Origin of the sequence: Exiguobacterium sp. UBA1053 (assembly GCF_002316465.1) — a bacterium.
Taxonomy (GTDB): Bacteria; Bacillota; Bacilli; order Exiguobacteriales; family Exiguobacteriaceae; genus Exiguobacterium_A; species Exiguobacterium_A abrahamii.
Window position 1 is genome coordinate 1 of record NZ_DCDO01000006.1, and the last position, 180,308, is coordinate 180,308.

The window sequence follows — 180,308 nt, forward strand, 5'->3', positions numbered from 1 at the left end:
CCCCAATCGCCGACGCTTGCGCTTCATTCGTTTTTGTATTCCGTAGAATACGATTTTTGACTCATCTTTCAGTTTTCAAAGTTCGTCTGCCGCCTTAGCGACTTTAATAGATTAACAGGTTGTTTTGATTATGTCAACCATGCTTTTTAAAAAACTTTTCAGCCCCAACGAACCGTTTATAAAAGGCGTCTCGCTGGAACATTTATTAATATAACAACAAAATTCGACAAACACAAGCATTATTTCAAAAAAACTTTGCAAAGTCTTTACCTTCTTAACATGGCACCTACTGTAAACGCGATATTCGCTGGGCGTTCTGCTAACCGTCTCATCAAATACGTATACCAATCCACACCATGCGGAACGTAGATGACAACATGATAACCTTGTCGAACTAACTCTTGTTGTCGTTTCGGTCGCATGCCTTGAAGCATTTGAAACTCGAACTGCGATCGATCAATGTTTCTTATTTGAGTAAAGTCAATGATTTGTCGAATGATCTGTTCATCGTGTGTCGCGATTTGCGTGTAGTTCCCATTTAGCAAATTCACTTTTACTAATTGAAGGTATGTCTCATCTACTGTCTTCTTTGGTTGAATATAAGTTTCATTGTCTCCGTCATATGCCCCTTTGACGATACGTACTGTTGCGTGAAGACGTTCTAGATCAAAACGACTTCGATAGACGTTTGCCTGTAGCGCAATCCCGACGTTCGGATAATGTTCATGTACACGCTCGAATACTTGGATAATCGACTCGACCATCATCGCTTCTTCCATATTGACTGTCACACGCATGTTTTGTTGATCTGCAACTTCCGCGATGCGACTCAACTGTTGATAAGCGATATCCGGATCAATTCTTAATCCGATTGATGTCAGCTTTAAAGATACTTGTGCGTCTAGATTGTATGCTTTGATCTGTCCGATGACTTTAATGCATTCATCCGCGATATCTACCGCGTCCTGTTCTGTCTCGACGAACTCGCCTAAACAATCCACTGTGGCGGCTCGTCCATCTTGATTAAATTGTTTAACAGTGTCGAGTGTCTCTTCAGCGCCCTGCCCTCCGACAAATAACGTCCCACCAAGTGGTAATCCGACTTTTCTAGCTAACTGAATCAGTAACCTATTTTCAGCTAAGTACTCAAATACAGGTTCAGTAATCTGCTGTAACATCTGAATCACCCTCTCTCCTCTCCCTTACCCTCTCCTAACAAAAAAACGTCTTTCTTCTATATAGAAGAAAGACGCAGTTTGAATTAGTGCAACCAGATGAAGTAACCGAGGAAGCCGAGTGACAACACGTACATGATCGGATGCACTTCTTTTGCTCGTCCTTTCGCGATCATCGTGACCGGGTAGAAGAGGAAACCGAATGCAATCCCTGTTGCGATTGAATACGTTAACGGCATCATGATAACGGTCAAGAAAGCCGGAACAGCGTACTCGAATTTTTTCCAATCAATCTGAAGCAGTGAAGCTGCCATCAACACACCGACGATGATCAATGCGGGTGCCGTGACTGGCGCTGTGATGATTGCGAGCAATGGTGAGAAGAATAAAGCAAGACCGAAGAATAACGCTGTGACGATTGCCGTCATTCCTGAACGACCACCTGCTGCAACTCCTGCACTTGATTCGATGTAAGAAACCGTTGTTGACGTTCCGAGAATCGAACCTGCTACCGTCGCTGTTGAGTCAGCGATTAACGCCCGACCAGCACGTGGTACTTTATTTTCTTTAATCAGACCAGCTTGGTTTGCTACTGCAACCAGTGTACCTGCTGTATCAAAGAAATCAACGAAGAAGAAAGTTAGGATGACGATCATCATTTGAACCGTGAAGATTTCGTCAAAGTGAAGGAATGCCTGTCCGAATGTCGGTGCGATACTCGGCGGTGCTGAAATGACTTCACCAAGACTTGTTGGAACTGGAATCAAACCGAAGATCATTCCAGCAACTGCCGTTAGGATCATTCCGAAGAAAATCGCTCCTTTGACACCACGCGTCATTAGGACCGCAGATACGACAAGACCAAATACCGCGAGAAGCGTTGTTCCTTTACTTAAATCGCCAAGTGAGACGAGTGTCGCTTCATTCGCAACGACGAGACCACCTGTTTTTAATCCGATGAACGCGATGAACAATCCGATACCTGCTGCAACTGCCATTTTCAATGGTTCTGGAATCGCATTGATGATCATCTCACGAATACCTGAAGCTGTTAATACCATGAAGACGAGACCTGAGACGAGAACGCCTGAAAGTGCGGTTTGCCATGGAATACCCATTCCGATGACGACGCTGTAGGCGAAGAAAGCATTTAGTCCCATTCCTGGTGCGAGCGCGATTGGATAGTTCGCTAGTAATCCCATCGTGACAGAACCGATGATCGCAACGAGTGCTGTGGCACCGAAGACTGCTCCTGCGTCCATTCCTGCTTCGGCTAATGTATTCGGGTTAACGAATAAGATATACGCCATCGCGAAGAATGTCGTCATGCCGGCGATGAACTCTGTACGCATGTTCGTACCAAGCCCATTGAAATCAAAGAAACGCGCAATCGCATTTTCTTTTGCTTTCGGTTGGTGTGGCTGTTTCAATTGTGTGCTCATGATTGCCTTCCTTCCAAATAAGCCGTCTCCTTGAAAACAAAAAACGGCCCTTACCTAAGCGGTAAAAGCCGTTTCAATAAGCGCACGATGCTGCGTGTGCGCCGTAGTAGGAACCTTTACGGTGTTCCTGTAGAGACTTCCGGGCCCTATCCCCAGAATTATACGGCATTATTTATGTTTTTTTAGTGGTATGAAAAATAAGAACAGACACATCGTAGCACGGTCAAATTCATGGGTCAACCATAAAAACGAAATTTAACCACTTAATTTATCCGAACGTTCGGTTTTAGGTTTTAAATCATTTAATTTGTCAAATTTAAAATTCTATATTTTATTTTAATTTTACATTTTTTAAAATCATTTCATATTTATGAGATAACTATAACTTATTTAATATATTGATACTTATTGTTCATCCATAAGCTGAGTTTTTTCATTTATTTTAGCTATTAATTTATCTTTAACTAATGTTAAAAATTCCTTCTGTTCTTTAACTCCCCACATCTCATTTTCTACATCTTTTTGATATTCTAAATAAAGTAACGGCATGATTTCCAAGTAGATAAGTAAATAAATTTCGGCCATTTTCTGCGGTTTTGAAGAGTATTCATCAAAGGGACCATCATATTTATTCACATTAGCAGAAATAGTTTGAGTATCTTTTAAATTTATTTCTAAGTTCTCATGTTTGTCAAATTCTAATCTTAATTTTATTTGTTTCAACATTTTACTTTCTAATAAAAACGACAAGGTACTTAAAATGTTTAGAATACTATCTCCATTTGCCGATACAAAACTGATTTGATCATCAGTTTGACCTTTAAAGCCAACCATTGAATTAAGTGTTAAAGTTTTTTCATCTTCTGGTGAGATAGTCATTACCAATTCATTTTCTTCTTTAAACAATCTGCTTATTATCCACGTCAATAATTTACTATGTATGTCAGAAGATTTCTTTTCAATCTCTAACTTATTTTTATAACCTAGTAGCAGTCGTAATATCATCAAAGCATCAGTATTCTTATCAATAATATAATTAACTTTATTAACTAAAGTGTAAACTATAATCACGCCTGTTGTTGGTGTCGTTCGGTCTTCAATAGGCAATACTCCAGGAAAAACTGAATCGAAACTAAAGTTTATAATATTATATTCAATTTGTTTATTTCCAAATTTAAAAAAATTATTTTCTTCAAATTCTTTACTTACACTAAAATTAATATAACTAATTTTTTCTTGTGACTCTTTAGGCTCTATGTCACTTAAAAATTTACTAAGTATTCCCTCAAGTGAAACATTTGTAGTATCAACCCATCTCGTAGTATTACTCAATTCGAAATTACCCCTTTATTTTTATTTTTAACTGATTCGATTTTTTCTTTACTAGAAACCATCGTCTAAATCTATTGTTTGTTTCTACATCAACACTTAATAATTTTTCAGTTCCTGAAAAATCATCTTTTTTTAAAACTGAAAATATAACTTTACAATTAGTTGTTGTCACATGTTTAGAATTTTCATTTACTAATTTTAATATATCAACTTCGCATTTTCTTTTAGCAGTTTCAACATTAACAAATCCCTGTTGATTTACCGCAGGTTGAAGTGTTATTGATTCTGGATAAAATAAAATTACTTTATTTTTTGCTAAGCTTTTTTCTGTTCCAGTAATCGATATATCTAAATATATTCTAGCAAATCCGATATCTTTGGTTTTTTCATCTAAAATAACTGTAGGATTTTCTTTTTCACTTCTTTTATCAGTATCTGCTGAAAAAAACATCTCAAACTTCAAACAGTATGCATTATATAATTCCTCGAAGATAGAAAATATGAAAATTAGAATTGCTATATATATTGTATTAGATGTGACAAAACTACGTTCTGGGGGAACAAAACTCAACTTTGATGCAATATCAAAAATACTTGTGAAGTATATACTTAAAATCGCCACTACAATAGCTTTGAAAAGTGTATAAAAAAGCTTATTTATCACACTCATTACTGTTTCCAACCAAAATGAGTTAATATCACATTACGAATGTTTTCTTTTTCTTCTTCATAACAACTTTCTTTTATATTAATTATTCCATTAATTTGAACATTAAGCCTAATTCTTTCATCAAACTTATTTTTACCTGATAGCTCCATTTTAAATATATCTAGGGCATTCTTCTCATAAAATAAAAAATCCATTTCTTCTAGTAACTTTAAAAATTGATCTCTATCCTCTTCTATTCTTTCAATATACGACTCAAATTTTGATACCAAAAAACCTTCTTCATCAACAGGTATAATTTCTTTAATAGTGAATTTTCTATCAATAAAATAATATTTCAATATAGCTAGCATAAAATCTGTAGTCAAAATAACTTGCTCATAACCTTTTTCAGAATTTTTTTTTATAAACGAATAATAGTCATCCTCTAAATTATAATTAAGTACTTCAATATTGTTATTTCTACTAAAAACCTTTCCTCTTGTAAAATTCATTTTACCCCCCTGTTTAACTTTTTTTAACTTTTATATAAATATACCTCATTTACATACTTTTTAGCCTACTATTAAAGAAAAAAGAAATGTTAAATCAAACACTTTTTCCTAATCAAAAAGCCTGAGGTAAGTTAATAATACCCCAAGCCTTTAATAATGTTCTTATTACTCCCACTCGATCGTTGACGGTGGTTTCGATGTCACATCGTACAGGACGCGGTTAACGTTCTGCACTTCGTTGACGATTCGAACCGAGATTTTCTCTAACACGTCCCATGGGATACGTGCCCAGTCTGATGTCATTCCGTCAATTGACGTGACAGCGCGGATTCCGACCGCATAGTCGTATGTCCGCTCATCGCCCATGACACCAACCGATCGGATTGGAGGAAGGACTGTGAAGTACTGCCAGATTTCGCGCTCGAGTCCTGCTTTTTTGATTTCATCGCGAAGAATGAAATCAGATTCACGGACGATTTCGAGTTTCTCATCTGTGATTTCACCGAGGACACGAATTCCGAGACCTGGTCCTGGGAACGGCTGACGCCACACGATTTCATCAGAAAGACCGAGTTCCTTCCCGAGTTCACGGACTTCATCCTTGAACAACGTGTTGATCGGTTCAATCAATTCAAACTGCATGTCTTCCGGCAATCCACCGACGTTGTGGTGTGATTTAATTGTTTGTGCCGTATCCGTACCACTCTCGATGATATCCGTATAGAGCGTACCTTGCGCAAGGAAGTCCATATCCGTCAGCTTCGAAGCTTCTTCGTCGAAGACGTAGACGAACTCGTTGCCGATGATTTTACGTTTCTGCTCTGGATCCGAGATACCACGGAGTTTGTCGAGGAAACGGTCCTGGGCATCAATCTTGATGACGTTCATGTGGAAGTGATCCGCGAATGTCTTCATGACGCTCTCCGCTTCACCCTTACGCAATAAACCGTGATCGACGAACATACATGTCAATTGATCACCGATTGCTTTGTGAATCAAGGCTGCGACGACAGACGAGTCGACACCACCAGAAAGTGCACAGAGGACTTTTTTGTCGCCGACTTGTTCTTGAATCTTCGCTACTTCGATTTCGATGAAGTTCTCCATCGACCAATCGCCTGCACATTGACAGACTTCAAAGAGGAAGTTCTTGAGCAATTCTTTTCCGAAGACCGTATGGTTCACTTCCGGATGATACTGCACACCGTACATTTTCAATTCTTCGTTCTTGATCGAAGCGATCGGACATGACACGTTCGTTCCATCGACGACGAATCCGTTTGGCACAGATGTGACGAGGTCGCTGTGGCTCATCCAGACCGTTTGTTCAAGCGGTAGATTCGCATACATCGGTGACGGGTCTTGTAACGTCAATGTGGCTTTTCCATATTCACGATGTCCCGCACGTTCTACTGTTCCGCCGAAATGTTGTGACATGAGCTGCATGCCGTAACAGATCCCGAAGATTGGAATACCGAGGTCGAAGATTTCTGGGTCACACCGGTACGCATCCTCTGCGTAGACACTACGTGGACCACCTGAGAAGATGATACCAGCAGGTGCGATTTCCTTTACTTCTGCTGCAGTGATTTTATGCGAATGCAACTCACTGTAGACACCAAGGTCCCGAATACGACGTGTGATCAATTGATTGTACTGTCCTCCAAAATCGAGGACGAGAATCATTTCCTGGTCCAAATGTGCTTCCAAATCTGTTCCCGCCTTTCTGATTTCATGCGTACCCTATGAAAAAAGCCCACTCTTCGCCCATGGATAAAATGGAAAAAGAGCAGGCCGCTTCACAAAAAAATGTATACGAAGGGTCTGCTCCTTCATAGTCAGGTCGTTTAAGGTGACCCGGTAGAGACTCTCGCGCCATATTCGCGAGTATATACAAAGGAGATTGCATGTGTGTGATTTACGTTGTTCCCATTGTAACTGTATCGTTTCGTAAATATCAACCCTCTACATGACGAATGATATTTTCGAAATATTCACGTTTTTTCTCAGCCGACAGTGATTCTCCACCATAGACCATCCGTTCGTAAGCATCCGTCAACGGTCGCATCGCGTACGTCTCGTAGTACCCATCGACTTCGTGAGCGAGTTCCGCAAGCGTCCGACCATCTTGATAATGGAATCCTTTTTTATCAAGACGTCGTAAGAGGTAGCGATACATCCGGCGGAATCCTTCCGGTCGCTCGATTTGTCTTCGGAAGAAGAGAATCGCGAGCGTTCGAATGATTGGTTTTCGGAACAGATAGAGGAACAAGAGAGCAAGTGCCGTCAGGAAGATTGGCCAAAATGGAATTGACTTCTGCTCCGTCTGTCCAGCGCTAGTCGTCTGTTCTTCATCAAGAAGATTTTCTTGCGGACGATTTGGCGTCGTTGTCTCCGTATTATCTTCTGTCTCACGTTGCGGATTTGCTTGTTCCGTCTCATTATCCGTTTCCCGATCGATCGTGTATTGTCCTGCTCCATCGAAACTGACTGTTGGCTCAAGCGGTACCCAGCCTGGTCCTTCGATATACACTTCGACCCACGAGTGCGCATTTTTATTTCGCACTGTATAACTCGTCACGGCAGCTCCGATGACGTCGGATTCGCCTCCCGTGAACCCTTTCACCCAGCGTGCGGGTAACCCGGCTGCCCGTAGCAAAACAGCAGCCGACGTCGAGAAGTTATCACAGTATCCGAGCTTCGTCTCGAATAGGAATTGATCGACGTAATCTTGATTTTCTCCTGGTACGGCAACTTCCTCCGTATTGTATTCAAAGTTCTCTTCTTCGAAATAATTTTCAATCGCCCGTGCTTTGTCCCACGGTGTCTCCTCACCCTCAACGATTTGTTCCGCTAAATCACGGACACGCTGTGGTAAACCATCCGGCAGTTGGAGATACCGCTCTGTTTCATTCTCCGATAAATTGACTGGTTCATCTGTCTGGAGTTGTTCTTCCGTAAAGAGCGGATACGAGTAGTCAATTTGATAATTGCGTTGACGATCCGCCTCGTCTAGATACGATATTTTTTGATTCTCTGGATCAACCAGTACATTTTGTCGTTGTTGATCGACCGAGACCCGGACGTTATCTCCGTTATATGGCACGAACGGTAATTCACGTGCCATCTCAAACGTCGCTGTTTCCTCACGTGTCTTGACTTCTCGCCCGAAGTGCGAGAAGAAACCCCGTCCATCGATTTCCGGGTTCGATTCCGATAGCACCCAGCCTTTGCCGGTATAAATGTCTTTCGTCTCGACTCGCCAGTATCGGTTCCCTTCACTTTCAACCTGGAAGACTTCCCGATCGTCCATCTGGAACGGTCCTCCGAGTTGCTCGTCATTGTTACCGTAGCCAACCTTTTGAATCGCATTCGTCGGCTCTCCTTCACCTTCAAGCCCGGACGTCAAATCGTACCAACTGTCTTGCCATGTCGCATTGATGACAGGACTTTGGACAGCAGCGACGATGACGGCACTCATGATGAATAAGGCACTCAGCGGACGAACGTAAGAAGCGCGTGGTCGTTCGTTGACTTCCGTCGCATAGAGCAATAACAAGGATAAGATGATCGGATAGAGAATGAATGTCTCTCCCGAGTAATCCGTCCATGTATCACAATACGCGATGAATCCAATGACTCCGAAGGCAAGTCCGAAGACGAACCCACGATTCGGGAACGTCCGACGCGCGAGATAGGCGATCAAGAAACTAATCAAACCGATCGAGAGCGCGAAAGCGGGTCGTCCTGGTAATTCACCATTGATGACGCTCTGAATATCTAAACTGATTTCCGTAAAGATGCCCCATGGTGCTGCTCCCGGCGTCAAAATCAGATAGAACGACAGCAGTAATCCACCGAGACTTCCGAGTAAAAAGTAACGCCGCGATAGATGCGACAACAGCAACGGCAGAAACAGCATCGGTAAGAAGGACCAGAGATGCTCGAACGTCGTCAGTTCGAGAAGTGGTGGCATGAAACAAGTCAGGACGGCTGCCGCGATGGCGTTCCAAATCAAGCGTCGCATCATCGCACTCCCCTCCGTTCTGGTGTATAGACATGAACGGTGGCTTCTTGATTAATCTTCGAAATCCATAGTTCATTGTTCGATTCAAGATCCGGTGTGATGAAAAGGACGTTGCCACTCAATCGAAGTGCTTTTGACGAATACTCCCATGACTCGATGAACGTCCGCGTCCGACTCGGCTGCGCCGTCATCAGGTAATGCGTCAGTTTCGCTCCTTCAAGAGGTAACGACAACGATTGAACAGCATGTCCGACGAGGTGAATGCGGTAGCTCAGCCGTCGTTTGTTCAACTGATCCGTCGCTTCTGCCAGCATCGAGATGACGCGTTCGAAGGCTTCACCCGCTTCCGTCCCCTCATCAAAGACGATCGTCGTCTCCCGTTCCTGCTCTCGTTCGAACGTTTTCGTCATTAAGCCTTGACGTTTCGCTGTCGCTTTCCAGTCGATCTGATTCATCCGGTCACCACTGACGTATTCCCGGACCCCGACGACAGTAAAGGACGACTGACGAAGATCAAGCGACACAGGGGAGATTCCTCCATCGCCGCGATCCTCCTCATGCGGAAGTTGAACGGCAAGGCGTGCCGGTTCGATCGCAAGATACGTCTCGACCGGAAACATCCGCTTCCGCTTGAACAGACCGAACGGATCTGTAATTTCAACGATACAGCCAGGAATCTGGTACACTCCTCGGCGGATCGATGGAATCGTGTAGTCGATGTGCTCTGTCTTTCGGTAGTGGGCACGGAGCGGACGGCTGATATCGAGTTTTTCTTCGCTGAGTTCGTTTGGAATCGCCTCCGTCACCTCGACGGCTCCGACAAGGAACGGGAAACGCCGGCGAACCCGTAAGGAAACCGGGATATCCGTTCCGGCAACGAGCATCTTATTCGATACTTCGCGCGTCGCCAGTGCCTGCGTGACAGGCCAAACGAGGAAGAGCGTCCAGTAGACGGTCAAACCAGCCATGACATAAAACAGCAAGGAAGCGACATTTCCGCCATCGACGCGCGCATATGTCCATAAGGCAACCGTCGTCAAAAGGAGTACAGCGTAACGCCAACCAATTTGCCACTTCGTCATAGGGACTCCACGTCTTGTTGGATTGGTACAGCAACCTCTTTTTTGATTTGTTCTAAAATCCGTTCAGACGATTGACCGTGATAACGCGCGTCCGCTGTCAAAATCAAGCGGTGTGACAGGACCGGAATCAAGAGATGTTTGACATCATCCGGTAAGACGAAACTGCGTCCTTCCATGTATGCCCACGCTTGCGCGACTTTCATCAAGGCGATCGAAGAACGGGGACTCGCGCCGAGATAAAGTGAACCGTTCGTCCGGGTCGCTTGGACGAGATGGACGATATATTTTTTGACGGGCTGTGAGACATGGACGTTCTTGACTTCTTCTTTCATCTGAAGCAATTGCTCGCGACCAATCACCGCTTCGAGTGTTTCAATTGGTTCATCCCGTTCGAAACGTGTCAGTAGCTTCATTTCCTGGTGGAAATCAGGATAACCCATTTTGACTTTGACGAGAAAACGATCGAGTTGTGCTTCTGGTAACGGATACGTGCCTTCATGTTCAATCGGGTTTTGTGTCGCCATGACGAAAAAGGGATTCGGAAGCGTATGAATCTCACCATCGACGGTGACGTTCGCTTCCGCCATTCCCTCGAGTAAGGCAGATTGAGTTTTTGGTGATGTTCGGTTGATCTCATCGGCTAAGACGATGTTTCCCATTAAAGGACCCGGTCTATATTCGAATTGGCTAGTTTTCTGATTATACATCGATACACCCGTCAAATCTGACGGAAGTAGGTCTGGCGTGAACTGAACACGTTTGAAGGTCAACCCGATCGATCGGCTGAACGCACGGACGAGCATCGTCTTCCCGACTCCCGGTACGTCTTCTAATAGGACGTGACCGCCCGCTAGCAATGCTGCCAATGATTGTGTGATGACATCTTCCTTACCGATGATGACTTTCTCTACGTTGTCGATAATCGCTTGAATCTCCTTAGTGTATGTTCGCATTGTCAGGCCCCTTGCTCTCGTAGTAGTTGAATTTTCTGACTTTTTATATCATCTCATATTCCGCTACGCTTTTAAAGAAATACGAGCAGTTTCTAGCACATGAAAAAGGGGGGAACGCCGTAGCGTTTCCCCCTTATTTGTTTCAGGAACGAACACATGCCGTGATCCGTTCTTGAACCGTGCAGTTGCACGTAAAACACGAATACATCCGTGTCAATGGACAACGTTCGTCAAGTCCGGTGATCCTCTTCTTTCAGAAGCGACATGCGATCGTTCCCTCTACATTGGTAATCATTCATGTGCATCACCATCCTTTCATATATTGAATATTACCGAATATGTTATAAACGAAACGTCGAATTTTAATTATTTTTTACGATACCGCGCATAAGTCGTCGCGAGCGCGACCGCAAGGACCAACCCTTTGATGATATTCAACGAATAGTATGGAACAGACAGCATGACGAGACCATTTTCAAGAATCCCGACGAGACAAGCCCCAACAAGTGTACCAAGCGCATTCGGCTTCCCTTGTCCTGCGAACGACGAGCCGATGAATGCCGCCGCGACCGCTGGCATCAGATAACCGGAACCGGCGTTGATTTGCGACGATCCGACTTGTGACGCAAGCAAAATCCCACCGACCGCAGCAAGTAACCCAGCAATCAGATACGCGAGTGCCCGGTAGCGGTTGACACGAATTCCTGTCAGTCGTGCGGCTTCCGGATTCCCACCGATGATATAGAGAAAACGACCATGTCGCGTATGGCTTAAAAAGACATGGGTCACAGCGACGACGACGAGCATGATGACGATGATCCAAGGCGCCTGGCTGATTTTCGCGAATGCCTCCGGAATCGTGCCGACTGTTGGTGTACCGTCCAGGCGCGGCATTCCGGCACTGATTGAACCACCACCGGTATACGTCATCGCGACACCTTCGACGATGAACATCGTCGCAAGCGTCGCAAACAAATCCGGAATCTTAAACCAGACGATGAGTAAGATGTTCACCAGAGCAACGCTAAGAGATAAGAGAAGTGCTAAACCAATCGAGACACCGAGCGGTAGACTGTACCAGACGAAGAACGAGACGACGAAAGAACTCGCAAGCGTCGCGGTCGACCCGACCGATAAATCAAATCCATTGACCGTCAAAGAAACGGTCAAGCCGATCGCGATAATCGTCACGATGGAGATACTTCGTAAAATATTAATCAAATTCGTTCCTTGGAGGAATGTCGGAGCCGTCGTCGCAAAAAACAGGACGAGGGCAAGAATCGCGAGGACGATCCCCCAGTCGTTCAAGAATCCGAGGACAGGACGTAAACCCTTCCCTCGGTTCGTTTGTTTTGATACTACCTCATTCATCGTTGCCCTCCTCCTGTCGCATACCACAACAAGGTTTCTTCTGATGTGTCCGCCGTCTTCGTTTCATGGACGATCCGTCCATCGAACATGACGTAGATTCGGTCCGTGACGGTCAAAAGTTCATCCCATTCACTCGTCGCGTAAAGGATCCCTTTTTGTTGTTGCGCGAGTCCGTCAATCAGACGATAGATATCTTGTTTGGCTCCGACGTCGACACCTTTTGTCGGTTCGTCCAAGACGAGTACAGAAACATCGGTCAGTAACCATTTTCCGATGGCGACTTTTTGTTGATTCCCACCGGATAGTTGACCTACTTCCTGTTTCACGTCTGCCACTTTAATGCCCAGCTCCTTGACCCATTGCGATGCCTGATCTGCTTCTTTGCGACGATCCATCAGCCCCCAGCGGTTGACGAAATCATGAGCTGCCGCTGCTGTTAGATTTTCTGCGACAGAATCGGCAACAAGAATTCCTTCTTTTCGTCGTTCTTCTGGAACGAGACCGATTCCCGCTTGAATCGCAGCTTGTGGATTGCGAAGGCGATGGGCTTTTCCACCTATGCGAACCTTCCCTTCCTGAAACGGGCGATCGCCGAACAATGCTTTGCATAATTCCGTTTTACCGGCACCGACAAGACCCGCGATACCAACGACTTCACCTGCTTGAACCGTCAAGGAGATATCGTGGACGTCCGCATTCGTAGCACTCTCGACCGTCAATACGTTCGTTGCATTTACCCGTGACGTTTTCGCAACAGACGTAAGCTGACGCCCGAGCATCTGCTCAACGACAGCTTCCTTCGTGATGTCTGTCAAAAGATGTCGTGAGATGAGTTGACCGTCGCGCATGACCGAGATGGAGTCGCAAATCTCATATAGTTCCTGGAGGCGATGCGAGATGAAGATGATCCCAAGCCCCCGTTCGGCTAAACGACGCACGACTGAAAAGAGATGGCTTGTTTCCGCCTGACTGAGAGGTGCCGTTGGTTCATCTAAAATCAAAAAACGGCGTTCTTGGACGAGAGCGCGAGCAATCAGTACGAGTTGCTTTTCAGCAAGCCGCAACTCCTCGACACGTGTCTTGACGGAAATCTCCGCCTGTAATGTCGCTAACGCTTCCTTGGCACGCTGTATGTAACGGCGCTGCGATACCAAACCGGTCATCGTTCCGTCCGTCAACAGATCGAGACAGATATTCTCAGCGACCGTCAAATAAGGTACAAGCGCCACATCGACCTCTTGCTGGACGAGGTCGATTCCAATCTGTTTCGTATCACGCGGTGACGTGATGGACAACGCCTTCCCATCGAGACGGATTGTTCCTTCGTCCGCCGTTTCCGCTCCGGATAAGACTTTCATCAATGTCGACTTACCGGCACCATTCGCACCGACAAGCGCGTGGATTTCACCGGATTTCACTTCAAACGAGACCTGTTTTAAGGCTTGCACTCCTGGAAACGCCAGTGAAATCCCGGTCATCTTCAAATGATGATTGGTAGACGTCATTGTTTTTTATGGACGTCACGCAACCGGTCCATCCACGGTTCATTGAATTTTTCCGATGTACTCCATCCTTTGATGATCGTATCGAGATTATACATCGTCGTATCCTGCTTCAACGCTTTCTGCTCCACAAGTTTCGCATCGAGATCAAAGCTATCCGGCGTCTTCTCGCCGGCGATTTTCTTAGCCAGTAATCGCATGTCTGTTTGTCCAATCAAGAATGGATCCACCGCACTCGTCGAGACCCAGTTGCTGCCTTTTTCACGCATCAGGTTGATGTCCTGATTCGAGACATCAATCGAGATCAGCGGGATTTCTTGACGTTTATTATCCTTGAGCGATTTATAAGCCCCTTTTGCGACTTCGTCCCACGCTCCCCAAACCGCATCAATGCTTCCTTTCGGATACTTCGCGAGAATCGCATTCATCTTCGTCGCGATATCCCCTTGGACATCTTGGAAGTTTGTCGGTCCAACCGTCTCAAGCGTTTTAATCTTACCGTCTGCTTCGTATGTCTTATAGATTTCTTGACGACGATCGAGCGGGGCAAAACCTGGTCCGAACCACAGTTTGATGACACGGACCGGTTTTTTGTCCGTCACCTTCGTCACTTCATCGAGCGATAGCTTCGCGAGTTGATGATCGTTTTGGAATGTTTCCGTCACACCTTTTAACGCCGTTCCTTTTTTCTTCGTGACCGTATCGAACGTCACGACCTTCAGTCCTTTATCGACCGCCGGTTTGATCATGTCATAGGCGTAGTCTTCCTTGCCGTGCGAGATGATGAGCCCGTCATAATCTTGTTGAATCGCTTGTGCGACCAGTTCCTTGAACTTGACGTCATTGCCTTCTGAGATGAACGTGCTGACTTTAAAGCCGAGCGCTTCGCCTTCACTTCGTGCGCCATCAAGGAATTGTTTCGTATGATCATCCGATGCCAGGTTGCGGATGACGGCGATCTTGACGTCCGATTGAACCCCTTTTGGTACATCCTTGACGACCTTCGTCGTCGTCGCTTCTCCATTCGCACAAGCCGCTAGTAACAGTGCCGGGGCTAGGACGGCGTAAGCTAATTTTTTCATGACATATCTCCTTATCCGAGGGGTTGAAGCCCTGTTAATTGTTCGATCGTTTCTTCATTCGGTTGCGTGATGACACCAAGTTCCGTGATGATGCCCGTGATCAACGTATGTGGTGTGACATCAAAGGCTGGGTTGAAGACAGCGACTCCCGCTGGTGCCGTCGCAACACCTTGGATTGCCGTCACTTCCTGCGGATCACGCTCTTCGATTTCGATCGCATCTCCGGAAACGAGCGAAAAGTCAAATGTTGAGAGTGGTGCCGCGACGTAAAACGGAATACCGAAGGCTTGCGCAAGTAATGCCAATTGGAACGTCCCGATCTTATTCGCCGTATCTCCGTTTCGTGTAATGCGATCGGCACCGACGATGATTGCGTCAATCTGTTTTTCTTTCAGCGTGTGAGCGACCATGTTGTCCGTAATTAACGTGACATCGATCCCGGCACGTTGCAGCTCCCATGTCGTCAGTCGTGCTCCCTGCAGTAACGGTCGCGTCTCACTCGCAAAAACGGATAATTCAATGCCACGCTCTTTTGCGATATAGAACGGCGCAAGTGCTGTTCCATAAGCAGCGGTCGCAATCGACCCAGCATTACAAATTGTTAGGATCCGGTCGCCTGATTGGAATAATTCCAGTGCATGAACCCCGATTTGACGTGACGTCTGCGCATCCTGGTCGTATAAGTCGAACGTTCGTTTTTCCAACCGTTTGCGGATCTCTTCTACCGACGTCCCGTCTTGAATGATTGGATTCAGCTGATTGAGTACATTTCGCAAATTAACGGCCGTCGGTCGTGTCGCGAGTAACGTCGCTGATGTCTCAAGCAAGGCTTGCTTGTAGACCGGAAGCGCCGCTTCAAACCGGTATGCTTCTTGAACGAGCACGAATCCCCCAAATAAACTGATCGCAGGTGCGCCCCGAACGCGCAGTTGTTTAATCGCCTCAACCGCTTGCGCGAGATCAGCAATGACTTCATAGTGCTCTTCCTGCGGTAGACGTGTCTGATCGAGAATCGTCAAGACACGGTCTTCGTAACGGATACTTTGAACGAATGTAGTCATCGGCTAAGTTCCTCCGTTACGTCAAAGTTTCGTAAATCATCGAATGTCCGGCATTCTGTACGGCGTTTGATTAACGCTGTTCCTAGACGGAGAGCGTGACGTTTCCGCTCTAAGCGTTCCGTCGTTGAATTGATTGATTCTAAATCAGCGACCGGTGCGAGACCGATCGTCCGCCGAATCAATTCGCAACCGGCGAAGCCAAGGGCATCCTGCAAGATCGTGCTCAATACGTCATCGACGAGTCCTGGTGCCTGGAACGGTTCGACGGCTTCCCGTTCCCATAAGGCACGGAACGTTGAAGCGAACGTCAGCCAGAACGTATCGATATCCTTGATTCGGGCATCACGGAGTGCCGGGTAATCCGGATATGCCGCGAAGAATAAGTGGGCGATGAACTGTCCGACATCGAATCCAAATGGACCATAAAAGGCGAATTCAGGGTCGATGACTTTCGTTTCCGTCGCTGAGGCGAAGATGCTGCCTGTATGTAGATCGCCGTGCAGCAATGCATCTCCTTTCGTGATGAAGAGCGCTTCGAGTTTTGCGACTTCGCGTTTCAACTCATCGTCTGCCCATAGACGTGCCACCTCTTCTTCGAGTCCGGCTTCAATCTCGTTCGTCTCCGCGTCATGAAACGGATCCGTGAAGATTAATTTTTCCGTGATGTCGCACAAGTCTGGATTGTAGTACGTTCGGGCGACACGTTTCTTTTCAACCGGACCAAGTGCAAAGTCCGATGTATGGAATAACGTCCGAGCGAGATAAGAACCGATATGTTCCGCAAGCAACGGATACTGTTCACCTGCGAGTAAACCGCTTCGAACGATCGTCAGATGTGAAAGATCTTCCATGACCGTATACGCCTCTTCATGACTAGCATGAAAAACACGCGGCACGAACGGTACGGCATGCCGTGCGAATTCACGGAGTGCGGATTGCTCGATCCACGCTCGTTCGAGCGATAACGGCCAGCTCTCCCCGACGACCTTCGCGTACGGGAGTGCTTGTTTTAAAATCAAGCGATGTTCGCCTTCTCGAATCCGAAAGACGAGGTTGAGGTTCCCGTCGCCAATCTCTTCTGCTTCGACAGTTCCGTCGCCGATCAGTCCTAATGTCCGAACACGATCAATCGCGTCCTGTTCTGTGAATGCTTTATATGTCATCTCAGTTTCCCCCTATGTGATACACGAAAAAGCGCCTCTTTTCGTCATCGAAAAGAGGCGCAGAAAAGTCACTGCGTCCTCTTATCTCTCAGACGAAACGTCTGTTGGATGTAGCACCGTGCCTAGTGGTCGGTTGCTGCGGCGTCATCGGGCCAATTCCCTCTGCCAACTCGCGATAAGAGTCGTATGTAGTTGTCGTGTGTGATATTGATTTGAATCTTACGCAATCGACTTCCTCGCTGTCAAATCGAAATCAAGCAGAAACGGATATCATTTTTATGCCATCTATAGAAAGAGTATTTTCAAAAAAATAAATTTTCTAAAAATAGTTTGACAAGTAGCGATTCTCATGTAAAAATTGCAATTAGATTTCACAATTTCATCCAATTCTTATCAAGAGCAGACGGAGGGACAAGCCCTACGATGTCGCAGCAACCGACCTTTTGGCACGGTGCTAATTCTTGCAGCTACTAAGCTGACAGATAAGAGTCCACGTTCGAATCATTCATGGTCTCTTGTCGCTGACGAGAGACCATTTTTTTGTTGAAGGAGGAAAGACATGGCTTATATCACTGCTACTTATCAATTGACTGCCCGTGATCGACTCGAGCAGCGCGCTGAACAACTCGCGCTTGGTCTGACAGTCGGTTCTTGGACGGAACTGAATCATCTCGAACAACAACAACTCGCCTCGTTCAAAGGGGAAGTCGTACATACCGAAGAGCGCGATGGCAAAGGATATATCACAATTCGTTATCCGGAACATAACGTGTCGCGCGACTTTTCTGCGATTCTGACGACCGTCTTCGGGAAACTCTCACTCGACGGTGAAATCAAATTAACGGAATTGCTACTACCCGATACATTTACGTCGGACTTTCCAGGTGCGAAATTCGGGATTGAAGGGGTCCGTTCCTTGATTGGTGTCGAAGATCGCCCATTGTTAATGAGCATCTTCAAAGGAGTCATCGGACGCGATTTATCGTTTCTTCGTGATCAACTCGAAGGACAACTCGCTGGTGGGATTGATCTCGTCAAAGACGATGAGATCCTATACGACAATCCGTTAACACCGACGATTGACCGGGCACGAATCGGACGTGAGGTCATCGATGCTCACTTCCACCGGACTGGTAAACGTGCGTTATATGCGATCACACTCAGCGGTCCCGTCTTTACGCTCAAGGATCAAGCCAAACGATTGATTGACGCTGGAGCGACTGCTTTCTTGCTGAATACCTTCACATACGGACTCGACGTCTTACGCGAACTGGCGAGTGATCCGGAAATCAACGTTCCGATCTTCAATCATCCAGCATATAGCGGTGCGTTGATTGCTAGCCCGAATCACGGAGTCGCGGCCCCTGTCTTACTCGGCACATTACCGCGTGCTGCTGGGGCAGACTTGACGCTATTCCCGTCTCCTTACGGCAATGTCGCTTTGCCAAAGGATGTCGCCCGTGGCATCGCAGTCGAAGCGACTCGTCTCGGTCAGACGAAATCGATCTTCCCGGTTCCTTCAGCCGGTATTCATCCTGGACTCGTCGCTCAACTCGTACGGGACTTCGGGATCGATTCCGTCATCAACGCCGGTGGCGGCGTACATGGTCATCCGCAAGGTGCTGCGGCTGGTGTCATTGCTTTCCGTCAGGCACTCGAGGCGGCACTCGCAAATGAATCCCTATCGACGGCAGCATCGCGTCATGAAGAATTACGAATCGCCCTCGACGCTTGGGGGATCAAGTCATGACCGTACGGATTCTCTGTGACTTCGACGGGACAGTGACGACGCAAGATAATATCATCGCACTCATGCAGGCATTTGCGCCAGCGAGTGACTTCGAACCGTTAAAACGCGGCGTACTCGACCGGACGTTATCGATTCAGAGTGGTGTCGGGCAAATGTTCGCACTTCTGCCGTCTGACGGGAAAACAGCCTATCTTGATTTTTTGTTGGAGCGTGCGGTTATTCGCGACGGATTTTCGGAGTTACTGCAGTACAGTCGTCGTCAAGGCATCGATTTTTCGATCGTCAGCGGTGGAATGGACTTTTTCGTCGAACCGATCTTAGCGCCATTCCTTGAACAAGAACAGATTTACTGTAACGTCGCCGATTTCAGTGGTCCATTCGTCCATATCGATTGGCCAAACGCCTGCGATGCCCATTGTACGAACGGGTGCGGCTGTTGTAAAACGTCCGTTGCCCGGACACTACGTAAAGACGGTGACGTCATCATCGTCATCGGTGACTCGGTGACGGACTTCGAACTCGCGAAACAAGCGGATCGTGTCTATGCCCGTGATTATCTGATCACGTTGTGTGAAGAGAACGATATCGCCTATACACCGTTTGAGACGTTCCACGATATCGTTCATGATTTAACACGAGCGGAGGTGACAACATGACATTCATGCGACGGTATGAAGAGCTACGCGCCATCAAACAAGAGCTTGCGGCGCGCGATTGGTTCCCTGGTACGAGTGGCAATCTCGCCATCCGGACGTCCGGTGTCCCGGTTGAATTCCTTGTGACGGCAAGCGGAAAAGATAAACGGCAGACGACTCCTGACGACTTCGTTCATGTCGATGCGACCGGTCAATTGATTGGTGAGCAATCCGGGCGTCCTTCCGCTGAGACATTGCTCCATGTCGAAGTGTTCAATCGAACGGACGCCGGTTGTTCCCTGCATGTCCATACGATTGCGAACAATGTGATTTCGGAACTCTATGGCGATCAAGGCAGTATCACCTTTTCCGGTCAAGAAATCATCAAGGCACTCGGACACTGGGAAGAGGATGCGACGGTCACGGTGCCAATCATTCCGAATCATGCGGACATCCCGACGCTTGCCGCTGCTTTTGCACCTCATGTCACAGCGGATAGTGGTGCCGTCCTGATCCGCAATCACGGGATCACGGTCTGGGCACCGACCGCCTTTGAAGCAAAGAAACACCTCGAAGCCTTCGAGTTTTTATTCAATTACACGTTGACGTTGCAATCATGCCGTCAATCCATTCATTAAAAGGAGGAATCATCTCATGGCAACAGTCTTATTCCAAGAAACAAACACACGGTATACGGATCAAACGGAAGTCGCTGACTTCCTTGCGTCACGCGGCGTTCTTTACGAACAGTGGGACGTTTCGAAACTTCCAGCGCCTCTCGTGGAAAACTTCACACTGACGGATGCGGACAAACAAACGATTCTCGATACGTTCGCTCCAGAAATCAAAGACGTTTCAGAACGTCGTGGGTATCAGACAGCTGATATCATCTCACTTTCGGATACGACACCGAACCTGGATGAGTTGCTCGTCAACTTCCAGAAAGAACATCACCATACGGATGATGAAGTTCGTTTCATCGTCAGCGGTCATGGCGTCTTCGCGATCAAAGACGAAGAGGTCGGCTACTACAATATCGAACTCAATCCTGGTGATTTGATTTCCGTTCCTGTTAACACACGCCACTACTTTACGCTTCAAGACGATCGTAAAGTCGTTGCTGTTCGGATCTTCGTCACGACAGACGGCTGGGTTCCGATTTATGAAAACGAGACGTCAACGGTCTCTTAAGATCGATATAAGCGCTGTTTTCCTTCATATGAAGGAAATCAGCGCTTTTCTTATCGCACAAACATATCACTACATTGACACGTAACCGATATAATGAAGGAAAAGCGATGAGGAAGTGAGCGTCATGCATATTCGTCCCGTAACGGAACACGACTTACCAGCGATTCTCGCCATCTATAACGAAGGCATCGAAGATCGGATCGCAACGCTTGAGACCGACCAAAAGGACTTATCCTTCATGACCCAGTGGTATGCGGAACGCACCGATCGATATGCCGGATATGTCGCTGAAGATGACACAGGTGTCCTCGGCTTCATTTCCCTCGATCCGTATAATCCGCGTCCTGTCTACGCATCCGTCGGTGAGATTTCGGTTTATATCACTCGGACACATCGTGGACAAGGGATTGGCACACGTTTGCTCGAAACGATTGAACAACATGCCCGTGATCATCAGATGCATAAGCTGATCCTCTTTACCTTCCCATTCAATAAAATTGGACAAAAACTCTATATCCGCTCCGGGTTCCGGATCGTCGGAACGTTTAAGGAACAAGGACAGTTGAACGGCGAATATGTCGACGTCATGGCGATGGAGAAACGCTTACGATAGGATTCATTGAATGCCAGACAGGGAATAGTCAATCCGAGTCATTGAGAGAGGATGAACCTAATGGATATTCAACAAATTCGTAATGCAACACTCGTTGTCACGTATGCCAATCAAGTCTTACTGATTGATCCGTTCCTTGGCGAAAAAGGCAGCTTACCTCCCTTCGGTCAAACACCAAATGCCGTCGCCAATCCACTCGTCGACTTACCGGTCGATGTCAAGACACTGCTTGATCCTGACGCAATCTTCGTCACGCACCTGCATGCCGATCATTTCGACGATGCTGCAAAACAACTTCTACCCAAGCATTTGCCACTCTATGCGCAGCAAGAAGAAGACGCGCAACAAATTCGAGAAGCCGGCTTCACGAACGTTTCTTCCTTCGATTCCGGTGTAACGATCGGTGATATCCAAATCCATCGAACAGGTGGACAGCATGGTGTCGGTGAAATCGGCGAACGGATGGGACGTGTGTCTGGGCTCGTCCTCACCCATCCGGACGAACCAACACTTTATATCGCAGGTGATACGATCTGGTGCGACGAGGTCGCGCATGCAATCGAACAACATACACCCGATATCATCGTCGTCAACAGTGGTGCCGCTCAGTTCTTGACCGGAGAGCCGATCACGATGTCACAGCGTGATCTCCTTGCCGTACACGAAGCGGCGGCGGAAGCGACGATCATCGTCTCGCACCTCGAGTCCGTCAACCACTGTCTCTTGCGACGTGATATGATTGCTGACTTTTTAACTGCTTTCCATCTCTCTGCCCATTTCCTGATTCCGGAGGATGGCGAAACGATGTCATTTTAAGAACAGTAACTTTCATTAAAAAGAAGTCCTTGTTTCGAATATCCATCGAAACAAGGACTTCTTTTTGTTATGGGATGACGAGACCTAACAAACGAGCAAAGGCAACTGCTTGCTCTTCCGTAATGACAGCACCTGGTAAAAATCGCGGATCGATCGTAATACCAGAGAGCTCCGTCTGCCGGAGGTCGAGACCTTTTAACGGCGTTTCAATCCATTGACTATCCGTAAGCCGGACCGCTTCGAGTTTCCACTGGGTCGGTTTCACTTCGAAGAACTGTGCTTCTTTCATCGTCGTTTCGCTCCAGTGTTGGTGACGGACCGTACTGCGAATGAACTGTGCGTAATCCGCAAGTCCTTCCTGAATCGTCACATGGTCCAGCGTACAATCTTCGAACTGAACACCCGTCATCCGGCATCCGACGAAGGACACGCGGTGAAAACGAGTTTCTTGGAAGTGACATCCCGTTAAGTCACATTGCTCAAAACGGATATCTTCGAACGAACCACGGTCAAAGGTGAGATTCGCGAACGAGACATTTTGAAAACACACTTGATAGGCATCGATGCGTTCTGTCAGTTCACTCGGCATCGACTCTTTCTCATAACGCGCCCCTTTTAGATACGGGTCATCGATTTCGACTTGATCGAACGTCTCTGGTTGAAGCGTTTTCGGTAATTCTGGTAAACGGATAATGGTCTCTTTCAATGAAGGTTCCCCCTTTTTCTCTCCCTTAGTATATCAAACTCCTTTTATATGAGGGAAAATCGTTCAAATTCCCCTTTTTTCAACAGTTTTTATTTTGAGACACTTTGAGACCATGCTATAGTCAAAGAAAATCAAAATAAGAACATACGTTCTTTTATGTAAAGGAGTGATTCAAATGTTTTCTTCCGTCGTTTTACCACAAGATAAACGTATTTTTTGTGTCGACAGTGTGTCCTTCTACGCCAGTTGTGAATGCCAGTATCGCAATCTCCCTCCCTTGACGACACGCTTAGCGGTCGTCTCCGATTTAAAACGAAGCGGATCCGTCATTCTCGCTGCCACCCCTGCCTTAAAAGCACTAGGAATCAAGACAGCCGGTCGACTATATGAAATCGAGCAATTGCCATACGCTGTTCGTCGCACGATTCAACTTGTCGAACCACGCATGCTCGCTTATATGAAGACGTCAATACGTGTCCTTGATGTCCTGCACCAATTCGCCCCACCTGAAGCGATCCGCGTCTATTCGATTGACGAAAGCTTCATTGACATGACCGGAACCGATCGCCTATTTGGTTCCGACCTGCAAGCTGCCCTCAAAATTAAAGAAGCGATCCTGAAACAGACCGGCATCCACGTCCGGATCGGGATTGGTCCAAATAACGTCATCGCGAAACTGACCCTTGATTTAATCGGGAAAAAAGAAGGCATCGCGCGATGTGGATATGCCGACGTCGCACGACGTCTTCATGATTTTCCGATTCGGAAGATGTGGGGGGTCGGACACCGTATGGAACAACATCTGCAGATGATGGGGATTGAAACAATCGGTGATCTTGCAATGCGCCCTGTCGAAGAGTTGCACGAACGATTCGGTGTCATCGGTGCCGAACTATGGCACCACGCTTGGGGTCTTGACGCGTCACCGACACTTCTTGCGCCTCGTCATCTGTTCGAGAAAGCCCCTCAACGGACGATCGGACACGGTGTGACCTTAATGCAGGACTATTATCAGTTCGAACGCATTCGGAATGTGCTCAATGAACTCGTGCAGGATGTTGCCGCACGTTGTCGCTTTTCGAATCAAGTCGGCTGGACCGTTCACATCGGCGTCCGCTATTCTCGAAACGTCGTCCGAAGTGGTTTCTCCCGTCAAGTGCGGTTGCCTTATCCGACATCCGATGAACGAATCATTCTGCGTCACGTCTTACAATTATTCGAACCGAATTGGCTCGACGGAGAACCTGTTCGTTTTTTATCCGTCGCAGTGGGGCATTTGACTGCCGATCAAGGCACCTTACAGTTGTCTTTGTTCGAGGATAATGCGCGGCTCTGGAAACGACGACGGTTATTAAAAGCAATGGATGTCGTCAACCTCCGCTACGGAAAAGGAACGATTCGCCTCGCTGTCTCGTTTCTTGATACGAGTGTCGCCAAACGTCGTCTTCGTTTCGTCGGCGGTCATCCGGGAGGTGATCTTCATGACAGCGTATCGTGATCGAGGAAATTTAAAATGGATTCCTTTTCTCATGCCGGAACATTTGCAACTGTTGCGGGAATATTATGTCCAGATGCATCAGCTCGACTTGCCTGAAATTGATGAACAGTTGCAAGAATCATGGCACTTTCTGCTTCAAGAAGCTTTAATAGAAGGAAACGAACTTGAAATCACGTATTATAAGGAAAGTAGCTACGTGACGGTCGTCGGTTTCGTGGAACGACTAGAACCCGAACGTTCCGTTCTCTTTCTGCGCGGACGTGAAGTCATTGAAATTCCCTTCACACGAATCGTCCGGATCGAAAACGGGTAAGCTCTCATACAGATGGATGCTTTAAATCGTCCCCGGAAAGAAGGAATAGTCATGTTGGATTGGTTTACTTCCCTCCCCGTCGTCGTGCAAGCATTGCTTGCCGGAATGATGACGTGGGGGTTAACCGCACTTGGTGCGGCACTCGTCTTCGTCTTTACGACGATTGAAAAACGCGTCATGAACATGATGCTCGGTTTTGCCGCCGGCGTCATGATTGCCGCGTCGTTTTGGTCGCTGCTTGCTCCTGCGATCGAGTTCACGGAGCAGGATGGAGGAATCGCCTGGATTCCTGCTGCCATCGGTTTTCTCGCTGGTGGATTTTTCGTCCGTTTGCTTGACTTCGTCACACCGCATTTGCACTTATCTGCACCACTCGAGACAGCGGAAGGTCCTTCGACAGGACTCAAGAAAACGACGTTACTATTTCTTGCGATCACGTTGCACAATATTCCCGAAGGTCTTGCGATTGGTGTCGCTTTTGGCGCCGCTGCCTTAAACATGGACGGGGCGACCGTCGCCGGTGCCTTGACGCTCGCACTCGGTATTGGGATACAAAACATGCCGGAGGGAGCTGCCCTATCGATTCCACTACGCGGTGAAGGAATGTCGCGCCGGCGCGCCTTCCATTACGGTCAATTGTCAGCAATCGTCGAACCGATTGCCGCGATGGTCGGAGCAGCCGCGGTCTTCTTCGTTCAACCGCTTCTACCGTATGCGTTATCGTTTGCTGCCGGAGCGATGATTTTCGTCGTCGTCGAAGAATTGATTCCGGAATCACAAGCAGAGAACGGATCCGATTTAGCAACGCTTGGTCTGATGGTCGGGTTTACGGTCATGATGATTCTCGATGTCGCACTCGGGTGATCTAAAAATATGCGATCATCTCCTCAAAAGAGGAAATGATCGCATATTTGTTCATGCACGTATCTTTAATAGACGCATCGCATTCAGGACCGCTAACATTGTCACACCGACATCAGCAAAGACGGCTTCCCACATCGTTGCGATTCCAAAGGCTCCAAGTAACAAAAAGATTGCTTTGATTCCAAGGGCAAAATAGATGTTTTGATAGACGATCTTTCGCGTCGTTCTGGCAACATCCATCGCATCGGCAAGCTGTTTCGGCTCATCGGTCATCAAAACGACATCCGCTGCTTCAATCGCCACATCACTCCCGATTCCGCCCATGGCGATTCCGACATCCGCCCGTGTCAGGACAGGGGCATCGTTGATTCCATCCCCTACGAACGCTGTTTTTCCTTTTGCTGTCTTCATCAGTTCTTCCAGCGCTTCGACTTTTTGATGCGGCAACAAGTTCGCAATGACGTGATCGAGATCCAACTGTTTTCCGATTGCTTCTGCCGTCTGTTTCCGATCGCCTGTCAACATGACGATTCGACGGATGCCTCGCTTTTTCAATTGGATGATCGCTTCCATCGTCGTCGTCTTCAGTTGATCTGCAATTCGAATCCATCCCAGATAGTCTTGGTCCTGAGTAATGTGAACATAGGTACCGATTTCGGTTTCTTTATCAGGTGTAAAGCCCAGTTCCTTTAACCACTCGGCATTTCCTGCACGCAGCAGTCGACCATCGTACTCCCCACTGACGCCTTTCCCTGCTATTTCTGATAAGTGAATGCCACCATCTTTAGATGGTAAGCCATCAACCGCCCGGACGATCGAAGTCGCGATCGGATGATTCGATTGCCGTTCCACCCGAGCTGCTACTTGTAGTAACTCTTGTTTCGTCATCGTATGTGCTTGAATAGCGACGACTTCAAAATTCCCTTTCGTCAACGTACCTGTTTTATCCAAGACGAGGGTATCGATTCGTTGCAACGATTCTAGATGATTTCCGCCTTTGACGAGTATGCCTCGCTTTGAAGCAGCACCGATTCCACTAAAAAAGCCGAGCGGGATGGAGAGCATGAGCGCACAAGGACAACTGATGACGAGAAAGACAAGCGCCCGGTACGTCCACTCGCTAAAGGAAGCATTCAGTAAGAGAGGCGGCAGAACCGCTAAAATTAGCGCAATCACGACAACAGCCGGCGTATAAACTCGCGCAAATCGTGTGATGAACTTTTCCGTCGGTGCTTTATGACGAGAGGCTTGTTCTACCAGTGAAATGATTTTCGCGACCGCCGAGTCCGTATACGATCGATCTACTTCAATCACTAACTGTCCGCCCGTGCTGATCGTACCGGCTAGCACATGATCCGTTTCATGTACACGCCGAGGAACCGATTCTCCTGTCAATGCTGCCGTATCCAGAAAGGCAGTACCTTGCTTGATCGTTCCATCAAGTGGAATCCGTTCCCCAGCACGGACGATGATTCGCTGTCCTGGAATGACATCTTCCGGACGCACACGTCGCCCATCCTCAAGCACGGCTTGCTCTGGTCTAATATCCATCAATGCTGAAATCGAGCGTCGTGATTGATTGACAGCCCTATGCTGAAAATATTCACCGATTTGATAAAACAACATGACTGCCACCGCTTCTGTATACTCCCCAATGACGAATGCCCCGATCGTCGCGAGCATCATCAAAAAATTCTCGTCAAACAACTGTCCGCGTCGTGTCGACCGAAGTGCATTACGTAATACTTCATTCCCGATGAATACATACGCCGTAAGATACAACCATATTTGTATGGACTCGGGAACAAGAAATGCTATTCCGAAAGAAGTCAGACCTATGAGTGTTTGAAGTTTCTTTGACCTTGTCCAAAATACCATTTCAGTCGTGTCTCGTGTATCCTGCTCGCGTTGCAGGAGAGCATCTGGTTCTAGTTCGTGAACACGCTGAACAACGTGACGATACGTCTGTTCTTGGATATCTGGGGATGCGTATGTGATATAGAGACGTTGCCCTGCGAAATCCAACGTCGCTTCCTTGACTCCTGTTACGTTTGCCACGCCACGCTCTACTTTCGCTGCACAGTTCGCACAATCAATTCCTGAAATCCGGATCGGTTCAGTCGCTTCACGCATTCTCTCACCTCATTCAAATATTTGTTTGATTATACAGTCATCGTACGCCTTTTTCCTTCCGTTATCAATCCATACTTTCCTCGGTCTTGCGCCCGATATTCTGATTGGTTCTATCTCACAAGAATAAAACATGATATGTTTTTACATAGCACATCATTATAGAAGGAGATTACCATGCACATCATTGAACTCTTGAAAGCTCTTTTACTCGGTTTCGTCGAAGGGATGACGGAATTCGCACCTGTCTCCTCGACTGGTCATATGATCATCGTGGATGACATGTGGTTACAAACAACAGAATTTCTTGGTAAGTATTCGGCGAACACCTTTAAGGTCGTCATTCAGCTCGGATCAATCCTCGCGGTCATCGTCGTCTTTTGGAAACGCCTCTTCAGCTTGATCGGTTTGTATAAGATTGAAGGCGAACATGACGCATCAGGGACACACAAGTTAAAACTACGTCACGTCTTGATCGGTCTTCTACCAGCAGCTGTTCTCGGGTTGTTATTCGAAGATTTCATCGATGAGAACCTCTTCTCGATTGAAACGGTCATCATCGGTCTTGCTGTCGGTGCCCTCTTGATGATCGCAGCCGATAAATTCGGACCAAAGGAACCAAAAACCACATCGCTTGATCAGATTACATATCGCCAAGCAGCACTCGTCGGTCTGTTCCAATGTATTTCCCTTTGGCCTGGCTTCTCCCGTTCTGGTTCAACGATTTCCGGAGGGGTCTTCCTCGGGATGAATCACCGGACGGCAGCTGACTTTACGTTCATCATGGCTGTACCGATCATGTTCGGTGCTAGTTTCCTTTCGCTCGTTAAGAACTGGGAGAACATTCAACCGAACCACTTCGCATTCTATGCTGTCGGTTTCGTTGCGTCGTTCGTGTTTGCCCTCTTATCGATTCGCTTCTTCTTGAAGCTGATCAACAAGATCAAACTCGTTCCATTCGCAATCTACCGTCTTGTCTTAGCAGCTGTCTTAGCTGTCATCGTCTACATGTAAGTTCAAACCGTTAGCTATTTTAGCTGACGGTTTTTCATTTTTTTGAAACTAATTCACTTCGTTAAGGGTATATAGGGATGAGACATAACTAAAGGAGTGAATGCCACATGGCACGCAGAAGTCGGAGTACATCAAAACTCCCATTAATCATCGGAGTCGTTGTTGTCGCCGTGATTGCCTTTTTAGCAATCGGACAATACAACAGCCTCGTCAATGTAGAAGAAGATGTATCGAATAAATGGTCGCAAGTCGACAACCAAATCAAGCGTCGTGCGGATTTGATTCCGAACCTCGTTGAAACTGTTAAAGGTGTCGCGGGTCAAGAAGAAAAAGTATATGGAAAAGTCGCAGAAGCCCAAGCGGGTCTTGCGCGTGCTGCGTCAACCGAGCAACGAATTGAAGCCGACCAACAAGTCACGTCTTCGCTTCGCGGATTGATTGCCTTGCAGACGACGTATCCGGAACTAAAATCAAGCGAACGATTCCAATCCTTGATGGACACGCTGGAAGGAACAGAAAATCGTCTTGGGATCGCCCGCAAGGATTACAATGATGCTGTAACCCTCTACAACAAAAAACGTCGGAGCTTCCCAACGACACTCTACGCATCCGCCTTCGGATTCGAGAAAAAGCCGTATTACGAGATTTCAGACAGCGACCGGGAAAATCCGACCGTCGACTTTAACAGTGATTCGAAATGATTCGGCGGTGGACGCGACTTCTGTTGAGCGCGTTCCTCGTCTTCTTCCTCTTCGTTCCAACAGCTAGTGCCGTTTCAGAACGGACGGGAGCAGCCTTCTTCATTCAGGATGATGCTCAGCTGCTCACCCCTTCGGAAGAAGCCGAACTCGCGCAACTCGGTCAGGAACTCGAACGATATACGACGGCACAGGCACAAGTCGTCCTCAAGACGGTTCCCGATCTAAAGGGACAGGATTTAAGCTCTTACGCCAATGAAACGTTCCGGCGCCAAGGCATCGGTCAAGAAGGAAAAGACAATGGTGTTCTTGTCGTCGTCGCTCCAAACGAAAAAAATCGACAATTCCGGATTGAAGTTGGTTATAAGCTTGAAGGGATCTTGACGGACATCACGGCTGGGCGCATCCTCGATCAATACGCGGTTCCTTATAAAGAGAACGGTGAGTATGGAAAAGCAGCGTCCGAAACATATAAAGCGGTCGTCAGTGTCATCTCAAAGGATCAATCGCTTGAGTCACAGGATCCTCCGAAAACACAACATGACGACGGACTTCCGCTTTGGACGAAGATTCTGATCGGTGCTGGATTATTGATCTTATTGTTCCTCGATATGAAGTTCACCGGTGGTATGTTCTTCTTTGCGATTTTGAACATCTTCTCCGCGATCATGCGTGGTGGCGGTGGAAATGGTGGCAGTCGTGGTGGTGGCGGAAGTTCCGGCGGTGGTGGTGCCGAACGGTAGAAAAGGAGTCGTTTTTTCATGAGGATCATCTTAGGGTATTATCTCCTCCTGACACTCATCGGATTTGTCTCGATGTGGCAGGATAAACGTCGAGCGCAACAACATGCTTACCGGACACCCGAAGCGACACTATTGACGATTGCTTTCCTCGGTGGTGCGCTCGGTTCTTGGATCGGTATGTACACAGTCCGGCACAAGACACGGAAAGCGAAGTTCCAATGGCTCGTTCCAATAGCCGCTATCTTGCATCTCGCTTTCTGGTTTGTTTACACTTCACAATGAAAGAATGTGACCGATAGAGAAGAGAACGTACGGAAATGTGTCCGTCGTTCCTTCTCTTTTTTGTATGAGGTCAATGATTATGAATAACAGGTTTATTTTCTTTTTTGTTCAGGGTAAAGAATTTAACCAATTTAATAAATACATCTTTTTTGATGTACTGAGAGGTGGACATCCCTTTATGTGGCATCCTTGCGCCGAATGTACGACATCCATCCGTTTCGTTGAAGCGGGAGCACTCCATATTCAATCACCGACGCCAGAAATCTATTCCTATCAATCGTTTGAACAGCTCGAACAGTTATTGACATCGCTCTTACGTGTAGCGGATTATCCGGTGTCGTGTCGCGCCACACAATCGCGTTATGTGACAGCACCCATCCTAGCTTCAGCACTTCTAGAACAACTGAAGCATCGGTCTGCGATTGATTTCATCCAGCATGGGATCATGACGAGCCACCTACAACCGATTTATGATATCCAGCGCAACGTGCTCGTCGCGAACGAAGCCTTATTGCGAGCAGCAGATGATAACACGCCTATCTCGCCTGGTGTCTTGTTTTCGACGGCCTCGAAGATGGGACTTCATTCCCGTCTTGATCAGCGGGCGCGTGAAGAAGCCATCCGTGCGACGCATCATATCGGTGGCACAACAAAAACGTTCATCAACTTTCTCCCTTCGACGATCTATAATCCGGAGTACTGCCTGCGCCATACGTTTGAAATCGTCGAACGTTATCAAGTCGATCCGAGTCGGCTCGTCTTCGAAGTCGTCGAAACGGAAAAAATTGAAGACGTCAACCATTTGAAACACGTCTTCGAACAGTATAAAAAGCAAGGCATTCAAGTAGCACTGGACGATGTCGGCGCTGGTTTCTCGACACTCGATATGTTGTCCTTGCTTCAACCGGATTATATTAAGATTGATCGTTCCTTCATCGATCACTGCGATACGAACTCAGAAAACGAAGCCTTTTTACGAAAAGCCCGTCATCTGACACGAGAAATGGGGATTCAAATCTTAGCGGAAGGCATCGAACGGCAAGAAGAACTCGATCTTTGCCGCGAACTCGGCTTCGATCTTGGTCAAGGATACCTACTCGGTCGCCCTGCTCCTTATGCTCGCTTTGCGAAAGCACAATAAAAATACGCACATGGACCGTCTGATTCGGCACATGTGCGTCTTTTTATGTTAAGTTGTCGAAACGGAAACCGTCTCGTTCCGTGTAATAGCATCCACTAGTTGTTCCATTGACACGATCGGACGCAACAGACGACACAATTCCTCTTTCGATGTCCGTAAAGCAAGTGTTTCGACGACATCGAGCGATAATGCGAAGTCTGCGAGTGCCGTCGGCTGTTCTTGTGCAAGAAGATAGTCACGCAACTCTATGTAATCATCATCATGTCTGAGTAACTTCTCCTGAACGAGTAGTCCGTAACCGACCTTACTCCCGTGTAAAAACGCGTGTGTTTCCGGATGAGGAGATAACGCGTTATGCACTGCGTGTCCGATTGCACCACGCGTCGCCGCGTCACCAAAACCGCCGATACTTCCAGCTAACGGAATGACGGTTTCGACGAGATGTTGCATTTCAACGGGATACTCACGAAAACGCGTTTCCGTTATATTCGTCGACAAGATAAGATCCTTACAACGTTCAGCTGTTCGAAGCGCCATCTCAATGACGGGATCTTCAGCCGATGATCCGCTTAAGGCACGTGCTTCATACCACTTCGCTAGCGTATCGACGAGTCCGGCTACGAAATAATCATACGGACTTGCTGCGATAATCCGATGATCGAGTAAAAGAGCTTCAATCACGACGGGAAACGTATCAAATCGGATGTACTGTCCCTCTTCGTTATACATGACACTGAGCGGAGTCCACGGAGCACAGTTCGAGACGATCGTCGGAATGACGATGATTGGGCGTTGTAATTGAAACGCGACTTGTTTTGCCGTATCGATGACACTTCCACCTCCGAGCGCGAGAATCACATCGTATGGAGCACATACCTGTTTGAAAGCTTCCACCTGTTGATCCGTACAATGTCCTTCAAATAAAAAACGTGGTAATTCTGGTAAAGCAAAAGCGGCTGCTTCATAGGCCTGACGTCCATGAATCAGGACTGCTGAACGATCACCTATCACTTCTTCGAGTTGATCGAGTGCGTGTTGCTCATGTATGTATTGTAAAACAGCTTGTCGAATCACAGGATCGCCTCCTAATATTTGTTATCGCTCAGTATACGCAAAAGAACTCACTTCGGCAATCATTCGATTTTTACAGGAGGAGCGCGTACACTAGAAAAGAGAAGAATTTACTACAAAGGAGTCGATGAATCGATGCAACAGATTACGTTAAATAACGGCATCAGCATGCCCCAACTCGGATATGGTGTCTTTAAAGTACCGGAAGAAGAAGTATATGAAGCGGTCAGCGAAGCACTCCGCGCCGGATATCGTTCAATCGATACGGCGATGATTTACGAGAACGAAGAAGGTGTCGGTCGCGCGCTGCGTGACTCGGGCATTCCCCGAGAAGAGATCTTTCTAACGACGAAAGTCTGGAATTCCGATCACGGCTATGAAGAGACACTTGCCGCTTTCGAGACGAGTCTGCAAAAGCTTGGTGTCGATTATGTTGACTTGTATCTGATTCATTGGCCGATGCCAAAAGAAGATCGTTATGTCGAGACATGGCGGGCGCTCGAACATCTCTATGCAGAAGGAAAGACGCGTGCCATCGGTGTTTCGAACTTCCATATTCCTCACTTGGAACGAATTTTAGCCGAAGGATCGATCGTTCCTGCCGTCAATCAGATTGAACTCCATCCGTTCCTTAGCCAAGAAGCGATCCGAGACTTTTGCCGCAAGCACGGTATCGTCGTTGAAGCTTGGAGTCCGTTGATGAAAGGACGCGACGCGTTGACGCATCCGGTCATCGTCGATATCGCCGATCGCCATCAGAAAACGCCGGCTCAAGTCGTCCTCCGTTGGCACTTGCAACACGATATCGTCGCGATTCCGAAATCTGTCACGCCAAGCCGCATTCGCGAAAATCTTGATGTCTTCGACTTCAGCTTGTCAGACGTTGATATGCAAGCGATTGATCAATTGAACGCCAACGTGCGTACAGGATCAAATCCGGATCATAAATAAGGCGAGACGATTCTCGTCTAATCTCCATACAAAAAGAAGGTACTTTTCGGATTTGATCCGGAAAGTACCTTCTTTGATGATGACCCTAACGCGTGATTCCAATCTATTATTTTAGCGGTCTAAATTATTTCCATGATCTTGCTTGGCGATGTCATCCGATTGATGTTTCGATTGACGACGTTCTTCGCTGTCTTGCGTTGCATCATGTTCTTTTTCCTCGCGTTCTGTTTCCGGACGTCGGAAATCGTCATCCCGACGCATTGCAATATCCGGTTCTCGGTTCCCGTCGAGTTTTTTTGAATGATCGATTGCCTGCTCGTCTTGCGGCATCTTATCAGTACCGGCACGGTGCAAATCAATCTCTGCATGCTCTTCCTTCGAATCTTTATCAACATCAAGCGGATTACCGGAGCCGAGCTGTGCATTGGAATTCGCATCTGATGACGTATGCGTCTCTTCGCCACTACCATAGCGAACTTTAACATCAGGATGCGTATTATCTGTATTTAAATGTGGATCGAACTGGATGTCTTGGACTTCAAGTAACAGAACGAAGCCCCCACCTTCGACTTCCGTTTTGCGTTGTTCGATCTCATTGTCTGATAGATCAAGTGACCCGAACAGATCATCGACTTCTTGATCGCGTCCTTTGTTTCCACGAATCCGGTCGATCCAAGACGGTTTCGTCGTAGCGATTTCTGCGTCCATCTGGCTACGGACGAGTGCGATGTTCGACTTCTCCTTGACGATGACGTAGAAGTCTTCCTCCCGATGTCCCTGAATGTGTAACTCATCCATTTTTGAGATCAATTCTTCTTCTGAATAGAATGTTCCGATATATTGTTTCGTTTTCATGAATATTCTCCCCTTATCGACACGATTTGTCATGCGTGACTTCTATAAGGAGTATTTCCTCTTTTGCGTTAAAATATGCCAAAAAATATGCGTTCCATTAAAACGTCATCTGTTTGACATGTAAACGATCATTCACCGACGAGTTTCAAGCCGATTGTAGCACTCAAGACAAGACCGATGCAGACCAGCCGCTTCCAGTCTTTTGATTCGTTATAGAGCACCATGCTGAGAATCGCACCACCCGCTGCTCCGATTCCCGTCCATACCGCATACGCTGTTCCCATCGGTAAACCATTCATCGCAAGTGTCAAAAATAGAAAACTGAGTCCGAATCCTGTTCCCATCAACAGTAGATTCTTCGCATTCTTATTTTGATTGAACGTATTGATCAAGACGACACCAAACATCTCAAAGATTCCGGCAATGATTAAATAAATCCAACTCATGCTGATTTCTCCTCTCCACTGACTAACTTCAGACCGATGACGCCGACCAGTAAGACAGCGATCAATGCTAATTTCATCACGGAAGCCGCTTGATCGAATAACACGATGTCCGTCACGACCGTCCCTGCCGTTCCGAGACCGACGAAGACAGCATAGACCGTTCCGACCGGTAAATGGTTACTCGCTTTGATCAGCACGGTAAAGCTAACGATGATACAGACAATCGTTGCAGTCCACTCAAGTGGTGTTGCCGCATGTTTTAATCCAATGACCCAGCCGACTTCAAAACATGCCGCGACGATGATCCCAATCCAATACTTTGCCATAGTAATTGCCTCCTGATAAGTAAATTCAAATGAAAAAGCCCGGGAGTAAGCGAGGTGATTCGCTTTACTCCCGGGCTTTTATCCCTCCGTTGCATGGACAAACGTCCATGTTCCTCCCTCGGTCCAGCCGTACGGAACCCTAGAGGATACTCCCTATTCCATTCGATACAACCACCCTAGCACGCCCTTTTTCCCGTGTCAAACAGGAATCCGTTCCCCATCTGTCAAATAGAATCAAAGTGACTTCATCTGAAAGAGGAGGATGCTGCATGCGTTATAAAATCAATGATCAACTTCGGATTCGTCGTTTTACGCCAGAAGATGTAGAAGCGGTTCACGCCTATGCCTCACAACCCATCGTCAGTCAATTCCAATCATGGGGACCGAATACCGAAACGGATACGAAACAATTCCTACACGATGCGCTTGAAAGTGAACTCGAGACACCAAGACGTCGTTATGTCTTTGCCGTGACGTTTCCAAGTGACGTCGTCATCGGCGCCGGTGAACTCGTCATCACAGACGTTGATAATAAAATCGCCGAAATCGGATACGTCCTCTCGCCTGATGAATGGGGGAACGGATATGCGACGTCGATCGCCTCTTTCCTTCTCCAATTCGGTTTCGAAAAACTAGAACTACACCGCATCACGGCAACGTGTGACCCACGGAACGTCGCTTCCGAACGCGTGTTGCAAAAGGTCGGCATGACGAAGGAAGGACAGCTTCGCGAGACGGTCTATCTCGAAGACCACTGGCGCGATTCCTTGATTTACGGCATGCTTGACTGGGAATGGCAAGTGGATCACGAAGAAGATAACTAACATATGACTTCAAACGGTGTGCCGAGGCATACCGTTTTTTTATGGACAATCTCCTATTTTTTTGATTTTCATCAATTTTTAAACAAGCGCATGCTACACTATTCGTAATGACAAATTTTAAGAATTGGAGTGAACCTCTTGATGAAAAAATGGACTGCTCATGTTGCTGGACTTGCCGCAACGTTAATGTTGAGCTCGGTTTTACCCGCACCCGCTTTCGCTGAATCGCCACCTGCTCAACCGACGGCAGAAACACAAACAGTCACCGAGACGACCGGGGCGGCTTATTTGAAAGAGGATGCTGCGTTGCTACAAACGGCTGATTCCGCAACGGTCATCCAACAACTACCAGCAGGAACGACATTCAAGACACTCGGCACGGACGGTGACTTTACCCGTGTCAGTTGGCAAGAAGGCGCTGCTTATGTCGCAACCAACGCGTTAACGCAAACAGCACCTGTCTTTCAAAAACAAGCAACACTGACATCGAAAAGTCCACTCTCATTAGTTGCTTCACCATTTGATTCCACCGTCGTGACGACACTTCCTGCCTATCAGCGAATCGATACATACGGCACTTTCGACACGTTCACACGTCTGAAATGGAACGAGCAATACGTCTACGTCTCTACGACACAACTCGAGCAACTTCCGAAATTAGTTGGAACGCGTTATGCCAAACGAGCGACTTCTCTTTTCGTTGAACCGAAGACGACGAGCGCGAAGTCAGCTGTCACTCAAAATCAATCATTCGAAACGTTCGGTACGACGGGTACTTTTACACGCGTGGCCACTAAAACGGGTTACGCCTTCGTATTGACGGCTGATTTAGCTGATGCGCAGGTCGAAAATTATCCGGAAACAGGACTGCGTTATGCCAAACGAACGACTTCTCTTTTCGTTGAACCGAAGACGACGAGCGCGAAGACAGCTGTCACTCAAAATCAAGCATTCGAAACGTTCGGTACGGTCGGTACTTTTACGCGTGTTGCGACTAAGACGGGTTACGCCTTCGTATTGACGGCTGATTTAGCTGATGCGCCGGTCGTGAACCATCCGGAAACCGGGCTACGTTACGTCCAACAGCAGACGACGGTCTATGCTACTGCGACTACGAAAGGAAAAGTCGTACAATCGATTCCTGTGAATACTTCTCTTCAGACGTACGGCATCGAGGGGTCATTTACACGAATCAAACGAAACGACGAGTATGCCTATGTGTTGACGGCACATCTCGGTACGTTGAAATACTATCCGAAGACTGCACGCCTCTATGTTCAGCGCGCTACGCCAATCTATTCGGACGCCAAATCTTCAAGTCCTGTCTTGAAGCAACACCAAACGAATACGCTGCTGACGGTGTATGGCACAAGCGGTACCTATAGTCGGATCATCTTCCGTGGAGTTCATGCTTACGTCAAGACAGCTGATCTCGGTACTGGAAAAGTCTATGCATCAACCGGGACACGATACGCGAAACGCAACTTGTCCGTCTACACGTCTGCTTCGACGAAGAGCAAAATTATGTATTCCGTCAAACGAGCTGACAAACTAACGGTTTACGGCACAAGCGGTAGTTACACACGCTTGAAAAAAGGATCGGTCTACGGCTACGTCAAGACGACGGATCTCGTGACGAAAAAGCCGGATCTGTATGACGTCACTGGTCAACGCTATGTGACGGAAGACGATGTCGTCATTCGTTCGCAGGCAAAACTTTCGAGCAAAAAAATCGGCACACTAAAAAAAGGTACCTCGATTTCGATCTACGGAAAAAGCGGTTATTATACACGCGTCAAATATAAAAATGCCTTTGGTTTCGTCGATTCGAGTCGTATCGGACTGAACAAGCCGACGGCAAAAGCAAAAAAAGGCACGACATTTTATGTCCACCTGGACCAGACGCCACTCTTCTCTGCCGACGTTGCTTACAGTCGCCCAGCTGCCTATTTGAAGAAAGGAACAAAACTGATTGGTCTGAAATCGATTGATGATGACTTTTGGCAAGTTCGCCTGGCAAATGGTCAAACCGGTTATGTCCTCAACCCTTATATCAGCACGAGCAAACCCGATATGGGACTGACACAAAAAGCGATCGACCGGGCGAAAATCTATACGGTCAAACAGACGACGTCGTTCTTTGCGAGTCCGACAAGTCCAAAAGGCAACGGACTCGTTGAACAAGGCAAACGGGTTTATCCGCGTCATCGAGTCGGAAACTTCTATGTCATCCAGTCAGGCTGGACACCTGTTTATCTTCCTGTATCCGCTGTGACGATCACGTCCGATAAACGGGTCGTCAAAAAGAACAATACGCGTGGTGAAAAGCTGATCCAAGCAGCAGTCCAACATATCGGCACACCATACACATGGGGTTCGCAAGATGCCGTGAATGGTGGTTTTGACTGTTCCGGTTTGATTCACTACGCGACGAACAAGGCTGGAAAATACGGTGGTCGGACGAACGTTCGTGGCTACTGGTACGGTGCTTTCTTTACGAATCGCCGGACGAGTATCTCGAGTGGTAAACGCTCGGATATCGTCTTCTTCCAGAACACCTACACGGATGGTCCATCGCATATCGGAATCATGCTCGATAGCGAACACTTCATCCATGCGGGCGGTTCACAGCTCCAAATCAATTCGATTTATGAACCGCGTTGGCAAGAGCATTTCCTCGGATTTAAATCGATGTAAGACAAAAAAAGACGAAGCCGTCGAATTCGACGGCTTCGTCTCTTCTTATCGCAACACGTCAGAATGTCATCTCGACGTATTTCGTTACTTGTCGATCCATCAAGTATAACTCGATCTGTTCACGGTATGCTTTATAATGATCGGATGCGATATGCGCTTCAAGCGCCTCTTCGTCCCGATACACTTCATACAGCATGAATTGATGCTCATCCTCGATCGATTGGTGCAAGGAATAACGTAAGCATCCTTCTTCTTTTTGTGAGGCATGATAGACCGTTTGTAGAATCGGGAAAACTTGATCCGCGAGTCCTGCTTTGATTGTAAGTACAGCGTTGACGACGATTTCTCCCATGTTTCATTATCCCCTTTCGTGATTACCTGTATCTGTACCCATTTTCACGAAAAGACACACGTCAAAGGAGCTTGAAGATGCAAACTCAACTTTTTGAAGCACTTGAACAATTTGAACCCACGATGATCGCGTTACGTCGTGATTTCCACCGGCATCCGGAACTGTCCTTCCAAGAAGTCCGCACACCAGAACGGATTGCTGCCTTTTACACAGAACGAGGCATTCCTCATCAAACAGCCGTTGGAGGTCGTGGGGTCGTCGCGACGATTGAAGGTAAACAACCTGGTCCGACGATTGCTGTCCGCGCAGATTTTGACGCATTACCACTTCAGGAAGAGACAACGCTTGCTTTCCGGTCGATCCATCCTGGTATCATGCATGCTTGCGGGCATGATGGTCACACGGCAATGGTGATGGCCCTGGCTGCTACGCTCTATCCGTTACGTGATCAATTGCAAGGAACGATTCGAATCATTCACCAGCATGGTGAAGAGGTCTTTCCCGGTGGAGCAATTCAAATGATTGAAGCCGGTGTCCTCGAAGGTGTCGATGCGATTTTTGCGACACATCTCGAAAATGATTTACCGGTTGGTACGATTGGGTTTCGGGAAGGACATACATTATGTGCGATCGACGAATTCGAAATCATCGTCCACGGTCAAGGCGGGCATGCCCAAGCACCACATAAAACAAAAGATGCACTCGTCGCTGGAGCGCAGCTCGTCTGCAACTTACAGCATCTCGTCAGTCGACGGGTCGATCCGTTTGAGCCTGCTGTTCTTGCAATTGGTTCTTTCCATGCGGGAACGGCTCCGAACATCGTCACGGGTGAAGCACGCATCGTCGGGGAAATCCGGACGTTCAATGAGACATTGCGGCATCAGCTCCGACAAGAAGTCGATCTTGTCGCCAAAACGACATGTGCCGGCATCGGTGCTACCTATTCAATCGACTTCACGACTGGTTATCCAGCACTCTGGAATCATCCGGACGAGACAAAACTTGTTCAGGAAGCCGCTTCTTTCTTACCGGAAGCATCCGTCCGGGCACTCAAACCAATGATGGCTGCGGATGACTTCGCGCATTATCTAACACATGTCCCGAGAAGTTATTTCTTTACTGGCTCCGGATATACGGACGGTCGCGTCAACTATCCACAGCATCATCCGCAGTACGAAATCAACGAACAGGCGTTGTTGATTGGTGCGAAGACACTCGGAGCGACGGTTTTACGTGCCTTGAAACCTAAGGATTGACTTTATTTCTTTTTGAATGGTATCATCACAACAATGATAACGAATGACATCAACTTCATATACCCTTATCAAGAGTGGACCGAGAGATCTGGATCGATGACGTCCCAGCAACCTGCGCATAGCAAGGTGCTACGACCAGCAAAGCGAAAGCTTTGGTTGATAAAAAGCGGCGACTCCTTTTGCAACCAAGCGAAGGAGTCGTTTTCGTTTTCTCGCTGTCAGACATACAATGGGGATTTCCCACGGAGAGGAAGAGACAGATGGAAAAAGCAACATTTGCAGGTGGATGTTTTTGGTGCATGGTGACACCATTTGAAGAATTACCAGGAATCGAGGGAATCGTATCGGGTTACATGGGCGGACACGTCGATAACCCGACATACGAGCAAGTTAAAACAGGAACGACGGGACATCTCGAAGTCGTCCAAATCACGTTTGACCCGAGTCTGTTCCCGTACGAGCGTCTGCTCGAACTCTACTGGCCACAAACGGATCCGACGGATGCAGAAGGTCAATTCCAAGATCGCGGCACGCAGTACGCACCAGCGATTTTCTATCATACGGACGCTCAACATGAAGCAGCGATCGCTTCTCGTGACGCTCTTGCTGCAAGCAATCGTTTCAAACAACCGATCGTAACGCGGATCGATGCCGCTTCTGAATTTTATCCGGCGGAAGAGTATCATCAAGACTTCCATAAGAAAAATCCAGAACACTATAAAAAAGATCGTGCTGCCTCTGGTCGCGATGCCTTCATCGAGCAGGAATGGAAAGATACGACGACGGTTTAATTCAAAAAAATGCATATAAAAACAGGTCAGTAAACGTTGGTTTGCTGACCTGTTTCATTGTTATGAAAAAAATAAGTCATGAAACACGTTCTACTTGATCCGCCGCCTTCTCTTCCGGCGCCACGACTTGATACCGCTTCAAAACGAAGATCCCACATACCATGACGGCGAGACCGATGAGCTGACCGAACGATAAATCAATTTGTGGTAAACCGAACCAGCCGAACGTATCGACAGCGAGAGCAAAGCTTAACTGCGAAATCAGAACGACAGAGATCGCGACGGACGGACCAAGTAATTGAATTCCACGCATGACACAAAAAACGACGCCAACACCGACAAGTCCACCAAACCAATAGAGTGGTGATACGTTTTGGATCTGCCCGATTGTTCCACCACGAAACAGAACATACGTGACACTTGCTCCGATGAAGCCGACGAAGAAGACGAGCGTCGTTGTCGCCCAAGCACCGAACGCGTCACTCATCCGAGCATTCAATACCGTCTGTAAACTGATTAACATCCCTGCCAACACGGCACACACGATGCCTATTACCATGTTCGTTCCTCCTTACTCATAGCTGTTACCGTTCGCCTTCTCGCGAACCCGCTCCAGATCGACGATGATGATTTTCCCGCGTCGTCGAACGAGAATCTCCTCTTCACATAATTTCGTGATGATCCGGTTGAGATGGCGATAACTCGTTCCAAGCCAGTCAGCGACGTCATGCAGGTTCGACGTCCGCATCTCCTGATAAAACAAACTGTCACTGGCTTCAGAAGCGATCGACAACAAATATCCTGCAAATCGCTCTTCAACTGTATACAATACATGGTGCGACGCTGATTTCGAGTCGGCATACCACTTCGCTGTGATCGTGCGTAATAAAAATTGCAGAAAGACGTTCGTCGTATTGTGCTCGCGTAAAATCGCATACGGTACGCTCAACACCTCGACGTCGGTCACCGCTTCGACCGTATTCAATACTTCCCGTTCGTTGATGAACTCAGCGTCACCGATCACTGTCAGTGGTGTCTTGAATCGTAGAATCCGTTGTTTCCCTTCTGACGAGGCAGCAGATATCTTAACTTTGCCTGCGACGATGAAGTACATCCGGTCGATCGCTGCCCCTGTCGTACAGAGGAGTTCCCCTTTTTGGAAGGTTTCTTGACGCAACCAAGCGCGCGTCTCTTCCGTCAAAATCGTATCCAGTCCATACTGTTGAATGACGCTTTCCATGTTCATTTCCCCCCTTTAGGCAAGTGAGAAAATCGCAACTCCTGCAAGTATGAGACCCACACCAACCCATTGACCACGATTTCCTTGTTTTTTTAAGACACCGAACCATCCCTTTAAATCAATCACAAACGCACATAAAATCTGTGCGACGAGTAATAAACACATCGCCCATGTCATCCCGAGTTTTTGGATTGCTGTCAGTTCCGTTACGACGACTAGCACGCCAATCAAACCGCCGCTCGCATAAATCCATGGTAACTGACGGAAGCCACCGATTTTCCGATCTCGTACGAAACTGTAAATGACTAAACAACCCATCAGACCCACAAAGTGGACGATCAATACGGACAACCACGGTCCGACGCCTGTCGCAAGGCGCGCATTGAATATGCCTTGCAGGGCGATGAACAGACCGCTCATCAAAGCAAACACGACTCCTTGCACGTCATCTCCTCCTTTAATCTCTACACTAGAGTAGACCTTACTCGTGCCCTACTTGAAAAGGACAAATGTCCCATTTTCAAAAAAACATGAAAAAACCCGCTGTCCACAAGTGGCATCACGGGTCCCTCACTATATGCTCATGTCGTAAAACGAGTCGTCGTTTGTTTCAGCTGTTCCTCTGCTTCCGTCATCATGCGCGTAAACAACTCCGCAACAGTCGGCACATCATGAATCAATCCCGCAACCAGTCCAGCGTTGACATATCCTTTCTCCTCATCGCCCTCAAGAGCGCCTGTAATATGATACGACTCATTCGTCTGATCGAGAAAAGCAGCAGGTGTCTCTACTGTGAGTCGTTCGACGTAAGGACCATCAAGGACACGTCGGACGAATCCGACGGAACGTCCGATGATGCGTGTATCGGTATCGGTCGCATCCATTAAGTGCGCCTTGTATGCCGAATGAACCTTCGCCTCTTCCGTCGCAATCAACCGTGTTCCGAGCTGTGCGCCAGCCGCACCAAGCAACAGGACAGCTGCTAGTCCACGTCCGTCGCCAATCCCACCCGCTGCAAGGACCGGTATGTTGACCCGATCGACGAGTTGCGGAATCAAGGTCAACGTCGTCAACTCGAGCGGTGAATTGATGCCTGCTGCTTCAACTCCCTCCGCTACGAGTACATCAGCGCCTGCCTGTTCTGCCTTTAACGCCTGTTTGACTGAAGCGACAACAGCAATCGTTTTGATACCGGCAGCTTGAAGTCGCTCTATGTACGGTGTCGGGTTTCCTGCCGACAAGGAGACGACCGGAATCTTTTCTGCAATCGCGAGATCAATCAGTGCTTCCGTATAAGGAGACACCCGAATCGCGATGTTCAAGGCAAATGGTTGATCCGTCAGCATTCGTGTCTCGTGAATCCGCGACGCCACTTCATCGACCGACAATGTCCCGCACCCGAGCGTTCCGAGTCCTCCGGCATTCGACACCGCTGCCGTCAGCGCCGCATGACTAATGTTACCCATTCCTCCTTGGATCAAAGGATATCGAATTTTAAAGAGCTCACAAATCGGAAACATGTCTTTCCTCCGTTCTCTACTTCACTCACATGCTATACTGACATGGAATGAATAGTAGTTCATATTATTATAGAAACGAGGTCATTCTGTTATGAAGATTCCGTATCAATCGATTCATCCGAACGTTGCCTCCGATGTATTCATCGCTCCTGGTGCTTATCTGATTGGAGACGTCACGATCGGTTCCGAGTCTACCGTCTGGTTCAACGCTGTCTTACGCGGTGACGAAGGACCGATTACAATTGGGAAACGCTGCAGTATCCAGGACAACGCGACGATTCATCTCTATGAAGGGGCACCCGTCGTCATTGAAGATGAAGTAACGGTCGGACATAACGCAATTTTACACGGTTGCAAAATCGGACGTCGTTCGATCGTCGGAATGGGTGCGACCGTTCTTGATCACGCAGAGATTGGTGAAGAATGCATCATCGGGGCGAATACGCTAATTCCATCGGGAAAAGTTTTCCCACCCCGTTCGCTGATCATCGGCTCACCCGGTAAAGTCGTGCGTGAACTAACAGAAGCGGATCTCGCGATGATTCAGGAGTCGATTGATTCTTATGTCGATAAAGGATATGCCTTCCGAAATATTCTCGCAGAATCTGCTGAACAGAACACATCTGAATGACACGAATGCGGGGCGGATCAACTGATCCGTCCCGCTCTTTTCATTCGAATATATGCTCACCGCTCTGCAAACAGCGGATGTTCCGCCGCGTCGTACGAGGCACTGCGTTGCGACACATCGTGCGTCTCTTCAAAGATCGATTCGAAGAACCGACTCGCTGGTTGTGCGAGCAATCGGTAATATTGTTCGAACAAGAGCGCCGCGTGATGTCCGCTCCAAGCATCTGGTAACAGTTCTTGCGGTAATCCGGGATCCGTGAATAGAAACTTCCGGTATTCATGTACGAGCATCGTCCGTTCGACGAAACACTGTTCATCCGTCATTTCTCCGAGTTGGAGCTGACTTTGATGGACGATGTATTGCCGGCTGTAATCCGTGATGAACGTTTCGTAACGCTCCTGCAATTCCTCCAGCGGAAACGCACGCTCGACGAGGGATTGATCCTGCTTCGGACCGTGGTATTCACCGACGAAGAAATCGACATACTCTTCAATCTGATACGACGCGATCAATCGTTCCGCCTCTTTTTCAAGCGGGTTCGGTGAAATCCAAACCCCGTTCGATAAGTTGCCAAACCCACTCCAAGTCAGTTCTTTGCGGAGCTCATCACGAATCTGGCGTTTATCCTCCGGAATTGTGTACATCAGCGTCCGCCACTTCCCGTCCCAGTCGTGCGGTATTGATCTGTAGATCCGGCGTGCGGCCTCCTCCATCCGTTCCACCCCACGTGGTGTCAATGAATAGAAGCTTTTATTTCCTTGTTTCTCGGAGACGAGCCAGCCTTGTTTAACCATTCGGGACACAGCAACCCGAACGGCTTGTTCGTTATGTCCGAACTCTTTGACGAGTCGAATTAAACTCCCGACCCAAATTTGATTGCCGTAATGGCGAATGTAATCGCCGTAAATCGTAAAGATCATCGATTGGGTGTTCGCACTCATGGTATTCACTCTCTCTTCAGTCGTTCATAGTGTGTATCGTTAGTATACGGGTTATTTCAAACGTCGACCATCCTCATCTTCCTTCAAAGCGTGGTGGTCGTTTTTCAGCGAAGGCTTGTAGCGCTTCCTGACGATCAGCCGTCGGAATGACGACTTCATAAGCCTCTGTTTCGAGCTGTATTCCTTCTTCGAGTGAGACATCCCGCCCTTGATCAATCGCTCGCTTCGCTTGGCGCAAGGCAATCGGACCATTCTGTAACATCTGATTAGCAAACTCAAGACACGTCGTCATCAACGCTTCCCGGGCAACAACGGCTGTCGCGAGTCCGTACCGTTCTGCTGTCATCGCATCGATTTTTTTCGCCGTGAAGATCAATTCCTTCGCCCGCGTCTCCCCAATCAGTCGTGGCAAGCGTTGTGTTCCACCGGCTCCTGGAATGATCCCGAAGCTAGTTTCAGTCAAGCCGACGAGTGCATCCTCGACGAGAAAACGGAAATCACAGGCAAGGATCCACTCGAACCCACCGCCGAGCGCGTGACCGTTGACGGCTGCGATTGTTGGTTGCGGCAATTGTGCGATCGAAGTGAAGACATTCCGGATCGCAAGGACATTGCGCCGGACTTCTTCTTCGTTTAGATGCACGCGTTCTTTTAAATCGGCACCCGCACTGAATGCTTTTCCCGTGCCTGTGAACAGGACGACCCGCGCTTCCGGGTCGACCGATAACGCATCGACCTGTTCCTGCAAGGCAACAAGCGTCGGATAATCGAGACAGTTCAAACGTTCCGGACGATCAATCCGGACGATCGCAATATAGCCTTCTCGTTCTAAGTGAATCATACGAGTCCCTCCCGATCGACGACAAGTGCGATCCCTTGTCCGACTCCGACACACATCGTCGCGAGACCATACGTCCGGTTCGTCCGGCGCATCTCATGCAATAATGTCGTCAAAATCCGCGCCCCACTTGCACCGAGTGGATGACCGAAGGCGATCGCACCGCCGTTGACATTGACTTTTTCGCTTGGTAAACCAAGTGCTTCGATACAGGCAAGACTTTGAGCCGCAAAAGCTTCGTTCAACTCAATCTGATCGAGCTGTTCGACCGTCAACCCTGCCCGTCGGAGGACTTTTTCCGTCGCGTCAATTGGTCCGATTCCCATAATGGCAGGTTCAACCCCAGCCGTCGCACTCGCCCGGTAATACCCGAGCGGCGTCAAACCGAGTTCGTTTGCTTTTTCTTCACTCATCAATAACAACGCCGACGCACCGTCGTTGACACCAGATGCATTCCCCGCCGTCACGGTACCACTTGGGAATAACGGACGAAGTGTCGCCAGTTTCTCACGTGTCGTCTCAGGACGAGGATGTTCATCGCGGTCGAAGACGCTGACGTTACCTTTCCGGTCCGTTTGTGTGACTGCAACTAGTTCGTCCGTGAAGCGCTCTGCCTCGATGGCTCGTTTCGCGCGTTGTTGGCTTTCGAACGCAAAGTCGTCCTGCGCTTCGCGCGAGATTCCGTACTGACGGGCGACGTTCTCGGCTGTCTCCGGCATCGAATCCGTTCCGTATTGATCTGCTAAACGATCATTGACGAACCGCCAACCAATCGTCGTATCGTACATTGTCTGATTGCCACGTGGATTGGCCTGATCCGGCTTCGCGAGAACGAACGGCGCACGCGTCATGCTTTCCGTCCCACCAGCGATATAGATTTCGCCTTCACCTAAGGCAATCCCTCGTGCTGCCGCGATGACAGCGTCGAGCCCTGACCCACATAAGCGATTGATCGTCGTACCAGCGACTTCGACCGGTAGACCAGCTAGTAGTCCCGACATCCGGGCGACGTTACGATTGTCTTCTCCCGCCTGATTCGCATTACCGAAAATGACTTCCTCGATCGTCTTCGGATCGACTTGTGGATTACGCTCAAGTAACGCTTCGATGACGCGTGCTCCTAAATCATCCGGACGAACCTGACGCAAGGCGCCGTTATAGCGTCCGATCGGTGTCCGAACGGCATCGATGATGGCGACCCGTTTCATGATGTCACCTCGCGATTCGTATAGTCATAGACGCCACGACCGGTTTTACGTCCGAGTCGTCCGGCTTTGACATACTGTTCGAGCAGTGGTGCCGGACGGTATTTTTCGCCGAGCTTCTCATGCAGATACTTTAAGTTATGGAGCCGAGTATCGAGTCCGACCAAGTCGCCGAGTTCGAATGGTCCCATCGGATAGTTTAAGCCGAGTTTGATCGCTTTATCGATCTCTTCTGGTGTCCCGAGTCCTTCTTGTAACATGTAGAACGCTTCGTTTCCGACGAGTGCACTGATCCGCGAAGTCACGAATCCCGGAAACTCGCGGATGACGACCGTTTCCTTCTGCATCTGACGCGCGACCTGCTCAAGAGCTGTGACCGTCTCATCCGACGTCTCAAGACCACGAACGAGCTCGATCAGTGGCATCAGATGGACCGGATTGAAGAAATGCATCGCCATGACCCGGTCCGCCCGGTTCGTAAAGGACGCAATTTCCGTTGGACTCATCGTCGACGTGTTCGTCGCGAAATAACAGTCCGGACGCGCATTCGCTTCTAGCGTTTCAAAGACTTGCTGTTTGATGCTCAGTTGTTCCGGTACTGCTTCAATGACGAGATCTGCTTGTTGTGCCGCCTCGGCTAGGTCGGTCGACAGACGCAGCCGATCGAACAGTCCCTCGACTTCACTTGTCGTCATCTTGCCACGGATGATGCCTTTTTCCGCGATTCGTTCTAATTCTTGCAGTGCTCCTTTGACGTATTCCTCTTTGATATCAACGAGTGTCACCTGAAATCCGCGGTGTGCGGCCACATAAGCGATGCCACGTCCCATGACGCCGGATCCGACGACGACGATTTGTTCTACCATCTGAATTCCCCCTTATCCCCTGTGCTGTTAAAAAAGGCTGGACTTCCCGACGGAACTCCAGCCTTCCCTCTTGCTTATAGTCCGAACGGATTGAGTGGACGACTGCCGTAATACGACAAGATACTTTTTGTTTCCGTGTACAGATCAAGTGTTTCGATACAGAGTTCTCGACCGAAGCCTGATTGTTTATAGCCACCAAACGGTGTACCCGGGAAAGCAGAGAACGGACAGTTGACCATGACGATGCCGGCTTTGATTTGATTCGCGACACGTGTCGCTTTCGCGCCATCTTTCGTCCAAACAGCTGAGCCGAGTCCAAATGATGTATCGTTTGCTAGACGAATCGCTTCTTTTTCATCTTTGAACGGCATGACGACGACGACCGGTCCAAAGATTTCTTCGTTGACCGCTTTCATCTCGTGCGTGACGTCAGTGATGATCGTCGGTGCGTACCAGAAGCCTTTTTCGTATCCTTCTGGTGCTGTCGCATGACCTCCTGTGACGATCGTTGCCCCGTCCGCTTTCGCTGACTGGACGTATCCATCGATGACGTCGACCTGTTGTTGATCGATGATCGCTCCAACGTGTGTCCCTTTATCGAATGGGTTACCGAGGACAAGTTGTTTTGTCTTCGCGACGAATTGTTCCATGAACGCTTCGTAAATCTCTTCGTGGACATACAGACGTGAGCGCGCTTCACACGATTGACCGCTGTTATAGAAGATCCCGAACAACGAACCATCAACGGCTGCTGTCACGTCCGCATCTTCAAAGACGATGTTCGGTGATTTCCCACCGAGTTCGAGTGTGACCCGTTTTAGCGTCTCAGACGCACGTCCCATGATGTCTTTACCGACTGGCGTCGAACCCGTGAAGGCGACTTTATCGACGTGAGGATGCTCGACAAGATGGTTGCCGATTTCGCGTCCGGATCCCGGGATGACGTTAACGACACCTGCTGGTACACCAGCTTCTAGACAAATCTCACCGAGAATGATCGCTGTCAATGGTGTCAATGTCGCTGGTTTGACGACGACCGAGCAACCGACGGCGATTGCTGGTGCGACTTTCCAAGCTGCCATCATTAACGGATAGTTCCACGGAATGATTTGTGCACAGACACCGACCGCTTCTTTTTCCGTATAGTTATGGAATTGTCCCGGTACGTTATTGACGACACCACGGTGACCGACGATCGCACCCGCATAGAACTCAAAGTCTTCAATCGCTTGCGTGACTTGTCCTTGCGCCGCTGCCAGTGATTTCCCTGTATCAAGAATCTCCAGTTCGACGATTTCGTTGAAGCGGGAACGCATGATGCTCGCAACCTTATTCAAGACTTGTGCCCGACGCCCGACCGGCCACATCTTCCACTTCCCGTGATCAAACGCATCACGTGCCGCTTGAACGGCGCGATCGGCGTCTTCCTTCGATGCTTTTGCGACTTCCGCGATCACTTCGCCCGTTGCCGGATTGTATGTTTTGAACGTCTCGCCTGTTGCACCCTCGACTTGTTCGCCGTTGATGAGCAAGTGATAGACGGACCGTTTCATTTCAAGTGTTTTTTCATGTACTGTCGACATTGTATTCACTCCTGTTCCTGTTGATTGAAAATCGGTGATCGTTTTTCGAGAAATGCTTGCATGCCTTCTGTTTGATCGGCTGTCGCGAACAAGAGATAGAAGTTACGGCGTTCGTGCTCCATCCCATCCTGTAACGATAAATCGACGGCTTTGTTTGCCGCGTCCTTAATCAACCGCAACGCCATGCTCGGTTGATTCGATAACCGCTCTGCCATCGCCAGCACCGTCGCTTCGACATCAGCCGTCACCCGGTTGATGATACCGAGTCGTTCCGCTTCCTCTGCCTTCATCCGGTCTCCGGTGAAGAGCCACTCGAGCGCTCGCGTCCGACCGATACATTTCGTTAAACGTTGCGTCCCGCCTGCTCCTGGCATGACGCCGAGTCCGACTTCCGGGAATCCGAACTGTGTCTCGGGATCGGCGTAGATTAAATCACAAGCGAGTGCCAGTTCAAAACCGCCGCCAAGGACGAAACCGTGAACACCTGCGATGATCGGCTTTTTGATTCGACTGATCCGGTCCCAGTCCGCGAACGGATCGAGGAGTTCCATCGAGATCGGTGTCGCCTCGAGCATCTCCTCGATATCGGCGCCCGCTGAGAACGATTTTCCGTTTCCGGTCAAGACGATGACCGTCACCCGTTCGTCTCGGTCGAACGTCTCCATCGCCTCGACGATTTCCCGGACCATCGTTCGGTTCAGCGCATTGTATCGTGCCGTTCGGTCGAGTCGAATCCGACCGATCCGATCGACCATTTCCGTCTTAACGTACTGTTGTGTCGGCATGGACATCTTCACCAATCATCAATGTGACGAGATCCCCCGCAAAGCTCATCAAGTCTTTCCCGGACGCTTTTCCTTCGAGCGAACGCATGCCTGCTTGCATCGCTTCCTGACTTTCATAGATCATCTCGCACATCAAGTAATACTTTCCGTCCCCGCCCATTGGTGAACCGACGATTTTCGTGACATTCATTTCTTGCAGTCCTGGAATTTTTGCTGTCAATGGACCATGGACCTCAAAATAGTGCTGATCGAATGCTTCCTTGTTTTCTGGGTGTTTGTACAGTGCGATTAATTTTGCCATCTTGATTACCTTCCTTCACATGAGAGTAGAGACGGGTTTCATCGCCTCGAATGGATTTTTACACGATTTACAGTAGAGAATACTTCGACATGCTGTCGGTCCGAATAAGTTTTCCATCGTCACATACGTCGATCCACAATACGGACAGTCAATCTCCCACTTCCCTTGCTCAAACCGAGGAGGAGCGATACCGAACTCCTTCAATCCTTGCATGCCTTGTTCCGTGATCCGGTCCGATGTCCACGGTGGATCAAACCGGAACTGGACGTCGACCTGTTCGACGTTCGGAATCACCTGCAAGGCAGATTCGGTGTTTTTTTTAATGATTTCAAGCGCCGGGCAACCGAGGAACGTGGGGAGAAGCGTGACGCGCACCAGGTAACCATGCTCCGTCGCTTCCGCGTCCATCGTCTCGACCATGCCAAGATCTAAAATACTGACGCTATCAATTTCCGGATCCTTCACCCCGTTCAGGGCTTCCCGGATTGCATCCTGGAGTGTCGTCGTCATGCTTCCCTCTCCTTTCACCACGTCGCCGTCTGATCAATCAAGTAGACTTCTCCGAGTGTCGCAAGCGCGTCATTCAAATCTTCCGTGTGATCGCCGTCCCGCCCGTTACGCGTCATCTGCATTTCCGGAAGCGTCACGTTCAATTCGACGAGTAACGGTGTGATCGTCTGATACCAACGATCGAGTAAAATGCCTTGTCCTTCGATCAACCGCATCTCTTCGATCAATTGACCGTGTTCGCCATAATCGAACATGTCACCGAAGTCGTAAAAGACTTTTTCTAGGGCTGCATCCATCTTCTGCCGCGCCGTCTCCGTCGATTGATAAAGCTGGGTGAACCATGTTTGCCAGTGCAGCAAATGATAGTACAACTCCATGTTGATCTTGACGGCAGCCGTAGCGAGTGGCTCATAACTGCTCGACTTCAAAGCATCAATCCGGATCTTTTTCGCGACCGTGTAGCAATAGTTCCGTACGACGGCGAATGCCCAGTCATATTCAGGCTTCTCCATGTAGTAGCCAGGTCCGTTGACACGTTCGACGAGAATCGAATTCTTTCGTTCATGCGCCAGTCGGACATGAGCTAATGCATCAGCATTTCCTTCGCCGAGTTCTTCGAGGAGTTGGTAATACATCGCCGCGTGTCCCATTGAATCTTGCGCAATCGAAGACGAAGCGACGTCCTCTTCGATATGCGGTGCGAGTCCGAGCCATTCCGAACCACGATACGCGTAAAGGAAATCATCATCCGCGAGTTGATAGAGTAAGGAGGCGAGTGCCGTCCGTTCTTGTTCCGTCATTTGGAATCGCCTCCTTGCCAAGACATGATCTCTTTTTCATCGAGCATCTGTTGCTCGTAATGACGCCATTTTTTCTTCAAGTAGCCGTACCCTTTCGTCGTCCGGTAGTCCTTATTATCAAGGCGTTGTAACATCTGCTTCTCATCGGGTGATAAACCACGGATATCTTCGCGTTTGACGACCCAGATGTCGACGACCGGTTCCCGGCGCATGAAGTTTTCTTGCGCCATCAACAGTGCCATCTCCTTGTTCGGAGCGAGCAAGCTGAATTGATGGGTGAACGCCGCGTTCGGCGTTCGTTTGCTAAAGACTTCGAATTCGTGATAAAACGTCTCGTTCATCGTGCTTTCCCCTCTCATGCCTTCGTTTCAGCGAGTGCATCCCGTACCCAGGCGTTATTTTCATAAGATGTCCGGCGCAAGTCCAGTCGCTCTTTCGAACGTGGTCCTCCCCCTTGGATGATCGTCTTGAATTTTGTCCAGTCTGGCTGTGCATATTCCCACTGCCCTGTCTCTTCATCAAAACGTAACGTCGGATCCGGAATGACGAGTCCGAGTGAACGAATCCGTGGTACGTACTTCGTAAAGAAGTTTTGCCGTAACTCTTCATTCGTTTTCGTCCGAATCTTATAGGCGATCGTCACGTCCTGTTTCGATGTCCCGGTCGTCTCTTTCGAGGCTGGTCCAAAGAACATCAACAAGGATTCCCACCACTCATCCAGTGATTCCTGAATCATCGCCCGCTGTTCCGGTGTCCCTTCCGCGAGTGCCATGATGATCGACTCTCCGTGTTGCGCATGGAAGACCTCTTCCGCACAGATCCGTTGTAAAGCCCGTGCGTAAGGTCCATATGAAGCACCGAGCATGTTCGTCTGCGTGATGATCGCCGCGCCATCGACGAGCCAACCGATCACCCCAGCATCAGCCCATGACCGCGTCGGCATGTGGAAGACGTTGTGGAACTTCAATCGTCCTGTGAACAAATCATCCATCAAATCCCCGCGTGTCTTGCCATACGGTTTCATCAAATCCTCGACGACACGAAGCAACAGTTGTCCATGCCCCATCTCATCCTGGACCTTCGCCATGATGCCGAGCTTCCGGCGAAGTGATGGTGCTTTTGGAACCCATTCTTTTTCCGGAAGTGCACCCATGATTTCACTGATACCGTGCATCGAAATCAATTTAATCAGCGTGTCCCGGTAAAAAGCAGGCATCCAGTCATCGGCTTCGATTTTTTCACCTCGCTCGATCCGCTCCTTAAAGCGAGCCAATTTTTCCTCTTCCGTCAGTTGGACGGGTTCGAACAGTTGTGTTGCATCATACATGCTAGTTCCTCCTTTGAATCAGACGAGTGATGTCGAGCGTCGATCAACGATTCGAACGGCTTTCCCTTCCGATCGTGGTAACCCTTGATGCGGGTGACAGACGAGATCAATAGAAATGAGACATTCCGACTTGATGACGTCACATATCGAACGCCTTTGTCGCTCCGAGATATTTTCGAATTCGATATGTAGCTCAACGGCATCGAGTCCCGCTTTACGCACGAGATGAATTTGATAATGCGGCGTCACGTCCGGCTGTTGGAGCAAGACTCGCTCGATTTCTGACGGGAAGACGTTGACCCCTCGGATAATCAGCATGTCGTCTGTCCGACCTTTGACACGTGACATCCGTGTCGTCGTCCGACCACAAGCACACGTCTCATGCGTGATCGATGCTAAGTCACCCGTCCGGTAGCGAATAATTGGAAGCGCTTTCTTTTTTAAGCTTGTAAAAACGAGTTCCCCGACCATGCCATCTGGTACCGGTTCCCCCGTAACGGGATCGATGACTTCCGTAATGAATAAGTCATCCATGATATGCAGACCTGCCTGCTCCTGACATTCCATCGCGACACCTGGTCCCATGATTTCACTGAGTCCATAAATATCGAATGCCTGTAGATCAAAGGTCTGTTCGAGTGTCTGACGCATCTCTTCCGACCAGGGTTCAGCTCCGAAGATGCCGTAACGCATGCTTGTCTTTCGTGGATCGATGCCCCGTTCGATCATGCGTTCTGCTAATCGCAAGATATAAGAAGGTGTCCCACAGATGCCATCCGGTCGGAAATCCTCGATTAACGTGATTTGGCGATCCGTGTTGCCGCCGGAAATCGGCAAGATCGTCATGCCTAGTTTTTCAGCACCTGCATGAAGACCGAGTCCACCTGTGAACAGTCCGTAGCCGTATGCATTGTGCAACAAGTCAGCTGGTGAACCACCGGCTAAGACTAAACTACGTGCCACGGCACCTGCCCAGTCGTCTAAATCTTCTTGCGTATACCCGACGACGGTCGGTTTACCACTCGTACCAGACGAGGCGTGAATTCGGGTGACCTGTTCTCGTTCGACGGCAAATAGCCCGAACGGATAATGATCGCGTAAATCTTGCTTGCGTGTGAATGGAAATTTTCGTAGATCTTCGATCGTTTGAAAATCATGTGCCGTCATCTGCAATGTCTGCAGACGTTCTTGATAGAACGGAACGCGCGTGACGTGTTCCATCGTTTGACGTAATTGCTCCATCTGCAGCTGCTCCCGCGTTTGCGCATTCATCGTTTCGTGATGTTGATCGTACATACCTGCACCTCCTCATCATGTATACAATAATTAAACGGTCGTTTATTTTTAGTTATATGTTTAACGTACGATACGTTCACAATGTTGTCAATCTTGTTTTGTTAAATGCTCCCAAACGATTCTCACTTTATCACTTCAACGCACTTTATCAGTAAATCAATTGGCTTATAAAGCTATTTTCCATGATTGAGAGTCTTTTTTTGGAAAATATTTCTGAAATGATTTGCTCATTTTGTAACGGGTTGATAAAATATCGTGTGACAAGTGTTATACTATTTTTGGTAAGACCACTTGATTGAATGAGGATTCGTTGTAGTGAAGGGGGATCACGATGAAACCAGGTTTAGCTGTCGGGGATACAGCAGAGATTCAAGCGGTCGTCTCGCAAGATATGTTTGCACGGTTCGAAGGTCAATTGGTTCATCCAGCATACTCGACCGTGTCGATGGTCTACCATATGGAATGGGCAGCACGTCAACTCATCCTGCCTTACCTAGAGGCAGGCGAAGAAGGTGTCGGGGGCGCGGTTTCGTTGAAGCATCTTGGCATGGCAGCAGAAGGCGCACGATTGATCGTGACCGCTACAGTAACACGCGTCACAGCACGTCGCGTTGACGCTGACATCGAAGTCCGAGATGGACAATCGATCATCGGTACAGGAGAAGTGACACAATTCATTTTAGAAAAAAGCCGGATTCAAGAAAAATTGCAAGTGAATGCTCCAACAAAATGAAAGCGCTTACTTATATTTGATAGAGGAGGACTCTACTATGAACATGTTAAACCCATCTACGAATCCAACGCTCTCGATCATGGAAAAAATCGCGGGTCACGAACAAGTCGTCTTTTGCAACGACCCTGTCTCAGGGTTACAAGCGATCATCGCCATCCATGATACGACGCTCGGTCCCGCTCTCGGTGGTTGCCGCATGGCGCCTTACACTTCTGTCGATGAAGCACTTGACGATGTCCTCCGCCTGTCACGTGGCATGACGTATAAATGCGCTGCCGCTGATGTTGATTTTGGTGGTGGTAAAGCCGTCATCATCGGTAATCCGGCGACAGATAAATCACCAGAGCTTTTCCGTGCCTTCGGTCGCTTCGTCGATTCGCTCGGCGGACGTTTTTACACCGGAACCGATATGGGCACGACGATGGATGATTTCGTTCATGCTAGCCGGGAAACGTCACGGATCGTCGGCATTCCGGAAGCCTTTGGCGGAAGCGGGGATTCATCGATCCCGACGGCTGAAGGTGTCGTCTATGGACTGCGGGCGACGATCGAGACGTTATTCGGTTCGGACGACTTAAGTCGCGCGACTTATTCGATTCAAGGACTTGGAAAGGTCGGCTTCAAAGTCGCCGAACAACTGTTACTCGCCGGTGCGACGATTTATGTTTCAGACGTCAATGAAGCCGCGCTCGCAGCAATCGTGACCCAAGCCGAAATGGCACCTGGCACAGTTCGCGTCGTCTCACCTCACGAAATCCATCTAACAGACGCTGATATTTTCGTTCCATGTGCATATGGCGGTGTTATTCACGCCCAAAATATCGCCCTCTTACCGTGCAAAGCCATCTGCGGTTCGGCGAACAATCAGCTTGCGGATGAACAGCTCGCGCACGTCTTGATGGATCGCGGCATCTTGTATGCACCAGACTATATCGTCAACGGTGGTGGATTGATTCAAGTCGCTGACGAACTGTACGGAGCAAATCACGAACGGGTTCTCCTGAAGACGCGTCACATCTATGACGCCGTGCTCGAAGTCTTCAAGGAGTCGCAAGCAGAGAACATCACGACGGTCGAAGCCGCGAACCGGATGTGTGAAAAACGGATGCAGATCCGGGCAAAACACAACAACATCTTCACGAATACGACAAAACCTAAATGGGATATCCGTAACCACTGAAGGAGGGACTGACATGGAGCAACATTTTCCGATTCAACGCATCATCGATGAAGAAGGTCGTATCATCGATGCCTCAAAAGAACACGATCTGACGAAAGAGCTTGCCCTCACCCTGTATGAACAGATGCACCGGATCCGGACGTTCGACCGGAAGGCGATCAACTTACAACGTCAAGGGCGCCTCGGCACTTATGCACCGTTCGAAGGACAAGAGGCGGCGCAAGTCGGTAGTGCACTGGCGTTGTCCGAGCAGGACTGGTTATTCCCGACATACCGGGATCACGGTGCGACGTTAACGTTCGGTGCTGACATGGTGCGGACCCTCCTCTACTGGAACGGTCGTGTCGAAGGTTGCGTGCCGTCTGAGAAGCACATCTTCCCTCCTGCCGTACCGATTGCGACACAAATCCCGCATGCCGTCGGTGCCGCATGGGCGGAAAAACGAAAAGGTACGACGAACGTTGCGGTCGCCTACTTTGGTGACGGAGCGACGTCTGAAGGCGACTTCCACGAAGGAATGAACTTCGCGAGTGTCTTCCAAGCACCAGTCATTCTGTTCAACCAAAACAATCAATTCGCGATCTCTGTTCCGATCGAAAAACAGATGCATTCTGAAACGATCGCACAAAAAGCGATTGCCTACGGGATGCCAAGCGTCCGAATCGATGGGAACGATGCATTTGCCGTCTATTTCACGATGCAAGCAGCCGTTGCGCGTGCCCGTTCTGGCGGTGGACCAACATTGATTGAAGCCGTCACATGGCGATTTGGTGCGCATACGACAGCAGACGATCCAACGAAATACCGTGATCAAGCCCGCTCGCGTGACCGGGTCGATCCGCTCGATCGACTTGAACAGTTCTTAAAACACCAAGGCTACTTTAACGAAACCTGGATGCAACAGCTACAGGAACGGCACCAGGCAGAAGTCGAAGCAGCAGTAACTGCGATGGAGCAATTCAAGGCACCGGACGTCAATGACTTGTTCGACCATACGTACGCGACCTTACCGGTTGATGTCCAGCAACAAAAAGAAGCGTATCTGCTAGCAAGGGGGAAATGAGATGGCAACACCAATCAATCGTCAAACAGAGATGACACTCGTTCAAGCTGTCACGGATGCCCTGCGGACAAAATTGTCGGAGGATGAGACGACACTCGTCCTTGGAGAAGACGTCGGAAAAAACGGTGGTGTCTTCCGAGCGACGGACGGCTTACAGGAAGAGTTCGGGGAAGACCGGATCGTCGATACACCGCTCAGTGAAGCCGGCATCGTCGGTACGTCGATCGGTCTTGCCATCAATGGCTTTAAACCGATCGTCGAGATTCAATTTCTCGGATTCATCTACCCTGCCTATGAACAAATCATGACGCACGTCTCCCGGGTCCGGATGCGGACGATGGGACGGTACAGTGTGCCGATGGTCATTCGTGCGCCTTATGGTGCCGGCATCCGGGCACCGGAAATCCATTCCGACAGCACGGAAGCACTCTTTACATCGATGCCTGGTCTCAAGGTCGTCTGTCCGGCGACGCCATACGATGCAAAAGGATTATTGATTGCTGCGATTGAAGATCCAGATCCCGTGTTATTCCTTGAGTCGATGCGCAGTTACCGCTCATTTAAGGAAGTCGTACCGAGCGAATCGTATACCGTTGAAATCGGAAAAGCGCGCTGCGTCAGCGAAGGGACGGACGTGACGTTGATCGCCTGGGGAGCAATGGTTCAAGTAGCCCAAAAGGCAGCAACGGCTGCACAAGAACGCGGGATTTCTTGCGAAGTCCTCGACTTACGGACGCTTTATCCGCTTGACCGGGAAGCGATTGCTGCTTCCGTTCAAAAGACGGGTCGTGCCGTCATCGTTCATGAAGCCGCAGCAATGGGTGGTCTCGGTAATGATCTCGTGACATTAATTAACGATACGGCGTTTCTTTATTTACGGGCACCGATTGCCCGCGTGACCGGTTTTGATGTTCCGGTTCCGCTGTTCGCCCTCGAAGACCATTACATTCCGACGCCAGAACGTGTCCTTGCGACGATTCAGCGTACGGTCGAGTTTTAAGGAGCTGAATGCCATGATCGAAGTTAAATTACATGATGTCGGTGAAGGAATGACAGAAGGTGAAATCGCCCATTACCTCGTTCAAGTCGGAGACCATGTCACGACGGATCAACCGGTCGTCGAAGTCGCGACCGATAAGATGGTCGCTGAACTACCGGCTCCCGTTTCCGGGATCGTCAAGGAAATCATCATTCCGGTCGGTCAGACGGTGCAAGTCGGTACGACGTTATTGCACATCGAAGCAAGTAACGCTTCCGACATGCCGGTCGCGGTAACACCTAAAGCGTCGCCCGCTCCTGAACCAGCATCGGTTGCTGTCACTGCCCCACCTGTTCAAGTTTCTCCAGCAAAACGGGTCCTCGCGACACCATATACACGAAAAATCGCTCGTGATCACGGGATTGATATCGAAGCTGTCACGGCTTCCGATCCATCGGGTCGCGTCTCAGAGGACGATGTGCTTCGCTTAGTCCAGGCTGCTACTGCTCCACAAGAATCAGTTGCGCCGATCATTGAAGAAGTCACGTACCAAGAGACATCACCGAAAACGATTCCGTTTCGCGGCATTCGCAAGCAAATCGCGAAAAAGATGACCCAGTCGCTGTACACGATTCCTCATGTCACTCATTTCGAGGAAGTCGACATGACGCGTTTGCTCGCACTACGTGCCGAATGGAAAGCAGCTGGACGAAACATCAACGTTAACGCCTTCTTCATCAAAGCGTTGATTGTTGCCTTAAAAGAGTATCCTGTCTTTCATGCCAAACTCGATGAAGCAAATGCCTGTATTCGATTAGAGCAGGATTTCCATTTTGGCATGGCAACGGAAACACCGGACGGGTTGATGGTTCCGGTCATCCGTCATGCCGATCAGCTTTCACTGACGGAACTGCATGAACAATTGGTCGCGCTGCAACAACGTGCTCAAAACGGTGCCTTGCGCGCAGCGGATTTAAAACCAAGCACTTTTACGATGAGTAATGTCGGTCCACTCGGTAGTACGGGAGCAACACCGATCATCAACTATCCGGAGACAGCACTGATTGCCTTCCATAAGACGAAAAAACGAGCCTGTGTCGATGAGAATGATCAAATCGTCGTTCGCTCGATGATGAATTTGTCGATGTCGTTCGATCATCGTGTCGCAGACGGAGCAACGGCTGTTGCCTTTACGAACCGATTCGTGTCACTGATTGAATATCCGACCACCCTACTTTTGGAGTTGATCTAACATGGTTGTTGGCGAACTTACACAAGAACGGGATCTCCTGATCATCGGTGGAGGTCCCGCAGGTTACACGGCAGCGATTCGCGCCGCACAAGGCGGTCGAAACGTTACATTGATTGAACAAGCTGAACTCGGTGGACTTTGTCTGAACCGAGGCTGTATCCCGTCCAAGGTCTATGCGCATGCGGCAGAAGAGATGTTACGCTTGCCGCATCTTGAAGACCTTGGATTCACCACTTCTGCTGTCCATGATTTCAGTAAACTGAATGCTTACCGGAATCGTGTCGTGCAGCAATTACGTCAAGGAGTGGTCGCCCTCTGTCAGGCGAACCAGATTGAACATATCTCTGGTGCAGCCTCCTTCCTGTCAGAGGACCGGATCGGCGTCGAGTCGGGACATCAGTTCGATACGTACCGATTCCAGGACGTCATCATTGCGACCGGTAGTCACAGCATCCAGCACGAGGAATCGTGTCGTTTGAACGCCGAACAGCTTTATCAACTCGAGCAACTGCCAGAGAGCTTATTGATCATTGGATCTGACACGTTAGCACTCGAAGCGGCCGCCTGTTTCCACGCACTTGGGACAGAGGTGACGTTGTTTGCGGATCAGTTGTCACTCGAACCAAGCCTTGAAAAGGAACTGAAGCGGACATTCAAAAAACAAAAAATCCATCTCGTGTCGGATGTCGTGACACGTATCGAGGCTTCATCGGACGCGACCGTCACCGTCATGAAAAACGGAGAAGAAGTCGCCTATCAGGGTGCCTATCTGTTCCAGTCTCTTTCCCGAATCCCGAACAGTTTGACACTCGGTCTCGAACGGATTGGTGTGACGCTTGCAGAAGACGGGACGATTCCAGTTGACGCAACTGGACGAACGAATCAACCGCATATTTACGCAATCGGTGATGTGACACCGGGTCCACAGCTCGCCATCCGTGCGATTCATGAAGCGAAGCGAACGGCAGCCCACTTGTCTGGTCAAGACGTCGATCCGACGACACCGTATTATCCGACGGTTCTACGGACCTTCCCACCGATTGCTTCGATCGGGATGACGGAACAAGAAGCGGCCGAAGCCGGACATGCTGTTCAAAGCGGACAGTTCCCGCTGAATGCAAACGGAGCGACGACGATCGAAGGTGGGAGTGGATTCGTCAAGGTCATCGCTGACGAGCAAACATCACTGATCCTTGGTATTCACATGATCGGGGACGATGCCCATCGTCTCGTCGGACAATTCACCCAAGCGCTGGAACTGACAGCAAAACGGGAGGATCTCCTCTTCCCTGTCATGGCACATCCGAGTCGAAGCGAAGCTTTGACGGAATCGATGGAAGCCTTATTTGGTCAATCGATCCATCTTCCACCACGTCAACAGGTCGGTTCGCGCGCGTAATCGAAAAGAGGTACCTCTGCGTCAGAAGCACCCTTTTGGATTCATCACTTCATTTCGTGTAGAAAGGAAAACATGTCATGGAACTGTACTTCACTCGTTTGCACTGGAATACGCATACGTTTCCGGTCGCCGCTACAGCAGATGGTCTCTGTTATGTCGGCGCTTGGGATGAACCGGAGGATTTATTCGACGACTGGTCGCGGAAACACTTCCCGCGAGCCGATCGGATTGCTTCTGATACCGCGCTTGCTCCGTATACGGAGCAGCTACTGGCTTATCTAAATCAGCAGTCGACGACACTGTCCTTTCCAATCGCACCAGTCGGTACCCCGTTTCAACTTGAAGTCTGGAATGCTTTACGCGCGGTACCATACGGTCAAACCGCCACCTACTCCGATATCGCGGAACGTCTCTTCCGGCCGAACGCGACTCGCGCGATTGGCACGGCAATTGGGAAAAATCGATTACTGCTTGCGATTCCGTGTCACCGGATCATTGGCAAAAAAGGCGATCTGCTCGGGTATCATGGCGGTCTGAATATGAAGCGGACACTACTCGCGCTCGAGCAACGCCTCTGATTCTCGTCCCTCTTCGCTGAAAGATAGAGCGAACAGAATCCCGAACGGATCGCGGACTTGCGCATACCAACCTCCAAAGTCTGCTACATCAAGGGGTGTGACGATTTGACCGTCTGTCGTTAATCGTAGATACACTTGCTCGAGCTCTTCAAGCGACGTAAAAGTCAACAATAGATGGAGCGAAGAAGAGGTATTCGGTGCGGCACTCTCGTCCCAGAGCATCAATTCAAACGCACCATTGGATAAATGTGCGTGAGAGACCGTATCTCCTGCTTCATCCATTATGATACGCCGACGTGTCATCGCAAATACGTTTTCGTAGTACACGGTCGCCTGCTTGGCTTGTCCCGCAAAAACGAGACAAGGAGTAGCGGCATACTGCATCGAAAGCCCTCCTTTCATTATGCTTTAGTATCACCTTTCGCACTTTTCTTCCCGATTTCCTTCTATACACAAAAAGCCCCACTTTCCTGTCCAACCGGATACGGAAAGTGGGGCTTCTTCTTCGAATCAATCAAGATATTACGCCAAAGCGATAAGCTGTTTTCCAGTGATAGGTTTCACCGGGTGACAACAAGATTGATGGAAAATCAGATTCATGGACTGCATTCGGATGGACTTGTGCTTCAAGGCATAGACCAAGTGATGGTCGAGCCGGAACACCATGAACCGTATAATCGGTCAGCAGTTGCGTTCCGGTATAGAGCACGACCGCCGGCTGATTCGTCGTGACGTCGACGATACGACCGGACACTGGATCTACCAGTCGTAGCGTATCCTCTCGTAAAATGAACGGATGATCGTAGCCGTTTCCGACAGCAATCGTCTCGGGATGCTCAAGCGTAATCCCGTCACGAATCGACTGACCGTTTCGGAAATCGAACGGGGTTCCGGAGACGTCCCGTTGTTCCCCTGTCGGTAAGCCGTCTGGCTGGACCGGTAAGTAGCAGTCGCTTGGTAACGTCAAGACATGATCTAACACATCCCGCTTCGCATTTCCCGATAAGTTGAAGTACGTATGATTCGTCAGATTGAGTGGTGTCGTCTGATCCGTCACGGCCGTCATCTCAAGCGTCAGTGTTGTTCCCTCTAATCGATAATATACGTCGAGTGTGACCGTTCCCGGATAACCTTCTTCTCCATCCGGACTGTTCAAGTGCAAATGGAACAACGTATCCGTCGCTTCAATGACATCAAACCATGCTTGATCGAATCCGTGAATCCCCCCATGCAAATGATTCGCACCGTCGTTTGCGACAAGCGGATAGACCTGTCCCGCTACTTCGAAGCGCGCCTGTCCGATTCGACCAGCGACGCGTCCGACGATTGCCCCGAAGTAAGGCGAGTGCTGTTGATAATCGTTCACTGTCTCGAGACCGAGGACGACACTTTCTAAATGACCATCCCGATCGGTCGTCCGGATATCTTGGATGATGCCGCCGTAGTTCCAGAGTGTCACTTCGATGCCTTCCTGGCGTAACGTATGTCGGATCAACTCTTTCTCAAGTAGTTGCGTCATCGTTGTTCCTCCACCGGTTGGCGCGTCACGAGTTGAACGAATCGCCCGAACGCCGCCTGACCTGCTTCCGTCTGTTTAAAGACGCCACAGTCCTCGAGACCACGTACGAATTTCGCAGCGACCGCTTGCTCGACGTACATCGTGACATCTTGTCCGACGTACGCTTGTTTTAGTTCCTGCGCCCAGTCAGCATGCGCGACAGCCACTTCGTCGACTTCACCTGTGATGAACTGTTCGACCTGTTGCAACTCTTGGAGCAGGCGTGCCGGTAAGACCGCTAGTCCCATCACTTCGATCAAACCGATATTTTCCCGCTTGATGTGGTGAATATCGGCATGCGTATGGAAAATACCGTCCGGATGTTCTGCTGACGTCCGGTTGTTCCGTAAGACGAGATCGAGCTCGAATTGTCCATCACGTTGACGGGCGATCGGCGTCACCGTATTGTGTCGCGTCTCACCGGTATGTGAACGGATCTCTTGGCTCTCATCCGTATACGTCAACCACGTCTCATAGACGGTCGTCGCAGCATCGAGTAGTGCCGACGCATCTTCACTCTTCAGACGCAACACACTCAGTGGCCAGTGTAAGGTTTCGCCAGCGACTGTCGGCTGATCCGGGAACGTAAAGGATGTTAAAGCGTTTGCCCGGTCCATCGCAAACGTATAGCGTCCGCCCTGATAATGATCATGCGTCAGAATCGATCCGCCGACGATCGGCAGGTCAGCGTTCGAACCAGCAAAGTAATGCGGGAACTGCTCGACGAAGGCGAGCAGGCGTGCAAACGCATCCCGATTGATGACCATGTCACGATGTTCCTGTGACAAGATGATGCTATGTTCGTTGTAATAAACGTACGGTGAGTATTGTAATGCCCACGGTTCTTCCAGCAGTGTCAGTGGAACGATTCGGTGATTTGCTCGGGCTGGATGATTCGCACGGCCCGCGTAACCGACGTTTTCGACGCACAACAGACAGGTTGGATAGTTCGATGTCGTCGGTGCCTCCGTCCGAGCTGCTGCGATTTCACGTGGATCTTTTTCCGGCTTCGATAGGTTGATCGTGACATCGATCGTCCCGTAAGCCGTATCCGCTTGATAACGTTTATTCTTAGCGATCCGTTTCGTTTGGATGTAATTACTCGCTTGACTGAGCTGATAAAAGTAATCCGTCGCCGCTACCGGTGATTCAGCGTACAGACGACGGAACGTCGCTGTCACGTCAGACGGACTGGCGACGAAGATATCCATCACATCTGCTGCGAACTGCTCTTTGTCTTCAAGACGCGCCGGTAACTGTCCACTTACGATCAACACTTCAATCATGTCATCCAAAATATCGGGAATCGGGCGAGATGGTACGTCTGCCTGTTCTTCAAAATCGGCTTGACCGACCCGCGCTAGAATCCGGTTCCGGGCGTAGATCGCATCTTCCGGTTCAATCAAGCGTTCCTGGATTGCTTGCGCTACTAACTGTTGGATGAGTTCATTCATCGCCGTCACTCTCCTCATTCTGTCTCTCTTTAACGAACGATCGTCCGGTACCCTTCTGGATTGTGCGCATGCCAATTCCAAGCATCACGGATGATCGTTTCGATGTCGGTGCGTTGTGGTGTCCAGCCGAGAACTTCCTTTGCTTTGGCGGATCCGGCGATTAAGATACTCGGATCCCCTGCACGACGTTCAATGATGCGTTCCGGAATCGGATGTCCCGTTACGCGACGAGCTGCTTCGATGATTTCTCGCACGGAAAACCCTTGGCTTGAACCGAGGTTAAAGACTGCGCTGTCGTTGCCGTCTGCTAAATAATCGAGTGCGCGTACATGGGCATCGATCAAGTCTTCAACATGGATGTAATCACGAATGCACGTGCCATCCGGTGTTGGATAATCATCCCCATAGATCGAAATTTCTGCCCGTTGTCGGTTGGCGACTTCAAGGACGAGCGGAATCAAATGTGTTTCTGGTGTATGGTCTTCTCCGATCTCACCTGTTGCTCGTGCACCGGCGACATTGAAGTAACGTAACGCGACGTAACGTAAACCATACGCTTGTTCAGACCATCGCATCATCTTCTCCATCATCAACTTCGTCTCGCCATATGCATTCGTCGGACGCGTTTCCGCTGTCTCGAGAATCGGCATCTGTTCCTGTTCACCGTATGTCGCTGCCGTCGAAGAGAAGACGATCTGTTTGATGTCGTGCGCGATCATCGCTTCAAGCAACACTTGTGTCCCGTAAACGTTGTTATCAAAGTAACGTAATGGTTCCGTCATCGACTCGCCGACGAGTGAAAAAGCAGCGAAATGAACGACTTGTTCAATCGTCTCTTCCGTAAAGACGCGATCGAGAAAAGCACGATCGCGAATATCTCCTTCATATAGACGTGCTTGCGGATGAACCGCTTCACGGTGACCGGATTGCAGATGGTCGATGACGACGACATCCTTTCCGGAATCAATCAATTGATAGACAGCATGGGAGCCGATATAACCAGCTCCACCTACGACTAACGTTGCCATTTAGATGACCTCCCGTTCGATTTCACGTGCTCCGTCACCGACCGTCGCCGTATAAAACGTCGCCGGGTATCCGATCCGTGCTTCATAGTGTTCGCCGACAGCTTGTTTGAACGCGTCGACTGCTTCGTCTTCGACGATTGCAATCGCACAGCCACCAAAACCAGCACCTGTCATCCGCGCGCCGAGCACGCCCGGTTGCTCCCAAGCGGCTTCGACGAGTGTATCGAGTTCAATCCCTGTCACTTCATAATCTTCGCGTAACGAGACGTGTGACGCATTCATCAACTGACCGAATGTCTTCAGTTCTCCCGCTTCAAGTGCCGCTAGTGCCTGAAGCGTTCGTTCATTTTCTGAAATCGCGTGTCGGGCGCGACGCATCAAACGTTCGCCTTCCCATGCGACTTTCGCAAATTCTGACGTCGTCCATTGTCCGAGCGCTTCTCGTGGCGTGAATTGATTGAGGTAAGCGAGTGCTGACTCACATTCCGCTCGGCGTTCATTGTATTTCGAATCCGCCAGTTCACGGCGTTTGTTCGTATTCATGATGATGATCGTATACCCCGTCAAATCGAGTGGGGCATACGTATAATCGAGCGTCTCACAATCGAGCAACAATCCCGCTCCCGCTTTTCCCATGCCGATCGCAAACTGATCCATGATACCACTGTTGACGCCAATATAACGGTTTTCGACTTGTTGACCGAACCGGACGAGATCAAGACGTGGAATCTCTAATCCGTATAATCGGTCGAGCAAGACACCGATGACGAGTTCAAGCGAAGCCGATGATGAAAGACCAGCTCCATTCGGGATGTCACCTTGAATCAGGATGTCACATCCTGAGTCGATTCGATACCCTGCTTCCTGTAAGACTGTAATCATACCCTTCGCATAGTTCGCCCAACCGTGCTTCGCATCATACGCAAGTTCGTCGAGCGCGACTTCGATGATGCCGTCTTGCTCAAAATTCAGTGAGTAAAAGCGGAAACGTTGATCGTCTCGTTTTCGTGCGATCGCATGCGTGCCGAACGTCAACGCACATGGAAAGACGTGACCGCCATTGTAATCCGTATGTTCGCCGATTAAGTTGATCCGTCCTGGTGCAAAGAAGCGATGCGTCGACGGTGAGCCAAACCGCTGTTCAAATTGTTCTTCTAACGTCTGGTCTGTCATACGATCGTCTCCTTTGATTCGAGTAGTGAGAGCGCACGGTGGACTGGCTGAATCCGCAAGCAGCGGGCTTCATAGTCCGTCGTGTATGAGAACGTCAAGCCTTGTTGCATCAAGTAAGCGCCGCTTAACGTCCGGTCCTCGACTTGATAACGCATTGCTGGGTCGAGTCCTTTTAGTTTGAAGTGATACTGATGTGTTCCGTACTGTCGAAGTGGCGCGATCGCAAGTAGGACCGTTTCTTCTTCTGATGTATACTGCATGACGCTTGGCGTCTGTTGTGTAAATGCAGATAAGCGATACTGGATACCGCGTTGAATCGTCGGACGAATCGCTTGATATGTCTCAATCCAACCTTTTGCTTCCGCAAGTTCATCCGTTGACCATTCGCTTAAGTTACCACCAATGCCGAGTGTGCCTTGCATCGAGGAGACGAAGCGTGTTGCAAGCGGTACATTGCGTCCATTTAACCAGTTCGGTCCGTCCGTCACCCAGCAACTCATCATCTTCGCATTGTAGGCATACGAGAAGTCATGCTGAATTTGTAAGCGATCGAGTGGATCGGTATTATCACTCGTCCAGACTTGTTCTGTCCGTGAGAGGATTCCAAGATCGATCCGTCCGCCACCACCGGCACAGGCTTCGAAGTCGACCGTCGGATGCAAGCGACGTAATTCGTCAAAGATTCGATACAATGCATCGACGTGACGTTTCCACAGTTCTTGTTGGCGATCCGTCTGGTCTTTTGGAACGCCTGGTTCCGAGAAGGCACGGTTCATATCCCATTTGATGTAGTCGATCGCGTGACGCGTCAGCAAATCATCCATCATCTCGAGAATGAATTGCTCGACTTCTGGTAATCCGAGGTTTAAGACGTATTGATTCCGTGACGTCGTCCGAACCGCATCGCGCGCATGGTATATCCAATCTGGATGCGCCCGGTATAGATCAGAATCCGGATTGACCATCTCCGGTTCGACCCACAGACCGAATTGTAAGCCTTGTTGTTTCACATACGAGATCAAAGGTTCTAGACCGTTCGGGAACTTTTCCCGATTGACGTGCCAGTCCCCGAGTCCCGCTTGATCGGAATGGCGTTCGCCAAACCACCCGTCATCGACGACGAACAGCTCACAGCCGATTCCTGCTGCCAGATCAACGAGTTCACGTTGACCAGATTCCGTCACATCGAAATAAGTCGCTTCCCATGAGTTATAGAGAACCGGACGCTCCGTCGCTCGCGGCATGATGACGTCACGCTGGAACGCATGCGCATGGGCGCTCATATCCGCGAAACCGTCCGCATAGCCGATGTAGAACGTTGGTGTCGTCAACTGTTGTTGATGTGATAGTTTCCAACTGAAGTCAAACGGATTCATGCCCCCTGATAGTTGGACAAAACCGAACGCATCTTGTTCGACGTGAATCGCCCAGTTGCCAGAATAAGCAAAATGTCCGTAGACGACTTCACCACTGTCTTCTGTCGCGTCCTGCTCAAGTGCGAACCAAGGATTCGCTTGGTGACTTGTCACTCCACGTCGACTTTCAATCGTCTGACGCCCTGGTGTCACTGGTGTGATCTGTTTCTTGAACTCACCTGTCCACATCCCAGCGAAGTGATGCAGTTTTAAATTCGGTTGATGCCATCGTCCCATCGCAAAGGACTGGGCTGCTGTCAAACGAACAGGTAATCGTCCCGTGTTTTCGACGACGATCGAACGACCGATGATGTCATAATCAGCGAACACTTCGTACTGCACTCCGACACGCATCTCCTGCAAGGGATCAAACAGCCAGAGCGTCAATTTCGTTTCGGTCTGCTCGGAGCGTTCAAACTGGAACTGGTGAATCCGCTGTCCGTCTTCTCGTTCCGATTTCAAAGTCGGCTCCGTGTACAACATCTCGCCGAATGGTACGAAATCGTACGTCGCGACGCCATCTGGTGATTCAAATGAACTGTGTGCGACGATCGGACTCGGTAATGCTTCATAATCATCTCGATATGGTAACTTGGCACCGAAATACGTGTGAATCAGCTTACCGTTCGCACCAATCGTGACGACGTGAGCGACCCGTTTCCCTTCGATGACGAAACGACGTCCTGCTACTTCAAAGATTGCCATGGTTCTCTTCCTCCTTACGTCGTCAGAATCAGTGTCTCAAGTGGTGCGAGCTGGACCGTTCCACGATATGTCTCATCTTTTGTCAATGCTTTGTATGTTCCGTCTAACGTGACGTCCCGCGTTTCTTTCGTATCATGGTTCATCAAGAAGAGGAAATCACGTTTTTCGCCGTGACGACGCACGATTTCGACTTGATCCGGCGCCTCGATCATCTCGATGCCGGCCTCAGTGAACGCTTGACGGTAAATCGTATCAATCATCGCGTCATCAATCGATGAGCCGATGTAGGTAATCATTCCTTTATAGGCATTGCGCGTCACAGCCGCTACACCCTCGTAGAACGTATCTTTATAGACAGCGAGCGTCTCTGCTGTCGTTGGTGTGATGAGATCACACCAGAGGCGGGCTGTTGAGGATTGTCCTGCCATCTCGCCGATGCCTGTCACCTGATGTTGCTGAACGGATTGGAGTGACTCGTATTCGTCGATCTCGATGCCCGCATACGGCGCGAACTTACCTGGTAACGTCGTCGGCACGACATGGTTCCGTGCATCCTTGACGCCTGTCCGGTACGTGAAGATGACGTGACCGCCTTGTTCCATGTACGCAATCAAGGCGTCATCGAACGTTGGATTCGTCAAGAAATAGAGTGGAACGATGATCAGTTTATAATGCGACAAGTCGTCACCTGGGAAGACGATGTCGGTTGCGACTTGTTGACGAACCGCTCCACCATAGAAGCGGACGAACTCCGTCCGGAAATCAAACGCATCACTGTGTGGCTGGTGTGTCCACGCCCAGACGTTTTCTTGATCGAAATAGACACCGACTTTCGCGTCATAACGGCTCGCGTTGATCTCATCGCCATACGTATTCAGTTCCGTCATGATTTGTTTGACCTCTTCGAATTTCCGCTTCGGTTTGCCGTCATGATCGATGATGCCGTGACAGAACTCCTCTGTTCCGAAATGAGCAGCCCGGAAGCGGAAGTAGACGATCGCTTCTGCTCCCCGCGCGACCGCTTGGTACGTCCAGAGGCGAATATGTCCTGGTCGTGGCAAGTAACCGATTTTACTCCAGCCTTGCGCGCCACTCAACTGTTCCATGACCCAGAACCCTTTTCCTTGCTTCGAAGAGCGGCAAAGATCGTGATCACTTGCCATCTTCTCGAACCGGTTCGGCTCCGGTAGTCCACCCCAGACCGGGTAGTTATCGAACGCCACGTAATCGAGGTCTTGCGCCATTTGTTGCTGATTGACCGCCATGTCACTGTAGACCAGATTGTGCGTGATGAAGACGTCCTTTGGAATGTAGCGACGTAAGACATCAACTTGTAATTTGTTGTAGTACGTATAGCCGTCGGCACAGAAGCGATCGAAGTCGACGAGCAAGGATGGGTTGTGTTCCTGATAGACTTTACGCGGTACCGGGATTTGCTCCCACGCCGTGTACGTCTGACTCCAGAAGACGGTTCCCCATGCTTCGTTCAAGGCATCGAGCGTTCCGTAACGGTTCGCTAGCCAACGCTGAAAAGCAGCGCGGTCGACATCACCGTAAGAACGATCCGATTTCTCATGCCCGTATTCATTATCCGTTTGCCACCCGATGACACGAGGATGTTGACCGTATCGTTTCGCCATTTCTTCCGTGATCTTGACGGATAGACGCTGGTACGTTTCGCTGTGGACCGTATAATGGCGACGAGCACCAAAGCTGATCGTCACACCGTTCTCATCGACCGGTAAGATTTCTGGATACTTCGTACATAACCAAGCCGGTGGTGTCGCAGTTGGTGTCCCGAGTACGATATCGAATCCTTCCGCACTCAAGCGTTCGATGACGTCATCCCAAAAGCTGAAGTCATAGACGCCTTCTTCCGGCTCCATCATCGACCAAGCGAATTCCGCCAGACGAACGACGTTGACGCCAAGTTCCTTCATCAGTCGGAAGTCTTCCTCCCATAGCGCTCGTGGTGTTTGTTCTGGATAATAATCGACTCCTAAATACATTGTGCTCCCCCTTACGCAAAAACAATTATTTTACTGCACCCGCCGTCATTCCTTTTTGGAAGAAACGTTGGAAGAAGATATAGAAGATCATCGTCGGTAAACTGATCAAAACAAGTGACGCATAGATTTTTCCTGGGTCCCCACCGAGCGCATCCTTGAAGAAACTTGGTGCCATCGTCACTGTCTGATAGGCAGGATCCGTCATGAACGTAAGAACCATCAAGTATTCGTTCCATGAGTTAAGGAACGCATAGATTAAAGCTGTTGCGAGCGCTGGTTTTGCGAGTGGTAGCATGACTTTGAAGAACACTTCAAGAATCGTCGCCCCATCGATATACGCCGCTTCCATCAGTTCGTTTGGTAGTTCATCGAAGTACCCTTTGATGAGCATCAGACCGAATGGTAAGAAGAACGCAACTTCCGCTCCGATCAGTCCCCAGTGGTTGTTCAGTCCGTCAAACGAACGGAGCGTGAAGAACAATGGAACGATCATCGAAGCGACGGGTAACATCAGACCCGCTAAGACCATGTTGAACAACAGGCGTTTTCCAGCAAACTCAAGTTTCGAGAAGGCAAACGCCGCGAATGCCAGAATCGTGATCGAGATGATGATCATGAAGAAGGCAACGAAGAAACTGTTGAAGACGAACGTTGGGAAGTTCGGGTTTTGCAGTGTCGCAATATAGTTGTCGAATCCATTGATTCGGAGACTCTCTTTGAACATGACGAAAATCGGGAATAACCAGACGATTGATGCCAGCACCAATACAAGGTTGATCATCCAGCGGTTTTTTTTAGATTCTACATCCATGGGTCGTTCCTCCTTAGTTATCCATTTTCTTTTGTACGTGCAATTGGAAGTACGTGATGAGTAAGGCAATCGTCAACAGGATGATGGCAACAGCACTCGAGTAACCGACTTCCTGTTGCAACATCGATTTCCGGAATAGATAAGTCGAAATGAACTCCGTCGACGATCCCGGTCCGCCGGCTGTCGTGATCCAGACTAAGTCAAACGTCTTCAGACCACCGATGACACCGAGGATCGAAAGTGTGAACGTCGTTCCTTTCAAGTTCGGGAAGACGATGCTCCACAGTGTCCGGAAGAATCCAGCTCCATCGATTTTTGCTGCTTCGAAGATTTCCTTCTCAATCGTCAACATCGCCATGTAGTACATGACCATTGAAGAACCCGTCCACTGGAAGATGTTGATTGCAATGACGGAATAAAGCGCGATATCCGGGTCACCGAGCCAGTTCTGTTCGAGGCTACCGAGACCAATTGCACGGAGGAACTCATTGATGTAACCAAACTGGAAATCATAGATTTGTGAGAATGCCGCACCGAGTACGACAGGGCTCAAGACGACCGGGAAGAAGAAGACCGACTTCATCGCCGTCCGCATTGGTCCCGGTGTATGCAGGAAGTACGCCAAGACAAGACCGATACCGGCTTGGATCGTGACTGTTAAAATCGTGAAGATGAACGTATTCTTCAGCGAGAGATAGAAGTCTGGATCTTGGAACATCTCAGCATAGTTGTCGAGTCCGACGAACGCTTTGTCAAACGAGATTCCGTCCCACGAGAAGAACGAGTTATAGGCGTTATAGAAGATCCCATAATAGATGAAGCTGACGACGAACAAGACGATCGGGGCAACGAAAGCCCATCCGACCATGTTCCGCTTCATGTTCTTTTTCTTCCTTGGCGCAGGCGTACGTGTCGCTATCGGCTGGAGCGGTTCTGCTTTTGGTTTAATCGGCAATTCCTGTCGCTCTGTCTGCATATGGATTCCCCACTTTCCTCAAGTCCAAAAATCAGGAAGTGGCACGCAGGCGTACCACTTCACTGTCGAGTCTTATTTCGCTGATTGATCCGCTGCGTCTTGAACGCGTTGTAATGCTTCTTTCGGATCTTGTCCTGTCGCGATGTTTTGAAGTTCCTTACCGAGGATATCGTTTAATTTCGTATCCCGGATACCACGGCTAGCAACCGCTTTTGCTAATGTGTCGTTCAACATCTTGTACGACTCTTTTTCACCTTCCGATGTGAAGGCAGCATCTGAATCGACTTTGACGTCCTTGATTCCAGGTGCCATCTCGAACTCACCCATGTAGACTTCTTGTCCTTTTCCTTGGCTCATGAAGGCGATGAACTCCGCTGCACCTTCTTGTTGTTTTGACTCTTTGTTGACACCAAGTGCCATGTCGATCGATGCGATGACGGGTTGCTCTGTTCCGCCTGCTAAGTTCGGGAGTGGAACGAATCCGAGCTCATCATCGATTTTCCATTTTTCTTTTTTCTCTTTCGTCGTCATCGAGTGTGCTTCCCATGAACCGATGACCCACATCGCTGCTTTTTTATCGAAGAATTGGTTCATCCCGTCATTGTACGTCGCTAGACCAAGTGCACCTTCTTGGAAGACTTTATCCTTGAAGAGGTCTTGCCAGATTTGCGCTGTTTTGACCATCTCGTCGTCTGTCCACTTCGCTTCACCCGAAAGAACTTTTTGGATGTAGCCTGGTGCCACTTGGTGACTGAGGACGTTGTAGACGTCGATATCGATCCACGCATCTTTTGCTCCGAGCATGAGTGGGATGACTTTATCGCCTGAGTCTTTGATCTTCTTGACTGCACTGACTGTTTCTTTGTAGTTCTTCGGTGGTGTCACGCCGTATTTGTCGAGCATCGTCTTGTTGTACATCAAGTAAGCTTGACCTGTGAACCCGATTGGCACTGCATATTGTTTACCGTCGAGTGTCGTTTGTTCGATTCCAAGCTCGACGAACTTGTCTTTCCAGCCTTTGCCTGCTGCTTTATCCATGTACGAATCAACGGGTACGACACGATCCTTGTACTGCTGGATCATCGGTTCTTTTAGACCGATGATGTCTGGACCCTTACCTGACAACATCGCGACTTGTAATTGTTTTTCATAGTCTTCACTGTAGCGTTTGAATTGAACGACGTATTTGTCTTGCGATTCGTTGAACGCATCAACGACTGCTTTCCCCGCTTCTGGTTGTGGCGCCCAGCCCCACCATGTGACGATCGTCTTGCCGTCTTTCGTTTTCGTTTGTTGCTCGTCTTCGCCACCACAAGCAGCAAGGAATGCGGATAATGTTAGGACTGATGCTGCAGCAACGAGTTTCGTTTTTTTGAATTTCATGTAAGAGCTCCCCTTTTATGTGTAAGTAGTCAAGCGTATCGTCTAGCGTGTTCCCCTTCAATTTGTGCTTGTTTGCACCATTCTTCGATCACCTTCGTCTGAATCGGCATTCCCTGGAGCTGAATCAATACGCGGGCAATCAATCGAAGACGGTACGCCAGCGTATCGACGTCCGGTCGGACGAAGAGATATAACTCCCCACCGAGGGTCAAACAACCGGCAGAGCGCATGTGTTGCATGAGTGCGCGTAATTCAATGTATCCGCTCTCATTTTTTCGAATGTGTAGCTCGGATGAACGAATCGTCAGGACCCCTTGTACCGATGACATCCGGAATTGAAACACACCGTCACGTCGTGGTCGGACGAGCACGATATCCTGCTCGTCTGTCGGGACATCGCCTGGACCCTGTTCTGTCATCTGTTGCGTCGACCGATGAAAATAAAAACCGCGGATTGCTCCGTAACGCCCGAAAGCTTCACGGTACGAAACCCATGGATCGTGTGGTTCCATTGCGCGATGCCTCCCTTTCCTGCTTCAGCTTGATTAGCCCCTGCTAACCTGCATCCACCTCCACTTAGTTGACCATGAACTTAGTAAATTAAATTTATTATCTAACTTTACATCGACTATAGCACATCACTTTTTCATTTGTAAACGGTTTCATCAAAATATTTTTGAATAACAAAACCGATTCCATCTCCTGCTGGTTCGCAAGACATGGAATCGGCTCATTAAATCGTTTGAAATAAACTGTTTGTTGCAAGGGCCGCAGCACTGAGCGCTCCCTGTTTTTCACCCCACGGGACCATCTTGACATCGGTTTCACGTGAAGCAGCGGTCAACGCCGTGTGCTCGACCCGTTCCTTGATTTGATCAACGATCGTAGGTGCGAGCTCGAACATCGGTCCCCCAAGTAAGATCCGGCGTGGATTCAAAAGATGAATCGTATTCAAGACCCCGATTCCGATATATTCCCCCGCCCGTTCATACGCACGAACCGCCTGCTCGTCTCCCTCGTTCAATCGCTTGCGCAAATCAGCAAGCGTCGAGACTTGTGGATCAACGATAGCATAATCCCGTAACAATGCTTTTTCGCCTGCCAACGCTTCAAGACATCCTCGGTTCCCACACGAGCAAATCGGACCATCGAGATCAAGGCGCATATGTCCGACCTCTCCCGTAATATGATGTTGTCCGTCGACAAGCTGTCCGTCGAGCACATAAGCACCCCCGATCCCTTCCCCAGCATAGAGATAGAAGAATTGTTCGACCCCGACGCCTTCACCGAACAATAACTCAAACGAAGCGAGTGCCCGGACATCATTTTCGATGAAGACAGGATAGTCAAAACGTGCTTCGAGTTGTACCTTCAACTCAACATCATGCAGATGGAATCGTGGAGCAAAAAGAATGACACCTGTCTCCGGATTGACCATCCCGTGGACGGAGATCCCGATTCCGTGAATCGTTCCTCGTCCTTGTGTCTGTGCAATCAAGGTCTCGCATAAGCGACCAATGGCTTCAATCAGTTCTTCATTCGTCTCAAAGCGTCCCACGGCTTCGGACTCATGAATCGTATTGCCACTTAAATCCGCAACGACCCCGATGAACTGATGGCTTGTTGCATCGATACCAATGACGTACTGTTCTGTTGCGACGAGTTCGAGCATGATCGGTTTTCGTCCCCCGTTTGATACCCCGAGCTCTCGTTCCGTCACGAGTTGTTCTGCAATCAATTCACTGACGATGTTCGATACCGTCGGCTTCGTCAAGTTCGTCCGTTGTGCTAACTCGACCCGCGAAATCGGTTGATGCATCCGGATCAGCCGCAAGACGAGTGCTCGATTATAAGAACGCATCCATTTAGAATTACGCGGTGTTTCTTTCGCCATGTCCCCCTCAACCCCTTTGGTCTGTCTCTTTACTATCTTCGCATATTTTGTAAGGGATTTCACGGTCTCACACAAAAACCGTTCATCTGCTGAACGGTTTTTGTGCACTTTCATGCTTCGTCATATGGTTGTTCCAAGATCAAGACACGTGAACCGTCCGGATTTTCGGTCAGTTCAATTTCGACGATGGCTTGACCGACCAGCAAAACGATTGGTAGAGAAGGATCATTCTCGCGAAAGAAACCGATTTTCCCGTGGTGTGCGTCCATATAGTCTGCATATAAAAATGTGCCGTTGACGTGTAACTCATCCTTCATGCGATTAAACGTCAGACGTGGCACACCGTACCAGGCTTCCCCATTCAAATAAAGCAATGGACGCTCGCCGACCGATTCATTCATCGCCCGTCGGACCTCGATTGCCCCCGTCGTATCGTAATACAATCGATCCTGACCACGTGTCGCGATGACGATCGGATGTTTTTGATACAAGACGACTTCTAAAATTTCATCCGCTTGTTCGACGAAATAACCAGTCTGATCCGACTGGGCAAAACTAATCGTATATAGCTGCATCCAGGAAACAATATCCGTCACTTGAACCGGTTTATGAAAAAGCGCAGAAACAAGCAGTGTTTCTTGCGGAGTCACAATCAGATTGACGGAGATATCCGCTAAGCGGATCGTCCGGATTTGTGTCGAAGGATACGTATGGTCATAACTCGGAACAAGCATCGCTTCATAGTGATCATCCTTTTCGACCAGTTCAATCGATGGCATGCGTCGATCAAAATCCGCAATTTGAATTCGTTTCATCCGACATCTCCTCTCACCTTCTCGAACAGCCTCACGCAAGTTATTACCCAATATCTGGTTTTCGTGCACTCCCCTGAATTCAAAAAACCGGAACGCATGCGTCCCGGTCATTGTAGGTACAAATCATATAGTAGATATAGAATGCCTCCGACGATGATTATAAATGAGAAGATGCCTGCCTTCCCAAAAAAGACGCGATCGACGGTTTCATCTCGTTCGAATCTTTGCTTCGTCATGTAGTACCGCTCCCTTTAACAAGCTAGTAGTACTTCTCTTTTTCGACGTCTCGTATCCAATCCCTTGTTATGATCTGTCATTTCGTTCCATTTGCGAAATAAATCAATGTTTCGGTCTCATCTTCTGTCAATGGTCGTCCTGTCTCTTCTGCATATAAGGTCCGCATGTCCTTCAGTCGTCCTCGGGTCGCTTCTGTTACGCGAATGGCTCGATGCAACATGTTGATCTCTTCTTCAAATTCCGACTTCGGCATCGCTTCTCCATGCGACCAGATATAATAGTCGGCATCTAAACGATCGAGTGTCGTTAGTAAACGCGTCGTCCGTTCGACCGTATAATTCCACTTCGGTGAAAAGATATCGGCATACATCGCGTCACCTAAGAACACGACGCGTTCTTCCGGAATGTAGACGAGTAGGCTGCCGGGAGAATGATCATTATCGACCTCGATCAGTTGGCAATGCACGCCGCCTAAATCAAGCTCCAGTTGTCCTTCAAAGCTGATTGTCGGTAAAACGACTTCGATATCACGTGTCGCTCCGAACTCGAGCTTGATCGCGTCCGCACAAAACGGAATCTCGATGCCTTGATCCATTCGTTCTTGTAACGCTTCATCCGTCCAAGCGTAGGGTTGCATCTCCTCCATATGCGTGATCGTTTGCTTAGTCGCAATCGACGGCAGACCAAGATGTTTCATGCCAAAAATATGATCCCAGTGCCAGTGGGTCAATGCCAATAAGTCAGGTGATCCAAGATTGTGTGTCTTCATTTCTTCTAAGAATAGTGCTGCATGGGCTGACGAGTTTCCCGCATCGATCATCAATTGATGCTTTTCCCCACGCACGACGGCGAGAATCGGGCGGTCCGTCTCGCTGACCGGTGTCTGATACCAAATCCGTGAAGTCAGTTGTTTGAAGTGTTGCATGCTCTACCTCCTTATCATCTGCTCTTAGTATACGTCATGACAAAACCGGGTTCATCTAGAAGACGAACCCGGTCTGGTTAGTTCTTATTTTTTAGCGTTTGGTCGAAACGGCCACCAGACCCCTTTACCAAACGATACTGTGATCGCTGGAATCAAGAGCGGTAAGACGATCAATCCATATAAGAGTAGACCTGTGATGACGATCGTCGCGATTTGAACGAGACTCAAGACACCAGACGGCATCATCGCTCCGAACGTTCCTGCGAGGATGATCGCTGCCGTGATGATGACAGATCCCATCTTTTTCATCGACAGGAACATCGCTTCCTTCGTATCGAGTCCCTTGATCGTCTCTTCCCGGAAACGGTCGAGGAGGAAAATCGAGTAGTCGATACCAAGGGCAATCAACATAACGAATCCGAAGAACGGAACGGCCCAACTGATACCGTCATATCCAAGTCCATTGACGAAGATCAGCTCTGCGATCGACATCGACGTATAATACGTCAGCAATAACGAACCGATCATAAACAACGGCATGATCAACGAACGGAACATGATTGCTAGAATCACGAAGAGACTGATCAGCATGACCGTCACTGTTCGTTTGAAATCGGCTTTCGACGTATCATTTAAATCACTGTTGACGCTTGAGATACCACCGTATGCAACGGTGCTGTCTTCAAACGGTGTCCCTTTGATTGTCTTCGCTGTCGTCTCTTTGATGGCAGCGACGGTTTGAATCGCTTGCGGCGAATACGGATCATCTTCAAGAATGACTTCGAACTTCAATCCCGTCTGTTGATCGATGGCGTAACGATCAATCGCTGGTTTAAAGGCTTTATCCGACAGCGTATCTTTTGGAACGAACACACCTGTCCCCCGAATCGATGTCGCTTGTCCCATCTCGGTTAGAAGGTCGGAAATGTCTTCAAGACCACTTTCGATTTTCGTTAATCCTGCGTTTGCCTGACCGACTCCATCCGCGAGTTGCGTCAACCCACTTCCAAGTTGACCCGCTTGCGCACCTTGAGACGCGATACCACTTGCGGCTTGACTAATGCCGGCTTGAACTTGGCTCAATTGACCAGACAAAGCATTCAACGTTCCGACGGTTTGCGGGATGTTTTGGGTCGATTGTAGACCTTGACCGACGAGCGTCAACTGTTGGTTAATTTGCCCAAGTCCGTCTGCTGCTTGTTGCAACTGACTCGCACCTGCTGAAGCCGCATCTCCTGCCGGTAGCTGTCCTGTGATACCGTTGAGATTATCTTCAACGGTCGTCAGACCAGACTGAACATCCGTAAGACCAGCGGTAGCTTTCTTCATGCCATCAGCAACTTGTTTTAATTGACGATCGACGTAGAAATCGTTGATGACTTCGCCTGTCGGACGAGAAATCGAACGAACAGATTTGACCCCATCAATCTTCACCAGTTCACGACTGAGTTGTTCTGCATAAGGAACTGTTTTTTCAGTAATCAAATCATCATCACTCTTCAGGATGACGTTGACCGGGAGCGACTCACCTGCCCCAAATCCATCCGAGATCGCATTGAGTCCTTTGACCGTCTCATACTTCGCACCAATCTCATCGACGGTATTGAACGAGAGGTCGTCATCATACGTAAAGAGTGTCGGAACCGTGACGATCGCAACGATGATCATCGCGAGCAACGGACGACGAATCGACAAGCCACCATAATGTGCCCAGAGCTTGCTATCCTGGTGACTCGCTGCCTTCTTCGATGGCCAAAATAGCTTTTCTTTTAATGTGGCCATGAAGAATGGGACAAGTGTGAACAAGACAAGTAAGAGTACGGCAATCCCAACCGCAACGGCGACCGATGACTTAAAGATCGGGAAGTCCGCAAAACCGATCGCTGAGAAACCGACAAGCACAGCGAGACCACTGATGAGTAATGTACGCCCTGCTGTCTTATACGTATTGACGATTGCTGTCTCAACGTCATGTCCTGCCGTCAACTCTTCCTTGTACCGGCTCAGGAGCAAAATACAATAGTCCGTCCCAATCCCGAACAGGATGGCGACGAGGAATATTTGCGTATAGTTCGATACCGGGAAGCCGAACCAATCGACGAAAAAGGCGACAAGTGATTGGCTGATCAGGTACGTAAACCCAACCGCAACGAGTGGAACGAACGGTGTGACGACTGAACGGAAGACGAGCAGAAGTAGTCCGAAAATCAATCCGACGGTAATCAGTTCCGTCCGCTTCAGTCCCTCTTGCGAGCTCGTATTAACGTCATCGTTGATTAACGCTTCACCCGTTAGATAAATCGTTTGATCCTTTGGTAAAAGATCCGTCCGGATTTGTTTTGCCAGTTTGACGATCTCTTCTTGCGAACCGTCGACCGTGATTGGCACGAGAACTGTCTTTTTGTCTTTTGAGACGAGCTGTCCTTCCGTCTCTTTGTTTTCAAACGGATCGAGCACATCCGTGACCGGACGATCAAGTGCTTCTAAATCCTTAACGATTTGCCCGATTGATGTTCGATCGGCATCGCTGACTTTGTCTTTGAGCGGAATGACAAGCGAGATCGTTTCTTCACTTGCCCCCGCTTTTTCTAAAATATCAGCTGCCCGTTGTGAATCGGCATCATTTGCAAGCTGAATCGCACCTGCTTCTTCTGCTTGTTTAGCCAAGTTTGGTGCCGTAAATAGTAAACCTACTGTGACGATGAGCAATAACGCAAGAATTGCCCAACGCCATTTGACGATTTGTCGCATATCCGATTCTCCTCTTCCTTCGATTCTGTCTTTAGTCGTTCAACTGCAAAATCTCTTTGATCTTCTTAAAGGTTTCGATGAACTGGATGATTTCTTCTTCCTCGACCTTTCCTTCAATCAAATTTTCAAGATACGTATAGATTTCTTGCTCCGCTTCAGTTGCCACTAACCGACCTGATTCCGTCAGTGAGATATACTTCGTCCGGTGGTCGTCTTCTCGTCGTTCGACGATGACGAGACCTTTTTCCGTCAACTTTTTCAGCCGATTCGAGATGGCACTTTTGTGAACACCCTGCACTGCCGCGAGACGCCCAGACGAAATCGGTCCATATTTTCCGACGAGCTTCAACACATGAAGTTGTTCCGGTGAATACATTTGCCAAACGGGTGCTTCGACCGACTTCAACACGCGTTCTGTTCCGTGGATCATGACTTCTTCAAACAGGAGGACTGCTTCACGTAAATTGTCTTTCATTTTTAGTTTACCCCCTAAACTTATGAAGTTAGTTTAGCCCCTCAACTAGAAGTCTGTCAACTCTAAACTGTCACAACTTACCGATGCAGAACATGACCAATTTCTGTATGATAAAGGAAGAGAGGAGCGTGCTTATGTTGACTTTGTTTTGGATTGCGTTAGTCATCTGTCTCGTAGGTCTTGTCTTTACGTTACGGATTGCCAAGCAACCAGCAGAAGAAAAGTATGACCACAAAACTTCGGCCAAAAACATGTCTTGGATGTATTTCATTTTTCTTCCGATCATTTTGATTTTATTAGGCATCTTCTATTATTTTTTAACATGACATAAAACAGCACACATCAACCGATGTGTGCTGTTTTATGTCACTTCAAGGTTTTCGGACGGACGATATAGATATCGCATTTTGCATAACGGGAAATGTTTTCAGAGACACTCCCGATCATGATGCGTTCCATCGCATTCATCCCGACCGCCCCGCAGACGATCAACCCAGCACCAACACGTGGTGCGATGACCTTCGGAATCAATGTTTTTGGAGAGCCATTTTCGATGACCAGTTCAACTGTCTCGACGCCTGCTTCTCGTGCCCGCTTCTCGTAACGATCGAGCAGTCCTTGTGCATATTCCGTGACGTTTTGATCAATGAAACGCTTATTGGCACGTACATTAGCAAATGTCTGAATATCGATGACATGGGCGATGACGAGTTTGGCATGATCGAGTTTGGCGAATTTCACTGCCTTTTCAAAGGCAAGATCTGCCGTCTTTGATCCATCGACTGCCACTAAAATCGTATGATACTGGCTCTCCATCAAGAATCATCCTTTCTGCACGACTCTCTTACAGCATCCGGTCATTTTCATTTTCGAGGGCGCGGTTTTCGTGATCGAGTTTTCGTTCTGCCTCGATCCCTTCTGGTTCTGTCTCCAAAATACTTTTTGGTTCCGGTGCAGGACGTGCTGCACCTGCTTCGTCTGCTAACAGGACATACTCACCTTGCTGGACACGTAAGACATGTTGACGAATATCCGACTCCGGTAATCCGAGTTCCGTGAAGGCGGTTTGAATTTCCTCAGCCGAAGCCGGTTTGCCTGTAAATCGCTCAAATAGCGTCCGTTTTCCAGAGACGAGTTGCGCTGCTGATTGCCCGCGTAACATCGCCATATCGGTTTTGTCTTGCAACACGACATACAAATCTTCTTCTAGATAACCAGCAAAGTGTAGATCCTCAATTTTTCGAATCAAATCCGTCTCATTTTGATAGACACCAATCCATTGTTTTTTTCCCATGACACACGTCTCCCCCTTTTATAGCAACTATATGAGATATACCCCAAATTCATCTAAAACATGACTAGGATGAAGAAGACTTCGGCGATTGCTGTCGAAAAAGACGTTGCCGTTTATAGAAGACGTAATAGCACAAGAGTAAAACACATACGATTCCGACCCCTGTTACGATTTGTTGCAGAAGAAAGAGGCGATCGTTAAAGTACAATCCAATCAAATACCAGACGAGCGCGAGACCGAATACCCAATCGGAATGAATGACGACAAACAATAGTCCTCCGATAATCGCTACGATGAGTGCAATCGTACTCCATTTCTGTTCGGAAAGACCAAATAGCGAAGTGAACTGAAAATCCGATAAGATCCGAAATGGTAAAATTAACAGCATCGTACTCATCCAGGCAAGTAATACTGAAAATGGGGAGCGCATCCAAGGCGAGCGCCGAGGATGATACTGAATTTTCATATAGACTAAACAAAGACTGATGAATGAAATCGTAGTCCAGACGAGTTCCCAAGGTGGTCCGGTCATACTACTGACGCCAAGTGTCAGGAGCGATAACGCGAGCCATCCCCCGATGTCTTCAATCAGTTCTCGATCCGCTGGAAAAGCCCGGACCGGTCGAATACACCAAATTAACAACGTTGTGAACACGACACCTGTAATCGCATCAAAAAAAGGTGCTGGAACAAGAGGTAACGCAGGAATGGTAACCGGATTTGACCAAACGACGCGCGCTAGCAATGCAAAGAGGAATGCTCCTATATTCATGAGGCGTAAAAATGTTAAATACTGCACGTCCCTCTTCACCTCCTCGTTCATTCTGTTATTCAATTCCCCTTGCAAGAGGCAAAAAAACAAAAATGTCGCTTTGTTCTGTTGCCAAATTCCGGTACGATGAAAAGAAAAGGAGGAACGCGAATGGACGCATTTTTATTGCCCTATCAATACAACTTCATTCGGAATCAAGTCGACCTGTTACAACATCAATTCGCTGCCGTTCATGATCCCGATGTTCGTGATGCTGTCCGGTATAGTGCTGCTGAAAAAATATTCGATCTATTGCCCGTACTTACACCAGAACAGGAAGCGCTGTTGACGAACATTCGTGACGCTGAATCCGAACAAGATCTCCTCGCGTATTTAGCACACGTCGAACCATTCGTCCAACCGTTTCCGAGCATTTCTGAATCACGCATCCGTCAGCTCTTCAAAAAAACGAAAAAGTTACATGTTCCGCCACTTCACTCCTTTGAATGGGTTCACACGACGTTTTTAAGCTGGAACGATACCGGGAATCGAAAAAAATACTTCGTCTATCCTTTGGACGGTCAATGGATCGGCGTCGAGGGAACCTATCTGCCATCGATCCAAAAAGGGATTTGTGCGATTTGCCATACGTATAGTGACATCACACTCGTAACTGCAACGACACGTCGTTCAGCTGAACAGCATCAGACGATTGGTCATCATATGTGTATCGACAGCGATGCATGTAATCAAGCTGTGACGAATCCAGAAGTCATTGAAACGTTCTTAGCACGCACGCAAAAGAAATGATCGGCATCAAAAAAACACGTTCGTATGACTGATCCACTTGGATCAGTATACGAACGTGTTTTAATGACATGACTTCATTTATATCTTTGTTACCGTCGAATCATGCATACAAAATTGATTCTTCCCGCGACGTTTTGCCTCATACATCGCTAGGTCTGCTTGCTCGATCAAGTCTGATCGAGAGGCTGCATGCGCAGGATAGATCGCTCCACCAATGCTTGCCGTTACGGGAAGTGGAATGATGCCATGGTGAAACGGCTGTTGGAACAAGGAAACGAGATGTTCTCCACACTGCACCACTTCTGCTTCTTGTTCAACGTCAAACAATAAGACGACGAACTCATCTCCGCCTTGTCTTGAAATGACTGTATTGGGCGGCAGTTTTTTTTGTAAGCGTGTCGTGACATCGACGATGAGTTGATCTCCGACACGATGTCCATACGTATCGTTAATCTCTTTGAAGTGATCGATATCGATAAAGAATAATCCGACTTGTCTTTCACTCGCTTCCGCCCGGTACAAGGCATCTTGGAACAGTCGCGCAAACAGATACCGATTCGGTAACCCTGTTAAGGCATCGTGGTATGCCATGTGCCGCATCTCCTCCATGGCAGTTGCTAATGCTTCCGTTCGCTCTTCCACCTTCGCTTCGAGATTTTCGCGCAACCGTTGATTGTCAACGACAATCCGGATTTGACGGGAAATCAACAACGGTATCGCAATCATCAGACCAATCGTCAAACCGTTCCAACTAATCGTTTGCCGTGCCATCGTCACGAATAGAATCAATAAGAATAAGTAAGGTGTAATTAAACGTAAGACATCGATCCATCTCCGTGTGACGTCAAGAGGAACGAGCGCTTCTTCAGCGTCAAAGCGATATGCGGCAAGCCCGACGATCATGACAGTCGCTAACCATAACGGATCGAGCCAACTCGAAGGAAATGGATAATCAAATCGTTCGAGTACCACGTATAATAGATCAGCGAGTAACTGAAAATGAAATGCGAGTAAAATCAATAATAACGAGCCGCCATTGCCACGCTTCATCAAACCAAAGAATAAGACAATCATTCCACCGAGCAACAATAAATCACCGATCGGATAACGAAGCCATAAAAGCGTTTCAATCGTCAACAAGGCATTCGCTTCTAAATAAGGCGTCACTAAGTAGTGCCACGAAAGAGATCCTGCAACGACTAAAATGATGAACTCATCGAACAAAAAGACCCGCAAATTGACTTCTTGTCGTCGATTACGCAGGAAATAACCGAAAGCAATGATATAGATCAAGATTTGAAGACTGAAGATCAAGTCGATCCAATCAAACGGTTCCGTTCGTGTACGTCCTTGCAGGAAGTATAGGAGCTGTCCACATTCGCCGATACCAAGCATCGCATTAGCGAATAATAATAGAAGAAATAAGCGGTAAGTAAAAGGGCGTCTTGCCTGGCGTCGCTGTGCCCGCCAAATCAAATAGAGGGAGATCGTTACACCACCGATCGTGAACAGGCTGTTAACGACTTGTCCAATTGCCGTATCCGTGCCCATATACGTCACCCAGCCGATATGAAACAGTAACCAGCCTATAACGATTCCCAGCCATTTCTCATACATGACGATTCCCCCTTTCCTTTTTTAACCATAGTTCGTTTGTCCTATAGGTATATCGGTTCAGGATTGCTGTTTATTCACTCTTTTTTTATTTTATTGAAATCTTTTTTGACAAGATTACTCGTTTCAAACATAAGAAAAAACCGTGCTCGCACCTAGCGGATTGAACACGGTTTAGTTGAAATGTATCCTAGTTCTTTAACTAGAACGTCGATTCTCTTCTGTCGGCTCGATCGATTCGGTCAGACTGAGGGGTAAGACGATGATGAAACGACTTCCTTTCCCGACTTCAGATTCGACATGAATGACACCTTCATGCTCTTTGACGATTTCCTTACAAATCGACAATCCAAGTCCAGTTCCACCGATTCGACGTGTATCGGAATTATCGACACGATAGAATTTATCAAATAAGTGGGCAAAGGCATGATGCGGAATCCCAATTCCTTCATCCTTCACTTCAATGATAGCTTGATCGTCTTTCGTATCAATCCAGACATCAACACGCCCACCATCCGGAGAGTACTTGATCGCATTGTTGATCAAGTTACTCATCAATTGTTTGATTCGGTCCTCATCTCCTAAAATGAATGGACGATCCGGGCTGAGCAATTGCAAATGAAGATCGTGCCGTTCACTTGAAGCGTCATACAAGGACATCACTTGTTCAGTCAGGCTAAATAAATCGAGATGTGCCATTTGGTATAACTGTCCACCTGACTGCATTCGCTGAACATCTAAGAAATCCGTGACAAGGTTTGATAAGCGTTCTGTCTCGTTATGGATCGTCGCTAGATACTTCTGCTGTTTCGAGTCATCGATTTTTCGATTTAGCATCAACTCTGTAAAACCGTAAATCGATGAGAGCGGTGTTCGTAATTCATGCGATACGGTTGAGACGAGTTCTGTTTTGAGACGATCGGCTTCTGTTTCCCGGGTAATATCCCGTAAAACGAGAATGATTCCCTTCCATCCTCCGACGACGTCAATGCGTTCTGCGTAGACTTCTAAATGAGCTGTGTTATTTCGAATATCAAATCGGACCTTGTCCGGTGAAATCTCACCGGAACGAATCAACTCTAGATACGTATTAAACGCCTCGACATCATCCACCAACTGGCGCATCACATCGATGACATACTCACTCGACGGTAACGTCCGATCTACCGTGAATTCCGATTGAAGTTCTGGAATCAATTCAAACAAAGGTCGGTTGACGTATAACTCTCCGTTTCCATCTTCAAGATAAATGATTGCTTCCCGAATGGAATCCAACACTTGCTCTGTCTTTTCTTTTTCTTGACGCATCTCTTCATACGAGCGCGTTCGCAGGAGCGATAACGTCATCTGTTGCGCAAACTCGCGAATATCCGTCAACTGTTGCCCTTTATAGGCAGATTTATAACGAACCAGATAGATGGCTGCAATCAATTCATGCGTTTCCGGATCTTCAATCGGAATCGTCACTTCATGCGTGCTGAATGAATACGGATGGTCTTTTTGACGTGTCACTCGTTTTTCTGATTGGACAAATTCCATCTCCCGAACCGATCGATTGATGACGGACATCTCATCTTTTAGAAGAACTTTTAAATAGTCCATCGTCATCCCATTCGTCGTCGCACCCATGAACTGTCCTTCTTCATAGAGCAATAGAGCACCGTACTCCGAAGAGGTGATATCGATCATCTTCTGGACGATTGCCGGATACGATTCGACGGTTTCGCGAACAGCAAGCGCCTCGGTCAATTCGCTACGCAATCGGAGCTTTTCCTCATTCTTTTTCGTTGTTTGATACGCTTCTTCGAGTTCTTCTTGTTGCGCTTGCAGTTCTTCTTGTTGCGCGAGCAACTCTTCACTTTGCGCCTGCAACTCTTCGTTTTTGCCTTGCATCGCATCCGTATGGGCATTTGTCGTGACGACCATCCGATTAAAGGCTGCGCGCAACAATCCGATTTCGTCTGGTCGCTGTTCGGCAGCTTTATCAATCTCAATCGGTTCTTTCCGAGCGAGCTTCTGATTATCATCGATTAAGCGTAGTAATTGTCGTGTCATCCGGCGAAGGAACGGGTGCACGAATAAGAGGATGAAGGCGATGAGCACAACAATACTGGAGATCCAAATCCATTGTGATTTTGCGACCTCACTCCGAAGTTCACCGACAGCCGTTTCTTGTTGTTGGCTGAGATTCGTCCGGTATTCCTCAAGTGCTGCAGATGCTTTTTCAATATCTGGCGTAATATCAATCGAACCATCGGCAGTTGGCTTTAATCGCCCTTGATCAACAAGACGCTCGGCAATCGGCAAAGAAAACAGACTATCCCCCTGTAAGAAGTCCTCATTGATCCGATTCGCCTTTTTTTCATTGACGTAAGACTGGGTCAACGGGAACAAGGCATCATAGTATAACTCATATAAATTCGTCATTTGCGCTGCGAATTCTTCTTCTTCATCTGTTTTTGCGTTTCGCATGAACCAATCCGTCTCACTTTTGATATCTGTTCGGAGCGCCTGAATCTCATCAAACCGTTCTTGGTTACCAAAAATGACGAATCCTCGCAATCCAAACTGGACGGTTTGCCAATTGTCCCACAAATCATTGGCCCGGCGATTTTGTTCACTGATCGTCTCGAGATTCTGTTTTGATGTTTCGATTCGTCCTTCCATATAGTCATAGACAAAGAACGAAGTAATCGATACTACGATCAGTACCGCATAAAAAACAGTCAGCAACTGCCGACCGATTCGTCGCCGAATCCAATTCACCATGAATGTATCCTCCTCATCATTCATCGAATGATGCTTTTTCATTTGTTTCTTTAAATATAATAGAAACGCTTTCGAAGCAACAGCTAGGATATACAAAAAAAGACCTTTTCTCGGAATGTACCCGAAAAAAGGTCTTTTTATCCGCTTATTTTTTTGCTTTCTTCACGGTCACAGAAGTCACAGGGCTCACTTGACCACGTGTATTCTTAACGTAGACGGAAAGCTTCGCTTTTGCTTTTTGCTTCGGAATTTTGACAGAATAGTTGCCTTTTGCAGAAACTGTTCCTTTTCCGATGACTTTTTTCTTCGCATCTTTTACATAAACACTCAATTTCTTTTCAGCTGTCCCGGTTACTTTCGTTTGTCCGGCATAGACTGATTTCACTTTGGGTGCTGTTGGTGCTGGTAGGACTTTTACGATCGTCGGTTTACTTGTGCGTTTGGCAATATCCGTCACTGTGACGATCAAGCTTGAACCACCGACTTGTTTTGGTAATTTCGCACTGAAATGACCTTTTGCATCAACTTTTGCTGTGGCGACTTTCTTTTGTTTCGCATCTTTGACAGTAATCGTACCGCCAGCGAGAGCTGTACCTGTCATTTTTGTCGCACCAGCAAGAACCGGTTTGACCTTCGGTGCTTTTGGTGCTTTTCCAGGAAGGACTTCTGTCCGTTCCGACGTGACGTCTAGTCCATTCGCATAGCGAACCGTCAAGACCGTCTTTTGGTTTTGCCGCGGAATCTTGACGCTGTATTTTCCTGCTTGAGCCGTTGTCGTAGCTAGCTTTTTATTCGTCGTCGTTTCTTTACCATTCTTATCTTTCGTTACGAGTGCTGCCCACACTTCAACTTTCGTTCCTGTCTTGACTGTTCCAGAGACAAACAATTGGTTATCGTAGACGTCATTGACATTCCCGCTCAAGTTCAACTGAGAAATCGCGCGTGGAATACTGACTTTTCCGTATCCAGAGACTGGGCTGACGTAAGCTGGGAATTCAGGTTCCATCTTTTCCCCGTCTTCATCTTCTTCAAAGTCGAACCAGTCGTTTGGATTTTCAAACGCAAGCGGCTCTGCACTCTTACGCAAGATCTGTTCGATTTGTGTTGGTGTCAGTTTCGGGTTCAGTGACTTCAAGATTCCCGCTACTGCTGCAACGTGTGGTGAAGCCATACTTGTTCCATCCATGTATACCGTGTTACCGTCTGGAATCAAACTAGCGACTTTCGATCCTGGTGCTACGACATCAAGTCCAACACCATAGTTCGAATAATCAGCGACCATTCCGAGTGGGTTCGTCGCTCCAACAGAAATCGCATATTCCGAGTTCGCTGGGTAACCGACCATCATGTCATAGTCGTTTCCTGAAGCCGCAACGACCGTAACACCATGATCTGCTGCATATTTCATCATATAAGCCATCGTCCGGCTCTCACCGCCACCAAGACTCATGTTGATGACTTTGGCGCCATGATCGACTGCATATTTAATCCCGAGTGCGATCGCGTCTGTTTCTCCTTCGCCGTTTGCATTCAAGACTTTAACCGGTAGGATTTGTGCTGATTGATGAATCCCTTGGATCCCGTAATCGTTGTTCATCGTTGCTGCGATGACGCCTGCCACGTGTGTTCCGTGACCGTTGTCATCAAGCGCATCTCCGTCACCGTTGACGGAAACATAGTTCTTTTCATTTGCGATATCAACTTTTCCTTGTAAGTCCTTCAAACGATAATCAACACCTGTATCGATGACTGCAATCTTCACAGGCGCTAACTTCTTCGAACCGAAACGTTGTTGGAACGCTTCAAAACCGATTCCAACGTTATCGAATTGTTCAAAAACGGTCTTTTTATTTACGGCCCATTGATAATCGAAGTTGATATCATTCGTCGCCCGGTACGTCTGAACTTTTTCAACGTACTCGACCGCTGAAGAACGGTTGAGTGATTGTTTTAATGCTGCCGCTGATTGTCCTTTGACCGTTGGATCTTCCGTTACGATGACGAAGTCTCCCGCATTACCAAGGGATAAACGTTCCACATCATTTGCTTGAACACCTGCAATCTTCATCGAACGGTTCATCTTACCTGGTTTTAATTTAACGATGTAACGTGTCGCTTCTTTTGATTGAATGTTCATACCCATTGACTTGAATGTCTCGCTTAACGAACTACCACTTAATGTAGAGACATTCATTTTGTTGGCGTATCCATCAATCTCTTCCGCAATCACAGCAGGAGATGCGTCACGTGATAATTTGTAGAGACGATCGACAGCTTGTTGATCGGCTTTCGTAAGCGTGTACGATGTTCCACGTACGAGTGCCTCCATTGCCGGCTTCAATGTTTTTAAATCTTCATATGCTTGTTGACGCTTTTCTTTATTGAATAAAAGCGTTTTGACGACGTAAGGAGACGCTTTGTAGTAAAGCGATGTCAAAGCACGTCCTGCATCCGATTGGCTCAACACTTGCTTTTGGATCGAGTGCATGAGTGCAAGCATCGGCTTTTCTTCTTTTGTTTGCTTGAGTGCTTCTTCTGCCATACAGCTGATGTCATTGATCGGCTCATACTCGACAGGTAGTTTGACATTGTTATACGTCAATTTGACATGAGCGGCTTTTGTCGTCTTACCTTCTTCGATGTTCGGGTAATATTCGACTTTGACATAATACGGTCCATCCCATGCATATGGAACAGCTAATTTCGTCAGATTTTTTTCATCTGGCTCCGCCTCTGTCCGGTAACGATCAAACGTATCGTCTTCCGCAGCCATCGCTTCACTCGGATACGCTGTTACTTGAACAGGTTGATCCGTATCGATCGATAGTTCGAAGTGAGACGCGTTCTTCTCTACACCCGCTTCATGGTTGACGCGGTACCAATATGTATTTTTTTCTTCCGTTCCTGTTTCAAGCGTCGTTTCTTGTCCTACTTTCAAGAGCGTTGCTTTAGCAAGGGCTGTTTCCGCCTTTGCTGTCGTAGGTCCTACTCCAAGCGTCAAAATCAGACAGCTCAGCATGACCCAAATCATCAGTTTCTTCACACATGTTCCTCCTTCAAGATGGATGTACTTTATCTTGATTATAAACAGGATATGGATAAAATGGATATTTATTTTATGGATGTATCTTACAATTTTGAAAGGAAAGGCATCCTATGCATATGAGCATCGGATGCCTTTTAATGATTATTTAAAATCTGCTACATATTCACCGTATCCTTCTTGTTTCAAGTCCTCTTTCGGAATAAAACGTAAAGCGGCTGAGTTCATACAATACCGAAGCCCCGTTGGCTCTGGACCATCCGAGAAGACATGTCCAAGATGGGCATTTCCATGTCGACTCCGGACTTCCATCCGTTTCATGCCGATTGAAAAATCACTTTTCTCAATGATATTACCCGGCTCAAGTGGTTTCGTGAAACTCGGCCATCCTGTCTTCGAATCATATTTATCGTTTGATGAAAACAATGGTTCGCCAGAAATCAGATCGACATAGATACCGTCTGCTTTCAAATCGTGATACGGATTATCAAACGCCGGCTCCGTCCCATCTTCTTGTGTCACCTTGTACTGGATGTCGGTTAATTTCTTTTTGATTTCTGCGTCTGATAATTTTGGATAGGTTGGAAGATCAAGCTTTGGTTGATCGTTCCAGTAACGGTTGATGAAGTCGTCGCGTCCAGAAGCTGCTCGGTAAAACTTATACTTTTTCTCACTCTTCAAATAGTAGTCTTGATGATACGCTTCCGCTTCATAAAAAGGACCTGCCGCAATCAACGGTGTGACGATGTTATCATCGAAGACTTGTTGTTTCTCTAAATCTTGTTTCGATTGCGCTGCGATTTCTTTTTGTTTCTCATTCGTATAGAAAATCGCCGTCGTATAAGACTCACCACGGTCGACGAATTGACCATCTGCATCCGTCGGATCAATCTGGCGCCAGTAGACATCCAACAATTGCTTGTACGAGATGACGTTCGGATCAAATGTGATCAATACAGCTTCCCGATGACCTGTCGTCTCCGCTGACACTTGATTATACGTCGGATTTTCAACATCGCCGCCCGTATAACCAGAAATGACGGATTTGACGCCTTTTAACCTTTCGAACGGTGGCTCCATACACCAGAAGCATCCGCCAGCTAAAATCGCCGTTTCTTCCGGTTGATAACTTAATTCCTTACTGCCGCTTGATTTTGCCTGCTGTTGCTGGAACACGAAGTATCCCCCGACCATGATGACGATGAGACCGATGACTGATACAATCGTCCACATTCGTTTCTTCATCTCCCTTCGCCTCCTTTATTTAGCTTACGTCGCATGACGTCTATTGGATGTTCTTTTATTTAACTGTACCGCGCTCATGCCGTCTTGTCGTAGCTTGTGCTCAAACGGAGCACATTGGATCTTCCGGATTAAACAAGTCCAATCAGGGAATAGACTATATATCAAATAACACCAGGAGGGGTATTTATGTTTGATTATACTGTAACGTCACATCACGATTTAGATCACGTCATGACTCAACTGAAGCAAGCTCTCTCCGAGGCATCGTTCGGTGTCTTATGGGAGTTTGATTTAGCAAACAAATTCGAAGAAAAAGAACTCTCTTTTAATGAAAGCTATCACATTTTAGAGGTATGCCAACCTAAAGAGGCGCACCGCGTCGTTTCCCATGACTTACGGGCCGGTTACTTTCTTCCATGTAAAATCGTCGTCTATACCGAAAAAGGACAAACGAAAGTCGGAATGCCAAAACCAACTGCCTTGATGGACTTAGCAGACGAGGCAGCACTTCAAACTGTCGCAAAAGAAGTCGAACATACGTTACGACACGTAATCGATCAAGCTACACAATAACAAAACGCTCTACCTGTACATTGTTTCGTAAAGGAAACATCATACAAGTAGAGCGTTCTTTCGTTCACAGGATGTCGATCCAAATCTTCACGGCTGTCGCTAAAATCAGGACAGCAAGAATGACTTGGAGAATCTTCGTGTTCATCTTCTTCCCGGCGATTGCGCCAAGTGGTGCTGCAATTAAACTAGCAACGACCATGATTGCCGCAGGACCCCAGTCGACTTGTCCGGTCGTGATTTTACCAACCGTTGCGCCGATCGACGAAATGAACGTGATCGCTAATGACGAAGCAATCGTCATCCGTGTCGGGATTTTCAAGAGGACGAGCATAATCGGGACGAGTAAAAAGGCACCTGCCGCACCGACGATTCCGGCTCCGACACCTACGATGAATGCCGATACCGCCGCAATAGTTTTGTTGAACTGGACCTGATCAAGTGGAATGTCGTCGATTCCCTTTTTCGGAACGAACATCATGATCGCTGCCGTTAACGCAAGAACACCATAGACGATGTTGATTGTGTCTTCAGCCAGGATATTTGAACCATACGCACCGATGAAGCTACCGATTAAAATCGATCCCCCCATGTAGACGATCAATGATTTATTCAAATAACCGCCTTTTCGGTAAGCCCAGACGCCACCAATCGTCGCAAAAAAGACTTGAATCGCACTGATTCCAGCAACCTCATGGGCAGAAAATGCTGCAAAGCCGAGTAGCGGCGGGATATACAATAACATCGGATATTTAATGATTGAACCGCCAATTCCTAACATTCCTGAAATGTAGGATCCGACAAATCCGATTAAGAAAATCGTCACGATAAAACCGAATTCCATCGTTTATCACTCCTTAAAAAAGAGAGCCGTAAATCAGCTCTCTTTTCGAAATTAACCTTTTTGAATCCAGAATTTGAGGACGCTTGCTTCTTCTTCATGTTTGACGAGTTCATGACCACCTGATGTCGCCCACGCCTGAAGATCGTTTTTTGCCCCTTTATCCGTTGCATGGACTTCAAGGATTTGACCTGATTCGAGTCCAGCGATGGCTTTTTTTGTTTTTACGATTGGCATCGGACAAGCAAGTCCTTTTGCGTCGAGTACGAGTTCTGATTTCATGTTGTATTCCTCCTGAATGATTTGATGTTCGTTATGCATCGGCTTAGCGTACCGCACAGCGGTTCGGTCCGACTTCCATTTCCCGTTGTGTTTCAAGATCGGGTGTCTGTTTCCCCATGTTTGTTTCACGGATATCTTGATACGCGTTCGGTTGTGGCGGCAGGTTCTCTGTGACCATTTTCCGGAATGTTGCTTCATCGTCGATGTTGAGACCATGATTGTTCGCAAGCAAGATGCTTAATTTTTCCGCTACACTACCATCCGTGTTCAATTCTTCAATGATCATGAAATGTGCCGGTAAGACGATGAGTTCTGGTGAAAGATCACGATACGTGTTGTAGAGCGAATCGCGTAAGTCGCCGACCCAGTCTTCCGCGAGACCGGCTAAATCCGGACGACCAATCGAGTCGATGAACAAGATATCACCCGTCAATAAATAACGCTGATCGACGATGAATGAAGTCGATCCAATCGTATGTCCTGGGGAATAAAGAGCGCGTACTTCAATCGCTGTATCCCCCACTTGAACCGTACTACCGTCTTCAAGTGGTGCATAATCGAATGTGACATCCGTCGCATCTTTTGGCGGCAACCAGTATGTCGCGCCTGTTTTTTCGGCGATGTCGCGTCCTCCAGAAATATGATCCGCATGAAGATGTGTATCAAACACATGCTTAATCGTGACGTTGCGTGATGCGGCATAATCCAAATACACATCTGTCATTCGTGTCGCGTCGATGAGTACGGCCTCTCCTTCTGAGATGACCATATACGAGAGACAACCTTTACCGATTCGAACGAACTGAACGACTTCGCCTTGATCAGTTCCTGTTTCGTTCAGCGTTCCGAGTGAAATCGGTTCTAGATGTTCACTCCATGCTTTCATACCGCCTGACAGATACGATACGTCTCGTCCTGCTTCTTCTAGCATATCGGCGACGAAAATCGATGAACCTTCTTTTGCGCAAACGACGAGAACATCCTGATCCGTCGGAAGCTGATCGAGAATCTCCTCGACACCATCCAACAATTCAAAATACGGAATGTTGAGGTACTTGAAGTTCTCTCCTTCGATTTTCCAATCTTGAAACGCATCCTCATTCCGGACATCTAAGATGAACAGAGACTCACGTCCAATGATTTTTTTTGTAACTTGTGCGGCTGTCATTGCTTGTGCCATATCTACTCGTTCCTCCTCTACTTTACGCTGTTGTATTATTTCGCTGAAACGAGTGTCGTCGTCTCAGACGCCCATTCCTGCATACCCGGTACGACATTGTGGACCGTATACCCCTTGTCACTGAGCTGTCGGCATGCCATGTCACTTCGGCTACCTGTCCGGCAGATGACATAAATCGTCTGATTTGAATCCAGTTCTGCATGGCGTGTCTCCAGTTCGCCTAACGGAATATTGATGGCTCCCGGTACATGGGCGAAGGCATATTCTGCTTGTTCACGAACATCAAGCACCGTGATCGAATCGTCTTGGCGTGCTGCTTCGACTGTTGCGTTGTCGACGATTTGAGCGAATGCTGCTGGTTCCGTGACATCACCTGTTGATTTCCGAACGTAATGACGGAGTACTTCGCCTTCTTCAATCGTGCCTAAATAATGATTGCCGGTGCTGTTTGCCCAGGCACGGAGATCTGCAGTTGATCCTTTATCCGTCGCCTGGACTTCGATGACTTGTCCCGGTTCTAACGTCTTGATCGTTTTTTTCGTCCGAACGATCGGCATCGGACAAGCGAGACCTTTGGCGTCCAATACGATATCTGATTTAATCATAGTCATACAATTCGCTCCTTTACGGTGTGGGGTATTATTTTGTTTCGCCTTCGTACGACATCATGCCACCATCCATGTTCGTCACGTCATATCCTTGTCCTTCGAGATATGTCGTTGCGCGACCACTGCGCGCACCAGAACGGCATACCATGACATACTCTTTTTTCTTGTCGAGTTCGTTCATCTTGAATTCAATCAATCCGAGTGGAATATGGATCGCTCCCGGAATCATTCCTTCTTTGACTTCATCAACTTCCCGGACATCAATGACGTTCAGTTGTTCACCACGTTCGATTTTTTCCTGTACTTCTGTTGCTGTAATGCGTTTCATGTTCAATTCCTCCTCTTGATTCGATTCAGCGCCAGGCATTCATTCCGCCACGGACTTCCGTGACATTTGAATAACCGGCTTTTTTTAGTACTTTAACGGCTTGTTTGCTTCGCATCCCGCTTTGACAGATGACGAGCACTTCTTTGTCTTTCGGGATTTGATTCAGTTGACTGTTTAGCGTTTGTAACGGAATGTTCTTAAATCCTTTGATGTGATTGCCTTTGAATTCTGCCGGTGTCCGAACATCGAGATAAAATCGTTTGCGGTCGTTTAGTAACGGCTTCAGTTCCGTGGTCGACACTTGCTTGACGCCTTTTGTTGGAGCGAACATCTTATAAGCAAGATAGCCGACGACGAGCAACAAGATAATCGATAGTACATCCATGCGTCATTCCTCCTTCAGATCATTAGATGAATAGATTGACGTTTCCGTTCTCCGCATCGGCGAGGTAGGCGGCAACACCTGCATACTCAATCCCGTCGTGTAATTCTTCCTGTTTCAAACCGAGTAAATCCATCGTCATCGTACAGGCGACGAGTTTGACATCCTGTTCTTTCGCTAATTCGATTAAGTCTGGAAGTGGCATCGCATTGTGCTTCTTCATGACGTTTTTAATCATTTTTTGACCTGCACCACCAAAGTTCATTTTCGAGAGTGGCATCTTATCAGCACCGCGTGGCATGAACTTACCGAACATCTTCTCAAGGAATGTTTTATCCGGCTGGATCGGTTCATCCTTACGCATCGCATTCAAACCCCAGAAGGTATGGAAAATCGTAACTTCGTGATCGTATGCGGCTGCACCGTTGGCAATGATATAAGCTGCCATGACTTTGTCGTACTCTCCACTAAATAAAACGATGGTTGTTTTTTTCGTATCTGACATGAATGTAATTCCTCCATTTTTTACACTAAGGGGTATATTAATTCGTAAAAAATTTTATCTGCTTTTCATTAAGAGTTGAACAGCCTCTGCAACGGCTTGTTCATGATTTTCCGTCGCATCATCCTGACGGACACAGTCAATCAAGTTTTCACTGACGACGAGACCGATGACGCGATCGATTGCACTACGTGTAGCGCTCAGTTGTGTAACGACATCCTTACAGGACGCCTCTTCTTTCATCATTCGAACGATTCCGTGGATTTGTCCTTCAATCCGATTCATCCGATGAATAATGCGATCTTCATAACCGTTTTCCATATGAAGTCCATCTCCTTTTTTAAATGTGACATACGTCATACCTCGTTGGTACATTTCATACAATAATACCTACAGGGGTATAAGTCAACGAAAAAGATTTCTGGATTCATCACTATGTTCAGTGAGTCCGAAAATCTTTTTGTAGTCAGCCTTTCCAATTCGCTTCTAAAAAATCGATCCAACGCTCGGCTAGTCGAGTTGGCATCTTCTCTGGTAACAGATAACGAAACGTCCGGTTGGAGATCCCTTTCGCATGAATTGTAAAAGATTCAGACGGGAAAGACGTGACAAGTCGTTCTGACAGCGCTGCAATACCACTCCCATTCAAAACAAGTTGTCGCGCTAAATAATTCGCATCTACTGTAATCGTTCGAGTGGGAACGATCGACGACGCATCAAGCCAACGATGAAGTGCATAGCGAGAAGCGGATCCTTCTTCCCGGACGATCCACGTCGCGTCTTCGAGTGCAAGATGTGTCGCTCCAATGATATGCAGTTGATCTTTCGCAAAGACGATTTGTTTGATTCCATCAAGTGTCAGTTCTCCTTCGATCATCCCGAGATCAATCTCACGATGTCTTAAGGCTGCTGCCACTTGATCGTGATTCATTAATTGGATATCTAGTGATACCTCGGGATGAGCGCTTGAAAACAGATGAATCATGTCATCGAGCAACATTTCGTGAATCGTATGCGTTGCTCCTATCCGTAGTGTACCTTTGAAGACACCTTCCGATTCATCCAGCTGGGACTGCATCTGTTCGAGTTGGAAAAGAATTTCTTTTGCATGGCGATAGACAATCCAGCCCATTTCCGATACCTCGACCCCTATTGCGAATGAATCACGTATTAATAATGAATGTCCGATCTCTTCTTCTAGTCGTTTGACGTGAACACTGACCGTCGGTTGCGACAGAAATAACTGTTCTGCCGTTTTCGTAAAGTGACGTGTTTCAACGAGTGTGACGAACGTTCTGAGTTCAGTTAATTTCAACAATACCCCTCCTTATTACATTTCATAATCATTTATATATAATTAATTCATTTTTATAATTTTGTATTCCTCTTTCATACTCAAGGTATCACGTATTAGAAAGAAGGACTGTTTCATGATGTATATCTCATTTATTTTGTTAGGAGCAACCATCGGCATACTCTCCGGCTTTTTCGGAATCGGTGGCGGCATCATCCTGACCCCACTTTTGTTGATTCTTGGCTATGAAGCCAGCACCGCGATTGTCCTCAGTCTGTTGCTGACACTCGGATCGACTGTGACCGGCACGCTCTCGCATCTTCGATTAAAAACATTCCGTTTTCGTGATGCCGGGATCATTGGTCTGTCTGGCATCATCGGTTCTGCGTTGATCACACCAGTCGTCTTTTGGCTCGAGCGTCATGCTGGTGCTGATGTCGTATTATCAAGTCTCTACATTGTCTTACTGATTGGTTTTTCGATTCAATTCCTTCGTCCCCGTTCAAAGGAACGTCCGTCTTTTCCGGTCCATCATGCTTCCGTCGTGAAGCTCGCTGTCATCGGACTTGCTGCCGGAATTCTCTCTTCATTGATGGGTGTCAGCGGTGGATTCTTGTTGACGCCGCTCTTGCTCGCCTGGGTTCGCTTTCCGCTCAAACAAGCAATCGGAACGAGCATCGCCTCTGCGACATTGATTGTTCTTGGAGGCGTGACGAGTTATGTTGCTTCCGGAACCAGTGCTCCGTTATCACTCGGGATTGCTTTAATCGTCGGTGCGTTCATCGGCTCACCACTCGGTGCTTCACTCTTGCATCGCTTCAATGAACCGTTCGTTCAAAAGACGTTAGGAATCTTTTATAGTGTCGTCGCCTTAAGCGTCATCGTCAAAGTATTCGGTCTTCCTTATCTGTCACTCGTCTTACTCGCTTTATTCACACTCAGCCTGTTGAGCGTCTTCGGTTACCGGATTCTTAAAACGGCCTAAATGAAAAAGCAGCTGACACATCGTCAGCTGCTTTTGTGCGTGCTCAATGATTAACGCACGCTTTCTTCTTTGATTTTTTGCGGTTTCATGATTTTTGCCTCTTTTTTCTGACGCATGCGTTCCGCATTCATCAATCCCCCTAACATCAGGACGACAGCAGACAAATAGAACCATGTCATCAAGACGATGATTCCGGCAAGCTGACCGTAAAGACGATCGTAACTACCGAACTCAGCGTAATAGGAGAAAAATTCCGAGACGACTTGCCAGGCAATCGTCGCAAAAATGGCTCCAGGAAGTACTTGACGAACCGTTAGTCGGACACTCGGTAAGATCCGATACAATAAGATGAAAAAGACAAGTAAGAACAACGTCCCGAGTCCCCAGCGGAATAAGAACCAGATCCACGAATAGTTCGTCACGAAATCAGCGACGATTGCAAAGTGGTTGATGAAACGCCGTGTTAACTTTTCTGAAATCGGAACAATCAATGAAATCGGTAAGATGATCATCATCCCGATCGTAAAGGCGAAGTCTTGCAACAGTCCGCGCCAAAATGGTGCTTTTCGTGTCACTTCGAGCGCATCGTTCAGCGAGCGGACAAGTGACTGGACTGACATCGAAGCGAGCCAAAAGGCGGCAAGGAAACTGATCGAGGCAAGTTTAAAGCCGCCTTGATCAAAGATTCCAACAACGTTCCGCTGAATCAAATCGTACGTTTCTGCCGGAGCAAACGGTCGAATTAAATCCAGCACGTTATCGGACGTAAACGGTAAGAACGAAACAATGCCAACTACAAATAATAAGAACGGGAATAAGGACAACATCAGATAATAGGCGAGCTGAGCCGATTTATCAAAAAAGGCTTCACCAAAAAAACGGGCAAATACAGGTTTGATTAAAGACATACAAATTTCCTCACTTTCAACTAATTCTCTACACTATCCCCCATTTCATACCTCCTTTAAACTTTTCGAAGTCTTTTGAACTTATAACAACCTTATACATCATTCAAGTTTGTCGCTTCGGTTCTGCGCGGGGTACACTAGGAACAGAGATTGTATCGTGCTTGTTTTTTAGAAAGGATTTCGATTCGTGTACTCACTCATTCAAACCGAAGCAGAACGCTTCTTTACTTCTTATATAGAGCAATACCCCGAAATGGCCGGACGTCAGCAAGAAGTCATCCGTTCGATTGAAACGACAGGAACGTACGAACAGACAGCTTCCGAGCTAGCGTTCGGCGCCAAGCTCGCTTGGCGGAACAGTAACCGATGTGTGGGACGTCTCTTTTGGGAACAACTCCATGTCTTTGACGCGCGGGATGCGTTGACCGTTGAAGCGGTCCGCGACGCGTTATTTGAGCATATCCGGTTCGCGACGAACGAGGGACGAATTCGCTCAACGATAACGATTTTCCATCCGACACGTGTCCGGCTGCATAATCACCAACTGATCCGCTACGCTGGTTATGAGACCGCAACAGGAATCATCGGCGATCCGGCTTCCATCCAACTGACGCGCCAATGTGAAGCACTTGGCTGGTCCGGAGCACGTACCCCCTTTGATATCCTGCCCCTCTTGATTGAACTCGATGGACAAGTCAGTCTGCATCCGATTCCAGATGAGCTCGTGCTCGAAGTCAGCATCACACATCCTGACTATGATCTGTTCGGTGGTCGCGAAGTCCGCTGGTATGCTGTGCCGATGATTGCCGACATGCAGCTCGAGATCGGTGGCATCGTCTATCCGTGTGCCCCGTTCAACGGATGGTACATGGGAACAGAAATCGGTGTCCGTAACCTCGCTGATACGGATCGTTACGATCTGTTACCGCTCGTCGCGACACAACTCGGTCTGAATACCTCACGTGAACGATCGCTTTGGAAAGACCGAGCGCTCGTCGAACTGAACGTTGCCGTACTCGAATCGTTCGAACGAGCCGGTGTTACGATCGTCGATCACCATACGGCTGCCAAACAGTTCGCTCGTTTTGAAAAAAATGAAGCCGCGTGTGGTCGTGATGTCACCGGGGAATGGTCCTGGCTCGTGCCACCGATGAGTGGGGCAACGACGCATATGTTCCATAAGGATTACGACCCAGAAATCAAACGACCGAACTTCTTTCCAAAATCAACACAGACGGCACCTGTGACCGGCTGTCCGTTTCACCAAGGAGCATTGAAATGAATTATGTCGAACAGTTACGTCAAAAAATCGGTCATGACCCAGTCATTCTCGTCGGTTCTGTCGTCCTCGTCGTACAAAATGAACACATTTTGCTCGAACAACGCAACGAAACACAAGCCCGCTTTGGTTTACCCGGAGGATTGATGGAATGGGCGGAATCACCGGAAGAGACCGCGCGTCGGGAACTCGCGGAAGAGACGGGATTAGAAGTGGAACGATTAACGTTACTTGATGTCTACTCTGGTCCGCAATACGTGACGACCTTAGCGAACGGAGACGTGTTTCAAAGCGTCACTCTCGCCTATATCGGTGAACATCCGATCGGAACGTTAAAGCAAAGTGATGAAAGCATCAAGCTCCAGTTCGTACCGCTTGATGACTTACCTGATCATTTGGTCGGCTCTCACGCTCGAATGATTGAAGACTACAAAAACCGCCGCTAAATGAATAGCAGCGGTTTTTGTTTATAGCGACTGACGCATGATGTATTGTTTCAAATCCCGCTGAGTCCACCCTTCAGAACGTAATGCCTCCCAAACCTGCACATCTGTTGATTGATAATGGTAGGTCGTTCCCGGTAAACGACGGACGACTTCTGTCGCATGTCGTGCTTTTTGTTCTGCTGGACCTACGACTGACAAGAGAGATGATCCGGCTACTGCCACTACACTTGCTTCTAATTGGTAATAATCCGTTTGTAATTGCTGCATGACATGAGGATCTTGCTGCCAGATGTATTCCCCTTGTCCATGGTATTGTTTTAAAAACTCCACTTCTTCGATCGTCGGCAGAGCGGCTTCTTGACGTTCATCCGTTAAATGAAAATATCCGATTTCTCCAACAATCTTATAGTGAAGCGATTCATACAAGCGAATTGCCGGATCGTTCCCTTGAATGACTTCAAGCATCAGACCATCCATTCCGATTTCTTTAGCATGGCTCAGTTGTGCTTGATACAAGGCTTTCGCGATCCCAAGACGACGATATTGTGGTGAAATCCCCAGTCCCCCACACCGCATGATGCGTTGACCCTCGATCTCCTTCCAACCGTTCAGCCAGAGACCGACCGGTATTTCTCCATGATAGGCAACGAATGAATGCTCCAATTGGTTCCCGTCTCGTTCGATGATGCGCTCTTGGAATTCTGCTTCCGATAAGTGCAGTGGAATCAAATAATCTTGGAATCCATCCTGCATCGCTTTGTACGCCGTTTTTACGCCAGGTGCGCGTTGAATATGAATCATCGAAAAACCTCCTTTTCCACTGAGCTGTTTCGCTTTCGTTCGCCTCATTTCCTGCATACAAAAACACCCTTGTCGCCAAGGGTGTTAGTCGATTCATTGATGGAGTTTCGAACGCTTGCGTCCATATCCGAAGTACAACAGTAATCCAATGGCTGTCCAGACAAAGAAGGCAATCCACGTGAATGGTTGTAAGTTGAACATGAGCATGATACAAGCAAGGACTGACAAAATCGGTAAGACTGGGACGAACGGAACCTTAAAGGCGCGCTTCAAATCGGGACGCGTCCGGCGTAGGACGATGACCGCGATCGAGATGAGCGAGAAGGCTGCCAGTGTTCCGATATTGATCAATTCAGCAAGTGTACCAAGCGGCACGAATCCAGCGATTAAACCAGCAGTCGTTCCGAGAATCCAAGTCGCTTTAACTGGTGTGTGTGACTTTTCATTGACGTCTGAGAAGACTTTCGGTAATAATCCGTCACGGCTCATCGCGAACAAGAGACGGACGAGACCAAATGTCATGACGAGGATGACCGTCGTCATACCAACGATGGCTCCTAAGTCAACGAATCCAGCGACCCAGTCTTGGCCAGCCACTTTTAAGGCAAGGGATACTGGGCTATCAACACCTTCAAACTGTTTGAATGGAACGATTCCGACCATGATAGCAGAGACCACGACGTACAAAACGGTAACGATCGCAAGCGATCCTAGAATCCCAATCGGTAAGTTACGTCCCGGGTTTTTGACTTCTTCTGCTGCCGATGTGACGGCATCAAATCCAAGATAAGCGAAGAAGGCAATCGCTGATGCTTGCAGGACACCGCTCATACCGAACGGCGCAAACGGCTTGTAGTTGCCTGGTTCGATATACCAGATCCCGACGACGATGAACAAGACGACGACGGCAACTTTGACGAGTACCATGATGTTGTTGACGCGTTTTGTCTCTTTAATCCCAAGCGAAAGCAAGAGCGTGATGACCATCAGAATCAAGAACGCTGGTAAGTTAAAGAACGTTTCGCTTCCTGGTACAGCACCTGGAGCAGCTGTTAAAGCTGTCGGTAAATGGAGACCAAAGCCTGCTAACAGTGACTGGAAGTACCCTGACCAGCCGGTGGCAACGGCACTCGAAGCGAGTCCGTATTCTAAAATGAGACACCAGCCGATGATCCAAGCCACGACTTCCCCGATCGTTGCATATGTATACGTATATACACTACCTGAGACGGGAATCATCGACGAAAATTCAGCATAACAAAGGGCTGCGAGCGCACAGACGACAGCGGAAATAATGAATGAGATCGGTAAAGCAGGTCCTGCATAAAGAGCGCCCGTTCCTGTCAGAACGAAAATTCCGGTCCCGATGATGGCACCGATTCCGAGTAAAATGAGGTCAAACCCTGATAAGTGACGTGCCAGTTTGGAATGTTGTTTCATGTCCATCATTACACTGACATCTTTCTTGCGAAGCAAACTCATGTTTCATCCTCCGAACTTTTCTCTTTTTTCTGAATATTCAAATCATTGAGGTAATTGACTTTCTAATCATAACAAACGATGTCAGGTTCGATAAGTCTTTTTTTCTGTATTTTTTCACAAAGTGGTCAAACCACTTTTGTGAAAATGCGACAACGCTTTGATGCGTCAACGCAAAAACACCCTTTCCTCAAAATGAGAGGAAAGGATGTACTCGTATTACGGACGATCGTTTGGATGATCGAGGTTAGGACCTTTATGATCATCTGGATCGATTGGATAATCATCTTGCTGTGCTAAATCGTTTTCTGGCAATGCACCTTTTGGTGTACCATGTGTCGTCTCATCTGTTGAAGAAGAGCGCGCTGAACGTGGTGCACGATCTGGTGTGACATCATCTGCTGCTTGTGAAGCTGCACCTTTTGCTGCATCTTTTAAGCTCGGTGATGAAGAAGTCGATGCTGACTTACTTGGAAGGTTCGATGTGTCGACTTCCGTGTTCTCTGCTTTCTTTTGCAGACGATCGAGGTAACGCGATGCATTGTCACGTCCACCAAGACCAAAGGCAAGACCGAAAGCAAGCGCAAGTGCTCCAAGGATCAAGATGAAGGCTGAGTTGACAATCGTATCAGCAACACCCAATTGATCAAGTGCCATGAAGACAGCAAGTGCAAGAATCGCATACTTCGCAACGCTTGAGAGGACTTTTAGTTCAGAGTTGCCGAACAAGCTGTCCATCGTACGTTTGACGAGGTTGCTGACGATGATCCCGATTGCGAGAATGATGATCGCTGTCAAGACGCTCGGTAAGAACGCAAGGACGGCACGACCGAGGTCGACCATGAAGTTAAGACCAATCAAGTTGAATGCTTCGACGACGAAGAGAACGACGATGACGATCTCAACGAGTGCACCTACGATTGAAGCTGGTGATGTAGAAGCTTGGTTCGCATCCCATGAACCGATCTTCAAGTGACGTGTCAGGTTGTTGAATCCAAGACGTGATAAGAGATCCGTAACGAATTTCTTGATGAAACGTCCGACATAAAGACCGACAAGAATTAGAACGACACCAACGATGATGTTCGGAATCATACCAAGGACATCGTTCAACATGTTGATCGCTGGTCCTGTGATTCCTTTAATGTTCAATTGATCAAGTGCTGAAATCGTGATTGGAATCAGAATCAAGATGAAGACGACTGTTCCGAGAATCGACGAAAGTGATTTCGCATCTTTTTGATCCGTTGATCCAAGGTTGAAGCGAGCTGCAAATTTATCCGTTCCAACAGCATGAAGGAAATTCGTCACGATATCGCGGACGATTTTCGCTACGAGGAAGCCGACGAAGAAGATGGCTGCCGCAGCAATCAAGCGTGGAATGAATCCAAGGAATGACGATAACAATTGGCTGAACGGTTGTGAGACACTCTCAATGTTCAACGCACCGAGTACACCCGGTAGGAACAGAAGCAAGACGAGGTAGAAGACGATCTCCCCTGCGATTTTTGGATAAGCTGAAAGATCTGTCTGACCTTGAAGCATCTTGTTCGAACGTACTTTGTCGTTCGCCATCAGCTTCGTACCTGCTTTGACGATGATCATGCGGAGAACGACCGCAATGACGTACGCCAAGAGGAGGATGAGGGCTGCTTTCAAGATATTCGGGATTGCCGCGAGTAATGTACTCATCGTATCCGCAAGTGGTCCAGCAATGATGTTCAGATCAAGGATGTTGAAGACCAAGATAAGAACGAAGACCATGAGCACCCAAAAGACGACGGTTCCGATGATTTTTTCAGGTGTCCACTTTTTCTTCTTTGGTGGCGTACCCTCTTTTTGAGGTGACAACTTGTTGACGACCCCAGACTTCTCTAACGCTTTTTGAACTCCGTTCGCGATCAGCTTGGCAATGAGCCATCCAATTAAAAAGACGATGATCGCTCCAAGCAAGTTGCCGAGTGATCCGAGAATGCCGTTCAAGTTCAACGACGTTCCGTTCCAAATGTTATTCATCCTGCCACACTCCTTCACCTAAATAAAATTATATATTTCTGACACTTCTTTAATTTCCCCAGCTAAAGGATTTATTAAACCCGTGTCCGTACCAGAATGTGGCGTTTTTTGTTTTCAATACAAAAAATGGGATGTTTGCTATATGTGAGGATACACTGCTACAACAATCATTTCGGAAAAAAGCAGTATCGTCTAAATGACGACACTGCCTTATATCAAACGACTTCTTTTTCAGAGAACTGACTGTTGTATAGATCTGCATAAAACCCGTCTGCCTCGAGTAATTCTTCATGTGTGCCCTGTTCGATGACACTTCCTTGATTCATGACGAGAATCAGATCGGCATCCTTGATCGTCGACAGACGATGGGCAATGACGAAGCTCGTCCGCCCTTCCATCAAGCGACGCATCGCTTGCTGGATGAAGACTTCCGTCCGTGTATCTACACTAGAGGTCGCTTCATCGAGAATCATGATCGGCGGATCGGCAAGAACGGCCCGCGCGATTGTCAACAACTGTTTCTGACCTTGCGAGATGTTCGAGGCTTCCTCGTTCAAGACCGTATCATACCCGTCCGGCAACGTCCGGATGAAGTGATCAGCGTGCGCTGTTTTGGCTGCGGCGATGATTTCCTCCTCGGTCGCTCCACTCTTACCGTAAGCAAGATTATCTCGGATCGTACCGTTGAAAAGCCACGTATCTTGTAAGACCATCCCGAACGTCGTCCGTAAGTCTTCGCGTGACATCTCGCGGGTATCGATGCCGTCAATCCGGATCGTCCCCCCGTTCAACTCATAAAAGCGCATCAATAGATTGATCATCGTCGTCTTACCAGCACCGGTTGGTCCAACGATCGCGACCGTTTGTCCCGGTGCGACATCGATGTTCATATCCTTGATCAAGAGATCGGTTCCGTAACCAAAATCAACGTGTTCGAACGCGACCGCTCCTTCAGCCTGCGCGAGACGATGTGTCGTCACTTCCTTGATTTCTTCTTCTTCGTCTAGTAATTCAAAGACACGTTCTGCTGCTGCGACCGTCGATTGAACGATGTTCGCGATGTTCGCCGTCTGTGTGATCGGTTGCGTGAACTGGCGTGTATAGGTGATGAACGCTTGGATATCCCCGATCGAGATCGCCCGTTGCGTAACGAGAATCCCGCCGACGATACTGATCAGGACGTAACTGATATTTCCGATGAACATCATCATCGGCATGATGATCCCGGAGATGAACTGTGCTTTACGTCCTGCTTCATACAACTCTTCGTTGACGGCATCGAACTGCTCGACCGCTTTACGTTCATGTCCGAATGCCTTGACGACTGAGTGTCCGGTATACATCTCTTCGACATGTCCGTTCAATTGACCAAGTATCCGTTGTTGGTCAGCAAAGTACTTTTGAGAACGTTTCAAAATCGGTCGGATCGCAAAGATCGAAACCGGCAACGAAACGAGCGAAATCAGTGTTAACAGCGGACTGATCGTCAACATCATGATCAGAATCCCGACGATTGTCACGATTGAGGTGATGAACGATGTCACACTTTGTTGTAACGTACTCCCAATCGTATCGATATCGTTCGTCACACGGCTGAGTGTCTCCCCGTTCGGACGACCATCGTAATATTTCAATGGCAGGCGTTCGAGTTTATGATTGACGTCTTCGCGTAAATCGTAGACTGTTTTTTGAGCGATACCTGACATCAAATACTGTTGCAAGTAATTGAACAGACTACTGATGATATACAGTCCAGCAAGCCAGAGCAGGATCTGTCCGATTTTCGTGAAATCGATCGCTGCTCCCGGCACACCTTGGAACTTCGCATACGCCCCTTCAAACAATTCCGTGATTGCCGTCCCCATGATTTTCGGACCGGCAATCATGAAGACCGTACTGAGGATGGCTGCAAGGAAAACACCAACGAGCGCCATCCGACGCGGACGCAGATACCGAAGCAGACGACGGAACGTTGCTTTGAAATCCTTTGGTTTTTCTCCGAGCATCATCATATTTCCGCCACCGGGACCACCAGGCGGAGGACCGCCGGCAGGTCGTTTTTTCTCACTCATGCGATTTCCTCCTCTGATAGTTGTGACTTAACGATTTCCTGATAAACGGCATTGTCAGCAAACAATTCATCATGCGTTCCGATTCCAGCGACTTTCCCTTCATCCAGGACGATGATTTGATCGGCATCGATGACGGTGCTGACACGCTGAGCGACGATCAAGACGGTTGCCTCGCGTGTTTCTTCCCGTAAGGCTTTCCGAAGTGCCGCATCAGTTTTAAAGTCGAGCGCTGAAAAACTGTCATCAAAGACATATAAATCTGGTCGACGAACGAGTGCTCGCGCAATCGACAACCGTTGTTTTTGCCCACCGGAGACGTTCGATCCACCTTGTTCGATCCGTGCTTCGTAACCGTCCGGCATCCGTTCGATGAAATCGGTCGCTTGTGCGATTTGCGCCGCATGCGCGACTTCTTCGTCTGTCGCGTCCTCTTTCCCGAAACGAATGTTTTCAGCGATCGTACCCGTGAACAATAACGCCTTTTGGGGAATGAAGCCGATTTTCGACCGCAGTTCCTCTTGCGGGACATCCTGGCTATCGACACCGTTGACGCGGATACTCCCTTCCGTCACGTCATAAAAACGAGGAATCAAATTGACGAGTGTTGATTTACCGGAACCCGTTCCGCCGATCACTGCCGTCACTTCACCTGGTCGTGCCGCAAAACTGATATCGGATAAGACAGGTGTCTCAGCACCTGGGTAACGGAACGTGACACGATCAAAGACGAGCGTTCCTTTTTCACGGTCAGCGGTTTGTGTCCCCTCATCTGTCATCGTTGGTGTCATCTCGAGAACTTCATTGATCCGTTTCGCCGAGACAGCTGCCCGCGGAATCATGACGAACATGACCGACGCCATGACGAGCGCAAACATGATTTGCATGACGTACTGGATGAATGCCATCAAATCCCCGATTTGCATGCCGCCATTATCGATCCGAATGCCCCCGAACCAAATGACACCGACGACCGTCAAGTTCATGACGAGCATCATCACTGGCATCAAGAACGCCATGATTTTATTGACCTTGATCGAGACTTCTGTCAAATCCGCATTCGCTTTTGTCAATCGTACTTGTTCATCACGTTCCCGGTTAAAGGCACGGATGACACGGATCCCGGTCAAGTTCTCCCGCAGGACGAGGTTCAGACGATCGAGTCGTTTTTGAACCTTCCCAAACAACGGAACCCCTTTCCACAGAATCAACAGGATCGAAATAACAAGGACCGGCATCGCCGCGACGATGACGAGCGATAGTTTGGCATCTTTTGAGACGGCCATGATCAATCCACCGATGAACATGATCGGCGCACTGACGACCATCCGCAACATCATGATGACGACTTGTTGGACTTGTGTGATGTCGTTCGTCGTCCGCGTAATCAGTGACGCCGTTCCGACCTGGTCGAACTCTTGCAGGGAGAAACGTTCGACATGGTTAAAGACTTGGCGACGGATATCCCGTCCGAGCCCCATCGACGCCTTCGATGAATAATAACTGGCGGCAACTGCAGCTAACGCTCCGATACCGGTAATCCCTAGCATGACGGCACCAATTTTCCAGATATACGCGGTATCGCCGGTAACGACGCCTTTATCGATGATATCCGCCATCAGTGTCGGTAAATACAAATCGGACATCGATTGTGCAAATACAAGGATAAGCACAGCAAAGACCGCCCATTTATAGACCGTCAACCGTTTGAGTAACTTAATCATCCGAACATCCTCCTTTCAGATCTGGACGTAAAATCTGACCGATTCCCTCAGCAATCACTGCGTGTGTTTCAAGCATCTGTTCGAATACGTCCGGGTCAATCGTCGCAAGCACTTGCTCCAGTTGACGTTGCATCCCCTTCTCTTGTTCCTTGATGTCAGTGACGAATTGCTGACCTTGATCACTAAGCTTTAAGACGACTTCCCGTCGATTGTCGGGATTCGTCTCCCGAATGACCCAGCCCGATTGGACGAGACCTTCAATCGACTGACTGAGCGTACTTTTCGGTAAGTGCGTATGTGCGGCGAGCTCTTTTTGCGAGATCGGTCCACGCGGTGCAATCGTCATCAAGCTATGAAATTGCGGTAAACTGAGTCCGTTTTCCTGTGCCGTCTGATGCGCTGCTCGGACCAGATGGCGCTGGACATTCCAAAACGACTGCATCATCGCTGTCGAACGGGTCGTTTCCGTTTGATCCATCTTGTTTCGCCTCCTTGTTCCATTTCAAATCGTTCCAAAAGGAACAATTACTTATATGAATTAAATTACGCCGATTATTTTTGATTGTCAACGAAAAGGCAATGTGAAAAATCACATAGTTTTTGCTATGCTCAAGGAACACAAGGAGTGAGCATAGATGAGACATGAAATGGGATTATTTGATGAACCGTTTCGTTCGATTGAACAAGGACGAAAGACCGTCGAGATTCGACTAAATGATTTAAAACGACAACAGGTAAAAGTCGGTGATCAGATTCGGTTCACGCATACTGAAACGAGCGAGACACTACTGGTCCGTGTAACAAAACGACAAGTCTTTCCTGATTTCCGAGCGCTTTATGAAAACATCCCAAATGAAGCTATCGACTGTGTTGGTTGGTCGCTCGACGAACTCGTGACGTCAACCTATGCAATCTATTCACCGGAAGCCGAGCAACAGTACGGGGCACTGGCTCTGACGATCGCATTAGAACCATAAAAAAAGAGGATGACTCAAAAAAAGAATGACGCGTCTTTTCACGCCCTTTCCTCAGGCGAGACACAAGCCAGTTTTCCTGCTTCAATCAAGCAGGAAAGCGGGTCTTGTTCGTCTCTGACAGCGCATCAATGCGCTTGTTCCTGTAGGAGTTGCGTGAAACGCGTCATTCTTTTTGTTACGAGATAAGAGTGGCAGATTTTCATTCTGCCACCCTTATTTTTGTAGAAACTGACTTTTGAGTCAGCCCTTTTTTCGATTCATTCCGGTTCGACGTGAACATGGATATCGTAGACACCATATTCTTCTGTCAGCGTATCCTCGACACGTGTCGCGATATCGTGTGCCTGATGGATATTCAATGTGGAGTTGACGAGGATGACGACATCGACGACTTCATTGTTGCCGTAGTTACGTCCTTTGATTGACTTGATGCCTTTGACACCTTCGAGATCGAAGATGACATCTTCGTACATCTTCAGCTTCTTCTCATCGAAGCCATCCGTCAGTTCGTGTGACGCTTCCGTAAAGATGTCCCACGCCGTCTTACAGATCAAGAAGCCGACGATGATCGCGGTCACGACATCGAGCCATGGCATGCCGAACTGTGATCCGACGATCCCGATCGTCGTTCCGACACTGACCCACGCATCGGATAGATTATCTTTCGCTGCTGCCATGACGGCTTTGCTTTCAATCTCCTCGGATAACTTCTTATTGTAGCGGTAGACGAAGTACATCACGAGGGCTGAACCGATTCCGACGTATGCTGCGAGAACATCAGGCGATTCCTGTTTGCCTTCGAACAACGTCGAAATCGTATCGATCAAGACTTGAAGACCGACTGCCATCATGATGAAGGAAGCTACGAGCGAGGCAATCGTCTCACTTTTCCAGTGTCCGTACTTGTGATCGTCATCTGCCGGACGTTGCGAGATCCGTAAACCGATCAAGACAGCGATCGACGCGATGATGTCAGTCACGTTGTTCAAACCGTCCGCCCGGAGTGCGGCAGAATCTGCTGTATACCCAATGATTAATTTTAAAGATGATAACAAGATATAGGCTGCGATACTGATCATCGCACCGCGTTCGCCGCGTTTTAGATTATCGTATTTTTGTTGTTCCATTCTCGTCGCCCCCACTTTCTCTGCGATTAGCAAACCTCATCGTACCAGTCGGAAATCGAGTGGGTCTAGAGAAATCATTTTGTTTCGAACTAGGTAATTAACAAAGGCGCAATAATGTTTTCCTACACCAAAACAGGTTCGATAGAGCCATGTGGCGTTTTTGAAGAAAATCAGCAACATCACCTTAAAGAGCAACCAACTTTTTTGACTTGTCAGACTCTTCGACGAACATAATTCGTGCAAGTTCTGAAGGGAATCGGTAGACTAAAGGTACAACACCAAGAGGAGGAGTTCTCACAATGGCAGAATTCATTAAGAGTGAAGAAACATTCAAGGAATTGATTTCAAGTGATGCACCGGTCATCATCAAGTTCGAAGCAGACTGGTGCCCGGACTGCAAACGCATGGATTACTTCATGCCGGACGTCGAGTCACAATTCGACCACTTACCAATCCACACGATCGACAAGGATGAGTTCCCTGAAATCGCATCGAACCACGATGTCATGGGGATCCCAAGCTTGCTCGTCTTCAAAAACAATGAAAAATTAGCGCACTTGCACAGTGCAAATGCCAAAACACCAGAAGAAGTTACAGCATTCTTAAAGCAAAACTTCAACTAAGCAAAAATAACCTGACGCCGCAGCGTCAGGTTATTTTTTTAACGTTCACACGCGATGCCGTCTTTATCCCGGTCGCTCTTCGTGTTTAAGTTATACGTCGCAAGACTCACGTATGCTTTGTACTTTGTTGCTTTGTAGATCGGTTTTCCGTTCTTGTCATACCCGGTCCGATTCTTTAGACCCGCTTTTTTCGCGACGCCGCCTTTGTACGTCTTCTGCATTTCCGTACAGTTCTTAAAGGCTTTTGCTTTCGTCGCCGCTTCACTGGCTGCTGGAATATGGATCAAGGCGAGACTGACGACACCTGCGAGTACGAGCCGACTCCATTTTTTCATAAGGCTTCCTCCTTTTTTCAAAAAACAACGATTCGTCTTTTGATTATAAGAGGTCATTTTTAGAAATTGTTTCCTTTTTTCATTTTTACATCAATGTTTTTTAAAATCTGACAATCAACGAATATAGGTCGAACTGACGAGATCGTCTTTTAAGATCGACGTCGGGATCTTAAACTCGACGATGCCCATATATCCTGGAGCGATGCTGTATTCATCAAACGACAGGACTAATTTGTGGTCTGCCGTAATATAAAAGTTTTGCTTCGCTGAAATGTGCTTGAACTGTTCGTTCTCTGGCACATCTGATATTCCTTCGACGAAGTAGACCTTTCCTTCATCGGCTTTCATTTGACGACGCATCTCTTCTTTTAGATAATCACTGATCGTCGTGATGTATCCGTCATCCTTGAACAAGGATGGTAACGTCAGGACCAGCTGTTGTTTTTTGTCGATTGTATCGTACTGGGCGCTTTCCGATGCACTTGCCCGTGTTTCGGTGACAGTCCGCCCGATCGACAACAAGTCGTCCGTATCCGTCTTAACGTCATAGCGGCTATCGACGGCAAATACCCCTTCCTGTCCGTTCGTCTCCTGTTTGAACTTTTCGTAGAGTGCTTGTCCTTCCGCAATATACTTTTCGTTTAGTTGTTGCTCGAGTGCTTTGTCCGGTAACGTCACTTGAGGGGCTTTGATATCAGCCGACTGTTGTGTCTTCGTCTCTTTCCAGTCGATCGTCACGATCTCAGTCAGTTGACCAAAGACCGGCACCTTCGCCATCGCGTCCGCAAACGACGCATTACTATTTAATCCGCCAACGAATAACGTGATGGCGGCAGCTGTAATCAACACGGATCGCTTCGTCCGCGAAGGACGCGTCCGGTGCTCGACTCGGGCAATCATTTCATCGAGTTCTTTTGGAACCGGTGGTTGTTGGTATGCCTGTTTCAGATCATCAAGTTTGTTCGACATCTAAATCATCTCCATTCAATTTCATTTTCAGTAAGGTCAACCCTTTATACAGCCGGGACTTGGTCGTACTTAAATTCAGCTCTAAAATCGTCGCGACGTCTTTTAAGATCAAGTCCTCGAAATAGTGTAAGATGACGACTTCCCGGTACATGACCGGTAGCTCCTCGAGCGCCTGTCGTAAATCGGAATCCGGGTATGTATCTTCTTTTGTCGCGACGAGTTCGATCAGTCGATCCGTGTCGTAACTGATACTATGCTGACGCTTCCGGATTGCATCAATCGCTGTTCGTGTCAAAATCTGATAGAACCAGGCTTTCATCCGTTCCTCATCCTCGAGTCGATCGAGCGACTGTAACGCTTTTTGGATGCTGTCCTGAATGACATCCAGGCTATCCTGTTCATTTTTCATATAACTGTAGGCTAACCAGTAGAGATTCGGTTTGTATTGCTTTAAAAAACGGACGAATGCTTTTTCCCGTTTTCTCATTTGACGAGAGGTCATAGGCCGCGGCTCCTTTTTTCGATATCGTTCTGTGTATACATCATTAAGACGGGCGAGTCGAGAAAAAAGTTGACGACACAACAAAAAAAGGTGACGCAAGGTCACCTTTTCATGGAGCAGACTTCATTAAGATAAGGATAATCAATAGACACGGAACGATGAACAGTAATGGAATGCCGACAATCGTGACGCATCCCACATCGATCTTTCGTTGTTTTCGGCGTTCACGTTTCCCCGTCCGTTCTTCGCGCTCATTCACGGGACTCAACATACCATTCACCTTTTCTACTTAATAATGCAAATGCCGTGATGTATCATTCCAAACCTTTACGTGGAGCGTAATCAAGGCGATACCGTACAAGACACTCATGTATAACGAAAACTCACCAAACAGTACATCGGTCCAGGCATTTAATCCAAACAATGGGACAACGAAGAGAAAATAGAACACGAACTGAACACTCGCCAATGCATCAAACCAAATCGTTTCAGAAAATGCGCCTTCGAGTAACGAAACACCATAAATGAATAACGCCGCAACGAGACCAATCCGGATATACCAGACTATAAGTCGAAGCGCTTTATCTTCCTTGACATAAAATAGCGACGCAACTAGAGCAACAAGCCAGACGACGGAGGCGATGCTTTGCCAGCCGTTAATCGTGCCGTCCGGATGGAGCATGGCGGACCATCCGTTGATGCCGATCATGCCAAGTAAACCTACGATGAAGATGAGCCGATACGGTATGTACCTCTGACGCATGACGTTTCCTCCTCTGAAAACGAATAGATGTCACTTCTACGTTGTATATTCCATATGATGGGTTTTATTCCTTTTCCATCATGAAAAATAGTTCAGCTTTTTTGTTTAAGCTGATGACACAACAACAAGAGCTAACTCATCAATCAGTCTATACAAAAGATAAGGGTGGCAGAACGAGCATCTGCCACCCTTATCTCGTAAAAAAGAATGACGCGTTGCACGCCACTCCTACAGGAAGAAGCGCATTTTTGCGCTGTCAGAGACAAACAAGACCCGCTTTCCTGCTTGGATGAAGCAGGAAAACTGGCTTGTGTCTCGCCTGAGGAAAGGGCGTGCAAAGATGAGTCATTCTTTTTTGAGTCAAACCCTTGTTTCGGTCATTCCTTCACTTTAAGATTCACATCATCAATCGTCACATCATGGGCGGCGAACGGCGAACCTTCCGCGCGTCCCATCAAGAACTTCAACGCCCCTGTATCAGCTTGTCCCATCGTAAAGGTATAGCTGTACGTTTTCGGTGTCGTCGTGATTGGCTCGACTTGGCTGAAGTAACGCGTGTACGAAGAATTTTCGATCGTTACTTCGATCGGACGCGGTACAGTCGACGATGCTGTGAAGCTCAACTCATATGTTTTACCTTTTGCGAGTGACAAGTTTCCTTGCTCGAGCAAGACACTCCATGGTTCTTGTCCTTCCGCTCCGATTTGGATGCGTGCTGCTTCATTGACAGCTTCGATAGCGGCTTGCGCATCATAGTGGACGTATGACGACCACGACGTTAATCCGTTTACGAACGAACCGTTCTTCAGTGGTGACGGATCAACCGGAACCGGTGTGACATCGATCAACTCCACATCATCGAGCGAGATTTTCCCAGCTTGTCCACTGAAGTCAAACACAAGCTGATTGTCGTCTGCCGTTTGTGTAGCTGTGAACGGAATGTCGACAGTCGTTGCTTGTTTCGTCAACGGTACAGTCGTCTGTTTCCATTGATCCTGTGCCCCAGTGATTTTCACCTGAAGTGACTTCGCTTTTTTCGCACCTGCCGTGAACCGCAGTTGATACGCATGCCCGGCTTCCAGTTGAAGTCCCTTTTGTGTTAAGCGCGCCGTCGTTTTTTGTCCATGTCCTTCATAACGGAAATGACGTGACTCGGGATCAACAGATCCCGTCGTCCGTTTGCTACCGTCGAAATGCCAATACGTCAAACGATCCATCGCCCCTTGATCGAACGTCCCGTTATAGACGAGGTTCCCGTCCGGGAGTGCCGGTTTTGTTGCATCTTCATCGATGACACCGCGTGGAATCTGCTCGACACGGACGTTCCCGATCTGAACGTTGGCTTTCTCAAGTCCGAGGTTGAACTCAAGACGTGCCGCGAGATCCGTCTCTGCTGCCATATCAAACGTGAACGTATGCCGTTTGACGCTTGGTGTCAGAGCAATCGACTGTTCATTGGAATATTTCGTGTAACCACGCTCTGCTCCACCGCCAACTTTGACCATCATCTTTCGGTCTGCTGTGCTGCTCGCGTCAAAGCTAACTTGGTAACGTCCACCTTGCGCAAGGGATACGTTTTGAATCAGTTGGTGAGAATACGTCTGTGAACCAGGCTGATCAATCGTGACGTCCGCCATCCGTTGCCCCTCTTTTTCAATGATCGCAAGACTTCCTTTGCCACCGAAGTCCGGGAGCGTGACGTAGTTCCAGTACAGTGGATCAAACGACTGATTCCCGGTGATCATCGTGACCGGTTTTTCAAATGCTGCATCATAGACGAGGTTCCCCTCAATCGGTTGCTTGGCTCCGTCCGGTAACGTCACGTTTTCGTAGGTCGGTTCGACCGGTTCACGGTACGCTCGGTTTTTTAAATCATAGACCCGGACGTAGTCGACTTCCATCTCGGCTGGGAACTTCGTCGTCGCATCGACCTCTCCATCGAACCAACCGCCGACCGCGAGGTTCATGACGAGATAGAAGTTTTGGTCGAATGGTGCCGGATAACTATAGTTCGTTGCTGCGTTCAAGCCTTTGCTGTACCAATCGTTTTGTGTTTGATAGAGGTTGCCGTCAACGTACCAACGGAGCTCACCCGGCTCCCATTCGACTGCGTACGTATGCCATTGGTCGATGCGTTGTCCGTCTGGGAAGTGGTAGTCTTTCCCCGTATACTTATTGTTCGGCCAGTTTTCTCCGTAGTGAATCGTTCCAGCGACCTTGTCCGGTTGACTGCCCCAAGCTTCCATGACGTCAATCTCACCGGACGCTGCCCACGCCCCGTACTTATCTTGCTCCGGTAACATCCAGAACGCAGGCCAGAGCCCTTTTCCGGTCGGGAGCTTCGCTTTGATCTCATAACGCCCGTACGTCTTACTGAATAATCCTTTCGTCTTCAGCTTCGCTGACGTGTAATCGTATGTACCGAGATCATCCGTCGTCTTTTCCTGCTTCGCCTTGATGACGAGTTTCCCGTTGCGAATAAACGAGTTGTCCTGCTTCGTCGTGTAGTATTGTTTTTCATTGTTGCCCCAACCCGGTGAGACCGGTTGTCCGTTCGCATCCTTGATCCAGTTCCCCGTATCATACGTCCATTTCGTCCGGTCGAGTTGTTTTGCCTGAAACTCATCCGACCAGACGAGCTTCCACTTCGTCTCTTTTTTGTCTGCCTTTGCGTCGACCGCTTGACCGCTCAGCAATAAACCGGTCCCGACCGCCAGTGCTACCCATGTCTTCATGTCTGTTTCCTCCTCTTAGTCAAAAAGAGGCAAGGACGAATGTTCGACCTTGCCTCCTTTGTCACGCTTCTTGCGGAATCGTTGCCTTATGTTGCTCGATGACGCCCGCATACCAGTGGGCACTGTCTTTCCAAATCCGTTCTTGTGTCTCGAAATCGACATAGAGAATCCCGAAGCGCTTATCGTAGCCGAAGCTCCACTCGAAGTTGTCGAGCAGTGACCAAAGATAATAGCCTTGGATGTTCATCCCTTCTTCGTTTAAATCAGACACGGCTTGGAGGTGTTGTGCGACGTAATCAATCCGGTTCTGATCAGCGACGCGACCATCGACTAATTCATCGTCGAATGCCGCACCGTTTTCCGTGATGTAGATTGGTAAATCCGTATACTCGGCACGCAAACGACGAATCAAGTCCTTGAATTCGCTCGGGGCGATATCCCAGCCCATACCTGTCTTGTCATAATCCGAGTACGCATCCTTCTGCAGGAAGTCGTTCGCAGCACTGAACTCGACGAGGTTGCGGCTGTAGAAGTTGATCCCGAAGAAATCACATGGAACGGAGATTGTCTCCATGTCGCCTTCCTCGATGAACGCGTACGAATGGACGTATTTCGAGAACAGGTTCATCATGTCAACCGGATACTGACCTTTGAAGACTGGATCGAGGAACCACCGATTCGCATATCCGTCTGCATTGTTCATGGCTAGCTGATCGTTGACGGAATCCGTCTTCGCATACTTCGGTGCCAAGTTCAACGTGATACCGATCGGTGTGACCGATTTGAACTCACCCTTCAACATTCCGACTGCTTTTCCGTGTGATAACAACAAGTGGTGCACGGCACGAACGGCTTCGTTCATATCCGTATGACCCGGTGCATGTTGTCCGAGATGGTAGCTAAGGAACCCGGCACACCATGGTTCATTATGTGTGATCCACGAGTCGACGATCCCGTCGAGCTCCGCAAAACAAGCACGAGCGAAGTCAAGGAACCAGTCGACCGATGCTCGGTTGACCCAGCCGCCTTCTTCATGTGCCCAAAGTGGTAAGTCCCAGTGGTACAGCGTCACGGCTGGCTTGATGCCTTCAGCCCGCAGACGTGTCGCGAGTTTCTTATAGAACGCCATGCCTTCCGGATTGTAGACCCCTTTTTGCGGGAAGATGCGTGGCCAGGCAATCGAGAAGCGGTACGTGTCGACGCCGAGACGTTTAATGTGCTGAATGTCTTCTTCATAACGGTGATAATGGTCACAAGCGACATCACCGTTATGTTTTTCGAAAACTTTTCCGTCCTCTTCACAGAAGGCATCCCAGATCGAAGGCGTACGTCCGCCTTCGTTGTGGGCGCCTTCGATTTGATACGACGACGTCGCCGTTCCGAATACGAAGTTCGGTGCAAATTTCATATGTGTAATCTCCTTTAAGCTACTTATTCTTTAACGGCACCTGCCGAGATACTGCTGACGATATATTTCGAGAGGAACAAGAAGGCGATCATGATCGGTACGACGGAAATCGCGATCCCGAGATAGAGCGAGCCTAAGTTCTCTGCGACTTGTGATCCTTTCAAGAAGCCCATCAAGACCGGGAGCGTATACTTCTCTGGAGAGAAGAGTAAGACGAGCGGCATGATGTAGTTGTTCCATGAACCGATGAACGTAAAGATCGACATCGTCGCGATCGCCGGCAACATCATCGGCAAAGCGATCGTATGGAAAATCCGGAACTCACTCGCCCCGTCCATCCGTGCTGCCTCAATCAAACTTGGATGCAGGACGGTCTGGACGTACTGCCGGACGAAGAAGACCGTGAATGGACTTGCGATCGCTGGAACGATCAATGGGATATAGCTATCGAGAATTCCTAAGTTCTTACTTAATTCGTAGAACCCGATCAAACCGAGTTGACCCGGAACCATCATCATGACGAGCATGAAGACGAACATCGCGTTCTTCCCTTTGAACTGATAGAAGGCAAATCCGAATGCTGTCAACGCCGAGAAATACCCTGATAAGACGGTGACGAGGACAGCGATGATCAAGCTGTTCTTGAAACCGGACCAGATGTTGACGTAAGCGCTGAGTGCCGCGTAGTTCTCGACGAGCGAATTCCCTGGAATCAACGAGAATCCGGACAAGACTTCTTCGTTCGAGCGCGTCGCGTTGATGATCATCATCAAAAACGGGATGATACAGGCGATCGTTAAGACGACGAGACCAATATAGATGACACTTTTGCCGAACCAGGCTTTCTTTTGTTTCGGCGGTGGCGTCAACTTGAGCGGGCGTTCGGAACGCTCCGGTTGTTCCTCCGTTTGTGGCACGATCCGACGTGCTTCTGCATTTCGTTCCATCGGTCAGGCTCCTTTCGGTGAACGTTCTTTTCGGAACATCCCTTTGAAGACGATGATTGAAAAGACGAGCGTGATGGCAAACAGTCCGTATGCGACAGCAGCGGCGTAGCCATAGTTGTTGTATTTGAAAGCTTGGTTATAGAGATAAAGCACCATCGTGTTCAAGGCACCATCTGGCGCACCGACCCCATCCGTGATCAACATCGGCAGGTCGAACAATTGCAGACCACCGATCAAGGACGTGATCATGATGTAGAGCAAAATCGGTTTTAAGAGTGGCAACGTGATGCGGGAGAAGATTTGCCAACGTGTCGCTCCATCAATCAAGGCTGCTTCGAAGTAGTCCTTCGAGATCCCGGATACGCCCGCCATGACAACGATGAACGAGTGCCCGAGCCACATCCATGTCAGGATGAGCGAGACGGAGATTTGTGCCGTCACCGGTTGCGTCAACCAGTTGATTGGCTCCGAGATGATTCCGATTTTCATCAACATCATGTTCAGTGAACCATGCTGCCAGTCGAGCAAGATACCGAACAATAAGGCGACCGAGCTGATCGTGATCAAGTTCGGTAAGTAGAACGTCGCCCGGAAGAAGGCAAGCCCTTTTAATTTCAATTGGAGATCCGAGAACAACAAGGCGAGCAATAAGGCACCACCGATCTGAAGGATGAAGTTCAGACCCCAAATCTTCAGAGTGTTAAAGAACGCTTCGATGAAGTACGTATCCCCGAGTAACCGCGTATAGTTCGCGAGTCCGACGAGTTGTTCGCCTTCAGCGCCCGTGTAGTTCGTGAAGCTGTAATAGAAAGTCAAGGCAACCGGATAGATGCTGAAGATCAAGAAGACGATCCAAAACGGTGCGATGAACAGATACCCATGGCGATCGAGTTTTTTCACAGGTCAAACCCCTTTCTTAAACAAGAAGAGGTGAGGCGAGGATCGCCCCACCTACTCTCCTTATTCCGGTACTTTTACGTCCGGATACGCGTTTTTGACTTTTTTGTAGAATTCAGCAAGTGCTTCGTCTTTTGATTTTTTACCTTGGACGTATTCCATGACCGATGCACCATACAATGTATCGAGCTGTTGGTCATACTTCGTGACGATCCCTGGTGTGATCTTGTCTGCTTGGTCAAGGAAGAACTCATAGTTGTTCTGTCCGCCGAGGAACTCATCTTTGAAGTCGGTCTTGATTTTGTCTGTGACTGGTTTGTACGCTAACACGTCACCTGTTTCTTTTGCCCAATCCGTTAGGAACGCTTCGTCTTGTGTCATCATCTTGACGAAATCATAGGCAAGCTTTTGTTTCTTCGAATCTTTGTAGACACCTAACCACGTACCGCCCCAGAAGTATGGGCTCGGTCCGCTTGTGACCGCCCAGTCACCCGCTGATTTTTTCGCGTTTTCTTTGAGGACACTGTGAAGACCCCATGTCGGGAGAACGTAAGAGAAGACTTCTGTTTCAGTCTCTTTACCGTTTTCTTTGACTTTGACCGGTTTATCCATGCCTGCGAACCATGATGGTGACCATTCTGGCGCAAGGGCTGTATATTGTTTTGTCCGAAGTTCTTTTGCGTAATCCATGTAATCTTTCTTGTCTTGTGTCAAGACGAGTTCTTGCTTATCGTTGACCCAAGGTTGTGGATCATTCCCTTGTGCGAACCAACGGATCGATCCTTCATCCGGGAACATCTTGTAGCCTTTACTCTTCATTTTTTCAGCGACTTCGAAGACGCCGTCCATCGAGTCCATCATGCCGCCGATTTCTTTTGGATCGTCTGTACCGAGAACTTTTTTCGCGATGCTTCGTTTGTAGTAGACGCCACCTGGTGTCGTTTGCCATGACAGCGCACGCACGTTACCGTCCTTATCTTTCCCCATGTCATAGACGTACGGGATGTAGTCATCTTTGACTTCGCCTGCGTTGAATGGTTTTTCAGAGAGGTTCGCCCAGTACCCCGCATCGACCCACTGCTTGAGGAACGCAATCTCACCTGTGAAGATATCCGGTGCTCCGACACCACTCTCAAGTGCTGGTTTCAATTTCGTCGGGTAATCGGCGATCGGCACGATCGTCAATTCGACTTTGACTCCGTTTTTCTCTTCGAACTTTTTGATAGGTTCTTTTAACTCATCCGTGAACGACCAGATTTTCAAGACTTCTTTCCCGCCGCTCGTTTTTTCTTCGCTGCTTCCTGTACATCCAGCAAGGACGCTTGCTGTTAACGCACCGACTGTTAACACGCTAACTAACTGTTTCTTCATCTCATCTCATCCTTTTATTAAGTATTCCGCTTATAGGTAAGCGGTTTCAATTTGTTATTCAAAAATATCGAAAGCGCTTTCGAAAAGGCTTTAAAGAAAATTCCCGAAAGCCCTTTCGGAAAAAGTGATAAAAAATGATTTCGAAATCGCTCTCGCTTTTCCTCACTGACAACGAGCGAGAGCGATTCCGAAACAACCATTGTGTTATTCAGGTACTGGACCTGTCGATTGACGAACCATCAAATTGACCGGGATGACATCGCGTGTCGTGACCCGTTTTTTGTTGACGATCTGTTCAATCAAGACTGATGCTGCGTGCTGACCGATCGTTTCCGTATCTTGTCGGACCGTCGTCAACTTCGGTGTGATGTACTGCGCCATGTAAATATCATCGTACCCAACGACTGAGATGTCTTCTGGAATCCGTAAACCGGCTTCATGAATCGCCTCAATCGCACCGATTGCCATTTCATCCCCAGCAACAAAGACGGCTGTCGGTCGATCAGGTAGTGCTAGCAACTCGTTCATTGCCCGCTTGCCTTCTTCTCCGGAAAAGAATCCGCCATTGACGAGATAGCCGTCTGGAATCGGCAAATCAAGTTGTTCCATTGCTTGCTGATAGCCTTCAATCCGCGCTCTTCCGGCATCTGTCGTTGTATCCCCTGCAATGTGGGCGATCAGACGATGACCGAGTTCGTGCAAATGATTGATGGCAAGTGTGCCCCCGGTAATGTTATCCGAGTAGACGACACTACAATCGGCACTATCCATGTCGACGACGACGATTGGAATCGTACTTTGAATCAACTCCTGGACGTGCTGGTCCATCTGATCGGAGCAGATGACGACGATGCCGTCGACTGCCCGGTGTCGGAAATGCTCGAGGTAACTCATATCGCGATTGCGTAAGTTCCGCGATGCGAAGATGAGGTCATACCCTTGTTGTTCTGTTGCTTTTCGGAAACTCTCAATGATCGCGTTGAAGAACGGATGCATCATTCCGACGCCATGTGCTTCCGAGAACATGACACCGATCGTCCACGAACGTTTCGTCGAGAGCGACTGGGCGTGCGCGTTCGGTAAGTATCCCATCTCGGCTGCTGCTTGGACGATTTTTGCTTTCGTCTTTTCGCTGACATCCGAATAATTATTTAAGGCTTTTGAGACCGTTGTAATCGAAAAACCGGTCATCTTCGCTAAATCATAAATTGTTCCCATGCTACTCACTCCATTTCACCGAAAGCGCTTTCGATAAATTTAGTATACGAAGTCTCTCTGGAAGTTGCAACCTATTTTTTAATGAAAAATCAGATAAATTGAAAACGTTATCATTTATACTGGATTCAATACAAAAAGAAATCGATTTTTCTTTTAATACGAACAAATGTTTGGTATACTTAAAAAAACACACTTCGCCTTTTTTAGAGAGGAGCTTTCCCATGCCAATCAATCCGTATCTTGTCTTCAACGGCAACACGCGCGAGGCAATCACGTTCTATGCACACGTTTTCGGTCAAGAACTACCGGACATCATGGAGTTCGGACCAGGTCCCGGTCCTGACGGTCAGCCCTACCCAGAAGAGATGCAGTCGCTTGTTCTACATGCTGAACTGATCGTTCATGGTACCCGCTTAATGTTCTCAGACGCAATGCCACATGATCCGGTCACGATCGGTCAGAATGTTACCTTGGCGCTCCACTTATCTGACGTGGATGTGTTACAGAAGACATTTGATCAACTCGCAAAAGACGGTAACGTCATCATGCCGATCCAAAAGACATTCTGGAGTGAAGCATACGGAATCGTCGAAGATACGTTTGGTGTGCAGTGGCAAGTCAATCATGTAGTGAGTGAAGTGTCGGTGTAATTCATGCTATACATTTTGACATGAATAATGCCCCTATTCTGCATTACACAGGAGTAGGGGCATTTTACAATGATAATTTAAAGTTTAATTCAACATTCTATTAGTTTTTTAAAGAATCCGTTTCTTCTGGATAATCAATTTTTCTCTTATGATCTATACACATATTTATACACTATGTATGTCGATCAAGCGTCAAAGTTATATAGTGCATTTAAAGCTTTATTATCTTTTAGTTTTTTTAAAGTCTTATTCTCTATCTGTCTAATACGTTCACGAGTAACACCAAATATGTGACCTATCTCCTCTAAAGTTCTAGTTTTGCCATCATTTATTCCAAACCTTAGTTTGATTACTTCTCTTTCTCTAGAAGGAAGCATATCAATTTCATCAAGAATAATATCTTTTATTTCGTTATTTATTATAGTTTCTTCTACAGTTAGTATGTTATCCATATAATCTGCATCAATATTTGTTATAAAGTCTATTATTTCTGAGGTTCCCGTCTCCGTATTAATAAAAGCATTTAATGATACGTCATGTAAAAACTTATGTTCTATTTCTTTTAAATCATAATATCCCTTTTTATCTATATCCATTTTTTCGCATACTATATCAACTGCTTTTTTTATATTTTCAAAATCTAATTCTTTTTCGATTTTCCGCATTTTAAAGACTTTTTCCATTGCATGAACAGGAATTCTAACCGTATATCCTTCATTAATAATTGTTCTAGTAATTTGTTGAGTGATCCAATAGCTAGCATAAGTAGAGAATTGAGCTTCATGCTTCAAATCAAATCTATCTATTGCTTTCATTAATCCTATATTACCAACACTAGTTAAGTCATCGATAGTTAATGACTTTCCTCTAGTACTATAATGTTGAGCAAGTTTCTTTACTAAAGCCTGATTATTTTCGATTAACTTTTCTTTTATTCTTAATAGTTGAACTTCATCATTTTTTTTCTCATCATAAAGTTTAAATAAATTACTGTTATCTTTATATGAAGTTTCTTCGATAATAATTTTTTCTGAATCAAAAATATTTGTAAAAAAAGCTTCTAAATTTAATTCACTACCGATATCTTCATCATTCTCATTTTTAATATTTAAATTTTCTTTGTTATCACTATTACTTGCCTTTACTTCAATTAATTCTTGTTTGAAATTTATATTTTTATAGCCGTTTATTGATAAGTATCTAACTAATTCTTGATCATTTAAAGAACCAAAAACACCAAATGTCTCTCTCAAATCCTCTTTTAGTTTTGAAAAATCAATAACGACAGAATTATTTGGAAATTTGGTTTTCAAGAATTTTTTAAACTTATAATTGTTTACCATAAAAGGAACACCTCTTTTAAAATTCTGATATTATTATCATATCAAAAAGGAGGATTTTTTATGAAATTTAAAGAAAAAATTACAAGAGAAAACTTAGAAAGACATATAGATAATGTCACCAAATCAAAAAAGTTATTTGTTTTTTTAGGTTTTAGTCCTGAACAATTAATAGAGGTTAGTGATTATAAATTATTGCAAGACAAGTTTCCTCAAAAAATCGAAGAATTTAATCATAACCCAGAGGTTATTTCACATATTTTCCCAAAAATGACTGATGAACGTTTATTTTATTGGTGTACTGCTGAAGAATACCAGTTTTATATTGAAAATCAATTTGTAAACTATTTCGATATTCAATTTTTATATAATAATCTTTACCATTCTTTATTTCCCATTTTTTATTCATTTGATAACTTTGATCAAGTATTGAGAGATTATGAAGATGATGATCAAGAAATTAAATCTTCTAACTTTGAGAATATTAATAAATTCTATGGAAATATTGTTTACGTAGATTCACAGTTATATGGAACTTACTCTTTTGATGAAGAAATCTTATCTAATCTTAATCCTTATTTTACTAATGTAAGCCTTTTGAATTTGAAAAGTAGCGAAGTTCAAGCTTACGATTTGACATTCGAAATTCAAGAAAATCAAAATAGTTTTCTTATACTTATGAATAAATTAATAAATTCTACTCATAAACAATTAGTAAATATTGTTCATTCAAATGACAGCGAAATCCTTATTAATGAATACTTACAACGTCTATCTACTCTAGTACATTTAAATTCCAATATTAAAATTTTTTTCACAAAAAAATCTTTAGACTTAACAAATATAGATGAATCAAAATATCTAAAAATTCTTGATGAATATTGGGGATTTAGCTCATTTAGAAGTTTAAAAATGTATAAAGATCCTGATAACTCTAAAGAATTAATTGATGTTAAACAATCACAAATTATTCATGACATTGTAGAAGAGATCGAAAATGCTCAACAAGAAAAACCATTTAGAGATATTTTTATCACCTCTTCGACAGGAGCCGGTAAATCTGTAATGTTTCAACTCCCTTCGTTTTTAATGCATAAAAACCATCAACTACTAACTATTGTTATTTCTCCATTAATAGGTCTAATGAATGATCAAGTAAAAAACTTACAAGCTCGTGGTATTAATAATGTAGCGACAATCAATTCAAATATTACACCAATGGAAAAAGAAGAGATTCAAAGGAGGATTCACAAAAAAGAAATAGCTATTTTGTATATTTCACCAGAAACATTGTTGAATAGAGCCGATATAAAATTATTAATTGGTGAAGAAACTAAAGTTGGTTTATTTATTGTAGATGAAGCTCATATTGTGACCACATGGGGAAAAGCTTTTAGAGCTGATTATTGGTACTTAGGACCCTATCTGCAAAAACTTCGTAAAGAAATGAAATTTCCTATCGCTACTTTCACAGCAACTGCAATTTATGGTGGAGAAGAAGATATGTATAAAGAAACACGTGATAGTTTAGGATTACTTAATCCAAAATTTTATTTAGGTCAAATAAAACGTAATGATATAGAAATGAAAATTGATAGTCATCCTAAAGAGCTAAGTACAAATGAATATAGAATAGCAAAATTTGATTTTGCATCCTTGCGCTTAAAAAGTTTTATAAAAAACGAAAAGAAAGTACTTGTATACTTCCCTACGATACCTTTAATAAATCAGCTACAAACTTATATCGAAGAACAACACCCAAGATTATCAAAACAAATTGTAACTTATTATGGCAGTCTTCAAAAAGCACACAAAGAAGAAAATCATTACAGATTTTCTCGTGGCGATTCTAAAATTATGTTTGCTACAAAGGCATATGGAATGGGAATAGACTTACCTGACATTGACATAGTATATCATTACGCACCGACCGGAAATGTATGTGACTACGTACAAGAAATTGGACGTGCCGCACGTGATGAACAACTTAATGGACAGGCATATTTTGATTTTTTGAAAAATGACTTTTCACATATCAAACGTTTACACGGAATGTCGACTATCAGAAAAACTCAATTACAACAAGTATCCGAAAAAATTTATAAAATTTATAAAGAGAAAAAAAAGTCTAGAAATCTTTTAGTTAGCGTAGAAGACTTTTCACATATCTTCACATCAAACAACGGAAATGAAGATACTGATGTTGAAGGAAAATTAAAAACCTCGTTACTACTAATTGAAAAAGATTTTATTAATAGAATTGGATTTGCACCATTTGTTGCTAGACCTAGAGGGTTATTTTCTAGAGAATATTTTAAAGTTACAGCAAAAGGCGAGAAATTATTGCACCAAGTTCAGAATAAAGAATATGTAAAATATATCAAAACGATCGATCATGATCACTATAATAAAATTTATGAAATTGATCTCAAGAAAATCTGGGAGAAGAAATATCGTAACCTTTCTTTCCCTAATTTTAAGCGTAAATTTCATGATCGAGATCATACAATAAATTTAAATTTTTTAGATGAAATTGACTCTACATTTATCGTTAATTTTCAGTCGAAAAACTCTCTAGAACATTCTCTAACTTTTTTCTCTCAAAGATTACAGACCGTAAGCAGTTTTTTTAGTAACTATGCATTAACTCGCTCATTCTTTAAAAACGAAGATTTAGCAATCTATCTGGAAAAAGAATTAAAATTAGATAAATATAATGCTTCAAATCTTTCTCAAATTATTTTACAATCCATGATTCGCTATACTTCTCTTAGATTAAATACTAATTCTAGGTCCGTAATTCATGTAAATGAAAATAAAAGTTATAGAATTACTCCATCTTATGAAGATTTTTTTAAGTTTGTACTTCAACAAGCAAATATTTACTTCGATTCTAAATGGACTGATAAACAACCCGATTCTAGTTATAACGTTTATCTCTCTAAAAGCGTTAGAGATGCCATTAACCGCTCTACTTTAACATTCGGATTACTCGAAGGATTTGGTCTAATCAATTATCAAATTCAAGGAGGAAATACTCCAGAAATTTATATACGAATTAACTCTACTCTACAATTAGAAAGTCTAATTAAGAATCCTAGTAAGTATCAAAATAAAATCTTAAACGATGTACATTATCGTCATAAACTTTCAAATGAAATGTTGAAATATATTTTTGAAAATAAGATGACTACTGAAGTTTTTTGGGATGTAATTGAAGACTATTTTTTAGGGAAAATTCCTGAACAGGTTATCTCAGCAGCTAGAACTAAATGATCTTAAGGAGAGATATTTTATGAGTTTTTATATTGTCATGAATAATGCTTCTCAAGATCAGAATATTCTTGAATGCCCTACTAAGGATACTTTAGGAAATGTACCTCATTATTATTCTAGAATGGTAAATTTAAAAGAAAATGATTTTGTATTTCATTACAATCATGGATTGATTGATGGAGTAAGTAAAATCACACATTCAACGATTATAAATGAAAATCATAATTTTTTAGCAAGAATTGATTTTACACGGTTAAAGAATCCACTTCATATTAGAAGTAACTGGTCTATTATTAAGGAATTGTTGCCTCACGAATATTCTCCATTTCAAATAAATAGTGTTGAAAACGATGGATTTTTATATCCCTGTAGTGATGACTTAAGCATGTATTTATTATCTAAGATTTTTAAATATAACGCAGAAGTAATTGATGAAGATGAAATAAGACATACTGAAGTTCAATTAGAAATTTTAATGAGAAGAGGACAACATTTATACAAAGAAAGATTAGTAAATCTATGGGAAGGAAAATGTGCTATTTGTCATATTAACTTACCAGAATTACTTAGAGCATCTCATGCCAAGCCATGGAAAGACTCTAATCAACATGAGCGCCTCGACCCCTATAACGGACTATTATTATGTGCTCATCATGATGCGCTTTTTGATAAAGGACTAATTAGCTTTGATCAAGAGGGGCAAATTTTAATGTCAGAAGTATTATTATCTTCAAGTCCTCAAGTGTATCAAGTTGCTTCAGATATGAAACTTGATTTTTTCGAAGAAAACAAAAAGTATTTATTATGGCATCAATGTTATATTTTCAAAAAATAAATTCATTGGAAATATCAGTTAAAAATCTAAAATTCTTAGTCTATTAGTATTTTAAAACAGATTTAAACATTAACTGCACAAAAAAATGTGAAATACTAACTGGTTTATGAAAACAAGCTGTTATACATGTCTCCGTTCGTATCGTAATCAATTCCTACATGATCAATTGCAAAGACAACATGTCATCGACCTATTTAGCATGAACTAACAAAAAAGTCTTCCACATCTGAACAATAGATGCGGAAGACTTTTTACACTTTTAGCGAAGCTCTTGATCAAGCGGGATGATTTCTTCATCCAATACGGTACGCCATGAACGTTTCATGCCTGGACCGTATTTTAATAAGATCGCTTCAGGATGTGTGTCTTTGTAACGCGCAAAATCTTTACTCTCAATGATTCGTCCTACATTCGGTATTTTCTCCATCCCGATATGATACTGGACAGCAGAGGTATACAGCTCTTGCTCATCGACACACCACTCTAAAGCAAATGTTTCAATTTTTTCTTGATAGGCTTGTTTAAAATAGCGTCGCTTTATGACAAAGATATCCTCATCCGGTGAGACGACTTCGTTATCAATTGCATCTAAAATCGTATGATAAACCGTCTTCACGATTTCGGATTTTCCGAGTTTTTGTAGCGCCTTTTCAATTTCCGAACGTATGTCTTCACTGTTAGCAGAATACGTACCTAATAATTGGTTGATATAGGTCGAATCGATATCATAGAGCTTGATCGAATTCTCTGCGTAAAACTCGATTTCGGAATAATCCACTCGTTCTTCATCACTGTCATCTTCGTCTTCAATCAGAGACCCTTTTACCGTTTCATAAATACCAGCAAAGTCTTCAAGTACTTTTACTTGATCCACTAATGCTTTGGAACTCTCCATATCATCATTGTATTCATCATACGTGGCTAACGCTTCGAATACTCGATTGAATTCTTGATACGCCTTCACGAATTCCACACGTTCTTCAATCGGCGAATGCTCATCAATGACCTCCAGTGATGGGGCGATATCCTTTAGTACTTTGTATCCTTTTTTAAATCGCTTCTTCGATTCATCGTATGTCGGATAAATCAAGCTCGAATCCTCATTTTCATTCGAGTAGAGACGTGTCGCTGCGCAGACATTTTCTTCCATCGTCGCAGGACGCCGGAATGTAACGACTAATCCTTTTGTCTTATCCGGATATGTTCGATTCGTTCGTGAGAACGCTTGAATCAAGTTCGCATAGCTGAGGTTCCGGTCGACGAACAATGTCTGGATCGTCGGCGCATCAAAGCCAGTCAGTAACCGATCAACGACGATGACGAGATCGATATGTTTTCCGAATTGCTTGAACTCAGCTTTTTTCCGTGCCAACCGATTGTTGATATCGCCGTTATAACGCTCGATGTCTTCGATGGACCAAGCCGTTCCATAATAGTTGTTGTAGGCAAGAATGACTTGACGCATTTCTTCTTGTACTTCTGTTGCGTTCTCAGTGTTCTCTTGCATCGAGTAGGTAATCGCGATCCGCGGGAAATCAGGATCATCGATTGTCCGTCCTTTTCGAAGCGGATGCCCTGCAAAATGTGCCTCCATCCAGTTTGGATCTTGTTTCATCTCTTGGATGGCATGGTAATAGCGCTTCGCCATCGCAATCGAACTCGTCGTCAAGATGGCCGATTTTTGTGGTCGTCCGTTTTTAAAGTCAAACTTCGTGTAGGCATTATCCGGACGGAACAGCTTCTGCAAGACCTTCTCGATATGCGCGCCTCGCTCATACAAATCATTCGGGATGTATGTCTCTTTAGTCATCTCATCCATTTCTTCGATCAAGGTACCGATTTCTTCATCGGTTCGATCAGCATATTTGGCATCTGCTCGTAGATTCGAAAAAATGTGATTATAGAGCGAGCCAGGTTCGATCGTGTCCTCATGTTCGACTTGAAAGCCGAGGACGGATCCATCTTCGAGCGCATTCTTGATCGTATACGTATGTAGAATCTCACCGTATTGATCCCGTGTCGTCCGCGCCAATTGACCTTGTGCTTGTTTCTTGTTTTCATTGAAGATCGGTGTTCCCGTAAAGCCAAACCAGGTCGAATTCGGGAAGAAGCCTTTGATTGCCTCCATCCCTTCCGCACTCAAAGCACGATGACATTCATCAACGACAAAGACAATATGCTGTCCAATCAGCTTCTGGAATCGTTGCGTTCCTTTTTCAGCTTCTTGCTTTTGCGCATAACGTAATGCTGCCTCGAGCTTTTGACGCGTCGTGATGATGACGGTGTTGGAGTTCGTATCCGACAACAGTGTTTCGCTCAGTTTTTTTGAGCTCGACGTGCCAATGATTAAGCTATTCGCGGAAACCGTCCCAGTCGAGATGCCTGTGTTGAACTCCGAGGCGAACTTCGTGAATTCACTCGTCGTCTGGTTATCCAGGTCTTTCCGGTCAATCAGCATGATCGTTCGATCGACTCCCGGTTTCCGGGCTAACAACTTTGTTGAGACAAAACTCGTTAACGTCTTTCCGGATCCTGTCGCATGCCAGACAAAGCCGGATTCATGACGCATTGCTGCCGTAAAGAGTGCTTCAATCGCATGAATCTGATACGGATGGAGCACCATCAACGCTTTATTGTCTTGATCCTCGCTAACGATCGTGTAGTTCGCAATCAGACGGTGCGCATCGGGGATGTTCAAGACTTGTTTAACGAACTCATACAGATTGTCGACTTTCTGGTTGTTGGTTGTCCGCCAGCTGAAGATGAACTTCCGATGCATGTCTTTTGGCAGCGCATTGGCAAAATAACGTGTCGTCTGCTCGTTTGAGATGACGAACAGCTGCAACGTCGAGAAAATGTTGTTCCGGAACAAGCCTTCTTCCGCGTATTTCTTAATTTGATGATGTGCCTGGAAGACGCCATCTTTCGCCGTGACTTTCTTCAACTCGATTTGAACGATCGGTAAGCCGTTAATTAAGAGCGTGACGTCAAAACGACGATCCCGTCCGTCCTCTTTCGACCGTTGTTTCGCGATTTGATGGACGACTTCATACGTCGAAATCCCACCTCCGATATCTTGGTTCGAATAGAGAATGAGTGACATCGATCCAAGAGTGGCGTCTTCGCGTTCAATCGTAATGCGAGAGATTCCATTCTCTCCTTTTAACCAGCGTGCTGCATCAAAAGGCGTCTGCGTCTTCGACAACAACTCTGTCTTGATTTTATCGAACTCTGCATCAGTAATTGGGTGTTCACCAATCTCTGATAAGTTATTTCGCGTTATTTTGTGACGTAGATTGTTCCATAGATCCGCTTCAGATTTTAAGTCAGGACGATAGTTCCATTGATTATGTCCCTCGCCGAGAACCTCAATCAATCGCCGTTCAACCGTCAGCTCATCATCATGTGTTAACTTCACCACGATTCCTCTTTTCTTCTTAGTTGATTAGACAAACATCTTTTGAAGGAAACCTTTCTTCGTTTCTTTTAAAGCCTCGAGTTCTTTCTCCTTCATTTCGATGACTTCGTCTAATTGTTTAAAGAACTCGCCGATTTTAACTTGTTCTTCAACACTCGGTAAACATATTTCTAATTTTTTTATAATTTCTGCATTATAGCTTTGTTGTTTTGTCCCTTGTGTAAATTTTAATCCGTAATTTTCACCTACTTTTCTATACCACTGAAAGAGAAAAGTAGTATCAAGTAAGTTTTTTTTAGGGAACAGCGCCATGCAAGACTGGTTTAGTGTAGTTTCCATTCCAAGTATTGCACAGTTTCCTCTTGTCCCAGCTGCTTCTAATCCTGTAATTGCTATAACAAAAGTATTTTGGGGTACTATTTTTAAATTTGCGTTTCTTTGTCCGAATTCAGTTATTTTTTCAATAGTAGTCTTCACTACTCCTCGGTTAAGTTCCCCACTAGACAACCAATTTATGTTACCATTCCAAAAGTCTTTTCTATTTCTTGATGGTGTTTGACCATTATATATAGAATCTAATACCTCTCCTAACGTTTTTAGTTCCCATTGTTCGTGGAATTCCGGAAAGCGGATTTCCGGTATAGTCATTCCTTCTTCAGGAAACATCTTTTGCAAGAAACCTTGTTTCGTTTGTTTAAGAGCATCGAGTTCTTGCTGATGAAGATTAATTTTATTTTCTATGTTCTGTATCAATGTACTAATTAATAGTTGTTCCTTCAAAGAAGGGATATAAATCTCAACATTTTTTAAAATTTCTTGCCCAACGTTATATCTTGTACTTCCACCTGCTTTGGACTCTATTTGATATCTATTTCGGTAATTTAAACTGCATTCAATGAACTTAGCATCATATTCATTTTGTTTTTTTCCTCTTATTGTGAAACCGCTATGGAGTGCATACTGTTCTTGCAAATAAGCTTTTGCCCATCCAACTTCATTACGAACCTCAGACGACCGTACGAAAATTAAATCACCATTCTCAACTTTATTTTTACTTTCTATACTTTCTTTAACTTCTACAGAGTTACGTATTTTTTTATATTCAATTCTTTCCTCAGAGAGTATGTCCATGACACTAATCATTTTTCTACCACGACCATAGCTTTCTTTAGGTGCGTTTATTCCATTGGAAAAATTCATTAAATTCGATAATTTAATCAAATTCCATTCATCCTCAATATTTTTATATCTAATTTCAGGTACAGTTTTATTTTTCAATATTAAACACCTCTAACGCCCCTTGAATCCATTGTTCACTTTCTTTCTTATATTTAAGCGATGAAATCATCTTGAATAAATCCTCTTCAAGTATAGCTTTCTTTGAACGGATTATTTTCAATTCATGACCGATTGATGCCATATCAATTTCTTCTTCTTCTTCAAACAAATCAACAAATCTCGGGATATTAAGGTTGAAATCATTCTCTTGAATTTCATCAAAACTTGCTACGTGAGCATATTTTTCTACAGTCTCACGTTTTTTATACGTCTCAACGATTCGGTCAATATGATCATTCGAAAGTTTATTTTGATTCTTTCCTTTGATAAAATCTTTGCTTGCATCAATAAAGAGAACATCACGTGTCTCGCGATTTTTCTTCAATATAACAACGGTTGTTGGAATTGATGTTCCAAAGAACATGTTTCCTGGTAATCCGATGACTGCATCGATGTTACCATCTTCTAATAACTTTTTACGAATAACTCCTTCCGCTGCTCCACGGAACAGAATACCATGTGGTAAGACGATCGCCATCGTTCCTGTATCTTTTAAATGATAGAAACCATGCAAAAGAAATGAAAAGTCAGCTTTTGTTTTCGGCGCTAATTTTCCATAACGATTGAAACGTGAGTCATCCAAAAAAGTTGCATCAGCTGACCAGTGCGCTGAGTATGGAGGGTTCATCAACACAGCATCGAATGTATAGGGTTCATCTGTTGGCCAGTCTTTATTTAATGTATCTCCGTTACGAAGACGCATATCTTCGCTTTTCACACCGTGTAAGATTAAGTTCATTTTCGCTAAGTTAAACGTCGTCGTGTTTAGCTCTTGTCCGTGATATTTGACTGTCTCCGGATAGTTTAAGTAATTCCGTACGTTCAACATCAACGAACCGGATCCCATCGTTGGATCGAAGACACTGAATAACTTTTTATCTTCATGATTGATTGTGACGATTCGTGCCATCATATCTGAAACTTCATGCGGCGTATAGAACTCACCCGCTTTTTTACCTGCTTCTGAGGCGAATTGGCTGATTAAAAATTCGTACGCATCGCCAATCACATCTCTGCTTTGACCAAGCAACTCAACATGATTCAATTTTTTTAATACTTCCGTAATCGTGATATTTCGTTGTTGATCATCCGATCCAAGTTTCTTCGACTGCAAGTCGACATCATCAAATAAACCATTGAATTGAATAAACTTTGTCGAAAGATCATTGAACGCTTTCGCTAAATCATTCAACTGGAACGTATTTTGTTGCGCTTGATCCGCTAAGACATTGAATAGATAAGCCGGTGCAATTTCATAACCAAGCATGTCGACAAGCGTCTCTACTAAATCATCTTTGATCTCCTCGTCAGAGAGTAGCTCTACATATAACAACGTTTGTTTTGCTTGCGTATCGTAATCCTCAAAAGACTTATCCGCTAACGTTACGACCCTCTCTAAAACTCTGTCTGATAAGTATTTATAAAAAATCAATCCGAGTAAGTAGTTTTTGTACTCCGAAGCATCCATCTTGCTTCTCAGACTATCGGCTGCGCTAAATAGCTGTTGATTTAATGCTGACATCTATTTTCTCTCCATTCCATGAGCAACCAGTAGTAGCTCTATTAAAAAAGTATTCTTCTATTTTCATTATAAATGAATCAGTTACTATTTTCTTCTAATTACAACCCTTATTTAATTTATGAACCATTTAGTTATATTTTCACCCTTGTTATGCTAGTGTCATTTTACGACCCGCCCTGTATAAAACACCTCATCTTCATCCATATCATAATCACCTAGAGAAATGATTGTTCCTCCTGCATCCAGTACGCGAGTAATAGACTCCATCAAAAATTTACTATCTAAGCCAACCTCAACGTCTTTATTTCTCGCATCCACACACTTCAATAAATAAGAATCTGGTGTCGCTAATTTTGAATCGGGTCGAGGTTCTACATCCACTTCAATCAATTCGACATGAACTTCTTTCGAATCCTTAAGATTTAACTGCTGTAATGTAGATGGCTTATTAAACGATTTCCCATGCGTCAACATACTCTCTAACATTAATTCTAAAGCATCTTTCGCCATGAACAGTGCATGTTCATACGTCTCTCCATCCGTGAATACATTATCTAAATCTGGAAAAGAAACGTAGTATCCATCATTACGTTTATCACCAAAGCCCTCACCTTCTTCTATTTTTGTCAACACTGCATAATACTTATATATAGCCATTTATGTTCTCTCTCTTCCTTCTTTTTCTCTTTAGCTTAAAACGTTCCCAGCTAATTAATTCGAAAAATACATATGCAGTCGGAAATGAATTATGTCTTTTATGACGTTAAACAGTTTCTGTCCTGATGTTTGGTTTTCGATTGATAACACGTCACCATCAAAAACAAATGGCTTTCCCATCTTCGGAAACGGCATCTTCTTCAATAACCGTTCTACTTTTAATGCATTAAACGGTCCTTTTAATTCCGCCGTTTGCGCATCCTTCAACTCCCGATACTTTTCCGCATACAAATACTCATAAAAGAACGGTGCGACTTCTTCGGCCGTAATCGGCTCCATCCATCGTTCTTCTCCCCGCTCAAGCATCGCTAACAGAACGACCATCTTATAACTCCGATTCATGATTGTCTTTTCGACCTGCTCGATCAATTCTCGATTTGTGTCGTACGCTTCGACCTCTTCGTCTGATAACTCCTGATGCTCTCTCAAGAAACCAACGTAAGAACCCCACTCCTGTTTATAGCCTTGCGGAACTGCTGCATACTCACCGATTTCAACATAGGATGGTCGACGACCGAGTTCGTATTTGATTTGCTCATATTGTTCAATCAGTCGTAACTTCCGCTGACTTGGTTGTCGTAGTCGATGAATCAATTCTAGTGCTTGCGTATCGAACTGAATCACACAGCCTGGCGGTGGCGTAATCGGTTCTGTCTCCCCACGCTTGAACAATTCTTTCATTGTCCCGAGCAGTTTCAGTTTCATCTCGACGTTACGATAGTTCCCAATTAAGTCGATAATGACGCAGTGTGATTTATCTTGCGCTAAGCGTAGTCCGCGTCCGATTTGTTGCGTATAGATGGCGACAGACTCAGTTGGACGACAGAACAGGAGTGTATCGACTTTCGGAATATCGACACCTTCGTTAAACAAATCGACTGTAAAAAGGACTTCAATCTCACCCTGCTCGAATGCTTGCATATGTTGCGCGCGATTCGTCGTCTGCCCTGTCAGTGCAAACGCCGTCGTTCCTTTTTCCCGGAATACTTGCGCCAGATATTCCGCTTGCTTGATCGACGAACAAAAGCCGATCGTCTTCGTTTGCCGATGTTTCTCCCAAGAATGATAGATATTATCCGCGACTTCACGATCGAGTTGCCGATGCTCGAGCTGCGATGCATCATAGGTCCGACCGATTCGTTGAATTTGGGAATAGTCGATCGTGTCATGAATACCGTAATAATGAAACGGCGTCAAAAAGCCTTCAGCAATCGCCGCTGTAAAATGCATCTGGAAAGCAACGTTATGGTGACAGATCGCATAGACATCCGCACCGTCCATTCGGTCTGGTGTTGCCGTCAGGCCAAGCAAGAAACGCGGTGCGAAATGATCAATGATTTTCCGATAACTCGTCGCTGCCGCATGATGGAACTCGTCAACGATGATGAGATCAAACTGGTCCGTTGCAAAACGGTCCAAGTGACGCTTTTGCGCCAACGTCTGGACGGAAGCGAAGACGATCTCCGTCGTCTCCGTGACGGTCCGGTCACTGCCGATATAAAAGCCGGTCTGCCACGCCGGATTAACTTTTTGAAACGAACGCTCTGCTTGCAGTAACAGTTCTTTTTGATGTGCCAGGAACAGGACTCGTGTAAAGTCTCCCGCAAAGAACGCACTCAGATAGGTCTTCCCTAATCCAGTCGCAAGCACTGCCAATGCACGTGTCCTTCCTTCTTCCATCGTTTCTCGTAACGCTTGGAGCGCTTCTTCTTGCACCCGGTGCGGCAGGATTTCTGGTGCAACGACGACCGTTCCTTCGTCATACTCGGCTTCTGGTTCCGCGACATATTGACGTGCCGCGTACTCTTGACGATAGGCCTCTAAGGTGACTGGGTTCAGTTCTTCTGCCGATTCACTGAGATAAAGATCCATGAAGGCATCAATCGCATCATCAAGGATTTGTGGAGCGACAGTTTGTGGTAGATGGACGTTCCATTCGATACCGGATCGAAGCGCACTGTCCGAGATGTTCGACGAACCAACGATTGATAAGCCAGTCTCTGCGTTTCGAAACAGATACGCTTTCGGGTGGAAAGAGCGTCCGCCTGACCGATAAAAGCGAACTGACAACCCATCCAGCGCAAGCAACTGCGCCAATGCTTCTGGATCGGTGATGTGTAGATAGTCGCCAATCAACAACCGAATCTCGGCTCCTCGTTGCAAGGCACGACGAAATGCTGGAACGAGCAATGCAACGCCTGACTTCTGAGCAAACGCTGCGACGATATAGACTTCCTCTGCCAAATCAATGGCCTCGACGAGTGAGTCATATAAATGATGCGTCGTCAGCTTCGCTTCCGGGATCAATCTTCGACCTCGATCAAGTAGAGGCGTTCTTCGAAGCCGCCGCGTTGCTGCTGTTTCTTCGTTCGGACGGCTTCCAGTTCCTCGACTGTCACGCCATGTGTCTTCGCTAACGCTTGGATCAGCTCCAGTAAATCAGCTAATTCCTCGACAGCATCTGCGTCTGTCACTGCCTCCTCATATTCAGCGAGTTCTTCATGTAATTTCTTTTTCGCTTCCACTAGGAATTCATTTTCATCCAGCGTTCGGAACGTCGCTTTTTTCCCGTTTTGGTCGATGATGTTTGGAATCGCGTCTCGAACTAATTTATGATAAAGTGGCATATCAATTCACTCCTTTGAAGGGTTGAGGGATATCCGAGTCGAATCACTCGGTGTCGTACATATGTATTTTATAAGAGGAGGTTCTTTTCATGTCTACATTCAAACAGATCGACACAACGAACGCCCCTGCAGCGATTGGCCCTTACTCGCAAGGCTTTATCGCAAACGGAACACTCTATGCTTCCGGTCAAATCCCGATTGATCCGGCAACGGGTGAACTCGTACCAGGTGGTATCACGGAGCAGACGGAACAAGTCATGCGAAACGTCGATGCCATCCTGAAAGAGGCAGGACTGACACCTGACCGCGTCGTCAAGACAACATGCTACTTAACGAGCATGGAACACTTTGCTTCTTTTAATACGATCTACTCCGATTACTTCGCACCGCACAATCACTTCCCGGCACGGTCTTGTATCGCTGTGAAGGAACTACCAAAAGGTGCCTTGGTCGAAGTCGAGATCTTGGGACTCGTGTGATCTAATCGCTACGCACTCGCTGCGTAGCGTTTTTTTATCGTAGTCCCCAGCGTCCTGTTCCTTTTCCGGTCTCACTGTAAAAAAGGTCCTGCTCCCCCTGGTACAATTCACACTCGCTCGCATGCAGGTAGATCAATTTTCGAATGCGTGCCTCGAGTCCTGCTTCTGATGTAAAGCGTGATAGATCCAAATGTTCTGCTTGTCTGACGCGCTGGTAGATATCAATTAAGTCGAGTGGTGATTGTCGTTCTAGGATTCGCTGAATTGCATCAAGTAACTGCTGACTCTCATCCGTCATGTCCTTCTAACTCCTTTTTCATCACTTTGTTTTGAATCGCATTCATCACAATCGGTATTTGTACGACCAGATTCAAGACGCTGACTCCAAGAACCAGTTGACTAGCCGTTAATGGTTTGAAATATCCTTCGCCGTATCCTTCCCCTACGCTGAGTGCGATCCCGTACGAAATCGCAAACGACACCATGTTGCCGATGACGATGTATTTCGTTTTTCCACTACGCGCAAGTGAATATGATAGAACACCGAGTCCAAACAAAAATAAGGCATACCCTAATATCGAACCCACTTTCCAATCGAGGTAAGGTCCCAGCCACGCAAACGGAATCAGATACAATAGGGCTCGTTTCATTGTTCACTCTCCACTTCCTCGTCTTTTCGGTTACTCCCCGCGTCATAATAACCGTATAAAAGTTCCCGAATCATCCTCCATCCTGGCGGAAAAACGTTTGAGCGTGACACTTTTTCTGTACCATTTTCTGTCGTCACATGAATTTCCCAGTCCGTTCCGTCCATTATCGTAAGACTTTCAGGATCTTCGTACCCCCACCATTTCTCGGCATTAAACCAATCCGACCACATGTCAATTAGATAAATGTCCTCTTCCGTCAGCGTTCTGAATAATGGATGGTCTTCTTCCTCTAGATATCGGAGACCCTTCGGATACCATGGACCTAATAATTCTTCCTCATCTTCCGCACGAATCGTTCGACTTGCACGGTCCCACCAAAACGTCTGTCCTCTTCCCATACCGGACTCCCGGTAATAAATTCGTTCGACTGTTTGCATCGTGATCATCCTTTAAAATTGATATTTCCATTATAGCCCATTTGTTATTTTTAACCTGTTACATTTTTTACTATGGTTCTGCTGATTTCTGTTGCTGTGAAACATTTTTCTTCTTCTATCAGTAGATGTAGTGAAAGGAGATGTTTCACATGCATGTATCCATTCAACAAGCCGGTTATGACGTCGGTCAACCCGTCTTACAAGAGATCTCGTTTTCTTTACACCCTGGATCTATCACCGGTTTGATCGGTACGAACGGTGCAGGAAAAAGTACGACGATTCAAGCGATGTTCGGTACGCTACCGTGGGTCGAAGGAGAGATCGATTTACCGGTCTCACTCGCCTATATTCCGGAACAGCCGACCTATTACGAATATTTGACGCTCGCCGAGCACCTTGAGCTGGTCGCCTCGCTCCACGAGACGGACCATGCCTATACGGAACGACTCTTAAAGACGTTCGAACTGCATGCTGTCACGGGTGACTATGTCTCTTCTTTCTCTAAAGGAATGAAACAGAAGGTGATGCTCGTCTGTGCCTTGATGCAACGTGCAGACTGCCTGATCATCGATGAACCGTTCGTTGGTCTCGACGCGGTCGCGACGATTCGGTTGTTACATTTACTCGAAGCAGAACGAACGCGTGGCGTGGCGATTCTGCTCGTCACTCATGTCCTTGATTCCGCGGAACGGCTGTGTGACGACTTCGTCTGGATTGATCAAGGGCTCATCAAACATCAAGGAACACTCGCTCAAATCGGTGAAGCCTCCGGTCAGCCTGGTGCCCGCTTGTTCGACATCATGGAAGCGATGGTGCTCGAGCATGATTAAAACCTTTTTGAAGCAACGGATCCGTCGACGGCATGCTGAACAACGTCGCTTCTTCCGAGAAATCTTCGACTGGACGATTTTGCTGTATCTCGTCGTTCCAGTCGGTCTGTTCATCATCTATGAGACGATTCAAATCTTAAACGGTCAAGCGGACTGGGTTCAAACAGTTCCGGTCGCTTGGATTTTACTCGGATGGATTCTGTATGGATTCCTGCCCGCCTTTTACGCCTGGTTCGAACCGGCAGATCGCCTCTTCTTCAAACCGATTCCTGGAGCGATCGTTCGAATGAAGTGGTATTCCGTTCGGTATCACTTCGTGCGGATTTTTCTAATGACTGCCGGATTACATCTACTCTGTTTTCCGTTACATAGCATCCGGTTTGACCAATCTAGTATCACAGTACTGCTGATTAGTCTCACGCTCTCGTTGCTCCAACCATTCTTTAGCTTTTGGACATATCGGTTATCCGGACAACGGTTCTTGCGGAAATGGAGCGGTCATCTCGTCCTGGCAACAGGACGCATCACTCTGTTGCTCCTGCTTTGGCTTCAACCGCATCCTGTCCTCTTCGTCGTTGCACTGTGTGTGATGTTGCTCGGATCTCTTCATATCCGGCGCTGGTCACGGCGCGAGGACGGATTAACGGAGGATATCCTGCTATCGACGAAACGACAGTCGAGTTTATCGGCGACCGTCCTTGAATTGAACGGTGCTTTACCAAAACCGTCGCATCGAAAGCGTCCGTTCCTTCATCTGCGATTATTCAATCAGACGCATCAGCAACTCCCGCTGATCACGTATCTGCGGGATTCGAGTAAACGTCGTTTCTTACTTCAGCTATTTGCTGCGATGAACTATGGTCTTCTCGTCTTACCATGGATCGGACGCGGACTCGTTTTCGCTTTCGTCCTGTTTGTTCTCTTTCAAGAACGGAAACAACATCATACATGGTTCCGCAGGCAATCATTCTACCAGCACATTTCCAATTGATTGATTTCTGCTATACTTTTTCTATTACATTGGTTGGAGGGATGACTTCATGCATACTCATTTATTCTTATTCGGAGGCGGTCCTCCATTTACACCGAACTTACGAACACGATTTGCTACATTAACGAATGGTGGTCCGGTTGCGATTCTATACGTTCCGCGGACCGGTAAGGACTGGACGAGCTACGCCTCGATCTATACGAAGACGTTAGAGGAAGATGGCATCTCGTCGTTCGTCCATCTGCCACTATCTAACGCACCAACAGACGGACAACTTGCACAACTACAGCAGTGTCAGGGCATCATCATTTCTGGTGGCGAGACTGAATTGTATCAGCAATACTTGGTCGGCACATCGATCGGTGACATCATTCAGTCGCGTTTCGCAGATGGTGTTCCGGTCGCCGGCTTTTCAGCCGGTGCCCTCGTTTCGCCTGAAAGGTGTGTGATTCCGGAGATCGACCAACGCGACAATCAACGTCTTCGCTTGCCTGGTCTTGCCTTACTGAAAGACGCGGTCGTCTGTGTCCATTACGAGACGTGGGGCGAAGCTGCCCATCTCGTGCAATCCTTTACGGAAGAAAGCACAGACCGTGCCTTCGGACTCGCTGACGAGAGTGGGATCTATCTACGCGATCAGGACCTCGTCGAAACAGAAGGAATCGATCCCGTCATATTGTCGCGGAGTCCCGTCAGATGACAGCAATCGTTCCTGCCGTCAAAGGCATCATCATTCACGGGCAACGTCTCCTGATCGTCCGCCGGGCTGCTGCTGACTTCGGTGGCGGCACGTGGGAATGTCCGGGTGGCAAGATCGACTTCGGTGAATTGCCAGTCGACAGTCTTGTTCGCGAAATTAAAGAGGAAACACAATTGACTGTGACGCCGGAGCGTCTACTCTATGCCTCGAGCTTCCTGACGCATCCCGATCGGCAAATCGTTCTCTTGATGTACGTCTGTTCGACGCATCAAACGGACGTTCAGTTGTCAGCAGAACACGACGCTTATCTTTGGGCGGACGAAGAAACGATTCGTCAGTTGATTGCACCAAATATTTTGGCTGATTTTGAGCGATATGATGTATTTTCGTTACTGCATCGCTAAACACAACTGCCCCGCCTGACCAATCGGTCGAGCGAGGCAGTTTTTATTTACAGTAAAGGATCTCGATAACAAACGACGCGATTTCGTCCAGTTTGTTTGGCTTCATATAACGCTAAATCTGCCTTTTGGACAGTCTCAAATACGGTCGATGCTTGATCGGAAGAGGCAGCCCCTAGCGATAATGTGACGTGAAAGACGGAGTGCTCCTTATAAACGAAGTGTTGATCGGCGCAGGCAGATCGAATCCGCTCCCCGAGTCTTTCCGCTTGTCGGAGTGGTACGTCCGGCAACAGTAAGACAAACTCTTCACCACCGTATCGACCGACGACGCCTTGTTCTGGACAATACGATTGCAAGAGATGACTGAGTTGCCGTAAGACGACGTCGCCCCCTTCATGTCCGTATGTATCGTTGATCGATTTAAAATGATCGAGATCAAGAATGAGGACGGAAAAGACCGTTCCGTTCTGAGCATACTCGGCTAACGTTTCATCTAGCTTCCGGCGGTTTCCCAGTTGCGTCAGCCCATCCGTTAAAGCCAATTCTTGTTGCGTGTGGACGAATAAAAAATGCTTCCTTAGTTCCTGTAAGAAACGATAGGTGACGTAGCCACCAATCATGATGACGATGATATAGACGAGCGCAATCTCTAAAAACCGCTCGAACGTGTTCGTCAATAAATAGAGCGCCGGTAAGCTGTATGCGATCCCTGTTCCAAGCAACACGAGATAATCTTTCATCCGTTGAGCAGCGAACCGGCGATAAACCGTCGCTGTCACGAGTAACGCAACACAAATCAAGGTCGTCAGAATCAGCCCTTGATATTCGCCAGCTGGTGTCACCGCAAATCGGGCACCGATGATGAACAGCATCGTGATGCTACCGCTGACTAATCCGCCGTAAAAGTACGCCGTGACGAGCGCAACGAGACGCAAATCAATCTTTGCAACGTCGTAGGAAATACTGTTAAAGATCAACAGGGCACCAATCACACCGGCGATACAACCGATCGCGAGTCGGACTTGTAAGGAAGAGTTAGGCGAGATGCGCTCGATCCGTCTTAGCGGTAAAAACGCAAACAGCAATGTCGCAATCAACAGTGAGAAGTTCAACAACAATGAATTAAGCAACGTAAGCACGACGACATCCTCCTCATTCCATTTCAGATAGTTACTCTATTCCCGCCAGATTACACATTCCCCTCTTTTTCCAAGGTTTTCAAACAAGAGGAGAGGGAATCAAACAAATATGTCTATCGTCTACATCATTAAGGGGGAATCTTTCATGGACCGTCAAGCCGAAAAACGAAAAAGTAAGATGCCGTTCTTCATCATTCTTGTCATCGCTATCTTCGTCATCGTTGCTGCTGCGTTGATCATTTACGTCACATCTGAACCAAAAGAAGAGACACAAGCACTTATGACCCATCTTGCAACTGTCCTTCCGATTTACGTGAATTAGATTCACAAGACCTTTACACAAGCCGTACAACACCTTCATACATGTTGTTTCTTCTCCTTCCGATAGGTACACGGGAGGAGATGTTTTTTTATGCTTACGAAAAAACGATTATTAGCACAGCAACTAAATGGATGGTTGATTCCGATCGTCGCTATCGGATTGATCATGATCAGTGGTCTAAGCGTTTACGCATCGTATCAACAATCCGTCACAGCAACTGAGGAACGGCTGATGCGTGAGTTAACGATGTTCGACGCGAACGTCCGGGCAACGTTTCTCGCGTATCCGGAGGACGCAACTGACCGCTCGCGTGCCATCAAACGATTGCAACAGCAACAGCGAACCGACTTATCACGTGACGACTACACGGTTCGCTTTCAAAGCCTGAACACGAGTGAGGCGTTCCGACCGTTGACACTCGAACCGGCAAAACGAAAACAACTACTACAGCACTTAAAGAATGCACGTACATATGCATTTTCGTATCAAGACCAATTTCTTGTCGCGATGACGATTCCAGAACTCGATGACGTCATCTTACTGACGACCGACCGTGATAAATTAATCGCCCCTGCTCGAGATTTAGCTTGGACACTCGTCTGGGTCAGTGTGATCACACTTGTCAGCATCAGCCTCTTGATCCGCTGGCGAATTCAACGCCAACTGGCACCGTTATCGAAACTCGCCTTACAGATTGAAGAAGCGCATGCGAAGCGATCATATCGTCCATTAACGCTCAAGACGACGACCTTTGAGTTACAACAGCTGACGTTTCAATACAATCAGTTGATGCAACAAATTAATGACTTAACGACGGAGATGCAACAAGCCAGTCAGGAACTTGAATCCGTCCAGCCCCACTTCTCTTCGCGCTTATCCGCAATGGATCAATCGGTCCAAGCCGTCGATGAAGTCGCCGGTTCTTTACTTGCGCAATCGACACAGATGGATCAGACGATCGTCGCCTCGACACGTTTGACTGCCCAAGGACACGATGCGTTAAGCGAGATGCAAACGACACTTCTGAACAGTCAACATGCCGTAACCCGTTTTCAACAGACTGTTCAGACGAATCACACGACACTTGAGACCTTACAAGAGGAAAGCCAGTTACTGAAGGAACAATCCGCGACGACAGAGCAGATTTTGCAACAGACCTCACACCTACAGCAGCAAATGGAAACCTCGATTTCGCACATCCAGCGCGTTGCTGAAGAGACACGCCGCTTGTCGCTGAACGCGCTGATCGAGGCAACGCGTGCCGGAGAAGCCGGTCGTGGCTTCACCGTCGTCGCTAAGGAGGTCGAAAAACTAGCGATCGATATCCGAACGAGTACGGATCATATTCGGCAGGTCAATCAGACGTGGACGACGGGACTCGATCAAGTCGAACAAGCGCTCTCGCAGATGACGGAACGGTTTCTTTCGACGTCGCAACAGCTTGAGACGGCAACGGATCACTTGCAACAAATGCTAACCGAAGCGACAACGATCGAGACGACACTGGGTACCGTTGAACAGCAGCGCCAAATCGTCGCAGATGTTCAGTCGAACATGCAGGAACATCTACAGTCGGTTCAACAGTTGATGTCGGAGCTTTCGTCCTACAGCCAGGTGCTCGGGGAACAGATGCAACACCACGTCACCCAGCAAACGGAACTGAAGACACATAGTGCGGTACTCGAGTCGCGGATCAGTTCGTTGCAACAGACCGTTCGTGCCGGCGAACAATCGTCTTAAATCAAAAGAGCGCCTACCATCTCTGGTAAACGCTCCTTTCCTCTGTTCTCAGCCGATATAACGTGCTTCCTTCTTATCAATGATGTTGCGAATCCGGTTCTCCGTCACCTGATACTGCTCTGCCAATTGACGAATCGTTTTCCCTTTTTCGTACAGCGCGCGAATCGTTCGAATCTGAAACGGTGACAGCGTCACATGTTGACCTAATAAGAAGTCGAACTCACCAAGCAGTTCAGTATACTGCTGATCAATCGAAGGCAGAACGTCTAAATTCGACAACTGATCGTCAGCACGTTTACCGTTGCGCCGGACGAGTCGTGCTTCTGTGACGTCTGTCGTCAGAAAGGCTTTTGCGACAAGCAATCCGACTTGCATCCGCTCTCCTCGACCACTTTGATAGAGCGTGACTTTGCGGTATCCTTCCCGATTGAGTCGTGGTCGGAGCAAGACACCTTTTCGGCGTTGTCGGACGCCGCGACACGTCACGATCGTCCGGTCGAGCGACCTTACGCGACCAAGCGACGAGACTTCATATATACCTACATAGCCGATGACGGCTTTCCATTGTTCTTGCATGATTGTCCTCCTTCAGACAAGGACACGACGGGACTTCATACCTGAATTATATCAAATTACGAACAAACGTTCTAGTGATGTCATTCATCGGAATATGCTATTATTAGCAGAAAAAGGAAATGAGGTTCGTCCATGAAATTTGTCTTGTTACTTGGTCCCCAAGCGGTCGGAAAGATGACGATCGGTCAGGAAATCGAACGGTTGACGGAGATGAAAGTCTTCCATAACCATCAGACAATCGACCTATTATTACCTTATTTTGATTTCTCTGAACCTGCACATCACCGCTTAAAGGATACGATCCGGCGCGAGATGTTCAAGGAAATGGCGAACAGTTCACTCGAAGGTGTCCTGTTTACATTTCTCTGTCTATTCGGTGTCGAAGGCGGTGGTCTTGAGTTCATCGAAGAGACAGTCGAATTATTCGAACAAGCGGGTGCTGACGTCTATATCGTTGAACTGGATGCGCCGGTAGCAACTCGTCTGCACCGGAACACAACCGAAAACCGATTGACGCACAAAGTAACGAAGCGCGATCTCGCTGCTTCTGAACAGAACTTACGCGAGACGGCGGACGGATACCGGACACGTTCGCTGCCAGGCGAACTACCGGACGTCAACTATCTCTTCCTCGATACGGAACAATTAAGCGCACGTGAAAGCGCCGAAGCGATTTGCGACCATTTCAACTGGTCCAAAACAACGGTCTAATCCCAAATAAGCCCCGTCCTGCTCAAGCAGGCGGGGCTTTAGTGATGGAGTTCGCGTTCATATCGATCAGCCTGCCACTGAAAGCCGTTCCGGCGCCAGACCGTATTACTGCCTGCTTCGCCGTAGACATGCGTCAGTAATAACGTCCGCGCGAGATACGATAAAATCGACGTCAACGCTTCCGTGATATAGCCGTGCTGATCATCCTCATCCGTCGTTGTACAACGTAAGTTTCCGGTCGATCCATTCCATGTGAAGGTAATCGTTCCGACGATCGTTTTCTCACGCAACGCATGCAGCGTCCACTTGCAACCCGATTCTTCATCCGTTGCTTCAACAAACAGTCGTGACGTCGTAAAATCCGGATGTCGTCCTTGCATTCAGCTCTCCTCCTCGACCTCAAACGTTGCTGTCGCGTAAGCCTCTCCGTTAATCAAAATTGTCAATGTATGTGTCCCGGGGTAATGGACACGCGTTGTCATGTTCCGAAACGATTGGCGTCGTTCGACGTGTAAGACATCTTTGACTTCTCGCTCCCGCAGTTGAAACACCTTCCAACTTGTCCCGCGTTGTTTGACGTAATCGATTGCGTACTCTAAGCGTAAACGTTGTGGAACGGAACTCGTCACCGTGAACGAGAAGTCGAGTTCTCCACCGATTGTCACTGGAGAAACGACTAAGTTGGTGACTGCCACTTCACCTTGCGTGACGTGCCCGAATAACTGTAAGACTTCTGGGTTCCCACGCTTCAATAACGTCCGGGAAGCGTGACGTAAAATCCAGTCCGTGTTCGGATCTGTTCCTAAGTGACGTTCAATTCGTTCAATCAGATATTCCGGATGTGTCTTTGAAATATCATTCAAGTGATTGGCGACACTTTTTCGGACGTAGAGTGACGGATCCTGTAGTAAGGCGTCAAGAATCGGTAATGCTGGACGCGGATCAGCAATCAGACGCGGGATCGCTTGTCCCCATGGTAAACTCGGTCGTGTCCCTTCGGACGCTAAACGACGGACGTGTTCATCGTCTGATTTTGTCCATTGGAGGGCCTGCTTGAGGAAACGTTCCTGATCAGCAAGTAAAAAGCGACGAACGGCGAACTCCGACGTCGAATGCGGCGTCAACTTGGCAAGTGTCTCTATCGCAAGCGTCCAATCAGCAAGGTCTGCCGTTCGTTCCACGTACTCCGGAAAAACGATCCCCGGTAGCCCGGTAAACTGCGGTGCGAGCCGCTCTAGTTCTCCCGCTGCGTCCGGAAACGGCGGCAAGATCGTCTCTAGCGTCTCCGCCACACGACGGACACGTTGCTTAAACGCGAGTTCTTTCCAGTCCCTCTGTTCGACTCGTCTTCGAAAATCCGGTACGTCGATCGCTGCTCCTAAGCGGTCGAGCCAACTCGGTGAAAATACATCTTTAATCAAACTCATCCTTCATCCAGTCCCCTCTGTGTACGCTCCAGTTTGAGCAATGTTTCCTTGCGTGCAAGTCCCCCGGCGTATCCACCTAAATCTCCATTCGTTCGAATGACCCGATGACATGGAATGATGATTGCTAGTTGATTTGCTCCGTTTGCCCGTGCGACAGCGCGGACGGCGGTTGGTTGACCAATTCGGATGGCCAGTTCTTGATACGAGATCGTCTTGCCACTCGGAATTCGTTCAAGTTCTTCCCAGACGCGGCGTTGAAAGGGCGTTCCGTATCGCATCAGTGGCGTCTGAAACAAGATCGATTCTCCTTTGAAGTAACGACGCAACTCGGCTTCAATCTGTCCAAAGATGGGTGACTCACCGGGAACGATGACAGCATGCGCTTTTCGACGCAATTGTTCGATTTCTCGTTCAAGTCCCCGTCGATCGACGAATTCAAGAAGATGTAAGTGTTGTTCGTCCGCAATCGCAAGCATCGAACCGAGTGGTGTATCGAGCCATTTCGCGCGCAAGACCTGTCCGTCAAAACGTGACGGTGCTTCCCCGAGCATCCGTGCTGACGCTTCACGAAAACCACTGCTTGATTCATAGCCTCCTGCTAACTGCCCTTCGATGACCGGCTTCCCAGTCCGAATCTCTTTCATCGCTAACCCCATCCGCCGTGCCCGAGCATAGGCAACGAACGTCATTCCGAAGCGTTTCTTGAACTGGCGCCGTGCTGTTGATTCGTCCAAACCAAGTGCTCGGAAATCAGCTTCTTTGAACCGTTTATCTGGTTCTGCCTCGACTGCTTCTATCAAACGTTGAACCGTACCGTGATCGCCTGGATAAGCGAGCGGATGACACCGCCGACACGGTCGATAGGAAGCGAGCAATGCCTCTTGCGCCGTCTCGAAAAACTCACAGTTCTCCGCCTTCGGTTTTCGTGCTGGACACGTCGGACGGCAAAAAATACCGGTCGTCTTGACCCCGACAAAAAACGTTCCTTCGTACGTCGCGTCTCGTCGAACGAGTGCTTCATAATACGTGTGATGTTCCATCGCTTTCTCCTCCTTTGCCTTTAGTATAACGGCTTGTCCGGTTACGATGTCGCCGAAAATCAGGCATTGATCTGTTTAAGATTCACTTAAGAATTCTCCTCCTGTTTTCGAAAGGGACGACGTGCATACTACATGCTATACTCAACGGAAAGTAGGGTTTTCATGTTAGATTTCTTTAAAAGAAACACTTCACGGAATCGGTGATCTTCGGATTTCAATCAAAGAAGGAGCACAAGGCATCCAACTGATTTGCTCGAATGCGATTGAAACGATCTATACGCTAGAGGAACTAAACGCGTGACTGACGCCGTTCGGAACGTCTGATGCATCGCGTTCTTCCGGCGGTTCCGGCATCGGTCTGTCGATTGTTCAGCAAATCATGGCGCGTCATGCGGGGAACGTCGCGTTGACTTCACAAGACAAACGCTTCAATGTGACCTGTCGTTTTCCACATATTTCATAAGCCTGCATCCGATGTGCGCATCGGGTGCTTTTGTGGTCAGGTTGTTACTTCTTAGACACTTCTTTGAAATTGGAATTCGATACACTAAAGACTGTTAGAAATTAGTTGTCGTTTTAAAGGAGTTGTTCGTGTCTTATGAAATCCTCGTCTCGTTCGATTACATATATGCCAGGGCTTGATGGCTTACGTGCCTTCGCTGTTCTATCTGTCATTATCTACCATCTGTCGGTTTCATTCTTCTCCGGTGGTTTCCTCGGTGTTGATCTCTTTTTCGTCCTATCCGGTTATCTGATTACCGGTCTCTTGTTACGCGAGTGGCAGACGACCGGACGCCTCGATTTGAAACGATTTTGGATTCATCGCTTCCGTCGCCTGTTCCCGGCCCTATTCGTCATGCTATTACTCGTTCTCGGGTACGTAACCATCTTTGAACGCGAACTGTTGCATACGGTTCGCCAAGATAGTGCCTTTTCGCTCATTTACGGGACGAACTGGTGGTATATCTTCCATGACGTCTCCTATTTCGAGTCGTTCGGTAAGCCATCACCGATTCAAAACCTTTGGTCGCTCGCAATCGAGGAGCAGTTCTATCTGCTATTCCCGATCTTACTTTGGTTCGGAATGAAAAATCGTCGCTTGTTCCTGCAATTGATGGGCGTTGCGATCGGTGCATCCGTGCTTGCGATGGCGATTCAGTTCACACCTGGTGAAGATCCAAGTCGTGTCTACTATGGCACGGATACTCGGTTATTCGCCCTATTGATTGGGAGTCTACTCGCTTTCGCGTGGCAACCAACCCGCTTTAAGCTCGATATCCCAAAACGTGGTGTCCGGTTACTGAATCAAATAGGTGCCGTTACTTTGCCACTCTTGCTTATATTGATGATTGTCACAAGTGAGTTCGGAAGCTTCTTATACCGGGGTGGCTTTTTCCTTGTCGCCGTCCTTGCTGCACTATTGATTGCTACAATTGCTCATCCGGCGTCGATTTGGAGTCAATGGTTTGCGCATCCAGCACTTGTTGCGATCGGTAAACGATCGTACGGTCTATATCTGTGGCATTTTCCCGTCATCGCACTGATGACGCCAGTCGAGCAAATCGGCACGTTCTCATTACTTCGGACCGTATTGATCGTCGTTGTGCTGATTGCATTAACCGAAGCATCGTATCGCTTTATCGAACGTCCGATTCGTCAGCACGGACTATCCGGTTATTTAGAACGTCTGTCGTTACATCCGCGGCAGTTACATCAGTTTTCGACGTTGCAGTGGACGAGTGTTGCCGTGTTGACGATTCTCATCGTCAGCTTCATCGGTAACTTATCGATTCTTGCTGTCTCCGATACGCCAAAGCCAGAACCTGCCTTTCATAAGGTAGCGGCACCAAAAGAAAAACCGAAGCCGATCCTGAAACCGACGACACCAAAAGCAAAGCCCGATCAGCGAAAAATCTGTCGACCGACGCTTGCGATCGGGGACTCGGTCTTACTCGGTGTCGAAGATTATCTCGGCAGTACGCTCAAGCAATTGACGATTGATGCGAAACTCGGTCGTCAGCTGCGAGAAGCGATTCCGCTGAGTGAGCAGTATTCCGCGTACAATCGACATGGACGCCAAGTCATTCTCCACCTCGGAACGAACGGTAGCTTCCGAAAGGATCAGTTGAACAGTTTGCTCGATCAATTCGCAAATGCCGATCACGTCTATCTGGTCACTGCACGCGTCCCGCGCCCGTGGGAAGCAGAGGTCAATCAGATGTTACGCGAGGCATCGAAACGGAAGAGAGTCGAACTGATCGACTGGCATGCTGTTGCCGTCAAACATCCATCTTACTTCGAAGCAGATGGTGTCCATTTAAATATCAAGGGCGCACGTGCCTATTCGAAGATTCTTGCGAAAGCAACGAATTGCGCTGTTTCAACGAAATAAGACCACGTCAAACAAGGTAGCGGAACGATCCGCTACCTTGTTTTTTATACTCATCCTGTCGCTAGCAACCCAAGATAAATCAAACTGACGCTGAATAAACTCAGCAAGACACCAACTGCATGACGACGATATCCGAGTAAGAGCAGTGGTAAGCTCGCAATGCCGATCATCAAGACCCATCCGTCCCCAGCTGGACCACTGGTCGGTAGTTGTCCTAGCGTCGGTTGTTCGAGACGACTGAGTGATGCACTCGCTATGAACAGCAATACTAAAATGATACTTTCCATCCGGAGTAACGGACGTGGATCGTACGTTGAGTCAAAACGCAACCGCCGCCGGACGAGCGTTCCATTACAGAAGGCGTAGAATAAAAGTGGTAGCAGCAAGAGGTGCTTCAGCAACAACGCTTGACCGTATGGTACACCCCAGAGATTCGTATAGCGTTCAAGTGGAATCGCCAGTTGCATCAGTAACAGACCCGACAGGCTGACACCCGTAAAGGCGATCCGGGCAAACGGACTGAACCAACTTAAAAAGGCAGACCAATGAGCGGTCGAGCGGGCACCGATGGCTATCCAAAACACGACACCGATCCAAGCTGTCACACATAAAAAGTGACTAAATTGAAGCGTCCACCCGAGCGCACCGTATTTGGCTGCCGCATGACTTGTTCCTGCGATACCAATCCATAACGGGATCGTCAAGAGTGCGAGCAGGATGGACCGTCGCTTTTGCCATGCGAATACGATCAACAGGAGTAAAGCAGAGAAGTAAACGACAAGAAACATCCGACCGATATGCAACTCCAGTAACCCCGTTCGTAGAGCTTCTGTCATCGTTTGCGTCGAAAGTAGAAAACGAACGGCACCAAAGACCGGGATGCTCGTTCCAAGAACGAGCATCCCGAGTCCCGCTACCGCCCACGACGTACCGTCCATTAATGGCGGTTTCCGTTTCCTTGGGATGAAGCATAATACCAAATAGCCCATCCAAAGCGCTCCACCCATATAGACGAGTAGTTCTCCTAGAAACGCACTCATGTCGTGCGACGACGTAACACGAGAAGGATGACGATACTGATTAACAGTCCCCCGACGATCCATGGGAGCAGTGTCGGAACGAGTCCTTTTGAAACAGGCTCCGCTTCAGGAACGACTGCTGCTTTTGTTTCCATCGGCTCAGCCTTTTCTACAGTGCTTGTTTCAGCTTTTGCCGCACCCAGTACCGTAAAACGAATCGTTCCTTTCACGGGATGACCATCATCTGAAATCGACGCCCACTTGATCGTGTATTTTCCTTCCGTTAAAGGCTCTGAGACGACAGCACTCAGTTCATTTCCGATGATAAGTGGTTTCGCAAGGGCTTGTTCAACTCCATTCGCGTCTACTACACGTAAAGTACTCGTTTTTTCAACAGCCTCACTGAACGTCAAGCGGATCCGATCGACAGGTTCCGATAATGCCGAACCCTCTGCCGGATTCGAGCTTTTTAAACTCGTGTGTGCTTCGACCGATATAGGCAACAGACAAACGAGGAATAGGAGTACAAATCGGATAATGCGCATGTCGTTTACCTCCTTTCTGCTTGATGTGTAAAAGAAAACCCGCTGTCACCAGCGGGTCGTCCTTTATTGTTGCGGGCGACGACGGAGTGCGAAGAATCCAAGGATCGATGCTGCTGCGATACCAAGCAGTGACCAGACGATACCTGTCGTCGATGCTTTTTCTTGCATACCACCGAGACCAGTGTTCGGCATTCCAGGCGCGCCTTTGAATTTATCTGGGAACTGATCGACGATTGCTGTCGCAGTCCCTTCCCCTACGCCGTACATATGCGCGTACGCTTCGCGAATCGCTGGGTACGCTTTGTCGTAATCTTTTTCATTGTAGCTATTGAAGGCAAGCAAGAGTTGGTCAATGTGAACCTTCAACCCTTCTTCCAAATCTTTCGCTTTCAAGCGTCCTTCTGTTGCTGCATCGAGGAATGCTGCCTGTTCGACACGGTACTCATCGAGTTCCTTCACAGCCATGTCGCGTGCTTGATCATCTTTCGCACCTGTTGCTTTGACATAGTCAACAAAGTAGCCGATGTGGCTCGACCAAATCTTCTTGAATTGTTGCGCTGCTTCACTACCATAAACAGAGCCAATCGAAGCTGTCAGGTCATCCGTATTTTGATTCAAGGCACCGGCCGCAGCATCAAAGTCTTTTGCTCCGTCAATCCCTTTTTGCATCGCGAGCACTGCAAGCGCCGCGTGTTCAGAGAAGTTTCGGTTCAGTCCGGCACGAAGATCAGCTGCTGGTGTATCAACTTTCGTATTTTTGAATTTATCCGGGTACTGATCAACAATCGCACCAGATAACCCTTCTCCGACCATATACATATGCTCGATTGCTTTACGTAGATTACTGTAGGCAGCATCATAATCACCAGCAACGTAGCTATCGAACGATGTTAACAGTTGCGTGATATGGACTTTTAGTCCTGCTTCGAGATCCGCTGCCTTCAGACGTCCTTCCGTTGCTTTATCGAGGAACGCAGCCTGTTCGACACGATACTCATCAAGCTCTTTCAATGCTTTTTGTTTCGCGTCTTCGTCCTTGGCACCAGTTGCTTTGACGTAATCGACGAAGTAACCGATATGGCTCGCCCAGATTTCTTTGAAGGCAGCGCCTGCTTCTTCCCCGTAGACTGATCCGACAGCTGCCGCTAAATCATCCGTGTTTTGATTCAAAGCACCGGCTGCCTGCTCAAAATCTTCTTTACCATCAATTCCTTTTTGCATCGCAACGACTGCGAGATACGCGTGTTCAGATAGAATTTGATCGAGTGTCGCTCGTAAATCCGATGCTGGAGATGAGACATCGAGGGAGACTTTTCCTGAACTGTGAGACATCTTACTATGGTCCTCATGACCATGTGCACTAACACCTGCTGCTGGAATCAACAATGCGGCACTAAGCGGAACAGCGAGATACGACTTTTTCATCTTCATCTTATGAACACCCCTTTGATTTTTTGGACTTCACATAGATAACGTAAGGAGTTCACGAATAGTTTTATCTTTTCACATTTTTTATTTAAAATATTTTTTATTAAGAAATAAACTTATGTAGTACTTTCATTATTTTTTAGTTTTTATTTACTCATTTCGCGAAACAGCCGACTTATTTTCTAATCATTTCATTAAAATCTTCTTATAACCTCATCTTTTATCTTTTACAGAACAGGAGTGGACTCATGAAACGGATTGTCATTAGCGCAGTACTTGCTTCGCTCGTCGTCTCGCAAGCAGTTGGACCTGTCGAAGCAAAAAGTAAATCGAAGAAGAAACCTGTCATGCAAGTCGATCGAGACAAAAACGGGATTCCAGATGCTTGGCAAAAACAATATCATTTGGGATATGGAAAACAAGTCGCAACAAAAGATCACGATCGCGACGGTTTGATGAATGTACAAGAGTATCAACTTCGTCTCAACCCCACTAAATCGGATTCGGACCGCGACGGAATCAAGGATGGGAAAGAAGATTCGGACCGCGATTCCCTTACGAATCAACAAGAATACACAGCGCATCTAAATCCATTGAAGAAGGATTCCGATCAAGATGGTATTTCTGATGATAAAGAAGATCAAGACAAAGATCGATTGACGACACGAGAAGAATTCATCGTGGGTACGCAGCCACTGAAAAATGATTCAGATCGTGACGGCATCAAAGATAACGAAGAGGACCGCGATCAAGATACGCTTCTGAATGAAGACGAGTTCGAACTTGGTTCTGATCCAACCAAAGCAGACAGCGATCAGGATGGGACTCGAGACGATCAGGAAGATACGGATCAAGACGGAGTTCAGAATGACCAAGAACTCAAACGGATCATGATCAAAGTGACGGATACGAATAAGAAAAAATTCGAGTGGCGCTACAGTAATGAACATCAACGGAAAGAACTGCGCTTTAAAGACGAGATCGGTATTACTGACGTTGCGACGTTAAAAGATCGTCTTCTCGTCACGCCATCGATGACGGAAGAAGAAGTATTAACGTTAGTCGCACAGGCACTTCAATTACCAAACATCAAAACGTTACACGTCCAGATCAAGTTCTATAATGGACAGGAACTCGAATCAGAAGATGAGCACTCAGATGACGATGATTCTTCGGATGATTCAGAAGATGATGATCAAGATGATGATTCAGACGATCATGGAGACGATGACGGGGATGATCACGGAGATCATGGTGATGACGATTAATCGTCTATACGAAAAATGAGAGGGCGGAATAGTATTCCACCCTCTCATTTTTTATTTCCTTATTCTTCAATGATGGTGACCGCTACTTCCGCCAGCTGGTTTTGCTCCGCCTTGTAAGATTTTTAAATCTTCTTTCGATAACTCACCGACGATGAACTGCCGTGTTGGCATGATCATCGTACCTTCACTGCTTGCATGCGTTTTGACATAATACAAGCCGGATTTTGGTAGTGCCTTCGCAATCGTATAGACACCCGGCTTTGTCTCCTCTGCCGGTTCCATACTATAGCGTACTGTTCCATCTGCTTTCCAAATTTCGAAATGTACATAATCGACTTTTTGAACCGGTTTGGCTTCACGCCAGACTGTTGCTTCAAACGTCTGCTTTTTCTTCGCATCCGGTTGTAAGTCCTTTGGGATATTCATTTTGATCGATAACGGCTTAGCTACGGCATACTGTTCTGCTGCATCGGAATCGACCGCACAGCCAGCAAGACTCGTCGTCGTGACGAGCAGTCCGCCGAGCATGAGTGTTTGTATCGATTTACGCATTGAAGAACCTCCTTACACTCGGAATACGACGGATGACGAGGAAATCGACCAGCCAGACGACGAGCAACGATAGACCGACGAGCGGGAAGACGATTCCCAGCACGACAAGCACAGCGAGGAATCCTTTCAACATGAATGCTTTCGGACCTTTTGGCGCCCCCATCCCTTTACTTGGTTTTCGCTTCAGCCAGAGATAGAAACCACTGACTGCCACGAGAATGATTCCGAGACAAATCAACAGACTAATTAACTGATTGAACAAGCCGAATTCCGTTCCCTTATGGAGTGTGATCCCGGTCGCGACGATCTTTCCGACGATACCATAGTTGTCATAACGATAGTCGGCGAGCACGGCACCGGAATATTGATCGAGATGGATCGTCGCTTCATTCTGTGCTTTCGCTGGATACGCAGACAGCGTATAGACACCGCTCGGGTCACTTGGAATACTGATCTTAAAGCTTGGATCCATCCCTTGTTGTTTGCCGATTGCAACGATGTCATCGATCGAAGCCGGAACAGCACCTTCGACTTTCGATTGCGGGACATCAAGTGTTTCGGCAGCCCACGGGACTTCCGCGATATCCTTCGTTTGAAGTGTTGACGTCGGTGCCTCCCCACCCCAGATGGACGGTGGATAACCAAGCCCTTGGTTCGTGACAAGGGACTGGAAGTTCGTTCCCCAGAAACCGGACCACGGTAAGCCAGTCAAGATCAGGAACAGCATCCCTGCTGTGATCCAGAATGCTGGAACAGCGTGGAGATCACGACGGAATAACTTCTTTCCTTGACGAAGGCGCGGGAACAAGACACCTGACAGTCCCTTTTGCTTACGCGGGAACCATAGGAACAGTCCCGTCACGATCAAGACGATTGCCCAACAGGCGACGAGTTCAACGATTCGGTCGCCAGTCGTTCCCGCCATCAGTTCCCCGTGGATCTCTTCGATTTTATTCATGATCCGGTCATTGTCAGATAATGTTCCGATGATCTTACCAGAATACGGATTGACGAAGACTGTCGCCGACATATCTGGTGACGAAACCTTCACTTCACTGGATCGATCGTCGGATTCACCCGGTCGGTACGACGTGACAAGTGCATCGGGATACTTCGCTTTGACGCGATCAATCTGTTCCGTCGCAGTGATGCGATCTGCTTGTGGTGTAACTTCATAATACGATTGATACAGGACGTTTTCGATTTGTGGCTTAAAAAGATAAATGGATCCTGTCACAGCAAGCATGACTAGGAACGGTGCAAAAATGATACCAGCATAAAAGTGCCACCGCCAAATCGTCCGGTAAGCAGAAGAAGTCGGTGCTTTTTTGACCGTCTCTTCCGTCTGCATGAGATTCATATGTATCCTCCTCTGGCAATAAATATGTCCACTCTGTGAACACCTCCTAGTATAAGCGTTTACAATCCAATTTCAGCCACTTGCTTGTGACGATAAATTGCCAATACGGTGTGTAAATCACGTAGCTTTTAAGAAGTGAAAAACGTCTTTTTTTGACAATGATTTCACTTTTCTTGTAGATTACTTCTTATTTCAAAAAACTATCCTTATTCATAAAACCAAACTTCATCTAAAAAAGCGAATCCTGATCTGGATTCGCTTGCTCGTGTGATGTTTTTATATTGAAGAACTTTCCTCGACTGATTCCTTTTGACGCCGATGATATACGATACCTGTTATTACTAGACCGATTAAGATGACTACGATCGCACTGATGATTCCGGGATTCACCTGAAGCCAGTTCCACAGCTCTGACCACGTCACAGCTTCTCCGATCCGAACGATCAAAAAAGTCCAGAGTCCTGTATAAACGCCTGCTGCTAAGAATGTCATCACTAAATAACGCGGTAACGGATAACCGAGGAGTCCAGCGACATAATGAATCGGATGTCTGACGCCGGGTAAGAAGAACGATAGTCCGATCGCCCATAACCCGCGCCGTTCGATGATCGTTTCTGCTCGTTCTAAGAAACGTGACTTCATCCACCGTTTGACGAGCGGAATCTCACGGAAGAACCGAGCAAGTAGATAAAACCATGTAAAGGCGATGAAGAAGACCGGCCATGCGGTCAACCAGATGACGACCGGGTACATCCCCTCTCGTAATCGAAGTGCTGCAAAACTCATCATCAAGACATCGTCCGACAATGGGGTGAACATGATTCCGCCAGCCAGGCGGACGAGTGCCATGATATCCATCACGTATCCCTTCTTTCTGTTTCTCTCTATTTTCAGTATCCCCGATTTTTCTGAAGTTGAGCCCTATCCATTTCTTAAGTTCTTCTTTAGTTATACTTTTCCGATCAAAAGAGATCATCATCGATGATTTAAAGTCACGTAGACCGTAAGACATGTATACGCAACCGTTCAATAAAAAATCCTTTTCCCACATCGAGAAAAAGGGTTTCATCCGTCCGTTCGAGAAGGGGTACAACGTACATCTGAACGCTCATCTGATAGGAGGAATTTCCATGTTACATCGCCGGAAGACCTATACGATTCGTCCCGAACGCCTAGAAGAATTCACTGAGTTTTTCCATACCTATTTGTACCCGCTCCAAGTCAGCCATGGTGCCCGTCTTGTTGGTCGCTGGGTGACCGAGGCAGAAGATGAAGTCATCGCCATTTGGGAATATCGCGACCGTGAACATTACGAACAAGTCGATCGTGATGTCCGCAACAGTGCTTTACGTCGCGAAGCGATGAAGAAACGCGCGCGCCTCGGCAAAAACCTCTATATCAAATCGTATGAAGATTTCATGACAGCGACCGGTACGTATGCTCCCCCTCGCGCGATCGTCAGCGTGACCGCGTACATCACGAACGATGCCGGTGAAGTCCTGCTCGTCCGCAACCTCCACCGGGGTGATACGTATGAGATGCCGGGTGGACAAGTCGAAAATCACGAGTCGATCCTTGACGCCATCAAGCGAGAAGTCAAAGAAGAGACCGGTGTTGATGTCACGATCGATGGCATCACCGGTATCTATCAAAATGTCTCAAGCCATGTCCTGTGCGTCTGCTTCCGTGGGAAAGCCGTCGGTGGTGAACTCGCGACACAAGAAGGCGAAACGACGGATGTCGGCTTCTTCCCACTGACACGTGACTCGCTGAGTGAGTATATCAAACGGGAACACTTCCAGTTGCGGACGCTTGATGCGATGGATCCCCATTACTTCCCGCATGCCTTATATAAAGTCAGACCGTATGAACTGATCAGCCGGTACGACGGTAACGCAACGTCGTCTTCACGGTAAACCAAAAATCCCCTTACAGTGTTTTCACTGTAAGGGGATTTTTTTCGGTTACGTTGTCAATCGAGCGGTAATTCCGGCATCATCGGTGACATAGACATCGCCTGCTTGATCCGTAACGGTATAAGCGGAAGACTTTAACGCCTCGATCGCTGCTTGGAGCGTCGCTTGATCCGGATAACGTAGTGTCCAGTAGACGAGTCCGACCGCATCTTCCGGATTCGTCGGTGCGTTGACACCAGACCAGACGTTCAGACCGATGTGATGGTGATAGCCACCGGCAGCAACGAACAATGCACGCATCCGCGAAGCGTCAGCGGCAACTTCAAAGCCGAGCGTCTCGACATAAAATGACCGTGCTGCTTCGAGTGTCTTGACGTGGAAATGGACATGTCCCATGACCGTATCGCTCGGCATGCCATACCAGTCTTCTTCTCCCGCTTCGACGAGCATACTTTGCCAATCGACGGGATCCGTTGTCATTTTGACGTCACCATTAGCTTCATACGTCCACGTCTCACGTGGACGATCGGCATAAATCTCGATCCCGTTCCCATCTGGATCCGATAGATAAAAGGCTTCACTGACGAGATGGTCACCTTGACCAATCTCGATTCCTTGTTCGATCAAATTCCGGATGACGAAACCAAGTTCTTTTCGGTTCGGTAGCAAAATCGCAAAATGATATAACCCGGCGACCGAGTTCGGTGGAAAACGGCGGGCATTCGGATGGACTTCAAGTTCAACGAGTGGTGTATCTTGTGCACCGAGTACCGTCAACTGATCCGTTTGTGTCAGCACGCGTAATCCGAGTGACGTTGTATAAAATGAAATCGAACGGTCGAGGTCCGTAATACGCAAGCGAACAGGACCGAGTGTGATTTGTGGATGAATGGACATGTTGTTTCCTCCTTCAATGAAATAGCTCGTATCCCTATTATTACGCGGAAGCGATCGAAGCGGAAGTAGGCACGAATAAGTGGTATAGTATCCTAAACGATACCATGAAGGAGGAAGACTGATGGAAGAGACACCAAGCTGTCGGGTCGAGACAGCACTCGAAATCTTGACCGGAAAATGGAAACCGTCGATTTTACTTGTCTTGATCACACACGGAACGCTCCGCTTCAGTGAATTGAAACGACAATTGCCGAACATTACGCAAAAAATGCTGACGGCTCAACTGCGTGAGCTCGAACTGAACGATATCATTCATCGCGAGATTTATCAGGAAGTTCCACCTCGTGTCGAGTATTCGCTGACGGATTATGGTCGGACGCTCATTCCAGTTCTTGACGCCATCAATGCATGGGGCGAACAACACGTCATTCATCTTGAACAGAAAGAAAAACTCGCTTCCGCTTCTCAATGAGGAATCCATTTCAATGTGATTTCTCATTTTTTATGGAAAAACCTGTCTATTATCACGTATACTGACGTAATAGACTTCTGTTTTCGGAAAGGAATGAGTCCTCATGCATCAACTTCATGCGATCGAGCAACTGGTTGCTCGACTCAAACAAGATCCTGCAGTCGAAGCTATCTTCTTGAAAGGATCTTTTGGACGGGGAGAAGAAGATGTCCATTCAGACATCGATCTGTACTGTCTCGTCTCAGAAGAACGTCAAACAAAATTCTTATCGCGTCGTTTGTCCCACCTTTCTGCCTATCGTTCAATCATCTGGAAAGATGAGATCGATATCATCGCCCCACAAATGATCGTCGTCTATGATGATCTGCTACATATTGATTTATTCACGGTGACGCTTGATTCGCTGAACCATAAGGATCAATTGCGTGTCTTATATGATCCACAGGAACAGTTGACGGACTTTACCGACACATGTGACTTAACACTTTCTGCTCAAGAAGCGACCGATGAAGCAATCGATGCCGTCTGGTTCTTGTTCCAATATAAAAAAGCAGCAGCACGGGGAAATGACTTATGGGCAGTCGAGATGCTCCGTAGCGCCTTGATCAAGTTCGCAAAAGTATTACTCCATCATCATGCTCCTGAACGAGCGCAACTGGGATTAAAGACGATTCCGACGACATTACCAGACCATCCACGCCTTGCTCTTGAAGCAATCTACGACGTCCTGACACCCGCAACGCACGCTGAAGCGGTTCAACGTTATTTGGCTTGTTTAGAGACCGAACGAAACGCGCTCGACCAGACGCTTGCCTCTCATCCGGAGACGCTCGCTCTACTCGATCGATTAACGCCTGAACTCTCGATCCAACAATCAGGACGGTAACAAGAAAGGAGTAGTGGATAATTCCGCTACTCCTTTCTATGCTCGCTCATTAACGTGTCAATTGAATCTCTTTTGATTGTCCACCTGCCCAGCCAAAGCCAGATGAGACCTCAAGCTTCGGATTTTTCACCTGTTTCGGTAATTCGAAGACGATGTTGCCGGTTTTCTCGATATTCGGGTTGATCGTCTCTAAGAAGAAGCCCATCCCGTCTTCATTCGCATAAAGATCGAGTTCCGTATCGGCTGAGTATTCCGTATCGCCGACATTGACTTTAAACATGTTACTGTCGACGAATCGCTCTTCCTTATCTCCGTTTAGAATCGTCAGACCGATGACTAAGAATTGTCCTGATGTTTTCTTTTCGCCGAGGACGTTCGATAAGGTATCGACCATCTTGACGTCGTTGACGACGTACGTCAGTTTCCCGACCTTTACCTGATCATTCACCCCGTACGTTTTCTTGACCGGCTTCGCAACTGCTTTTGCTTTCACTGGTTTTGCTTCTGATTTGACTGCTTCTTGTTCGACTTCTACTTTTTTCTCCGGTGTTGCTTGTTCTTCGTCATCTCCTAGATTTCCGAGAATAACTGCTCCGATCACGATAATTCCTGCCCACTTTAATCCTTTTTTCATGTTACTTCCTCCTTTTAATTTGGCTGACTCACGTCTGATAGCCCTAGTATAGAAAGAAGCAACCCCTTATCCTTTACACTTTTTTGACCAGGTTATTTTTTGTTTAAGGTCCGATAAAAAGATTGACAAAAATAAAAGAGAACGCTAATTTCAGCGTCCTCCTCTCCTTATTCTCCTTTGACCCGGATGACGATTTTTCCTTTTACGTGCCCTTCTTCGCCATAATCATGTGCTTCCTTGATTTGATTCAGATCAAAAATCCGATCAACGACAGGTTGTAGCTCACCACGTTCGACGGCTTTAGCGATATGTCGCAAACGTTCACCGGTTGGTTGCATGAAGACATACGCAGATCGTGCATTATGTTGCTTCGCTTGCTCTTCATCCGGTGGTGTGGAAATCGAGACGAGCATTCCGTTCGGCTTCAGCATCTGATACAGTTCCCCTTGCTTGTCGCCGCCCATCGTATCGAATACAAAATCGATATCCCGAACACGATCGGCTGGGGTTTCTTGTTTGTAGTCGATGACTTCGTCGGCTCCAAGCGCTTTTACCCAGTCGACGTTTTTCGTACTTGTTGACGTGATAACGTACAAACCGTTTGCTTTTGCGAGTTGAATCGCAACCGTTCCGACGCCCCCTGATCCGGCACCAATAAAGATCCGGTCACCCGGCTTCGCATCCATCACTTCGAACATGACTTGCCATGCTGTATGCGAAACGAGTGGAAGAGACGCTGCTTCAGCAAAACTAAGCGATTCTGGTTTTTTGACGACGAGGTGCGCATCGACTGCGACATACTCTGCATATGTTCCTTGACGAGCAATTTCCGGGCGACTGAAAACGGCGTCCCCGACTTGAAGATCCGAGACGTTTTCTCCGACTTCCTGAATCACACCGGCAACGTCCCAACCGATGATGAGCGGCATCTCATAGCTCAACATCTGACGCAAATAGCCTTCGCGTAGTTTCCAATCGACCGGGTTCACACTCGCGGCATAGACTTCGATTAAAACATCATCTGGTCCAATGACTGGCTTGTCCAGTTCTCCGACCTTAAATTGTTCCGATCCACCATACTGTTCAATGTAAGCTGCCTTCATCCGTTGACTCCTCCTTCGATAATCGTTCCCTATCTTCTTCCCCGTCCGTAACAACGACAAACAGTCTGAAGATACACGACAGCTCTCCATCAATCGATGAAGAGCTGTTTCGTTAAGCATTCGTTTGTTGAAGGGTTGATGCTGTCTCATTCAAGGCATGAATCGCCTGCTGCAGTTCCATGACCTGGCCAACTTGATGACGTGTCAAACCGGATAATGACTCACTTTGTGAAAGCAAGGCATTCATGAACGTGTCGAGTTGACCGGTTGCTGTCGTGATAGCAGTAAGACTACTCGTCATCGTCGCGAACTGGGTCTGCGCCGACTGGATCGAACCGACGACTTCCGTTGCATCCATCTCAATCGTCTGTAGCGCTAACTGACTCTCGGCCATTCGCTCTTCCTGCTCACGTAGTAATGTCGTACTGGCATGAATGGAGTTCCCCGTTTGCGTAACGTCCTGATCAACACGTTCGATGATCGCATTGATTTCCTTCGACGCTTCTGCCGTCTGTGCTGATAGATTACGAATTTCTTGCGCAACGACCGTAAAGCCTTTTCCGAACTCACCCGCACGAGCTGCTTCGATCGACGCGTTAAGACTAAGCAGGTTCGTTTGTGCCGCAATCGCATTAATGCTCGACGTGATGGCGACGATTTCCTGGAAACGCCCGGCGAGTTGTCCGAACGACGTGACCGACTCATCCATGCTCGTCGTCAATTGTTGTAAGGATTGTCCGGCAAGACCAATTGTCTGCCTGCTCTTTTCGGCTGTCGTTCGCGATGACGAACTTCGCTCGAGTGCGTGGTCGACAGAAACGGTCACATCCTCCATCCGGTTGACTTGCTGGTCGTTCAATTGGCGAATTTCACGAATCGCTTGAACGCTTCCTGCTGCATCATGTGCCAGCTGTTGCATCGCTAGATCAACCTGACTGAAGGAATCCTTCGCTGCGTCGACCGTTTCACTCATCTCTTCCGTGAACGTCGTTACTTCCGTTGCGGTTGCTGCCGTTTGTTCGAGAGCAATTTGCGATGTTGCCGCGTAGGCTTCCGACCGTTCTTGTTCTTGGCGGACGGCTAACATGACGTTCCGTCCAAAGACGGCGACAAAAACAGCTGCTGAGAAAATCATCAAATAGATGACATAGGCGACGATCAAGTCGAATGTATTCGTAAAGACAATCGTTCCCAGCATTGTGAATACTGCCATCTCAACGAGTCCAAGGATTCCGGCGAGAATGACCAAACGCGGAATCAAATAAACGATTGAAATCGTCAAGTAGAGATAGACGATCGTCCAAATACTCGGCGACGGCAATGTCATCAAGACTAGAGCGAGGACGAAATACGTTAATGTCACTTGGACGTACTTCCCGCTTGGACGATGTCCAAGTAGGCGGTTACCCACAAGCAACGCGACCGTCAAGATCAAACCACCGACTAAAAACTGATAAAACACACTGATTGGGACGTAATTCATTTGCGCAAATAAAAAAATCAATGGATGCGCGATCGTAATTAACGTTGCAATCAGGCGGGACAAAATCTTTGTACTTTGTTGCTCGAGGGTAGATACCATCTTGTTCAAACTCCTTCACCTTATTAAAGTCATACAGTTGTTCATCGGCAGAAAGAATTCAATCGTTAAGTCCCTCGCGTGACTTTTTTTCTTGACGCTTTCTTGAGAGCGGGAGTACGGTTAACGTAGACTTTTTTCAGAAAAGAGGATTCATATGCTGTATGTACTCGTTGGTTTCGCGGGGGTACTGGGTGCCTCTGCGCGTTATGGGCTCGGACTGCTGATTAGCGACTTGACGACTGGTCCTTTCCCGTGGCCAACGCTTGTCATCAACTTGATCGGGAGTTTTCTTCTCGGCTATGCGACACACTTTTTATTTCGAACGAAACTCTTACATCAATATGCGATCACAGCCATCGGCACGGGTTTCATCGGCTCATTTACGACGTTTTCGACATTCAGCGTCGAGACCGTGACCTTACTCAACGAACGTCATTTAGCGGACGCGTTCCTCTATGTACTCGTCAGCCTATTCGGCGGTCTATTCCTGTCTTATGTCGGTTACGCGCTCGGAACACGACGACTGCGTCACGTGACGAAAGGACGTGAGTGAATGACGCTACTCGCTCTTGCCATCGGTGCTTTTTGTGGTGCCATCAGTCGTTTTGCCGTCAGTCAATGGATGAAGACGTTTTGGAAACGCGAATTTCCACTGGCGACGTTCCTGATTAACGTACTCGGTTCATTTTTACTTGGACTCGTCATCGGGGCGCATCTCGATACGACATGGACGTTACTCTTAGGTACCGGCTTCCTCGGATCATTTACGACATTCTCAACGTTTAAAATCGAGACATTGCAGCTATTTCAGGACGGAAATCGTAAAGTGCTCACCCTCTATCTCATCTCGAGCTACGGTTTCGGAATTCTTGCAGCTTTCCTTGGAATCACACTTACAGCTTGAACGAAACAAGAGGCGACGGAAAAATCCGTCGCCTCTTGTCGTATCCGTTTTAGTTTAATCATTCATCCAGAATAGACCAACCGTCTCTGCTCCGGCATGCGTCCCGATCGCTGGTCCGAACGTGCCTTCGAGAATCGTCAAATCCGGGAACTTCGCTGCGACTTGTTGCCGCAGTTCCGCTGCCATTTCCGGTGCCATCGTCGTCGCGACATAAATCCGGTTCTTGTAGAACGTGTGCTGACGCATCGATTCGTCGATTTGTTTGACCATCTCGATGTAAGCTTTCTTTAAAGAACGTGCTTTTTTGAATGGCACGATTTTTCCGGCTTCATCCGTCGTGATGATCGGTTTGATGCTAAGCAAGTTCGCAAGGAACAGATCTCCTGATGAGACACGTCCACCCCGGCGCATCGTCTCCATATTACCGACGATCATATAGAAATGGGTCTTTTTCGTCAACGCTTGTAAGGTTGCGACGATTTCCTCGACGGATTTCCCCTGTGCCTCGAGCTCCATCCCGTAACGAATGAATTCCTGCTGGTTCTCAAACGCCGTATGAGAATCGATGATGTGAACGGGGAAGCTGGCTGCTTCCGCTGCTGATGCTGAACTTTGGACGGTACTCGATAATCCATTCGTACAGTGCACGGCAATCGCACAGTCATAGCCTTCTTCTTTCAAGCGTTCGTATGTTCCGACGAACTCTCCAAAAATTGGTTGTGATGTTTTGGCAATCAGCTTTTTGTCCGCATCTAGGGCACGGAACAGTCGTTCGACCGTGATCGCATTCTCTTGATACGCCGTATCACCGAGTAAGATTTGAATCGGTACGACATTGACGCCGATCGCTTCTGCCTCTTCCTTCGTGAAATAGGCCATACTATCGGTCACCCATGCTATTTTAGTCATTTTCCTTAGCCTCCGTTAGATTCTTCTCGCTTTATCCTACCATATACAGAAGTGGAAATCGCAAGAAACGTCATGACATCATCTGAAAATGAAACGATGTGCGCTTATGATAGTGTTTGCCGGCATGTAAGACGACGGAAGGAAAATTCGGTTGGTTGATCGCATCCGGCAACCCTTGTGTCTCAAAACAGATGCCAAGGTATGGCGTTGCTCGTCTTCCACAAATCGTAAACTCGCCTGACAAGTGATTAGCGGTGTAAACGACAACTCCCGGTTGATCCGTCACGACGCGCAAACGTCTACCACTGATTGGTTCGTCGAGAACGATTTCCCCACCCTCTCTAAGCAAAAAGGGGTGATCGACACCACTACCTGCTTGACGCAACTCTTCGTCTGGTGCGTGTGTCACTTCATGTAGCGGACGAGCTTCCGAAAAATCAAAGACGGTGTCTGTTACCGGGAGAATGTCACCGGTCGGTACCGCATCTTTGGTCAACGGAACATAAAAAGGTGCATCCATTCGTAACAGATGCTGTTCGATCGTCGTTTTTGCTTCACCCGTCAAGTTAAAGTACGTATGATTCGTCGGACTGAATGGTGTCGAAGCTGTCGTCTCCGCTTCATAATGAATATGCAGGACGTTCTCATCCGTCCATTCGAACGTCAGCGTGAACGACAAGTGACCCGGATAGCCGTTCTCACCACTCGGACTATCTAAACGTAGAACAAGTTTGTCGTCGTTGATTTCGTGTGCGAACATCCGGTTCGCCCAATTTTCGCTTCCTCCATGGAGGTGATGCTCACCCTCATTTTGCTCAAGAACGTACGTCATCCCTTCCAACGCGAACGCGCCATTCGCAATTCTTCCGCCGACGCGTCCGATCGTGGCGCCTAAGTGATGTGGATCATCCTGATATTCTGATAGGTCGTCAAACGCGAGTACGACATTTTCGATCATTCCATGCTGATCCGGAACCCGGATGGCAAGAATTTTTGCGCCTCGGTTCAAGATATCGATACTATGCCCATGCACATTCTGTAACGTGAATCGTAACAAGGACTGATCACCTAGTTGTCCCACTTCTGTTGTCGTAATCATCATCTGCTTCCTCCTGTACGATACATTTTCCTGTTTTCGTATTTACCCTCGGAACGAGACAAAAAAACAACAATGGCAAAAGACCATTGTTGTTACAGAGACGGAAGTGGTAATCGCACTTCGATCCGAGTCCCTTGATGGATGATCGAGTGGACGTGTAATGTTGCAGTCGGACCGTATGTCACGTCTAATGCGCGTCGAATCAGGAACAGGTTCGAATCCCCCGCTTCCTGTTGATCCAGTTGTTGCATCACAGCAAGCGGCATCCCCTGTCCGTTATCTGTGACTTCGATGACCCAGTCTGTCGTCGCCTTGAAGGCACGAACATCAATCCGGTGATGTCGTCCTGCCTTTACGAACGCATGACGCAGTGCATTATCGACGAGCTGCGTCACAAGGAATGGAAAGACAAAGTATTCTTCAACAGCGGTCTCGATATCAAGATCGACCGTGATATCAGCGGAGGTCAGTTGATTCGGGCGACGTCGTGTTCCTTCTAGTGATAAATAGGCCTTCAGGGTCGCCAGTTCCTCACGGAGTGGATGTTCATCATGCCGCGTCGCTGCCGTCAACAGTTGAAGTAGCGCATTCAGTTGATGTTTCACAGGAGTTCCTGGATCAGCTGTCCGCTGGACTTCTTCGATGATGCCTTTCAGATAGCTGACATGTAACATCGGTTTCATCTTTCTTCCGCTTAACCGGAGCAACTGATCTTCTCGATGCATATGCAGCTCTCGTGCTAATAAACGGACGAGTTGTTCCGTCATCCGCTCGACGGTGTCGTCAAATAAGTCTTTCGAAAAGTAACAGATGACACCTGCCTTTTGACCGTTAATGCGCATCGGATGAAAACTGAGAATTTGTCCCGTCTGCTCGTCTTCCTGTCGGACGGGTTCTTCTGCTTCGATCCATCGTTGTTCCTCACGTCTTGGTTGCTCGCCGCAGACTGCTGGTTGCTGGTCCGTCATATCGATGACGACCTCTGTCGCCCCGAGCACGACGATCCGTTGCATCTTCGTTTCCTTCAATAATGTCGCTCCGATCTGCCGCGCGACTTCCGAAGTCAATCCCTGCTTTCGTAAGGGTTGTAACGCTTGCAGTAGACGATCGGAACGCTCAGTCTGGCGGACGAAAAGATCGCCTTCGAGTCGAAGTTGTGTTCGTAAGATTATGATAAACAGTACGACCCCACACATGTTTGCGAACAGTAACGGAAAAGCAGCACGACTCATCAAACCCAGTGCTTCTGCTGTATCAGGTGCAAGTAATAATGTAATCCCACTTTCGAACAATAATGCCGTCAATACGATACCGATTGGTGGAACGAGCGCATAACCATCATGCAAACGCCAGCGTTTTCGATACCATCCGCTCGCAAGTCCAGCGAGCATTGCGATGATCCAACCGGCTTCTGCCCCTAACGAACCGAGTACGTAGCGGTGTAGACCAACCAAACATCCCGTGATGCCGCCGATCACTGGTCCCCCAATCAATCCGCTCGTCACGATGACAGCGAGTCGGGTATCGAGCAACAGGGCATCCTTCTCGACAGCTAATCCGAGTAACGGATCAATCGTCGTATCTTGCGAAAGTTCAATTCCTGCGTAGTTCATCAAAATACCGGATGACACGAATGCAAACAGCAGTGGAAGATTCATTCCGCGGTCCATCTTGAATATGTATCGGGAAATGCGCCACTGGGACAATAAAAAGGCTAACAGTGCTAACATACCTAAACGACTCAGTAAGAATGGAATCTGCTCGAGCACGGAATACCTCCTCGTTTCATAGGACGCGATTTAACAATAAAGTAGCTGTAGATTACATTCCCGCTCCTCTCTGCATTCTCCTATCATGACGGCTGAAAGTTCGCACAATCCGTCCATTCTTGATTTTTTGACTGATGCGATGAAAAAAAGCCGGTTCCTCCATGAGGAACCGACCATCTTATGCTTCTGCTTGTTCAGCTGGATGCAACCAAATCTTGACGCGGTTGATTTGATAGTTTTCCATCTCCATCACTTCGACGGAGAAGTCTGGTGTGTCGATATGCTCACCTGGCTGAAGATCGATGTTGTGCATCTGAATCCAGCCACCGATCGTATCGACATCTTCGACATTCGTAAAGCGAATGTTGAAACGTTCTTCCAGGTCAGCGAGCAAGACTGTACCGTCGAGTAGGAACTCGTCCGATTTGACCTGTTCGATTTCTTCGACTTCATCTGCATCGAATTCATCACGGATTTCACCGACGATTTCTTCGAGTAAGTCTTCCATCGAGACGAGTCCTGCCGTTCCACCGTATTCATCGACGACGAGAACGAGATGGGTCCGGGTCCGTTTCATCTTGCGAAGTGTCTCTTGAAGCGACGTCACTTCCGAAACAACCGGTAAATCCTTGATATAATGCGTTACCGGATGCTCATTCCCGTTCGCATAATCCGTCAAGACTTCCTTGACGTTGACGTATCCGAGAATCCGGTCTTTATCGTTTTCTTCTGTGACCGGGTAACGCGTGTACGGATTATCCATGAAGATTTCCATCAGTTCATCCTTCGTCAAACGTTCCGAGATCGTCTCCATCCGCATCCGCGGCACCATCAAATCTTTGACGATGTGCTCATCAAACGCGAAGACGTTTTGCATGAGGGCAAGTTCCGTTTGGTTGATTTCACCACTTTGGAAACTTTGCGCCATGATGATTTTCAATTCATCTTCCGAGTGGGCTTGTTCGTGCCCTGCTGGTTTGACACCAAACAGACCGAGGAATAAGCGCGCTGAACCGTTGAGTAACCAAATGAATGGATACATGATTTTACCGAACACATAAAGTGGACGGGCAAACAACAATGTCATGCGTTCTGCATACTGAATCGCAAGCGTCTTCGGAGCGAGTTCACCGATGACGACGTGTAAGAACGTTACGGATACGAATGCGATACCAAACGACAAGAGTGTCGAAACAGCAGCAGAGATCCCGAAGTCGTCGAAGACAGGATGCAAGATCTTTTCAACGGTTGGTTCACCAAGTGCCCCAAGACCAAGTGCCGTGACCGTGATACCAAGCTGACAGGCAGACAAGTAGTAGTCGAGATCGCCCGCGATTTTTTTCGCAAGGACGGCACTTTTGTTCCCTTCTTGAATCATTTGATCCAAACGCGACATCCGAACCTTAACGACAGCAAATTCCGATCCGACGAAAAACGCCGTCAACGCAATCAACAAGACCACTAAAAATAAATTGATGAATAATATAGTATCCAAAATCCCCTAAACAGGGGTCACCTCCATTGTTTTGTATTAAAGCTGTGCAATCAAGGAAGCAATCAATGTCAGACGCCGGGACAGTTCTAAGCGGATCGCTTGTTTTTCGACGTCCGTCGAATGTAACAAACGCTGCTCGAGTCCTTCAACCGTCGCCTGAAGTTGTTTCACTTCCTGATAAATCGTCTCCCCTGTTTTTTGTTCCCGTTCCGTAAAAGAAGCAAGAATCTCTTGCAGGGAAAGTCGTTGAGACTTCAAATATTCAATCTTTTCGATTTGATGAATGACCGATTCGTCATACAGACGGTAGCCAGACGCGGTACGCTCTGGTGTTAACAGACCGAGTGATGTGTAGTAATCGATCGTTCGTTTTGATAAGCCGGTGGTCTCCGCGACCTGACCGATTCGAAGTAACGCCTTCCCAAAAGATTCTCACCTCCTTTCTATAGCTAGTTCTCTTATCTTATCATGTCAAAACCATACAGTAAAACGTCGCGCTTTTTCAGAGAAAAAAACGACTACTCCCGTTCGCACGAGAATAATCGTTTCATCCCACTTTTTCATACGGTTACGACAGGTTCTTCGACTGGTATACCGACGATTGAGCGTTCTAGTAATTCAACGACATCGTACGTAGCAACCGCCTCGTCGACTTCCTTCGCCTTCGTGCCGTCACTGAGCATCGTCAGACAGTACGGACATGCTGACCCAATGACAGACGGTTGGACCGTCAACAATTGTTCCGTCCGTGCGACGTTGACGCGTGCGCCGACTTTTTCTTCTTGCCACATCATGCCGCCACCAGCACCGCAACACATCCCTTTTTCCCGGTTGCGTTCCGTCTCGACGAGCGTGATGCCTGGAATCTTCTCGAGAATATAACGTGGTGCGTCGTAAATATCATTGTAACGACCAAGATAACACGAATCGTGATAGACGACACGCTCCTTGACTTCATGGAGCGGTGTGATCCGTTTTTCGTCAATCAGTCGTGCGAGCAATTCGGTATGGTGATAGACTTCAACGTCCGGACTCAGTCCGAAGTCGGGATACTCGTTTTTAAATGTATTGTAGGCATGCGGATCAATCGTGACGATCTTTTTGACGCCGTATTTCTCAAATGATTTAATGTTGGCTTCCGCGAGTTCCTGGAACAAAACTTCGTTCCCGATCCGGCGCGGTGTATCTCCTGAGTTTTTCTCATCGTTTCCTAGAATCGCAAACGAGATGTCTGCCTCGTTTAGAATACGCGCAAACGCCATCGCGATTTTTTGACTTCGGTTATCGTACGATCCCATCGCACCAACCCAGAACAGGTACTCGAAGTCTTCGCCCGCTTTTTTCTTCTCCTTTGCTGTCGGAACGACGAGTTCATCACGGTTTTTCCGCCAGTTTTCGCGTTCTTTCCGGTTCATCCCCCATGGATTACCTTGACGTTCGATGTTTGCCATCGTCCGTTGCATCTCCGGATCCATCTTGCCTTCCATCATGACGAGATGACGACGGAGGTCGATGATCTTATCGACATGTTCGTTCATGACCGGACACTGATCTTCACAGTTCCGACACGTCGTACACGCCCAGATCTCTTCTTCTGTAATGACGTTCCCAATCAATGAATCCGGAACGATATCCATCTGTCCGGCTGCTGCCAGTGAAGCGATTTGGTTTCCTTGCGATCCTTCGAACGCAAAGGCAGGTGCCCATGGCGAGCGCTGTGTGATGGCTGCCGTTTTCATGTTGAGATGGTCCCGTAATTTAACGATCAAATCCATCGGCGACAACATCTTCCCCGTTCCACTCGCTGGGCACATGTTCGTACAGCGTCCACACTCGACGCAGGCATATAGATCAACGAGCTGTTTCTGATTGAAATCTTCGATTCGGTTGACCCCGAAGCTAAATTCCGCTTCGTCGTCTTCTGCCTCTTCCATGACCGATAGATCAATCGGTGCCAAACGCCCGACTTTCGACGTTCGACCGAGCCAGACGTTTGCTGTACCGGCAATCAAGTGTGCATGTTTACCTTGCGGGATGTAAACCATGAAGCTAAGTAAGAACAGTAAGTGTGCCCACCAGAAGAAAACGAATAATCCAAACGCAACCGATTCCGGCACCCAACTGAATAAGAACGCGATGCTTGAAGCAACCGGTTCACCGAGCGTCGAATGATTCTCATAGACAAGGAAGAAGCCGTTTCCGAACAGGACGGCGACCATCAAACCACCGATGAAGATCAACGCAAGACCTGCCATGAAATTCCGCTTCAAGCGGACGAGTTTCTCAACGTACCGGCGATAAAATCCCCAAACGACAGCAATCAAGATAACGAGCATGACGATTTCTTGGAAGAATGTAAAAATCGGATAAAGCGGACCGAGTGGGACATGCGGAAAACGCTGACCGACGGCGAGTCCTTTCCAGATAAAATCGATCGCTCCGAATTGAACGAGTAAGAAGCCGTAGAACATCATAACGTGGATAGCGCCACTTTTCTTATCTTTTAATAATTTCTTTTGACCGAAGACGTTGACTAAGACCGCGTCCAGTCGTTCTTTGTTCGTCAGTGTCCATTCCGCCTTTTTCCCCCGTTTAATAGCGGCATAACGACTTTTGACGAGTGACGTGAACAGATAGCCCGCATAGCCGATGACGAGTAGGAAGGCAATCCAGTTGATGAGTAAAAACGTATTCATGTTCGAACAAACCCCTTTCCCCCTAAAGCAGTTGTGTTGAAATGAGTATAGCATATAATGAATGGCTATTCATTCATTTTTTTCATTTAGTTTTTACTGCGTCACACAAGCAGATACGTACTCAAAAAAAAATCAAGCGGTGGATCATCCACCGCTTGATTTAATCACGTCCAATACGTCATTTTTTTAATTTCATTGCATTGGCCATCAGACCAGGGATGTCCGTATTTTCATGCAACCCACTGAACTGTTCGCTTTGTGGACCGTACGCGTAGAGCGGAACGTCAACACCTGTATGCACGGCAGTCGTCCAGCCGACATACGCTCGTTTACTGATCATCTCATTCAATGTCATGACGCGTTTCTTCGCATCTACTTTTTGCAACGTCTGAATTTCTTCAGCCGTCAAATCAAACGTCGTTTCTCGTTTGACGACAGAGGCGATGTTCGATAAGTCGTCGTTGAACTGACGAACCATCTCATTCCCCGTCGCCTTGACGTTTTTCAAGACTTCTGGTTTCGCTACGTACTCATCGTATCCACCGACGGACATACCACCTGTATCATGGTCACCGGCGACGACGACCAATGTGTGTTTATCTTTTGCTGCAAAACGAAGCACTTTTTCGACTGCCTGGTGGAACGCTTCTGCATCCTTCATCGCCCAAGCAGCATCATGCGCATGACCCGCCCAGTCGATCTGACTTCCTTCTACCATCAAGAAGAAGCCATCGCGGTCTTTCTTCAATGTTTGCAGGGCTTTCGACGTCATCGTCGCAAGACTCGGTTGATTCGTGTTTTCCCGGTCCAGTTCTGGTGCCATTCCTTCTTCTGCAAACAATCCAAGAACTTTACGACCATCCGTCTCATTCAGACTTTCGAGTGAATCCGCATACTGGTATCCTGCTCGTTCTGCTTTCTTCACTAGATTACCAGCCTCTTGAACGCCACCATTCTTTTGATCAAAAAAGAACTTCTGACCGCCACCAAGTAAGACGTCGACTTTCATTTCATCCATATATTGTTTCGCGATGTCCGCTTCATTCGCACGCGTTGCGACGTGCGATGCAAAAACAGCTGGTGTCGCATGGGTGATGGCTGATGTCGAGACAAGTCCTGTTGCTTTGCCTGCTTGATCCGCCCGATCAAGAATAGACGCTACTTCTTTTCCACTTGGATCCATACCGATTGTTCCGTTGTTTGTTTTTGTTCCTGTTGCCATCGCCGTTCCGGCAGCTGCTGAATCGGTCACTTTCGTGTTTGCCGAATACGTCCGCATCATTCCTTTTAAATGACCGTCGAGTTCCGTCTCCTCGCCTCCTTGATACCAGCGATAATTCGTTGCATAGGCAGCCGAATAACCATCCGGAATCATGAAGATGACATTTTTAACCTTCGCTTGTTTCGTGTTTTGTTTTGCCTCGACCGGCTGAGCCGATTCATATGTATAGCCCGCAACTCCCGTCATAAGCACTGTACCGAGAATACCTGTCGCCATCCATTTCTTGTTCATTTGTGTTTCCTCACTGTTCCCGATGATGGTTTCATCATACCGAGCGAATGTAAATGAACGATGGAGACTGTTTTAAGGAATGTAAAGAAACGATGACAGCCGAGTTACCACTTCATCTCTTCAAACATGTAATAGCCTTTGTGCTGTTCTTCTAAATATGTCGATAACGGAAGACGGACGTCTTCACTCGTGATGTACTCCGCTAACTCCGTTTGATCGATCCACTTCGTCTCAATGATTTCTTCATCGGGATCATTTGGATCAAGTACACCACTCACTTCGCAATCAAAATAAGTCACGAGGCTGTGCGCTTGATAGGTCGGCATGAAGTTCTCCGTTAAGAAAGCAAACGACGACGATGTGACCGTCAAGCCGGTTTCTTCTTCCACCTCGCGACGAAGTGCTTGCTCGAGTGTCTCTCCTGATTCAATCTGTCCACCGGGTAAGCTCCAGCGCTTCTCCTGACCCGATTGATTATTGACGATGAGCAGTTGATCGCCCTTGCGGATGATCGCGACGATGATTCGATAGAGTGGATACATGACGCTTCCTCCTAAAAAGACCACCTTGCCTAAAACAAGATGGTCCACTGAATGTTTATTCTAACCCGAGCGACTGTGGTAGACGGACTGCACGTGCGAAGGCATTTTTATAATCCTTTTTCGCGACTAACTTTTCGACTTCACGGATTGCTGGATGCTGTTCGTCCGCGAACGCACCAAGGATCGTCAAGTAACGCTCGTATACTTGATCGTCTTCCTGACGTGCTTTCAAGAGCGCTGTATACAGCATGACGGTATCTTCGCCGTATAAGACCGGTAATTCTTCATTGATTAAGAGTAGCGTATCGATGGACTCCGGGTCGACCTTCGGATTGTATTCCGTGATGACCTGCTCTGCGAGTCCTTCGAGTTGATCACGCCATTCGTTGTAGCGCGGCTCATCGTTCTCGAGCCATTCAAACCATTCCTCTTCCAACATCTGCTCCATTTGACGTACTGTTTGTTCAAATGCCATTCGTCTCACTCCGTTCCCAAGTTAAATCAATCGTATACGTACCGACTGCTTGTCCATTCATCTTTAATGTATAGCGAAACTGCATCTGCTGCCGTTTCATCTCAATCGTCTCCGTGTCTGTTTCCATCAACATCTGACCGAATTGACTGCCATATTGGCTTTTGGTCGTCTCTCCTAAAATGAAGACGTGATGCATCGCAACAGGACCTTTGCGATTCAAAGCGATCTGGTCTTTTGACCATTTGATCGTCGTATCGATCGGTTGTTCATCCGGCTGAACGAACTTCACGGCAAAACCGTCTTTTGTTTCGAACAATGTGCCGTCCGCCTCAAGTTCGACCGATTCACGCATCGGACCATCTTCGATCGTCGTCACTTGTCGTAATGACACCGGGTACTTTACTGGTTTCACTTCTATCACCTCATCGTTTAGCGTACACGATTTTTTCGTCTGATGCACCTTCTGCTTACACGCAACAAAAAAACGGATCCGATGTACATCGAATCCGTTCCAGATTGTAGACAAATGGACTGACTCAAAAAATGACGCACCTTTTCACGCCCTTTGCTCAGGCGAGACACAAGCCAGTTTTCCCGCTCCATTCGAGCAGGAAAACGGGTCTTGTTTGTCTCTGACAGCG

General features: G+C 47.3%; 178 protein-coding genes and 5 riboswitches. Of the genes, 54 read left to right on the plus strand and 124 right to left on the minus strand.

What is annotated here, in order from left to right; genetic code table 11:
* Window positions 1-266 precede the first annotated feature (266 nt).
* The 14 genes from B3G15_RS05275 to mtnK all read right to left on the minus strand — a co-directional run bounded on the left by B3G15_RS05275 (window position 267) and on the right by mtnK (window position 17,351).
* Window positions 267-1,178, minus strand: coding sequence for a proline dehydrogenase family protein (locus tag B3G15_RS05275; RefSeq protein ID WP_290717130.1), 912 nt, complete (start codon window positions 1,176-1,178; stop codon window positions 267-269).
* A gap of 83 nt (window positions 1,179-1,261) precedes the next feature.
* The gene (locus tag B3G15_RS05280; protein WP_029340736.1) at window positions 1,262-2,566 is read right to left on the minus strand and encodes an NCS2 family permease; all 1,305 of its coding nucleotides are present in this window, start codon (window positions 2,564-2,566) and stop codon (window positions 1,262-1,264) included.
* A gap of 135 nt (window positions 2,567-2,701) precedes the next feature.
* Window positions 2,702-2,803, minus strand: a riboswitch (purine riboswitch).
* A 219-nt stretch (window positions 2,804-3,022) separates the two neighbouring features.
* Window positions 3,023-3,949: a hypothetical protein gene (locus tag B3G15_RS05285; RefSeq protein ID WP_290716707.1), complete on the minus strand. Its 927-nt coding sequence runs from the start codon at window positions 3,947-3,949 to the stop codon at window positions 3,023-3,025.
* Between the two features lie 7 nt (window positions 3,950-3,956).
* Entirely contained in the window at window positions 3,957-4,619 is a 663-nt protein-coding gene (locus tag B3G15_RS05290; RefSeq protein ID WP_290716710.1) for a hypothetical protein, read from the minus strand.
* On the minus strand, window positions 4,619-5,110 hold the full coding sequence (locus B3G15_RS05295; RefSeq protein ID WP_290716714.1) for a hypothetical protein: 492 nt from the start codon (window positions 5,108-5,110) through the stop codon (window positions 4,619-4,621). The genes B3G15_RS05290 and B3G15_RS05295 overlap by 1 nt, the downstream gene beginning before the upstream one ends.
* Before the next feature lie 165 nt (window positions 5,111-5,275).
* The gene (gene guaA, locus B3G15_RS05300) at window positions 5,276-6,796 is read right to left on the minus strand and encodes a glutamine-hydrolyzing GMP synthase (RefSeq protein ID WP_223041971.1); all 1,521 of its coding nucleotides are present in this window, start codon (window positions 6,794-6,796) and stop codon (window positions 5,276-5,278) included.
* 129 nt (window positions 6,797-6,925) lie between these two features.
* Window positions 6,926-7,027, minus strand: a riboswitch (purine riboswitch).
* Between the two features lie 40 nt (window positions 7,028-7,067).
* The gene (locus B3G15_RS05305; protein ID WP_290716717.1) at window positions 7,068-9,140 is read right to left on the minus strand and encodes a transglutaminaseTgpA domain-containing protein; all 2,073 of its coding nucleotides are present in this window, start codon (window positions 9,138-9,140) and stop codon (window positions 7,068-7,070) included.
* Complete coding sequence (locus tag B3G15_RS05310; protein ID WP_023467046.1) at window positions 9,137-10,219, minus strand: DUF58 domain-containing protein; 1,083 nt, start codon at window positions 10,217-10,219, stop codon at window positions 9,137-9,139. The genes B3G15_RS05305 and B3G15_RS05310 overlap by 4 nt, the downstream gene beginning before the upstream one ends.
* The gene (locus B3G15_RS05315; RefSeq protein WP_023467045.1) at window positions 10,216-11,172 is read right to left on the minus strand and encodes an AAA family ATPase; all 957 of its coding nucleotides are present in this window, start codon (window positions 11,170-11,172) and stop codon (window positions 10,216-10,218) included. Before B3G15_RS05315 ends, B3G15_RS05310 begins: the two co-directional genes overlap by 4 nt.
* A gap of 366 nt (window positions 11,173-11,538) precedes the next feature.
* Window positions 11,539-12,543: an ABC transporter permease gene (locus B3G15_RS05320; RefSeq protein ID WP_029340729.1), complete on the minus strand. Its 1,005-nt coding sequence runs from the start codon at window positions 12,541-12,543 to the stop codon at window positions 11,539-11,541.
* Window positions 12,540-14,048 (minus strand): sugar ABC transporter ATP-binding protein, encoded by a 1,509-nt coding sequence (locus B3G15_RS05325; RefSeq protein ID WP_290716725.1) that lies wholly within the window; start codon window positions 14,046-14,048, stop codon window positions 12,540-12,542. Before B3G15_RS05325 ends, B3G15_RS05320 begins: the two co-directional genes overlap by 4 nt.
* Entirely contained in the window at window positions 14,045-15,127 is a 1,083-nt protein-coding gene (locus B3G15_RS05330; protein WP_290716728.1) for a sugar ABC transporter substrate-binding protein, read from the minus strand. Before B3G15_RS05330 ends, B3G15_RS05325 begins: the two co-directional genes overlap by 4 nt.
* 11 nt (window positions 15,128-15,138) lie before the next feature.
* Window positions 15,139-16,188, minus strand: a complete 1,050-nt coding sequence (gene mtnA / locus B3G15_RS05335) for an S-methyl-5-thioribose-1-phosphate isomerase (RefSeq protein ID WP_290716731.1) — start codon at window positions 16,186-16,188, stop codon at window positions 15,139-15,141.
* Complete coding sequence (mtnK, locus tag B3G15_RS05340) at window positions 16,185-17,351, minus strand: S-methyl-5-thioribose kinase (RefSeq protein WP_290716737.1); 1,167 nt, start codon at window positions 17,349-17,351, stop codon at window positions 16,185-16,187. Before mtnK ends, mtnA begins: the two co-directional genes overlap by 4 nt.
* A gap of 78 nt (window positions 17,352-17,429) precedes the next feature.
* Window positions 17,430-17,533: riboswitch (SAM riboswitch) on the minus strand.
* A 205-nt stretch (window positions 17,534-17,738) separates the two neighbouring features.
* Window positions 17,739-17,840, plus strand: a riboswitch (SAM riboswitch).
* 70 nt (window positions 17,841-17,910) lie between these two features.
* Here mtnK and B3G15_RS05345 point away from each other — a divergent pair.
* The 6 genes from B3G15_RS05345 (at window position 17,911) to B3G15_RS05370 (ending at window position 22,356) form a co-directional block, all read left to right on the plus strand.
* Window positions 17,911-19,101: a 2,3-diketo-5-methylthiopentyl-1-phosphate enolase gene (locus tag B3G15_RS05345; protein ID WP_290716741.1), complete on the plus strand. Its 1,191-nt coding sequence runs from the start codon at window positions 17,911-17,913 to the stop codon at window positions 19,099-19,101.
* Complete coding sequence (locus B3G15_RS05350) at window positions 19,098-19,757, plus strand: 2-hydroxy-3-keto-5-methylthiopentenyl-1-phosphate phosphatase (RefSeq protein WP_290716745.1); 660 nt, start codon at window positions 19,098-19,100, stop codon at window positions 19,755-19,757. The genes B3G15_RS05345 and B3G15_RS05350 overlap by 4 nt, the downstream gene beginning before the upstream one ends.
* Window positions 19,754-20,374: a methylthioribulose 1-phosphate dehydratase gene (locus B3G15_RS05355; protein ID WP_023467033.1), complete on the plus strand. Its 621-nt coding sequence runs from the start codon at window positions 19,754-19,756 to the stop codon at window positions 20,372-20,374. Before B3G15_RS05350 ends, B3G15_RS05355 begins: the two co-directional genes overlap by 4 nt.
* Before the next feature lie 16 nt (window positions 20,375-20,390).
* Entirely contained in the window at window positions 20,391-20,927 is a 537-nt protein-coding gene (locus B3G15_RS05360; protein ID WP_023467032.1) for a 1,2-dihydroxy-3-keto-5-methylthiopentene dioxygenase, read from the plus strand.
* 124 nt (window positions 20,928-21,051) lie between these two features.
* Complete coding sequence (locus tag B3G15_RS05365; RefSeq protein WP_064300625.1) at window positions 21,052-21,540, plus strand: arsinothricin resistance N-acetyltransferase ArsN1 family A; 489 nt, start codon at window positions 21,052-21,054, stop codon at window positions 21,538-21,540.
* 60 nt (window positions 21,541-21,600) lie between these two features.
* Window positions 21,601-22,356, plus strand: a complete 756-nt coding sequence (locus tag B3G15_RS05370) for an MBL fold metallo-hydrolase (RefSeq protein ID WP_058703768.1) — start codon at window positions 21,601-21,603, stop codon at window positions 22,354-22,356.
* A gap of 67 nt (window positions 22,357-22,423) precedes the next feature.
* Here the strand turns inward: B3G15_RS05370 and B3G15_RS05375 are convergent, their stop codons facing one another.
* Window positions 22,424-23,062 (minus strand): pentapeptide repeat-containing protein, encoded by a 639-nt coding sequence (locus B3G15_RS05375; protein ID WP_064300623.1) that lies wholly within the window; start codon window positions 23,060-23,062, stop codon window positions 22,424-22,426.
* 175 nt (window positions 23,063-23,237) lie between these two features.
* Here B3G15_RS05375 and B3G15_RS05380 point away from each other — a divergent pair, with 175 nt between their 5' ends.
* From B3G15_RS05380 to B3G15_RS05390, 3 genes are read left to right on the plus strand one after another with little or no spacing between them, the layout of a single operon-like run.
* Window positions 23,238-24,560 (plus strand): DNA polymerase thumb domain-containing protein, encoded by a 1,323-nt coding sequence (locus tag B3G15_RS05380; RefSeq protein ID WP_214861366.1) that lies wholly within the window; start codon window positions 23,238-23,240, stop codon window positions 24,558-24,560.
* Window positions 24,544-24,873, plus strand: coding sequence for a YolD-like family protein (locus B3G15_RS05385; RefSeq protein WP_023467027.1), 330 nt, complete (start codon window positions 24,544-24,546; stop codon window positions 24,871-24,873). Before B3G15_RS05380 ends, B3G15_RS05385 begins: the two co-directional genes overlap by 17 nt.
* A gap of 51 nt (window positions 24,874-24,924) precedes the next feature.
* Window positions 24,925-25,737 carry a ZIP family metal transporter gene (locus B3G15_RS05390; protein WP_023467025.1) on the plus strand — a complete coding sequence of 271 codons (813 nt, stop codon included), beginning with the start codon at window positions 24,925-24,927 and terminating at the stop codon, window positions 25,735-25,737.
* 51 nt (window positions 25,738-25,788) lie between these two features.
* Here the strand turns inward: B3G15_RS05390 and B3G15_RS05395 are convergent, their stop codons facing one another.
* Window positions 25,789-27,870 carry a heavy metal translocating P-type ATPase gene (locus B3G15_RS05395; protein WP_214858785.1) on the minus strand — a complete coding sequence of 694 codons (2,082 nt, stop codon included), beginning with the start codon at window positions 27,868-27,870 and terminating at the stop codon, window positions 25,789-25,791.
* Between the two features lie 174 nt (window positions 27,871-28,044).
* On the opposite strand from B3G15_RS05395, the gene B3G15_RS05400 reads away from it, so the two are divergent.
* The 5 genes from B3G15_RS05400 (at window position 28,045) to B3G15_RS05420 (ending at window position 31,745) form a co-directional block, all read left to right on the plus strand.
* Window positions 28,045-28,881: an undecaprenyl-diphosphate phosphatase gene (locus B3G15_RS05400; RefSeq protein ID WP_214861367.1), complete on the plus strand. Its 837-nt coding sequence runs from the start codon at window positions 28,045-28,047 to the stop codon at window positions 28,879-28,881.
* A gap of 107 nt (window positions 28,882-28,988) precedes the next feature.
* On the plus strand, window positions 28,989-29,582 hold the full coding sequence (locus B3G15_RS05405) for a LemA family protein (RefSeq protein ID WP_050677130.1): 594 nt from the start codon (window positions 28,989-28,991) through the stop codon (window positions 29,580-29,582).
* The gene (locus B3G15_RS05410; RefSeq protein WP_290716769.1) at window positions 29,579-30,322 is read left to right on the plus strand and encodes a TPM domain-containing protein; all 744 of its coding nucleotides are present in this window, start codon (window positions 29,579-29,581) and stop codon (window positions 30,320-30,322) included. Before B3G15_RS05405 ends, B3G15_RS05410 begins: the two co-directional genes overlap by 4 nt.
* An 18-nt stretch (window positions 30,323-30,340) precedes the next feature.
* Complete coding sequence (locus tag B3G15_RS05415) at window positions 30,341-30,604, plus strand: DUF1294 domain-containing protein (protein WP_023467021.1); 264 nt, start codon at window positions 30,341-30,343, stop codon at window positions 30,602-30,604.
* Window positions 30,605-30,782: 178 nt separating this feature from the next.
* Window positions 30,783-31,745: an EAL domain-containing protein gene (locus B3G15_RS05420; RefSeq protein WP_195865730.1), complete on the plus strand. Its 963-nt coding sequence runs from the start codon at window positions 30,783-30,785 to the stop codon at window positions 31,743-31,745.
* Window positions 31,746-31,793: 48 nt separating this feature from the next.
* Here B3G15_RS05420 and B3G15_RS05425 read toward each other — a convergent pair whose 3' ends face one another.
* Window positions 31,794-32,819, minus strand: a complete 1,026-nt coding sequence (locus B3G15_RS05425; RefSeq protein ID WP_290716775.1) for an iron-containing alcohol dehydrogenase family protein — start codon at window positions 32,817-32,819, stop codon at window positions 31,794-31,796.
* A gap of 132 nt (window positions 32,820-32,951) precedes the next feature.
* Here B3G15_RS05425 and B3G15_RS05430 point away from each other — a divergent pair, with 132 nt between their 5' ends.
* Window positions 32,952-33,767 (plus strand): aldo/keto reductase, encoded by an 816-nt coding sequence (locus B3G15_RS05430; RefSeq protein WP_050678975.1) that lies wholly within the window; start codon window positions 32,952-32,954, stop codon window positions 33,765-33,767.
* Window positions 33,768-33,878: 111 nt separating this feature from the next.
* Here the strand turns inward: B3G15_RS05430 and B3G15_RS05435 are convergent, their stop codons facing one another.
* From B3G15_RS05435 to B3G15_RS05445, 3 genes are all read right to left on the minus strand, one after another.
* A complete protein-coding gene (locus tag B3G15_RS05435) occupies window positions 33,879-34,622 on the minus strand; it encodes a general stress protein (protein WP_290716782.1) in 744 nt (247 codons plus the stop codon).
* A gap of 128 nt (window positions 34,623-34,750) precedes the next feature.
* Complete coding sequence (locus tag B3G15_RS05440; RefSeq protein ID WP_023467016.1) at window positions 34,751-35,068, minus strand: DMT family transporter; 318 nt, start codon at window positions 35,066-35,068, stop codon at window positions 34,751-34,753.
* Window positions 35,065-35,394 carry a DMT family transporter gene (locus B3G15_RS05445; RefSeq protein ID WP_149426776.1) on the minus strand — a complete coding sequence of 110 codons (330 nt, stop codon included), beginning with the start codon at window positions 35,392-35,394 and terminating at the stop codon, window positions 35,065-35,067. Before B3G15_RS05445 ends, B3G15_RS05440 begins: the two co-directional genes overlap by 4 nt.
* A gap of 269 nt (window positions 35,395-35,663) precedes the next feature.
* On the opposite strand from B3G15_RS05445, the gene B3G15_RS05450 reads away from it, so the two are divergent.
* Complete coding sequence (locus B3G15_RS05450) at window positions 35,664-36,218, plus strand: GNAT family N-acetyltransferase (protein WP_133208350.1); 555 nt, start codon at window positions 35,664-35,666, stop codon at window positions 36,216-36,218.
* Between the two features lie 141 nt (window positions 36,219-36,359).
* A complete protein-coding gene (locus B3G15_RS05455) occupies window positions 36,360-38,915 on the plus strand; it encodes a C40 family peptidase (RefSeq protein ID WP_290716790.1) in 2,556 nt (851 codons plus the stop codon).
* Between the two features lie 58 nt (window positions 38,916-38,973).
* On the opposite strand, the gene B3G15_RS05460 is transcribed toward B3G15_RS05455, so the two are convergent.
* A complete protein-coding gene (locus B3G15_RS05460) occupies window positions 38,974-39,267 on the minus strand; it encodes a putative quinol monooxygenase (RefSeq protein WP_029340705.1) in 294 nt (97 codons plus the stop codon).
* A gap of 77 nt (window positions 39,268-39,344) precedes the next feature.
* Between B3G15_RS05460 and B3G15_RS05465 the strand changes: the two genes are divergently transcribed.
* Both B3G15_RS05465 and msrA read left to right on the plus strand, forming a co-directional pair.
* Window positions 39,345-40,523: a M20 metallopeptidase family protein gene (locus B3G15_RS05465; RefSeq protein ID WP_290716795.1), complete on the plus strand. Its 1,179-nt coding sequence runs from the start codon at window positions 39,345-39,347 to the stop codon at window positions 40,521-40,523.
* 62 nt (window positions 40,524-40,585) lie between these two features.
* A riboswitch (SAM riboswitch) is annotated at window positions 40,586-40,689 on the plus strand.
* A 94-nt stretch (window positions 40,690-40,783) separates the two neighbouring features.
* On the plus strand, window positions 40,784-41,314 hold the full coding sequence (msrA, locus tag B3G15_RS05470) for a peptide-methionine (S)-S-oxide reductase MsrA (RefSeq protein ID WP_023467010.1): 531 nt from the start codon (window positions 40,784-40,786) through the stop codon (window positions 41,312-41,314).
* A gap of 76 nt (window positions 41,315-41,390) precedes the next feature.
* On the opposite strand, the gene B3G15_RS05475 is transcribed toward msrA, so the two are convergent.
* The 4 genes from B3G15_RS05475 to B3G15_RS05490 form a co-directional block, all read right to left on the minus strand.
* Window positions 41,391-41,873: a DMT family transporter gene (locus B3G15_RS05475; protein WP_290716800.1), complete on the minus strand. Its 483-nt coding sequence runs from the start codon at window positions 41,871-41,873 to the stop codon at window positions 41,391-41,393.
* A gap of 12 nt (window positions 41,874-41,885) precedes the next feature.
* Complete coding sequence (locus tag B3G15_RS05480; protein ID WP_290716803.1) at window positions 41,886-42,554, minus strand: Crp/Fnr family transcriptional regulator; 669 nt, start codon at window positions 42,552-42,554, stop codon at window positions 41,886-41,888.
* Between the two features lie 15 nt (window positions 42,555-42,569).
* On the minus strand, window positions 42,570-42,998 hold the full coding sequence (locus B3G15_RS05485) for a DMT family transporter (RefSeq protein ID WP_290716806.1): 429 nt from the start codon (window positions 42,996-42,998) through the stop codon (window positions 42,570-42,572).
* 137 nt (window positions 42,999-43,135) lie between these two features.
* Complete coding sequence (locus B3G15_RS05490) at window positions 43,136-44,074, minus strand: NAD(P)H-dependent flavin oxidoreductase (RefSeq protein WP_290716809.1); 939 nt, start codon at window positions 44,072-44,074, stop codon at window positions 43,136-43,138.
* A gap of 91 nt (window positions 44,075-44,165) precedes the next feature.
* On the opposite strand from B3G15_RS05490, the gene B3G15_RS05495 reads away from it, so the two are divergent.
* Entirely contained in the window at window positions 44,166-44,705 is a 540-nt protein-coding gene (locus tag B3G15_RS05495; RefSeq protein WP_035399020.1) for a gamma carbonic anhydrase family protein, read from the plus strand.
* Between the two features lie 56 nt (window positions 44,706-44,761).
* Here the strand turns inward: B3G15_RS05495 and paaX are convergent, their stop codons facing one another.
* The 12 genes from paaX to B3G15_RS05555 all read right to left on the minus strand — a co-directional run bounded on the left by paaX (window position 44,762) and on the right by B3G15_RS05555 (window position 55,157).
* Window positions 44,762-45,646, minus strand: coding sequence for a phenylacetic acid degradation operon negative regulatory protein PaaX (paaX, locus tag B3G15_RS05500; protein WP_290716814.1), 885 nt, complete (start codon window positions 45,644-45,646; stop codon window positions 44,762-44,764).
* A 73-nt stretch (window positions 45,647-45,719) separates the two neighbouring features.
* Entirely contained in the window at window positions 45,720-46,487 is a 768-nt protein-coding gene (locus B3G15_RS05505; RefSeq protein ID WP_290716817.1) for an enoyl-CoA hydratase-related protein, read from the minus strand.
* The gene (locus B3G15_RS05510) at window positions 46,484-47,692 is read right to left on the minus strand and encodes an acetyl-CoA C-acyltransferase (RefSeq protein ID WP_214858771.1); all 1,209 of its coding nucleotides are present in this window, start codon (window positions 47,690-47,692) and stop codon (window positions 46,484-46,486) included. The genes B3G15_RS05505 and B3G15_RS05510 overlap by 4 nt, the downstream gene beginning before the upstream one ends.
* Window positions 47,689-48,555: a 3-hydroxyacyl-CoA dehydrogenase gene (locus B3G15_RS05515; protein WP_290716824.1), complete on the minus strand. Its 867-nt coding sequence runs from the start codon at window positions 48,553-48,555 to the stop codon at window positions 47,689-47,691. The genes B3G15_RS05510 and B3G15_RS05515 overlap by 4 nt, the downstream gene beginning before the upstream one ends.
* Window positions 48,556-48,629: 74 nt before the next feature.
* On the minus strand, window positions 48,630-50,138 hold the full coding sequence (locus tag B3G15_RS05520) for an aldehyde dehydrogenase family protein (protein WP_214772175.1): 1,509 nt from the start codon (window positions 50,136-50,138) through the stop codon (window positions 48,630-48,632).
* A 5-nt stretch (window positions 50,139-50,143) separates the two neighbouring features.
* Entirely contained in the window at window positions 50,144-50,923 is a 780-nt protein-coding gene (locus tag B3G15_RS05525; protein WP_023466997.1) for an enoyl-CoA hydratase/isomerase family protein, read from the minus strand.
* Entirely contained in the window at window positions 50,901-51,224 is a 324-nt protein-coding gene (locus B3G15_RS05530; protein ID WP_087681934.1) for an EthD family reductase, read from the minus strand. The genes B3G15_RS05525 and B3G15_RS05530 overlap by 23 nt, the downstream gene beginning before the upstream one ends.
* Window positions 51,225-51,239: 15 nt before the next feature.
* Window positions 51,240-51,734, minus strand: coding sequence for a 1,2-phenylacetyl-CoA epoxidase subunit PaaD (gene paaD / locus B3G15_RS05535; protein WP_035399031.1), 495 nt, complete (start codon window positions 51,732-51,734; stop codon window positions 51,240-51,242).
* 14 nt (window positions 51,735-51,748) lie between these two features.
* A complete protein-coding gene (paaC, locus tag B3G15_RS05540) occupies window positions 51,749-52,534 on the minus strand; it encodes a 1,2-phenylacetyl-CoA epoxidase subunit PaaC (RefSeq protein ID WP_290716837.1) in 786 nt (261 codons plus the stop codon).
* Window positions 52,531-52,875, minus strand: coding sequence for a 1,2-phenylacetyl-CoA epoxidase subunit PaaB (gene paaB / locus B3G15_RS05545; RefSeq protein WP_023466991.1), 345 nt, complete (start codon window positions 52,873-52,875; stop codon window positions 52,531-52,533). The genes paaC and paaB overlap by 4 nt, the downstream gene beginning before the upstream one ends.
* A 14-nt stretch (window positions 52,876-52,889) precedes the next feature.
* Window positions 52,890-53,861 (minus strand): 1,2-phenylacetyl-CoA epoxidase subunit PaaA, encoded by a 972-nt coding sequence (gene paaA, locus B3G15_RS05550; protein ID WP_133208338.1) that lies wholly within the window; start codon window positions 53,859-53,861, stop codon window positions 52,890-52,892.
* A gap of 18 nt (window positions 53,862-53,879) precedes the next feature.
* Complete coding sequence (locus B3G15_RS05555) at window positions 53,880-55,157, minus strand: phenylacetate--CoA ligase family protein (protein WP_290716843.1); 1,278 nt, start codon at window positions 55,155-55,157, stop codon at window positions 53,880-53,882.
* Window positions 55,158-55,488: 331 nt separating this feature from the next.
* Here B3G15_RS05555 and B3G15_RS05560 point away from each other — a divergent pair, with 331 nt between their 5' ends.
* The 7 genes from B3G15_RS05560 to B3G15_RS05590 all read left to right on the plus strand — a co-directional run bounded on the left by B3G15_RS05560 (window position 55,489) and on the right by B3G15_RS05590 (window position 62,341).
* On the plus strand, window positions 55,489-55,890 hold the full coding sequence (locus B3G15_RS05560; protein ID WP_075642678.1) for a thioesterase family protein: 402 nt from the start codon (window positions 55,489-55,491) through the stop codon (window positions 55,888-55,890).
* A gap of 37 nt (window positions 55,891-55,927) precedes the next feature.
* The gene (locus tag B3G15_RS05565) at window positions 55,928-57,070 is read left to right on the plus strand and encodes a Glu/Leu/Phe/Val family dehydrogenase (RefSeq protein ID WP_290716849.1); all 1,143 of its coding nucleotides are present in this window, start codon (window positions 55,928-55,930) and stop codon (window positions 57,068-57,070) included.
* Between the two features lie 13 nt (window positions 57,071-57,083).
* Window positions 57,084-58,133, plus strand: a complete 1,050-nt coding sequence (pdhA, locus tag B3G15_RS05570) for a pyruvate dehydrogenase (acetyl-transferring) E1 component subunit alpha (protein WP_290716852.1) — start codon at window positions 57,084-57,086, stop codon at window positions 58,131-58,133.
* 1 nt (window position 58,134) lies between these two features.
* A complete protein-coding gene (locus B3G15_RS05575) occupies window positions 58,135-59,133 on the plus strand; it encodes an alpha-ketoacid dehydrogenase subunit beta (RefSeq protein ID WP_290716855.1) in 999 nt (332 codons plus the stop codon).
* Between the two features lie 13 nt (window positions 59,134-59,146).
* Window positions 59,147-60,364, plus strand: a complete 1,218-nt coding sequence (locus B3G15_RS05580) for a dihydrolipoamide acetyltransferase family protein (RefSeq protein ID WP_290716858.1) — start codon at window positions 59,147-59,149, stop codon at window positions 60,362-60,364.
* A gap of 1 nt (window position 60,365) precedes the next feature.
* Window positions 60,366-61,763, plus strand: coding sequence for a dihydrolipoyl dehydrogenase family protein (locus B3G15_RS05585; protein ID WP_290716861.1), 1,398 nt, complete (start codon window positions 60,366-60,368; stop codon window positions 61,761-61,763).
* Between the two features lie 77 nt (window positions 61,764-61,840).
* Entirely contained in the window at window positions 61,841-62,341 is a 501-nt protein-coding gene (locus B3G15_RS05590; protein ID WP_064300599.1) for a methylated-DNA--[protein]-cysteine S-methyltransferase, read from the plus strand.
* Here B3G15_RS05590 and B3G15_RS05595 read toward each other — a convergent pair.
* The 17 genes from B3G15_RS05595 to B3G15_RS05675 all read right to left on the minus strand — a co-directional run bounded on the left by B3G15_RS05595 (window position 62,315) and on the right by B3G15_RS05675 (window position 81,950).
* Window positions 62,315-62,725, minus strand: coding sequence for a VOC family protein (locus B3G15_RS05595; protein WP_290716866.1), 411 nt, complete (start codon window positions 62,723-62,725; stop codon window positions 62,315-62,317). The two genes, B3G15_RS05590 and B3G15_RS05595, sit on opposite strands and share 27 nt — an antisense overlap.
* Before the next feature lie 130 nt (window positions 62,726-62,855).
* The gene (locus B3G15_RS05600) at window positions 62,856-63,860 is read right to left on the minus strand and encodes an aldose epimerase family protein (protein ID WP_290716869.1); all 1,005 of its coding nucleotides are present in this window, start codon (window positions 63,858-63,860) and stop codon (window positions 62,856-62,858) included.
* Window positions 63,857-65,353: a UDP-glucose--hexose-1-phosphate uridylyltransferase gene (locus tag B3G15_RS05605; RefSeq protein ID WP_290716872.1), complete on the minus strand. Its 1,497-nt coding sequence runs from the start codon at window positions 65,351-65,353 to the stop codon at window positions 63,857-63,859. The genes B3G15_RS05600 and B3G15_RS05605 overlap by 4 nt, the downstream gene beginning before the upstream one ends.
* 29 nt (window positions 65,354-65,382) lie before the next feature.
* On the minus strand, window positions 65,383-66,381 hold the full coding sequence (gene galE / locus B3G15_RS05610; protein ID WP_290716875.1) for a UDP-glucose 4-epimerase GalE: 999 nt from the start codon (window positions 66,379-66,381) through the stop codon (window positions 65,383-65,385).
* A complete protein-coding gene (locus B3G15_RS05615; protein WP_290716878.1) occupies window positions 66,382-67,554 on the minus strand; it encodes a galactokinase in 1,173 nt (390 codons plus the stop codon).
* Complete coding sequence (locus tag B3G15_RS05620) at window positions 67,551-69,674, minus strand: alpha-galactosidase (protein ID WP_290716882.1); 2,124 nt, start codon at window positions 69,672-69,674, stop codon at window positions 67,551-67,553. The genes B3G15_RS05615 and B3G15_RS05620 overlap by 4 nt, the downstream gene beginning before the upstream one ends.
* A gap of 14 nt (window positions 69,675-69,688) precedes the next feature.
* A complete protein-coding gene (locus B3G15_RS05625; protein ID WP_290716885.1) occupies window positions 69,689-71,683 on the minus strand; it encodes a beta-galactosidase in 1,995 nt (664 codons plus the stop codon).
* Between the two features lie 25 nt (window positions 71,684-71,708).
* Window positions 71,709-72,494 (minus strand): carbohydrate ABC transporter permease, encoded by a 786-nt coding sequence (locus B3G15_RS05630; protein WP_290716892.1) that lies wholly within the window; start codon window positions 72,492-72,494, stop codon window positions 71,709-71,711.
* A gap of 13 nt (window positions 72,495-72,507) precedes the next feature.
* Window positions 72,508-73,470: a carbohydrate ABC transporter permease gene (locus B3G15_RS05635; protein WP_290716895.1), complete on the minus strand. Its 963-nt coding sequence runs from the start codon at window positions 73,468-73,470 to the stop codon at window positions 72,508-72,510.
* Between the two features lie 72 nt (window positions 73,471-73,542).
* Complete coding sequence (locus B3G15_RS05640) at window positions 73,543-74,853, minus strand: ABC transporter substrate-binding protein (protein WP_050678942.1); 1,311 nt, start codon at window positions 74,851-74,853, stop codon at window positions 73,543-73,545.
* A 29-nt stretch (window positions 74,854-74,882) separates the two neighbouring features.
* Window positions 74,883-75,365 carry a hypothetical protein gene (locus tag B3G15_RS05645; RefSeq protein WP_055970124.1) on the minus strand — a complete coding sequence of 161 codons (483 nt, stop codon included), beginning with the start codon at window positions 75,363-75,365 and terminating at the stop codon, window positions 74,883-74,885.
* Window positions 75,366-75,586: 221 nt separating this feature from the next.
* Complete coding sequence (locus tag B3G15_RS05650; RefSeq protein WP_290716904.1) at window positions 75,587-76,747, minus strand: ROK family transcriptional regulator; 1,161 nt, start codon at window positions 76,745-76,747, stop codon at window positions 75,587-75,589.
* A 110-nt stretch (window positions 76,748-76,857) separates the two neighbouring features.
* Window positions 76,858-77,562, minus strand: coding sequence for a hypothetical protein (locus B3G15_RS05655; RefSeq protein WP_214748499.1), 705 nt, complete (start codon window positions 77,560-77,562; stop codon window positions 76,858-76,860).
* 107 nt (window positions 77,563-77,669) lie between these two features.
* Window positions 77,670-77,798, minus strand: a complete 129-nt coding sequence (locus B3G15_RS05660; RefSeq protein WP_290716909.1) for a hypothetical protein — start codon at window positions 77,796-77,798, stop codon at window positions 77,670-77,672.
* 77 nt (window positions 77,799-77,875) lie between these two features.
* Window positions 77,876-78,724, minus strand: coding sequence for an MBL fold metallo-hydrolase (locus B3G15_RS05665; protein ID WP_290716912.1), 849 nt, complete (start codon window positions 78,722-78,724; stop codon window positions 77,876-77,878).
* Between the two features lie 84 nt (window positions 78,725-78,808).
* Window positions 78,809-81,475: an MMPL family transporter gene (locus B3G15_RS05670; protein WP_290716916.1), complete on the minus strand. Its 2,667-nt coding sequence runs from the start codon at window positions 81,473-81,475 to the stop codon at window positions 78,809-78,811.
* A 31-nt stretch (window positions 81,476-81,506) separates the two neighbouring features.
* Window positions 81,507-81,950 carry a MarR family transcriptional regulator gene (locus tag B3G15_RS05675; protein ID WP_029343331.1) on the minus strand — a complete coding sequence of 148 codons (444 nt, stop codon included), beginning with the start codon at window positions 81,948-81,950 and terminating at the stop codon, window positions 81,507-81,509.
* A 134-nt stretch (window positions 81,951-82,084) separates the two neighbouring features.
* Here B3G15_RS05675 and B3G15_RS05680 point away from each other — a divergent pair, with 134 nt between their 5' ends.
* Entirely contained in the window at window positions 82,085-82,276 is a 192-nt protein-coding gene (locus B3G15_RS05680) for a hypothetical protein (RefSeq protein ID WP_029343330.1), read from the plus strand.
* 40 nt (window positions 82,277-82,316) lie between these two features.
* On the opposite strand, the gene B3G15_RS05685 is transcribed toward B3G15_RS05680, so the two are convergent.
* From B3G15_RS05685 to B3G15_RS05695, 3 genes are all read right to left on the minus strand, one after another.
* Entirely contained in the window at window positions 82,317-82,766 is a 450-nt protein-coding gene (locus tag B3G15_RS05685; RefSeq protein ID WP_023466954.1) for a universal stress protein, read from the minus strand.
* A gap of 28 nt (window positions 82,767-82,794) precedes the next feature.
* Window positions 82,795-83,244, minus strand: a complete 450-nt coding sequence (locus tag B3G15_RS05690) for a general stress protein (protein WP_050678937.1) — start codon at window positions 83,242-83,244, stop codon at window positions 82,795-82,797.
* Window positions 83,245-83,308: 64 nt separating this feature from the next.
* Window positions 83,309-84,043 (minus strand): hypothetical protein, encoded by a 735-nt coding sequence (locus tag B3G15_RS05695; RefSeq protein WP_214861413.1) that lies wholly within the window; start codon window positions 84,041-84,043, stop codon window positions 83,309-83,311.
* Between the two features lie 123 nt (window positions 84,044-84,166).
* Here B3G15_RS05695 and B3G15_RS05700 point away from each other — a divergent pair, with 123 nt between their 5' ends.
* On the plus strand, window positions 84,167-84,805 hold the full coding sequence (locus B3G15_RS05700) for a FusB/FusC family EF-G-binding protein (RefSeq protein WP_064300586.1): 639 nt from the start codon (window positions 84,167-84,169) through the stop codon (window positions 84,803-84,805).
* Between the two features lie 78 nt (window positions 84,806-84,883).
* Here B3G15_RS05700 and B3G15_RS05705 read toward each other — a convergent pair whose 3' ends face one another.
* From B3G15_RS05705 to msrB, 4 genes are all read right to left on the minus strand, one after another.
* A complete protein-coding gene (locus B3G15_RS05705) occupies window positions 84,884-86,422 on the minus strand; it encodes a GGDEF domain-containing protein (protein WP_290716930.1) in 1,539 nt (512 codons plus the stop codon).
* A 195-nt stretch (window positions 86,423-86,617) separates the two neighbouring features.
* A complete protein-coding gene (locus B3G15_RS05710) occupies window positions 86,618-89,188 on the minus strand; it encodes a HAMP domain-containing sensor histidine kinase (protein WP_290716933.1) in 2,571 nt (856 codons plus the stop codon).
* Between the two features lie 145 nt (window positions 89,189-89,333).
* Window positions 89,334-92,231 (minus strand): S8 family peptidase, encoded by a 2,898-nt coding sequence (locus B3G15_RS05715; RefSeq protein ID WP_290716935.1) that lies wholly within the window; start codon window positions 92,229-92,231, stop codon window positions 89,334-89,336.
* Window positions 92,232-92,375: 144 nt separating this feature from the next.
* A complete protein-coding gene (gene msrB, locus B3G15_RS05720; RefSeq protein ID WP_214858752.1) occupies window positions 92,376-93,476 on the minus strand; it encodes a peptide-methionine (R)-S-oxide reductase MsrB in 1,101 nt (366 codons plus the stop codon).
* Between the two features lie 186 nt (window positions 93,477-93,662).
* Here msrB and B3G15_RS05725 point away from each other — a divergent pair, with 186 nt between their 5' ends.
* On the plus strand, window positions 93,663-94,049 hold the full coding sequence (locus tag B3G15_RS05725; protein ID WP_223041255.1) for a DUF302 domain-containing protein: 387 nt from the start codon (window positions 93,663-93,665) through the stop codon (window positions 94,047-94,049).
* A gap of 64 nt (window positions 94,050-94,113) precedes the next feature.
* On the opposite strand, the gene B3G15_RS05730 is transcribed toward B3G15_RS05725, so the two are convergent.
* The 9 genes from B3G15_RS05730 to B3G15_RS05770 form a co-directional block, all read right to left on the minus strand.
* Complete coding sequence (locus B3G15_RS05730) at window positions 94,114-94,890, minus strand: sulfite exporter TauE/SafE family protein (RefSeq protein ID WP_214772119.1); 777 nt, start codon at window positions 94,888-94,890, stop codon at window positions 94,114-94,116.
* Between the two features lie 51 nt (window positions 94,891-94,941).
* Window positions 94,942-95,169 carry a sulfurtransferase TusA family protein gene (locus B3G15_RS05735; protein ID WP_029343316.1) on the minus strand — a complete coding sequence of 76 codons (228 nt, stop codon included), beginning with the start codon at window positions 95,167-95,169 and terminating at the stop codon, window positions 94,942-94,944.
* 43 nt (window positions 95,170-95,212) lie between these two features.
* Window positions 95,213-96,349, minus strand: a complete 1,137-nt coding sequence (locus B3G15_RS05740; protein WP_064300580.1) for an MBL fold metallo-hydrolase — start codon at window positions 96,347-96,349, stop codon at window positions 95,213-95,215.
* A 35-nt stretch (window positions 96,350-96,384) separates the two neighbouring features.
* Window positions 96,385-96,960, minus strand: a complete 576-nt coding sequence (locus B3G15_RS05745; RefSeq protein WP_290716946.1) for a sulfurtransferase TusA family protein — start codon at window positions 96,958-96,960, stop codon at window positions 96,385-96,387.
* A 28-nt stretch (window positions 96,961-96,988) separates the two neighbouring features.
* Window positions 96,989-97,285, minus strand: coding sequence for a rhodanese-like domain-containing protein (locus B3G15_RS05750; protein ID WP_290716949.1), 297 nt, complete (start codon window positions 97,283-97,285; stop codon window positions 96,989-96,991).
* Window positions 97,286-97,310: 25 nt separating this feature from the next.
* Entirely contained in the window at window positions 97,311-97,670 is a 360-nt protein-coding gene (locus B3G15_RS05755) for a rhodanese-like domain-containing protein (RefSeq protein ID WP_047391640.1), read from the minus strand.
* A gap of 22 nt (window positions 97,671-97,692) precedes the next feature.
* Entirely contained in the window at window positions 97,693-98,172 is a 480-nt protein-coding gene (locus B3G15_RS05760; protein ID WP_023466937.1) for a DsrE/DsrF/DrsH-like family protein, read from the minus strand.
* A gap of 54 nt (window positions 98,173-98,226) precedes the next feature.
* Complete coding sequence (locus B3G15_RS05765) at window positions 98,227-98,490, minus strand: metal-sensitive transcriptional regulator (protein WP_023466936.1); 264 nt, start codon at window positions 98,488-98,490, stop codon at window positions 98,227-98,229.
* A 145-nt stretch (window positions 98,491-98,635) separates the two neighbouring features.
* Complete coding sequence (locus B3G15_RS05770) at window positions 98,636-99,484, minus strand: LysR family transcriptional regulator (RefSeq protein WP_290716958.1); 849 nt, start codon at window positions 99,482-99,484, stop codon at window positions 98,636-98,638.
* Between the two features lie 115 nt (window positions 99,485-99,599).
* Between B3G15_RS05770 and B3G15_RS05775 the strand changes: the two genes are divergently transcribed.
* Window positions 99,600-100,448, plus strand: coding sequence for a sulfite exporter TauE/SafE family protein (locus B3G15_RS05775; RefSeq protein WP_214861432.1), 849 nt, complete (start codon window positions 99,600-99,602; stop codon window positions 100,446-100,448).
* Between the two features lie 50 nt (window positions 100,449-100,498).
* On the opposite strand, the gene B3G15_RS05780 is transcribed toward B3G15_RS05775, so the two are convergent.
* Complete coding sequence (locus tag B3G15_RS05780; protein WP_023466934.1) at window positions 100,499-101,356, minus strand: YihY/virulence factor BrkB family protein; 858 nt, start codon at window positions 101,354-101,356, stop codon at window positions 100,499-100,501.
* Between the two features lie 187 nt (window positions 101,357-101,543).
* Here B3G15_RS05780 and B3G15_RS05785 point away from each other — a divergent pair, with 187 nt between their 5' ends.
* A complete protein-coding gene (locus tag B3G15_RS05785) occupies window positions 101,544-102,638 on the plus strand; it encodes a nitric oxide synthase oxygenase (RefSeq protein ID WP_414651114.1) in 1,095 nt (364 codons plus the stop codon).
* Window positions 102,635-103,081, plus strand: a complete 447-nt coding sequence (locus B3G15_RS05790) for an NUDIX hydrolase (protein ID WP_214748471.1) — start codon at window positions 102,635-102,637, stop codon at window positions 103,079-103,081. Before B3G15_RS05785 ends, B3G15_RS05790 begins: the two co-directional genes overlap by 4 nt.
* 21 nt (window positions 103,082-103,102) lie before the next feature.
* Here B3G15_RS05790 and B3G15_RS05795 read toward each other — a convergent pair whose 3' ends face one another.
* The 6 genes from B3G15_RS05795 to B3G15_RS05820 all read right to left on the minus strand — a co-directional run bounded on the left by B3G15_RS05795 (window position 103,103) and on the right by B3G15_RS05820 (window position 111,648).
* A complete protein-coding gene (locus B3G15_RS05795; protein WP_290716967.1) occupies window positions 103,103-103,882 on the minus strand; it encodes a GNAT family N-acetyltransferase in 780 nt (259 codons plus the stop codon).
* Window positions 103,883-103,975: 93 nt separating this feature from the next.
* A complete protein-coding gene (locus B3G15_RS05800; protein ID WP_214748465.1) occupies window positions 103,976-105,364 on the minus strand; it encodes an amino acid permease in 1,389 nt (462 codons plus the stop codon).
* Between the two features lie 216 nt (window positions 105,365-105,580).
* A complete protein-coding gene (locus tag B3G15_RS05805; RefSeq protein WP_290716974.1) occupies window positions 105,581-107,377 on the minus strand; it encodes a mechanosensitive ion channel in 1,797 nt (598 codons plus the stop codon).
* 215 nt (window positions 107,378-107,592) lie between these two features.
* Complete coding sequence (locus B3G15_RS05810; RefSeq protein WP_290716977.1) at window positions 107,593-109,449, minus strand: ABC transporter ATP-binding protein; 1,857 nt, start codon at window positions 109,447-109,449, stop codon at window positions 107,593-107,595.
* The gene (locus tag B3G15_RS05815) at window positions 109,446-111,170 is read right to left on the minus strand and encodes an ABC transporter ATP-binding protein (protein ID WP_290716980.1); all 1,725 of its coding nucleotides are present in this window, start codon (window positions 111,168-111,170) and stop codon (window positions 109,446-109,448) included. The genes B3G15_RS05810 and B3G15_RS05815 overlap by 4 nt, the downstream gene beginning before the upstream one ends.
* Entirely contained in the window at window positions 111,163-111,648 is a 486-nt protein-coding gene (locus B3G15_RS05820; protein ID WP_029343299.1) for a MarR family winged helix-turn-helix transcriptional regulator, read from the minus strand. Before B3G15_RS05820 ends, B3G15_RS05815 begins: the two co-directional genes overlap by 8 nt.
* A gap of 157 nt (window positions 111,649-111,805) precedes the next feature.
* Between B3G15_RS05820 and B3G15_RS05825 the strand changes: the two genes are divergently transcribed.
* Complete coding sequence (locus B3G15_RS05825) at window positions 111,806-112,147, plus strand: ASCH domain-containing protein (protein WP_290716985.1); 342 nt, start codon at window positions 111,806-111,808, stop codon at window positions 112,145-112,147.
* A 257-nt stretch (window positions 112,148-112,404) separates the two neighbouring features.
* Here B3G15_RS05825 and B3G15_RS05830 read toward each other — a convergent pair whose 3' ends face one another.
* Window positions 112,405-113,274, minus strand: coding sequence for a cation diffusion facilitator family transporter (locus B3G15_RS05830; protein ID WP_290716987.1), 870 nt, complete (start codon window positions 113,272-113,274; stop codon window positions 112,405-112,407).
* A 299-nt stretch (window positions 113,275-113,573) separates the two neighbouring features.
* Here B3G15_RS05830 and B3G15_RS05835 point away from each other — a divergent pair, with 299 nt between their 5' ends.
* Window positions 113,574-113,897, plus strand: coding sequence for a thioredoxin family protein (locus B3G15_RS05835; protein ID WP_023466923.1), 324 nt, complete (start codon window positions 113,574-113,576; stop codon window positions 113,895-113,897).
* A 38-nt stretch (window positions 113,898-113,935) separates the two neighbouring features.
* On the opposite strand, the gene B3G15_RS05840 is transcribed toward B3G15_RS05835, so the two are convergent.
* The 11 genes from B3G15_RS05840 to B3G15_RS05890 form a co-directional block, all read right to left on the minus strand.
* Entirely contained in the window at window positions 113,936-114,232 is a 297-nt protein-coding gene (locus B3G15_RS05840) for an excalibur calcium-binding domain-containing protein (RefSeq protein ID WP_290716992.1), read from the minus strand.
* Between the two features lie 114 nt (window positions 114,233-114,346).
* Window positions 114,347-115,201, minus strand: a complete 855-nt coding sequence (locus B3G15_RS05845; RefSeq protein WP_290716994.1) for an RsiV family protein — start codon at window positions 115,199-115,201, stop codon at window positions 114,347-114,349.
* Window positions 115,185-115,703 carry an RNA polymerase sigma factor gene (locus B3G15_RS05850; protein WP_050678915.1) on the minus strand — a complete coding sequence of 173 codons (519 nt, stop codon included), beginning with the start codon at window positions 115,701-115,703 and terminating at the stop codon, window positions 115,185-115,187. Before B3G15_RS05850 ends, B3G15_RS05845 begins: the two co-directional genes overlap by 17 nt.
* A 109-nt stretch (window positions 115,704-115,812) precedes the next feature.
* The gene (locus B3G15_RS05855; RefSeq protein ID WP_290717001.1) at window positions 115,813-115,974 is read right to left on the minus strand and encodes a hypothetical protein; all 162 of its coding nucleotides are present in this window, start codon (window positions 115,972-115,974) and stop codon (window positions 115,813-115,815) included.
* A gap of 18 nt (window positions 115,975-115,992) precedes the next feature.
* Window positions 115,993-116,466, minus strand: a complete 474-nt coding sequence (locus B3G15_RS05860) for a hypothetical protein (protein WP_290717003.1) — start codon at window positions 116,464-116,466, stop codon at window positions 115,993-115,995.
* A 377-nt stretch (window positions 116,467-116,843) separates the two neighbouring features.
* Window positions 116,844-119,201, minus strand: coding sequence for a carbohydrate binding domain-containing protein (locus B3G15_RS05865; protein WP_290717005.1), 2,358 nt, complete (start codon window positions 119,199-119,201; stop codon window positions 116,844-116,846).
* A gap of 61 nt (window positions 119,202-119,262) precedes the next feature.
* Window positions 119,263-120,609: a GH1 family beta-glucosidase gene (locus B3G15_RS05870; RefSeq protein WP_290717007.1), complete on the minus strand. Its 1,347-nt coding sequence runs from the start codon at window positions 120,607-120,609 to the stop codon at window positions 119,263-119,265.
* Between the two features lie 23 nt (window positions 120,610-120,632).
* On the minus strand, window positions 120,633-121,556 hold the full coding sequence (locus tag B3G15_RS05875) for a carbohydrate ABC transporter permease (protein ID WP_290717009.1): 924 nt from the start codon (window positions 121,554-121,556) through the stop codon (window positions 120,633-120,635).
* 3 nt (window positions 121,557-121,559) lie between these two features.
* Entirely contained in the window at window positions 121,560-122,456 is an 897-nt protein-coding gene (locus B3G15_RS05880) for a carbohydrate ABC transporter permease (protein ID WP_023466912.1), read from the minus strand.
* Between the two features lie 60 nt (window positions 122,457-122,516).
* Window positions 122,517-123,824, minus strand: coding sequence for an ABC transporter substrate-binding protein (locus tag B3G15_RS05885; protein WP_290717011.1), 1,308 nt, complete (start codon window positions 123,822-123,824; stop codon window positions 122,517-122,519).
* Window positions 123,825-124,028: 204 nt separating this feature from the next.
* The gene (locus B3G15_RS05890) at window positions 124,029-125,042 is read right to left on the minus strand and encodes a LacI family DNA-binding transcriptional regulator (RefSeq protein ID WP_023466908.1); all 1,014 of its coding nucleotides are present in this window, start codon (window positions 125,040-125,042) and stop codon (window positions 124,029-124,031) included.
* Window positions 125,043-125,263: 221 nt separating this feature from the next.
* On the opposite strand from B3G15_RS05890, the gene B3G15_RS05895 reads away from it, so the two are divergent.
* Window positions 125,264-125,692, plus strand: coding sequence for a VOC family protein (locus tag B3G15_RS05895; protein WP_064300564.1), 429 nt, complete (start codon window positions 125,264-125,266; stop codon window positions 125,690-125,692).
* Window positions 125,693-125,877: 185 nt separating this feature from the next.
* Here B3G15_RS05895 and B3G15_RS05900 read toward each other — a convergent pair whose 3' ends face one another.
* Window positions 125,878-127,035, minus strand: coding sequence for a sigma-70 family RNA polymerase sigma factor (locus B3G15_RS05900; RefSeq protein ID WP_064300563.1), 1,158 nt, complete (start codon window positions 127,033-127,035; stop codon window positions 125,878-125,880).
* A gap of 60 nt (window positions 127,036-127,095) precedes the next feature.
* On the opposite strand from B3G15_RS05900, the gene B3G15_RS05905 reads away from it, so the two are divergent.
* Together B3G15_RS05905 and B3G15_RS05910 are read left to right on the plus strand one after the other, a co-directional pair.
* On the plus strand, window positions 127,096-130,308 hold the full coding sequence (locus tag B3G15_RS05905) for a DEAD/DEAH box helicase (RefSeq protein WP_064300562.1): 3,213 nt from the start codon (window positions 127,096-127,098) through the stop codon (window positions 130,306-130,308).
* Between the two features lie 19 nt (window positions 130,309-130,327).
* Window positions 130,328-131,143 (plus strand): HNH endonuclease, encoded by an 816-nt coding sequence (locus B3G15_RS05910; protein WP_064300561.1) that lies wholly within the window; start codon window positions 130,328-130,330, stop codon window positions 131,141-131,143.
* A 259-nt stretch (window positions 131,144-131,402) separates the two neighbouring features.
* Here B3G15_RS05910 and B3G15_RS05915 read toward each other — a convergent pair whose 3' ends face one another.
* The 6 genes from B3G15_RS05915 to B3G15_RS05940 form a co-directional block, all read right to left on the minus strand.
* Window positions 131,403-134,564 carry a type I restriction endonuclease subunit R gene (locus tag B3G15_RS05915; protein ID WP_290717018.1) on the minus strand — a complete coding sequence of 1,054 codons (3,162 nt, stop codon included), beginning with the start codon at window positions 134,562-134,564 and terminating at the stop codon, window positions 131,403-131,405.
* A gap of 24 nt (window positions 134,565-134,588) precedes the next feature.
* Window positions 134,589-135,839 (minus strand): restriction endonuclease subunit S, encoded by a 1,251-nt coding sequence (locus B3G15_RS05920; RefSeq protein WP_290717021.1) that lies wholly within the window; start codon window positions 135,837-135,839, stop codon window positions 134,589-134,591.
* Window positions 135,829-137,421: a type I restriction-modification system subunit M gene (locus B3G15_RS05925; RefSeq protein WP_064300559.1), complete on the minus strand. Its 1,593-nt coding sequence runs from the start codon at window positions 137,419-137,421 to the stop codon at window positions 135,829-135,831. The genes B3G15_RS05920 and B3G15_RS05925 overlap by 11 nt, the downstream gene beginning before the upstream one ends.
* A gap of 159 nt (window positions 137,422-137,580) precedes the next feature.
* Window positions 137,581-138,078 carry a type II toxin-antitoxin system HicB family antitoxin gene (locus B3G15_RS05930; RefSeq protein WP_064300558.1) on the minus strand — a complete coding sequence of 166 codons (498 nt, stop codon included), beginning with the start codon at window positions 138,076-138,078 and terminating at the stop codon, window positions 137,581-137,583.
* Window positions 138,079-138,132: 54 nt separating this feature from the next.
* A complete protein-coding gene (locus B3G15_RS05935; protein ID WP_290717029.1) occupies window positions 138,133-140,445 on the minus strand; it encodes a DEAD/DEAH box helicase family protein in 2,313 nt (770 codons plus the stop codon).
* A complete protein-coding gene (locus B3G15_RS05940) occupies window positions 140,442-140,765 on the minus strand; it encodes a nucleoside triphosphate pyrophosphohydrolase (protein ID WP_290717032.1) in 324 nt (107 codons plus the stop codon). The genes B3G15_RS05935 and B3G15_RS05940 overlap by 4 nt, the downstream gene beginning before the upstream one ends.
* Before the next feature lie 89 nt (window positions 140,766-140,854).
* On the opposite strand from B3G15_RS05940, the gene B3G15_RS05945 reads away from it, so the two are divergent.
* Window positions 140,855-141,244 carry a RidA family protein gene (locus B3G15_RS05945; protein ID WP_047391772.1) on the plus strand — a complete coding sequence of 130 codons (390 nt, stop codon included), beginning with the start codon at window positions 140,855-140,857 and terminating at the stop codon, window positions 141,242-141,244.
* Window positions 141,245-141,278: 34 nt separating this feature from the next.
* Here B3G15_RS05945 and B3G15_RS05950 read toward each other — a convergent pair whose 3' ends face one another.
* The 3 genes from B3G15_RS05950 to B3G15_RS05960 are packed head-to-tail and all read right to left on the minus strand — an operon-like array spanning window position 141,279 to window position 142,331.
* Window positions 141,279-141,542 carry a hypothetical protein gene (locus B3G15_RS05950; RefSeq protein ID WP_290717037.1) on the minus strand — a complete coding sequence of 88 codons (264 nt, stop codon included), beginning with the start codon at window positions 141,540-141,542 and terminating at the stop codon, window positions 141,279-141,281.
* Window positions 141,532-141,894, minus strand: coding sequence for a hypothetical protein (locus B3G15_RS05955; RefSeq protein ID WP_290717040.1), 363 nt, complete (start codon window positions 141,892-141,894; stop codon window positions 141,532-141,534). The genes B3G15_RS05950 and B3G15_RS05955 overlap by 11 nt, the downstream gene beginning before the upstream one ends.
* A complete protein-coding gene (locus tag B3G15_RS05960) occupies window positions 141,891-142,331 on the minus strand; it encodes a hypothetical protein (RefSeq protein ID WP_290717043.1) in 441 nt (146 codons plus the stop codon). The genes B3G15_RS05955 and B3G15_RS05960 overlap by 4 nt, the downstream gene beginning before the upstream one ends.
* 149 nt (window positions 142,332-142,480) lie before the next feature.
* Between B3G15_RS05960 and B3G15_RS05965 the strand changes: the two genes are divergently transcribed.
* From B3G15_RS05965 to B3G15_RS05980, 4 genes are read left to right on the plus strand one after another with little or no spacing between them, the layout of a single operon-like run.
* Window positions 142,481-143,161 carry an ABC transporter ATP-binding protein gene (locus tag B3G15_RS05965; protein WP_290717046.1) on the plus strand — a complete coding sequence of 227 codons (681 nt, stop codon included), beginning with the start codon at window positions 142,481-142,483 and terminating at the stop codon, window positions 143,159-143,161.
* Window positions 143,154-144,152 (plus strand): ABC transporter permease, encoded by a 999-nt coding sequence (locus B3G15_RS05970; RefSeq protein ID WP_290717049.1) that lies wholly within the window; start codon window positions 143,154-143,156, stop codon window positions 144,150-144,152. Before B3G15_RS05965 ends, B3G15_RS05970 begins: the two co-directional genes overlap by 8 nt.
* A 49-nt stretch (window positions 144,153-144,201) precedes the next feature.
* Entirely contained in the window at window positions 144,202-144,852 is a 651-nt protein-coding gene (locus tag B3G15_RS05975) for a Type 1 glutamine amidotransferase-like domain-containing protein (RefSeq protein WP_290717053.1), read from the plus strand.
* The gene (locus tag B3G15_RS05980) at window positions 144,849-145,256 is read left to right on the plus strand and encodes an NUDIX hydrolase (protein WP_290717056.1); all 408 of its coding nucleotides are present in this window, start codon (window positions 144,849-144,851) and stop codon (window positions 145,254-145,256) included. The genes B3G15_RS05975 and B3G15_RS05980 overlap by 4 nt, the downstream gene beginning before the upstream one ends.
* Before the next feature lie 47 nt (window positions 145,257-145,303).
* Here the strand turns inward: B3G15_RS05980 and B3G15_RS05985 are convergent, their stop codons facing one another.
* Window positions 145,304-146,395 carry a GGDEF domain-containing protein gene (locus tag B3G15_RS05985; RefSeq protein ID WP_214861476.1) on the minus strand — a complete coding sequence of 364 codons (1,092 nt, stop codon included), beginning with the start codon at window positions 146,393-146,395 and terminating at the stop codon, window positions 145,304-145,306.
* Between the two features lie 145 nt (window positions 146,396-146,540).
* Between B3G15_RS05985 and B3G15_RS05990 the strand changes: the two genes are divergently transcribed.
* Window positions 146,541-146,717: a hypothetical protein gene (locus B3G15_RS05990; RefSeq protein WP_023466867.1), complete on the plus strand. Its 177-nt coding sequence runs from the start codon at window positions 146,541-146,543 to the stop codon at window positions 146,715-146,717.
* Between the two features lie 90 nt (window positions 146,718-146,807).
* Window positions 146,808-148,457, plus strand: a complete 1,650-nt coding sequence (locus B3G15_RS05995; RefSeq protein WP_290717063.1) for a methyl-accepting chemotaxis protein — start codon at window positions 146,808-146,810, stop codon at window positions 148,455-148,457.
* A 48-nt stretch (window positions 148,458-148,505) separates the two neighbouring features.
* On the opposite strand, the gene B3G15_RS06000 is transcribed toward B3G15_RS05995, so the two are convergent.
* Window positions 148,506-149,033, minus strand: a complete 528-nt coding sequence (locus B3G15_RS06000) for an NUMOD4 domain-containing protein (RefSeq protein ID WP_290717066.1) — start codon at window positions 149,031-149,033, stop codon at window positions 148,506-148,508.
* A 132-nt stretch (window positions 149,034-149,165) separates the two neighbouring features.
* On the opposite strand from B3G15_RS06000, the gene B3G15_RS06005 reads away from it, so the two are divergent.
* Window positions 149,166-149,744 (plus strand): AAA family ATPase, encoded by a 579-nt coding sequence (locus B3G15_RS06005; protein WP_290717069.1) that lies wholly within the window; start codon window positions 149,166-149,168, stop codon window positions 149,742-149,744.
* 38 nt (window positions 149,745-149,782) lie between these two features.
* Here the strand turns inward: B3G15_RS06005 and B3G15_RS06010 are convergent, their stop codons facing one another.
* The 3 genes from B3G15_RS06010 to B3G15_RS06020 are packed head-to-tail and all read right to left on the minus strand — an operon-like array spanning window position 149,783 to window position 152,211.
* On the minus strand, window positions 149,783-150,124 hold the full coding sequence (locus B3G15_RS06010) for a GNAT family N-acetyltransferase (protein ID WP_290717072.1): 342 nt from the start codon (window positions 150,122-150,124) through the stop codon (window positions 149,783-149,785).
* The gene (locus tag B3G15_RS06015; protein WP_290717075.1) at window positions 150,125-151,171 is read right to left on the minus strand and encodes a DNA alkylation repair protein; all 1,047 of its coding nucleotides are present in this window, start codon (window positions 151,169-151,171) and stop codon (window positions 150,125-150,127) included.
* A complete protein-coding gene (locus tag B3G15_RS06020; RefSeq protein ID WP_290717078.1) occupies window positions 151,168-152,211 on the minus strand; it encodes a bifunctional transcriptional activator/DNA repair enzyme AdaA in 1,044 nt (347 codons plus the stop codon). Before B3G15_RS06020 ends, B3G15_RS06015 begins: the two co-directional genes overlap by 4 nt.
* A 301-nt stretch (window positions 152,212-152,512) precedes the next feature.
* Here B3G15_RS06020 and B3G15_RS15985 point away from each other — a divergent pair, with 301 nt between their 5' ends.
* Together B3G15_RS15985 and B3G15_RS06025 are read left to right on the plus strand one after the other, a co-directional pair.
* The gene (locus B3G15_RS15985) at window positions 152,513-152,674 is read left to right on the plus strand and encodes an ATP-binding protein (RefSeq protein ID WP_414651115.1); all 162 of its coding nucleotides are present in this window, start codon (window positions 152,513-152,515) and stop codon (window positions 152,672-152,674) included.
* 135 nt (window positions 152,675-152,809) lie between these two features.
* Window positions 152,810-154,603, plus strand: a complete 1,794-nt coding sequence (locus B3G15_RS06025; RefSeq protein ID WP_290717081.1) for an acyltransferase family protein — start codon at window positions 152,810-152,812, stop codon at window positions 154,601-154,603.
* Window positions 154,604-154,653: 50 nt separating this feature from the next.
* Here B3G15_RS06025 and B3G15_RS06030 read toward each other — a convergent pair whose 3' ends face one another.
* From B3G15_RS06030 to B3G15_RS06040, 3 genes are all read right to left on the minus strand, one after another.
* Complete coding sequence (locus B3G15_RS06030; RefSeq protein WP_290717084.1) at window positions 154,654-155,643, minus strand: copper resistance D family protein; 990 nt, start codon at window positions 155,641-155,643, stop codon at window positions 154,654-154,656.
* Window positions 155,640-156,167 carry a copper resistance CopC family protein gene (locus B3G15_RS06035; RefSeq protein WP_290717088.1) on the minus strand — a complete coding sequence of 176 codons (528 nt, stop codon included), beginning with the start codon at window positions 156,165-156,167 and terminating at the stop codon, window positions 155,640-155,642. The genes B3G15_RS06030 and B3G15_RS06035 overlap by 4 nt, the downstream gene beginning before the upstream one ends.
* A 63-nt stretch (window positions 156,168-156,230) precedes the next feature.
* A complete protein-coding gene (locus B3G15_RS06040; protein ID WP_058704647.1) occupies window positions 156,231-157,598 on the minus strand; it encodes a hypothetical protein in 1,368 nt (455 codons plus the stop codon).
* 245 nt (window positions 157,599-157,843) lie between these two features.
* On the opposite strand from B3G15_RS06040, the gene B3G15_RS06045 reads away from it, so the two are divergent.
* Window positions 157,844-158,863, plus strand: a complete 1,020-nt coding sequence (locus B3G15_RS06045; protein WP_290717093.1) for a hypothetical protein — start codon at window positions 157,844-157,846, stop codon at window positions 158,861-158,863.
* Between the two features lie 66 nt (window positions 158,864-158,929).
* On the opposite strand, the gene B3G15_RS06050 is transcribed toward B3G15_RS06045, so the two are convergent.
* The 3 genes from B3G15_RS06050 to B3G15_RS06060 all read right to left on the minus strand — a co-directional run bounded on the left by B3G15_RS06050 (window position 158,930) and on the right by B3G15_RS06060 (window position 161,633).
* The gene (locus B3G15_RS06050) at window positions 158,930-159,415 is read right to left on the minus strand and encodes a FixH family protein (RefSeq protein WP_290717096.1); all 486 of its coding nucleotides are present in this window, start codon (window positions 159,413-159,415) and stop codon (window positions 158,930-158,932) included.
* Entirely contained in the window at window positions 159,408-160,775 is a 1,368-nt protein-coding gene (locus B3G15_RS06055; RefSeq protein WP_290717099.1) for a PepSY-associated TM helix domain-containing protein, read from the minus strand. Before B3G15_RS06055 ends, B3G15_RS06050 begins: the two co-directional genes overlap by 8 nt.
* 276 nt (window positions 160,776-161,051) lie before the next feature.
* Window positions 161,052-161,633 (minus strand): DedA family protein, encoded by a 582-nt coding sequence (locus B3G15_RS06060; RefSeq protein ID WP_023466840.1) that lies wholly within the window; start codon window positions 161,631-161,633, stop codon window positions 161,052-161,054.
* Between the two features lie 272 nt (window positions 161,634-161,905).
* Here B3G15_RS06060 and B3G15_RS06065 point away from each other — a divergent pair, with 272 nt between their 5' ends.
* On the plus strand, window positions 161,906-162,691 hold the full coding sequence (locus B3G15_RS06065; RefSeq protein WP_023466838.1) for an NUDIX domain-containing protein: 786 nt from the start codon (window positions 161,906-161,908) through the stop codon (window positions 162,689-162,691).
* 48 nt (window positions 162,692-162,739) lie between these two features.
* Here B3G15_RS06065 and B3G15_RS06070 read toward each other — a convergent pair whose 3' ends face one another.
* A complete protein-coding gene (locus B3G15_RS06070; protein WP_290717103.1) occupies window positions 162,740-163,588 on the minus strand; it encodes a VOC family protein in 849 nt (282 codons plus the stop codon).
* Window positions 163,589-163,709: 121 nt separating this feature from the next.
* Between B3G15_RS06070 and B3G15_RS06075 the strand changes: the two genes are divergently transcribed.
* A complete protein-coding gene (locus B3G15_RS06075; protein WP_290717105.1) occupies window positions 163,710-164,060 on the plus strand; it encodes a winged helix-turn-helix transcriptional regulator in 351 nt (116 codons plus the stop codon).
* Between the two features lie 103 nt (window positions 164,061-164,163).
* On the plus strand, window positions 164,164-164,946 hold the full coding sequence (locus tag B3G15_RS06080; RefSeq protein ID WP_290717107.1) for a nucleotidyltransferase domain-containing protein: 783 nt from the start codon (window positions 164,164-164,166) through the stop codon (window positions 164,944-164,946).
* Between the two features lie 49 nt (window positions 164,947-164,995).
* On the opposite strand, the gene B3G15_RS06085 is transcribed toward B3G15_RS06080, so the two are convergent.
* The 3 genes from B3G15_RS06085 to B3G15_RS06095 form a co-directional block, all read right to left on the minus strand.
* Entirely contained in the window at window positions 164,996-165,580 is a 585-nt protein-coding gene (locus tag B3G15_RS06085) for a DUF4352 domain-containing protein (RefSeq protein WP_290717109.1), read from the minus strand.
* A 167-nt stretch (window positions 165,581-165,747) separates the two neighbouring features.
* Complete coding sequence (locus B3G15_RS06090; protein ID WP_290717111.1) at window positions 165,748-166,683, minus strand: NADP-dependent oxidoreductase; 936 nt, start codon at window positions 166,681-166,683, stop codon at window positions 165,748-165,750.
* Window positions 166,684-166,795: 112 nt separating this feature from the next.
* Entirely contained in the window at window positions 166,796-168,265 is a 1,470-nt protein-coding gene (locus tag B3G15_RS06095; protein WP_290717113.1) for a methyl-accepting chemotaxis protein, read from the minus strand.
* A gap of 154 nt (window positions 168,266-168,419) precedes the next feature.
* Between B3G15_RS06095 and crcB (B3G15_RS06100) the strand changes: the two genes are divergently transcribed.
* On the plus strand, window positions 168,420-168,818 hold the full coding sequence (crcB, locus tag B3G15_RS06100; protein ID WP_064300527.1) for a fluoride efflux transporter CrcB: 399 nt from the start codon (window positions 168,420-168,422) through the stop codon (window positions 168,816-168,818).
* On the plus strand, window positions 168,819-169,169 hold the full coding sequence (gene crcB, locus B3G15_RS06105; RefSeq protein ID WP_064300526.1) for a fluoride efflux transporter CrcB: 351 nt from the start codon (window positions 168,819-168,821) through the stop codon (window positions 169,167-169,169).
* Between the two features lie 54 nt (window positions 169,170-169,223).
* On the opposite strand, the gene B3G15_RS06110 is transcribed toward crcB (B3G15_RS06105), so the two are convergent.
* The 10 genes from B3G15_RS06110 to B3G15_RS06155 all read right to left on the minus strand — a co-directional run bounded on the left by B3G15_RS06110 (window position 169,224) and on the right by B3G15_RS06155 (window position 180,079).
* The gene (locus B3G15_RS06110; RefSeq protein ID WP_214861517.1) at window positions 169,224-170,078 is read right to left on the minus strand and encodes a DegV family protein; all 855 of its coding nucleotides are present in this window, start codon (window positions 170,076-170,078) and stop codon (window positions 169,224-169,226) included.
* 70 nt (window positions 170,079-170,148) lie between these two features.
* Window positions 170,149-171,180: an aldose epimerase family protein gene (locus tag B3G15_RS06115; protein ID WP_251138418.1), complete on the minus strand. Its 1,032-nt coding sequence runs from the start codon at window positions 171,178-171,180 to the stop codon at window positions 170,149-170,151.
* A gap of 89 nt (window positions 171,181-171,269) precedes the next feature.
* Window positions 171,270-172,946 (minus strand): LytS/YhcK type 5TM receptor domain-containing protein, encoded by a 1,677-nt coding sequence (locus B3G15_RS06120; protein ID WP_290717119.1) that lies wholly within the window; start codon window positions 172,944-172,946, stop codon window positions 171,270-171,272.
* A gap of 178 nt (window positions 172,947-173,124) precedes the next feature.
* Window positions 173,125-174,441: a hemolysin family protein gene (locus B3G15_RS06125; RefSeq protein ID WP_023466825.1), complete on the minus strand. Its 1,317-nt coding sequence runs from the start codon at window positions 174,439-174,441 to the stop codon at window positions 173,125-173,127.
* Between the two features lie 36 nt (window positions 174,442-174,477).
* Window positions 174,478-174,846: a MerR family transcriptional regulator gene (locus B3G15_RS06130; protein ID WP_035399153.1), complete on the minus strand. Its 369-nt coding sequence runs from the start codon at window positions 174,844-174,846 to the stop codon at window positions 174,478-174,480.
* 155 nt (window positions 174,847-175,001) lie between these two features.
* Window positions 175,002-177,137, minus strand: coding sequence for a (Fe-S)-binding protein (locus B3G15_RS06135; protein ID WP_290717122.1), 2,136 nt, complete (start codon window positions 177,135-177,137; stop codon window positions 175,002-175,004).
* A 178-nt stretch (window positions 177,138-177,315) separates the two neighbouring features.
* Window positions 177,316-178,650: an alkaline phosphatase gene (locus B3G15_RS06140; protein WP_290717125.1), complete on the minus strand. Its 1,335-nt coding sequence runs from the start codon at window positions 178,648-178,650 to the stop codon at window positions 177,316-177,318.
* Window positions 178,651-178,754: 104 nt separating this feature from the next.
* Window positions 178,755-179,192: an NUDIX domain-containing protein gene (locus tag B3G15_RS06145; protein ID WP_214729643.1), complete on the minus strand. Its 438-nt coding sequence runs from the start codon at window positions 179,190-179,192 to the stop codon at window positions 178,755-178,757.
* A gap of 55 nt (window positions 179,193-179,247) precedes the next feature.
* Window positions 179,248-179,667 carry a hypothetical protein gene (locus tag B3G15_RS06150; RefSeq protein ID WP_050677289.1) on the minus strand — a complete coding sequence of 140 codons (420 nt, stop codon included), beginning with the start codon at window positions 179,665-179,667 and terminating at the stop codon, window positions 179,248-179,250.
* Entirely contained in the window at window positions 179,657-180,079 is a 423-nt protein-coding gene (locus B3G15_RS06155) for a DUF1934 domain-containing protein (RefSeq protein WP_231681721.1), read from the minus strand. The genes B3G15_RS06150 and B3G15_RS06155 overlap by 11 nt, the downstream gene beginning before the upstream one ends.
* Between the last annotated feature and the right edge of the window lie 229 nt (window positions 180,080-180,308).

Bases quoted from the DNA above. Each gene is read 5' to 3' on its own strand.
- B3G15_RS06005 (WP_290717069.1), top strand. From the start codon at position 149,166: ATGAAATTTGTCTTGTTACTTGGTCCCCAAGCGGTCGGAAAGATGACG.
- B3G15_RS05305 (WP_290716717.1), bottom strand. From the start codon at position 9,140: ATGATGCGACGCTTGATTTGGAACGCCATCGCGGCAGCCGTCCTGACT.
- B3G15_RS05595 (WP_290716866.1), bottom strand. From the start codon at position 62,725: ATGCAGTATGCCGCTACTCCTTGTCTCGTTTTTGCGGGACAAGCCAAG.
- B3G15_RS05775 (WP_214861432.1), top strand. From the start codon at position 99,600: ATGATGTATATCTCATTTATTTTGTTAGGAGCAACCATCGGCATACTC.
- B3G15_RS05415 (WP_023467021.1), top strand. From the start codon at position 30,341: ATGAGGATCATCTTAGGGTATTATCTCCTCCTGACACTCATCGGATTT.
- paaX (WP_290716814.1), bottom strand. From the start codon at position 45,646: ATGAGTGCGAACACCCAATCGATGATCTTTACGATTTACGGCGATTAC.
- B3G15_RS05700 (WP_064300586.1), top strand. From the start codon at position 84,167: ATGGACGCATTTTTATTGCCCTATCAATACAACTTCATTCGGAATCAA.
- mtnA (WP_290716731.1), bottom strand. From the start codon at position 16,188: ATGACTACATTCGTTCAAAGTATCCGTTACGAAGACCGTGTCTTGACG.
- B3G15_RS06000 (WP_290717066.1), bottom strand. From the start codon at position 149,033: ATGCAAGAACAATGGAAAGCCGTCATCGGCTATGTAGGTATATATGAA.
- B3G15_RS06065 (WP_023466838.1), top strand. From the start codon at position 161,906: ATGTTACATCGCCGGAAGACCTATACGATTCGTCCCGAACGCCTAGAA.
- B3G15_RS05910 (WP_064300561.1), top strand. From the start codon at position 130,328: ATGAGTTTTTATATTGTCATGAATAATGCTTCTCAAGATCAGAATATT.
- B3G15_RS05440 (WP_023467016.1), bottom strand. From the start codon at position 35,068: ATGAGTTGGATTTATTTAATCATTGCCGGAATCTTTGAGATGTTTGGT.
- B3G15_RS05370 (WP_058703768.1), top strand. From the start codon at position 21,601: ATGGATATTCAACAAATTCGTAATGCAACACTCGTTGTCACGTATGCC.
- B3G15_RS05645 (WP_055970124.1), bottom strand. From the start codon at position 75,365: ATGGAACCACACGATCCATGGGTTTCGTACCGTGAAGCTTTCGGGCGT.
- B3G15_RS05295 (WP_290716714.1), bottom strand. From the start codon at position 5,110: ATGAATTTTACAAGAGGAAAGGTTTTTAGTAGAAATAACAATATTGAA.
- B3G15_RS05465 (WP_290716795.1), top strand. From the start codon at position 39,345: ATGCAAACTCAACTTTTTGAAGCACTTGAACAATTTGAACCCACGATG.
- B3G15_RS05900 (WP_064300563.1), bottom strand. From the start codon at position 127,035: ATGGTAAACAATTATAAGTTTAAAAAATTCTTGAAAACCAAATTTCCA.
- B3G15_RS05875 (WP_290717009.1), bottom strand. From the start codon at position 121,556: ATGGAACGAAATGCAGAAGCACGTCGGATCGTGCCACAAACGGAGGAA.
- B3G15_RS05615 (WP_290716878.1), bottom strand. From the start codon at position 67,554: ATGACAGACCAGACGTTAGAAGAACAATTTGAACAGCGGTTTGGCTCA.
- B3G15_RS05630 (WP_290716892.1), bottom strand. From the start codon at position 72,494: ATGGATGTAGAATCTAAAAAAAACCGCTGGATGATCAACCTTGTATTG.
- B3G15_RS05975 (WP_290717053.1), top strand. From the start codon at position 144,202: ATGCATACTCATTTATTCTTATTCGGAGGCGGTCCTCCATTTACACCG.
- B3G15_RS05320 (WP_029340729.1), bottom strand. From the start codon at position 12,543: ATGAATGAGGTAGTATCAAAACAAACGAACCGAGGGAAGGGTTTACGT.
- B3G15_RS05510 (WP_214858771.1), bottom strand. From the start codon at position 47,692: ATGAAACGGGTCGCCATCATCGATGCCGTTCGGACACCGATCGGACGC.
- B3G15_RS05805 (WP_290716974.1), bottom strand. From the start codon at position 107,377: ATGAATAACATTTGGAACGGAACGTCGTTGAACTTGAACGGCATTCTC.
- B3G15_RS06010 (WP_290717072.1), bottom strand. From the start codon at position 150,124: ATGCAAGGACGACATCCGGATTTTACGACGTCACGACTGTTTGTTGAA.
- B3G15_RS05660 (WP_290716909.1), bottom strand. From the start codon at position 77,798: ATGACGAAGCAAAGATTCGAACGAGATGAAACCGTCGATCGCGTCTTT.
- B3G15_RS05315 (WP_023467045.1), bottom strand. From the start codon at position 11,172: ATGCGAACATACACTAAGGAGATTCAAGCGATTATCGACAACGTAGAG.
- B3G15_RS05350 (WP_290716745.1), top strand. From the start codon at position 19,098: ATGACCGTACGGATTCTCTGTGACTTCGACGGGACAGTGACGACGCAA.
- B3G15_RS05960 (WP_290717043.1), bottom strand. From the start codon at position 142,331: ATGCAAACAGTCGAACGAATTTATTACCGGGAGTCCGGTATGGGAAGA.
- B3G15_RS05490 (WP_290716809.1), bottom strand. From the start codon at position 44,074: ATGTTTCCGATTTGTGAGCTCTTTAAAATTCGATATCCTTTGATCCAA.
- B3G15_RS05750 (WP_290716949.1), bottom strand. From the start codon at position 97,285: ATGAAACGCATTACAGCAACAGAAGTACAGGAAAAAATCGAACGTGGT.
- B3G15_RS06110 (WP_214861517.1), bottom strand. From the start codon at position 170,078: ATGACTAAAATAGCATGGGTGACCGATAGTATGGCCTATTTCACGAAG.
- B3G15_RS05505 (WP_290716817.1), bottom strand. From the start codon at position 46,487: ATGATTCACTTAGAACGAGAAGGCTATATTGCGATCGTCCGGATTGAT.
- B3G15_RS05740 (WP_064300580.1), bottom strand. From the start codon at position 96,349: ATGGCACAAGCAATGACAGCCGCACAAGTTACAAAAAAAATCATTGGA.
- B3G15_RS05355 (WP_023467033.1), top strand. From the start codon at position 19,754: ATGACATTCATGCGACGGTATGAAGAGCTACGCGCCATCAAACAAGAG.
- msrA (WP_023467010.1), top strand. From the start codon at position 40,784: ATGGAAAAAGCAACATTTGCAGGTGGATGTTTTTGGTGCATGGTGACA.
- paaD (WP_035399031.1), bottom strand. From the start codon at position 51,734: ATGACGACGACACTCCAGGATGCAATCCGGGAAGCCCTGAACGGGGTG.
- B3G15_RS05795 (WP_290716967.1), bottom strand. From the start codon at position 103,882: ATGATTCATATTCAACGCGCACCTGGCGTAAAAACGGCGTACAAAGCG.
- B3G15_RS06095 (WP_290717113.1), bottom strand. From the start codon at position 168,265: ATGGTATCTACCCTCGAGCAACAAAGTACAAAGATTTTGTCCCGCCTG.
- galE (WP_290716875.1), bottom strand. From the start codon at position 66,381: ATGGCAACGTTAGTCGTAGGTGGAGCTGGTTATATCGGCTCCCATGCT.
- B3G15_RS05655 (WP_214748499.1), bottom strand. From the start codon at position 77,562: ATGAAACGAATTCAAATTGCGGATTTTGATCGACGCATGCCATCGATT.
- B3G15_RS05385 (WP_023467027.1), top strand. From the start codon at position 24,544: ATGACAGCGTATCGTGATCGAGGAAATTTAAAATGGATTCCTTTTCTC.
- B3G15_RS06020 (WP_290717078.1), bottom strand. From the start codon at position 152,211: ATGGAACATCACACGTATTATGAAGCACTCGTTCGACGAGACGCGACG.
- B3G15_RS06015 (WP_290717075.1), bottom strand. From the start codon at position 151,171: ATGAGTTTGATTAAAGATGTATTTTCACCGAGTTGGCTCGACCGCTTA.
- B3G15_RS05580 (WP_290716858.1), top strand. From the start codon at position 59,147: ATGATCGAAGTTAAATTACATGATGTCGGTGAAGGAATGACAGAAGGT.
- B3G15_RS06030 (WP_290717084.1), bottom strand. From the start codon at position 155,643: ATGAGTGCGTTTCTAGGAGAACTACTCGTCTATATGGGTGGAGCGCTT.
- B3G15_RS05625 (WP_290716885.1), bottom strand. From the start codon at position 71,683: ATGTATTTAGGAGTCGATTATTATCCAGAACAAACACCACGAGCGCTA.
- crcB (WP_064300526.1), top strand. From the start codon at position 168,819: ATGACGCTACTCGCTCTTGCCATCGGTGCTTTTTGTGGTGCCATCAGT.
- B3G15_RS05825 (WP_290716985.1), top strand. From the start codon at position 111,806: ATGAGACATGAAATGGGATTATTTGATGAACCGTTTCGTTCGATTGAA.
- B3G15_RS05310 (WP_023467046.1), bottom strand. From the start codon at position 10,219: ATGACGAAGTGGCAAATTGGTTGGCGTTACGCTGTACTCCTTTTGACG.
- B3G15_RS05800 (WP_214748465.1), bottom strand. From the start codon at position 105,364: ATGAGTTTGCTTCGCAAGAAAGATGTCAGTGTAATGATGGACATGAAA.
- B3G15_RS05585 (WP_290716861.1), top strand. From the start codon at position 60,366: ATGGTTGTTGGCGAACTTACACAAGAACGGGATCTCCTGATCATCGGT.
- B3G15_RS05725 (WP_223041255.1), top strand. From the start codon at position 93,663: ATGTTTGATTATACTGTAACGTCACATCACGATTTAGATCACGTCATG.
- B3G15_RS05395 (WP_214858785.1), bottom strand. From the start codon at position 27,870: ATGCGTGAAGCGACTGAACCGATCCGGATTTCAGGAATTGATTGTGCG.
- B3G15_RS06025 (WP_290717081.1), top strand. From the start codon at position 152,810: ATGAAATCCTCGTCTCGTTCGATTACATATATGCCAGGGCTTGATGGC.
- B3G15_RS05925 (WP_064300559.1), bottom strand. From the start codon at position 137,421: ATGTCAGCATTAAATCAACAGCTATTTAGCGCAGCCGATAGTCTGAGA.
- B3G15_RS05755 (WP_047391640.1), bottom strand. From the start codon at position 97,670: ATGGATGTACTATCGATTATCTTGTTGCTCGTCGTCGGCTATCTTGCT.
- B3G15_RS05420 (WP_195865730.1), top strand. From the start codon at position 30,783: ATGTGGCATCCTTGCGCCGAATGTACGACATCCATCCGTTTCGTTGAA.
- B3G15_RS05665 (WP_290716912.1), bottom strand. From the start codon at position 78,724: ATGCAACACTTCAAACAACTGACTTCACGGATTTGGTATCAGACACCG.
- B3G15_RS05560 (WP_075642678.1), top strand. From the start codon at position 55,489: ATGAAACCAGGTTTAGCTGTCGGGGATACAGCAGAGATTCAAGCGGTC.
- B3G15_RS05565 (WP_290716849.1), top strand. From the start codon at position 55,928: ATGAACATGTTAAACCCATCTACGAATCCAACGCTCTCGATCATGGAA.
- B3G15_RS05380 (WP_214861366.1), top strand. From the start codon at position 23,238: ATGTTTTCTTCCGTCGTTTTACCACAAGATAAACGTATTTTTTGTGTC.
- B3G15_RS06145 (WP_214729643.1), bottom strand. From the start codon at position 179,192: ATGTATCCACTCTATCGAATCATCGTCGCGATCATCCGCAAGGGCGAT.
- B3G15_RS05600 (WP_290716869.1), bottom strand. From the start codon at position 63,860: ATGACGCAACTACTTGAGAAAGAGTTGATCCGACATACGTTACGCCAG.
- B3G15_RS05990 (WP_023466867.1), top strand. From the start codon at position 146,541: ATGGACCGTCAAGCCGAAAAACGAAAAAGTAAGATGCCGTTCTTCATC.
- B3G15_RS06060 (WP_023466840.1), bottom strand. From the start codon at position 161,633: ATGGATATCATGGCACTCGTCCGCCTGGCTGGCGGAATCATGTTCACC.
- B3G15_RS06080 (WP_290717107.1), top strand. From the start codon at position 164,164: ATGCATCAACTTCATGCGATCGAGCAACTGGTTGCTCGACTCAAACAA.
- B3G15_RS05705 (WP_290716930.1), bottom strand. From the start codon at position 86,422: ATGTATGAGAAATGGCTGGGAATCGTTATAGGCTGGTTACTGTTTCAT.
- B3G15_RS06115 (WP_251138418.1), bottom strand. From the start codon at position 171,180: ATGATGATTACGACAACAGAAGTGGGACAACTAGGTGATCAGTCCTTG.
- pdhA (WP_290716852.1), top strand. From the start codon at position 57,084: ATGGAGCAACATTTTCCGATTCAACGCATCATCGATGAAGAAGGTCGT.
- B3G15_RS05895 (WP_064300564.1), top strand. From the start codon at position 125,264: ATGCCAATCAATCCGTATCTTGTCTTCAACGGCAACACGCGCGAGGCA.
- B3G15_RS05710 (WP_290716933.1), bottom strand. From the start codon at position 89,188: ATGGTGAATTGGATTCGGCGACGAATCGGTCGGCAGTTGCTGACTGTT.
- B3G15_RS05410 (WP_290716769.1), top strand. From the start codon at position 29,579: ATGATTCGGCGGTGGACGCGACTTCTGTTGAGCGCGTTCCTCGTCTTC.
- B3G15_RS05640 (WP_050678942.1), bottom strand. From the start codon at position 74,853: ATGAAATTCAAAAAAACGAAACTCGTTGCTGCAGCATCAGTCCTAACA.
- B3G15_RS05325 (WP_290716725.1), bottom strand. From the start codon at position 14,048: ATGACGTCTACCAATCATCATTTGAAGATGACCGGGATTTCACTGGCG.
- B3G15_RS05685 (WP_023466954.1), bottom strand. From the start codon at position 82,766: ATGGAGAGCCAGTATCATACGATTTTAGTGGCAGTCGATGGATCAAAG.
- B3G15_RS05390 (WP_023467025.1), top strand. From the start codon at position 24,925: ATGTTGGATTGGTTTACTTCCCTCCCCGTCGTCGTGCAAGCATTGCTT.
- B3G15_RS05855 (WP_290717001.1), bottom strand. From the start codon at position 115,974: ATGTTGAGTCCCGTGAATGAGCGCGAAGAACGGACGGGGAAACGTGAA.
- B3G15_RS05590 (WP_064300599.1), top strand. From the start codon at position 61,841: ATGGAACTGTACTTCACTCGTTTGCACTGGAATACGCATACGTTTCCG.
- B3G15_RS05635 (WP_290716895.1), bottom strand. From the start codon at position 73,470: ATGCAGACAGAGCGACAGGAATTGCCGATTAAACCAAAAGCAGAACCG.
- B3G15_RS05995 (WP_290717063.1), top strand. From the start codon at position 146,808: ATGCTTACGAAAAAACGATTATTAGCACAGCAACTAAATGGATGGTTG.
- B3G15_RS05495 (WP_035399020.1), top strand. From the start codon at position 44,166: ATGAAGATTCCGTATCAATCGATTCATCCGAACGTTGCCTCCGATGTA.
- B3G15_RS05520 (WP_214772175.1), bottom strand. From the start codon at position 50,138: ATGTCGACAGTACATGAAAAAACACTTGAAATGAAACGGTCCGTCTAT.
- B3G15_RS05765 (WP_023466936.1), bottom strand. From the start codon at position 98,490: ATGGAAAACGGTTATGAAGATCGCATTATTCATCGGATGAATCGGATT.
- B3G15_RS05620 (WP_290716882.1), bottom strand. From the start codon at position 69,674: ATGGCAATCTTTGAAGTAGCAGGACGTCGTTTCGTCATCGAAGGGAAA.
- B3G15_RS05435 (WP_290716782.1), bottom strand. From the start codon at position 34,622: ATGAAAACGAAACAATATATCGGAACATTCTATTCAGAAGAAGAATTG.
- mtnK (WP_290716737.1), bottom strand. From the start codon at position 17,351: ATGACATATAAAGCATTCACAGAACAGGACGCGATTGATCGTGTTCGG.
- B3G15_RS05690 (WP_050678937.1), bottom strand. From the start codon at position 83,244: ATGGGAAAAAAACAATGGATTGGTGTCTATCAAAATGAGACGGATTTG.
- B3G15_RS05480 (WP_290716803.1), bottom strand. From the start codon at position 42,554: ATGGAAAGCGTCATTCAACAGTATGGACTGGATACGATTTTGACGGAA.
- B3G15_RS05365 (WP_064300625.1), top strand. From the start codon at position 21,052: ATGCATATTCGTCCCGTAACGGAACACGACTTACCAGCGATTCTCGCC.
- B3G15_RS05405 (WP_050677130.1), top strand. From the start codon at position 28,989: ATGGCACGCAGAAGTCGGAGTACATCAAAACTCCCATTAATCATCGGA.
- guaA (WP_223041971.1), bottom strand. From the start codon at position 6,796: ATGATTCTCGTCCTCGATTTTGGAGGACAGTACAATCAATTGATCACA.
- B3G15_RS05830 (WP_290716987.1), bottom strand. From the start codon at position 113,274: ATGGAACAACAAAAATACGATAATCTAAAACGCGGCGAACGCGGTGCG.
- B3G15_RS05605 (WP_290716872.1), bottom strand. From the start codon at position 65,353: ATGAATGAACTCATCCAACAGTTAGTAGCGCAAGCAATCCAGGAACGC.
- B3G15_RS05965 (WP_290717046.1), top strand. From the start codon at position 142,481: ATGCATGTATCCATTCAACAAGCCGGTTATGACGTCGGTCAACCCGTC.
- B3G15_RS05885 (WP_290717011.1), bottom strand. From the start codon at position 123,824: ATGAAGAAACAGTTAGTTAGCGTGTTAACAGTCGGTGCGTTAACAGCA.
- paaA (WP_133208338.1), bottom strand. From the start codon at position 53,861: ATGTATGATGCAACACAACTGTTCGAACCCGTCCAACTGACGGAAGAG.
- B3G15_RS05845 (WP_290716994.1), bottom strand. From the start codon at position 115,201: ATGTCGAACAAACTTGATGATCTGAAACAGGCATACCAACAACCACCG.
- B3G15_RS05455 (WP_290716790.1), top strand. From the start codon at position 36,360: ATGAAAAAATGGACTGCTCATGTTGCTGGACTTGCCGCAACGTTAATG.
- B3G15_RS05680 (WP_029343330.1), top strand. From the start codon at position 82,085: ATGTTGACTTTGTTTTGGATTGCGTTAGTCATCTGTCTCGTAGGTCTT.
- B3G15_RS05345 (WP_290716741.1), top strand. From the start codon at position 17,911: ATGGCTTATATCACTGCTACTTATCAATTGACTGCCCGTGATCGACTC.
- B3G15_RS06035 (WP_290717088.1), bottom strand. From the start codon at position 156,167: ATGCGCATTATCCGATTTGTACTCCTATTCCTCGTTTGTCTGTTGCCT.
- B3G15_RS06140 (WP_290717125.1), bottom strand. From the start codon at position 178,650: ATGAACAAGAAATGGATGGCGACAGGTATTCTCGGTACAGTGCTTATG.
- paaC (WP_290716837.1), bottom strand. From the start codon at position 52,534: ATGACGGAACAAGAACGGACGGCACTCGCCTCCTTACTCTATCAACTC.
- B3G15_RS05790 (WP_214748471.1), top strand. From the start codon at position 102,635: ATGAATTATGTCGAACAGTTACGTCAAAAAATCGGTCATGACCCAGTC.
- B3G15_RS06055 (WP_290717099.1), bottom strand. From the start codon at position 160,775: ATGAATCTCATGCAGACGGAAGAGACGGTCAAAAAAGCACCGACTTCT.
- B3G15_RS05530 (WP_087681934.1), bottom strand. From the start codon at position 51,224: ATGGCAAAATTAATCGCACTGTACAAACACCCAGAAAACAAGGAAGCA.
- B3G15_RS06070 (WP_290717103.1), bottom strand. From the start codon at position 163,588: ATGTCCATTCATCCACAAATCACACTCGGTCCTGTTCGCTTGCGTATT.
- B3G15_RS05735 (WP_029343316.1), bottom strand. From the start codon at position 95,169: ATGAAATCAGAACTCGTACTCGACGCAAAAGGACTTGCTTGTCCGATG.
- paaB (WP_023466991.1), bottom strand. From the start codon at position 52,875: ATGAACGAGACGTTTTATCACGAATTCGAAGTCTTTAGCAAACGAACG.
- B3G15_RS05460 (WP_029340705.1), bottom strand. From the start codon at position 39,267: ATGGGAGAAATCGTCGTCAACGCTGTACTTACAATCAAAGCAGGACTC.
- B3G15_RS06090 (WP_290717111.1), bottom strand. From the start codon at position 166,683: ATGAAGGCAGCTTACATTGAACAGTATGGTGGATCGGAACAATTTAAG.
- B3G15_RS05650 (WP_290716904.1), bottom strand. From the start codon at position 76,747: ATGGCGAAAGAAACACCGCGTAATTCTAAATGGATGCGTTCTTATAAT.
- B3G15_RS06150 (WP_050677289.1), bottom strand. From the start codon at position 179,667: ATGGCATTTGAACAAACAGTACGTCAAATGGAGCAGATGTTGGAAGAG.
- B3G15_RS05780 (WP_023466934.1), bottom strand. From the start codon at position 101,356: ATGTCTTTAATCAAACCTGTATTTGCCCGTTTTTTTGGTGAAGCCTTT.
- B3G15_RS05945 (WP_047391772.1), top strand. From the start codon at position 140,855: ATGTCTACATTCAAACAGATCGACACAACGAACGCCCCTGCAGCGATT.
- msrB (WP_214858752.1), bottom strand. From the start codon at position 93,476: ATGAAGAAACGAATGTGGACGATTGTATCAGTCATCGGTCTCATCGTC.
- B3G15_RS05850 (WP_050678915.1), bottom strand. From the start codon at position 115,703: ATGACCTCTCGTCAAATGAGAAAACGGGAAAAAGCATTCGTCCGTTTT.
- B3G15_RS05980 (WP_290717056.1), top strand. From the start codon at position 144,849: ATGACAGCAATCGTTCCTGCCGTCAAAGGCATCATCATTCACGGGCAA.
- B3G15_RS05955 (WP_290717040.1), bottom strand. From the start codon at position 141,894: ATGAAACGAGCCCTATTGTATCTGATTCCGTTTGCGTGGCTGGGACCT.
- B3G15_RS06045 (WP_290717093.1), top strand. From the start codon at position 157,844: ATGAAACGGATTGTCATTAGCGCAGTACTTGCTTCGCTCGTCGTCTCG.
- B3G15_RS05400 (WP_214861367.1), top strand. From the start codon at position 28,045: ATGCACATCATTGAACTCTTGAAAGCTCTTTTACTCGGTTTCGTCGAA.
- B3G15_RS05940 (WP_290717032.1), bottom strand. From the start codon at position 140,765: ATGCCACTTTATCATAAATTAGTTCGAGACGCGATTCCAAACATCATC.
- B3G15_RS05815 (WP_290716980.1), bottom strand. From the start codon at position 111,170: ATGATTAAGTTACTCAAACGGTTGACGGTCTATAAATGGGCGGTCTTT.
- B3G15_RS06040 (WP_058704647.1), bottom strand. From the start codon at position 157,598: ATGAAGATGAAAAAGTCGTATCTCGCTGTTCCGCTTAGTGCCGCATTG.
- B3G15_RS06050 (WP_290717096.1), bottom strand. From the start codon at position 159,415: ATGCGTAAATCGATACAAACACTCATGCTCGGCGGACTGCTCGTCACG.
- B3G15_RS05360 (WP_023467032.1), top strand. From the start codon at position 20,391: ATGGCAACAGTCTTATTCCAAGAAACAAACACACGGTATACGGATCAA.
- B3G15_RS06075 (WP_290717105.1), top strand. From the start codon at position 163,710: ATGGAAGAGACACCAAGCTGTCGGGTCGAGACAGCACTCGAAATCTTG.
- B3G15_RS05890 (WP_023466908.1), bottom strand. From the start codon at position 125,042: ATGGGAACAATTTATGATTTAGCGAAGATGACCGGTTTTTCGATTACA.
- B3G15_RS05840 (WP_290716992.1), bottom strand. From the start codon at position 114,232: ATGAAAAAATGGAGTCGGCTCGTACTCGCAGGTGTCGTCAGTCTCGCC.
- B3G15_RS05475 (WP_290716800.1), bottom strand. From the start codon at position 41,873: ATGGTAATAGGCATCGTGTGTGCCGTGTTGGCAGGGATGTTAATCAGT.
- B3G15_RS05555 (WP_290716843.1), bottom strand. From the start codon at position 55,157: ATGTACGATCAACATCACGAAACGATGAATGCGCAAACGCGGGAGCAG.
- B3G15_RS05930 (WP_064300558.1), bottom strand. From the start codon at position 138,078: ATGGCTATATATAAGTATTATGCAGTGTTGACAAAAATAGAAGAAGGT.
- B3G15_RS05330 (WP_290716728.1), bottom strand. From the start codon at position 15,127: ATGAAAAAATTAGCTTACGCCGTCCTAGCCCCGGCACTGTTACTAGCG.
- B3G15_RS05745 (WP_290716946.1), bottom strand. From the start codon at position 96,960: ATGACTATGATTAAATCAGATATCGTATTGGACGCCAAAGGTCTCGCT.
- B3G15_RS06085 (WP_290717109.1), bottom strand. From the start codon at position 165,580: ATGAAAAAAGGATTAAAGTGGGCAGGAATTATCGTGATCGGAGCAGTT.
- B3G15_RS05950 (WP_290717037.1), bottom strand. From the start codon at position 141,542: ATGACGGATGAGAGTCAGCAGTTACTTGATGCAATTCAGCGAATCCTA.
- B3G15_RS05575 (WP_290716855.1), top strand. From the start codon at position 58,135: ATGGCAACACCAATCAATCGTCAAACAGAGATGACACTCGTTCAAGCT.
- B3G15_RS05675 (WP_029343331.1), bottom strand. From the start codon at position 81,950: ATGAAAGACAATTTACGTGAAGCAGTCCTCCTGTTTGAAGAAGTCATG.
- B3G15_RS05865 (WP_290717005.1), bottom strand. From the start codon at position 119,201: ATGAAGACATGGGTAGCACTGGCGGTCGGGACCGGTTTATTGCTGAGC.
- B3G15_RS05730 (WP_214772119.1), bottom strand. From the start codon at position 94,890: ATGGAATTCGGTTTTATCGTGACGATTTTCTTAATCGGATTTGTCGGA.
- crcB (WP_064300527.1), top strand. From the start codon at position 168,420: ATGCTGTATGTACTCGTTGGTTTCGCGGGGGTACTGGGTGCCTCTGCG.
- B3G15_RS05290 (WP_290716710.1), bottom strand. From the start codon at position 4,619: ATGAGTGTGATAAATAAGCTTTTTTATACACTTTTCAAAGCTATTGTA.
- B3G15_RS05445 (WP_149426776.1), bottom strand. From the start codon at position 35,394: ATGGCAAAGTATTGGATTGGGATCATCGTCGCGGCATGTTTTGAAGTC.
- B3G15_RS05835 (WP_023466923.1), top strand. From the start codon at position 113,574: ATGGCAGAATTCATTAAGAGTGAAGAAACATTCAAGGAATTGATTTCA.
- B3G15_RS05515 (WP_290716824.1), bottom strand. From the start codon at position 48,555: ATGGTAGAACAAATCGTCGTCGTCGGATCCGGCGTCATGGGACGTGGC.
- B3G15_RS05760 (WP_023466937.1), bottom strand. From the start codon at position 98,172: ATGTCAGATACGAAAAAAACAACCATCGTTTTATTTAGTGGAGAGTAC.
- B3G15_RS05970 (WP_290717049.1), top strand. From the start codon at position 143,154: ATGATTAAAACCTTTTTGAAGCAACGGATCCGTCGACGGCATGCTGAA.
- B3G15_RS05870 (WP_290717007.1), bottom strand. From the start codon at position 120,609: ATGAAATTTGCACCGAACTTCGTATTCGGAACGGCGACGTCGTCGTAT.
- B3G15_RS05525 (WP_023466997.1), bottom strand. From the start codon at position 50,923: ATGCCGACACAACAGTACGTTAAGACGGAAATGGTCGATCGGATCGGT.
- B3G15_RS05905 (WP_064300562.1), top strand. From the start codon at position 127,096: ATGAAATTTAAAGAAAAAATTACAAGAGAAAACTTAGAAAGACATATA.
- B3G15_RS05430 (WP_050678975.1), top strand. From the start codon at position 32,952: ATGCAACAGATTACGTTAAATAACGGCATCAGCATGCCCCAACTCGGA.
- B3G15_RS05820 (WP_029343299.1), bottom strand. From the start codon at position 111,648: ATGGATCAAACGGAAACGACCCGTTCGACAGCGATGATGCAGTCGTTT.
- B3G15_RS05670 (WP_290716916.1), bottom strand. From the start codon at position 81,475: ATGCGACAAATCGTCAAATGGCGTTGGGCAATTCTTGCGTTATTGCTC.
- B3G15_RS05860 (WP_290717003.1), bottom strand. From the start codon at position 116,466: ATGCGTCAGAGGTACATACCGTATCGGCTCATCTTCATCGTAGGTTTA.
- B3G15_RS06135 (WP_290717122.1), bottom strand. From the start codon at position 177,137: ATGAATACGTTTTTACTCATCAACTGGATTGCCTTCCTACTCGTCATC.
- B3G15_RS05450 (WP_133208350.1), top strand. From the start codon at position 35,664: ATGCGTTATAAAATCAATGATCAACTTCGGATTCGTCGTTTTACGCCA.
- B3G15_RS05810 (WP_290716977.1), bottom strand. From the start codon at position 109,449: ATGAGTGAGAAAAAACGACCTGCCGGCGGTCCTCCGCCTGGTGGTCCC.
- B3G15_RS05275 (WP_290717130.1), bottom strand. From the start codon at position 1,178: ATGTTACAGCAGATTACTGAACCTGTATTTGAGTACTTAGCTGAAAAT.